This window comes from Nocardia sp. NPDC051570, from assembly GCF_044454005.1.
Taxonomy (GTDB): Bacteria; Actinomycetota; Actinomycetes; order Mycobacteriales; family Mycobacteriaceae; genus Nocardia.
In genome coordinates this window covers 390,748-606,928 of sequence record NZ_JBITDI010000005.1, presented here as the reverse complement: position 1 = coordinate 606,928, position 216,181 = coordinate 390,748, and the positions used below count along the sequence as shown (strand labels likewise).

General features: G+C 67.1%; 193 protein-coding genes, 4 tRNA genes and 1 pseudogene. 100 read left to right on the top strand and 98 right to left on the bottom strand.

Annotated elements, in window-relative coordinates:
* Positions 1 to 141: 141 nt before the first annotated feature.
* From ACIA76_RS16180 to ACIA76_RS16155, 6 genes are all read right to left on the bottom strand, one after another.
* Positions 142 to 1,185, bottom strand: coding sequence for a hypothetical protein (locus tag ACIA76_RS16180; RefSeq protein WP_397152559.1), 1,044 nt, complete (start codon positions 1,183 to 1,185; stop codon positions 142 to 144).
* A gap of 51 nt (positions 1,186 to 1,236) precedes the next feature.
* Positions 1,237 to 3,558 carry a hypothetical protein gene (locus tag ACIA76_RS16175; protein ID WP_397152558.1) on the bottom strand — a complete coding sequence of 774 codons (2,322 nt, stop codon included), beginning with the start codon at positions 3,556 to 3,558 and terminating at the stop codon, positions 1,237 to 1,239.
* Positions 3,559 to 3,704: 146 nt separating this feature from the next.
* Entirely contained in the window at positions 3,705 to 4,079 is a 375-nt protein-coding gene (locus ACIA76_RS16170) for a lipase family protein (RefSeq protein WP_397152593.1), read from the bottom strand.
* Positions 4,080 to 4,382: 303 nt separating this feature from the next.
* Positions 4,383 to 4,862: a nuclear transport factor 2 family protein gene (locus ACIA76_RS16165; protein ID WP_397152557.1), complete on the bottom strand. Its 480-nt coding sequence runs from the start codon at positions 4,860 to 4,862 to the stop codon at positions 4,383 to 4,385.
* 81 nt (positions 4,863 to 4,943) lie between these two features.
* On the bottom strand, positions 4,944 to 5,489 hold the full coding sequence (locus ACIA76_RS16160; protein WP_397152556.1) for a phenolic acid decarboxylase: 546 nt from the start codon (positions 5,487 to 5,489) through the stop codon (positions 4,944 to 4,946).
* Positions 5,483 to 6,067: a phenolic acid decarboxylase gene (locus ACIA76_RS16155; RefSeq protein WP_397152555.1), complete on the bottom strand. Its 585-nt coding sequence runs from the start codon at positions 6,065 to 6,067 to the stop codon at positions 5,483 to 5,485. The genes ACIA76_RS16160 and ACIA76_RS16155 overlap by 7 nt, the downstream gene beginning before the upstream one ends.
* A 130-nt stretch (positions 6,068 to 6,197) precedes the next feature.
* On the opposite strand from ACIA76_RS16155, the gene ACIA76_RS16150 reads away from it, so the two are divergent.
* Complete coding sequence (locus tag ACIA76_RS16150; protein ID WP_397152554.1) at positions 6,198 to 6,791, top strand: TetR/AcrR family transcriptional regulator; 594 nt, start codon at positions 6,198 to 6,200, stop codon at positions 6,789 to 6,791.
* A 475-nt stretch (positions 6,792 to 7,266) separates the two neighbouring features.
* Here ACIA76_RS16150 and ACIA76_RS16145 read toward each other — a convergent pair whose 3' ends face one another.
* Positions 7,267 to 8,103 (bottom strand): SAM-dependent methyltransferase, encoded by an 837-nt coding sequence (locus ACIA76_RS16145; protein ID WP_397152553.1) that lies wholly within the window; start codon positions 8,101 to 8,103, stop codon positions 7,267 to 7,269.
* Positions 8,104 to 8,456: 353 nt separating this feature from the next.
* Here ACIA76_RS16145 and ACIA76_RS16140 point away from each other — a divergent pair, with 353 nt between their 5' ends.
* The 6 genes from ACIA76_RS16140 to ACIA76_RS16115 all read left to right on the top strand — a co-directional run bounded on the left by ACIA76_RS16140 (position 8,457) and on the right by ACIA76_RS16115 (position 13,831).
* On the top strand, positions 8,457 to 8,837 hold the full coding sequence (locus ACIA76_RS16140; protein ID WP_397152552.1) for a hypothetical protein: 381 nt from the start codon (positions 8,457 to 8,459) through the stop codon (positions 8,835 to 8,837).
* The gene (locus ACIA76_RS16135; protein ID WP_397152551.1) at positions 8,837 to 9,394 is read left to right on the top strand and encodes a MauE/DoxX family redox-associated membrane protein; all 558 of its coding nucleotides are present in this window, start codon (positions 8,837 to 8,839) and stop codon (positions 9,392 to 9,394) included. The genes ACIA76_RS16140 and ACIA76_RS16135 overlap by 1 nt, the downstream gene beginning before the upstream one ends.
* 23 nt (positions 9,395 to 9,417) lie before the next feature.
* A complete protein-coding gene (locus ACIA76_RS16130; RefSeq protein ID WP_397152550.1) occupies positions 9,418 to 10,041 on the top strand; it encodes a TlpA family protein disulfide reductase in 624 nt (207 codons plus the stop codon).
* Between the two features lie 64 nt (positions 10,042 to 10,105).
* Positions 10,106 to 10,465, top strand: coding sequence for a hypothetical protein (locus ACIA76_RS16125; RefSeq protein WP_397152549.1), 360 nt, complete (start codon positions 10,106 to 10,108; stop codon positions 10,463 to 10,465).
* A gap of 386 nt (positions 10,466 to 10,851) precedes the next feature.
* Positions 10,852 to 11,658 carry a DUF1460 domain-containing protein gene (locus ACIA76_RS16120; protein ID WP_397152548.1) on the top strand — a complete coding sequence of 269 codons (807 nt, stop codon included), beginning with the start codon at positions 10,852 to 10,854 and terminating at the stop codon, positions 11,656 to 11,658.
* Between the two features lie 319 nt (positions 11,659 to 11,977).
* Positions 11,978 to 13,831 carry a lipase family protein gene (locus ACIA76_RS16115; protein ID WP_397152547.1) on the top strand — a complete coding sequence of 618 codons (1,854 nt, stop codon included), beginning with the start codon at positions 11,978 to 11,980 and terminating at the stop codon, positions 13,829 to 13,831.
* 146 nt (positions 13,832 to 13,977) lie between these two features.
* Here ACIA76_RS16115 and ACIA76_RS16110 read toward each other — a convergent pair whose 3' ends face one another.
* Positions 13,978 to 14,871, bottom strand: coding sequence for a thioesterase family protein (locus ACIA76_RS16110; protein ID WP_397152546.1), 894 nt, complete (start codon positions 14,869 to 14,871; stop codon positions 13,978 to 13,980).
* A 213-nt stretch (positions 14,872 to 15,084) separates the two neighbouring features.
* Entirely contained in the window at positions 15,085 to 15,504 is a 420-nt protein-coding gene (locus ACIA76_RS16105; protein ID WP_397152545.1) for a nuclear transport factor 2 family protein, read from the bottom strand.
* 197 nt (positions 15,505 to 15,701) lie between these two features.
* Between ACIA76_RS16105 and car the strand changes: the two genes are divergently transcribed.
* From car to ACIA76_RS16055, 10 genes and pseudogenes are all read left to right on the top strand, one after another.
* Positions 15,702 to 19,196, top strand: coding sequence for a carboxylic acid reductase (gene car, locus ACIA76_RS16100; protein ID WP_397152544.1), 3,495 nt, complete (start codon positions 15,702 to 15,704; stop codon positions 19,194 to 19,196).
* A gap of 333 nt (positions 19,197 to 19,529) precedes the next feature.
* Positions 19,530 to 20,189, top strand: a complete 660-nt coding sequence (locus ACIA76_RS16095) for a DUF4232 domain-containing protein (protein ID WP_397152543.1) — start codon at positions 19,530 to 19,532, stop codon at positions 20,187 to 20,189.
* A 148-nt stretch (positions 20,190 to 20,337) separates the two neighbouring features.
* Positions 20,338 to 21,069: pseudogene (locus tag ACIA76_RS16090) on the top strand (hypothetical protein); the annotation flags it as partial.
* Positions 21,070 to 21,316: 247 nt separating this feature from the next.
* The gene (locus ACIA76_RS16085) at positions 21,317 to 21,670 is read left to right on the top strand and encodes a hypothetical protein (RefSeq protein ID WP_397152542.1); all 354 of its coding nucleotides are present in this window, start codon (positions 21,317 to 21,319) and stop codon (positions 21,668 to 21,670) included.
* An 89-nt stretch (positions 21,671 to 21,759) separates the two neighbouring features.
* Positions 21,760 to 22,161, top strand: a complete 402-nt coding sequence (locus tag ACIA76_RS16080) for a hypothetical protein (protein WP_397152541.1) — start codon at positions 21,760 to 21,762, stop codon at positions 22,159 to 22,161.
* 95 nt (positions 22,162 to 22,256) lie between these two features.
* The gene (locus ACIA76_RS16075) at positions 22,257 to 23,048 is read left to right on the top strand and encodes an SAM-dependent methyltransferase (protein ID WP_397152540.1); all 792 of its coding nucleotides are present in this window, start codon (positions 22,257 to 22,259) and stop codon (positions 23,046 to 23,048) included.
* A gap of 107 nt (positions 23,049 to 23,155) precedes the next feature.
* Positions 23,156 to 23,479: a hypothetical protein gene (locus tag ACIA76_RS16070; RefSeq protein WP_397152539.1), complete on the top strand. Its 324-nt coding sequence runs from the start codon at positions 23,156 to 23,158 to the stop codon at positions 23,477 to 23,479.
* Between the two features lie 232 nt (positions 23,480 to 23,711).
* Positions 23,712 to 23,915: a hypothetical protein gene (locus ACIA76_RS16065; protein ID WP_397152538.1), complete on the top strand. Its 204-nt coding sequence runs from the start codon at positions 23,712 to 23,714 to the stop codon at positions 23,913 to 23,915.
* A 15-nt stretch (positions 23,916 to 23,930) separates the two neighbouring features.
* Positions 23,931 to 24,137 carry a hypothetical protein gene (locus tag ACIA76_RS16060; protein ID WP_397152537.1) on the top strand — a complete coding sequence of 69 codons (207 nt, stop codon included), beginning with the start codon at positions 23,931 to 23,933 and terminating at the stop codon, positions 24,135 to 24,137.
* Positions 24,138 to 24,250: 113 nt separating this feature from the next.
* On the top strand, positions 24,251 to 24,700 hold the full coding sequence (locus ACIA76_RS16055) for a helix-turn-helix domain-containing protein (RefSeq protein WP_397152536.1): 450 nt from the start codon (positions 24,251 to 24,253) through the stop codon (positions 24,698 to 24,700).
* 139 nt (positions 24,701 to 24,839) lie between these two features.
* On the opposite strand, the gene ACIA76_RS16050 is transcribed toward ACIA76_RS16055, so the two are convergent.
* The 3 genes from ACIA76_RS16050 to ACIA76_RS16040 are packed head-to-tail and all read right to left on the bottom strand — an operon-like array spanning position 24,840 to position 27,213.
* Complete coding sequence (locus ACIA76_RS16050; protein WP_397152535.1) at positions 24,840 to 25,823, bottom strand: adenosine deaminase; 984 nt, start codon at positions 25,821 to 25,823, stop codon at positions 24,840 to 24,842.
* 38 nt (positions 25,824 to 25,861) lie between these two features.
* Entirely contained in the window at positions 25,862 to 26,494 is a 633-nt protein-coding gene (locus ACIA76_RS16045) for a hypothetical protein (protein WP_397152534.1), read from the bottom strand.
* Positions 26,452 to 27,213, bottom strand: a complete 762-nt coding sequence (locus ACIA76_RS16040; protein ID WP_397152533.1) for a hypothetical protein — start codon at positions 27,211 to 27,213, stop codon at positions 26,452 to 26,454. Before ACIA76_RS16040 ends, ACIA76_RS16045 begins: the two co-directional genes overlap by 43 nt.
* Positions 27,214 to 27,397: 184 nt before the next feature.
* Between ACIA76_RS16040 and ACIA76_RS16035 the strand changes: the two genes are divergently transcribed.
* Positions 27,398 to 29,017, top strand: coding sequence for a cytochrome bc complex cytochrome b subunit (locus tag ACIA76_RS16035; protein WP_397152532.1), 1,620 nt, complete (start codon positions 27,398 to 27,400; stop codon positions 29,015 to 29,017).
* Between the two features lie 79 nt (positions 29,018 to 29,096).
* On the opposite strand, the gene ACIA76_RS16030 is transcribed toward ACIA76_RS16035, so the two are convergent.
* Positions 29,097 to 29,303: a DUF397 domain-containing protein gene (locus tag ACIA76_RS16030; protein WP_397152531.1), complete on the bottom strand. Its 207-nt coding sequence runs from the start codon at positions 29,301 to 29,303 to the stop codon at positions 29,097 to 29,099.
* Between the two features lie 391 nt (positions 29,304 to 29,694).
* On the opposite strand from ACIA76_RS16030, the gene ACIA76_RS16025 reads away from it, so the two are divergent.
* Genes ACIA76_RS16025 through ACIA76_RS16015 form a run of 3 tightly spaced genes read left to right on the top strand, consistent with a single transcriptional unit; the run spans position 29,695 to position 31,962 of the window.
* On the top strand, positions 29,695 to 30,165 hold the full coding sequence (locus ACIA76_RS16025) for a DUF309 domain-containing protein (protein WP_397152530.1): 471 nt from the start codon (positions 29,695 to 29,697) through the stop codon (positions 30,163 to 30,165).
* Positions 30,166 to 30,219: 54 nt separating this feature from the next.
* Entirely contained in the window at positions 30,220 to 31,131 is a 912-nt protein-coding gene (gene gluQRS / locus ACIA76_RS16020) for a tRNA glutamyl-Q(34) synthetase GluQRS (RefSeq protein ID WP_397152592.1), read from the top strand.
* A gap of 48 nt (positions 31,132 to 31,179) precedes the next feature.
* Positions 31,180 to 31,962 (top strand): RDD family protein, encoded by a 783-nt coding sequence (locus ACIA76_RS16015; RefSeq protein WP_397152529.1) that lies wholly within the window; start codon positions 31,180 to 31,182, stop codon positions 31,960 to 31,962.
* A 63-nt stretch (positions 31,963 to 32,025) separates the two neighbouring features.
* Here the strand turns inward: ACIA76_RS16015 and ACIA76_RS16010 are convergent, their stop codons facing one another.
* Complete coding sequence (locus tag ACIA76_RS16010; protein ID WP_397152528.1) at positions 32,026 to 32,550, bottom strand: DUF4190 domain-containing protein; 525 nt, start codon at positions 32,548 to 32,550, stop codon at positions 32,026 to 32,028.
* 49 nt (positions 32,551 to 32,599) lie between these two features.
* Between ACIA76_RS16010 and ACIA76_RS16005 the strand changes: the two genes are divergently transcribed.
* Positions 32,600 to 33,373 (top strand): queuosine precursor transporter, encoded by a 774-nt coding sequence (locus tag ACIA76_RS16005; RefSeq protein ID WP_397152527.1) that lies wholly within the window; start codon positions 32,600 to 32,602, stop codon positions 33,371 to 33,373.
* 46 nt (positions 33,374 to 33,419) lie between these two features.
* On the opposite strand, the gene tgt is transcribed toward ACIA76_RS16005, so the two are convergent.
* The 5 genes from tgt to ACIA76_RS15980 all read right to left on the bottom strand — a co-directional run bounded on the left by tgt (position 33,420) and on the right by ACIA76_RS15980 (position 39,536).
* Positions 33,420 to 34,685 (bottom strand): tRNA guanosine(34) transglycosylase Tgt, encoded by a 1,266-nt coding sequence (gene tgt / locus ACIA76_RS16000; RefSeq protein WP_397152526.1) that lies wholly within the window; start codon positions 34,683 to 34,685, stop codon positions 33,420 to 33,422.
* Between the two features lie 32 nt (positions 34,686 to 34,717).
* Positions 34,718 to 36,664 (bottom strand): ABC transporter ATP-binding protein, encoded by a 1,947-nt coding sequence (locus ACIA76_RS15995; RefSeq protein ID WP_397152525.1) that lies wholly within the window; start codon positions 36,662 to 36,664, stop codon positions 34,718 to 34,720.
* The gene (locus tag ACIA76_RS15990; protein ID WP_397152524.1) at positions 36,661 to 38,397 is read right to left on the bottom strand and encodes an ABC transporter ATP-binding protein; all 1,737 of its coding nucleotides are present in this window, start codon (positions 38,395 to 38,397) and stop codon (positions 36,661 to 36,663) included. Before ACIA76_RS15990 ends, ACIA76_RS15995 begins: the two co-directional genes overlap by 4 nt.
* 64 nt (positions 38,398 to 38,461) lie before the next feature.
* On the bottom strand, positions 38,462 to 38,935 hold the full coding sequence (locus ACIA76_RS15985) for an RrF2 family transcriptional regulator (protein WP_397152523.1): 474 nt from the start codon (positions 38,933 to 38,935) through the stop codon (positions 38,462 to 38,464).
* Positions 38,919 to 39,536: a TetR/AcrR family transcriptional regulator gene (locus tag ACIA76_RS15980; protein ID WP_397152522.1), complete on the bottom strand. Its 618-nt coding sequence runs from the start codon at positions 39,534 to 39,536 to the stop codon at positions 38,919 to 38,921. The genes ACIA76_RS15985 and ACIA76_RS15980 overlap by 17 nt, the downstream gene beginning before the upstream one ends.
* A 204-nt stretch (positions 39,537 to 39,740) precedes the next feature.
* Between ACIA76_RS15980 and ACIA76_RS15975 the strand changes: the two genes are divergently transcribed.
* Together ACIA76_RS15975 and ACIA76_RS15970 are read left to right on the top strand one after the other, a co-directional pair.
* Positions 39,741 to 42,119 (top strand): MMPL family transporter, encoded by a 2,379-nt coding sequence (locus ACIA76_RS15975; protein ID WP_397152521.1) that lies wholly within the window; start codon positions 39,741 to 39,743, stop codon positions 42,117 to 42,119.
* Between the two features lie 130 nt (positions 42,120 to 42,249).
* The gene (locus ACIA76_RS15970; protein ID WP_397152520.1) at positions 42,250 to 44,550 is read left to right on the top strand and encodes an MMPL family transporter; all 2,301 of its coding nucleotides are present in this window, start codon (positions 42,250 to 42,252) and stop codon (positions 44,548 to 44,550) included.
* 99 nt (positions 44,551 to 44,649) lie between these two features.
* Here ACIA76_RS15970 and ACIA76_RS15965 read toward each other — a convergent pair whose 3' ends face one another.
* Together ACIA76_RS15965 and ACIA76_RS15960 are read right to left on the bottom strand one after the other, a co-directional pair.
* A complete protein-coding gene (locus tag ACIA76_RS15965) occupies positions 44,650 to 45,585 on the bottom strand; it encodes an LLM class F420-dependent oxidoreductase (RefSeq protein WP_397152519.1) in 936 nt (311 codons plus the stop codon).
* A gap of 41 nt (positions 45,586 to 45,626) precedes the next feature.
* Positions 45,627 to 47,432 (bottom strand): FAD-dependent oxidoreductase, encoded by a 1,806-nt coding sequence (locus tag ACIA76_RS15960; protein ID WP_397152518.1) that lies wholly within the window; start codon positions 47,430 to 47,432, stop codon positions 45,627 to 45,629.
* A 105-nt stretch (positions 47,433 to 47,537) separates the two neighbouring features.
* Between ACIA76_RS15960 and ACIA76_RS15955 the strand changes: the two genes are divergently transcribed.
* Entirely contained in the window at positions 47,538 to 48,209 is a 672-nt protein-coding gene (locus ACIA76_RS15955) for a TetR/AcrR family transcriptional regulator (protein WP_397152517.1), read from the top strand.
* A 42-nt stretch (positions 48,210 to 48,251) separates the two neighbouring features.
* Entirely contained in the window at positions 48,252 to 48,440 is a 189-nt protein-coding gene (locus ACIA76_RS15950; RefSeq protein WP_397152516.1) for a DUF6374 family protein, read from the top strand.
* 143 nt (positions 48,441 to 48,583) lie between these two features.
* On the opposite strand, the gene ACIA76_RS15945 is transcribed toward ACIA76_RS15950, so the two are convergent.
* The 4 genes from ACIA76_RS15945 to ACIA76_RS15930 all read right to left on the bottom strand — a co-directional run bounded on the left by ACIA76_RS15945 (position 48,584) and on the right by ACIA76_RS15930 (position 51,340).
* Positions 48,584 to 48,892: a type II toxin-antitoxin system PemK/MazF family toxin gene (locus ACIA76_RS15945; RefSeq protein ID WP_397152515.1), complete on the bottom strand. Its 309-nt coding sequence runs from the start codon at positions 48,890 to 48,892 to the stop codon at positions 48,584 to 48,586.
* On the bottom strand, positions 48,893 to 49,108 hold the full coding sequence (locus ACIA76_RS15940; protein ID WP_397152514.1) for a hypothetical protein: 216 nt from the start codon (positions 49,106 to 49,108) through the stop codon (positions 48,893 to 48,895).
* 94 nt (positions 49,109 to 49,202) lie between these two features.
* Entirely contained in the window at positions 49,203 to 50,330 is a 1,128-nt protein-coding gene (locus ACIA76_RS15935) for a zinc-binding dehydrogenase (RefSeq protein WP_397152513.1), read from the bottom strand.
* Between the two features lie 86 nt (positions 50,331 to 50,416).
* Entirely contained in the window at positions 50,417 to 51,340 is a 924-nt protein-coding gene (locus ACIA76_RS15930) for an aldo/keto reductase (RefSeq protein WP_397152512.1), read from the bottom strand.
* 112 nt (positions 51,341 to 51,452) lie between these two features.
* On the opposite strand from ACIA76_RS15930, the gene ACIA76_RS15925 reads away from it, so the two are divergent.
* On the top strand, positions 51,453 to 52,028 hold the full coding sequence (locus tag ACIA76_RS15925) for a TetR/AcrR family transcriptional regulator (protein ID WP_397152511.1): 576 nt from the start codon (positions 51,453 to 51,455) through the stop codon (positions 52,026 to 52,028).
* 151 nt (positions 52,029 to 52,179) lie between these two features.
* The gene (locus ACIA76_RS15920) at positions 52,180 to 52,485 is read left to right on the top strand and encodes a hypothetical protein (RefSeq protein WP_397152510.1); all 306 of its coding nucleotides are present in this window, start codon (positions 52,180 to 52,182) and stop codon (positions 52,483 to 52,485) included.
* Positions 52,486 to 52,570: 85 nt separating this feature from the next.
* Here ACIA76_RS15920 and ACIA76_RS15915 read toward each other — a convergent pair whose 3' ends face one another.
* The gene (locus tag ACIA76_RS15915) at positions 52,571 to 52,870 is read right to left on the bottom strand and encodes a hypothetical protein (protein ID WP_397152509.1); all 300 of its coding nucleotides are present in this window, start codon (positions 52,868 to 52,870) and stop codon (positions 52,571 to 52,573) included.
* Between the two features lie 24 nt (positions 52,871 to 52,894).
* Here ACIA76_RS15915 and glsA point away from each other — a divergent pair, with 24 nt between their 5' ends.
* From glsA to ACIA76_RS15895, 4 genes are all read left to right on the top strand, one after another.
* A complete protein-coding gene (gene glsA, locus ACIA76_RS15910; RefSeq protein ID WP_397152508.1) occupies positions 52,895 to 54,736 on the top strand; it encodes a glutaminase A in 1,842 nt (613 codons plus the stop codon).
* A gap of 321 nt (positions 54,737 to 55,057) precedes the next feature.
* Positions 55,058 to 55,531, top strand: coding sequence for a hypothetical protein (locus ACIA76_RS15905; protein ID WP_397152507.1), 474 nt, complete (start codon positions 55,058 to 55,060; stop codon positions 55,529 to 55,531).
* A gap of 339 nt (positions 55,532 to 55,870) precedes the next feature.
* Entirely contained in the window at positions 55,871 to 56,302 is a 432-nt protein-coding gene (locus ACIA76_RS15900; RefSeq protein ID WP_397152506.1) for an NUDIX domain-containing protein, read from the top strand.
* Positions 56,303 to 56,309: 7 nt separating this feature from the next.
* Positions 56,310 to 56,903 (top strand): helix-turn-helix domain-containing protein, encoded by a 594-nt coding sequence (locus ACIA76_RS15895; protein WP_397152505.1) that lies wholly within the window; start codon positions 56,310 to 56,312, stop codon positions 56,901 to 56,903.
* Positions 56,904 to 57,070: 167 nt separating this feature from the next.
* On the opposite strand, the gene ACIA76_RS15890 is transcribed toward ACIA76_RS15895, so the two are convergent.
* The 3 genes from ACIA76_RS15890 to ACIA76_RS15880 all read right to left on the bottom strand — a co-directional run bounded on the left by ACIA76_RS15890 (position 57,071) and on the right by ACIA76_RS15880 (position 58,210).
* Positions 57,071 to 57,158: transfer RNA gene (locus ACIA76_RS15890), tRNA-Ser, on the bottom strand.
* A 55-nt stretch (positions 57,159 to 57,213) separates the two neighbouring features.
* Complete coding sequence (locus tag ACIA76_RS15885; RefSeq protein WP_397152504.1) at positions 57,214 to 57,669, bottom strand: nucleoside deaminase; 456 nt, start codon at positions 57,667 to 57,669, stop codon at positions 57,214 to 57,216.
* Between the two features lie 4 nt (positions 57,670 to 57,673).
* Entirely contained in the window at positions 57,674 to 58,210 is a 537-nt protein-coding gene (locus ACIA76_RS15880; protein WP_397152503.1) for a tRNA adenosine deaminase-associated protein, read from the bottom strand.
* Here ACIA76_RS15880 and ACIA76_RS15875 point away from each other — a divergent pair.
* Positions 58,209 to 59,207, top strand: a complete 999-nt coding sequence (locus ACIA76_RS15875) for a prephenate dehydrogenase (protein ID WP_397152502.1) — start codon at positions 58,209 to 58,211, stop codon at positions 59,205 to 59,207. The two genes, ACIA76_RS15880 and ACIA76_RS15875, sit on opposite strands and share 2 nt — an antisense overlap.
* A 33-nt stretch (positions 59,208 to 59,240) precedes the next feature.
* On the opposite strand, the gene ACIA76_RS15870 is transcribed toward ACIA76_RS15875, so the two are convergent.
* From ACIA76_RS15870 to ACIA76_RS15840, 7 genes are all read right to left on the bottom strand, one after another.
* Entirely contained in the window at positions 59,241 to 59,789 is a 549-nt protein-coding gene (locus ACIA76_RS15870) for a putative glycolipid-binding domain-containing protein (protein WP_397152591.1), read from the bottom strand.
* A 153-nt stretch (positions 59,790 to 59,942) separates the two neighbouring features.
* Positions 59,943 to 61,889 carry an ABC transporter ATP-binding protein gene (locus ACIA76_RS15865; protein WP_397152501.1) on the bottom strand — a complete coding sequence of 649 codons (1,947 nt, stop codon included), beginning with the start codon at positions 61,887 to 61,889 and terminating at the stop codon, positions 59,943 to 59,945.
* Positions 61,843 to 63,705, bottom strand: coding sequence for an ABC transporter ATP-binding protein (locus ACIA76_RS15860; protein ID WP_397152500.1), 1,863 nt, complete (start codon positions 63,703 to 63,705; stop codon positions 61,843 to 61,845). Before ACIA76_RS15860 ends, ACIA76_RS15865 begins: the two co-directional genes overlap by 47 nt.
* 204 nt (positions 63,706 to 63,909) lie before the next feature.
* Positions 63,910 to 64,671 carry a maleylpyruvate isomerase family mycothiol-dependent enzyme gene (locus ACIA76_RS15855; protein WP_397152499.1) on the bottom strand — a complete coding sequence of 254 codons (762 nt, stop codon included), beginning with the start codon at positions 64,669 to 64,671 and terminating at the stop codon, positions 63,910 to 63,912.
* 116 nt (positions 64,672 to 64,787) lie between these two features.
* On the bottom strand, positions 64,788 to 65,615 hold the full coding sequence (locus ACIA76_RS15850) for a DUF998 domain-containing protein (protein ID WP_397152498.1): 828 nt from the start codon (positions 65,613 to 65,615) through the stop codon (positions 64,788 to 64,790).
* A gap of 79 nt (positions 65,616 to 65,694) precedes the next feature.
* The gene (locus ACIA76_RS15845; protein WP_397152497.1) at positions 65,695 to 66,153 is read right to left on the bottom strand and encodes a very short patch repair endonuclease; all 459 of its coding nucleotides are present in this window, start codon (positions 66,151 to 66,153) and stop codon (positions 65,695 to 65,697) included.
* Between the two features lie 41 nt (positions 66,154 to 66,194).
* A complete protein-coding gene (locus tag ACIA76_RS15840; RefSeq protein WP_397152590.1) occupies positions 66,195 to 67,337 on the bottom strand; it encodes a DNA cytosine methyltransferase in 1,143 nt (380 codons plus the stop codon).
* A 599-nt stretch (positions 67,338 to 67,936) separates the two neighbouring features.
* Between ACIA76_RS15840 and ACIA76_RS15835 the strand changes: the two genes are divergently transcribed.
* On the top strand, positions 67,937 to 68,413 hold the full coding sequence (locus tag ACIA76_RS15835; protein ID WP_397152496.1) for a DUF4189 domain-containing protein: 477 nt from the start codon (positions 67,937 to 67,939) through the stop codon (positions 68,411 to 68,413).
* A gap of 60 nt (positions 68,414 to 68,473) precedes the next feature.
* On the opposite strand, the gene ACIA76_RS15830 is transcribed toward ACIA76_RS15835, so the two are convergent.
* The 3 genes from ACIA76_RS15830 to ACIA76_RS15820 all read right to left on the bottom strand — a co-directional run bounded on the left by ACIA76_RS15830 (position 68,474) and on the right by ACIA76_RS15820 (position 69,741).
* Positions 68,474 to 69,088: an MspA family porin gene (locus ACIA76_RS15830; protein ID WP_397152495.1), complete on the bottom strand. Its 615-nt coding sequence runs from the start codon at positions 69,086 to 69,088 to the stop codon at positions 68,474 to 68,476.
* A gap of 454 nt (positions 69,089 to 69,542) precedes the next feature.
* Positions 69,543 to 69,615, bottom strand: a tRNA-Arg gene (locus ACIA76_RS15825).
* 39 nt (positions 69,616 to 69,654) lie between these two features.
* Positions 69,655 to 69,741 (bottom strand) — tRNA-Ser (locus tag ACIA76_RS15820).
* A gap of 551 nt (positions 69,742 to 70,292) precedes the next feature.
* Here ACIA76_RS15820 and hisC point away from each other — a divergent pair.
* A complete protein-coding gene (gene hisC, locus ACIA76_RS15815) occupies positions 70,293 to 71,366 on the top strand; it encodes a histidinol-phosphate transaminase (RefSeq protein WP_397152494.1) in 1,074 nt (357 codons plus the stop codon).
* A 4-nt stretch (positions 71,367 to 71,370) separates the two neighbouring features.
* Here the strand turns inward: hisC and ACIA76_RS15810 are convergent, their stop codons facing one another.
* Both ACIA76_RS15810 and ACIA76_RS15805 read right to left on the bottom strand, forming a co-directional pair.
* On the bottom strand, positions 71,371 to 72,471 hold the full coding sequence (locus tag ACIA76_RS15810) for an alpha/beta hydrolase (RefSeq protein ID WP_397152493.1): 1,101 nt from the start codon (positions 72,469 to 72,471) through the stop codon (positions 71,371 to 71,373).
* Positions 72,472 to 72,520: 49 nt separating this feature from the next.
* On the bottom strand, positions 72,521 to 73,549 hold the full coding sequence (locus ACIA76_RS15805; RefSeq protein ID WP_397152492.1) for a HoxN/HupN/NixA family nickel/cobalt transporter: 1,029 nt from the start codon (positions 73,547 to 73,549) through the stop codon (positions 72,521 to 72,523).
* A gap of 125 nt (positions 73,550 to 73,674) precedes the next feature.
* On the opposite strand from ACIA76_RS15805, the gene ACIA76_RS15800 reads away from it, so the two are divergent.
* A tRNA-Ser gene (locus tag ACIA76_RS15800) sits at positions 73,675 to 73,759 on the top strand.
* Position 73,760: 1 nt separating this feature from the next.
* Here ACIA76_RS15800 and ACIA76_RS15795 read toward each other — a convergent pair.
* Positions 73,761 to 74,249, bottom strand: a complete 489-nt coding sequence (locus ACIA76_RS15795; RefSeq protein ID WP_397152491.1) for a MarR family winged helix-turn-helix transcriptional regulator — start codon at positions 74,247 to 74,249, stop codon at positions 73,761 to 73,763.
* Positions 74,250 to 74,424: 175 nt separating this feature from the next.
* Between ACIA76_RS15795 and ACIA76_RS15790 the strand changes: the two genes are divergently transcribed.
* The gene (locus ACIA76_RS15790) at positions 74,425 to 75,414 is read left to right on the top strand and encodes an NAD(P)H-quinone oxidoreductase (protein ID WP_397152490.1); all 990 of its coding nucleotides are present in this window, start codon (positions 74,425 to 74,427) and stop codon (positions 75,412 to 75,414) included.
* On the opposite strand, the gene ACIA76_RS15785 is transcribed toward ACIA76_RS15790, so the two are convergent.
* Entirely contained in the window at positions 75,411 to 76,613 is a 1,203-nt protein-coding gene (locus ACIA76_RS15785) for a cysteine desulfurase-like protein (RefSeq protein WP_397152489.1), read from the bottom strand. The genes ACIA76_RS15790 and ACIA76_RS15785 overlap by 4 nt on opposite strands.
* Before the next feature lie 256 nt (positions 76,614 to 76,869).
* Between ACIA76_RS15785 and ACIA76_RS15780 the strand changes: the two genes are divergently transcribed.
* From ACIA76_RS15780 to rsgA, 5 genes are all read left to right on the top strand, one after another.
* Positions 76,870 to 77,460, top strand: a complete 591-nt coding sequence (locus ACIA76_RS15780) for a bacterial proteasome activator family protein (protein ID WP_397152488.1) — start codon at positions 76,870 to 76,872, stop codon at positions 77,458 to 77,460.
* A 23-nt stretch (positions 77,461 to 77,483) separates the two neighbouring features.
* A complete protein-coding gene (locus tag ACIA76_RS15775; RefSeq protein WP_397152487.1) occupies positions 77,484 to 78,377 on the top strand; it encodes an ABC transporter permease in 894 nt (297 codons plus the stop codon).
* A 7-nt stretch (positions 78,378 to 78,384) separates the two neighbouring features.
* A complete protein-coding gene (locus tag ACIA76_RS15770; RefSeq protein WP_397152486.1) occupies positions 78,385 to 79,206 on the top strand; it encodes an ABC transporter ATP-binding protein in 822 nt (273 codons plus the stop codon).
* The gene (locus ACIA76_RS15765; protein ID WP_397152485.1) at positions 79,203 to 80,108 is read left to right on the top strand and encodes a glycosyltransferase; all 906 of its coding nucleotides are present in this window, start codon (positions 79,203 to 79,205) and stop codon (positions 80,106 to 80,108) included. Before ACIA76_RS15770 ends, ACIA76_RS15765 begins: the two co-directional genes overlap by 4 nt.
* Positions 80,109 to 80,350: 242 nt before the next feature.
* Positions 80,351 to 81,400 carry a ribosome small subunit-dependent GTPase A gene (gene rsgA / locus ACIA76_RS15760; RefSeq protein WP_397152484.1) on the top strand — a complete coding sequence of 350 codons (1,050 nt, stop codon included), beginning with the start codon at positions 80,351 to 80,353 and terminating at the stop codon, positions 81,398 to 81,400.
* A 1-nt stretch (position 81,401) separates the two neighbouring features.
* On the opposite strand, the gene ACIA76_RS15755 is transcribed toward rsgA, so the two are convergent.
* Positions 81,402 to 82,613, bottom strand: coding sequence for a sialidase family protein (locus tag ACIA76_RS15755; RefSeq protein WP_397152483.1), 1,212 nt, complete (start codon positions 82,611 to 82,613; stop codon positions 81,402 to 81,404).
* Positions 82,614 to 82,791: 178 nt separating this feature from the next.
* Here ACIA76_RS15755 and ACIA76_RS15750 point away from each other — a divergent pair, with 178 nt between their 5' ends.
* Both ACIA76_RS15750 and ACIA76_RS15745 read left to right on the top strand, forming a co-directional pair.
* Complete coding sequence (locus ACIA76_RS15750; protein WP_397152482.1) at positions 82,792 to 83,640, top strand: SDR family oxidoreductase; 849 nt, start codon at positions 82,792 to 82,794, stop codon at positions 83,638 to 83,640.
* An 87-nt stretch (positions 83,641 to 83,727) separates the two neighbouring features.
* Positions 83,728 to 84,318, top strand: a complete 591-nt coding sequence (locus ACIA76_RS15745; protein WP_397152481.1) for a TetR/AcrR family transcriptional regulator — start codon at positions 83,728 to 83,730, stop codon at positions 84,316 to 84,318.
* A 1-nt stretch (position 84,319) separates the two neighbouring features.
* Here the strand turns inward: ACIA76_RS15745 and ACIA76_RS15740 are convergent, their stop codons facing one another.
* Positions 84,320 to 86,233 carry a glycosyltransferase gene (locus ACIA76_RS15740; protein ID WP_397152480.1) on the bottom strand — a complete coding sequence of 638 codons (1,914 nt, stop codon included), beginning with the start codon at positions 86,231 to 86,233 and terminating at the stop codon, positions 84,320 to 84,322.
* A gap of 87 nt (positions 86,234 to 86,320) precedes the next feature.
* On the bottom strand, positions 86,321 to 86,824 hold the full coding sequence (locus tag ACIA76_RS15735; RefSeq protein WP_397152479.1) for a GtrA family protein: 504 nt from the start codon (positions 86,822 to 86,824) through the stop codon (positions 86,321 to 86,323).
* Positions 86,825 to 87,062: 238 nt separating this feature from the next.
* Between ACIA76_RS15735 and ACIA76_RS15730 the strand changes: the two genes are divergently transcribed.
* Together ACIA76_RS15730 and ACIA76_RS15725 are read left to right on the top strand one after the other, a co-directional pair.
* A complete protein-coding gene (locus ACIA76_RS15730) occupies positions 87,063 to 88,028 on the top strand; it encodes a glycosyltransferase (RefSeq protein ID WP_397152478.1) in 966 nt (321 codons plus the stop codon).
* On the top strand, positions 88,028 to 89,563 hold the full coding sequence (locus tag ACIA76_RS15725) for a DUF2142 domain-containing protein (RefSeq protein ID WP_397152477.1): 1,536 nt from the start codon (positions 88,028 to 88,030) through the stop codon (positions 89,561 to 89,563). Before ACIA76_RS15730 ends, ACIA76_RS15725 begins: the two co-directional genes overlap by 1 nt.
* Here the strand turns inward: ACIA76_RS15725 and rfbB are convergent.
* On the bottom strand, positions 89,560 to 90,561 hold the full coding sequence (rfbB, locus tag ACIA76_RS15720) for a dTDP-glucose 4,6-dehydratase (RefSeq protein ID WP_397152476.1): 1,002 nt from the start codon (positions 90,559 to 90,561) through the stop codon (positions 89,560 to 89,562). The genes ACIA76_RS15725 and rfbB overlap by 4 nt on opposite strands.
* A 417-nt stretch (positions 90,562 to 90,978) precedes the next feature.
* On the opposite strand from rfbB, the gene ACIA76_RS15715 reads away from it, so the two are divergent.
* Entirely contained in the window at positions 90,979 to 91,749 is a 771-nt protein-coding gene (locus tag ACIA76_RS15715; protein WP_397152475.1) for a hypothetical protein, read from the top strand.
* A gap of 248 nt (positions 91,750 to 91,997) precedes the next feature.
* Here ACIA76_RS15715 and ACIA76_RS15710 read toward each other — a convergent pair whose 3' ends face one another.
* Complete coding sequence (locus ACIA76_RS15710) at positions 91,998 to 93,008, bottom strand: alpha/beta hydrolase (protein WP_397152474.1); 1,011 nt, start codon at positions 93,006 to 93,008, stop codon at positions 91,998 to 92,000.
* A 212-nt stretch (positions 93,009 to 93,220) separates the two neighbouring features.
* On the opposite strand from ACIA76_RS15710, the gene rfbA reads away from it, so the two are divergent.
* Positions 93,221 to 94,093, top strand: coding sequence for a glucose-1-phosphate thymidylyltransferase RfbA (gene rfbA, locus ACIA76_RS15705; RefSeq protein WP_397152473.1), 873 nt, complete (start codon positions 93,221 to 93,223; stop codon positions 94,091 to 94,093).
* A gap of 2 nt (positions 94,094 to 94,095) precedes the next feature.
* Positions 94,096 to 94,656: a dTDP-4-dehydrorhamnose 3,5-epimerase family protein gene (locus ACIA76_RS15700; protein ID WP_397152472.1), complete on the top strand. Its 561-nt coding sequence runs from the start codon at positions 94,096 to 94,098 to the stop codon at positions 94,654 to 94,656.
* A 49-nt stretch (positions 94,657 to 94,705) separates the two neighbouring features.
* Here ACIA76_RS15700 and ACIA76_RS15695 read toward each other — a convergent pair whose 3' ends face one another.
* Positions 94,706 to 96,169, bottom strand: coding sequence for an MFS transporter (locus tag ACIA76_RS15695; protein ID WP_397152471.1), 1,464 nt, complete (start codon positions 96,167 to 96,169; stop codon positions 94,706 to 94,708).
* Positions 96,170 to 96,255: 86 nt separating this feature from the next.
* On the opposite strand from ACIA76_RS15695, the gene ACIA76_RS15690 reads away from it, so the two are divergent.
* The gene (locus tag ACIA76_RS15690; RefSeq protein ID WP_397152470.1) at positions 96,256 to 96,675 is read left to right on the top strand and encodes a MarR family winged helix-turn-helix transcriptional regulator; all 420 of its coding nucleotides are present in this window, start codon (positions 96,256 to 96,258) and stop codon (positions 96,673 to 96,675) included.
* Here ACIA76_RS15690 and ACIA76_RS15685 read toward each other — a convergent pair whose 3' ends face one another.
* Positions 96,676 to 97,548, bottom strand: coding sequence for a helix-turn-helix domain-containing protein (locus ACIA76_RS15685; protein ID WP_397152469.1), 873 nt, complete (start codon positions 97,546 to 97,548; stop codon positions 96,676 to 96,678). It abuts the gene before it with no gap.
* A 180-nt stretch (positions 97,549 to 97,728) separates the two neighbouring features.
* Positions 97,729 to 98,298, bottom strand: a complete 570-nt coding sequence (locus tag ACIA76_RS15680) for a DUF4282 domain-containing protein (RefSeq protein ID WP_397152468.1) — start codon at positions 98,296 to 98,298, stop codon at positions 97,729 to 97,731.
* Between the two features lie 300 nt (positions 98,299 to 98,598).
* Here ACIA76_RS15680 and ACIA76_RS15675 point away from each other — a divergent pair, with 300 nt between their 5' ends.
* Together ACIA76_RS15675 and ACIA76_RS15670 are read left to right on the top strand one after the other, a co-directional pair.
* On the top strand, positions 98,599 to 99,093 hold the full coding sequence (locus ACIA76_RS15675) for a hypothetical protein (RefSeq protein ID WP_397152467.1): 495 nt from the start codon (positions 98,599 to 98,601) through the stop codon (positions 99,091 to 99,093).
* Positions 99,094 to 99,163: 70 nt separating this feature from the next.
* Positions 99,164 to 101,359 (top strand): molybdopterin-dependent oxidoreductase, encoded by a 2,196-nt coding sequence (locus ACIA76_RS15670; protein ID WP_397152466.1) that lies wholly within the window; start codon positions 99,164 to 99,166, stop codon positions 101,357 to 101,359.
* Here ACIA76_RS15670 and ACIA76_RS15665 read toward each other — a convergent pair.
* Complete coding sequence (locus tag ACIA76_RS15665; protein ID WP_397152465.1) at positions 101,346 to 101,807, bottom strand: GtrA family protein; 462 nt, start codon at positions 101,805 to 101,807, stop codon at positions 101,346 to 101,348. The two genes, ACIA76_RS15670 and ACIA76_RS15665, sit on opposite strands and share 14 nt — an antisense overlap.
* 219 nt (positions 101,808 to 102,026) lie before the next feature.
* On the opposite strand from ACIA76_RS15665, the gene ACIA76_RS15660 reads away from it, so the two are divergent.
* The 9 genes from ACIA76_RS15660 (at position 102,027) to ACIA76_RS15620 (ending at position 114,822) form a co-directional block, all read left to right on the top strand.
* Positions 102,027 to 103,487 (top strand): FAD-binding protein, encoded by a 1,461-nt coding sequence (locus ACIA76_RS15660; RefSeq protein ID WP_397152464.1) that lies wholly within the window; start codon positions 102,027 to 102,029, stop codon positions 103,485 to 103,487.
* Positions 103,487 to 104,248: a decaprenylphospho-beta-D-erythro-pentofuranosid-2-ulose 2-reductase gene (locus ACIA76_RS15655; RefSeq protein ID WP_397152463.1), complete on the top strand. Its 762-nt coding sequence runs from the start codon at positions 103,487 to 103,489 to the stop codon at positions 104,246 to 104,248. The genes ACIA76_RS15660 and ACIA76_RS15655 overlap by 1 nt, the downstream gene beginning before the upstream one ends.
* Positions 104,249 to 104,294: 46 nt before the next feature.
* Positions 104,295 to 104,543, top strand: a complete 249-nt coding sequence (locus tag ACIA76_RS15650; RefSeq protein ID WP_397152462.1) for a hypothetical protein — start codon at positions 104,295 to 104,297, stop codon at positions 104,541 to 104,543.
* Positions 104,543 to 104,950 (top strand): hypothetical protein, encoded by a 408-nt coding sequence (locus tag ACIA76_RS15645; RefSeq protein ID WP_397152461.1) that lies wholly within the window; start codon positions 104,543 to 104,545, stop codon positions 104,948 to 104,950. Before ACIA76_RS15650 ends, ACIA76_RS15645 begins: the two co-directional genes overlap by 1 nt.
* Positions 104,947 to 105,102 carry a hypothetical protein gene (locus tag ACIA76_RS15640; protein WP_397152460.1) on the top strand — a complete coding sequence of 52 codons (156 nt, stop codon included), beginning with the start codon at positions 104,947 to 104,949 and terminating at the stop codon, positions 105,100 to 105,102. The genes ACIA76_RS15645 and ACIA76_RS15640 overlap by 4 nt, the downstream gene beginning before the upstream one ends.
* 45 nt (positions 105,103 to 105,147) lie before the next feature.
* Positions 105,148 to 107,112: a galactan 5-O-arabinofuranosyltransferase gene (locus tag ACIA76_RS15635; RefSeq protein ID WP_397152459.1), complete on the top strand. Its 1,965-nt coding sequence runs from the start codon at positions 105,148 to 105,150 to the stop codon at positions 107,110 to 107,112.
* 209 nt (positions 107,113 to 107,321) lie between these two features.
* Complete coding sequence (locus ACIA76_RS15630) at positions 107,322 to 110,597, top strand: arabinosyltransferase domain-containing protein (RefSeq protein WP_397152458.1); 3,276 nt, start codon at positions 107,322 to 107,324, stop codon at positions 110,595 to 110,597.
* Between the two features lie 68 nt (positions 110,598 to 110,665).
* Entirely contained in the window at positions 110,666 to 113,980 is a 3,315-nt protein-coding gene (locus ACIA76_RS15625; protein ID WP_397152457.1) for an arabinosyltransferase domain-containing protein, read from the top strand.
* Between the two features lie 83 nt (positions 113,981 to 114,063).
* Positions 114,064 to 114,822, top strand: a complete 759-nt coding sequence (locus ACIA76_RS15620) for an alpha/beta fold hydrolase (RefSeq protein ID WP_397152456.1) — start codon at positions 114,064 to 114,066, stop codon at positions 114,820 to 114,822.
* Positions 114,823 to 114,835: 13 nt separating this feature from the next.
* On the opposite strand, the gene ACIA76_RS15615 is transcribed toward ACIA76_RS15620, so the two are convergent.
* The 17 genes from ACIA76_RS15615 to glf form a co-directional block, all read right to left on the bottom strand.
* On the bottom strand, positions 114,836 to 115,036 hold the full coding sequence (locus tag ACIA76_RS15615; RefSeq protein WP_062503241.1) for a DUF5988 family protein: 201 nt from the start codon (positions 115,034 to 115,036) through the stop codon (positions 114,836 to 114,838).
* Between the two features lie 91 nt (positions 115,037 to 115,127).
* Positions 115,128 to 116,672, bottom strand: a complete 1,545-nt coding sequence (locus ACIA76_RS15610) for an acyl-CoA carboxylase subunit beta (RefSeq protein ID WP_397152455.1) — start codon at positions 116,670 to 116,672, stop codon at positions 115,128 to 115,130.
* Positions 116,672 to 121,792: a polyketide synthase Pks13 gene (gene pks13 / locus ACIA76_RS15605; protein ID WP_397152454.1), complete on the bottom strand. Its 5,121-nt coding sequence runs from the start codon at positions 121,790 to 121,792 to the stop codon at positions 116,672 to 116,674. Before pks13 ends, ACIA76_RS15610 begins: the two co-directional genes overlap by 1 nt.
* A 68-nt stretch (positions 121,793 to 121,860) precedes the next feature.
* Entirely contained in the window at positions 121,861 to 123,783 is a 1,923-nt protein-coding gene (gene fadD32, locus ACIA76_RS15600) for a long-chain-fatty-acid--AMP ligase FadD32 (protein WP_397152453.1), read from the bottom strand.
* Positions 123,784 to 124,001: 218 nt separating this feature from the next.
* Positions 124,002 to 125,012 carry an LLM class F420-dependent oxidoreductase gene (locus ACIA76_RS15595; protein ID WP_397152589.1) on the bottom strand — a complete coding sequence of 337 codons (1,011 nt, stop codon included), beginning with the start codon at positions 125,010 to 125,012 and terminating at the stop codon, positions 124,002 to 124,004.
* A gap of 117 nt (positions 125,013 to 125,129) precedes the next feature.
* The gene (locus ACIA76_RS15590) at positions 125,130 to 126,125 is read right to left on the bottom strand and encodes a cutinase family protein (protein ID WP_397152452.1); all 996 of its coding nucleotides are present in this window, start codon (positions 126,123 to 126,125) and stop codon (positions 125,130 to 125,132) included.
* 4 nt (positions 126,126 to 126,129) lie between these two features.
* The gene (locus ACIA76_RS15585) at positions 126,130 to 126,651 is read right to left on the bottom strand and encodes a DUF732 domain-containing protein (protein WP_397152451.1); all 522 of its coding nucleotides are present in this window, start codon (positions 126,649 to 126,651) and stop codon (positions 126,130 to 126,132) included.
* Positions 126,652 to 126,766: 115 nt separating this feature from the next.
* Entirely contained in the window at positions 126,767 to 128,575 is a 1,809-nt protein-coding gene (locus tag ACIA76_RS15580) for an alpha/beta hydrolase-fold protein (RefSeq protein WP_397152588.1), read from the bottom strand.
* 488 nt (positions 128,576 to 129,063) lie between these two features.
* Positions 129,064 to 130,098 (bottom strand): alpha/beta hydrolase, encoded by a 1,035-nt coding sequence (locus ACIA76_RS15575; protein WP_397152450.1) that lies wholly within the window; start codon positions 130,096 to 130,098, stop codon positions 129,064 to 129,066.
* Positions 130,099 to 130,385: 287 nt separating this feature from the next.
* Positions 130,386 to 131,411, bottom strand: a complete 1,026-nt coding sequence (locus tag ACIA76_RS15570) for an alpha/beta hydrolase (RefSeq protein ID WP_397152449.1) — start codon at positions 131,409 to 131,411, stop codon at positions 130,386 to 130,388.
* 163 nt (positions 131,412 to 131,574) lie between these two features.
* A complete protein-coding gene (locus tag ACIA76_RS15565; RefSeq protein ID WP_397152448.1) occupies positions 131,575 to 132,642 on the bottom strand; it encodes an alpha/beta hydrolase in 1,068 nt (355 codons plus the stop codon).
* A 256-nt stretch (positions 132,643 to 132,898) separates the two neighbouring features.
* Entirely contained in the window at positions 132,899 to 133,966 is a 1,068-nt protein-coding gene (locus ACIA76_RS15560; protein WP_397152447.1) for an alpha/beta hydrolase, read from the bottom strand.
* Positions 133,967 to 134,139: 173 nt separating this feature from the next.
* Positions 134,140 to 136,092, bottom strand: a complete 1,953-nt coding sequence (gene zomB, locus ACIA76_RS15555) for a flagellar motor control protein ZomB (RefSeq protein ID WP_397152446.1) — start codon at positions 136,090 to 136,092, stop codon at positions 134,140 to 134,142.
* Positions 136,093 to 136,096: 4 nt separating this feature from the next.
* Positions 136,097 to 137,044 carry a decaprenyl-phosphate phosphoribosyltransferase gene (locus tag ACIA76_RS15550; protein ID WP_397152445.1) on the bottom strand — a complete coding sequence of 316 codons (948 nt, stop codon included), beginning with the start codon at positions 137,042 to 137,044 and terminating at the stop codon, positions 136,097 to 136,099.
* Between the two features lies 1 nt (position 137,045).
* A complete protein-coding gene (locus tag ACIA76_RS15545; RefSeq protein WP_397152444.1) occupies positions 137,046 to 137,645 on the bottom strand; it encodes a phosphatase PAP2 family protein in 600 nt (199 codons plus the stop codon).
* The gene (locus ACIA76_RS15540; RefSeq protein WP_397152443.1) at positions 137,642 to 139,582 is read right to left on the bottom strand and encodes a glycosyltransferase; all 1,941 of its coding nucleotides are present in this window, start codon (positions 139,580 to 139,582) and stop codon (positions 137,642 to 137,644) included. Before ACIA76_RS15540 ends, ACIA76_RS15545 begins: the two co-directional genes overlap by 4 nt.
* Before the next feature lie 2 nt (positions 139,583 to 139,584).
* On the bottom strand, positions 139,585 to 140,787 hold the full coding sequence (gene glf, locus ACIA76_RS15535) for a UDP-galactopyranose mutase (RefSeq protein WP_397152442.1): 1,203 nt from the start codon (positions 140,785 to 140,787) through the stop codon (positions 139,585 to 139,587).
* 125 nt (positions 140,788 to 140,912) lie between these two features.
* Here glf and ACIA76_RS15530 point away from each other — a divergent pair, with 125 nt between their 5' ends.
* Positions 140,913 to 141,413 carry a MarR family winged helix-turn-helix transcriptional regulator gene (locus tag ACIA76_RS15530; protein WP_397152441.1) on the top strand — a complete coding sequence of 167 codons (501 nt, stop codon included), beginning with the start codon at positions 140,913 to 140,915 and terminating at the stop codon, positions 141,411 to 141,413.
* Positions 141,414 to 141,419: 6 nt separating this feature from the next.
* Here the strand turns inward: ACIA76_RS15530 and ACIA76_RS15525 are convergent, their stop codons facing one another.
* Complete coding sequence (locus ACIA76_RS15525) at positions 141,420 to 142,829, bottom strand: SpoIID/LytB domain-containing protein (RefSeq protein ID WP_397152440.1); 1,410 nt, start codon at positions 142,827 to 142,829, stop codon at positions 141,420 to 141,422.
* A 199-nt stretch (positions 142,830 to 143,028) separates the two neighbouring features.
* On the opposite strand from ACIA76_RS15525, the gene ACIA76_RS15520 reads away from it, so the two are divergent.
* Positions 143,029 to 145,320, top strand: coding sequence for an N-acetylmuramoyl-L-alanine amidase (locus tag ACIA76_RS15520; RefSeq protein ID WP_397152439.1), 2,292 nt, complete (start codon positions 143,029 to 143,031; stop codon positions 145,318 to 145,320).
* Positions 145,321 to 145,323: 3 nt separating this feature from the next.
* Here ACIA76_RS15520 and ACIA76_RS15515 read toward each other — a convergent pair whose 3' ends face one another.
* Together ACIA76_RS15515 and ACIA76_RS15510 are read right to left on the bottom strand one after the other, a co-directional pair.
* Positions 145,324 to 146,166: an HAD family hydrolase gene (locus ACIA76_RS15515; RefSeq protein WP_397152438.1), complete on the bottom strand. Its 843-nt coding sequence runs from the start codon at positions 146,164 to 146,166 to the stop codon at positions 145,324 to 145,326.
* A 28-nt stretch (positions 146,167 to 146,194) separates the two neighbouring features.
* Positions 146,195 to 146,875 carry a hypothetical protein gene (locus ACIA76_RS15510; RefSeq protein ID WP_397152437.1) on the bottom strand — a complete coding sequence of 227 codons (681 nt, stop codon included), beginning with the start codon at positions 146,873 to 146,875 and terminating at the stop codon, positions 146,195 to 146,197.
* A 154-nt stretch (positions 146,876 to 147,029) separates the two neighbouring features.
* On the opposite strand from ACIA76_RS15510, the gene ACIA76_RS15505 reads away from it, so the two are divergent.
* The 6 genes from ACIA76_RS15505 to ACIA76_RS15480 are packed head-to-tail and all read left to right on the top strand — an operon-like array spanning position 147,030 to position 154,859.
* On the top strand, positions 147,030 to 148,007 hold the full coding sequence (locus ACIA76_RS15505; RefSeq protein WP_397152436.1) for an ABC transporter permease: 978 nt from the start codon (positions 147,030 to 147,032) through the stop codon (positions 148,005 to 148,007).
* Complete coding sequence (locus ACIA76_RS15500) at positions 148,004 to 148,963, top strand: ABC transporter permease (RefSeq protein WP_397152435.1); 960 nt, start codon at positions 148,004 to 148,006, stop codon at positions 148,961 to 148,963. Before ACIA76_RS15505 ends, ACIA76_RS15500 begins: the two co-directional genes overlap by 4 nt.
* On the top strand, positions 148,960 to 150,816 hold the full coding sequence (locus ACIA76_RS15495; RefSeq protein ID WP_397152434.1) for a dipeptide ABC transporter ATP-binding protein: 1,857 nt from the start codon (positions 148,960 to 148,962) through the stop codon (positions 150,814 to 150,816). Before ACIA76_RS15500 ends, ACIA76_RS15495 begins: the two co-directional genes overlap by 4 nt.
* Before the next feature lie 8 nt (positions 150,817 to 150,824).
* Positions 150,825 to 152,498, top strand: coding sequence for an ABC transporter family substrate-binding protein (locus ACIA76_RS15490; RefSeq protein ID WP_397152433.1), 1,674 nt, complete (start codon positions 150,825 to 150,827; stop codon positions 152,496 to 152,498).
* A gap of 28 nt (positions 152,499 to 152,526) precedes the next feature.
* Positions 152,527 to 154,203, top strand: a complete 1,677-nt coding sequence (locus ACIA76_RS15485; RefSeq protein ID WP_397152432.1) for an ABC transporter family substrate-binding protein — start codon at positions 152,527 to 152,529, stop codon at positions 154,201 to 154,203.
* On the top strand, positions 154,200 to 154,859 hold the full coding sequence (locus ACIA76_RS15480) for a hypothetical protein (RefSeq protein WP_397152431.1): 660 nt from the start codon (positions 154,200 to 154,202) through the stop codon (positions 154,857 to 154,859). Before ACIA76_RS15485 ends, ACIA76_RS15480 begins: the two co-directional genes overlap by 4 nt.
* Before the next feature lies 1 nt (position 154,860).
* Here the strand turns inward: ACIA76_RS15480 and ACIA76_RS15475 are convergent, their stop codons facing one another.
* From ACIA76_RS15475 to ACIA76_RS15465, 3 genes are all read right to left on the bottom strand, one after another.
* Complete coding sequence (locus ACIA76_RS15475) at positions 154,861 to 155,871, bottom strand: agmatine/peptidylarginine deiminase (RefSeq protein WP_397152430.1); 1,011 nt, start codon at positions 155,869 to 155,871, stop codon at positions 154,861 to 154,863.
* Between the two features lie 310 nt (positions 155,872 to 156,181).
* The gene (locus tag ACIA76_RS15470; protein ID WP_397152429.1) at positions 156,182 to 156,961 is read right to left on the bottom strand and encodes a lysophospholipid acyltransferase family protein; all 780 of its coding nucleotides are present in this window, start codon (positions 156,959 to 156,961) and stop codon (positions 156,182 to 156,184) included.
* A 24-nt stretch (positions 156,962 to 156,985) separates the two neighbouring features.
* Positions 156,986 to 157,762 (bottom strand): lysophospholipid acyltransferase family protein, encoded by a 777-nt coding sequence (locus tag ACIA76_RS15465; RefSeq protein WP_397152428.1) that lies wholly within the window; start codon positions 157,760 to 157,762, stop codon positions 156,986 to 156,988.
* Positions 157,763 to 157,888: 126 nt separating this feature from the next.
* Here ACIA76_RS15465 and ACIA76_RS15460 point away from each other — a divergent pair, with 126 nt between their 5' ends.
* Positions 157,889 to 158,728 (top strand): hypothetical protein, encoded by an 840-nt coding sequence (locus tag ACIA76_RS15460; RefSeq protein ID WP_397152427.1) that lies wholly within the window; start codon positions 157,889 to 157,891, stop codon positions 158,726 to 158,728.
* Positions 158,729 to 158,774: 46 nt separating this feature from the next.
* Positions 158,775 to 160,313 (top strand): Rieske 2Fe-2S domain-containing protein, encoded by a 1,539-nt coding sequence (locus ACIA76_RS15455; protein ID WP_397152426.1) that lies wholly within the window; start codon positions 158,775 to 158,777, stop codon positions 160,311 to 160,313.
* Between the two features lie 23 nt (positions 160,314 to 160,336).
* Here the strand turns inward: ACIA76_RS15455 and ACIA76_RS15450 are convergent, their stop codons facing one another.
* The 3 genes from ACIA76_RS15450 to serS form a co-directional block, all read right to left on the bottom strand.
* Positions 160,337 to 161,365 (bottom strand): Gfo/Idh/MocA family oxidoreductase, encoded by a 1,029-nt coding sequence (locus ACIA76_RS15450; protein ID WP_397152425.1) that lies wholly within the window; start codon positions 161,363 to 161,365, stop codon positions 160,337 to 160,339.
* A 21-nt stretch (positions 161,366 to 161,386) separates the two neighbouring features.
* The gene (locus tag ACIA76_RS15445) at positions 161,387 to 163,234 is read right to left on the bottom strand and encodes a putative bifunctional diguanylate cyclase/phosphodiesterase (RefSeq protein ID WP_397152424.1); all 1,848 of its coding nucleotides are present in this window, start codon (positions 163,232 to 163,234) and stop codon (positions 161,387 to 161,389) included.
* Between the two features lie 147 nt (positions 163,235 to 163,381).
* Positions 163,382 to 164,644 (bottom strand): serine--tRNA ligase, encoded by a 1,263-nt coding sequence (gene serS, locus ACIA76_RS15440; RefSeq protein ID WP_397152423.1) that lies wholly within the window; start codon positions 164,642 to 164,644, stop codon positions 163,382 to 163,384.
* Positions 164,645 to 164,733: 89 nt separating this feature from the next.
* Here serS and ACIA76_RS15435 point away from each other — a divergent pair, with 89 nt between their 5' ends.
* The 5 genes from ACIA76_RS15435 (at position 164,734) to ACIA76_RS15415 (ending at position 168,778) form a co-directional block, all read left to right on the top strand.
* Complete coding sequence (locus ACIA76_RS15435) at positions 164,734 to 165,864, top strand: septum formation family protein (protein ID WP_397152422.1); 1,131 nt, start codon at positions 164,734 to 164,736, stop codon at positions 165,862 to 165,864.
* A 5-nt stretch (positions 165,865 to 165,869) separates the two neighbouring features.
* On the top strand, positions 165,870 to 166,223 hold the full coding sequence (locus ACIA76_RS15430; protein WP_397152421.1) for a metallopeptidase family protein: 354 nt from the start codon (positions 165,870 to 165,872) through the stop codon (positions 166,221 to 166,223).
* A 166-nt stretch (positions 166,224 to 166,389) separates the two neighbouring features.
* The gene (locus ACIA76_RS15425; protein ID WP_397152420.1) at positions 166,390 to 166,695 is read left to right on the top strand and encodes a PE family protein; all 306 of its coding nucleotides are present in this window, start codon (positions 166,390 to 166,392) and stop codon (positions 166,693 to 166,695) included.
* Between the two features lie 43 nt (positions 166,696 to 166,738).
* The gene (locus tag ACIA76_RS15420; protein ID WP_397152419.1) at positions 166,739 to 167,929 is read left to right on the top strand and encodes a PPE domain-containing protein; all 1,191 of its coding nucleotides are present in this window, start codon (positions 166,739 to 166,741) and stop codon (positions 167,927 to 167,929) included.
* Positions 167,930 to 168,778: an ESX secretion-associated protein EspG gene (locus ACIA76_RS15415; protein ID WP_397152418.1), complete on the top strand. Its 849-nt coding sequence runs from the start codon at positions 167,930 to 167,932 to the stop codon at positions 168,776 to 168,778.
* A 1-nt stretch (position 168,779) separates the two neighbouring features.
* Here the strand turns inward: ACIA76_RS15415 and ACIA76_RS15410 are convergent, their stop codons facing one another.
* The 3 genes from ACIA76_RS15410 to ACIA76_RS15400 are packed head-to-tail and all read right to left on the bottom strand — an operon-like array spanning position 168,780 to position 170,786.
* Entirely contained in the window at positions 168,780 to 169,439 is a 660-nt protein-coding gene (locus ACIA76_RS15410) for a histidine phosphatase family protein (protein ID WP_397152417.1), read from the bottom strand.
* Positions 169,436 to 170,356: a prephenate dehydratase gene (gene pheA / locus ACIA76_RS15405; RefSeq protein ID WP_397152416.1), complete on the bottom strand. Its 921-nt coding sequence runs from the start codon at positions 170,354 to 170,356 to the stop codon at positions 169,436 to 169,438. Before pheA ends, ACIA76_RS15410 begins: the two co-directional genes overlap by 4 nt.
* A gap of 10 nt (positions 170,357 to 170,366) precedes the next feature.
* Entirely contained in the window at positions 170,367 to 170,786 is a 420-nt protein-coding gene (locus ACIA76_RS15400; RefSeq protein ID WP_397152415.1) for a hypothetical protein, read from the bottom strand.
* A 104-nt stretch (positions 170,787 to 170,890) separates the two neighbouring features.
* On the opposite strand from ACIA76_RS15400, the gene ACIA76_RS15395 reads away from it, so the two are divergent.
* The 5 genes from ACIA76_RS15395 to ACIA76_RS15375 all read left to right on the top strand — a co-directional run bounded on the left by ACIA76_RS15395 (position 170,891) and on the right by ACIA76_RS15375 (position 175,277).
* Positions 170,891 to 171,652 carry a DUF2470 domain-containing protein gene (locus ACIA76_RS15395; protein WP_397152414.1) on the top strand — a complete coding sequence of 254 codons (762 nt, stop codon included), beginning with the start codon at positions 170,891 to 170,893 and terminating at the stop codon, positions 171,650 to 171,652.
* 48 nt (positions 171,653 to 171,700) lie between these two features.
* Positions 171,701 to 172,489 carry a CPBP family intramembrane glutamic endopeptidase gene (locus ACIA76_RS15390; RefSeq protein WP_397152413.1) on the top strand — a complete coding sequence of 263 codons (789 nt, stop codon included), beginning with the start codon at positions 171,701 to 171,703 and terminating at the stop codon, positions 172,487 to 172,489.
* 307 nt (positions 172,490 to 172,796) lie between these two features.
* Positions 172,797 to 174,095: an LCP family protein gene (locus ACIA76_RS15385; RefSeq protein WP_397152412.1), complete on the top strand. Its 1,299-nt coding sequence runs from the start codon at positions 172,797 to 172,799 to the stop codon at positions 174,093 to 174,095.
* A 10-nt stretch (positions 174,096 to 174,105) separates the two neighbouring features.
* On the top strand, positions 174,106 to 174,645 hold the full coding sequence (locus tag ACIA76_RS15380; protein WP_397152411.1) for a ferritin: 540 nt from the start codon (positions 174,106 to 174,108) through the stop codon (positions 174,643 to 174,645).
* Positions 174,646 to 174,728: 83 nt separating this feature from the next.
* On the top strand, positions 174,729 to 175,277 hold the full coding sequence (locus ACIA76_RS15375; protein ID WP_397152587.1) for a ferritin: 549 nt from the start codon (positions 174,729 to 174,731) through the stop codon (positions 175,275 to 175,277).
* Between the two features lie 134 nt (positions 175,278 to 175,411).
* Here ACIA76_RS15375 and ACIA76_RS15370 read toward each other — a convergent pair whose 3' ends face one another.
* Genes ACIA76_RS15370 through ACIA76_RS15355 form a run of 4 tightly spaced genes read right to left on the bottom strand, consistent with a single transcriptional unit; the run spans position 175,412 to position 178,613 of the window.
* Positions 175,412 to 176,335 carry a DUF5926 family protein gene (locus ACIA76_RS15370; RefSeq protein ID WP_397152410.1) on the bottom strand — a complete coding sequence of 308 codons (924 nt, stop codon included), beginning with the start codon at positions 176,333 to 176,335 and terminating at the stop codon, positions 175,412 to 175,414.
* Positions 176,336 to 176,393: 58 nt separating this feature from the next.
* Positions 176,394 to 177,161 (bottom strand): glycerophosphodiester phosphodiesterase, encoded by a 768-nt coding sequence (locus tag ACIA76_RS15365; protein WP_397152409.1) that lies wholly within the window; start codon positions 177,159 to 177,161, stop codon positions 176,394 to 176,396.
* Positions 177,158 to 178,222: a DUF4328 domain-containing protein gene (locus ACIA76_RS15360; RefSeq protein ID WP_397152408.1), complete on the bottom strand. Its 1,065-nt coding sequence runs from the start codon at positions 178,220 to 178,222 to the stop codon at positions 177,158 to 177,160. The genes ACIA76_RS15365 and ACIA76_RS15360 overlap by 4 nt, the downstream gene beginning before the upstream one ends.
* 19 nt (positions 178,223 to 178,241) lie before the next feature.
* Entirely contained in the window at positions 178,242 to 178,613 is a 372-nt protein-coding gene (locus tag ACIA76_RS15355; RefSeq protein WP_397152407.1) for a rhodanese-like domain-containing protein, read from the bottom strand.
* 449 nt (positions 178,614 to 179,062) lie between these two features.
* On the opposite strand from ACIA76_RS15355, the gene ACIA76_RS15350 reads away from it, so the two are divergent.
* A complete protein-coding gene (locus ACIA76_RS15350; protein ID WP_397152406.1) occupies positions 179,063 to 179,674 on the top strand; it encodes a hypothetical protein in 612 nt (203 codons plus the stop codon).
* Positions 179,675 to 179,796: 122 nt separating this feature from the next.
* Here ACIA76_RS15350 and msrA read toward each other — a convergent pair whose 3' ends face one another.
* Positions 179,797 to 180,501 (bottom strand): peptide-methionine (S)-S-oxide reductase MsrA, encoded by a 705-nt coding sequence (gene msrA / locus ACIA76_RS15345; protein WP_397152405.1) that lies wholly within the window; start codon positions 180,499 to 180,501, stop codon positions 179,797 to 179,799.
* A 181-nt stretch (positions 180,502 to 180,682) separates the two neighbouring features.
* Here msrA and ACIA76_RS15340 point away from each other — a divergent pair, with 181 nt between their 5' ends.
* The 3 genes from ACIA76_RS15340 (at position 180,683) to ACIA76_RS15330 (ending at position 183,023) form a co-directional block, all read left to right on the top strand.
* Entirely contained in the window at positions 180,683 to 181,306 is a 624-nt protein-coding gene (locus ACIA76_RS15340) for a superoxide dismutase (RefSeq protein WP_397152404.1), read from the top strand.
* 165 nt (positions 181,307 to 181,471) lie between these two features.
* The gene (locus tag ACIA76_RS15335) at positions 181,472 to 181,999 is read left to right on the top strand and encodes a peptidase (RefSeq protein ID WP_397152403.1); all 528 of its coding nucleotides are present in this window, start codon (positions 181,472 to 181,474) and stop codon (positions 181,997 to 181,999) included.
* Positions 182,000 to 182,318: 319 nt separating this feature from the next.
* Entirely contained in the window at positions 182,319 to 183,023 is a 705-nt protein-coding gene (locus ACIA76_RS15330; RefSeq protein WP_397152402.1) for a TMEM165/GDT1 family protein, read from the top strand.
* Here ACIA76_RS15330 and ACIA76_RS15325 read toward each other — a convergent pair.
* A complete protein-coding gene (locus ACIA76_RS15325; RefSeq protein WP_397152401.1) occupies positions 183,020 to 183,658 on the bottom strand; it encodes a TetR/AcrR family transcriptional regulator in 639 nt (212 codons plus the stop codon). The two genes, ACIA76_RS15330 and ACIA76_RS15325, sit on opposite strands and share 4 nt — an antisense overlap.
* Before the next feature lie 156 nt (positions 183,659 to 183,814).
* On the opposite strand from ACIA76_RS15325, the gene ACIA76_RS15320 reads away from it, so the two are divergent.
* The gene (locus tag ACIA76_RS15320; protein WP_397152400.1) at positions 183,815 to 184,582 is read left to right on the top strand and encodes an SDR family NAD(P)-dependent oxidoreductase; all 768 of its coding nucleotides are present in this window, start codon (positions 183,815 to 183,817) and stop codon (positions 184,580 to 184,582) included.
* Positions 184,583 to 184,697: 115 nt separating this feature from the next.
* Here the strand turns inward: ACIA76_RS15320 and ACIA76_RS15315 are convergent, their stop codons facing one another.
* The 3 genes from ACIA76_RS15315 to ACIA76_RS15305 all read right to left on the bottom strand — a co-directional run bounded on the left by ACIA76_RS15315 (position 184,698) and on the right by ACIA76_RS15305 (position 188,715).
* Positions 184,698 to 184,898, bottom strand: a complete 201-nt coding sequence (locus ACIA76_RS15315) for a cold-shock protein (RefSeq protein ID WP_397152399.1) — start codon at positions 184,896 to 184,898, stop codon at positions 184,698 to 184,700.
* Between the two features lie 222 nt (positions 184,899 to 185,120).
* Complete coding sequence (gene htpG / locus ACIA76_RS15310) at positions 185,121 to 187,079, bottom strand: molecular chaperone HtpG (RefSeq protein ID WP_397152398.1); 1,959 nt, start codon at positions 187,077 to 187,079, stop codon at positions 185,121 to 185,123.
* Positions 187,072 to 188,715 (bottom strand): TM0106 family RecB-like putative nuclease, encoded by a 1,644-nt coding sequence (locus ACIA76_RS15305; RefSeq protein WP_397152586.1) that lies wholly within the window; start codon positions 188,713 to 188,715, stop codon positions 187,072 to 187,074. Before ACIA76_RS15305 ends, htpG begins: the two co-directional genes overlap by 8 nt.
* 316 nt (positions 188,716 to 189,031) lie before the next feature.
* Between ACIA76_RS15305 and ACIA76_RS15300 the strand changes: the two genes are divergently transcribed.
* The 7 genes from ACIA76_RS15300 (at position 189,032) to rraA (ending at position 193,530) form a co-directional block, all read left to right on the top strand.
* Positions 189,032 to 189,676, top strand: coding sequence for a DUF6474 family protein (locus tag ACIA76_RS15300; protein WP_397152585.1), 645 nt, complete (start codon positions 189,032 to 189,034; stop codon positions 189,674 to 189,676).
* A 72-nt stretch (positions 189,677 to 189,748) separates the two neighbouring features.
* Positions 189,749 to 190,333: a hypothetical protein gene (locus ACIA76_RS15295; RefSeq protein WP_397152397.1), complete on the top strand. Its 585-nt coding sequence runs from the start codon at positions 189,749 to 189,751 to the stop codon at positions 190,331 to 190,333.
* A gap of 37 nt (positions 190,334 to 190,370) precedes the next feature.
* The gene (locus ACIA76_RS15290) at positions 190,371 to 191,021 is read left to right on the top strand and encodes a YcnI family protein (protein WP_397152396.1); all 651 of its coding nucleotides are present in this window, start codon (positions 190,371 to 190,373) and stop codon (positions 191,019 to 191,021) included.
* Positions 191,018 to 191,563: a copper resistance protein CopC gene (locus ACIA76_RS15285; protein WP_397152395.1), complete on the top strand. Its 546-nt coding sequence runs from the start codon at positions 191,018 to 191,020 to the stop codon at positions 191,561 to 191,563. Before ACIA76_RS15290 ends, ACIA76_RS15285 begins: the two co-directional genes overlap by 4 nt.
* A 32-nt stretch (positions 191,564 to 191,595) precedes the next feature.
* A complete protein-coding gene (locus ACIA76_RS15280; protein ID WP_397152584.1) occupies positions 191,596 to 192,501 on the top strand; it encodes a copper resistance D family protein in 906 nt (301 codons plus the stop codon).
* 37 nt (positions 192,502 to 192,538) lie between these two features.
* Positions 192,539 to 192,997, top strand: a complete 459-nt coding sequence (locus tag ACIA76_RS15275) for an SRPBCC family protein (protein ID WP_397152394.1) — start codon at positions 192,539 to 192,541, stop codon at positions 192,995 to 192,997.
* A 47-nt stretch (positions 192,998 to 193,044) separates the two neighbouring features.
* Complete coding sequence (rraA, locus tag ACIA76_RS15270; protein ID WP_397152393.1) at positions 193,045 to 193,530, top strand: ribonuclease E activity regulator RraA; 486 nt, start codon at positions 193,045 to 193,047, stop codon at positions 193,528 to 193,530.
* A 10-nt stretch (positions 193,531 to 193,540) separates the two neighbouring features.
* Here rraA and ACIA76_RS15265 read toward each other — a convergent pair whose 3' ends face one another.
* Positions 193,541 to 193,762, bottom strand: a complete 222-nt coding sequence (locus tag ACIA76_RS15265; protein ID WP_397152392.1) for an RNA-binding S4 domain-containing protein — start codon at positions 193,760 to 193,762, stop codon at positions 193,541 to 193,543.
* A gap of 180 nt (positions 193,763 to 193,942) precedes the next feature.
* Between ACIA76_RS15265 and lysX the strand changes: the two genes are divergently transcribed.
* On the top strand, positions 193,943 to 197,248 hold the full coding sequence (gene lysX / locus ACIA76_RS15260) for a bifunctional lysylphosphatidylglycerol synthetase/lysine--tRNA ligase LysX (protein ID WP_397152391.1): 3,306 nt from the start codon (positions 193,943 to 193,945) through the stop codon (positions 197,246 to 197,248).
* Positions 197,249 to 197,395: 147 nt separating this feature from the next.
* Here the strand turns inward: lysX and ACIA76_RS15255 are convergent, their stop codons facing one another.
* On the bottom strand, positions 197,396 to 198,889 hold the full coding sequence (locus ACIA76_RS15255) for an MFS transporter (protein WP_397152390.1): 1,494 nt from the start codon (positions 198,887 to 198,889) through the stop codon (positions 197,396 to 197,398).
* A 166-nt stretch (positions 198,890 to 199,055) separates the two neighbouring features.
* Between ACIA76_RS15255 and ACIA76_RS15250 the strand changes: the two genes are divergently transcribed.
* From ACIA76_RS15250 to ACIA76_RS15240, 3 genes are all read left to right on the top strand, one after another.
* Entirely contained in the window at positions 199,056 to 199,754 is a 699-nt protein-coding gene (locus ACIA76_RS15250; RefSeq protein WP_397152389.1) for a histidine phosphatase family protein, read from the top strand.
* 143 nt (positions 199,755 to 199,897) lie between these two features.
* Positions 199,898 to 200,152 (top strand): hypothetical protein, encoded by a 255-nt coding sequence (locus ACIA76_RS15245; RefSeq protein ID WP_397152388.1) that lies wholly within the window; start codon positions 199,898 to 199,900, stop codon positions 200,150 to 200,152.
* Positions 200,153 to 200,307: 155 nt separating this feature from the next.
* Entirely contained in the window at positions 200,308 to 200,583 is a 276-nt protein-coding gene (locus ACIA76_RS15240; protein ID WP_397152387.1) for a hypothetical protein, read from the top strand.
* A 78-nt stretch (positions 200,584 to 200,661) separates the two neighbouring features.
* On the opposite strand, the gene ACIA76_RS15235 is transcribed toward ACIA76_RS15240, so the two are convergent.
* The 4 genes from ACIA76_RS15235 to aroQ all read right to left on the bottom strand — a co-directional run bounded on the left by ACIA76_RS15235 (position 200,662) and on the right by aroQ (position 209,424).
* Positions 200,662 to 201,570 carry a cutinase family protein gene (locus tag ACIA76_RS15235; protein ID WP_397152386.1) on the bottom strand — a complete coding sequence of 303 codons (909 nt, stop codon included), beginning with the start codon at positions 201,568 to 201,570 and terminating at the stop codon, positions 200,662 to 200,664.
* 310 nt (positions 201,571 to 201,880) lie between these two features.
* Positions 201,881 to 203,350: a glutamate synthase subunit beta gene (locus ACIA76_RS15230; RefSeq protein WP_397152385.1), complete on the bottom strand. Its 1,470-nt coding sequence runs from the start codon at positions 203,348 to 203,350 to the stop codon at positions 201,881 to 201,883.
* Positions 203,351 to 203,469: 119 nt separating this feature from the next.
* A complete protein-coding gene (gene gltB / locus ACIA76_RS15225) occupies positions 203,470 to 208,122 on the bottom strand; it encodes a glutamate synthase large subunit (protein WP_397152384.1) in 4,653 nt (1,550 codons plus the stop codon).
* Positions 208,123 to 208,812: 690 nt separating this feature from the next.
* A complete protein-coding gene (aroQ, locus tag ACIA76_RS15220; protein WP_397152383.1) occupies positions 208,813 to 209,424 on the bottom strand; it encodes a gamma subclass chorismate mutase AroQ in 612 nt (203 codons plus the stop codon).
* Between the two features lie 224 nt (positions 209,425 to 209,648).
* Here aroQ and ACIA76_RS15215 point away from each other — a divergent pair, with 224 nt between their 5' ends.
* Together ACIA76_RS15215 and ACIA76_RS15210 are read left to right on the top strand one after the other, a co-directional pair.
* On the top strand, positions 209,649 to 211,400 hold the full coding sequence (locus ACIA76_RS15215) for a DUF4407 domain-containing protein (protein WP_397152382.1): 1,752 nt from the start codon (positions 209,649 to 209,651) through the stop codon (positions 211,398 to 211,400).
* 151 nt (positions 211,401 to 211,551) lie between these two features.
* Positions 211,552 to 212,205, top strand: a complete 654-nt coding sequence (locus ACIA76_RS15210) for a PhzF family phenazine biosynthesis protein (RefSeq protein WP_397152381.1) — start codon at positions 211,552 to 211,554, stop codon at positions 212,203 to 212,205.
* Here the strand turns inward: ACIA76_RS15210 and ACIA76_RS15205 are convergent.
* Positions 212,195 to 213,424: a cytochrome P450 gene (locus tag ACIA76_RS15205; protein WP_397152380.1), complete on the bottom strand. Its 1,230-nt coding sequence runs from the start codon at positions 213,422 to 213,424 to the stop codon at positions 212,195 to 212,197. The genes ACIA76_RS15210 and ACIA76_RS15205 overlap by 11 nt on opposite strands.
* Before the next feature lie 156 nt (positions 213,425 to 213,580).
* The gene (locus tag ACIA76_RS15200) at positions 213,581 to 215,155 is read right to left on the bottom strand and encodes an MFS transporter (protein WP_397152379.1); all 1,575 of its coding nucleotides are present in this window, start codon (positions 215,153 to 215,155) and stop codon (positions 213,581 to 213,583) included.
* Positions 215,156 to 215,231: 76 nt separating this feature from the next.
* Between ACIA76_RS15200 and ACIA76_RS15195 the strand changes: the two genes are divergently transcribed.
* Complete coding sequence (locus tag ACIA76_RS15195) at positions 215,232 to 215,780, top strand: TetR/AcrR family transcriptional regulator (protein ID WP_397152378.1); 549 nt, start codon at positions 215,232 to 215,234, stop codon at positions 215,778 to 215,780.
* The last annotated feature ends 401 nt before the right edge of the window (positions 215,781 to 216,181 follow it).

Sequence of the window (216,181 nt, the reverse complement as noted above, 5' to 3'; positions counted from 1 at the left end):
GCCCCCCGGTGTGGGCCCCCCCCCCCCCCCCCCCCCCGCCGCGGCGCCCCCCCCCCCCCCCCCCCCCCCCCCCCCACGTCTGCGTTTCTCGTGGATTATTCGGTTCCGCCGAGTCTCCTCAGGGCGGTGTTTGGTGTGGTGTCAGCTCTGCGACGGGAAGAAATCCCGTTTGGCAGCGGCTACGAGTTCGGGGTAGTCCATGCCGTACGTCGCCGCGGCTCTCCAGAACGCTTCGATTGCTGACCGCAATGGCTCGAACCAGATGGCGTTGAAATATGTCGACAATGCCTGATGCTGTTGAATCAACTCGATCGATCCAGGTAGTCCCGAGACGACGGTGGGTCGGATTCGTGGATCGTTGTCGAGTCGGTAACGGGCGAGCGAAGAGTTCTCGAAGTCCGGCGGGAGGGTGCCTTGGTCGAGTGCGGTAAGGGCATCGCGGAGCCAGTCGATGTCGATGAGCCGAGATTTCTCGAAAGCCCTGTGGGCGCACCATCGCGCGAATTCGCGCTGCCGGTCTTGCGGTAGTGCTTCGATGTGGTCGACGAGGTCGCGGTCCAGGAACGCGACCTCGCGGGCGTTGATGATCTCGCCGAGCGCGGCACTGGGCGTGCGCCCGTTCCAGGAGTCTTTGCGTGCGTAGACGGCCTCTACTTCCGGGCTGTTGGGGGGGACGCGCTGTATGTCACCGTGGGCATCGAAGACATAGACGTAGTCTCGGTTGGGTTGAGGATATTCTGATGGTTCTTCGACTGGGATGTCGTCGGTCTTGCGGAGTTGCCGAACTTCCGGACCTGCATCGGCGTCTAGCCAGAGACGTATCAGGTGATACTCGTTCGATTCCCCCGCCTCGGTGACATCGAGTCCTCGGTCGATGTCGCGGCCTCGGGCGTGGGCGCGCACCCGATAGCGGCCTGCCGGGATCGGCTCGAAGCGATCGCTCGACTCCGGCTCCGATCCCATCAGCGGCAGTATCTGCAGGTCCGCGGCGGCGTCGACGATGGTCTCCTCGACCACCTCCCACTCGTCGAGATCGGTGTCGTCAGGTGCGTGGTCGAGCAGTTCGACGGTCAGATTGACGGGGCCGTAAGCGATTCCCGTCATGATGGTGACGAATCCGGGTCCTGCCCAGATCAGGTCGCTCTCGTCGGTGATGTCGGTGGTGTCTACGTTCGGATCTGTCATCAGGAATTGGCTGTGGTCGGCCTGAATCCGGCCATGTTCTATATGCATCGGTCAACTTCCTCTGACGTAGAACTTGTCGCCGTCGAGCAGCCGCTGTTTGGCGAGGAACCAGCCGGTGATACCGCCGCCGCGCGAGTTGTCCTTTCCGGGAATCATGCACATGCTGATCCCGCCCGCACCGATGTTCGCCGGCCTGGTCGGATCCAGGACCTGCACACCATTGCCGACATCGCAGTCACTGTAGGTGCGTGCCGGTCCACCGCCGGAGCCGCCCTCGTTGGTGGAGGCGAAGGGGTATTCGTCGCACTGCATCCCTTGTGGTCGCGGGCCGGGGATCTTGTTGCAGGTGGCGTTGCGATTGTTTTGCTGGTTGTTCCGCGTTCGTGTGAGGGGTGTGCCGTTCGGCGCGCCCGGCAGACCGGACTGCTGGGCCTTACGGACGTGGTCGGCCAGGGTTGGCACGTTTCGCGTCCGCAGGTCGAAGATGGGTTCGGCACCGTACACGATGCACCCCTGGCTGTTGCGGTCACCGATGTTGTCGCAGCGGACAGTGGGCGCGATGGCGGTAGCGGTGGTCACCGGGTTCGATGCGGGATGGGTAAAGGTGAATTGTGCAAAACCGGTGGTCTTGAGGACCGAGGCGGGCGAGACCGCTCCGGTGATCTTGTAGTCTTTGATGAAGTCGCCCACCACGAGCGGTTTGGGCGGTTCGTTGTTGTCGAAGGTGTGATTGCAGCTTCCGCCGTTGTCTGAATTGCACCAGACCGAGCCGGCGTAGCTGGCCTCCTCGAGTCCGCCAGTTGTTTTCGTGATGTGCATAGCAACGCGCGCGTCCCACGTGGTCGAGTTCCACTTGGTTCTCAACTGGTTCTCTTGCACAGCGTTGATCGTCCCAATGCGTGCTTTGGTCTTACGGTCGAACAGTCCGATTTCGTAATCCCGCCACATGCACTGGTACTGCCGATCGCCGATCCACTGCGATTTCGGCGTCGATGCTTCCTTGCAGAATGGCATGTCCAGCGCACTCGTGAACTCCCAGCCGGGTGCAGGCCCGCGCGGCGCAAGCGATTCCGGTTCGCGACACCACACATACGGTGTCGCGCCATCAGCATTCGCTGCAAGTTGGTTGCAGTCCGGCAGGTCGTCGATAGTCACCGCAGTACTGGATTGCGGTGTCCGGGGGGCCAGTGCACGCGGCGGTTGCTCGACATTGGTCCAGCCCGGGCCGGTCACTCTGACGCGGTCGTCGTCACCGCAGCCAGGGCAGTTACCGTCGTCGATGGAGTCCTCTTGCCAGTCGATATCGGCGATGTTGGCGGCGGTGGTGGGCCAACCGATCCGGCCACGCTGGAAGTCTTGATCGCGCGCCGAGCCGCGGGGACGCTCATCGGACGTCGGATAGCCGTAGGGCCCCTGTTCCCAGTTGGTTTTCGCCCACTTGTCGAGGATGCCGCCCGCCACTGGGTGCGCGTCGGTCGGGAACGTCCAGTACATCATGCCGCGTTCGAACCGGTTGAACCGTCCCACCCCGTCCGGGGTGCCGGTCTCGTCGCTGGTGGGGTAGCCGAGAAAGCCTTGCTCCCAACCGGTTTCGCCCCACTTGTCGAAGATCCTGCCGCCGATCGAGTACGCCTCGTTCAGCTTCCAGTAGATGGTGGAACCGGTGAAATGCTGTCTGCGGCCGATCTTGTCGGGGTTGACGATCTCATCGGTGGTGGGGTAGCCGATGTAGCCGGCCTCGTAGCCGTGTCGGGCCCAGGCGGCGAGGAAGTGGTTGACCACCGGGTGCGCCCCGCCCTGAGATGACCAGTAGATGGGGCCGTTGACGAATTCGGTGCGTTTCCCGGCTCCGTCGGGGTTGGTCAGCTCGTTCGTCTTGGGATGCAGCAGGAAGCCGTTGGGGCCGCCGAGTTCGTTGTATTTGTCACGGATCGCACCGCACACCTCGTAGGGAGCCGGCCAGTACACCTGGCAGCCCGGGGCGACACGCAGCATGCGCTGCTTTTCGATGCGGGCTTCCATGGTTTCGGCCTTGTCGGCGTCGGCCTTGGTGAATCCGTCGGGGATCTTCTCGCGGTCCGAGCGCATCTTGCCCGGCACGATCGTCTCGTTCGGATGCTCGGTCGGCTTCCAGTCTCCCGGGCCGGTCTTGGCGGGCGGTGCCGGATTCGCCTCGGGCGCAGGCGATGTCGCCGCTGGCGGGGCAGGCTTCGACGGTGCCGGTACAACAGGCGGAGCAGGCGACGGGATCGGGGCGTTGGTCGACGGGGCCGGACGCGCCGGAGTGACGGGTGCAGGCGGCGCGGGGGTGGCCGGTGCTGGTGGTGCCGGGGTGATCGGGGGTTTGGGGGTGGTCGGCGGTGCGGTTGTCACCGGTGGGCGCCAGGCTCACTCACCGGCCCATGCGGCCGTGTGGTTCGAGGGCGAAGGTGTCGAACACCGGACGGTCGCGAGAGTCGATGTCATCGGATTGTTCTGCGGCGCGTTCTTGGTCGTGAGTGATCGCGATCGTGGTGGTGTTACGGACAGTTGGACGGGGCGGGTTTGCTTGCGAAGCGGTCGGGAGGTAGCCGACGGCGAGGTCCGGCTCGGGGACCCCGCCGGTGAGGGTGTCCGCCGGGTGCTCGGACGCGATCCACGGGAACTCCTGCGGCGCAGTAGGTGTCGAGTATCGCGTCGACCTGCGTGACGGGTGTGAGTTCATCGCTGCGAGAGTTGAATTCGAAGATCGGCGTATACGGTATGCGCTGACCGAGACTGTTGATGTCGAGTCCCCGGACGACCCGCTGGTCACTCAGCGGAGTCGTCGAGATACTGGTCTGGGCACTCGCCGGGACGGTCGTCGTACTGTTCCTGGTCGAGCATGGAGCGCTCGATACCTGGGGCGTCCGCACCGAAACGACTCGCCCGATCACCCTCCCCTATCCATCCTCGGCTCGGTCGCAGCGATCCAGGCCCGGTGCATGAGACCACGTTTCCGCACCGCCATGGCGACACCAATGACGGTTCGCACGCAACGGTTGCTCGATACCCCCGCGCGGTCGGGCCGGTGTGGCGTTGCGCGTCTTCGCGTGTCGGCCGAGGGGTGAAATTCGTGAGGTCCGGGTGGCTCTGGTTGAGCAACGCCCCGTGACCAATTCGGTGATCACGGGGCGTCGGGGTTGCTCGGCCTGGTCCGACAAACGTGGTGTGTCGTTTCAGGTGCCGGGTTCGGGTTGCGGGTCGGGTAGTACGACGCGGAGCTGTAAGTGGCTGAATCGCCAACCCTCGGGGATCTTTCGGTATTCGCAGTGGTAGCGGTCCTCGGTCCAGGAACCATCGACTGTGAACCGGTGGAGGGTCCATGTGCCGGTGGCGTCGATGCCGGTTGCCTCGATGACAGGGGAGCTCAATACGTAGCCGGCGCGGGGGTTGCCGTTCGCGTAGAAGGCGTCGAACAGGGAGAATAGGGCGGCGATGTCGTCGTGGCCTCGGCGGATGCCGTCGTGGCCGAGGTCGACGACCGCGGTGGCGGTGAACAGTGCCACCATCTGATCCCATTGCTGATTCGCGAGATGGCGGACGTAGGTTCGGTGCATCGCCTGGATCTGCTCGATATCTTCGAGTCGTTGCAGGCGGGCCGCCAACCTTGCCACCACCTGGTCGGTGTCGGGCGCGGTCCTCGTGTCGGTTGTCATCGTATTCCCCCTCGTTTCCGGATTCGGATGTGGCGAAAACGGCTGCCGGACGGCGGCTCTCGGTGGGTGGTCGGTCGATGTTCAGTTGGTGCGGTCGAGGAAGCCGTCGGGCACATCGCCGGGGGCGCAGGCGATGACGTCGTCGTTGTCGAGGCCGCAGTCTTCGGCGAAGCTGATCGTGCCGAACAGGTCGGCCTGCACCTGGGGTGCGATCGGTCCGGCGTCGCGGTAGGCCTGGATTTCTGCCAGGTGCTCGTTTTGGAACACCACGGTGCGCTCGGGATGGTCGCTGACCCATTTGGCCAGGAAGCCGGTGAAGTGCACCCATCGCTGTTCCGTGTCCAGGACGAGGTTGACGCAGGTGCCTGTGGGTTCGTTCCAGGCGATGGAGTACATCGCGTCGCCGAGCCGGGCGATCACCGCGTTCTGGTCCTTGACCCAGCGACCTGTCAGCGGGTTCACGTCTTTGGTGCTGGCGTGGACTCGGTATTCGACGCGATCGTTGGTCTTGATGTACAGCTCGTACTGCCAGCCGTTGGAGTACGTGTAGATCAGATGCTTGCCCAGCAGGCCGCTGAGATCCTGGTTGTCCTGCGGAAGTCGGGTGGCGAACTGCGATGTCACCATGACAAAACCTTTCTGCCGAGTGGGTGGATGGGGTCAGTTGGTGCGGTCGAGAAACCGTCGGGCACCTGTTCGGGCGGGCAGGCGATGACCTCTTCGTTGTCCACCCCGCGGTCTTCGACGAAGGTGATCGTGGCGAACAGGTCCTCCTGCACCTGAGGAGCGATCGGCCCGATGTCGCGATACCGGAGTATCTCGTCGAGGTGCTCGTTCTGGAACCCGGCCAGTGGTGTCGGGTTGTCGCCGGCCCATTTGGCGAGGAACCCGGAAAAGTGCAGCCACCGCTGTTGGGTGTTGATCACCAGGCTGGCGCACGTGCCCGCGACCTGAACCCAGGCGACCGAATAGAGCCCGTCACCGAGCCGCGCGGTCACCGCCCGCAGGTCCTTCACCCAGCGCCCCGTCAAGGGGTTCGGTACGCCTTTGCTGGGGTGGACCCGATACTCGACCGTGTGGGCGTTCTTGATGTACAGCTCGTACTTCCAGCCGTTGGAGTACGTGTAGATCAGATGCTTGCCCAGCAGGCCGGTGAGGTCCTGATCGTCTTGGGGAAGCTGCGTGGATACCTGCGATGTCGTCATGGCAAAACCTCCTGGTATGGGGACTCCACGTTCTCTTACTAACCGGAATGGCGGTTTCGCTTACTCCCCGAGTATGTGGAAGCGGAATTCCGATTGTCAATCAGCTGTGCGCTATGCCACCCTGAGCGGCGTGGCCGATACCTATTCCGACCAGGACACGAACTCCGCCGCCGGACCGGCGTTGCGGGCGGACGCGGCACGTAACCTCGCCAAGGTCCTCGAAGCCGGTCGATACGTCGTCGCCAGAGACGGCGCGGACGCACAGATGGAAGACATAGCCCAACACGCCGGAGTGGGCGTGGCCACCATCTATCGGCGCTTCGGCAGCAAACAGGGCCTGCTGGAAGCACTGGTCGCCGACTCCACCAGGAATATGGACCAGCGGGCCCGTCCCTACGCGGACTCCGCGGACGCTCTCCAAGGTCTGCTGGACGTGCTCACCATGTTGCTCGATCTGGCCGCACGGGACCGCCATCTACTTATTGCACAGGCCGGTACGCCGTATCCAGCGGCCTCCGGCATCACTCCGGACAGCGAGCTTTACGCTACGCTGCAGCACCTGTTCACCAGGGCCCAACAGGACGGGCAGATCCGCCCCGATATCACCCTGGACACAATCCAGCCGCTGATCACCGGCATGATCACCGCCACGATCCACCACCCCGACGATCCCACCCGCCACACCGCCCTGGGTGTGATCGACCGCGGCATTCGCACCGATTGAACAAAGCCATCGGTCGCGCCACGCCGACCCCGGTAGCGGCCGCGTCGTTGTGTTGGTCATCGATACCGTCCGTCCGTAGCGGCCCCGGACTGTCGATGACGGACAGTCTGCATCCACGAATGGCCAAGGCCGACAGAAGGATTCTCAATGAGAGAATCACATTCCGAATCAGGAGAGTGTCGAGTCCGGGCATCGCTCGCGGATCCCCGATGCCACTGGCTGCCAGCCGAGTTTATGCCGATCGAAGGAGACCCTGCGGACCATCGCCAGCGCGGTTGGTACGACAGTCACCTCACCGTCTAGGATGGCTGCGATCGCACCGAGGATGTGAGCGGTCGGTCCGGTGCGTTCCGGGCTGAAACCGACTACCACCCCACCGATCCCGGCTGCGGCGTAGAGCGCGGATCCCGTGCGTGCCGGCTCACGGGTACCTCCGTTCGCCTTGTGCGGGAGAGTCGATGGACGACGTCGTACATCAGTCCCTGCTAGCAATGACCAGTTGGTGCCCGGGCTCCCATGGACGATCGGGGGTGTCGGGAAGTTCGCGTCCATATGCTCGCGCCTGATCGGCCATGCGGACTATCTCGGCGTTCCAGCCGTATCCAGCCAGCCACCCCGCCGTGTCAGCGGGTGGGCCCCACTTCCACAGCGCCCGGAAATCCGCAGCCGTAGAAGCGCCCGACGGGAGTGCCGGGAGGGTCTCCGGCCGCGGCGCCAGACTCATCCCCAGCTCACTGCCTGCGGGTGACAACCGCGCCACCCTGGTCATCAGCGTGTTCACGTCGGATTCGTCGAGGTACTGCAGCAGTCCCTCGACGATCCAGGCGGTGCTGAGGTCGGCGCGGAACCCGGCGGCCTGCAGGGCGGCGGTCCAGTCGTCACGTAGATCGACCCGAACCTCGATCCGTTCCGCGCGTGTCGGGTCGACGTGCGCCAGCACACTCGCCTTGAACGACAGCACGCTGTCGGTATCCAGCTCGAAAAACCGCACCGGCGAGGGCCAGTCGATGCGCAGCGCGCGCGTGTCCAGGCCCGCGCCGAGCAGCACGACTTGACCGCAACCGTGCTCGACCGCCGCACGCACATAGTCATCGAGGAACCTCGTCCGCACCGGAATGGCCACCACGAACCAGGCTTGCCTGCCGCTTGCCCGCATCTGCTCTGACGACCAGCTTTGGGCGTCGAAACCGGACTCGACGACGAACCTCCGCGCCCATGGGTCGTCGAACAGCCGGTCCGGCCGTTCGGATTCGACGGCCCGGCCCGCCGCGATCAACGCCGCGGTCGCTTCGACCCCGCTCAATGCGCTCACCAGAACTCCTTCACAGCAGCTCACGTTTCACGACTTCACGGCCGCCCAGAACAACACGCGATGGCACATCTCGGTCAGCTCGGCGGGCGTACGGCAACTGCGGCATCGCCCTACCACACGAATCGACCAACCCGGCCACACTGAGCACACGCACCGGCCCGCGCGTCGCGCCACAGCGTCCGCTCAACCAAAACCGCCGAATCGAGACTACGCCCGGACAGCCGAATACGGCGGTGCCACGAGACAGCGGCGCGCCGTCGGTGGGGCGGTGCCGGGCACGGTCCTCATGAAGCGCGGTCCCCCACCGGTTGCTCGGCGAATGCTAACGTCCGTATCCACCCATCCGTTCGAGGATGGACATCGAATACCTGGCGGGACCTCACGATCCGAACGGAGAGTCGATGATCACGGCAAGGAGCGATAGGCGTCGGGCGCTCGGTCTCATGGTCGGTCTGCTCGGCATGGGCGCCGCAGCGATGATCGGAGCACCGCAGTCCGGCGCGGTGTCGATGCGATATCGCCAGAGCTGCGGCGGCAGGGCTGAGTACGACAAATGTCTGAAGGACAGCCATGCCGAGCTCCAGGCCTGCGGGGCTGGCGACCACGCCTGTGTATGCAAGGCGCGTACGGCGATCGAGAAGTGTTATGAGCAGTGCCCTGCCTTCGAGAAAACGGACAAGAAGAAGGAGAACCACGATGAGAAGGTAGAAGCATGCGAGTGTGCTGAATCCTAATGAGTGAAATGGCGCCGTTCGCAGCACGTCTGCTACTTGCGGCCGTATTTCTGCGAGCAGGAATCTGGAAGGCTGCGCAATCGGCAGAGTTCGTCCGGGCGCTGGGAGAGTATCGTCTGTTGCCCCGCGTGATCGTGCCGGTTGCCGCGCGTGGCCTGATCGGAATCGAGATCATCTGCGGTCTGGCGCTGATCTCGGGTGCGTTCGTGTCCGCTGCGGCCTACTGCTGTGTGGTGCTGCTGATCGCTTTCACAGCGGCAATAGGAATCAATCTCGTGCGAGGGCGGGCAATTTCCTGCGGCTGTGGTGGCTCCGACGAACGGACCATCAGTGGCTGGCTTCTCGTCCGAAATCTCGCCTACGTTCTCGCGGCGGGGATCGTCGCGATGGCCCCCGCGACAGGACCCGGGATCACCGCCGCGCCAACCACGCTCACCACCACAGCAGTGCTCTGCACCGCACTGACGCTGCTCACTGCAACCGCTGCGGCCCGGCTTGCCGTCGCTACCGGTCGGCTGGTGGGTATTCATGGACGTATCAACCGGCTGCTGGATTAGGCCCTCACAGAATCGAATCCGGTATGACCACACCCTGGATAGTCGCGTTCATCGGTCTCGTCGTTCTGGTCGCGGCGTTGACGTTGGTTGTATTGGGCATGATCAGTCGCGGCAGCGCCGCATTGGAACGTCTCGAACATCACGTGGAGTCACTGGTGTCCCGGGTGGGGCCGGTACCCGGAACGCCACTGCCTGACATCGCGGTCACCGACCCCTCGGGCACCTACACGAGCTTGGCGGCACTGCGGGGAACCCCGTTCGTCCTTCTTGTCGTCAGATCTGGATGTCCAGCGTGCCAACGCCTTCTCGACAATATCGGCAACAACCCCGACACCCCGGCTGTCCATCAGGTAATCCTCCTCACCGATACGGCGACGGGCGACGAACCAACGCATGCACCCCTTCCGGGGTGGATCACTACCCTGCACTCGGTCGAGAGCATCAGTAGGGCTCGAATCGGCGTCGACCGCACGCCCATGGCCATAGCATTCGCCCCGAACGGAACCGTTGTCGAAGCAGACATCCCCGCATCCGTCCATGATCTCCATGTTCTGGCCACCCGAATTCCGGCGGCGACAAGCGATACCGAGTCAGACTTGGATAGCGGATCGCTGGTAAATATCGATCGGTCACATCTCGGGGTCTGATCGGACAGCCGGTTCAGGTGCTGAGGCCAAGAACCGCCGACGACATCGCCCATACGATGCTGCCGTGATCGAGATCGGTTCGAGGGCACGCAAGTTGCCAGCACCTCCGCACGTCGTATGGGAGTCGCTCACCCAGCCCCATCGCCCGACGGGTCGGCCCTGGCTTACCTTGCTACCGGACGAAATCGAGACCGAAGTCCTGCAGGCTGTGAAACCCGGAACGGTCGTGTGGTCATCGCTGTGGCCCACAAGGCCAAATGACCAGGTGCACTTCGAGTTGACAGTCGCTCCCAACGGAGAGACGTTACTCCGGTTCACCTTGCTGACCCCGGACGAAGCGCCCGATCAGAGCAAGACAGGGCACCTCAGGCGGCGGATGAATGAACTGCTCTTCGCGAACCTGCGATTTTCTTACGGCCAGTAACTGGGACATGAATCCCCCGGCATGTCGGAGACTTTAGCCAGGACGAAATATCTTGCGCCACAAGGCACAAGTCATTTCGCTTCTGCTCGGGGCCCGGGCGGTCGGGCAGCCGTAGGTCGGGTGCGGCCGTCGACGGTTTCGAACTGAGTGACGGTGGTGTCGACGGTCTTGGAATCGTCACTTACGTGCGCGACCGAGGCAGCGGGGGCATCGGGATCATCACCCGCAGGCACGTGCCGTCGGACCTGGGAATTTGCCACACAGGTGACATACGCAGGCGCGGTGCGGCAGTATCAATCGCAACCCTGGTCTGCTATACGTCGGGTATGTGGCAGTGCGGCAGGTCAACTGGCAACAGACATATCGCTCGGCATCGGGGAGGCGACTTGCGCATCACCGTCCGTGTTCTGTTCGTTGTCCTGGCCTTGATCTGCGGTTCGGGGCTGTGGTCGCCCACCGCTGGCGCCACGCCGACCGCGAATCTCGACGACACCACCTCGCACAAGCTCGACGAATTACTGGCGGTGCGCAACGGGCTTCGCGCCGGCACGCCCAGGGGCGATGCGATCGACCAGCTCTCGGCGCGATTCCTCGGAACCCCGTACGGCCCGGACATGCTCGTCGGCTCGCCCACCCAGCCCGAACAGCTGGTCGTCGACCTGCGGCGCGTGGACTGCTTCACATTCCTCGACTATGTGGAGGCGCTCAGCAGGTCGGCCGACCGCGCCGATTTCATGAACAAACTTGTCGAAACTCGGTATGCGGGTGGGCAGATCGACTTCTGGCACCGCAAGCACTTCTTCACCGACTGGGCGAACACGCCGCGCATCGCGGCCACCGATATCACCGGCTCCCTGACGTCGGCGGCGATCACGGTAAGCAAGCATCTCAATGCGAAAGTCGATGGAAGCAACTATCTTCCGGGGATTCCGGTGGTCGACCGCGACATCACCTACATTCCCGCGGGCGCGGTGAACGACGCGGTTGTTTCGCAGCTGCACACCGGCGACTTCATCGGCGCGTACGCCGACGAGCCAGGCCTCGACGTCACTCACGTCGGCATTTTCGTGCGAACACCGAACGGTCCGGTATTCCGCAACGCCACCTCGCTCGCCGCCTACCAGGTCGTCGACACACCCTTGTCGCAGTACGTGGCGACGACGCCCGGCGTGATTGTCCTGCGTCCGTCCTGACCAGGCCTTTCCCGACCGGTCAGGCCGCCGAGGTCGCACGGTCCGTGTTGCTGGACCGCGATCTCAACGGCGGGATCGGCTGTCAGCCGGGCGAATAGCGCCGGGGATCGTGTCCCGATCAGAGTCCGATCGGTGTCGACGCACCACGCTCGATCATCTGGCCACCAGATATTCCGGGCGCAACCGGTCAGGTTCGGATCAGTGGGTTCCGTTGTGTGCCCGAGCATCCGGTACGGAGTGCGCGGTCGCAGATCAGCGACGATCGTGGAGAACACGTGTCCGGCCGGATCAGCCCACCAATTTCGATGAATCCCCGAGATTGACGGTCGAGTTGCCACAGACAGGGTCAACTTCCATCCGCAAATGTGGTTCGCGTCAAAGTTATACGCTCTCGACCCGATGCATTCGCAACGTTCACGCGACATACAGACGTCGGGCGAACCTACTGGGCATTAGGCGCTATCAGTTTCTGTTAAGGTTCCTGCAACGCAGTTGCTGCGCTATAGCCATGATGCGGCAAGCGAGCAGAACCCTCATCGCCGCCTGTGCATACTGCGTGTTCAGCGCTGTCCACGATGAAACATACGCATGTCCCTCGGAGAAGGATGGTACGAACATGTTCACGTCCCGGCCCAGGCGTTATCGATATGGGTTTGCAGTCACTGTCGCGGCCGTCTGCCAGGTAGCGCTTGCCGCCATTGCCAGTGCGGCCCCGTGCCCCTGTGCATCGCTACCGCGCAATCCGAATTCGCCCATCGGATATTGGGACCAGGAGGTTTCGGACAACTATCAGCCCATCGGCGTTCGCCCGAGGCTGCCGTGGTATCAGCTTCCCGGGTTCCCGCAGGACGATCCGTTCTATCACCCACCGGCCCAGGCGTTCGTGGACAAGAATCCCGGTGATCTGATCGAGGCCCGGGAAATCGTGCCCGCGTACTTCGCGATCGTGCCGTACGACATGGACGCCTGGCAGCTGTCCTACCGCTCGACCGATGGTCATGGCAATCCGATTCCGGCGGTGACCACCGTGATCAAGCCCAAGGGCGACAACGGTGGCAGGCCGCGAAATCTGGTGTCGTATCAGGTCGACGAGAACTCGACCGCACCGCAGTGCAAGCCGTCGTACACCATTCAGATGGGGTCGTTCTTCCCCGGCTGGGGCGGCCAGTCCGGCACGAATCACATCTCTCAGATCCCGATCCTCGAGTCGCTGGCCAGCGGCTGGGCGATATCGATCCCTGATCACCAAGGCCCGAACGAGGGGTTCGCCGACGGCCCGACCGGCGCCCGGGTCACTCTGGATGGCATCCGCGCCGCGGAGAACTTCCCGGCGATGGGTCTGGGCCGGACCACCCAGGTCGGCATGGTCGGTGACTCCGGCGGTGCGATCCCGACCGGGCACGCGGCGGAGTTGCGACGGTCCTACGCACCGGAGCTCAATATCGTCGGTGCGGCACACAACGGCACACCGGCGGATATCAAGGCGCTTGTCGACTACGCCAACAACCAGATGACTTCCGCGCTCATCTTCACCGGTTTGGTCGGGATCTCCAAGGCCTACCCGGAATTCGGGCAGTACTTCGACCAGCATGCGAACGATGTCGGCAAGGTCTGGCGGAATTACAACTGGAGCACGTGCATGGTGAACTCCACCGGGATATTCCCCTTCATGAACATCAAGGGCATCTTCGACAGCCCCGACTTCACGCTCGAGCCCCCTGTGGCTCAGCTGCTGGACGAGTTGCGGATGGGCAAGGCCACGCCGGACATGCCGGTGTTCATGAACTCCGCGGTGTACGACTGGGTTTCGCCGATCAGGCCGATCGACGACCTGGTGAACGGCTACTGCACCAGCAGCGACGCCCGCGTCGACTACCGGCGCAACATCGCCGCCGAAACCGTCCTGCTCTACGGGGAAGCGATCATTCCGGCGATGAACTGGCTCAACGACCGGTTCCAGGGCAAGCCGCTGAACGGCTGCAACCGACAGGATTCGCCGGTCACCACGCACCCGGCCGAGCTTGCCGACTTCGAGTCCAAGCTGTCACCGGAAGGCCTCGACTGTTTCCGGAAGGAACAGGACGCCCGCAGGGCCACCGCGGCGCAGTTCGAGACAGGTACTCCGCCGTGGGAAAACCCGCAGTTCAACGTCCAGACGGGCGAGCAGAAGTAGCGGACTAGCGTTTCAGTGAACGGCCTGGCTGGATATCCAGCCAGGCCGTTCGCTTTCCAGCACTGCGTCGATACCAGCACCGAAACACGCGAGTGAGGTTGCGGCACTACGGCTATCGGTGTGCGGTGCGGGCAGCTGTGGTGCTGTCAACGCGGCAGTGGAATGAGAGCGAGCTGACGCGTCTGCGCGATCACCGCACCGGTGGCGTCGAGGACGAGCTGATCCTGGTCGAACATCCGCTCGCCGATCTCGTGCGTTGTCGCGATGACACGCAGCCAGCCGGGTGCCGGGCGGCGGCGCAGATAGGTGGTGAGCTGGACGGTTGGCGACCAGCCGAAACGACCCAGATTCATCGGTACCGGCGGGCTCATATCGCCGGCCATCATCGCGAAATAGGCGGCCACGTCCGGGTTCCGCTCATCGGCGGGACGCGGGCGGATCCACAGCCGCAGCCGGGGCTCGCCCTGTTTGCTGTCGAGGAAGCGGGCCCAGATCGGATCGAGGGCCACCGAGGCGCCCTCACTGATGTGGGCGATGCGCATCGGCGAATCGGGCCCGTAGGCGACGGCGTCGGCGGTCGGTTCGGCGGGCATATCGGTATAACTCTCGGGGGCGTAGACCGGCGGTGCGTCATCGAGTTGGCTGAAGGTGAAGGCGGTGTGCACCAGGGTGCGCCCGCCCTGCAAGAGGTCCACGTCGACCAGGCAGATCTGCCGGCCGGTCTTGCGGATGCGCACCTCGTAGTCGACCTCGCCGGGGTCGGGCGCCCCGAGGAAATCGGTGCTGGCCGCTATCGGGAACATCTCCGCCGATTCCGGATGGGTGGTGCGCAGACAGCGGGTGGCGGCCGCGGCGCTGGTGGCGACCATAGTGCCGCCGTGCAGCTTCTTGCCGATGGTCCAGATCGCATCGATGACGCCGCGGTAGCGACCGATGGCCGGATTGTCCGAGGGCAGCTCGGTCGGCGCGCAGGCCCGGCCGAAGGGGGCGTCGTCCAGAGCCGCGACCGACTGTTGGAGGTCGCTCGTCGATTCCGTCATCTCCGCTACCACTCCTTCCGGACCTGGGACACGGTCTTGGCCGCAATTTTGCCCATGCGGCCTATAGGTGTCACCCATAAGGCAAAGCTGTGTTGCTACCTTTTCGCTGTCACCTGCAATTGGTCGACGGCATATCGACCGCGCGGTCGTGTCCTCGGCGAACGGAAGCCGACCGCCTTATCGTAAACCGTTCGCGACCAAGCGTATTCGCGCTCAGCTGACGATTTCGGCCGCGAGACTGGCACGCATCCGCTCACTGAATACGGTGAGGGCCGACATCGGCCGGACCATGGAGGTCACCACCGCGATGCGATCGGAATCGTCGACCTGAAACAGGGCGATACTTTGCGCCGAGACGTTGTCGACACGTCCACGGAACAGCAGGACGCGCGCGTCGGCAGGCCCGGCATCCCAGACCGCCCCGGCCAATTCACCCAGATAGCGGGCATCTTCGAAGACGTCCATCAGCGCGCGGAAGATCGCCCGTCCAGCGGCATGCCCTCGGTATGGCTTGTCGCCGGTCGCCGGATACAGATCACAATCCGGCGCCAGCAGGGCCGTCATCGCATCCAGGTCCCGAGCCAGGAATGCGGTCCGGAACCGGGTCACGGCATCGGGAGCGACAGCGGTCAAGACAACCTCCTCTATTGATGGGCGTCGACACTTGCAATGCACGATCCAACGGCAATCTCCTGACTGTAGCTGAAAAGTAGCCGTATCCCGAGGTCTCCGGTGCTGCGGAGTATCTTCATCATGGCCTGATCGATCGAAGCCGTATCAAGATCGCTGGATATCCGCCCGCCCGCATGCATCGAAGCAGGAGGTCGTGGATGGACGAGGAACGGCCCGCGGAGCTCGGACAGAGGGTCGCTGATCTGATCGCCCGCGATGAACAGGTGCGCAAGGCCGAGCCGATCGAGGCGATCAGTACGGCCATCGCCCGGGAGGACATGCCGATCGCGCAGATCGTGGCGACGGTGCTGGCGGGCTATGCCGATCGGCCGGCACTCGGCGAACGTGCCGTCGAATACGTCACCGACGAGAGCGGTCGGCGGCGGGCACGAGTACTGCGCCGGTTCGACACCGTCACCTACGGCGAGCTGTGGCGGCGGGTGCGCGCGCTGGCCTCGGCGTGGCACCACGATCCCCAACATCCCACGCGGACAGGCGATTTCGTCGCGATTCTCGGCTTCACCAGCATCGACTACACCACGGTGGATCTGACCTGCAACTATCTCGGCCTGGTATCGGTGCCCTTGCAGGCCGGTGCATCGGAGGCCCAGCTGACGCCGATCGTCGCCGAGACCGAGCCGCGGGTACTGGCCACGGATATCGAGCAGCTCGACCGGGCGGTTGATCTGTTACTGGTCGGCGATTCGGTGCGGTCGCTGGTGGTCTTCGGCTACCGCGCCGAGGACGACGATCACCGCACCGCCGTCGAGGCCGCTCGCCGCAGGCTGAGCGATGCGCCGATGCGGCTCGAGGCCGTCGACGCACTGATCGCCCGCGGACAGGAACTGCCCGCCGCGCCGATGCACACCGACTGCGACCGAGACGAGCTGGCGCTGCTCATCTACACCTCCGGCAGCACCGGAACACCCAAGGGGGCGATGTACCCGCAGCGGATGGTGACGAGTTTCTGGCTCCGTGCCATCAACACGCCTTTGCCGACCATCGGCGTGAGTTATCTGCCGATGAGCCACATAGCCGGACGGGGGTCGCTCTTCTCGTGCTTATCCGCTGGCGGCACAGCATATTTCGCGGCGCGCAGCGATATGTCCACCTTGTTCGAGGACATCTCGCTGGTGCGCCCGACGACGCTGTTCCTCGTGCCGCGGGTGTGCGACATGGTGTTCCAGCGCTTCCAGAGCGCGGTGGACCGCCGGACGGCCGAGGGCGGTGACCGGGAGGCGATCGAGCAGCAGGTGAAGACCGAACTGCGCGAGGAGATGCTGGGCGGACGCATCCTCGTTGTCACGGTGGGTAGTGCACCGCTGTCGGCCGAGATGAAAACGTTCATGGAGTCGGTGCTCCACACCGAGGTGGTCATCGGCTACGGCGCCACCGAATCCGGCGGCATTCTGGTGGAAGACGAGATTCAGCGCCCGCCGGTAATCGACTACAAGCTGGTCGACGTGCCGGAACTGGGTTACCTCCACACCGACAAGCCCTATCCGCGCGGTGAGCTGCTGATCAAATCCGAGACCATGTTCCCCGGCTACTACAAACGGCCCGAGCTGAACACCGAGGTCTTCGACGCCGACGGCTTCTACCACAGCGGCGACATCATGGCCGAGATCGGGCCCGACCGGCTGGTGTACGTGGACCGCCGCAACAATGTCCTGAAGCTGTCCCAGGGCGAGTTCGTGGCAGCGTCGAAGCTGGAGGCCCTCTTCACCAGCAGCCCACTGATCCGGCAGATCTACGTCTACGGCAACAGCGAGCGGGCCTATCTGCTGGCCGTGATCGTGCCGACGGATTCCGCCCTTGCCGCATACCCGGATGTCACCGAGCTGAAAGGGGCGATCAACGAGTCGTTGCTCGAAGTCGCCAAACATGTCGAGCTGAATTCCTACGAGATCCCCCGTGATTTCCTGATCGAGACCGAACCGTTCAGCACCGAGAACGGCCTGCTGTCGGGGATCGGAAAGTTGTTGCGGCTCAGGCTGAAGCAACGCTACGGCGAACGTCTCGAACAGCTGTACACGGAACTGGAGCAGGGACAGCAGGAGGAGCTGAGTACTCTTCGCCGCGAGGGGCGTGACATATCGCTCGAACTGTTGATGGCCCGGGCCGTGCACGCCCTCTCTGGTTGCGCAACAACGGATATCAATCCGGATGCGCATTTCACCGACCTGGGCGGCGATTCGCTGTCGGCGCTGTCGCTGTCGAATCTGCTGCAAGAGGTCCTCGGTGTCGAGGTGCCGGTCGGTGTCATCGTCAGTCCGGCCAATAACCTGCAGCAGTTGGTGGACTACATCAAACAGGAACAACAGTCCGGTGTTTCGCAACCCACGGCGACTTCGGTGCACGGCACCGGCACGCGGATTCGTGCTGCCGATCTCACCTTGGACAAGTTCGTCGCTGCCGAAACACTCGCTGCCGCACCGGATTTGCGGCGAGCTCCGCAGCCGCCCCGGACGGTGTTGCTGACCGGCGCGAACGGTTATCTGGGCCGGTTCCTCTGCCTGGAATGGCTGCAGCGGCTGCACGACGTGGGTTGTACGGTGATCTGCCTCGTGCGCGGCAGCGATGCGACCGCGGCCCGCAAACGCCTCGACGACGCCTTCGACAGCGGAGATCAAGAACTGCTGCGGCACTACCGGAAATTGGCCGAGGGCACCCTGGAGGTACTTGCCGGGGATATCGGTGACCCGGGTCTCGGCCTGGAGGAACAGGTTTGGCGTCGACTGGCCGACAGCGTCGACCTGATCGTGCATCCGGCGGCGCTGGTGAATCACGTGCTGCCCTACAACCAACTCTTCGGCCCGAACGTGGTCGGGACGGCGGAGATCATTCGACTGGCTCTGACATCGCGGATCAAACCGGTCACCTACCTGTCCTCGGTGGCCGTGGCCTCGCAGATCTCGGGGACGTTCACCGAGGATGGTGATATCCGTGAGATGAGCGCGGTGCGTTCGATCGACGACGGCTATGCCAACGGCTACGGCAACAGCAAGTGGGCCGGTGAGGTGTTGCTGCGGGAGGCGCACGATCTGTGCGGGCTGCCGGTTTCGGTATTCCGGTCGGATATGATTCTGGCCCACAGCTATTACGCCGGGCAGCTGAATGTGCCGGATATCTTCACGCGACTGATGCTGAGCGTGCTCGCGACCGGTCTGGCCCCGAAGTCGTTCTATCAGCTCGACAGTACCGGGGATCGGCAGCGCGCTCACTACGACGGTCTGCCGGTCGACTTCACCGCGGAGGCCATCACCACGCTCGGCGCCCAGGTGACGCCCGAATTCGAAACCTTCGACGTGATGAACCCGCACGACGACGGAATCTCCCAGGACGAGTTCGTCGACTGGCTGATCGAGGCGGGCCAGCCGATCGAACACATCGATGACTACGCCGAGTGGTTGTCGCGCTTCGAAACCGCGCTACGCGACCTGCCGGAGCCGCAGCGTCAGCACTCGGCCCTGCCGTTGCTGCAGGCGTACCAGCAGCCCGAGGCACCGATTCGCGGTTCCACATTGCCGGCCAAGAGGTTTCAGGCCGCCGTACAGGCGGCCCAGATCGGCCCCGACCACGACATCCCGCATCTGACGCCGGCCCTCATCCAGAAATACGTCAGTGACCTGATGATACGAAAACTGTTGTGAAGCAGAGGAACCCCTTCTGAGTCGATGCGGTAGGTCTTGCCGCCTTCGGTGATAGTGGACACGGTTTCTCCTGTATACGCGTGCGTACCGCCGGTCTTGCAGGTCTTCGCGATATTCTTGCTTACTCATTCTTGCTTGTTCGGTTCGTATACCGGATAACCACTGATCGGCGCCCCCAAGTACTCCATCCATAGCGAAAACGTGGACGTGATCACGACTCGGCTGTGGAATCCGCTTGCGTGAAGGCACGACAGCAGGCCGTCGACATATCAACTCAGGCAACATCTTCCACACCGCACTGGAGACACGTCTTCGGAGCGGTACGGTGGTGGTGTGCGGAGACGGTCGTTCGAGTGGTTGCTGGTCACCGTCTGTGTGGCGGCGGCCGTTGCCGGTTGCGGGTCGGAGAAGTCGGCGACGCCGTCGGCGGGCGGCGGGCAGGGTTCGGGCGCACCGGCTTCGGTCGGTCCGACGGGCGGAGGCGGTTCGATCCCGGGAACGGCGGTGACGCCGCCCAGCGGTTCACCCTCGGTCCTGCGGCCTGAGGAAAACGTTGTGCCGCAATGCCATACAGCGGATCTGTCGGCGAATATCGGTCAGGAGAGCGCCGCTGCCGGGACGGTAGGGATTCCGATCATCTTCACCAACAACGGATCCGGTCCGTGCATCATCCAAGGATTCCCGGGTGTCTCCTACGCCAACGGTCCCGACAGCGCGCCCGTGGGGGCGCCCGCGGCGCGCGACGGCGCCTCGGGCGGGCCGGTGCAGCTGGTACCCGGTGGGCAGGCGTCGGCGCTGGTGCTCGCGGTCAATGTGCACAACTTTCCGAACGAGCAGTGTGCACCCGTGTCGGTGCCGGGGCTGCGAATCTATCCGCCGGACAACACCGCATCGGTCTACCTCGAACGCACCGGAACTGCCTGTGGTCTCGCACAATCGATCACCTCACAGCTGAAGATCCGCGCGGTGGTGGCGGGTGCCACCGGCCAATGATGTGGAAACCCCAGTAGCGCTGGACATTACGACGAGGTTACAGTTGCGCGTAAACCGCCCATGACGGCGGTGGATACATGAAAATCGAGGCGCACCATCCGGATTCGGTTCAGTTCCGCATCCGGAAGAGCTTCAGCGGAGGGCAGTAATGGTCGATTCGCTTTTCGCGGATGTGTCCGAATTCCAGGTACCGGTGGACAATTCGTACCCGTACCAACTCTTCTCGCTACGATCCAACGACGGCACCTACCAGGACCGCAACTTCGCCCAGAACTACGCCTGGGCTGCCAGCGCCGCGGATTCCGGGCGCATCGCCTGCTTCATCGTCTATCTCTACTGGCGGCCGAACTGGCTCGACACCGTCAACACCCACAAGGCGATGGTCGGACAGGCGGGCGGGCCGCACCCGAAGATGATCTCCATGATCGACGTGGAGTCCGGCGGCAATCCCAGCGGCGATCAGTCCGACGGCATCAACAACGTCTACTGGAACCTGGTCAACTGGCTCGGCTCGACCGCACGAGTCATCGGCTATGCCAACCAATCCGACTTCTCCAGCATGTGGCCTACCCGCCCGGACGGACTCCAGATGATCGGCGCGGGTTATGGCAGCAACCCCAACCTGCCCGGCCAGATCGCCCATCAGTACACCGATGGCAGTGGCTATGGCGCCGGCCTGCCCGAGGGCGCCTCGCCGTTCGGCAACTGCGATATGAACTCCGCCGACGGGTATTCGCCGCAGGACTTCGCCAACGCCACCGGCGTCGGGACCGTCTCGCCTGATCCCGTGGGCGACATGTGGATTCAGTACATGGGCCCCGGCGGCAACGGCTGGCCCCAACTGTCCGGCCGCACCCTGGTGGACGGCGTTGCGACCGTCGGCAAGGCCCTCGGCATCTCCGGCTTCGCGCCCCCGACCGGGCCGACCCAGGTCCCGATGCCCGCCGACTCCAATGGACGCATTCGCGACGAATGGATCCAGATGCGCGGCCTGCAAGGCACCGGCTGGGCCGAACTCGGCGGCCTGTCCCTCGTCGACGCCGTGGCGGCCATCGGCCAGAAACTCAACATCACCGGCTTCGCGCCGCCCACTCCGCCCGCCTGACGGCCACCGATCGGAGCATCGCATGCCCACAGTCCCCAGCGCCAACGGGCGCTTCTTCGTCGTCACCGCCTGCGTAACCCAGGTTCAGGCGGCCGCGACGGCCACCGCGGCCGGCGGCACCCTGGCGGCGCTGACCACGGCCACCGTCGGCCAGGTCCAGTTCCCGATCGACGCGTTCAGCAACGCTCCCCAGTGCACCATGCCGCATTTCGGGACGGTCGCATGGTTCGGCACTTACAACGGCGGCGCCCCCGAACGCTCGGTCTACGCCATCGAACTCACGACCGGACAGATCTACAACATCGCCTCACACCAGGCCGCCAGCTGGACCGCACTCGTCCTCGCCGAATCCCCAAGCGGGACAGCCGGTTCCTGAGGCGGACCTCATTCGGGGTTCACGGGAGCTCCGTGCCGTAATAGCCCGTGGCGCAACGCTTTTCGTGGTGCCATGGAGCGATGGCTCCTATGACTGCCCTACTGATCGTCGGACTCCTCGCGGCGGCTCCGTCTCCAGCGGACCCCGCCGGCGTGCTCTGGCTGCACGACGACAGCTACGTCTCCGGAGGCACGGCGCACGCCTATGTCGATGTGCGGTGCCCGAGCGGACAGCGGCACTGGACACTGACCGTGCGCCTCACCGCGGTCCAGACCGGTCGACCGACCGCCACCGGCTCGACCATCACCTCGGATGTCATCTGCGACGGTGTCGCGCAATGGCATCAGCATCCCGTCGACGTCCTCCCCGATGACGCGCCGTTCTTCGCCGGTCACGATGAGCGCGACGAGGGCGTCGCCGAGCTCCGCGGCCCGGACGGCGCCCTCGTCGCCACGATCACCCGCCGGATGCACTTCTACTCCTGGGACTGACGATCCGCATTTCGGTGTGCGCGGCGGTGGTGATGGTTAGCCTGGACACCTGTGGGGTTCGATGAGGCACGGTCCGAGACAGGGAGGCGGATGTAGTGGGTGTGGAATCCGCGCAGACGCAGCCGCATTCGGCCCGGATGTACGACTACTTCCTGGGCGGCAAGGATAACTACGCCGCCGATCGCCTGGCCGCGGAGGAGGTGCTGAAGGTCTGGCCGACGATCAAGGTCGCGGCCACGGTCAACCGGGCTTTCATGCGCCGGAGCACGCGATTTCTGGCGGACGCGGGGATCCGGCAGTTCCTCGATATCGGGACCGGGATCCCTACCGAGCCGAATCTGCATCAGATCGCCCAGGAGATCACACCGGAGAGCCGGGTGGTCTATGTCGATCACGACCCGATCGTGCTCGCGCATGCGCGCGCCCTGATGACGACCACTCCCGAGGGCGCCACCGCCTATCTGGAGGCCGACGCCACCGATCCGGAGTCGATCCTGGCCTCACCGGAGCTCACCGAGATCCTCGATCTGAGCGAGCCGGTGGGCCTGAGCCTGATCGCGCTGCTGCATTTCATCGAGACCGGCGCGGAGGAGATCGTGCATACGTTTCTCGACGCGCTCGCGCCCGGCTCCTATCTGGTCATATGCGCGGCGACCGCCGACTTCGACCCTGCGCAGATCGCGACCGTCCGGGAGATCTACCGCGCGCGCGGCATCACCGCGCAGGACCGCACGCGCGAGGAGTTCGCGACCCTGTTCCAGGGTCTGGATCTGGTCGATCCCGGGATCGTTCCGCCACATCGGTGGCGGCCCGACGGTATCACCGAGGTCCCGGACTCCTACGATGCCAGCGTCTCCTGTTATGCGGGTGTCGCACGCAAGAAGTGAAGTGCCACTGCGGATTTCCCGTCCGTTATCGCATCGGCCGAGGCGGTGGCAAGCCGAGGAAAGTGGCGTGTGGGCAGGGCGGGTAGTCAGCCAGCATTGTGAAAGCCATGAAGGCCTCGAGAATAGTGACCTGTGCGAGCGCGCTCGTGGCGGCGCCCGTGATCATGTCGGCGATCGCCACCGCAGCCGAACCGCCCAGCGTGGATGTCGCCACCGGTAAGCATTGGATCGTGGTGACCGTCCAGCCGAACAGCGACGATCGCCCCGAATTCTGCCGGGTGGACCCCTACTTCGGCACGCCGCAAACCGTCAGCCTGGCAGTACCGGCCTCGGGCAACCTCTTCCTCGACAATGTTCCGGCGGGACCGCGGCGGATATCGGTCTGGTGCCCGAACGGCGGTGTCACCGAACGCGATGTGGTCGTCGCCTGATGACATGTACCCACGTAGATGCCAGAGTGATCGTTATATACGAAGGTATGCGTTCCACGTATCGGCATGTACTGGCATCGAGGGGAGGCCAGTACCTATCGACCGCGGAAGCGGCAACACCCTGGGGGTGGGTGAGATGGCGAAGACCGGCGCTATCGGATATCTGCGACGCGATGTAGCCGGCTCGCGTCAGCAGTGGGAGGAAATCCAAATCCGCAGCCTGGCAAAATGATTGGGATACGACCTCCGCAAAACCATTGCCTTCGGCGCACATACCGACAAACCGGCCCTTCGATTACGCGCCATCGTGAACTCCCTCGGCGTCGCCGCCGTGATCGTGCCGAGCCTCGCCCATTTCGACGGCGGCGAGGTGCCCCTGCCGCTGCGGGACGCCACCGTGATCGTCGTATCCGATAACAATCCCGTCGAGACGTAGCCGAAGGGAGACATCATGGCCGCCAGCACGATTCCGGCCACCGCCCACCGATACAGCCTGCGCGACGTCGTGGCCGCCTATGGGCCCGACGCCGTATCCACTCGTATCACCGCGCTGCGCGCCGCGGGATGCCATCGGGTCGCACAGGTCATCGAGCGCGAATTCGATCAGCTCGAGCTGTCAGAAAAGGCTGCGGCACAGGCGATCCCCCCGGTTCGCTAGGGCTGCCGGCCGAGCGGGGCAGGTATATGCTGCACGGAAGTGGTGCTCGACCGTCGGACGAACCCGCGGCATACGGTGTTCACTGATGGTCGACCTCGAGGTGAGGCAGGGGTATGTCCGACAGTGCGCATCCGCCGGCGCTGAAAGACCGGTTGCAGCGGTTGTTCGACGACATCCGCCCCGACGGCCGGCACGGCCGCCGCTACACCAACGACGAGGTCGCCGCCGCGATCAAACAGAAGCAGCCCGCCCTCCGGATCAGCGGCACCTATCTCTCGGCGCTGCGCACCGGCAGTAAGACCAGACCGTCGCAGGACGTCCTGACGGCGCTCGCGGAGTTCTTCGGCGTGAAGCCGGGATACTTCGTCGATCCGATCACCGCCGAGCAGACCGATGCCGAGATCGCCCTGGCGCGAACCCTCGCCGATCTGGGTGTCCGGCAGATCGCTTTGCGCGCGGCACGTCTGCAGCCACACCAGCGCGACCTGCTGACCCTGCTCATCGACCAGATGGAGCGCGCATCCGGCACCGACGAGCGCCGAGGGCAACGATATGGGCAGTGAACAAGGGGCGGTGAGAGCCTATGGTGGTGCTCAACGTATGGCACGCACGGTCTTCGAGGGATGACGCGATGAGCCGACGAGCCCAGCGAGCCGGGTCGGCCGGGTCGTCCCCTACCTCGGACGACTCCGGAACTGAGCATCAGAACGGATAGGCCTCGACCTCGGCGAGGTAGCGGTCGCGGGTGGGGGCGTCGAGGAAGGCGGCCTCGAAGGAGTTACGGGCCAGGGTGCGCAGCTGATCCGCGGTGAGCCCCAACGCCTTTCGGATGCCCTCGAGATTCTCCTCGACATAGCCGCCGAAGTAGGCCGGATCGTCGGAGTTGACCGTGGCGAGCAGGCCGAGGTCGAGCATGCGCAGCAGGGGATGGTCGGTCAACCGATCGACCACGCGCAGACGGACATTGGAGAACGGGCAGACGGTGAGCGGAATGCGTTCGCGCACAAGGCGTTCGACCAGCGCCGGATCCTCCAGCACGCGGATGCCGTGATCGATGCGCTCGACGCTCAGCACGTCCAGCGCCTCGGCGATGTAGGCGGGCGGGCCCTCCTCCCCGGCGTGGGCGACCGCGCGCAGGCCCAGTTCGCGGGCACGCCGGTAGACCGCCTCGAACTTCGCCGGGGGATGGCCGACCTCGGCGGAATCGAGTCCGACCGCGACGATCCGGTCGAGATAGGGTTCGGCCGCAGTGAGGGTCTCGAGCGCGGCCTCGGCGGGCAGATCGCGCAGGAAGCACAGGATGAGCGAGGTGGTGATGCCATAGCGTTCCGCGCTGTCGTGCAGAGCCTTCCACAGCCCGTCGATCACGGTCGCGAACGGCACGCCGCGCGAGGTGTGCGCCTGGGGATCGAAGAAGATCTCCGCATGCCGGACCCCCTCGTCCCGAGCCCGGCGCAGATATGCCTCGGCCAGATCGCTGAAGTCCGCTTCGGTGCGCAGTACATCGGTCAGGCGGTAGTACAGGTCCAGGAAGGACTGCAGATCCTCGAACCGATACGCATGCCGCAGCTCCTCCACCGAGGCGAACGGCAGTTCCGCGCCGTTCCGCTCGGCCAGCGCGAACGCCAGCTCCGGCTCCAGGGTGCCTTCGATGTGCAGATGCAGTTCGGCCTTCGGTACTGGCATCGGGGGATCCTATCCTCCGGCCCCGCGGCGCGGCCGAGCTAGTCGCGCAGCACCGCCACGACCTCGGTGAGCGCGGCGTCGAGCAGGGCGGCGTACCGATCGAGATCGGGCAGCACGGCCGGATCGGCGTGTATCGAGACCGTGATCACCTCACCGAGGCCGTGCACGCCGTGGGTCAGATGCATGACCGCGCCGAGTGCGGGGAATCCGGCGGCGAAGCGGACCCGGCCGTCCGCGAGGGTGAGATCGGCGGGCCCGCGGTCGACGCTGGAGACGACCGTATGCACGGTGAGGGCCGAGGGGACGTGGTCCAGGCGAAAGGTCGATACGTCGCGGCGCAGCACCGGAGCCGGAATGACGAGACCGACCCGATCCTGCGCCGCCAGCAGCGGATGTCGCGCGCGGTCGCGGCGGGCGGCAAGGGTCGCGGCGATGCGGTCGGCGCGGCGGCGGTGATCCGGTTCACCGGTATGCAGTTCGACCGCCGCGTCGCGATAGTTGTTGCGTACCTTGCCTTCCGGCCCCGGCTGGGCCATCGGAACCTGTGCCGCGAGATCGTTTCTCGGCTCGCCACGGGACTCGAGATAGCGCGCGAGCGCGGCGCCGATCGCGGTGAGCACCACCACGGTCACCGTGCGACCCGGTATCCGCAGATCACCACGGACCAGCATCCGAACCGCATGCGATCGCGGCTCGGGCCCGTGATTGAGCAGTGTCGGCGGCGTTTCGGGAGCGGGCGGCGCAACCTCTCCGCGAGCGGTGCGGCCGCGAGTTCCCGTCGCGCTCGATCGGCGGCGAGACCGCGGATCATTGTGCGGCCGAGGGCGATAGGCATCCCGAAGAACGAAACAAGCTCTGCGGCAGCGTCTTTCAAGGTATGCGTGCCGGTGGGGAATGCGGTCGACCGGGCAGCATCGTCCGGAGGGAGTTCGGCGGCGAACAGGGACCGCGTGATGGCCGTGGCGCGCCGGCCGTCGGCCAGCGCATGCGACAGTTGCAGCACCGCGATGACGGCGGGACCGTCACCCGCCGGCGCATCGCGGACGGCGCGATACAGATGCAGCCGCCAGGCCCGTTCCTCGGCACGCAGCCGCTCGTCGACCACGTCGCCCAGTGCCGCAACCACATTCGACCAGTGCGAATCCGGCAGCTCATGTTCCACGATCTGCTCGTCGTCGACGGCGCCGGGCGCCCAGACGGGATAGGCGAATCGACGCTCGCGCACCCGCAGTCCCAGATCGGGAATCCGCGCGGCGCGGTGAGCCAGCAGCGCACGCAGATCCCGAGTCGATCGGCCGGTCTCATCGAAGCCGTAGAGCAGGAACTGATCATTGCCCGTGCGGCGGGACAACCAGTATGTGGTCGCATCCTGCGGACTCAGTGCGGGCACGCGACGACCCTATCCGGCAGCGCCCGGCAACTACAAGGCTAACTCTGATCACGAAGGGGGACAAGGATTTACGGGGTCCCGATCGCAGGAGGGGAAGTCGCCGATTCCCTCGATCGACGGCGCCGGAAATGCTACCGTCTGTAGTAGCAGATCAACCGATCACTATTGGTTGGGGGTGACTGCCATGGCAGTCGGAGACAATGTCCTCGGCCGCAGGATCGCGGAGCAGGCCGATGCGGCCGACTCGCGCTACCAGGCGGCGGCCTTCGTCAAGAGATCCATCAACAAGGTGTTCCCGACGCACTGGTCTTTCCTGCTCGGCGAGATCGCGCTGTACGCCTTCATCATCCTGATCCTGTCGGGCATCTATCTGACCCTGTTCTTCGACCCCTCCATGACCGAGGTGGTCTACAACGGCACCTATCAACCGCTGCGCGGCGTCACCATGTCCCGCGCCTACGAATCGGCGCTCGAGATCACCTTCGACGTGCGCGGCGGCCTGTTCATCCGGCAGGTACACCATTGGGCCGCACTGCTTTTCGCCGCATCGATGATCATCCACCTGTGCCGGGTCTTCTTCACCGGCGCCTTCCGACGGCCGCGCGAGGCGAACTGGGTGATGGGCGCGATCGTGTTGATCATCGCGATGTTCGAGGGCTTCTTCGGCTATTCACTGCCCGACGATCTGCTCTCGGGTACCGGCCTGCGGGCGGCGTTCTCCGGAATCTCGTTGGGCATGCCGGTGATCGGCACCTGGCTGCACTGGCTGATGTTCGGCGGCGACTTCCCGGGCACCATCATCATCCCCCGGCTCTATATCGCGCATGTGCTGCTGTTCCCCGGCATCATGCTGGCCCTGATCGGCGCGCACGTCGCGCTGGTCTGGTATCAGAAGCACACGCAGTTCCCCGGTCCGGCGCGCAGCGAGCGCAATGTGATCGGCGATCGGATCGTGCCGGTGTTCGCGATCGATCAGGGCGCGTTCTTCATGTTCACCCTGGGCGTGGTGGCGCTCATGGGCGGTGTGCTGCAGATCAACCCGATCTGGAATCTGGGGCCCTACAACCCCTCTCAGGTCTCGGCCGGCACCCAGCCCGACTTCTATCTGATGTGGACCGACGGCTGGCTGCGACTGTTCCCGGCCTGGGAGGGATACATCTTCGGGCATACGATTCCCGGCGCGGTCTCGGCCGGGGTCATGATGCCGATCATCTTCGGCGTGCTGATCGGCTATCCGTGGATCGAGAAGCGGCTCACCAAGGACTACGTACACCACAATCTGCTGCAGCGGCCGCGCGATGTGCCGGTGCGAACGGCCGTGGGCGCCATGGCCTTGACGTTCTATATCGTGCTGACCCTGGCCTGCGTCAACGACATCATCGCGTTCAAGTTCGACATCTCGCTCAACGCCACCACCTGGGCGTTCCGCTTCGGACTGCTGCTCGGGCCGCCGCTGGCCTATATGGCGGCCTACCGATTGTGCGTCGCGCTGCAGCGCAGCGATCGCGCGGTGCTCGAACACGGCATCGAAACGGGCATTATCCGTCGGCTGCCGCACGGTGAGTACATCGAGATCCATCAGCCGCTCGGCCCGGTCGATGCGCACGGCCATCCGATTCCGTTGGAATATCAGGGCGCTGCGGTGCCGAAGAAGATGAACAGACTGGGCCTTTCGGGCAAACCGGGCAGCGGCAGTTTCTTCCGGGCCGATCCGGCCGAGGAGATGCGCCGGCTGCGGGCCACGGAACATGACCATGAGCAGCAGCAGCTGACCGCGCTGCGCGACTATCAGGAAAACCGTTGAGTGAGTGTGTCGCAGAACTGCGAAGGCCCCGAGCCGCTTCCAGACCCGGGGCCAGTTTTGCCCGGCTACAACCGACCCGTCAGGCCCGCCGGAACTCCCCCTCGGTCACGCCCGTGACGAATACATCCCATTCGCCCGGAGTGAATGCCAACACCGGACCAGCACCGCGGTCCTTGGTGTCGCGCACGCCGACATTGCCGTCCACGAGAAACGCCACCTCTACGCAGTTTCCGTCGGGACCGCTATGTCTACTTTTACGCCACTGGGCATCACTGTAATCAACCATCACGGCACTAGCTCCTTTGCTGCGTCGAGAACGAATAATCCTGGCATCGTTCGTACTGGCAACGGGATTCTGTGGCACTCATCGAATCCCACCATGCGCCTGAGGTTCCGGCGCACTGTGCATTCGCTGTGCACGTCCACTTAGTGCACCTTTGGGGGTTTGCCCCCGATGTGCACCCTAGCAGGTTTTCGCAATGTGGCGCTGTTCTGTTTTCGTCTTCAATCATGCGAATCACATGAGTACCGAATCGGACAACCGTTTGCGGAAGTATTGCTACCAACAAGTATCAATGGCTTCACAATCGTTGAATTCGCTAACATTACGCACGGCCGTATGGCCGTCGCGGACAAGTTATTTCATGCATCGCCGCCGGGCGTGGATGATGGATTACGTGGTCGAACGCGATCGAGACGAAGTTGGACGCGCCCGGAATGCCCGCCCTCGGGACCGATTGGGTCGCCCGCTGCCGCCGGGCAGTGTGGGCGTGGAACGGATTCCGGACGATCTGGACCTCCCACCGGAGCAGACGCTGGCCTTTGCGCAGCGACTGCTCGACGACGGATGCGCCTTCCATGCCCACGAGGTCCTCGAGGCGGCATGGAAGAACGGGCCGTTCGCCGAGCGAATGCTGTGGCAGGGTCTGGCCCAGTACGCGGTCGGGCTCACCCACATTCAGCGCGGTAATCCGAAGGGTGCGCGCACGCTGCTGGACCGTGCCGTCGGTCGGTTGCGGACCGCGAGCCCAATTCCCTATGGCATCGACGGCCCTGGTCTGGTGGCCCTCGCCGAGGGACTGCTGGCCGATCTGGACGCCGGACGCGCGATCGGCGAGGATCGGCTCCGTCCGCGTCTACGGGGCTAGACAGACCGATCGGTAGCATGGGCTGATGTGTCCCGCGACGTTGCTCAGCCGCCGATGATCGGCGCGGGCCGCTTCGCGCCCAGCCCCTCGGGCGATCTGCATCTGGGCAATCTGCGTACCGCGCTGCTGGCGTGGCTGTTCGCCCGCACGACGGGACGTGCCTTCGCGCTGCGCGTCGAGGATCTCGATCGCGTCCGCCCCGGCGCCGCCGAGCGGCAGCTGGCCGATCTGGCCGCGCTCGGCCTCGACTGGGACGGGCCGGTGACCTGGCAGTCGCATCGCGTCGACCGGCATCACGCCGCCATCGATCGGCTGACCGAGGCCGGGCTGACCTACGAATGTTATTGCACCCGAAGGGAAATCCAGCAGTCCGCGACCGCACCGCACGGACCGATGGGCGCCTACCCCGGCGCCTGCCGCGATCTGACCGATGCCGAGCGGGCCGTCCGCCGTGCCGAAGGGCGTCCCGCCGCGCTCCGATTACGTTCGGGGATAAACGAATTCGAGATCGCCGATGAATTGCACGGCCGATATCGCGGCCTGGTGGACGATTTCGTATTGCGCCGCGGCGACGGGACGCCCGCCTACAATCTCGCGGTCGTCGTCGATGATGCCGAACAGGGCATCGACCAGGTGGTCCGGGGCGATGATCTGTTGCCCTCCACCCCGCGTCAGGCGTATCTGGCTGCGCTGCTGGGATTTTCGGCGCCGCGATATGTCCACGTACCACTGGTGCTCAATCACGCGGGTAAGCGATTGGCCAAGCGCGACGGCGCGGTCACCCTCGCCGATCGGCTGGCCCTCGGCGAAACACCTGGACAGATCGTCGCGTTGCTCGCCGACTCGCTCGGCTACCGCGCGCACTCCCCCGCCGAACTGCTCGAGGTATTCCGCCCGGAATCGTTACCCGGGCAACCGTGGACATTCGAACCCCTTGGCGTGGTGCAATACAGCGGAAATCCGTAACGTACGCAGTCGACGCCGAACCTACGACCATTTCACGAGGGACTTTAGATGACCAGTGGTGGGTACGACCCCAACCAGCAGTATCCGCAGGGCGGGCAGCCGTACGGCCAGCCGTACCCGCAGTCCGGGCAGCCGCCGTACGGCGGTCAGCAACAGTACGGCCAGCAGCAGCCGTATGGTCAGCAGCCGTACCCCGGCGGCGGCCAGCCGCCCTACGGCCAGCCGAATCCCGCGGGCGGACAGTACGGTCAGCCGGACGGCCAGGGCTACGGGCAGCAGCCGTACGGTCAGCAGCAACCCTACGGACAGCAGGACGCCTACGGGCAGCAGCCGTTCGGCGGTCAGCAGCCGTATCCCGGCGGACAGAACTACGGCCAGCCGCCCTTCGGGCAGCCGGGTGGCCAGCCGGGCGTCATCCCCGGTGACCTGGGCATGCGTTTTCTGGCTCGCCTGATCGACCTGTTGCTCGTGACCGTGCCGATCGGGATCGTCTTCTTCTTCCTCGGCCGCGGGACCGGCATGCAGATCGTCGAGGGCATCGTCGCGACCATCGCGACGCTGGCCTACTTCGTGCTCATGGAGAGCTCGCAGGGCGCCACCTTCGGCAAGAAGTGGCTCGGGATGCGGGTGGTGGCCCCGAACGGCGGCAATGTCGACCAGGCCACCTCGCTCAAGCGCAACCTGTGGCTCGCGGCGCAGATCGTGCCGTGCCTGGGCACCCTGGTGTCGCTGGGTCTTGCCATCTACATCGCCGTGACGATCTCGCAGGATCCGAAGGGGCAGGGCTGGCATGACAAGTTCGCCGGCGGCACCCAGGTCGTCAAGAACTGATCGCTGGATCCGAAACGCAAGGGGCGCACTCGATTTCGAGTGCGCCCCTGGTCGTATGCGGTATCAGAAGCTGCCGGTGCCGTCGTAGGCGAACAGGAAGACGAACCACAGCACGGCCAGCACGATCGCGACACCGCTGACCCAGATGCCCGCCAGTGCCAGGCCGCGACCCTCCTGACCGGTCCGCTTGATCTGGCTCAGCGCGATCGGGCCCATGATGAGGCCGACGACGAAACCCAGTCCACAGGTGAAGAATCCGACCACCGCGGCGATCAGCGAGCCGATGGCCATGCCGTTGGTGCCCCGCTGCTGCTGGGGATAGCCGTACGGTTGATAGCCCGGCGCCATGGGATAGCCGTAGGTGGGCTGACCGTACGGGGCGACCGGCGGCTGTGGATAACCCGGATACTGCTGTTGCTGCTGCGGCGGCGGGGTCGGCGGTTGGGCCTGATAGTGCGGTGCGGACGAGTAACCGGGCGATGGTGCGGCCGGCGCCGGTGGGACCGAAGCGTGGCCGCCGGACCCCGACGACACACCCTCGCCACCGTACTGCTTCCACCATTCGTCGGAATCGCCGGGATTCGTCATCCTGACAGCCTATTCGACAGCGGGCGGCTGCCGGTATCGTCCAGACCTCGTGAGTGACACCAAGCAATCCCCCGGCGTCGAGGACTCTGGACGCCCCGCGGCCGAACACGCAGCATTCGCACGGGCCGCGGGGGGACCGTTCACCCTGATCGTGACGTTGTTCACGGCCACCCTGATGATCTCCAATATCTGCGCGACCAAGGGCGTGCAGTTCTTCCGCGGCGAACATCTGTCGCTGGGACCGATCGAGATCCTGCCGGTCACGACCGACGCCGCCTTCTTCCTGTTCCCGCTCGCCTACGTCATCGGCGATGTGCTGAGCGAGGTCTACGGTTTCCGTGCCGCCCGGCGCACGATCTACTACGGCTTCGGCATGCTCGGGCTGATGGTGGTCTGTTTCTGGATCGCCATCGGATTGCCCGCGGCCGACTTCTACGGCAATCAGGACGCCTTCCGCACGGTCGTCGGCACCACGCCGCAGCTGGTAGCGGCCGGGCTGGCGGGCTATGTGATCGGCCAGTTCCTGAACTCGATGACCCTGATGCTCATCAAGGAGCGCACCAAGGAGAAGCATCTGTGGGCGCGGCTGCTCGGCTCGACCGTCGCCGGTGAATTCGGTGACACGCTGGTGTTCTGCTCGATCGCGGCGACGGCCATCGGAATCAACACCTGGGGCGCGTACTTCAACTACGTGATCGTGGGCTTCGTCTGGAAGACCGGCGTCGAGGTGTTCATCCTCCCGATCAGTTATCGGGCCATCGCCTACTTGAAGAAGCGCGAAACCAGTTACGCGCCTTTGGACAAGCCTGCCCTCTACTCTTAGGCTCCCTCGGTCCCCGGTGCTCTACGCTCCCTCGGTCCCCTGTGCTCTACGCTCCCTCGGTCCCCGGCCTGCTCTTGGCCGGGGCCTTACTCCACCGACCGAGGAAGTCGGCCTTGAAGTCGTCGAAGCGGCCGTCATCGATGCTGGTGCGGATATCGTCGACCAGTCGCACCGTGAACCGCTCGTTGTGAATGGTGCACAGGGTGGAGGCGAGCATCTCCTTGGCCTTGAACAGGTGGTGGATATAGGCGCGGGTGTAATGCGCGCAGGTATAGCAGTCGCAGGTCTCGTCGATGGGAGTGAAGTCGCGGCGAAAACGACTGGTGTTGATGTTGAATCGGCCCTCGGCGACATAGATCGCGGCATTGCGCGCGACTCGCGAGGGATTCACGCAGTCGAAGGTGTCCGCACCGTTCTCCACGGCGACGAACAGATCCTCGGGTTCACTGATGCCCAGCAGGTGACGCGGCTTGTCCTCGGGCAGTTCGGCACAGCACCAGCCGACGATCGTGCCCAGATTGTGCTTCTCGAGCGCGCCGCCGATGCCGTAGCCGTCGAATCCCGTTCCGCCGCTGCCCCGCATCGCCTCGAGATCGCGACAGGCCTTGCGGCGCAGATCCTCGTACTGCGCGCCCTGGATCACCGCGAACAGCGCCTGATACGGGCGATGCGTGCGCTCGGCGGTGAGACGCTCGTGCTCATCGATGCAGCGCTGCGCCCATTCATACGTACGCTGCAGCGATTTCTCCTGGTAGCCACGGGTATTGAGCAGCGTGGTCAGCTCGTCGAAGGCGAACATCACATCGGCGCCGAGCCGATGCTGGATGCCCATCGAAACCTCGGGTGTGAAGCGATGTTCGGAGCCGTCCAGATGGGAGCGGAAGGTCACCCCGTCGTCGTCGACCTTGGCGAGGCGCTCCTTACCCTTGGCGATCACATCGTCGTTCTGTACCCCCACGGCCTCCATGGCCAGCACCTTCTTGAAGCCCACGCCCAGCGACATGACCTGGAAGCCGCCGCTGTCGGTGAACGTCGGCCCGGACCAGTTCATGAACCTGCCCAGCCCGCCGGCCTCGTCGACGATATCCGAACCCGGCTGCAGGTACAGGTGATAGGCATTGGCCAGCAGCGCCTGCGAGCCCAGCTCCTTCATGGTCTCCGGCAGCACGGCCTTGACCGTGGCTTTGGTGCCGACGGGGATGAAGGCGGGGGTCTGGATATCCCCGTGCGGGGTGGAGATCAGGCCGGTTCGGCCGTGCCGTCCGTCGAGACGGGAGTTGACCTTGAACGAGAACGACGAGGGATCGGACACCCAGCAATAGTGCCGCAGGGCGCGGGGGCTGATTACACCGCGTCGACCGGTTCCTCATCGATCAGGTCCTGGTCGACCGCCGCGCCCGCGAATTGGGCGTTGTAGAGGCGGTGATAGGCGCCACGCCGGGCGAGCAGCCGGTCATGGTCGCCGGTCTCCACGATGCGGCCCGCCTCCATGACCACGATCAGATCGGCGTCGCGGATGGTCGAGAGCCGGTGGGCGATCACGAAACTCGTGCGGTCGCGGCGCAGGGCGGCCATCGCATGTTGGACCAGCAGTTCGGTGCGGGTGTCGACCGAGCTGGTCGCCTCGTCGAGGATCAGGATCGACGGCCTGGCCAGGAACGCCCGGGCGATGGTGATGAGCTGCTTCTCACCGGCGCTGACACCCCCGCCCTCCTCATCGATGACCGTGTCGTAGCCGTGCGGCAGCGCGTGTACGAAGCGGTCCACATAGGCGGCCCGGGCGGCGTCGAGGATCTCCTCCTCGCTCGCATCCGGATCGCCGTAGGCGATGTTGTCGCGGATCGTGCCGCTGAACAGCCAGGTGTCCTGCAACACCATGCCGATATGCGAGCGCAGGCGGTTGCGGGTGATACCGGTGATGTCGACGCCGTCGATGCTGATGGTCCCGGAATCGAGTTCGTAGAACCGTTCCAGCAGATTCACCAGCGTGGTCTTGCCCGCGCCGGTCGGGCCGACGACGGCCACCACACTCCCGGGCTCGGCGACCAGCGACAGCTCCTCGATCACCGGCGTATCCGGCTCGTACCGGAACGACACCGCGTCGAACTCCACCCGGCCCCGCTCGAGCGACCGCGCATCCTCGATCTTCGGATCGGGCACCTGTTCCTCGGCGTCGAGGATCTCGAAGATCCGCTCGGCCGAGGCCACCCCCGACTGCAGCAGATTGATCATCGATCCGATCTGCGTGAGCGGCTGGGTGAATTGGCGCGAGTACTGGATGAACGCCTGCACCTCGCCCAGCGACAGACTTCCCGAGGCCACCCGCAGCCCACCCACGACGGCGACCAGTACATAGTTCAGATTCCCCACGAACATGATCACCGGCATGATCAATCCGGAGATGAACTGGGCGCGGAAGCTCGACTCGTAGAGCTGCCCGTTGCGCTCGTCGAACTCCTGACCCACCTCACGGTTCCGGCCGAACGCGGTGATCACCTCGTGGCCGGTATAGGCCTCCTCCACCTGGGCGTTCACCAGTCCGGTGTACTTCCACTGCGCCACGAAATGCGGTTTGGAGCGCTTGGCGATCTGCGCGGTCGCGATCACCACCACCGGAACCGTCAGCAGCGCGATGATCGCCAGCAGCCAGGAGATCCAGAACATCATGACCAGGATGCCGACCACGGTCAGCACCTGAACGACCAGCTGACTCACGGTCTGCTGCAGGCTCTGTGCCACATTGTCGACGTCGTTGGTCACCCGCGACAGCACATCGCCGCGCGGGGTCGAGTCGAAGTAGCGCAGCGGCAGCCGATGGATCTTGTCCTCGATATCGGCGCGCAGCCGCCGCACCGACCGGTTGATGACCGAGATCAGCAGATAGGCCTGCAACCAGCTGAACAGCGCCGAGATCAGATACAGCGCGAGTACGAGCATCAGCACGCGGCCGACCGCCGAGAAGTCCACGCCCACACCGGGAACGACGTGCATACCGCCCAGCATCTCCGCGAGCCGGTCCTGCCCCTGCGCCCGCAGACCGGCGATCGCCTGATCCTTGGTCATCCCCGCGGGCAGCTGCTTGCCGACGACACCGTCGAAGATCAGGTTGGTGGCCTTGCCGAGCAGCTGCGGTCCCAGCACCGTCAGCACCACCGAGATCGCGGCGAGCACGAAAATCGCTGCCAGCGAGGCCTTTTCGGGTGCAAGCCGCCGCAGCAGCCGCTTCAGCGACGGGCCGAACGACCTGGCCCGGATACCCGGTGCGCCCGGATTCGGTGCGCCGGGCCTCATCGGGCCGCCTCTTCCGGGCTGAACTGCGATTCCACGATCTCGCGATACTCCGCGCACTCGAGCAGCAGCCGGTCGTGAGTGCCCAGGCCGACCATCGCGCCGTCCTCGAGCACCACGATCTGATCGGCGTCGCGAATCGTCGAAATCCGTTGCGCGACAGTGATAACCGACGCATCGACGGTTTCCGGCCGCAGGGCCTCGCGCACGCGCGCGTCGGTGGCGACGTCGAGCGCGGAGAAGCAGTCGTCGAACAGGTAGATCTTCGGGCGGCGCACCAGCGCCCGCGCGATCGCCAGTCGCTGGCGCTGACCACCCGACACCGTCGTACCCCCTTGTGCCACTTCGGTATCCAGACCATTCGGCATATCGCGGACGAAGTCGGCGGCCTGTGCGATCTCCAGGGCGTGCCAGAGCTGTTCGTCGGAGGCATCCGGATTGCCGTAGCGCAGATTGGAGGCGACCGTGCCGGAGAACAGATACGCCCGCTGCGGCACCAGGCCGATCTGCGAGCGCAACAGATCCGGGTCGAGCTGCCGGACATCGGTGCCGCCCACGGAGATCGCGCCGGCGGTGACGTCGATCAGCCGCGGAATCAGGTTGAGCAGCGTGGTCTTACCGGAACCGGTCGAACCGACGACGGCGGTCGTCGTACCCGCTTCGGCACGGAAACTGATATCCCGCAGCACCGGTTTCTCCGCACCGGGGAACTTGAATTCGGCGAAGGCCACATCCACCGACCCCGGATCGGTCGTGAACGGCTGCGGCGACGACGGTGGCGTGACCGAGGATTCGGTGTCGAGCACCTCGCCGATGCGCTCGGCCGACACCGCCGCGCGCGGTGCCAGGATGGCCAGGAAGGTGGCCATCATGACGGCCGTCAGGATCTGCAGGATGTAGGTCAGCAGCGCGGTCAGCGAACCGATCTGCATACGGCCCGCGTCGATGGCATGCCCGCCGAACCAGATCACCGCGAGCGTGGTGAGGTTGCTGATGAGCATCAGTGTCGGCAACATCAGCGCGGACAACCGGCCGACGTACAGCGATGCGGCGGTCAGCTCGGCATTGGCGTCGCCGAAGCGCGCGATCTCCTGCCGCTCCCGCACGAATGCCCGAACCACCCGGATACCGGTGATCTGTTCGCGCAGCACGCGATTGACCACATCGATGCGGCCCTGCATGCGCCGGAAGCCGGGCACCATCCGCGCGATGATCAGGCCCATGGTCAGACCCAGCACCGGCACCGCGATCAGCAGGATCCAGGACAGCCCGGCATCCTGGCGCAGCGCCATGATGATGCCGCCGACGCACATGATCGGGGCCATCACCAGGATGGTCACGCTCATCACCACCAGCAGCTGCACCTGCTGAACATCGTTGGTATTGCGGGTGATCAGCGAGGGCGCGCCGAAGATGCCGACCTCACGAGCGGAGAAGGTGCCGACCCGATGCAGCAGCGCCGCACGGAGATCACGCCCCGCGCCCATGGCCGCCTGTGCGCCGAAGTAGACCGATACCGACGAGGCGAGTATCTGTACACCCGACACCAGCAGCATCCAGCCGCCGGTGGACCAGATGTACCCGATATCGCCCTTGGTGACCCCGTTATCGATGATGTCGGCGTTCAGGCTCGGCAGATACAGCATCGCGATGACCGAGATCAGCTGCAGCACAACGACGCCCGCCAGCTGAGTGCGATAGGGGGCGAGATAGGTGCGCAGCAGTCCGATCAGCATATGCGTGCAGGCTACCGGCAAACTGTGACCTACGCCGCCAAGTGTTCCGTCGGCCTGTCGGTGCTCAGGCGCCGTCGGGAATCGGCCGCCGCGCCCACGCGTCCGGATCCGCGGTCAGCAGCGTCACGAAGTCGGGCAGTTTGTCCCAGGCGATATCGGCGATCGATACCTGCTCGAGCACCGCGCGGATGTTGACCCGCAGCGCGATCCACACCCGCTGCAACGGTTCCGCCGCACCGGAATAGGTCACATCCTCCGGGCGCTGCCCGCGCACCGAGGCCAGCGGACCCTCCACGCCGCGAATCACATCCGCGATGCTGATATCGGCCGCGGGCCGCGCCAGTCGATAGCCGCCGTCGGGTCCGCGACGGCTGGTCACCAGTCCGGCGCGGCGCAATTCGGCCGCCGCCGATTCGAGAATCTTGGGCGGAATGGCCTGGGCGGTGGCGATGATATCGGCCTTGACCGAATCCGGCTGCGCCCGAGCGATTTCCACCAGGATCCGCACGGCGTAGTCGACCTTAGCCGAGACGTGCATGCCGACCCCCGACCTCGTCGCCGGCGGCCAGCACACCGAGCGCGGCGTCCAGCAGCACCCGCTCGATCAGCTCGTCACCGGCGGCGGGCACCAGCTCCCTGGACCACAGCACCGTGCCCAGCACCTCTACGGCCGCGCTGGCCCGCAGCAGCGCCTGGTCGGAGGCGTCCGGACCGGCCAGCCAGCTACATAACCGCCGATGCATATCGACCATGTCCGGCAAGCGGTTTCCGATGGCATTGACGATCGCGACCATATCGCGCACGCACAGCGCGCCCGCGGTGCGATGCCGCAGCAGGGTGTGCAGTTGCCGGGTGAATACCTCGCGCACCGCGTCCGGGCCGTAGTCGAGCCTCTCGGCCGAATCCACCACCGCCTGCAGATCGTCGAAGATCGGCTCGATGATCGCCAGCAGCAGATCCAGCTTCGAGGCGTAGTGATAGTAGAGCGATGCTTTTGTGATTCCTACCGCATCCGCGACCTCGCGCAGGCTCGTCTGATCGAATCCCCTATTCGAAAACAGCTTTACCGCAGCCTCCCGGATCGCCTCCTTGGTCCCCCCACCTGCGGCAACGGCTCCGGAAGTACTTCGGACACTCATTGGACGATCCTCTCATCACTCCGCCCTCGGAGCGGCGTCGGCCCGAGAACAGAGGTTGTTCCTCCGCTTACCGCTCGGTAGTCTACCTACCGGACGGTAGGCAGAAAGCGTTATTGGAGGCGGACCGCGCGCAGGGCGGCCGCGGGTGCTGTCTCCGACGCCCGAATTCAGCACACGACCCAGCCGATCGCTAGGAGATCCTCCGTGTCCGTATACCTCTACCGGTGGGGCAAGTTCGCCTTCCGCCGAAAATGGATAGTGCTGCCGGTGTGGCTGCTCGCATTCCTGGTGCTGGGCGGGCTCGGGGTGGGTCTGAAGAAGCCGACCACCGACGACTTCTCGATGCCGAATCTGCCCTCGCAGCGCGCGACGGACATTCTGGACAAGCAATTCCCCGGCGCCTCGGCGGCATTCAAGTTCGACGCTGTCACCGGCACCTATGTGATCGGCGCGCCCGCCGGCCAGAAGCTCACCGATCCGGCGAACAAGGCCGCGGTCGAGGCGCTGGTACAGAAGATCAACGCGCTCGACATCGTCGATCAGAGCAAATCGCAGACACCCGGCAAGCCGGTGGTGGTCGATCCGATCGACGCGGCCGCGGCGATGGGATGTGTCAGCGCCGATCGCACCGATCCGAGCTTCCCCGCGCGCTGCAGCCTCGCGCCGCTGAACGTGCTGGGTAAGGGCACCGCCGAGGCCGATACCGTGGCCTTCGTCCAGGTGCCGTTCAAGATCGCGAAGTTCACCGATGTCACCGACGCGCAACGCGACGAGGCGTACAACGTCGCGAAGGATGCCCGCGACGCCGGCCTGACGGTCGAGCTGAACGGCACCATCGCGATGAAGCAGATGGCCTCGAGCGGCCAGTCCGAGATGATCGGCTTCGCCGTCGCCTTCATCGTCATGATGGTCGCCTTCGGCGCGCTGATCGCGGCGTTCGTGCCGATCCTCACCGGCATCATCGGCGTGGGCGCGGCCTCGGCGCTGATCATGATGGGCACCTCGGCCATCGACATCCCGAGCTTCACGATGATCCTGGCCTCGATGATCGGCATCGCGCTATCGATCGACTACGCGCTGTTCATCGTCTCACGCTACAAACATGAACTGGCCGTGCAGGATTCGCCCGAGGAGGCGGCCGGTGTCGCGATCGGCACCGCGGGTTCGGCGGTGGTGTTCGCGGGTATGACCGTGATCATCGCGCTGTGCGGGCTGAGCATCGTGCGGATCAGCTTCCTCACCTGGATGGGTCTGGGCGGCGCGATCGCGGCGGCCTTCGCCATCCTGGTGGCGCTGACGCTGCTGCCCGCGCTGATGGGCGCGTTCGGCAAGTACCTGTTCAAGCCGAAGCTGCCGCTGGTCGCCAGGCATGATCCCGAGGACGAGAAGTCGGTCACCAATGGGATGCGGTTCGGGCGCCTGATCGGCCGGTTCCCGGCGGTGACGCTGATCCTGAGCATCCTGGTGCTCGGCGCGCTGGCCGCGCCCGCTGCGAAGTTGAGCCTGGGCCTGCCCGGCGACGACAGTCAGCCCAAGACCTCCACCGTCCGCAAGGCCTACGACCTGCGCACCGCGGGCTTCGGCGAGGGCAGCAACGGCATCCTGACCGTGGTCGCGGATCTGACGAATGTCGTTCCGGCACAACGGCAGGCGGCGATCACCGCCCTGCACGACAAGCTGGCCTCCTACGACGGCATGGACTACGTCACCGCGGCGCGGACCAACAAGGTCCTCGACCCCAAGACCATGGCCCCCGATTTCGAGCACAGCACCGGCGCTCAGCTGATGGCGGTGCCGAAGTCGGGTCCGAACAACACCGCTACCCAGGATCTGGTCAAGAGCGCCCGCAATGCCGAGGGCGAATTCAACACCAAGTACGGCATGGAATACGGCATCACCGGCACCACGGCCATCTACGCCGACGTGTCGAACGCACTGCTCAGCAAGATCGCCCCGTATATGGCGATCGTCGCGGCGGCCGCATTCATCCTGCTGGTCCTGGTGTTCCGCTCGATTCTGGTGCCGTTGACCGCGGCGCTGGGCTTCCTGTTGTCCATGGCCGCGACGTTCGGCGCGACCGTGCTGATCTTCCAGCAGGGCAAGCTGGGCCTGATCGAGGATCCGCATCCGCTGGTCAGCTTCCTGCCGATCATGTTGATCGGATTGGTCTTCGGCCTGGCCATGGACTACCAGGTATTCCTGGTGACGCGCATGCGCGAGGAGTACATGCGCGGCAAGTCGCCGACCGAGGCCGTGGTCAGCGGCTATCACCACGGCGCGCGGGTGGTCACCTCGGCCGCCATCATCATGATCTCGGTCTTCGGCGGCTTCATGCTCGAATCCGATGTGACCGCGAAGTCGATGGGCTTCGCGCTGGCGGCGGGCGTACTGCTGGACGCGTTCGTGGTCCGGATGGTGCTGATCCCGTCGCTGCTGGTGCTGATGGGCAAGTGGTCGTGGTGGATTCCGAAGTGGCTGGATCGGATCCTGCCCGATATCGATGTCGAGGGCAGTAAGCTGCGCGAGTTGCAGCAACGCGCCCGCGATGAACAGGCGAAGCCGGAGCCTGTGCCGGTCGGCTAGGCATTTTCCGGATGAAAAGAGGACCCTGCTCGACATCGGGCAGGGTCCTCTTGATCTTGCAGCAACTACACAGCAGACTCGGACATGTTGTTCTCCAAGGCTCGAATCCGCGACCCGCTAGGAGACACCCGTGTCCGTCTATCTGTATCGGTGGGGCAAGTTCGCGTTTCGCCGCAAATGGATCGTGCTGCCCGTCTGGGTGTTGCTGTTCCTGATTCTGGGCGGGCTCGGCGCGAAGCTGCAGAAGCCGATGACCAACGACTTCGACATTCCCGATCTGCCGTCGGAGCGGGCCACCCAGATCCTGGACCGGCACTTCCCGGGCATGTCGCAGTCGCTGGAATTCGGGGCGGTCACCGGTACTTACGTGATCGCGGCCCCGGCCGGACAGAAACTGACCGATCCGAACGATCGCGCCGGCATCCAGACGCTGATCGGCAGCCTGAACGGGCTGGGGATCGTGGACCATTCGAAGCCACTGGCCGATCCGATCACCGCGGCCGAGCAACAGGGCTGCCTGACCGGCGACCGCACGTCGAGCGACTACCTCTCCCGATGCAGCAGCGCGCCACTGAACGTGCTGAACAAGACGAATCCGGATTCGGTTGCGGTGCTGAGCGTTCCGTTCACGATCACCGAGATCACCGCCGTCACCGCCGATGATCGCAAGGCCGCCTACGATATCGCCGACACCGCCCGCCGGACCGGACTCACGGTCGAGGTCAGCGGCACCATCGCGATGGAACAGCAGCAGCCCAGCGGTAAGGCCGAGCTGATCGGCATGGCGGTCGCGCTGGTGGTGATGATCGTGGCGTTCGGCGCGATCGTGGCGGCATTCGTGCCGATTATCACCGCGCTGGTCGGACTGGGCGCGGCGATGTCGGTGATCTTCCTGGGCACCTCGTTCCTGTCGGTCCCGAGCTTCACCACCTTCCTGGCCTCGATGATCGGCATCGCGCTATCGATCGACTACGCGTTGTTCATCGTCTCGCGCTACAAACATGAACTGGCCGTGCAGGATTCGGGCGAGGAGGCCGCGGGCACGGCACTGGGCACCGCGGGCTCGGCCGTCGTCTTCGCGGGGGCGACGGTGATCATCGCGCTGGTGGGGCTGGCCATCGTGAACATCCGCTTCCTGACCTTCATGGGCCTGGGCGGCGCGATCGCGGCGGCGTTCGCGGTGCTGACCGCGATCACGCTGATGCCCGCACTGCTGGGCGCGTTCGGGCGGTTCCTGTTCACGCCGAAACTGCCGGTGGTCGCGCAGCACGATCCGGAGGACGATACGGCGATCACCAACGGCGAGCGGGTCGCCCGGGTGATCGGCCGGGCACCGTGGCTGACGTTGATACTGAGCATCATCGTGCTCGGGCTGCTCGCCGCGCCCGCACTGAATCTGCAGCTGGGCCTGCCCGGCGAGGACAGTCAGCCCAAGACGACCACCATCCGCAAGGCATACGACCTGCAGACCGCGGGCTTCGGCGAGGGCGCCAACGGCAAGCTTCAGGTGGTCGCCGATCTCACGAAGGTCGATCCGGCGCAGCGGCAGGCGGCGGTGAATACGTTGCGGGACACCCTCGCCGGATATCCGGATATGGATTACGTGACCGAACCGCAGTTCAGCGAGGACGGCGAGGGCGCGCTGCTGATGGCGGTGCCCAAGTCCGGGCCCAACAACCAGGACACCAAGGATCTGGTCAGCGATGCCCGCGACGCCGAGGCCGGGCTGCGGTCGAAGTACGGAATCAGTTACGGCATAACGGGTCTCACCGCGATCTACGCCGATGTGGATCATGCGCTACTGAGCAAGATCGTGCCGTATCTCGCGATCGTGGCGGGCGCGGCATTCCTGCTGTTGATCGCGGTGTTCCGATCGGTGCTGGTGCCGTTGACCGCGGCGCTGGGCTTCCTGCTCTCGATGGCCGCGACATTCGGCGCGACCGTGCTGATATTCCAGGAGGGCTGGTTCGGGCTGATCGATGAGCCGCGCCCGATCGTGAGCTTCCTGCCGATCATGTTGATAGGCTTGGTCTTCGGCCTGGCCATGGACTACCAGGTATTCCTGGTGACCCGCATGCGCGAGGAGTTCGTACACGGCCGGCCACCGACCGAGGCCATGATCAAGGGCTATCACCACGGCGCCCGCGTGGTCACCTCCGCGGCGATCATCATGATCTCGGTCTTCGGCTCGTTCCTGCTCGAATCCGACGCCACCGCCAAGTCCATGGGCTTCGCCCTCGCCGCGGGCGTCCTGTTCGACGCCTTCCTGGTCCGCATGATCCTCATCCCGTCCCTGCTCGTCCTGATGGGCAGATCCGCCTGGTGGATCCCCGCCTGGCTCAGCAGGATCGTGCCCGATATCGACGTCGAGGGCGCCCGCCTCCGCGAACTACGCGCCGACCGCGAGAAGACCCCTCTCCCCGTCGGCTGACCCGAAAACCTCGGCCCCGCAACCCATTCGGTTGCGGGGCCGATCCCCATGCCCCGGCGCACCCAGCACCCTTTGTCCCCGGCACGCTTTTCGCCGGGGTCAGCCCAGCTTCGGGGCCACCTCGGAGGCAACGAGTTCCAGGTGGTCGAGGTCCGCGAGGTCCAGTACCTGCAGGTACAGGCGGGTGATGCCGGTCTCCTCGCGGTAGCGGCCGATCGTGTCGACCAGTTCGGCGGGAGTGCCCGCCAGCCCGTTCCGCTTCAGCTCCTCGACCTCGCGGCCGATGACGGCGGCGCGGCGGGCCACCTCGGCGTCGTCACGGCCCACGCACAACACCTGGGCGGCCGAGCGGACGATCTCGTTCGGATCGCGGCCGATCTCGCGGCAGGCCGCGGCGACTCGTTCGAATTGCGTTGCGGCGGAGGCGGAATCGGCGAACGGCACGTTGAACTCCTGCGCGAAGCGGGCGGCCAGCGCGGGCGTGCGCTTCTTACCGCCGCCGCCGATGATCACCGGCGGCCGCGGAGTCTGCGCGGGCTTGGGCAGTCCGGGCGCGTCGACCAGCTCGAAATGCTCACCGCGGTAGGAGAAGGTCTCGTCGGACGGCGTCTCCCACAGCCCGGTGATGATCTCCAGCTGTTCGGTAAAGCGGTCGAACAGCTCCTTCACCGGGTGGAGCGGGATCCCGAAGGCGGTGTGCTCATCGGCGAACCAGCCCGAACCGAAGCCGAAATCGACTCGGCCGCCGGACATCTGGCACACCTGCGCCACCGAGATCGCCAGCACCGCCGGATGCCGGAAGGTGCCGGCCGTGACCAGCGTGCCCAGCCGGATCCGGGAGGTCTCGCGCGCCAGCCCGGCCAGCGTGATCCAGGCATCGGTCGGACCGGGCAGCCCGGAGACGTCGCCCATCTTCAGATAGTGATCGGAGCGGAAGAACGCATCGAAACCCGCGTCCTCGGTCGCCCTCGCGACCCGCAGGAGATCGTCGTAACTTGCGCCTTGCTGAGGTTCTGTGAAGATCCGTAATTCCACATCCCCACGCTAGCCGGGCGGCATTTCCGTCCGGCAGCAGGTCACCCGAGATCGAACAGGTTCGGCTGGCCGGCACGGTAGCGGGCGGCGTCGGCCTGGCGCAGCGGGTCCAGGGCCGGGATGGTGTCCCGGGTGAACAGCTGGGCCCGCGGGGCCGGGGAGCCCGAGGCATCCAGAATGGCGTTCACCGCATGCCGGGCCGCCTCGTTCGCGCCCTCCATGGTCGCGAGGTCGAAGTTGGTTCGCACATAGTCGGCGGCCAGGAACAGATTCGGAATGGCCGTGGCCGCGGTCGGCCGCATCTCCCAGGAGCCGTTCGTATTGACCAGCAGCGGTTCGTCATTGTGATTCGCATCGCCGGACCAGGTGATGCCCGGATCGAGCATCCAGTCGGCCACGATGCCGTCGGGCAGTTGGACGGCGCCGTCGTCGTTGAGGGCGGCGGTCAGCTGCGCCCAGGTCTCGCGGTAGATCTCGTCGCGGGTGCAGTACTTCGCGGCCTTGCCGAACAGCATGCCGGGCGTATCCCAGTCGGCGATATCGATGGTCAGGCCGTCGGCGACCGTGCCGTCGCCGTAGCCGGCCCGATAGTCGCCGGGCCAGAACGCCTTCTGCGTATAGGAGGTCAGCCGCCACGGTGAGTCGAGATAGATGTTGTAGCCGTGGCCCAGATTCAGCGGCTGGGTGACGAAGATCTGCAGGCCGTTCATCCAATCCACGAACAGGCCGTCCATCGCGGCCAGCGCCGGATCCAGCCGCCGCATCTCCGGTGACCAGAGCCCGCGGGCGCGATCGGTCGGCACCGCGCAGACGTACCAGTCGGCCTCGACCCGGGCGACCGCGCCGTCGGGTTGCCGAATCCGCACGCCGGAGACGCCGCCGCCCTCGATATCGAATCCCTGAACCTCGTGGCCGGTGTGGAATCGCACACCGAGGCCGCGCAGCAGGGCGATCCACGGATCCAGCCACACCTGATTGGTGGGCCCGTTGAGCACCTCGTACACCTTCGGCCCGCCGGTCGCCTCGGCCAGCAGCGCGATCAGGAACGCCTCGGCCATATTGCCGATCGATCGCACGCTGGCCACGGTCTCCTTCGCGGCGACCAGGGCCCGGGTCAAACCGGTGGCGGCCAGGCTGCGGTATTCCGCGGAACGTGTTGCGGCGCCGACGAAATCCCACCACGCGACGTGCTCCCACTGGCCGAACCGGCGCTCCTCGCAGGAGGTCAGATAGGTGACCAGGCGGCTCGCCAGATACAGCGCCTCGGGCAGCGGCACCGCGCGATCGGTGAACATCTCCACCAGTACCCGCTGCCAGCCCTGCGGGGTGAGCAGCTCCTTGGGGTCGAAGTAGAACCCGAACATGAGCGGGAATCCGTCGGGCAGATTGTTCGCGCGGGGATAGCGCGGATCGCCGACCGAGAACGGCACCAGATTGTCGTGGACGCCATTGGCGTTGCCGGCCACCGGAATTCGATGCATGGTGTCGTGTACGTGATGATAGAACGAGGTGAAGCCGCGGGCGCCGTGTTCGCCGGGCAGCGGCGCGCGACCACCGGCGGCGGAGCCCGGCAGGTCGATGGTCCGGGACTTGCCGCCGAGCTCCTTGCGATCGAAAACCGTGACCTCGAAACCACGTTCGGCCAGTTCATGGGCGGCCGTGAGTCCGCCGATGCCCGCGCCGAGCACCGCGACCCGGTTGCGCGCCGGACCATTTCGCCGACGACCGCCGGAAAGCGGTGTGGCCTGCGCGATTCCGCCGTCCGCGAGCCCGATCGCCCCGGCGGCCGCGGCGCCGCGCAGCAGCGTGCGTCGCGATAGTGATTGTCCCCCAAGTTCTTTCGTCACTCCGACCGCCTTCCACCAATCTGACGATTGCGATAGTCATATTTACCAGAGGTAAGCATTCGGCGCGCGATAATGGCGACGAGAATCCCATGGAAGGAGATTCGGGTGCCCGAGCCCGCCGACGGTTCGAACCGGCGCCGCCCCAGCCGCCGCTACGGCGGTATCGACGCCGAGCTGCGGGTGGCCGCGCGCCGCGAACAGCTGCTGCGCGCCGGCTATGAGCTGTTCGGCACGCGGGGCGTGCTGACCACGGGAGTCAAGGACATCTGCCGCGAGGCCGGGCTCACCGACCGGTACTTCTACGAATCCTTCGTGGGCACAAGGGAATTGTTCGTCACCGTCTTCGATGCGGTGGTACGGGAGCTGTTCGATGCGGTGGCCGCGGCCGTCGAGGCCGAACCCGCCGCGGGCGATCGGAAGCTGCGCGCCGGAATCGGCACCTTCCTCGAGGCCCTGGCCGCGGACCGGCGCACCCTGCGCATCGTCTTCGCCGAGCCCGCGAGTGCCCAGGCCGAGGGACATCTGCGGGAATCGTTGCGACGCTTCGCCGAACTGGTTGCCGAGACCGCCCGCCGCGCCCGCCCCGATGGCGCGCCCGCCGCCTCGATCGAGGTCTACTCGCACGCTGTGGTCGGCATGCTGCGGCAGGTGATCACCGAACAGCAGGAGGGTCGCCTCGCCCTGCCCATGACCGACCTCGTCGACCACTGCACGGCGCTGGCCGCCGCGGGCCTGCGCGCCCTCTATGCGGGCGAACTCGGCAAGAAACGCCAGTAGTCAAGTCTCGAACTGATGTTCGATTTCGGGTACTGTCGGTGCATGCCTCTCGACCGCCACATCCAGTTCGCGCACCTGTGGCTGGAACAGGTCCGCGACCGCCTCGCCTCCGCCGCAGCCACCAGCGACCCCTTGGGCCCCGAACAACTCAACATCCTCTCCGGCAAGGTCGCCGAGGGGCTACGCATCTTCACCGAGGTCACCGAACATCGGAAATCCGAGGTCGCCTGAACCATTCCGGCCACGCCCGAGCCCGATCAGCTACGCCCACAGCCCACTTCGCGTACCAGCGGGTCGTAGGCTCGACGTGTCCCTGCCAAAGTGCCCCTCATCTGCAGAGCCGGTGAGGGGCACTTGTTCGGCAAGACGTCGGCTTACAGCCCGAGGTAAAGCCGCAGCGCTTGCTCCAGTCGCCGCATATCCCCGCGAGGCAGGTATCCGACCATGTCGCGCACATAGCCGGAGTCGAGCGAGCGAACCTGATCCACGAGCAAACGCGTTCTGTGCCCATTCAATTCGATCTCCGGCCGAAACCTCGACGGCTGAGCACTCGTAGAGGTGGGGACCACGGTCACCATCGACCAGTCCAACTCGGAAAGCACTACCCCATAACGCTTTCCGCGTTGCTCGTGCCCTCGCTTCTCGTCACCCAGATCGATCTGATGGATCGCTCCCCTGATCACTTACCAGGCTTCCGGCTCATCGTTGAGATTCTCACCGCTGGCTACGATCGCTTCGGCTTCCGCCTGGGCAGCCGCCACCCATTCCTGACGCGCCAATGCCTCCAGCGCCCGGCGCAGCACATCGGCGTTCGTTTCGCCCCTGTGAGCCAGTTGCTTCAACAGCACCCTGTCGTGTGCGTTCGGGCGAAACCCGACCGTCGCATTACCGCTGCTCATGCCCCTGAGGATATCCGCTGTTTCACAGCTGTGCAACACCCTCGGCGAGGGTGCACCTCATCTGCAGAGCTGGTGAGGGGCACTTGCCTTGCGGTCAGTCGAATCGGAGCATGCCGCGCAGGTTGCGTCCGGCCGCGAGGTCCTCATATGCCGTGGCGATATCGTCGAGTCGATACGACCGGCTCACCAGCCCGGCGATATCCAACCTCCCGGATTCGTAGTGCCGCAGCACCTCCGGGATTCCGACTCGCTGACTGATCGAGCCGTATGCCGATCCGATCACCGTCTTCTGCCCGCGCTGCAGTTCGATCGGTGCGACCGAGATCCGATCGACGGAGCTGGGAATCAGCCCGGTGATCACGATGGTTCCGCCCTTGGCGGTGGCCCGGATCGCCTGCGGCAGTGCGTCGTCCGCGCCGACACAGACGAACGCGTAGTCGACCCCGGTTCCACCGGTCAGCTCCACCACCTGATGCGCCAGCTCGTCCGGGGCCCGCACCACAACCGTGTCGGTCGCCCCGAAACGTTCGGCCTGCGCCAACTTCCACTCCTGGACGTCGGCGGCGATGATCCGGCCGGCGCCGGACAGCCGAGCGGCCTGGATGGCGCTCATGCCCGTACCACCCGCCCCGATCACGAGCACCGAATCACCGGGCCGGACCCCGGCCGCATGGGTCACCGCGCCGAATCCGCCGGGCACACCGCAGGCCGCCAACGCGACCACCTCGAACGGCAGGCCGCGATCGACCACCACGACACTGGCCTGATCCACGACGGTCTGCTCGGCGAACGCACCCACCAGGCAGAATCCCCCGACCTCCGCACCGGTCCGATCCCGGCGGCGGTAGGTTCCGTCCAGCTGCGGCCCGGCGGTGATCCGGGAGCTCTCCACACAGCGGTGATGGTTCCCTTTCGCACACGCGGAGCAGCGTCCGCAGGCGGGCAGCCACGTCAATGCCACGTGATCGCCCACGACGATGTCGTGGACGCGATCCCCGACCGCCTCGACGATCCCCGCACCCTCATGGCCGAGGACCATCGGCGTCATGCCGACGGCCTGCTCACCGCGCAGCACATGGAGTTCGGTGTGGCACAGTCCAACCGCCGCCATTCGGACCCGGACCTCGGTCGGGCCCGGTGGGTCCAGCGTGATCCGCTCCACCGCCAACGGCGCGTCGACGCCTCGAAACACCGCGGCCCGCACCGATTCCGAAGAGGCCATCGCCACCTTGTCCCCCTTTTCTCGAAAGCTTCGACCGGACAGCGGTTTTCCCCACCCGTCCGCGTTCTCGCACTGTAACCGAGGCGCTATTCGGGTGTCGGATCACCGGCGAGGTTGTCGATGGCCGCCTGCGCGTTCGCGTCGAGGACGATCCGGCCCGCGGCGAGATTGTCGTCGAGGTGGTCCGGATCGGTGGTGCCCGGGATGAGCAGAGTATGGGAGTAGTGGGACAGGTGCCACGCCGAAATGATTTGCGCCGGTGTCGCATTCAGGGTTTCGGCGATCGCCACGACGGTGGGGTGCGCGATGGGCTTCGGTCCCGCGGACCATGCGGAGCCGAAGGGGAAGAACGGCACCCAGGCGATGTCGTGCTCGCGGCACAGATCCAGCACCGGCTCGGCGGTGCGGTCGAGGGGATGGTGGAGGTTCTGCACGCATTCGATGCGGGCGGGTAGCGCGCGGCGCAACTGGGCGGCGCTGACATTACTGAGACCGATTCCGTCGATCTTGCCCTCCGCGCGCAGGGTCAGCAGTTCGGCCAGTTGGGCGTCGAGGTCGACCTGCTGGTCACCCTCGGCGCGCAGACCGGGCGGAGTGTCCAGGCGACGCAGGTTGATCACGGGGATCTGCTCGATGCCGAGCGTCGCGAGATTCGCCTCGACCTGTGCCCGCAACTGCTCGGGCCGTTGGGCCGCGACGATTCCCGCCTTCGGCGCGCTGGCGGCGCCGACCTTGCTCACCAGGACCAGATCCTCGGGGTAGGGAGACAGTGCGGCGCGGATCAATTCGTTACACGCGCCGTCGCCGTAGAACTGGGCGGTGTCGATGTGGTTCGCCCCGCGTTCGACCGCCCGCCGGAGCACGGTGACGGCCGTCGAGCGGTCCGGGGCCGGGCGTTCGGGCCGGTCCGCCACCAGCTGCATGGCTCCGAATCCGATCCGGCCGACCGGACGACCGGCCAGCCGCGCGATGCCGCCGGGCCGATCGAAACGCAGGTCATCGGTCTTCATATGCGTGGTCCCATCAGGAATGGCATAGTCGAATCATGAACCGGAGGATCCTCCGGTTCATTCCGAGCGTAGCAGAAGCGGAGGGCCCTCCGCTTGATTCGAGTGAGGTCATGTGACAACGGGACGCGCCGACGCACAACGCAATCGGCAACGACTGGTGGAGTCGGCCCGGCGGCTGCTCACCGAACAGGGCAGCAGGGTCGCCCTGGAGGCCGTCGCGCGCGATGCGGGGGTCGGGATCGGCACGCTCTACCGCCATTTCCCGACCCGCGACGCCCTGGTCGAGGCGGTGTATCGCGCCGAACTGAATCGGTTGTGCGACACCGCGACCGAACTACTGCGGACCATGCCCGCTCGAAACGCGTTGCGTGCCTGGATGGATCATTTCGCCGACTACGTCGCGACCAAGCGCGAGATGGCCGAGGCATTGCGCGCGATCATCGCTTCGGGCGCCGTCACCAGCGCCCAGGCCCGCACCCAATTGGCCGCCGCGGCACAGTCATTGCTCGACGCCGGGGCCGCCGAACACACCCTGCGTACCGACGTCCGCGCCGACGATGTGATCGCGAGCCTTGTCGGCATCTTCCTCGCCTGCGGTCAACCCGACCAACGCGATCAGGCCACCCGCATGATGGATCTCCTGCTGGCCGGTGTGACTCCGGCGGCCGACGAATCGCGAACGGACTGATGAATTTCCGGAGTCGATCGTCACCATTCGGGACGCGGCCGATGGGAGCATCGGTGGCGGCGCCGATTTCATTGGTGCGGTGCCGAAGTCGGGTGCTATCGTTCCGGCGCGGCCGGGCCGAACGGACGGCCGAACAGGCATCGGGGGGTCCATGTTCAATTGGTATGTCGGTCTGCTCGCGGTCAGTGGTATCGCCATGATCGCGATGGCCACGATGAAGTCCGGCCAGAGCAGCACCTCACGGACGATCAACTTCATCTTCGGGTCGGTATACCTCGGCTATGCCGGCTACCTCGCCTTCATCTTCGACGGCGACTCGTATTGGATCTTCTTCCAGGCATTCATCCTGCCGGTACTGATGGCGGTCAACTTCTTCCGCACGCGAACCCCTCGCCAGAAACTGACCGACACCCAGAAGGCGTGGCGCGAATACCAGCGTTCCGAACAGCGGCAGTAGATCGAAGCTGTTGTTTCCAGGTTCTCCGGGCATTGTGAAGTGCCTTCTTATCAAATGAATTACGGATGACAATTCTCGCGCGCCGTCACCGGCTCATGGCGCCGTCGGCGCGGCCGGGAGCGGATTTGTGCCAGGTCTCCTGACACAGGAGTTCGAGCGGGGCCGCCTCCGCCGGGCCAGCACCGCGCCGGAGCGCGGCGACGACGGGCTGGGACACGACGAGGGGCACCGCGGAGGCCGGGACGAGCGTCACCCCCAGCCTATGGGCGGCCCAGCGCACGGCCGTCGCCGCCTGGGATACACGGGCGACCGTGGTCGGGGTCGACTCGTTGCCACTACCTGCCGGTATTCCTGATCCGACCGCCGGACCGTCCGGCGAACGCACCGGGTTGCCGCATAGAGTGGTCGCGTGGTTCAGTCCGGAGCAGCGGTTTCTCAACCCGGCGTGGTGGCCGGGATCGTCGCCGACGTCTACCGGCTCTGCCGGGCGGACCGGTCCGGCGAGCTGGCCGACTACATCCCGGAACTTGCTGCAGTACAACCGGATTCGTTCGCACTGTGCCTGGCGACCGCGGACGGCCAGATCTACGGGACCGGTGACGACACCACCGCGTTCACCATCCAATCGATCTCCAAGCCGTTCACCTACGCCCTCGCGCTGGCCGACCGCGGCCCGGCCGCCGTCGCCGACCGCATCGACGTGGAACCCTCCGGCGAACCCTTCAATGAGATCAGCCTGGACCCGATCACCGAACGCCCGCGCAACCCGATGATCAACGCCGGTGCCATCACCGCGGCCGCGCTGATCGACGGACGCGATCCCGCCGATCGTTTCGAACGCATCCTGCGCTGCTACTCCCGTTTCGCCGGACGGCACCTCACCATGAACGAGGCCGTCTACGCCTCCGAGGCGCGCACCGGATACCGCAATCGCGCCATCGGCTACATGCTGCGCTCGTTCGGCATCATCGACTCCGATCCGGACGAGGCCGTCGACCGCTACTTCCGCCAGTGCTCGGTCGATGTCACCTGCCGCGACCTCGCGGTGATGGCCGCGACGCTGGCCAACAACGGCGTCAACCCGCTCAGCCGGGAACGCGCGCTCTCGGCCGCGCTGACCGAACAGGTGTTGAGCGTGATGACCACCTGCGGCATGTACAACGCCGCCGGCGACTGGGTGAGCACCGTGGGCTTGCCCGCGAAAAGCGGTGTCGGCGGCGGCATTTTGGCGGTGCTGCCCGGGCAGATCGGCATTGCCGTCTACTCGCCGCGCCTGGACACGCACGGCAACAGCGTGCGCGGCGTGGCGGTGTGCCGGGAACTGTCCAAACGACTCGAATTGCACTTCCTGCACGTCACCAGGGCCGCGCAGACGGCGATCCGCTCCGAGTACACGGTGGCCGAGGTGCCGTCGCGGCTGCGCCGCAGCACCGACGAGATGGCGGTACTGGCCGAGCACGGACATCGGGCCCGGGTCTACGAGCTGCACGGCGACCTGCTGTTCGCGGGCGCCGAGCGGGCGGTGCGGATCATCGAGGGGCAGGCGGGCGAGCTGGATGCGCTGGTAGTCGACCTGCACCGCGTCGGCGAGGTGAGCGCGATCGCGGTGCGCATGCTCGACGGTCTGGAAGCCGAATTGGCCGCCACCGGCTGCCAGGTGGCCATCGTCGACCCGGATGCCAAACTCGGACATACGGTGTCGAGTCTGGATCCGTCCGATCCGCGCGGACGGGTGTTCATCGATCGCGACGCCGCGACCGAATGGTGCGAGAACATCGTGCTCGCCAGATATCGTTCCGCCGACGCGCCGACGTGCGCATCGCTGACCGTCGAGGACCATCCCGCCCTCGCCGCCCTGGATTCCGGCGAATGTTCCCGGCTGGCAAGGGAATTCGAGGTACGGACCATCACCCGGGGCGAGATCATCGCGAAACGCGGCAGCGCCCGATCGGGCCTGTACCTGATTCTCGAGGGCCGGGTACGGATCGGCTTCGACGGCGCCGACGGTCGCGATCACCGACTGGTGACCCTGTCGGCGGGCATGTCGTTCGGCGAGATTCCGATGCTGGTCGGCAATCCCTTCGCCAATGAGGTGCGTGCCGAGACCGCGGTACGGATCGCCGTGCTCAGTCCGGCCCGGTTCGACCGGCTCACCGAACAGGCGCCGCAGCTGAAACTCGCACTGTTGGAACGGCTCGCGGCCAACGCCTACGCGCAGATGGACGCGGCCGTGCGCGGCGGGGACTACTGATCTCTGTCGCTCCAACGACGGTGGCGCCGAAGCGACTTGTACGTCGCGGATCACGATAATCCGTGGTGCGGCGGCGAATTGAACGACAAGCCGGAAACGACGGACGGACGAACCTTCGGGGCGCGAACCGCCCGCCGCAATCCCCGCTGTGCAACCAAATGCGGTGTCGCTGAACCAGATTAAATCGCGGTGAACGGCATCGCCGGGCTTGATTCGGTGACCGGCATCGGATAGAACTTGATCGTTGTAATTCGCAACGTGAAACGTTCTGCGCGCCAACTGAGTTCAGCGTGTTGTAACGATCGGGAGGACAGGAAAATCATGCGTCGGCTTGTGGGCAGTTTCGGGCGTAGGGCTCTCATCGCGGCATTGCCGCTGGCGGTCGCGGCGACCTTCGCGGGCGCGGGGGCGGCCTCGGCCGATGCCCCCCAGTCGGCCCCCGTCGTCCAGATGGTCGCGGCTCCCCAGGCGGCCCCGATCGCGCTGACGGCCGTGACTCCCGTCGCACCGACCGCCCCCCAGCCCGCCACTCCGGAGGTCGCGCAACCGGTGGCGGCCACGGCCCCTCAGGACATCACCACCAATCCGAATGCGGCCAACCACGATCCGCTGGGCAATGGCGCGGCGGCGGGTGCGATTGTCGGAGCCGTATTCGGAGCCGTCGTCTGCGCCGTCACCATCGTCGGCATCCCCCTCATCCCGCTCTGCATCCTCGGCCCCGCCCTCCAGGGCGCCCTGGTCGGCTTGATCGTCGGCGCGATCGCCCCGGACGCCATTCCCCAGGTCCTGCCCTGATCTCGGGGATAAAAGAATCGGTTCTCCGGCAGCCGAATCGAATTCGGCTGCTGGAAAGCTAGTCTCGCCGCAGAGGAACGCGGGCTGACCGCTATCCCTATGCGGGACAAGATGACCGAGCGCCGCCCCGAAAGTGAGCAGTTGAGCCCGGGTGCGGATTCCCTCGATCATGGCCAACCCATACTCAATCAGCTGCGCGGCTACTCCTGTTGCCCATTCCTGCTGTAAGTCAATGAACATGCCCCCAACCGTGCGCCGCACGTTGTCAGCGCGTCCACTGACAGACTGTCAACCTCCAACCCGCCATACTGCGTGGTCAGCGGTGCTAGCGTCGCGGATATGACGGCTGCCTCCGGATACGTGCCGCACATGTACTCGATCTCGGTGAAAGGCGTGGTAGTTCACGACAGGAAGGTTCTCCTCCTGAAGAACGAACGTGACGAGTGGGAATTGCCCGGCGGCAGAATCGAACCCACCGAGACACCCGAAGAGTGCGTAGCCCGTGAGATCACCGAGGAGACGCAATGGCCGGTCACCACCGGGCCGATTCTCGACTCCTGGATCTACTACATCAACGAGGCCGAACGGCACGTCTTCATCGTGACCTACGGCTGCTACCCGGATACCGAGGCCGACCCCGTTCTGTCGCATGAGCACAAAGAGGTTGGCCTCTTCAGCGAAGACCAAATTGCGGGCCTGAAGATGCCGGACGGCTACAAGCGGTCGATCATGACCTGGTTCGCGCAGCTCCGGGCAGCGAAGAACATCTAAGGAAGCCATGGGCGGCAGCAGGTGTCAGGCGTGCGGCGTCACGATCACTTGCTACGCGAACGAACCCGCATGTCCCACCTGTGCCGCCACCAACAGCACCGAGCAGGTACAGGTGCAGGCCGCCGCGCCGATCGCCTCTGTCATTTGGTTATGGGCAACCCCGGAGGCGGCTCTAGCCATCGCTGCCCGCGACCTGCCGACGATCCTGCGCACCTACCGCCGGATCAATGGGCTCAATCAGATAGCGCTTGCCGAACTGCTCGGATACGACAAGTCGTATGTTTCGATGCTCGAGACCGGACGGCGGGCAATCACGGATGTTGCTTCACGCCGTCACATTGCCGCCCAGCTCGGGCTACCCGCACACATCCTCGGAGTTACCGGCACCGACGATGCCGAATACAGGGCAATGCTCCAGTTCGGAGACTCCACCGTCCGCCTTGCCGAAGTGGCCCGCCAAGCCGGTCACGCGGTTGAAGCAGTCAACGAACTATGGCCGCTGGTAGCGCGATTGGAGGCGCGAGCGGCGGAAGGCCGTCAGGAGCGAACGTTCTGGCGCTCGCCCGACTGCTCGGGCACAAGGACGCCAAGGAGACGCTGAACACCTACGCGGACTTGTTCGATGACGATCTCGACAAGCGCGCGAATGCGATGGACAAGGCGTACGCGCCCGCCGAGTGTGGGCAAGATGTGGGCACGGCGGCCGATCGGCCGTTCTGTGGGGAAGAAAAAAGCCCCTCACCTGCGCGAGCAAGTGAGGGGCGTAAGCGGTGGCGGAGGGATTTGAACCCTCGGTGGGGGGATACCCCACACACGCTTTCGAGGCGTGCTCCTTAGGCCGCTCGGACACGCCACCGCCGGTGACTTTACCGGACCGACCCCATGATCTCGAAATCGCCTGGAAGCGGGGGTCAGGGGCGGTGGGTGCGGAAGAAAGCGTCCAGGGTTGCGGCGCAAGTGGATTCGAGGACGCCGCCGCGGACCTGGGGGCGGTGATTGAGACGACGGTCACGGACCACGTCCCAGAGGGAGCCTACGGCGCCGGTCTTCGGTTCCCAGGCGCCGAAGACCAGGCGATCGACGCGGGCGAGTACGAGGGCGCCCGCGCACATCGTGCACGGTTCCAGCGTCACCGCCAGGGTCGCGCCCGTCAGGCGCCAGCCGTCGCCGTGTACCTGCGCCGCGCGGCGCAGGGCGAGGACCTCCGCGTGAGCGGTGGGGTCGCCGGTGGCCTCGCGGGCGTTGGCGGCGCGCGCCAATTCCCGGCCGGAGGCGTCGAACACCACGGCGCCCACGGGGACGTCGCGGGGGTCGGCGGCCGCGGCCGCCGACAGGGCCGCGCGGATCAGATCCTCGTCGGAAAGCACCGGGTCAGCGCGGGAGTTTGTCCAGTACCGCGGAGAGCTCGTCGGCGAAACCGAGCCGCTGGGCGATCATGCCGAGCTGCTCGTCCGGGTAGAGATCGGTTTCGGCGAGGATCACGCTCAGCACCGGTTCGGGCAGGCCGAGATCGGCCAGGACGCCCAGATCGCCCTCCTCCCAGGGCTCGACGTCGTCGAGTTCATCCGGATCGAGGTCCGGGATCTCGACGTTCAGCGCCTCGAGCACTTCCGCGGCGATGTCGTAGTCGATGGCTGCCGTCGCATCCGAGAGCAGTAGGCGACTTCCGGTCGGTGCCGGTCGCAGCACGATGAAGAATTCGTCATCGATATCGAGCAGTCCGAACACCGCGCCGGTGCTGCGCAACGCGCGCAGCTCGTCTTCGGCCGCCGACAGACTGGTCAGAGCTGCTGGGCTGAGCGGGCTGCACCGCCATTTACTTTCCTCGTGGACAACCGCCACGGCGAACCCTTCCACGTCGTCGTAATCGTCCGACGTCGCCCTGTTGGTGCTCGAGCGCTGTGCCATGGCCGCAACGGTAGTCCGCCTGGGCGGAAATGTTGAAGTCGTATGCGAATCTGGTTCAGTGAGCGACTCCGCGGTGTGCGTGCTGGGTACCGGTTTGATCGGCGGATCGGTACTGCGTGCCGCCGCCGGCGCGGGGTACGAGGCCTGGGGATACAACCGGTCCGAGGCGGGCGTACGAGCCGCGCGCGCCGATGGTTTCGACGTCGACGACGATATCGGGGCCGTGCTGCGCCGCGCTGCGGTGGCCGATGCGCTGGTCGTGATCGGCGTACCGATGCCCGCGCTGAATTCGATCCTGTCCGCCGTCGTCGAGTTCGCGCCCGGCTGTCCGCTGACCGATGTGATCAGCGTGAAGGCGCCGGTGGCCGCGGCCGTGCACCGGCATGAGCTCGACGCCCGCTATGTGGGCGGCCATCCGATGGCCGGTACCGCCGAATCCGGTTGGGCCGCATCGGCTCCCGACCTCTTCCGCGGTGCCGCCTGGGCGGTCGGCGTCGATCCGGGCACACAGGTGCGGCCCTGGACGCGGGTGGTGCGGCTGGCGTTGGACTGCGGCGCGGTCGTGGTTCCCGTGCTCGCCGCCGAACACGATCGTGCCGTCGCGCGGATCTCGCATCTGCCGCATGTGCTGGCCGAGGCCCTGGCGGTGGCGGGCGCGGGCGGCGGTGACCTGGCCCTGGGGCTGGCCGCGGGCTCCTTCCGCGACGGCACCCGCGTGGCGGCCACCGCACCCGATCTCGTCCGCGCCATCTGCGAGCCGAATTCCGCGGCCCTGCTCGAGGCCGTCGACGATGTGCTGCGCCTACTCACCGACGCCCGCGACCGGCTCGCCGCCGACGCCACCCTCGGCCCGCTCATCGACGCCGGTTACAGCGAACGCGATCGCTACGACACCCTCGCGCGCTGGGACATCACCGATATCCGCCCGGGCGACCACGATTGGCTGGAAAGGCTGCGTGAGGCGGGCCGGGGCGGCGGGGTCATCCGCGAGCTCTGAGACGCGCGGGAGTCCACGCCCAGGACCGCGGGGTCAGATCCTTTCGGCCAGGCCCGGGTAGTCGAGGAGGAAGCCGTCGGGGTCGACGGTGACCGTGGCGGTCGAGACCGGGGACAGGACGTGGATGCCGTCGGGGCCGCTGGAATAGGTCAGGCTCGCCTCCTGGACCAGGAGGTCGGGGAGGCGGACGTAGACGACGGGGACGTGGACGTCCTCGGTGGCGTGGGCCAGGCCGTAGCGGCGGATCGGGAGGGTGTTGAAGAAGGGACTCAGGACCACGTCGACATCCAGCGCGCCGCCGAATGTGGAGCGGACGTGGGTGCCGCCGGCGTCGATCAGCCAGTAGTTCTCCTGATCGCGGGCGATCGAGGCGTGCCGCTCCCCGGCCGCGACCGTGCTGCGCAGCGACAGCCGCTTGGTCATGCCGTTCTCGTCGGTGATCAGATCGTAGGAGGCGCTGAAGGCGGGATGGTCCTCGCAGCCGCCGGCGATGATGCGGCCCGAGGCGCGAATCCGGTTGCCGGTCAGGGTCACTCGCACCGATTCCATCCGCGACGCGTTATGCGCCCGCCAGGTGAGCATCGCCGGCCATCGCGACACGTCCGCCGCCACGTCCGCGCCGGAACCGCTCTCCGGGGCGGCCGCCGAATTGCCCTGGGCTGGATTGCTCACCCCTCTACCGTAGGGGACGACCGGCCCCTCGCAGCGCAGTGCCTGGCTCACATCCGCCTCCGACTAGACCAGCGATTCCCGCCATGCGGTGTGCAGCGTCGCGAAACGACCGGTGGCGGCGATCAATTCGGCCGGACTACCGTCCTCGACGACCCGCCCGCCCTCGAGGACCAGCACCCGGTCGGCGATCGCGACCGTGGAGAGGCGATGCGCGATGATCACGGCAGTGCGCTCGCGCAGCACGGTCTCCAGGGCGCGCTGCACCTGCCGCTCACCCGGAATGTCGAGGCTGGAGGTGGCCTCGTCCAGCACGATCACCGACGGATCGGCCAGGAAGACGCGTGCGAAGGCGACCAGCTGACGCTGACCGGCCGACAGCCGCCCACCGCGTTTGCGCACATCAGTGCCGAACCCCTCCGGCAGCGACATGACGAAGTCGTAGAGGCCGACCGCGCGGGCCGCCGCATGCACCTCGGCATCGGTCGCCTCGGGCCTGCCGAGCCGGATGTTGTCGGCGACCGAGCCGGAGAACAGATACGCCTCCTGGGTCACCATCGCGACATTGCGGCGCAGGTCGGTGTCGGAGATCCCGCGCAGGTCGATACCGTCGAGGCGGACCGCGCCGCCGGACGGATCGTAGAAGCGGGCGATCAACTTCGCGAACGTCGACTTGCCCGCACCCGTGGCACCGACCAGCGCCACCACCTGGCCGGCCGGAATGGTCATCGAAAACAGCGGCAGCACTGGCCTTTTCGCCACCTCGCCACTGGTTTCCTCGTCGCCCTGGGTCTTTCGCGCTGGATACTCGAAATACACGTCTTGCAAATGCAATTCGCCCCGAGGGTGCTCCAGCTTGCGGGGTTCGGCCGGTTCGGCGACGGTCGGCTGCTCCTCCAGCACGCCGGACACCCGCTCCAGCGCCGCGGCCGCGGACTGGTAGGAGTTGAACACCTGCGCGAGCTCGTCCAGCGGCCCGTAGAACTGTCGCAGATACAGCAGGAACGCCGCCAGCACGCCGATCTCGGTGTGGCCGTGGATGACTCGCCACGCGCCGACCACGAGGATCACCACCGTGGAGGCGTTGTTGATCAACCGCACCAGGCCGATGTAGCTGGCCATACCGCGCAGCGCGGAGGTATTGGCCTCGCGGTAGGCGGCGTCCTCGTCGGCCAGGATGGTCTCGTTGCGCCGCTCCCGCCGGAACGTCTGCACCGCCCGGATGCCGCCCATCGTCTCCACGAAGTGCACGACGACCTTCGCGATCGCGCCGCGGGTGCGTCGGTATCCGGCCCGCTGCCGCCGCTGCGCCCAGCGCGTGACGAACACCAGGGGCACGAATCCGGCTAAAACCACCAGCGCCAGCGGAATATCGAGATACAGCAGGATGACCGCGATCGTGCCGACCGAAAGCACCGCGCTCAGCGCGTCGTTGAGCGCCCGCTCGAGCAGATCCTCGAGCGATTCCAGATCGCTGGTGAGGCGCGCGACGATCTTGCCCGAGGTGTAGTTCTCGTGGAAGGCGATCGACAGCCGCTGCACATGCGTGAACACCCGCAGACGCAGGTCGAACAGCACCTGCTGGCTGAGCCGGCCGGAGATCCGCAGGAACAGGAAGGTGGTCAGCCCGCCCAGCAGGGCGCACCCGGTGGCGCCGCCGACCGCGAGTGCCAACGGCGCCCAATCCCCCGCCCGCGCCCGGCCCACGCCGGTATCGAGGCCGTGCGCGATGAACAGCGGCGCGGACACCATGGCCGCGTTATCGATCACGATCAACACCAGCGACCACAGCGCGGCCACCCGATACGGCCGCACCAGCGACCACAGCAGCCGCCGCGAACGGGCGGCCAGGGCCAGGTTCACCGCATCGGTGGCCTCGGATTCCTCGGCGGCGACGCCGCGCCACTCCTGTTCGAGCGAATCCGCCTGGGTGGCAGGCGGTTCCGCGACCGCGAGCGAGCCATGGTCAGTGCTGCCGTTCTGCGGCGAATTCGGTTGCTGCGGCTGTGTCATCGAGGTCACCTCCCATCAGTTCGCGGTAGCGCGGACAGGTTTCGAGCAGGCGCTCGTGCGGGCCGTCGGCGATGATGCGGCCGCCGTCGAGCACGGCCACCCGGTCCGCCCAGGCGGCCGTGGACGGGCGGTGGGCCACCAGCAGCACGGTCGCCCCGGCGAGTGCGGTCTGCAACCGGGTCTGGACCTCTACCTCGGTGGTGACGTCCAGCGCCGAGAGCGGATCGTCGAGCACGACGAGGTGGCCACCGGCATGCCGCTGCCGATTGAGCACCGCGCGAGCCAGCGCCAGGCGCTGCCGCTGGCCGCCGGACAGGCTCAGGCCCTGCTCGCCGATCCGGGTTCGCAGACCCCATGGCAGCTCGTCGACGAATTCGGTGGCGCGCGCGACATCGAGGGCCGCGCGGACCTGCGCCGTCGTGGCGTCCGGATAACCCAGCGTGATGTTCTCGCGCACGCTGGCGGAGAACAGCACCGGATCCTCGAAGGCAACCGAGACGACCGTGCGCAGTTCGGCCAGCGGCAGATCGCGCAGATCGACCCCGTCGACGGTGACCGCGCCCGCACTCACATCGAACAGCCGCGGCACCAGGCCCAGCAGTGCGGATTTACCACTGCCGGTGGCACCGACCACCGCGACCGTCTCGCCCGGCCGGATCCGCAGCGAAACATCATGCAACAGATCATGTTCGGCGTCGGGGAAGCGGAAACGCACGTTCTCGAAACGCAATTCACCGCGCAGCGACCGCGGCAGCGGCACCGGATGCCGCGGATCGAGGATCGTGATCGGGGTGTCGATGATCTCCCAGTACCGCTCGGCCGCGGTGCGGGCGTGGTTCAACTCGGCCAGCAGGAAACCCAGGCCCATGATCGGCCACTGCAGGAAGGTGGCGAGCGTGATGCCCGCGACCAGCGTGCCCAGCGTCATCGCCTGCTGCACCAGCAGATATCCGCCGATCGCCAGCGCGGCCGCGATGCCCAGGCCGGACAGCAGGTTCAGCGCCGTCCACAGCCGGGCGGCGAGGCGCACCTTATCCATCTCGAGGTTCTGCAGCACGAGCGATTGGCGGCGGAACCGCTGCCCGAACCACGGCCCGCGCCCGAACGCCTTCAGCACCCGGATGCCCTGAGCGGACTCCTCGACCGTCGTCGCGAGATCGCCCGACTGGTCCTGAGCCCGGCGCGAGGCCCGGCCGTACTCCTCTTCGAACCGCAGCGACAACAACACCAGCGGGACCGCGATCGCCGACTGCACCAGGCCGATCTGCCAGCTGAACACGAACAGCAGCCCCAGACCCACCACCAGGCCGCCGATCAGCGATACCAGCGACGGCGCGACGAATGCGAAATACCTTCGCAGCGTGGACATATCGGTGATGGCGCGCGAGGTCAGCTGCCCCGACTCCATCCCGTCGTGCGCACCCACCGACAGGGTCTGCAACCGGCGGAACAGCTTGCCGCGCAGATCGACCTCGAGGCGGGCGGCCGGACGGGCGATGATCCAGCGCCGGGACCAGGCCGTGCACGTGCTGATCACGCCGAGCACGGTGACGATCGCGATCGGCCACCACACACCGGCGAAATCGCGATGCGCGACCGGTCCGTCCACGATGTGCCCGGTCAGCAGCGGCAGCCCGATATCGCAGAGCATGCCGATCCAGGACAGGGTCGCGCTGGCGAACAGCGCATAGCGATACGAGCGGATATCCGGCCACAACCGGCTCAGCGGCCCGGATCGCGGCGCACGGGACGGTTCCGGTGACCGGATACTGTCGGCCTCCGTATCGGACGAGGCTCCCGCCAGGGCGATGGACAACAGTTCTCCCCCTTCATCGTTCAGCAGGATTCGGTCCCCGACCCGTCGAACATGGTCGTGCAGCGCGCACCTGGGGTATGGACCTCCAGGCTGCCAGCTACCGCCGCTCCCGCCAACCGATTTTCGCCCCGATCCGAACCCCTACGGCGCGGCTGTGACTGCCGTCTCGAGGCGTGTCACGAGGTGACCGTTGCCACCGATCCGTCACAGCCAGGCGGATAGCACCGGCAGGTCGCCACTGAGATCCGCGCCGTCGGAGCGACCGATGAGCCAGGCCAGGACGTCATGTGCCGGGCCCGAGATCTTTGCCGTCGGGGCCGGGCCGATCGTGGCGGCGTAGCCGGTGTCGGTGGTCTCGATCGTGAAGCTGGGTGGAAGCGGCTGGGACGGATCCGATGTCATGGGCTTGGCGCCGGCCGGGCGGTTGGAGGCGGCCGCGAGATCCAGGGCGTCGACCCGCTCGGTGAGCATGCGGGCGACGAAGTCGGCGGGCCAATCCTGGGATCGGTAGCCGATATTCAGATCCACATGGTGAATCTCGATCTCGCGCAGGCGAAGCCAGGGCACCGTGGACGCCGGGAGCTCCTTGCCGGTGCGGGCACGCACCCGGTAGGTCCAGCGGTCGGCGGGCATCGTGCGCGCCAGGGCCAGCCAGCGGTCGGCGGTGGTGCGCAGATCGTCCCGCTGTTCCGCGATCGCGCGCGGCGCACCCGTCTCGATATCGGAATCGCGCAGGAATTGGCTTGCGTACTGCGGAGTTTCGATTCCGGTGCGCGCCCACAGCAGCAGGTTCAGCAGGCCGTCGGCATTGCGCGCCAGATGCGCGAGCAGATGCCCGCGGGTCCAGTCGGGCAGCAGCGACGGTGCGGGCACATCGTCATCGGTGAGTTTCGCCACGGCATCCATCAGGCGCCCCGTGGCCCGATCGACGGTGTCGAGCAATGGTTCCGGCGTGTCGCTGGTCACAAGTGTCGAGATTACTCATCGCGACGGCCGCTCGTCCCCCGGGATTCTCAGGTTTCTCCGATCATCGCCACGGACCCCTGCCAGTCGACGCTGTCACCGTGGGCTTATGAACACGATCATCGAAGTTGTCGTCCTGGCCCTGATGGTGGCGGTATTCGCCGCGATGGCCGTATCCGGTGCGGTCGCGTCCTCGGCGCCGCGGTCGCTGGTGACCGTGCGGGATCGTCGTCGTTGAGCGCGCGCTCGGCCACCCAGATCTGCACCGCGAGCGCGATCAGCCACAGCGACATCGATCCGACCTGGATCCGCTGGGCGATGCCGAGCGCATAGTTGCCGGGCAGATTGTCCGCGATCAGCATCCAGATCGTTACCACCGAACCCAGCACGAGGATCCACAGGCCCGCATGCCGCAGGATGGGCCAGCGCCGATAACGGAACGCGGCCACGCTGAATCCGATCATCGCCACGAAGATCGAGGTCACCGCCAAGGTACTGGTCAGGGCGTGGATCTGATGCAGCTGCGGGAACAGCCCGCTGTCGGCCTGACAGTCGTCGCAGGGTCGCAGCGGCCATTGCGCGTCGGCGATCGTCGCGGCGCCGAAACAGCCGAGAGCCACCCAGGCCAGCGTGGACAACGGGCGCAGAGAGAACGCGAACAGCCCCGCGAGCGCGGCGACCAATGCCAGCGTGCCGGTGATTGTATCGGCGGCGGAGAACACCCAGCCGTACGAACGGCCCTGCGCATCGAGTTCGCTCAGGAACGACCTGACCGGATTCAGGCCCAGCGGCAGCACGAATTCCAAAACCCACGACGAATAGCAGATCCCGGCAAGGGCGATGGCCGCGGCGATACACCAGCGCAGCACCCGAGGGCGTCTGCGCTCGGGCGGTGCCTGCCGTTCCAGCACGGCCACCGCCGCGCCGCTATCCTCGCTCGACGTCATTGCCCTCGTCCCTGAGGTCTCGTCGGCCCCGACCCAAGACTGGTCGGACGGTTCTCATGCCTTCCCGTTCCATCATGAACTATCGATCGGCCAATGCCGCCCGTACCCGTTCGGCCGCGTCGACCGCGCTCTCGTGCTCCCAGACCCGCACCACCAGCCAACCCGCCGCGGTCAACCGGGCATCGGTGTCCCGGTCGCGGACCACATTCGCGGCCAGTTTGTCGGCCCACCACTGGGCGTTGTTCTTGGGCCGGGTGGCGTGCTGCGGGCAGCTGTGCCAGAAACAGCCGTCCACATAGACCGCGACCTTGCGGCGTGGGAAGACCAGATCGGCCCGGCGGCGCAGCCCGACCAGCGGGGCGCGGTCGACGAAGTAGCGATATCCGCGGCGGTGTAGTTCCTTGCGCAGGGCCGTCTCCGGGGCGGTACCGCTGCGGCGCTGACGCGACATCCGGGCGCTGGTCACGGCGTCGGTCGCCGGTCGTCCGGAGGGCATACACGTCCTGTTCAGCATGCCGACTCGCGGAAATGTTCCCATTCCACAAGTCTGTGCGCGGAAGTATTAGGTCTTCATGAGGCTCAGGCCGCCTCCCGCGGAGAGCCTCCCATTCGGAGCAGATGATTCTCCATATCCGCGATGAAGCCGGGCGGAAACCGCAGATTGCCGCGCGCGGCCCGGCGCAGGAATCCGGCGGTGGCCCGGGGCGACAGCAGCCGGGCGTCGTCGAGGAACCAGCGCAGATCCTCGTAGGGCTCGTGCACCGGCCAGGTCGACACCGGCACGCGATAGGCCTGTCCGTCCCGCCCCCAGGCGGCCGTCGGCCAGCGCTGGCCCGACAGCGGCAGCTCATCGGGCAGCGGATCGTCGGCGGGTGCGGCCAGCCGCGCGCCGACCCAGGAGGCCATGCGCACGCTGACGGCATTGCCGACCAGTTTCCAGCGATGTCCGGGCCGCACGCCCGCGGCGGTCAGCGCGGGTGTCGTCCAGTCCCGTGAAAAGCCCTGCAGCCGTTCGGCGTCGGTGATTCCGGGGGTGATGATCTCCCCCGACGGCAGTCGCACCGCGGGCGGGCTGGCGATCCCCAGAGCGGATCCGCCCTTCAGGGTCGGCACGGCGTTGACCGCCCAGCCCAGCCCGCGCACACCCTCGGTCCAGTAGAAACCGCACGGATCGCTGCCCGGATCGCCGATCGTGCGCGGACCGGCATCGGTGCCGAACAGCACCGGGCGCGGGTCCTCGGTGCGTGAGGCCAGCATCAGCACCCGCTGACGGCGCTGCGGCAGCCCGAACGCCCGCGCGTCCACCACGCGGTATGCCCAGGTGTATCCGAGCTCCTCCAGGGCGGCGGTGATGTGGCGCATGGCCTGCCCGCGGCCCAGCTGCAGCATGAACGGGACGTTTTCGATCAGCAGCCAGCGCGGTCCGCGCCGACGCCGCACGAGCCGGAAGACCTCGTCCACCAAACCCGATCGAGCGCCGGTGATTCCGGCCGTGCGCCCGGCCTGCGACAGGTCCTGGCAAGGGAATCCCGCGGCCACGAGATCGGTGCCGGACGGCAGCGCCCGCAATCGGGTGACATCGCTGTGCAATTCGACCTGCGGGAACCGCGCGGCCAGTACGGCCCGCGCGCCGAGATCGATCTCACACAGCAGTTCGGACTCCCAGCCGGACGCGCCCAGCCCGAGCTCGAGTCCGCCGATCCCGGCGAACAGCCCGACCATCCGCGCGCCCGTCACACCTGTCCTTTCGCCCGAGTCCGGAACGGGCTCCGGCGTCCACCGCGCCGGGCCCGGGCAAGCACGTTACTCGAGCCGAACCGCACAGTCAGCGATCGACACCGCAACATTCGGGCGAAAACAATTGTGGCCCACGGATTTCAATCGGTCAGGAAGAGTTCTGCGGTGGTCGGGAGCCCGTGTGGCATGGGCATTACTCGATGAACTGCCAGGTCACACCCATCATCGCATGGCATGTGCGACGGTCGCGGACACCCTATCGCCGAGACTGATAGCGCTTTGCAATCGGTTTCCGAATCCGGACGGCACCGACGTGAGCAGAGCCACTCGGTCGCCGCGCCTCCGGTTGTCCGGCGCGGGGCCGGAAAGCGTCGTATCCAGCCGTGGTGGACGAATGATCGATAAGTGACACACGCGGGTTAACAGGCCGCGCGAGGCTGTCGATGAGCCCAGCGATCCGTATGAGCGGATCCGATTTCGAAGAAAGGCTCCCACGCCCCGGTCGACACAGCCGGTCCTCATCCGCATTCGAAATTGGGTGAACAATCGCCGAATCGGCGATGTACATACGTAATTGGAGAGTTATGAAAGCGATTTCCTTGGCCAAGCTCGCACTCGTCGGCGCCGTAGTGGGCGGCTCGTGCGCGATAGCGGCCGTCCCCGCACATGCCGACGGCTGGAATTGGACCGCGGTGGCCCTGTCGCAGGCCAGTGGTTTCGTCAACGCGGTGGCGGATCGCTCCAGCGCCGACGACGCCAGCGGGGCGGCGGTCGCGGCCTGCAATCAGCGCATCCCCGCACCGACCGGATCCTTTGGGGCCCCGCATGACTGCGCCACGGTACTGGCCTTCGCCAGCGGCAAATGCGGTGCGGTCTCCGTGGGCAAGCAGGATCCGTCCGCGGCGGAAAGCTACGCCAACGACGAGGCCGGCGTCCCCCGTAGCTCGAAAAACGTCTACACGTGGTCCCTTGGCAACAATCTGACCGAAGCCGATATCGACGCGGTGGTCAAAAACCCCGGACGCGACGTCAAGATCCTCTGGTCGGACTGCCAGTCCTGATCTCGGTAAGGCGCTCGGCTGGGTTTCCCAGCCGGGCGTTTCGGCAACTCGGACAGGCTGTTACAACCAGGTCGGGTCGCCGTACACCGAATAGGCATCGTCGGCGTTCGGGGTCGACACCGAGACCGTGGCGAAGGTGCGGATGCTGACATACCCGCCGCAGCCATCGATCTTGACATCGACCTCGCGCACATGCGCCGATCCATAGGCACTGGCCAGCGGTTTGGTTCCCAGCGTGACGGTCGTGATGCCGCCGGGTTGCAAGGTGGTCGAGATATTCGGGCTCACACCGGCATTCGCACCCGCATTGCCGCCGACGTTATCGCCGGGCGACTGCGAGATCGTCAGGCCGCCATTGACGCCCACACTCAATCCGAGGTTGAGTCCCGTACCCACGGTGACTCCCGAGGACACATTGATCATGCAGCCGATCTGCACCCCCGTCGACACCGTGCCCGACATCACCGGCGCCCGCCCGCTACCACCAATCGACGCAACGGCTTTCACCGAGACGAACGCCTCCCGAGTAAAGGCCGTCGCGGCCAGATTCGGCCATCGATTGAGCTGCTCCTCGACCTTGTACAACGAAACCTGCCACCCGTCATCGGTCTCGAATTCCCCGAACTTGTCCGCCAGCGCATCGGCCCGAGCCACACCCCACCCCAGAAACACCATCAACACCGATGCGAGCACAACCACATAACGGGCACGACCCGACAAACGGCACCTCCGAATGAAAGCTGGAACCCCGACCCGCCGAGCCGACAATCGTCGACCGAACCAGCAACATACACAGAGCTGGGCAAGCCGACATCCCAACACGCCAACGCGAAACAGGACTGGGCAGCCGAACGTCTTTCACGATCCGGCTACTGAACGGCAAAGGGCCGATCGCTCAGCGACGCAAGGTCATTGACGGTCAGGATTCGCCCGCACGCCCACCAGGGCCTCGTTCCGGCGGCATCGAACTCCGTTGCACCCCTCGACCTTCCCGACGGCGCTACGGGCCGCATAGCGGGGCGTAATCGCCTCCGGATTTCCCGGCCCGAGTGTTTCCGGAGCCCGGTAGGCGAAAACCCTTGGATAAGAAGAAATCCCCTATGGCCGATGACCATAGGGGATTTCGCTGTGCGCCCGGAGAGACTCGAACTCCCAACCTTCTGATCCGTAGTCAGATGCTCTATCCGTTGAGCTACGGGCGCATGCTCATCTTCAGTTGTACCCGGCTAGGCCGGGCGTAGCGGAGGCGAGAGGATTTGAACCTCCGGTCCCCGTGAAGGGACAACTCATTAGCAGTGAGTCCCATTCGGCCGCTCTGGCACGCCTCCTGGAGCCTTCTCGTCGAGGGCTCAAGTCCTTTCGAACCGCCGAGACGCAAGAGTACAGATCGACCGCTCAGTAAGCAAAACGGCTGGTCAGCGCAGTGACTGTCGAACCAATCGAAGATTCTGGTGCGGGCATCGATCGCGGTGTTGTCATCGTCGGCATGTGCGCCGAGGCCCGGCTCGTCGGCGCGGTGGTGCAGACCGGGCGCCACCACGATCCAGCCCTCGCCCGCGAGCGAATCCAGAAACTCCAGCAATGCCTCGGCGAACTCCCGCGCCTCATGCAGTACGACGATTCCGCCACGCGCGTCACCGTCGGGTTCGAGCACGGTGATGGGCACCCCGGCCGACGCGGCCCAGGGTCGCCGATCCGGGGTCTCGGGACCGGTGTCGCGCGCCCGCGCACGATCCCGATATACGACCGACATGGATCCCGGGTAGTTCGCCTATATAAAGTTCGGGAGAACTCGCATGTTAGGGGTGGTCGGCGGGAAATCTTCCGGCCGAGACGACACTCGGGTCACGATCCTCCGGCACGTTCTAGGGTGGTTGATGTGACCGCTCGCATTCGTCCGGACCTCGAGTCCATCCCCGCATACACTCCCGGCCGCAGCAATCCGGGTGCGGTGAAACTGGCCAGCAACGAGACCACCTTCGGCCCGCTGCCGACGGTGGCCAAGGCCATCGCCGAGGCCGCCGACCTCGCCAACCGATATCCGGACAACGTCGCCGGCGAACTTCGCGCGGCCGTCGCGCGATTCCACGGCGTCGAGGTGGCGAATGTCGCGATCGGCTGCGGCAGCGTGGCACTGTGCCAGGAAGTGGTCCAGATCACCTGTGCCGCACCGACGGACGAGGTGATGTTCGCGTGGCGGTCGTTCGAGGCGTATCCGATCGTCACCCAGGTGGGCAACGCGCGGGCGGTGCGGGTGCCGCTGACCGACGGCTACGCGCACGATTTCGCCGCGATGACCGCCGCGATCACCGAGCACACCAAGCTGATCTTCGTCTGCAATCCGAACAACCCGACCGGCACCGCCTACGGGCGCACCGAACTGGAGCGATTCCTCGATACGGTGCCCGAGCACATCCTGGTCGTGCTGGACGAGGCGTACTACGAATACCTGCGCGTCGAGGATCATCCCGACGGTGTGGAGATCGGCCGGACCCGGCCGAATGTCATTGTGCTGCGGACCTTCTCGAAGGCCTACGGGCTGGCCGGACTGCGGGTGGGCTACGCCGTCGGCGATCCCACGGTGATCACGGCGCTCCTGAAGGTACACATCCCGTTCAGCGTGAACCGGCTCGCGCAGGCGGCCGCCATCGCCTCCCTCGAGGCGCGCCCGGAACTGCTGGACCGCACCGATAAGGTGATCGCGGAGCGGAATCGGGTGCGCGAGGCCCTGCGGGCCGCCGGGTACAGCGTGCCGCAGAGTCAGGCGAACTTCCTGTGGCTACCGCTGGGCGACCACAGCGTGGCCTATGCCGAGGCCAGTGCGGAGGCCGGAGTTCTGTTGCGGCCCTATGCCGCCGACGGTGTCCGGGTGACAGCGGGCGATCAGCATGAGAACGATCTGTTCCTCGCCTTCGCCACCGATCCCGCGGTGACCGCCCGATTCCTCGGCTGAGCCGTCAGCCGACGCCCAGCGCGCCCGCGAGAGTGGGCCAGGCCCTGGGCAATTCGTCGGCCCAGTAGGGCCATGAGTGGGTGCCGACCGGCCGCAGATCCACCGCGGCCGGAATGCGCATGCGCTCGAGCCGATCGGCCAGCGCCAGCGTGCAGGCGTTGGCGGCGGCCTCGAGCGGTCCACCGAAGGTGATCGAGGTCGGATAATCCGGATTGCCGGGCGCGTCGTACGGGCCCGGCAGGCCGCTGGACGCCGACAGGAAGATCGCGGTGCCGCGCAGGGCGTCTGCGTGGGTCATCACATCGTGGGCGAGCCAGTCCGGATCGCTCTCCTTACCGAACATGTTGTTCGGATCGCCGCCGTAGGTGCGCACCACGGCCCGCGCCTGAGCCTGTCCCAGATCCGAACCCATGGCGTAGCAACCGCTGTGGGCCGCGACGCCGCGATAGACGCCCGGATTGCGCATCGCGAGCATCATCGCCGCCTCCGCGCCCATCGAGACGCCCTCGATGGCGTCACGGCCGTTACCGTCGAAGGTCGCATCGATCAGCGGGGGCAGCTCGTGGATGAGGAACGTCTCCCATTGGTTGTCGCCCAGCACCGGATCCGCACGCTGCCAGTCGGTGTAGTAGCCAGCCGGACCGCCGACCGTCAGCACGACGTTGATCGGTTTGTCGGCGAAGAACTCCACCGCGCCCGCGCGCTCGGCCCAATTGTTGCTGTCCTTGACCGCGCTGCGGCCGTCGAGCATATAGAGGGTGGGCCGCGGGCGACTGCGGTCGGCGGGCAGCAGAATCTGAACCTCCACCGTGCGTTCCATCGCAGGCGATTTCACGAATACTCGCAGGCGGCGGTCGGTGATCGGTTCGATGTGATCGATCGAGGCCACCGCCGGACGGGGATCGTCGGCCAACGGTGCTGGACCGTCGGCCGATCCGGAGTTGACCGGTGGGGAGGCGGGGGCGGCGACGACCGGTGCCGCGTGGAAGGCCGCACCGAGCAGCAGTGCGGCGCTGGCGAGGGCGCCGGACAGTCGACGCCGGAACCGGCGACGAACCATGGCGCCATCCTGCCAGAGCGCGGCGAGTGCGTCGAAGCAGCTCATGTCCGAGTCGCCACGAAAGTGACCCGTGACACACGAATTCGATAGGGGCTCAGTCGAGCAGTCGCGCGCTCCAGCGCCGTTCGATATCGGCGAAGCGCCACACCGCCACCGCCGCCACCCAGGTCAGCACGAACAGCCCGACGATGATGAAGCCCAGCGCACCCAGATCCAGATTGCCGATCCAGCCGACGATTCCGGAGTCCACGCCCGCCTTCTCCACCAGCAGCGAGATCAGTTCCTGCCCGCCGACCAGCAGCGCCACCGCCACCGACAGTCCGGTGATCACCAGGTTGTAGTAGATCTTGCGGATGGGCCGCACGAACGCCCAGCCGTAGGCGTAGCTCATGAATGAGCCGTCCAGCGAATCGAACAGCGACATCCCCGCCGAAAACAGCACGGGCAGCACCAGAATCGCGTACCAGGGCAGCCCGGTCGCGGCCGCGCCGCCCGCGATCACCAGCAGACCCACCTCGGTGACGGTGTCGAAGCCCAGGCCGAACAGCAGCCCGACCGCGTACATATGCCGGGGCCGACGCACGGTGCGCATGACGGGCCCCACCACGCGCGCGATCACGCCGCGCGGCTCCAGGGCCCGCGTCAGATCGACCTCGTCCGCCTCGCCCCGGCGCAGGCGCCGGAACACGCCCCAGATCCCCAGCAGCGAGGCGAGATTCAGCAGTCCGATGAGAATCAGGAACGCACCCGAGACGCTGGTACCCCACAGCCCCGTCCAGCGCTGCAGCGCGGAGTGATCGTCCGCCAGATCGATCGCCAGCGCCCGCACACCCATCGCGAGCAGCGCGACCAGGACGAACACCACCGAGGAGTGGCCGAGGGAGAACCAGAACCCGACCGACTGCGACCGTGCTCTGCCCTTTTCCGCCACCAGCTTTCGGGTGACGTTATCGATGGCGACGATGTGATCGGCATCGAAGGCGTGCCGCATACCCAGGGTGTACGCGGTGATCCCCAGCCCGACCCCGTAGACCGCCCCGTTCACCATGTGATGCTGCGGCACAACCAGAAACAGCAGCGTCCCCCAGCCGATCACATGCAAACCCACCACGGCGACCGCCATACCCACAACGCTGCGCACCACCAACCCCGCTTCCCGATCGAGCCGGTCGATCGTAGCGCCGCCCGAGTTGCATACCTTGCCCCGATCGCCAGTACTCTGAAAGCGCTTCGGCATCCCCGAAGCAAGGTGGGTTGCCCGAGCGGCCTAAGGGAACGGTCTTGAAAACCGTCGTGGTTCACGCCACCGTGGGTTCAAATCCCACACCCACCGCCTACTGGCGGTTGTTGAGTTCCTTATCGATCAGTTCGAAGACCTCGCCGATGACGGTGAGTTGTTCGGGGGTGAGCAGGTCGACGAAGTCGCGGCGGACGGCGGTGACGTGGCCGGGGGCCGCGGTGTGCAGGCGGCGCTGGCCCTCCTCGGTGAGGTGGGCGCGGACGCCGCGGCCGTCTTCCTCGGCGCTGGTGCGGCGGACCATGCCCAGGGCTTCCATGCGGCGGATCTGATGGGTGAGGCGGCTGCGGGAGGACAGGACGCCGTCGGCCAGATCGCTCATGCGCAGCGACAGGTCCGGTGATTCCGACAGCAGGACCAGGATGCGGTATTCGGGCAGGGTCAGATCGCTGTCGCGCTGCAGCTGCCGGTTCAGTTCCGACATCAGGCGCTGATGTCCGTCCATATACGCGCGCCACGCGCGCTGTTGAGCCGAGCTGAGCCATCTCGGCCCCGGCGCCGGTCGACTGCTCGGTTCCTCAGCCATATGGTCATTCTATTAGCCGCGAAAAGGAGGCATGTGAGCAGGTCAGCGGGCGATCGACAGCTGACCCGCCGCTCCGGGTCGCACGAGCTGCGGCGCGGGGGGCGAGGCCGCCGAAACGGCCGAACGCGAAGCCGTCCAGCGGTAGTGACAACCCCGGCGTCGTAAGGTCACGGGTATGTACGCAGTGACACTCGACGGATTCGGCGGGCCCGAGGTGATGCGATGGACGGAGGTCCCGGATCTGCCGCCGCCCGGGCCCGGCGAGGTGTCGATCGACGTGACCGCGGCCGGGGTGAACCGGGCCGATCTGCTGCAGCGGCAGGGGAACTATCCGCCGCCGCCCGGGGCGAGCGATACCCTCGGCCTGGAATGCTCCGGGGTGATCGCGGAAGTCGGTGCGGGCGTACAGGATTGGCGGCCCGGTGAGCGGGTCTGCGCATTGCTGTCCGGGGGTGCGTACGCCGAGCGGGTGGTCGTGCCCGCCGCGCAGGTGCTGCCGATTCCGGACGGTATGGATACCGCCACCGCGGCGGCGCTGCCGGAGGTTTCGGCCACGGTCTGGTCGAATCTGGTGATGCGCGCGGGACTGCACGCCGGACAGCTGCTGCTGATCCACGGCGGCGGCAGCGGAATCGGCACGCATGCCATTCAGGTGGCGGTGAGCCGGGGCGCGCGGGTCGCGGTGACCGCGGGTTCGGCGGCCAAACTGGATCGCTGCAAGGAACTCGGCGCGAACATCCTCATCAACTACCGCGAGGAGGATTTCGTCGCGGTCCTCGGCGAATTCGACGGCGCCGACATCATTCTGGACAATATGGGCGCGGCCTATCTGAGCCGCAATGTCGACGCGCTCGCCGCCGACGGCCAGCTGTGCGTCATCGGTATGCAGGGCGGCATCCAGGGCGAGGTGAATCTCGCGACGCTGCTCGGCAAGCGCGGCACCATCCATGCCACCAACCTCCGCCGCCGCCCGGCCACCGGCCGCTCCAGCAAGGCCGAGATCATCGCCGAACTCCAGCGCCACCTCTGGCCCCTGATCACCGACGGCACCGTCGTCCCCGTCGTGCACGCCGAGATTCCGGCCGTCGAGGCCCCCGAGGCCCACCGCCTCCTGGACGCATCCGAAACGGTCGGCAAGGTGCTGCTGCGAATCCGCGACAACTAGTCGAGGGCCGCGAGCGCCCTGCCCAGCTGATCGATCTCGAATTTCGTTGTGTAGGGCGCCAATCCGATCGTCACCGCGCCGCCCTCGTCGTTCACGCCGAGGGCGTCGAGCAGGCGGCTGCCGCCGTGGACGCCGCTCAGGGTGCCGATGCGGTGGTCGGCCAGGCGGGCGGAGACCTTCTCGGCCTGCAGGCCCGCGATGGTGAAGCTGACCGTCGGGATCCGGGTCGAGGCGCGGCCGATCACCGTGAGATTCGGGATGCGGTCGAGCACCTCCATCAGATGTTCGAACAGGTGGTCGTGATAGTCCTGCAGGGAGGTGATCGAGATCTCCAGCCGCTCGCGGCGGGTGCCGCCGGCCTGTTCGTCGAGTGCGGCCAGATAGTCGATCGAGGTGGTCAGCCCGGCCAGCAGCGCGTACTGATGGCCGCCGACCTCGAGCCGCTCCGCGCCCTTGGCATACGGATTCAGCGACATCGACGGAATGCGATCGAGGAAGGCCGGATCCCGGAACACCAGCGCGCCGATCTGCGGCCCGCCCCACGCCGGGGCGGACAGCGCGACGACATCCGCGTTGAGTTCATCGATATCGATCAGCGCATAGGGCGCGGCGCCGAAGCAGTCGGCCACCAGCAGCCCGCCCACCTCGTGCACGCGATCGGCGGCCACGCGCACCGCGGGCGCCGAGCCCACGATCGGCGAGGCGGCCGTCAGGGCCACCAGACGCGCGGTGGGCCCGATCAATTCCTCGAACTGCCACGCGGGCATCTCGCAGGTCTCGATCTCCACCTCGGCCCAACGCACATGGGCCCCATAGCGATTGGCGATCCGCAGCCACGGCGCGACATTCGCCTCATCGTCCAGGCGCGACAGCACGATCCCGGTGCCCAGCCCCAGCCGCGAACTCAACGATTCGGCCAGCCAGGCCAGCAGCACCGCCCGATCCGGGCCGAGCACGACCCCGGCCGGATCGCCACCGACCAGATCCGCCACCGCCTCGCGCGCGGCGTCCAGAATGCCCGAACTGCGCTTGGCCGCCGCATGCCGATTCGTATGCGAGAAGGCGGAGGTGCGGAAACCCGTTGATACGGCGCGAGATACCGAATCCGGGACCAGCATGCCCGCCTGCGGGTCCAGGTGGATCCAGCCGTCGCCCAGGGACGGTATCAGGCCCCGAACCCTCGCGACGTCGTAAGTCATGTTGGCCACTCTAAGCGCAGCGGCCGAGTCGGCGTAACCGTGTCAGCGGCAACCGATCGGTTGTCGGCGCCCGCACACCGAACGCGCGGGTAACCGGGCGAGATATCACGCAGCATGGCGACCGACTTTCAGCAAACCGAAACCACGAGGCGGACAAGACCGCAACAGGATACTTGCGGTCACGAACGTACATACCCCCAACGGGCACCCCTCCCCGACTTAGCGTGCGACGCCGGGACGGGACATGATGGGGAACATGACGCACTCGGACGGAGCACCGGATTCCATCGTGGTGATCGGGCCCGAAGGTCGCCCGTTGATCATTCCCGCCAGCGCACAGGGCGAAACGTCGATCACCGATGGGATGGCCGACGACGAAGACGAAACAGGCGAGACCAAGGACATCAAGGACGAATCGCTCGCCGATATGGTCGAACAGCCGGCCAAGGTGATGCGCATCGGCACCATGATCAAACAACTGCTCGAGGAGGTGCGCGCGGCACCGCTCGACGATGCCAGCCGCACCCGGCTCAAGGAAATCCACAAATCCTCGATCCGCGAACTCGAACAGGGTCTGTCGCCGGATCTGCGCGACGAATTGGAGCGCCTCGCGCTGCCGTTCACCGACGATTCCATACCCTCCGATGCCGAATTGCGCATCGCCCAGGCCCAGCTGGTGGGCTGGCTGGAGGGGCTGTTCCACGGAATTCAGACCGCGCTGTTCGCCCAGCAGATGGCCGCGCGAGCGCAGCTCGAGCAGATGCGGCACGCGCTGCCACCGGGCCTGCAGGGTCAGCGCGAGGGTGCTCCGGGCGGTCCGTCGTCCGCTAGCGGCCAGTATCTGTAGCCACTGCGCTACAGTCGAGCACTGTGCCTGCAGCTGCTCCAGCCGATTCGGCAACCGCCGAACAGCGCCCGGTCGACGCCTCGGTACCGCTAGTGTCCGATTCGCAGTCGTTCGCCCGGGCGTTCAAGGACTTCCGAGGCGGTTTCACGCAGCGCGAGCTGTGGTTGTCGCTGGGCTGGCAGGACATCAAGCAGCGGTATCGGCGCTCGGTGCTCGGCCCGTTCTGGATCACGATCTCGACCGCGGTGCAGGCGGCCGCCATCGGCCTGCTGTACGCGACCATTCTCAACCAGCCGCTGTCGAAGTATCTGCCGTACGTGACAGTCGGCATCATCGTCTGGAATGTGATCGAGGCCAGCATCCTCGAGGGTTCCGAGGTGTTCATCGCCAACGAGGGACTGATCAAACAGCTGCCCTCGGCGTTGAGCGTGCATGTGTACCGGTTGGTGTGGCGGCAGTTCCTGTTCTTCGTGCACAACATGGCCATCTACGTGGTGGCACTGGTCGCGTTCAGCGTCTGGCGTGATCTGCACTGGACCGCCCTGCTGGCCGTACCGGGCATCCTGCTGCTGTTCCTCAACGCCATGTGGGTCTCGATCGCGTTCGGCATCTTCAGCACCCGCTACCGCGATATCGCCCCGATCCTCGGCAGTCTCACGCGCATGCTGTTCGTGCTGACACCGGTCATGTGGTCGGCGACGGTGCTGCACAACCAGGGTGGGACGGTCAGCGATCGCGCCCGCCTGGTCGAACTGGTCCCGACCTACCACTACCTCGAGATCGTGCGGGCGCCGCTGCTGGGCGAGCCGATCGTGCTGCGGCACTGGATCGTCGTGCTCACCATTACCGTGGCGGGCTGGGCATTGGCGATACTTGCCATGAAGAGATTCCGTTCCCGCGTTCCCTATTGGGTGTGAAGGCTCGATGACCGACCACGTGAGTATCGAAACCCACAACGCCTGGGTGGAGTTTCCGATCTTCGACGCGAAATCGCGGTCGTTGAAGAAGGCCTTTCTCGGCAAGGCGGGCGGCTCGATCGGACGCAACAAGTCCGATGTCGTGGTCGTCGAGGCGCTGCGCGATATCACCCTGTCGCTGAAGGAAGGCGATCGGGTCGGCCTGGTCGGCCACAACGGCGCGGGGAAATCGACTCTGCTGCGGCTGCTTTCGGGTATCTACGAACCGACTCGGGGCAGCGCGCGGGTGACCGGGCGGGTGGCGCCGGTATTCGATCTCGGCGTCGGCATGGATCCGGAGATCTCCGGCTACGAGAACATCATCATCCGCGGCCTGTTCCTCGGGCAGACCCGCAAGCAGATGATGGCCAAGGTCGACGAGATCGCCGATTTCACCGAATTGGGCGAATACCTCAATATGCCGCTGCGCACCTACTCCACCGGTATGCGAGTGCGCCTGGCCATGGGCGTGGTGACCTCGATCGATCCGGAAATCCTGCTGCTCGACGAGGGCATCGGCGCGGTCGACGCGGAATTCATGAAGAAGGCCCGGCACCGGCTACGCGATCTCGTCGCGCGCTCGGGAATCCTGGTGTTCTGCAGCCATTCCAACGAATTCCTCGCCCAGCTCTGCGATACCGCGATGTGGATCGATCACGGGCAGTTGAAGATGCAGGGCGGGATCGAGGACGTCGTGCGGGCCTATGAGGGGCCCGAGGCCGGGGACCATGTCGCGCAGATCCAGCGCGAGCTGGAAAAGGAACGGGAACTGGAGCGTAACTCCGCATGACCGAATACGGCGGAACGGCCAAGATCATCGCGGTGGTCGTCACCCACAAACGCCGGGAACTGCTGGCCGAATCGCTGAAGGTGCTGTCCGCCCAGACCCGTCCGGTCGATCATCTGATCGTGGTCGACAATGCCAACGAGCCCGAGGTGCGCGAGCTGGTCGGGCAGCAGCCGATCGAATCGACCTATCTGGGTTCGGAGCACAATCTCGGCGGCGCGGGCGGTTTCGCGCTGGGCATCCTGCACGCGCTGACCCTGGGCGCGGACTGGGTCTGGCTGGCCGACGACGACGGCCGCCCCGAGGGTCCGGAAGTGCTTGCGACGCTGGTGGATTGCGCCAAGCGGCACGGGCTGGCGGAGGTCTCGCCGGTGGTCGCCGATATCGACGATCCGGATCGGCTGGCCTTCCCGCTGCGGCGCGGGGTGGTGTGGCGGCGGCTGCGCTCGGAACTGGGTGACGAGGACTTCCTGCCCGGCATCGCCTCGCTGTTCAACGGCGCGCTGATCTCCGCCGCCGCGGTGGATGTGATCGGTGTCCCGGATCTGCGGCTGTTCGTGCGCGGCGACGAGGTCGAGGTGCATCGCCGCCTGGTGCGCTCGGGCCTGCCGTTCGGCACCTGCCTGCAGACGGCCTATCTGCATCCCAATGGTTCGGCCGAATTCAAGCCGATCCTGGGCGGGCGCATGCATACCCAGTATCCGGACGATCCGGTCAAGCGCTACTTCACCTATCGCAACCGCGGCTACCTGATGTCGCAGCCCGGTATGCGCAAGCTGCTGCCCCAGGAGTGGGCCCGCTTCTCCTGGTTCTTCCTTGTACAGCAACGGGATCCGGCCGGACTGGCGGAATGGCTGCGGCTGCGGCGGCTCGGGCGGCGCGAACAGTTCCACAAGCCGGACTAGATCCGCCCCACGGAAAATGGATTGCGGTCCGCGCGGCGGGCTGTCATCGTTGTATTCAGACACAGACGGTAAGCGTCGGAAGGTCGAAGGAGGTGGAGTACGTGCAGGGCAACATTCGGGTTGTGCCGGTTCGGCAGCGACTGGGAGACGAAAGTCGCGCCGCCATATGTACTTCCACCTTCTCACCGATGCACTGAGCCCGCGTCCGGGCCCGGTGCCCCGACGAAAGACGGCTCCCCATCATGGTCGATTTCGACCGACTAGTCCCCTACGGCTGGACCGCAGCCGTTTCCGCTGAGTACGCAGGGCTGCACGACACCGGCTGGGTCCCGGCCCGCGTCATCCGAATGGATCGCAGCGAGTGCGACGTCGCCACACCCACAGGTGTCGGACGCGCTCGCTGCCCGCGGGCGGATACCAACGTCGGCGGCCTGTGTACCGGCGACTGGGTGGCACTCGATGCCGAAATGACCGTGCGGCAACTCCTTCCGCGCCGCACCGCGATCGCGCGCGCCACGGTGTCCGGACGGTCCGAGGCACAGGTGCTGGCCGCGAATGTCGACACGGTGCTGATATGCACCGCCGCCGACGGTGACGTCGATCTGGGTCGTATCGAGCGAATGTTGGCTCTGGCCTGGGAATCCGGCGCGCAGCCGGTGGTCGTGCTGACGAAAGCCGATCTGGCCGTTGATATTCCGATCGACGCCGTGCGCGCGGCCGCGCCGGGCGCCACCACGCTCGCCGTGAGCGCGAGCACCGGATCGGGTATGGACGTGCTGACCGCGGTGCTCGACGGTACGGTCGCACTGCTCGGCCCCTCGGGCGCGGGCAAGTCGACGCTGGCCAATGCGCTGCTCGGCGCGGAGGTGTTCGCCACCGACGAGGTTCGCGCCGGGGATAAGCGCGGACGCCACACCACGGTGCACCGCGAGCTGAGGCCGCTGCCCGGCGGCGGCACCCTCATCGATACCCCGGGCCTGCGCTCGGTCGGCCTGTGGGCGGCCGCCGAGGGACTGGAGCGCACCTTCAGCGATATCGAATCCTTCGCCGCCGCATGCCGTTTCGCCGATTGCGGACATGACAGCGAACCGGGCTGCGCGGTACTGGCGGCCGTCGACTCCGGTGCACTACCCCAGCGCCGCCTCGACAGTTACCGCAAGCTCCAGCGCGAGAACGAATGGCTGGCCGCGCGCACCGACGCCCGGCTGCGGGCCGAGCGGCTGCGGGTGTGGAAGACCATCGAACGGTCGCAGCGCTGGGCCTACCGCGAGAAGCAGTCGCGGCGACGGTAGTTCAGTTGTCCGTCGCCGCGGGCGCGGACCGAAGCGGGCCCGTGGCGTAGTAGACGCGGCATACGGTGCCGTCGAAGTCGGTGGCCGCCTCGAGCAGGGAGCGGCCATCGACCGAGGGCAGCAGCGCGGAACTGTAGTTCGGACAGGGGTTGTCGGCCGCGTCGGGCACCTGAACCGGGGCGGCGATCTCGTACCACGCGCCGACGCCCGGATCGTCGTCGGCCAGGATGACCTTCCCGTTACCGGGTTCGGGCGAGCCGTCCACGGCCGAGACGATCTGACCCGACAGCAGAATGCTGCCGCCCGGCCCCGGGCCCCGACTCCACGCCGGGAACGGGGCGTGCTGGGTGTAGCCGCCGTCGGGTCCGGTGCGGACGGCGGCGCCGAGGAAGCGCGGATCCCCGAAGTTCCAGCCGTCGGCGGAGCGCCGGAAGTACGCGAGGCACTGATGCACCTTGTCGGAATTGCAGATCTCGTAGGTCAGCAGATACGAACCGTCCGGCAGCCGAACGGCATTGGCCATGCCCGGGCGCACGGGCCAGGCGTCGCTCACCACCGTCTCGGACCGGTTCACCCAGTTCACCGCGTCCGGCGTCCGCACCTGCATCAGCTTCTGGCTGTGCTGGAACGTGTCGGTCTCGTCGGAGTAGAACGCCACCAGCTGCCCGTCGGCGGCCATGGACAGGCTCGGCTCCCAGGCGCTCGGCAGCTGCGGGCCCCGGCCGGTGAGGTTGATCGTGGTGGAGGCGGTCGCGATGGTGGAGACGTAGTGCCAGGTGGCGCCGAGATCGCTACTGGCCCAGAGCTTTTGCTCGGCACGCCGGTAGACCTCCAGCGCATCGTCGTGAAAGGTGGTGTCGGCCCACAGCAGCGTGCCCGCGGGCAGATCGCCCACGGCGGTGGGCAGCTCGTACAGCGATGAGCAGCACAGCTGTCCGCCGTCGGCCGCGAGCGGATCGACGATCGTGGCCCGTTCGGTGAAGGTCTCACCAGCGTCGGTGCTGATCAGAATCTTGCCCGTCTGTTCGAGCGTATTGACGCTCGCGACGATCGTCCCGTTGTCCTCGCCATTGTGCGCGAGCCGGATCAGTCGCGGATAGTAGCCCGAACCCGGATACAACAGTTGCCGTTCGGCGGCCCCCGCCGCGGGTAGCGACACGCCCGGGGCGAGAACACACAGCGCCGCCGCGAGCAGCACTCCGATCCGACGCATCCCTACCCTCTTCCGCCGGCCACGATTCTCGCAATACTCATGATTCGTGGCCGCGAACGTTCCGGATGGACACGATCTCTCGCAGCGTAATCGACCCACTATGCAACTGATTGCATAACATGCATCGTGTCGCCTAGCCTGCATATCGGGGGTAGTTGCCACAGACGGGAGTAGCGCTATGACCGAAACAGCCAAGCCGCTGGCCGGGCGGACCATGATCATGTCGGGCGGCAGCCGCGGGATCGGACTCGAGATCGCCAAGCGGGCCGCGGCGGACGGGGCCAACATCACGCTGATCGCGAAGACCGACACCCCGCATCCCAAACTGCCAGGCACCATCCACACCGCGGCGGCGGAGCTCGAGCAGGCCGGCGGCACGGTGCACAAGTTCGTCGGCGATGTGCGCGACGACGATGCGGTCGCCACCGCGGTGCGCGAGACGGTCGAGCGGTTCGGCGGCATCGATATCGTCGTCAACAACGCCTCGGCCATCGATATCTCGCCCACCGAGCTGCTGCCGATGAAGAAGTACGACCTGATGCAGGACATCAACGCCCGCGGCAGCTTCCTGCTGTCCAAGCTGAGCATCCCCGCGTTGAAGGAGTCCGCGCAGGCCGGGCGCGATCCGCATATCCTGACCCTGTCGCCGCCGTTGAATCTGGATCCGAAATGGGCCGGACAGTCACTGGGCTACACCATCGCCAAGTACGGAATGTCGCTCACCACTTTGGGTTTGGCCGAGGAGCTGCGCAAGTACGGCATCGGCGTGAACTCGCTGTGGCCGCGCACCACCATCGCGACCGCGGCGGTGCGCAATCTGCTCGGCGGCGACGAGATGGTCTCCACCTCCCGCACCCCCGATATCTACGCCGATGCCGCGTATCTGGTCCTGACCTCGCCCGCGAAGGACACCAGTGGCAACTTCTTCATCGATGACGATGTCCTTGCGGCACACGGGATCACGGATCTGGACAAGTACCGCGTGACGCCGGGCGACGGCCCGCTCACCACCGATCTGTTTCTCTGAGTCCCTTCCGCGGTTCCCGATCCGCGGCGACTATCCTCGAATGTCGGCCGATATGGGACAACCGCTCCAGAAGGAACGCACCGGGATATGGCTCCGCCGCGTAAGCACGACACCGACGTGATCCTCGACGCCGCCCGCGCCCTGGTGCTGCGCGAGGGTCCGCGGGCGGCCAGTGTGTCGGCCATCGCCGCGGCCAGCGGCGCCCCGGTCGGCACGCTCTATCACCGCTTCGGCAACCGCAACGGTGTCGTGGTCGAGACGTGGATTCGGGCCCTGGACCGGTTCCAGCAGCGCGCCCTCGCGGCCGCCGACGAACCCGATCCCGTCGAGGCGGCCGTCGCAATGGCCGCGGCCACCATCGAATTCGGCCGCGACCTGCCCGAGGACGCCCGGCTGCTGCTCGAGTTACGCCCGGGCGATCTGCTCGACGGCGCACCCGATCCCCGCATGCGCGAACGCCTGGACCGCATGAACGCGCCCCTGATCGAGCGGGTGCACGTCCTGACCGATCAGCTGTACGGCGTCGATGACGAACAGACCGTCGATCGAGTGGTCCTGGCCGTCGTCGACCTACCGTATGCCGTGCTGCGTCGCCACGCCCGCGGCCGGGCGCTGCCGCCCTGGCTGGCCGGCGAGGTGGCCGCGGCCGCCCGGACGCTGCTCACGGCCGGGCGCTGAATCACTCCGGCCTGGAGTCGGGCGAAATCCCGTAGAGCCGTTCCCAATTCGCGCGGCTGGTGAGTTCGGGCATGGCCGCGCGGTACTGGCGGGTCAGGGTCGGCAGCTCGCGGCGCAGCCGGCGCAGCACGCGCCAGGTGCGCAGCAGCAGGGCGCGGGCCCGGGCCTTGTCGCGCCGCCGGATTCGCACGCCGGATTGCGAGGCGTCGGTGACGATGACGTGGTCGAACAGCGAGACATGCCACCAGTAGGCGTCCTCGCGGGTGATGCCGACCAGGCCGGGCTGGACGCGACCGGTCCACTGCGTGATCGCGCGCTTGATCAGGACCAGCAGCGGGCGGCTGGGCTCGCCGTTGGCGCGGCCGATCCGGATGTCCGCGTTGTGGATCGGCGCGGTCGCGGCCGGATGTTTGATCGTCTCGGAGTAGTCGCCGCGGGTGCCGCGCGCGGCCGCCAACGCGGCGATACCGCCGTCCTGCAACGCCTTCGGACCGCGCAGATAGTCCTCGATGCCCTGCAGTGTGGTGTGCGCCAGGCCGTACTGCATGGCCACCAGCATCTCGGTGATCTCCCGGAACAGCTGGCGGGTAATGGCCTTCGGGTCCAGATCGGTATGCAGCGAGGAGACGATCAGGGAGTTGCGCGAGGAGAAGTAGCGCGCCCAGTCGTCGAAATCCTTCCAGTAGAAGTCCGCATGCCAGACCGCCGCACCCGGCAGGGTCACGGTCACGAAGCCGTGTTCGCGGGCGCGCAGACCGTATTCGACATCGTCCCACTGGAAGAAGATCGGGATCGGCAGCCCGATCCGGGCGACCACCTCGGCCGGGATCAGGCAGGTCCACCAGGCGTTGTAGCCCGCGTCGACGCGGCGCTCCTGATGCTTCTTGAGCATGCTGGTGTTGCGCAACGCCTTCGACACCTTCTGGCCGTGCCGCAGGATGGCCAGATCGGTCTCCTCGGCACCGACGTTGAGGTAATCGGGGTTGAGCAGGAACAGCATCTGCGCGCCGACCAGCGTCGGTTCCACGGTCATGTTGGCGAAGGCGTTGAGCCGGATCACCGTTTCGGGCTCGCAGAGGATGTCGTCGTCCATCAGGATGACGTCGGCGTGCTCGTTGGCCGCGGAGACCTCGTAGAGCCCGCGCGTGAATCCGCCCGCCCCACCGAGATTCGGCTGCCGCAGATACCGCAGCTTATCGCCGAACTTCGGCACGGTCTCCTGGAACAGCGGCCGGTTCTCGACCAGATCGGTGCCCTGATCGACCACGTACACCGCATCGATCGCGGCCAGCACGGTCGGATCCGAGGCCAGTGCCGCGACCGTATGCGCGCAGTCCTCGGCACGGTTGAAGGTGCAGATCGCAATGGCAACGGGCCGAACATGATCCGGCGCGGTCGCCGTCCAGGCCAGTTCGCTGATCGCGAGATCGCCACCGACGGCATCGAATTCGAGCCACAGCGCGCCGCCGTCGACGTACTGATCCAGCGGCGCCCGCAGCACCACGCGGCCGTCGGCGCGCACGTCGACGCTGTCGATGATGCGGCGGTGCCCGGCGATATCGGAGGCCGCCAACCGAATTCGCGCCAGGCCGCCCAGCTCGAGGGTCATCGCGACCTCGATCTCGGTGACCGTGGTCCAGCGCTGCCAGTAGCTGGCCGCGAACCGGCCGAAGTAGGTGTTGGTATGTCCGCGCGCGCCCTTGTCCAGCCGCAGACCGAGCCGCTCGCGATGCGCACGGCCCTTGACCACCGCATACAGTTCGTCGCTGATCTTCGGGGACGGGCCGGTGAAGATGCCGCGCGCCAGCACCAGGCGCTCGGGCGCCTGGTGGTCACCGCGCAATGCGGCGGGTGCGGGGTCGGCGAGACGCCGGTCGTTCTCTGCGGTCACGGCCTGGCCAGCCGACTGGTCCATATCGGAATCCCTCGTAATCCCTCGATGATCGAAAGCCGGCGAACGGGATGGTCCGCTATGCGCGGCCGGCTGAGAATATCAATGCCCTCACCCGCGGGCATCGCGAGTGGTCGCGCCCGTGAATACGAACTTGTCATAGGCCCAGTAGCGGAACAGCACCGCCACGATCTGGCCGATCAGCGTGCCCGAGATGTTGTCCGACAACGGCGTCGACAGATGCAGCACATACCGGGAGAAACCCAGGCAGCCCAGTTGCAGGCCGATGGCGACCACATTGAACACCGCGTAGAGCAGGTATTCCCGCGCCGCGCTGCCGCCCTTCTTGTGCGCGAAGGTCCACCATTTGTTGCCGAAGTAGGTGACGATCGTGGCCACGCCGATCGCGATGATCTTGGCGAGTAGCGGCGCGTGGTACAGCGGGCCCTCGCCACCCACGAATACCAGCAGGTTGTAGGTCCCGGCGTCGACGAGGAAGCCGACGGCCCCGACCGCGAGGAAGGCCCCGCCCTTGCGAAAGGCGGTCACGACCTTGTCGAACAGAGACGCCTCGGCGGGCGCACCCTCCTCGATCGTGATCTCGCTGCTGGCCACCGGGCGACCGTACCCGGCGAAGAGCATGCCGGGTACTCGAGGGGGGACGAACCGGGTACTCGAGGGGGGACGAACCGGCTACCCGAGGAGGAACGAACCGAGTACTCGAGGGGGCAGGAAGCGGGGAAGTGGGTAATAGACACGTGAGGGTTCCCCGGCGGCTCGGCCGCGCTCCCCTGTACCCTCCCGGTGTTCGCAATTTCACCGTCCGGTTCGAAAACAATGAGGGATTGACGGGGTGGACCCCACCGAACTTCGTATCGCCGCAGTGGTGCCCTGCCACAACGAGGAGGCCGCGGTCGCCAAGGTCGTGAAGGACCTCGAGGCAGCCGTGCCGGGCATCGTCGTCTACGTCTACGACAACCTCAGTACCGACGCGACCGCCGACCGGGCCCGCGAGGCCGGGGCGATCGTGCGCACCGAAACCACCAAGGGCAAGGGCAATGTCGTGCGCCGGGCGTTCGCCGATATCGAGGCGGACGTCTATCTGATGATCGATGGCGACGACACCTACGATGCCTTCGCCGCACCGCTGATGATCAAGACCCTGCTGGAGGGTCCGTACGACCACGTGCTGGGCGTGCGCAAACAGGACGTGGGCGCACAGGCCTACCGCACCGGCCACGAGACCGGCAACAAGGTGCTCAACGGCGTGGTCGGCAAGGTGTTCGGCGAGAATGTCGAGGACATGCTGTCGGGCTACCGTGTGTTCTCCCGGCGGTTCGTGAAGAGCTTCCCTGCCGTCTCACGCGAATTCGAGATCGAGACCGAGCTGACCGTGCATTCGCTGCATCTGCGGGTGCCGCGGACCCAGGTGCCCGTCGGTTTCCGGGATCGCCCCGCGGGCAGCGAGAGCAAACTGCGCACTTACCACGACGGTTTGAAGATTCTCGCGCTGATCATCGGCCTGGCCCGGCATGAGCGGCCGGTGGCGTTCTACGGCCTGTTCGGCACGCTCGCCTGGCTGGTCTCGGTGATCCTGACCGTGCCGATCGTGGTGGAGTTCTACGAGATTCACCAGGTGCCGCGGTTCCCGACGCTGTTCCTCGCCTTCACGCTGTTGCTACTGGGCAGCCTGGCCTGGACCGCGGGCCTCATTCTGGACGGCATCCGCCGCTCCCGCCATGAGGCCGCGCGCCTGATGTATCTGCGCTACTCCGCCGTGGGAGCCACGGCTCCCGACCGGGTCGGACAGGCCAACTGATGACGGCTCAGGCCGAGCGGGAGACCACCGAACCGTCTCCCGCTCTCGCCGAACCCTCGGCCGAATCCGGCTCCGCCCCAGCGCTTCCCGCCCGGATCGGATGCTGGATCCAACGCCACCTCGGGCTGGGCGCGATCGCCTTCGTCGTGGTCGCGGGCGTCTTCGGCGCGATCTTCTCGGTACTGACCCCGGCGTTCTGGGGACATGACGAGATCACTCAGTTCGGCCGGGCCTTCCAGGTGGCGCACGGCGGCTTCACCCCGCATCGGATCGCCGACGATCGCGGCGTCTCCTACGGCGGCGACGTCCCGTTGAGCGTCGACGGGTTGATGACCTACGCCTTCGACGACTACACCCACAATCCGGGCGAGCCCAAGCCGATGGTGGACAATCCCGCCGCCTACGACCTGCTCGGCGCGGCGCCGGTCACCTCGGTGACCAAGCCGGTGTGGTTCACCAATACCGCCGCCTATTCGCCCGTCCCGTATGTACCCGCGGCCGTGGGCATTCGGCTGGCGCAGGCATTGGATCTGGACGTCGGCGCGACGCTGGAGCTCACCCGGCTCGCGGGCCTGCTCGCCTATCTGCTGATCGTCGGCTTCGCCCTGCGCGCGCTGCGCGGCTATCGGGTGCAGTGGCTGGCGTTCACGGTGGCGGTGCTGCCGATCGCGCTGTTCCAGTCCGGGACGGTCACCGCCGACACCATGACCAACGCGCTCGCGATCCTGGTGTCCTGCCTGCTGGTGAAGGGACTGTTCCTGGGCGCCGAACTGTCCCGGCTCGAGACCGCGGCGGCGCTGATCGCGACCATCGCGTTGCCGCTCAGCAAGCCGACCTATGTGCTGCTGGCCATGCTCATGGTGCTGATTCCCGCGCGGCAGTACCGATTCGGCCGATGGCTGCGCTGGCTGCCGTGGCTGTGCGCGGCGGTGGGCGCCGGACTGTTCGCGGCGTGGATGAAGATCGCCGCGCCGACCGGCGACGGTATGGGCCTGATGCGGCCTCCGCCGCAATGGCATTCGGTGCGGCCGGGCGATCAGCTGCACGACATCCTCGGCGATCCGGTGCATTTCCTGAACGTCTTCACCGACAGCATCTGGTATCGCGATCAGCGCTGGTTCACCCAGTTCTTCGGTGAGCTCGGCTTCGCCTATATCGACGTTCCGGCGCTGACGATCCTGGCCTGCGTGCTCGCCTTCGCGGTGAGTGCCGGTGTCGCCGAACGGTTCTCGACGCCGCGATGGCGCACGGCGATCGTCGCGCTGACGCTGCTGGCCAGTGTCGCCATGATCTATGTGACGCTGTACATGTCGTTCTCGCCGGTGAACTACTACCTGATCGACGGCGTGCAGGGGCGGTACTTCGTGCCGCTGGCCGTGGTGGGATTCGCGGTGCTACTGCGATGGATGCCGTTGCGGCTGAGCACCGTTCGCGGCGTGACGCCGGTCCGGGGACCGGCGATCACGGTGGTGGTGGCGACGGTGGTCGCCCTGACGGCCGCGGTGCTGAAGTACCACTACCTCGTCTGGGGTTAGAGAACCGTTTCGCCCGCCGCGGCGTAGGCGCGTTCGGTGGCGTCCTTCTGTGGGCGCCACCAGTTCTCGTTCTCGCGGTACCAGCGGATGGTAGCGGCCAGGCCGGTGCGGAAATCGGAATAGCCCGGGGCCCAGCCGAGTTCGGTGCGGAGCACGGTCGCGTCGATCGCGTAGCGCTGGTCATGGCCGGGCCGGTCGGTGACATGGTCGAAATCGTCGGGGTCGCGGCCGAATTCGGACAGGATGAGGCGGACCACGGACTTGTTGTCGAGTTCGCCGTTCGCGCCGATCAGATAGGTCCGGCCGATCCGGCCGTGCTCCAGAATCGTCCACACCGCACGGTTGTGATCGTCGACGTGGATCCAATCGCGCACCTGATGACCCGCGCCGTACAGCCGGGGGCGGATGCCATCGATGAGATTGGTGATCTGGCGCGGGATGAACTTCTCCACATGTTGATACGGCCCGTAGTTGTTGCTGCAGTTGGAGATCGTCGCGCGCACGCCGAACGAGCGCACCCAGGCCCGCACCAGCAGATCGCTGGACGCCTTGGTCGCGGAGTAGGGACTCGACGGGTTGTAGGGGGTGGCCTCGGTGAAGGCCGGATCGTCGGCCTCGAGGTCGCCGTACACCTCATCGGTGGAGATGTGGTGGTAGCGCACATCGTGCCGGCGTACCGCCTCCAGCAGCGAATACGTGCCGACGATATTGGTCTGCACGAACGGCCACGGCCGGGCCAGCGAGTTATCGTTATGTGATTCGGCGGCGAAGTGCACGACCGCGTCCACTCCCGCGACAAGCCGATCGACCAGCTCCAGATCCGCGATATCGCCGCGCACGAACTCGATTCGATCGTCGACCGCATCCAATGAGGACCGATTTCCCGCGTAGGTCAGTGCATCCAGCACAACGACCCCGACCTCGGGCCGTTCCGCCACGGTTTGATGAACGAAGTTGGCGCCGATGAATCCGGCACCGCCGGTTACGAGAAGTCGCACGATCATCAACCCTATCGGGCGCCCGCAGTGCGGCGAAAGCGTTTCGAGCAGACTGGTGAAATCGGAGTAAAACGGGCAAAAACGACTGTCCGGCATTACTATGCGATGGGTACTTCCGGATGGTTGCAAAAGCCGTTCTTAAGTGTGATATTCATCACACTACCTACACCCGTGCTACCGACTTTCGGTCTGGTTGATGCCCGAAAACTGCACTCGGACTGTACGTTTCCAGGATCTGGCAGACCACAAGACTTGAGCAGTGAACAAAGTCTGAATAAGCTGACGCGGCAGGTTCACCGGTCGTTATCTGGCCTGGATTTCGATTCTGCACGTCCCCCCTGAGATTTACCGCGAGTGAAGACCGACTCCCGATAGGGCTTCACTACTCAACGCATGAAGGACTCGAGAATAATGAAGATGAGGAAACTGGCCGCCGCGGTGGTTTTCACCGTGGTGTCCGTCGGCGTGACCGCCGGTGTCGCAGGTGCGGCGCCCGGGCCCGATGTGGAGCAGGTCAACCAGCAGGAAGTGCACTACACGGTGGCCCGCGAAGGCGCTTCGGCCGTGCTGGACACCACCGACGGAAAGTTCGTCGTCGACGGCAACCAGCTGGAACTGCGTGACAGCACCGGTGGTGTGGCGGCGGAACTGCCACTCACCTACCGCATGGATAACGTGGCGTTCCCGATCGCCGCGACGATCGACGGTACGAAGGCGACGCTGACCCCGCAGCTCACCGAGGGCACCCAGGTCGCGGATCCGGTCTCGCAGATGAGCAATGTGCCGATGTCGAGCGTGCTGAAGCCGGTCGACGAGTCGTTCAGCCCGCGTGATCAGCAGGCGCTGTCGGCTTTCGGTAGCCGTGCCACGATCTCGAGCTTCACCAGCGCCGTGCTCGGCGCCATCGTCGGTGGCGTCGCGGGTTGCCTGATCGGCGCCGGACTCGGTGCGGCGGCCGGTGGAGCCGTCACCTTCCTGCTGGCCGCGCTGCCCGCTGGGATCGCAGGCTGCCTTGCCGGCGCGGCCATCGCGGCGCCCGTCGGTGCGGTCGGCGGACTGATCCTGGTCGGTGGCCCGCTGCTGGCCTTCGCGGCCTTCCAGTACTTCTCCACCATCCTGGCGCCCTGCACCACCCCCGGCGCGTTCTGCACCAACCCGCAGTTCCCGCCGGCGCCCGCCCCGAAGTAAACCGCTTCGCGCCGAACGACTTCCGGCGCAGCGATCCAGAACCCGTCCGGCCGTGTACCGGGCGGGTTCTGCCGTGTCGGGCCGCGGCATGCTCACCTCACTCGGTCTCGGGTCGGACAGATCCGTTGTCGACGACGAACTCTATCGCATCCTCACAGCAAGGACACAGCCGATTCCGAGTGTTTACCCAGGCGGGGCAAATCGGACAGCACCCCCGTTCAGTCGATGCTGGACGGGGGTGCTTCGAATCAAGCTGTGCGGGACATGGATTCGGGTTCCACCCGGGCTCTGACGAAGCGGGCGACCCGGGCCAGGGCGGCCCGGCTTTCGGGCAGATTCGGCATGATGCTCATGAAGGCGTGCACCTGACCGCGCCACAGTTCCAGGGAATGCGGAACACCGGCGGCGGTGAGGCGACGAGACATCACTTCGCAGTCGTAGCGCAGCAATTCGTCCTCGCCCACGATCAGCAGGGCCGGGGGCAGCCCGGCGAGGAGGCCGTTCACCGGGGACAGCATCGGATCCACGCGGCCGTCGATCTCGGCGCCGTAGCGGACCATCTGCCGAATCGCCGACATCGGAATGTAGGCGTCCCGGGCGACATTCACGTAGCCGCGCTTGGCCTTGTGGTCCAGATCCAGCAGCGGCGACAGACCCACCAGACCCGCGGGCGCGGGCAGTCCGGCCGCGATCGCGCGGAGCGCGGTCGCGAAGGTGAGATATCCACCGGCGGAGTCACCGGCGAATACGATGCGCGCCGGATCCGCGCCGCGGCGCAGCAGCCAGCGATACGCGGTCAGGCAGTCCTCGATCGATCCGGCGATGGAAGTGCCGGGCAGCTGGCGGTATTCGACGTTCACGACCGGCAGCCCGGTGCGGCGGGCGAGGCTCGCCGCGATCGGGCGATGCGAATCCAGGCCGCACAGGAAGAAGCCGCCGCCGTGCATGTACATCACCGCGCCGTGCCGCAGCGCGCGACCGGCGCCGGCCGGGCGGATGATCTCCATGCGAAAGCCGCTCAGCCGCACCTGTTCTCGCTCGACACCGCGCGGGCGCCGCCGCACCGAGGCGAGGCCGTCGACCAGCTGGCGGGCGAGCGGCATGGTCTGGGGATGTATCGGATAGCGCCGGATGACCGGGCCGACCACGCCCCGGCAGGCCAGCAGCAGTGCCTGGGAGGCCACGCTGCGGCGATCCGGATTCACCACCACACCGGGATCGGACTCGAATACCGCCGCACCGATCGGGATCGCCACCATCGCGCACCTGCCTCACTCCCGGCGCGCCGATCCACAGCCGAGAAACCGGCGGCGATGTCGGCGCTGACATCTCTCACGGCGTCATGTCAGAACACCATGGGAAAGTGACCTACGCAACAGATATCGGTCGAATCGAGTCCCGCCAAACCCGTTGTGATCGTTTCGGAACCTCGCCGTGCCCCGGCACGGATCAACTGGCAGACTTGCGTCTCATGCGCGGAATCATCCTGGCCGGCGGCACTGGTTCGCGATTGCATCCGATCACGCGCGGGGTGAGCAAGCAGCTGGTCCCGGTGTACGACAAACCGATGGTGTACTACCCGCTGTCCACCCTCATGCTGGCCGACATCCGGGACATCCTGGTGATCACCACGCCGGAGGACGCCGAGGCGTTCCACCGGCTGCTCGGCGACGGCTCGCAGTTCGGCCTGGACATCAGCTATGTGGTGCAGCCGAAGCCGGACGGTCTGGCCCGGGCGTTCGTGCTGGGCGCCGATCACATCGGCACCGACTCCGCGGCGCTCGTACTGGGCGACAACATCTTTCACGGCCCGGGGCTCGGCACCCGGCTGCGCCGATTCCACGGCCTCGACGGCGGCGCCGTCTTCGCGTACTGGGTCTCGGATCCGACCGCGTACGGCGTGATCGAATTCGCCGACGGCAAGGCGATTTCCATCGAGGAGAAGCCCAAGCTGCCGCGCTCCAACTACGCGGTTCCCGGTCTGTACTTCTACGACAACGACGTGGTCGAGATCGCGCGCGGCCTGCGGCCCTCGGCCCGCGGCGAATACGAGATCTCCGATATCAACCGGACCTATCTCGACCAGGGCCGCCTCCAGGTCGACATGCTGGCCCGCGGCACCGCGTGGCTGGACACCGGCACCTTCGACTCGCTGCTCGACGCGGCCAACTACGTCCGCACCATCGAGGAACGGCAGGGTCTGAAGATCGGCGTGCCCGAGGAGGTCGCGTGGCGGATGGGCTATATCGACGACGAACAGCTGTCCCGGTTGGCCGAACCGCTGGTGCGCTCCGGATACGGTAGGTACCTGCTGGGACTACTGGATCGCGGACGGGATTGGTGAACATGCGCATTCGGGAGCTGGCGGTGCCGGGGGCCTGGGAGTTCACGCCCGTCCTGCGCGGCGATGACCGCGGCATCTTCGCGGAGACCTTCAAGGCCTCGGAGTTCGAGAAGGCGGTCGGCCGGCCGTTCGATCTGCTGCAGGTGAACACCTCCACCTCGGCCGCGGGCGTGCTGCGCGGCGTCCATTACACCGAGGATCCGCCGGGCCAGGCGAAGTATGTGACCTGCACGCGGGGCGCTTTCGTGGATGTGGTGGTGGATCTGCGTCCCGGCTCGCCGACCTTCGGGGCGTGGGACAGCGTGATCATCGACGAGGTGGATCGACGCTCGGTCTTCCTGGCCGAGGGGCTCGGGCACGCGCTGCTGTCGCTCGCGGACGATTCGACGGTCGTCTATCTGTGCTCGAGCGAGTACTCCCCCGAATTCGACCGCGGCATCGACGCATTCGATCCGGAGGTCGGCATCGAATGGCCGGCCGTCGATCGGGACGGGCGGCCCCTGACCTTCCTGCGCTCCCCGAAGGACGCCGCGGCGCCGTCGATCCGCACGCTGCGGATATGACGACACCGCGGTGTGCGAATCCCCCTCGCACACCGCAGTTGTCGCCTCGTCAGGCCGCGGCCAGCTCGCGCTCGTCGTCGGTGTCGAGCACCGGCGCGGTGGTCTTGCGCTTGGGCAGGAAGTGGGTCAGTGCGACCAGGGCGCCCACGATGGCGACCACGCCCGCGAAGATCAGACCCGGCCTGTAGGTGTCGAGCATCGCGGCGGGCGAACCGTCGCCGTGTCCGCCCGAGGTGACGATCGCGGTATTGATCGCCAGCACGATGGCCGCACCGACCTGCATCGAGGTCTGCAGTACGCCCGCGGCCAGACCCTGCTCCTCGTCATCGATGCCGCTGGTGGCCTGGATGTTGATGGCGGGGAAGCCGATCCAGCCGATGCCGATCAGCAGCACCGCGGGCAGGATGATCGTCCAGTAGGACGGATCGGTGGTCAGTCGCAGGAACAGCAGGTAGCCGATGCTCATCACGACCATGGTGACCGCGATGATCGGGCCGGTGCCGAACCGGTCGACCAGTTTGTCGGAGAACATCGATGACAACGCCACCAACAGACCTATCGGCAGTAGCGCCATGGCCAGCTTCAGCGGGGACCAGCCCAGGGTGTCCTGCATATACAGCGTCACGATGAACTGCCAGGTGGCGTAGGAGCCGAAGACCGCGACGATCACCAGGCTGGCCCGCACCAGCGAGACCTTGCGCAGAATGCCGAGCCGGACCAGCGGATGCCGCACCCTGTTCTCGACCGCGACGAAGGCCACGAACAACGCCAGCACCGCGGCGAACGAACCGACCGTGCGGGCCGAGCCCCAGCCGGCCTCGGGCGCCGAGACCACGGTGTAGACCAGCAGCAGCATCGCGGTGGTGGAGAACAGCGCGCCCAGCAGATCGTGTCCGCCCTCCTCGGCGGGCTTATCCCTCGGGACCAGGATCGCGGCAGCGGCCAAGGCCGCCAGCGCGATCGGCACCGGAAGCAGGAAGGTCCAGCGCCAGCCGAATCCGGTCATCAGGCCGCCGAACACCAGGCCCATGGAGTATCCGCCCGCACCGAACACGGTGTAGATGGACAGTGCCTTGTTGCGGGCCGGGCCCTCGGCGAAGTTGGTGGTGATGATCGACAGGCCGGTCGGTGCGGTGAAGGCCGCGGCCAGGCCCTTGATGAAACGGGTGAGGATCAGCAGCGGACCGGAACTGACCAGGCCACCGGCCAGTGAGGCCACCGCGAAGATCGCGAGCGCGATCAGGAAGACCTTGCGGCGGCCGAGCAGATCGGCGGTGCGTCCGCCGAGCAGCAGCAGGCCACCGTATCCGAGCACGTACCCACTGATCAGCCACTGCAGGGTCGAGGTGCCCAGGCCGAGTTCGGTGCCGATGGAGGGGAGCGCGACGCCGACCATCGACACGTCGAGGCCGTCGAGGAACAGAACGATGCACAGGGTGATCAACAGGCCCCAGAGTCGGGCGGGCCACCGAGTCCCGGCCGCGGAGGCCTGAAGTGTTGCCGTGGAAGTCACGAGCCGGAACATTACATGCGTGTGCATTAAATGTGCAAGCATTTAATGTGGTTGCATGGGAGTGCCTCGGTCACTAAGATGGCGGCATGTCTCAGCCGTCGACAGCGTTCGTCGACCGGCCCGCAGTCGAGCAGCATCTCGCGCCGACCGGACTGGTGAGCGAATGGCGCGATCTCATGGCCAAGCACGCCGCCGTCACCTGCGCCCTCGAGAAGGAGTTGCAGAATCGGCATCACATCGGGCTCAGCGAATTCGAAACGCTGGACCGCCTGGTGGATGCGGCGTGTGAGACCTACCGCATGAGCGATCTGGCCTGCGAGAGCCACCTGAGCCAGAGCGCACTGTCCCGCGCGGTCGCCCGCCTCGAGCGCGAGGGACTGGTCAGCCGGAGTATGTGCGCCGACGATCGCCGGTCGATCTCCATCTGCCTCACCGATAAGGGCCGGGCCGTCCACGCGACCGCAACACCCACGCATCGCGAGGTGCTCGCGCGGACGCTGCGCTGATCACACCCGGGCGAGGGCCCCTTCGATGGCCTCGCGGGCGTCGACCGCGGCGCCCTTGATGCTGGCGAAAGCCGCTCGGTAGCGGTCTATCTCGGCTTCCTTGTCGTAATAGGCCGAGCCGGTGAAGGTTTCGACGTAGACCACCGGCGGCTCGGGGACCTCGCCCGTGCCGGAGTCGAATTCGAGCAGGACGAAGCGGCCGGATTCCATGCCGTCGTGATAGCCGGAATCGTTGGGCACCAGGCGGATCTCGATATTGGGCCGATCGCATAGCTCCAGCAGATGTTCGAGCTGACCCCTCGTGACCTCGCGGCCGCCGATGCGCCGGTACAGCAGCGACTCCCCGAGCACCGCGTCCAGCCGCACCGGCTCCGAGGCGCGGGTCAGCAGGGCCTGCCGGGCGAGGCGGACCGCGATCCGGCGGTCGGCCTCGGCGGGCGGCATCTCCGGGCGCCCGCCCGCCAGCACCGCGCGGGTGTAGCCCTCGGTCTGCAGCAGGCCGGGCACCAGTTCGCTCTCGTAGGTCGACAATCGGTGCGCGGCCTCCTCGAGACCGATGTACACCTCGAAACCCTCGGCGATCACATCGCCGTATTCGGTCCACCAGCCGCGGGCCTTGGTCTCGCGTGCCAGGGCGGTCAGCGGGGCGACGAGATCGGCGGGCGCGCCGTAGATCTTGCACATGGCCTCGACATCCAGACCGCGCAGCGAGGTCTGGCCGGTCTCGATCCGCCAGATCTTGGCCTCGGACCATTCCAGGCGCTGGGCCGCCACCCGGGTGGTCATGCGCGCGCGATTGCGCAAGTCACGAAGTCTGCGGCCCAATTGCCGTCGCGGCATCGTCGAACCGGTGATCCCCTGCGGTAGAACCATGTTTCCCCCTGCGTTCCGTGCGCCGATCGTACTCGTCGATGCGGCCCCCCGAACGGCAAAACCCTTATGCCGTATCCGAATTCGATCAGACGAATACTCGGACGGATTGTTGCACAACACAATGCGCACCGGGAATACGCGGCATCGAGCGATCGCACCCCCGCGGCAGTGCCGCCCCGATCACCTGCGGGGCGAGCGCTTGCGAAACCGCCAGAACTGTACGGCCCGGACATCTTCGGACAGCTGATTGACCGGTTCGGCCACATCGGACAAGGCCTGGAACAGGTCGTCGGCGAGCGCGTTGATATGTTCCACCCGGCTGGCCAGTCGCGAGGCGTTGACGAGGAATTCCAGCGCCAGCCGCACCGTCGCGGCGATGGTCAGCCCCAGCGGCACCGCGACCAGGACCGCGAAGGCGATGCCGAGCACCACGGAGAACTGCCAGAGCACGACGATCAGCACAATCGGGATACCGAAGGCGAAGGCCAGACCGAGCAGATAGGCCAGCGGCAGCAGGGTGCGGGTGGCCTGCCTGCGGAACTCGATATCGAACAGCGCCCGCACGGCCGCCAGCGCCCACGCGGCGAACGCACCCGGGCTGCGGAACGGTTCGGGCGGCTGATCCTCCTCCGCCTCCTCCTCGACATGCCGCGACAAACGCCTGGTCGCGGAGTCCCGCCAGGCGATCCAGCGCGGTTCTGCCTCGTAGTCGTCCGCGCCGGGCAACTCGCCGACGGGCTCATCAGTCATGCGGGAATCCTCTCCCGGAAGCGGACGAACGGCAATCGGGGCGTTCCCAGAATGTCCACGGCGTCCTGTTCGGAAACTTTCAGCGGCAACGCATTTGGTTCCCAGCTATAGAGGCGAAGGTAGTGATCGGGCAGAATGCACAGGTTGCCCAGTCACGAGTGATAGCCGGTGTGAATCACTTTGGTGATCTTGTGACGAATGCGACGTTGAGCAAGAAAGTTTCGTGAAGCTGTAACACCACCGATGGCCAGGCCCGATTAGTCCCATGAACACCCAAGCAGGACCTGATCTATCCGGGGAATGGAGAAGACAGTGCGTACGACGTTTCCGACTTCCGTCCAGGCGGCGACCGTGGCCGCCGCCGCGCAGGACTACATCCGGCGCGGTTGGACGGTCGCTGAAACGGCCAACGGCATCTGCCTCATCACCGACGAGGACATCGCGGGCATCGAGGTCACCGGTGAGCTCGCCGCGACCGTGCGCCGCTTCCTGCGGGCGAACAACCTGTCCGGTCCGGTGATCGAGATCCCGGGTGCCGAACGCCGCGAGATTCATCTCGTGACGGGCATCCGCAAGGCCGAGATGGCCCTGGCGGCGCTGCGTGAGGCCGGCATCACCGTCTACACCGACGGTGACGGCATCCCGCTGCCTCCGACCCAGCTCTCGGCCGGCTCCGCCTGCTGGGGCGTGGCCCCGAACGAGGCCCGCTGGGTTCCGCCGCTGGTGGCCGTCGCCGCCGCCGTCCGGGCCGCCAACTCGGGGCGCAAGCCCCAGCTCGCCCGCATCGCCAGCTGACCACAGCACACCGAAACCGCGAGAGTCATTGCTCTCGCGGTTTCGTTCGTCCGCGGGCGATGATGGTCGTATGACGAGCGTCACAGACGATACCCGGAAGCTGCTGCGCACCTGCCCGCTGTGTGAGGCGGTATGCGGGCTGGAGATCACCCTCGATGCGCACGACCATGTGGTGGGCGTGCGGGGCGATCGGGAGGATCCGTTCAGCCGAGGGTTCCTCTGCCCGAAGGGCGCGAGTCTGGGGCGGCTGGACGAGGATCCGGATCGGTTGAGCCAGCCGATGATTCGGGATCGGGCCACCGACAGTTGGCGCACCGCCTCGTGGAACGAGGCCTTCGATCTGATCGCCGAGCGGTTTCCGGCCGTGGTCGCCGAATACGGACGGCAGTCGGCGGCACTGTATCTGGGCAATCCGAACGCGCACACCATCGCGGGCATGATGTACGCGCCCGTGCTGATCCGAGCGTTGGGCACGCGCAACATCTATTCGGCCAGCACCGCCGATCAGATGCCCAAACAGGTGGCCTCGGGGCTGATGTTCGGCGATCCGACGACCGTCGCGGTCCCCGATCTGGACCGCACCGACTATCTGCTGATGCTGGGCGCCAATCCGCTCGAATCCAACGGATCGCTGTGCACCGCACCGAATTTCCCCGGCCGGCTCGAGGCCCTGCGCACGCGGGGCGGGCGGCTGGTGGTGGTGGATCCGCGCCGCACCCGCACCGCCGAACTCGCCGACGAGCATCTGTTCATCCGGCCCGGCAGCGATGCCTACCTGCTGTTCGGCATCGTGCACACGCTGTTCGCGGAGAATCTGACCGAGGTGCTCGTCGAGGCGAGCGGTATCGACGAGATCCGTACGGCCGCCGCGCCGTTCACGCCCGCGGCGGTGGCCGGGCGCACCGGTATCGCGGCCGAGACCGTCATGCGGCTGGCCCGCGAACTCGCCGCCGCGCCGACGGCCGCCGTGTACGCCCGAATGGGCACCTGCACAGCCGAATTCGGCACGCTGACCCAATGGCTGGTCGACGTGATCAACGTGCTCACCGGCAATCTGGACCGGCCCGGCGGCGCGATGTTTCCCACCGCCGCCGCGCAGACCATCGTCCGCAGCCGCCCGTTCCGCACCGGCCGCTGGACCAGCCGGGTGCGCGAATTGCCCGAGGCCATGGGCGAATTCCCGGTCGCGACGCTGGCCGAGGAGATCCATACGCCGGGCGAGGGCCGAGTGCGGGCGCTCATCACGGTCGCGGGTAATCCGGTGCTCTCGGTGCCCAGCGGCGCGCGGCTGGACTCGGCACTGCGCGAACTCGAGTTCATGGTCAGCGTGGATCATTACCGCAACGAGACCACCCGGCATGCCGATGTCATCCTGCCGCCGCCGCGGAGCCTGCAGGCGTCACATTACGATTTCGCGCTGCTGCAGTTCGCGGTGCGCAACTACGCGCGGTACTCGCGGCCGCTGATGCCGCTGCGCGATCGGCCCTCGGAGCCGGAGATCCTGGCGCGGCTGGCACTCGCGGTGTCCGGGCAGTCGACCGAACCGGGCCACGATCCGGTCGAGACCGTCGACGAGCTGATCATCGCCGGGACGCTGCAGGCGGCGGGCATGGCGGATCGGCGCGCGGAGTTGATCGGCGACAACAGCACGGAGCAGCGCATCGACATGATGGTGCGGCTGGGACCCTACGGCCAGTGGCGTGGGGGTTCGCTGAATCTGCGGGCGCTGCTGGACAATCCGCACGGCATCGACCTCGGTCCGCTGCGGCCGCGACTGCCCGCGATACTGCGCACGGCGACGAGGACGGTGGAGCTCGCGCCGCCGCTGATGCTCGCGGATGTGGATCGGCTGCGGGCCGGACTCGACGAGGCGGCGCCGGATGTGGTGCTGATCGGGCGGCGGCAGCTGCGCTCCAACAACAGCTGGATGCATAACGTGCCGACGCTGGTCGGCGGGTCCAATACCTGCACCCTGCATATCCATCCCGACGATATGTCCCGGTTCGGACTGGACGGGCAGGCCGTGATCAAATCGGCCGCGGGCAGCCTCGTCGTCACGCTGGAGCCGACCGAGAAGATCATGCCCGGGGTCGTGAGCCTGCCGCACGGATGGGGACATGCCGACAGCACCCAATCGGTCGCCCGGACGCACGCCGGGGTGAATGCCAATGTGCTGACCGATGATTCGCTGGTCGACGTGCCCTCGGGGAATGCGGTGTTCAACGGGGTGCCCGTGACGTTGTCCCCGGCGGCTAGCGGATCTTGAAGATCACCGCGCGCTGGACGATGAAGTTGATCACGGTGGCGGTGCCCTGCGCGACGACGAAGGCCAGCGGCTTGCGCCACCAATCGTCCGGCAGAGCGGAGAACATGATCTGGTTGATGCCGACCTGGACGGCGAAGGTGACCGCATACAGCGCGACGACGGCCAGGAAGCGCCTGCGGCTGGGCTCGGCCTGGAAGGTCCAGCGCCGGTTGATCAGATAGGCGGTGGTCGTGCCCGCGATGAAGCTGATCGACTTGGCCACCGCGACCGGCAGCCCGGCCGCGTCCATCAGCAGCATGTAGAGGCCGAAGTCGATGATCGCGGAGAATCCGCCCGACAGCACGAACCGGATCATCTGCGTCTTCAGATCGACATCCGTACCGCCCGGCTCGTCGACCAGGGGCAGTTCGGGCGGCAGAGGCAGATGGGGTTCCGCGGTCACGGGCACGAGCCTAACCGGGCCGCGGCTTATCCTTCCCGGTGAGTTCTCCCTTGTTCCCGGTTCTCCGCATCTTGTTGCCGGTTGTCCTCATCTTGTTCCCCAGTTCTCCGCATCTTGTTCCCCGGTTCTCCGCATCTTGTTCCCCGGTTCTCCTCATCTTGTTCCCGGCGAATGCCGGGACAGTTGAGACAAAGGGCCCAAGGTCCGGCCATACATGTAGCCTCTATGCCGATGTCCACGAAAGCTCAGACCTCCACCGCCGCGGGTTCTGCCGACACGGCGAGCAACGGCGTGTACGCGCTTCCGACGCGCACCCGCAGGCTGACCGGATGGGGTCGCACCGCACCAACCTCCGCCGAAGTGCTTTCGACCAGCGATCCGGAGCTGATCGTCAAAGCCGTTTCCATGGTCGCGGAGGACAACGAATCCAAGCCGGCCCATCTGCGCCGCGGTGTCATCGCGCGCGGACTCGGCCGGTCCTACGGCGATAACGCGCAGAACGCGGGCGGTCTCGTCGTCGATATGACCGCGCTGAACAACATCCATCGGATCGATCGCGACTCTCGCCTGGTCGATGTCGACGCGGGTGTGAACCTGGATCAGCTGATGAAGGCCGCGCTGCCGTTCGGCCTCTGGGTGCCGGTGCTGCCCGGCACCAGGCAGGTCACCATCGGCGGGGCGATCGGCTCCGATATCCACGGTAAGAACCATCACAGCGCGGGCAGCTTCGGCAACCATGTGCGCTCGATGGATCTGCTCACCGCCGACGGCACGGTCCACCACATCACCCCCAAGCGCAACGCGAAGCTGTTCTGGGCCACCATCGGCGGCTGCGGACTCACCGGCATCATCCTGCGGGCCACCATCGAGATGACCCCGACCGAGACGGCGTACTTCATCGCCGACGGCGATGTCACCGAGACGCTCGAGGACACCATCGCGTTCCACAGCGACGGCTCCGAGGATCGCTACGAGTACAGCTCGGCCTGGTTCGACGCGATCAGCCCGGAACCGAAGCTGGGCCGCGCCGCCATCTCGCGCGGCAATCTGGCCACACTGGATCAGCTGCCGAAGAAGCTGCAGGCCGATCCGCTGCGGTTCAACGGTAAGACGTTCCTGACGCTGCCGGACGTCTTCCCGAACGGGCTGGCCAACAAGTACACCTTCACCCCGATCGGCGAGCTCTGGTACCGCAAGTCGGGCACCTATCGGGGGAAGGTCCAGAATCTGACGCAGTTCTATCACCCGCTGGACATGCTGGGTGAATGGAACCGCGGCTATGGTTCGAACGGCTTCCTGCAGTACCAGTTCGTGGTTCCGCCCGAGGCCGTCGAGGAGTTCAAGAGCATCATCCGCGACATCCAACGGTCCGGGTTCTATTCGTTCCTCAACGTCTTCAAGCTGTTCGGAGCGGGAAATCAGGCGCCGCTGAGCTTCCCGATGCCGGGTTGGAACATCTGCGTGGACTTCCCGATCAGGGCGGGTCTCAACGAGTTCGTCTCCGAATTGGACCGGCGCGTCCTGGAATTCGGCGGTCGGCTCTACACCGGTAAGGACTCCCGCACCACCGCGGAGACCTTCCATACGATGTACCCCCGGATCGACGACTGGATCAAGGTCCGTCGAACTGTCGATCCCACAGGCGTTTTCATGTCCGATATGGCGAGAAGGCTGGAGCTGCACTAGTGATCAACGCGGTAGGGAACCCGCAGGCGATTCTGCTCCTGGGTGGAACCTCGGAGATCGGCCTCGCGATTGTCACCGAGTACCTGAAGAAGGGCCCGGCGCGCGTCATCCTCGCGGCGCTGCCGGGCGATCCGCTACGCGCGGACGCGGTCGCGCAGATGGAGGCCGCCGGCGCGGCGAAGGTCGAGCTGATCGACTTCGACGCGCTCGAGACCGAGAGCCATCCCAAGGTGATCGACGCGGCCTGGGCCGACGGCGATGTGGACGTGGCGATCGTGGCCTTCGGCATCGACGGCGACGGCGAGGAGTTCTGGCAGAACCAGCGCAAGGCCGTGGCGATGGCCGGGATCAACTACACCGCCGCGGTATCGGTGGGCGTGCTGCTCGCGGAGAAGATGAAGGCGCAGGGCTACGGTCGCATCCTGGCCATGTCCTCGGTCGCGGGCGAACGGGTCCGCCGCTTCAACTTCGTCTACGGCTCCACCAAGGCCGGCCTCGACGGCTTCTACCTGGGTCTGGGCGAGGCCCTGCGCCCCTTCGGCCCCCGCGTCACGGTCATCCGCCCCGGCATGGTCCGCACCAAACTCTCCGCGCACGCCAAGGAGAACGGCCTCACGATCGATAAGGAGGACGTGGCGACCCTCGCAGTCGCGGCCTCGGAGAAGGGCAAGGAGATCGTCTGGGCCCCGGGAACCATCCGCTGGGTGATGGCGATCCTGCGCCACATCCCGCGCCCGATCTTCCGCAGGCTGCCCGTCTGAGCCATCGGCCCTGCGGCGATCGGTATGTATAGGATACGATTTCGGTATGGCCAAGACGCGGAAGGTGACGGTCACCGTCCCCGAGCAGGTGGCCGATACGCTCAGCAAGTGGGCCGAGTCCGGTGACATCGATTCCGTATCGGCCTACGTAGCGGAGTCGGTGCAGCAGCGCATGAACCGGGATGAGTCGCTGCGCAGATTGGCCGCGGCCTTCGGCGGGCCGCCGCCGGCCGAGATGGTGGCCGATGTCCTACGCAAGCTGGGCCGCCCGGATCTGATCAACGGCGCGGCCTGATGCCGACCGCCATCGGCGGTTACGTCCTGGACGTGGCCGCATTGGTCGGCGCATGCCGTCGCCATCCCTATCCCGAGGCCGTGGTCTGGGGCACCGTGCTCACCGATGGCGTGATCGTGGTGCCCGCGGCGGTGCTCGCCGAAGCTCGCGCCCGAATACCCGTGTCCGGCACAGATATTCTCGAGGCGATCCTCGGCCTGCCCAACACGGTCATCGTGGATCTCGATCCCGTCGGCGCCGATCGATGCGGAGTTCTGCTGTCCCGGCTCACCGACGACGAGCGCGAGAAGGTGTCCGCCGCCCAGGCGACCGCGGAGGCCATCAGCCGGGGCTGGCCGGTGGCCACCGACCGCGGATCGCTGCTCAACAGACTCGATCCCGAGGCCGATGTGGATCAGCTGCCATGAATGTCGAGCAGGCGACATCGCCACGGCGACTTTCCTTCGCGGGCACGGTCACCGCGCCGCCGGATTTCGCCACTACCTCCGCCGAGGTGCTGCGGCGCGAACTCGGCGATTCGAATACCGCCGTTACCGGCCGCCCGGCCGGTCGTGGTTAGGCTGGCGCTCGGCTGAATCGCGGGCGACAGGAAACCGGAGGCGGCGTGCGGGCATTCGTGCGGCAGGTGGGTAGTGGGGTTGGGGAGGCCGTATTCGCGGTTGTCGTCGCCGTGGTGGTGGGGGCGGTGGGGTTGTATGCGTTTTCGACGGTGAAGTGGCCCGCCTTCGATTCGTCGAATGTGACTCGGGCGCTGACCACCGTGGGGCAGGTGGGGGCGGCGGCGGTGTTGGTGGCCGCGGTGGTGCTGATTCGGTTGCGGCGGTGGCCCTGGGTGGCGAAAGCGCTTTCCTGGGTGGGGATTTCGGGGTTCGTGACGGTGACATTGGGAATGCCGCTGGCGGCCACCAAGCTGTATCTGTTCGGGATCTCGGTGGATCAGGAGTTCCGGACCGAGTATCTGACGCGGCTGACCGATAGCGCCGCGCTGCACGATATGACCTACGCCGAGCTGCCGTCGTTCTATCCCGCGGGGTGGTTCTGGGTCGGTGGACGGGTGGCGAATCTGCTCGGGCTGGCCGGGTGGGAGGCGTTCAAGCCGTATGCGATCGTCTCGCTGGCGGTGGCCTCGGTGCTGGCTACGGTGTTGTGGTCCAAGCTGATTCGGGCTGATTGGGCCGTGGCGGTGGGTGCCGCGACCACGGCGGTGATGGTGGCGTTCGCCTCACCGGAGGCCTACAGCGCGGTGCTGGTGATCCTGTTCGCGCCGAGCATGGTGCTGGCGTGGGGCGCGCTGTACCGGCCCGCGGAGTGGTCCGAGAAGGCCGAGGGGGCAGGCGATTACGCGACCGCGCGCGGCTGGGGCGCGGTCACGGGGACCGGATTGTTCGTCGGGCTGTCGGGGATGTTCTACACGCTGTTCTTCGGTATCGCGGTATTCGCCGTGGTGTTGATGGCGGTGGTGGCGTGGGCCGCGCTGCTGTGGCGGCGGCGTGCCGAGGCCGTACATCGGCCGCGGCGCGGCGACGAGCCGGGCGCGCTGGGGTTGCTGTGGCCGATTCTGGTGCGGCTCATCGTGATCGGCGTCATCGCGGGGGTGCTCACGCTGATCACCTGGGGTCCGTACCTGGTGAAGATGCTGTCCGGCGCGCGGTCCGGCAATGCGGCACTGCACTATCTGCCGGAATCCGGAGCGCGCCTGGCATTCCCGATGTTCGATTTCTCCCATCCCCTGCTCGCGGCGCTGTGCCTGCTCGGCACGGTGTGGCTCGTGCTGCGCGCGGGCAGTTCCCGGCGGGCGCAGGCGCTGGGCATCTCGGTGGTGGCGATCTACCTGTGGTCACTGGCCTCGATGGCGGTGACGGCCGGCGGCACCACGCTGCTGGCGTTCCGGCTCGAGCCGATCCTGCAGGTGCTGCTGGCCGCGGCCGGTGCGTTCGGATTCGTGGAGGGCGCCCGGGCGATCTATCAGGCCATCGGCGAACCGGCGCGGCTGCGTGCGGTGGCCGCAGCGGTCGCGGTGCTGGGCGCGCTGACGTTCACCCAGGACATTCCGACCGTGCTGGCCACCGAGATCACCACCGCCTACACCGATACCGACGGCAACGGCCACCGCGCCGATGAGCGCAATCCCTCGGCGGTGCGGCACTATGGCGCGATCGATACCGCGCTCGTCGAGCAGACCCGCCGGCCGCGCGACCGGACCGTGCTGCTGACCGCGGACACCAGCTTCCTCAGCTACTACCCCTACTACGGCTTCCAGGCGCTGACCTCGCACTACGCCAATCCGCTCGCCGATTTCAGGGGCCGGGCCGCCGAGATCAAGCGGTGGAGCGGACTGAAGTCGGCCGCCGAACTGCAGGAGGCCCTGAACCATTGCCCGTGGCGCGGGCCCGATGCGTTCCTGTTCCGGCGCAATGGTGACGAGTACACGCTGCGGCTGGCCGAGGACGTCTACCCGAACGATCCGAATGTGCGTCGCTACAGCGTGGCCTTCGCCAAGACGTTATTCGAGGATCCGCACTTCCAGATCACGGATATCGGGCCGTTCACGCTGGTGGTGCGGCGGTAGGGCCGGGAGGCCTGTGGCCCTTTCCACAACCGATTCGGTCTGTGCATAACACTGTGGAATTAGGGCTTTTCTGTGGATAACTCGGCCTTCGATCAGTCGGCGGCCCGCGGGATCCGGTTCCCATCGCTGTTCCCCGGACGGTACGACGACGGCGTGGGGGTCTGGGATGTCCGAGAGTTGCGGCGCGACGGTAGCTAGCATCATCGACCGTGCGCGCTGACTCTCCCGCGGTATCCCGTGTCCGCCTGATCGCCCTCGTGTCGGGGGTGCTCGGGATACTGCTCGCGGTGCTCACGCCGCTGCTGCCGGTGCGGCAGGATCGAGCGACGCTGGATTGGCCGCAGCCACAGTCGGTGAATGTCGACGCGCCGTTGGTGTCGTATGTGCCGCTGCAGATGCGATTGTCGCTGCCGTGCGCGGCGATTCGCGATCTGCCCAGCGGCACGCTGCTCTCGACCGTGCCCGCGCGGGCGCCCGGCGCGACGTCGAAGGGTCTGGTGGCCAGGGTCACCGACGAGCCCGGCGCGGGACGGATGCTGTCGGTGCTGCTGCGCGATATTCCGCTGCTGTCCGCGCCGATCGCCGAGATCGGCGGATGCACCACGTTCACTGTGGTCTCGACCGCGACCGCGACGACCGCGGAACTCACCGGCGTGCAGCGCAAGGACGGTTCGCCGTTCGTCTCGACCGTCGGCGGCGATGTGCGGCCGCAGATCGTCGGTGTGTTCACCGATCTGGACCGCGCACAGCTCGCGGACGCGCATCTGCATGCCGATATCGACTCGCGCTTCTCCTCCAGCCCGTCGTGGCTGAAGCTGGCGGGAATCATTGGTGCCGCCGTGTTCACGATCATCGCGCTGATCTGCCTGCATCTGATCGATACGGCCGACGGCCGACGGCCGCGCCGCGTCCTGCCCGCGCGCTGGTGGCGTTTCACCGTCGCCGATGCCGTGGTGCTGGGCACGCTGCTGCTGTGGCACATCATCGGCGCGAACACCTCCGATGACGGCTACATCCTGAATATGGCTCGGGCGTCGAAACATTCGGGCTATATGTCCAACTACTACCGCTGGTTCGGGGTGGCCGAGGCGCCGTTCGGCTGGCCGTACGAGGTGCTGGCCTGGATGACCCGGATCAGCGATTCGAGCCCATGGATGCGGCTGCCCGCGCTGCTGGCCGGGATAGCGTGCTGGCTGGTGATCAGCCGGGAGGTGTTGCCGCGCCTGGGCGCTCGCGTGCGTCGCAATGCCATCGCGCGCTGGACGGCCGGTCTGGTCTTCCTGGCCGCCTGGCTGCCCTATGACAACGGGCTGCGCCCCGAACCGCTGATCGCGCTGGGCGCCCTGCTCACCTGGTGCGCCATCGAACGATCCATCGCGACCGGGCGGTTGTTGCCCGCGGCACTGGGCGTGCTCATCGCGGCGTTCTCGCTGGCCGCCGGGCCCACGGGGTTGATCTGCATCGCCGCGCTGATCGCCGGATCGCGACCGGTGTTGCAGCACATCATCAAACGCGCCTCCGGTGAGAAGCCTGCCGGAAACACCGAGAGCTCCATATGGTCCGCGGTGCTCCGCTACGGCGCGCTGCTGGGACCCGGTATCGCCGCCGGAACCCTGGTCCTGGTGGTCGTTTTCGCGGATCAGACGCTGGCCTCGGTGCTCGAGGCGACCCGGGTTCGCACGATCATCGGGCCCAATGTGGCCTGGTTCGACGAGCGGACGCGGTGGGATTCGCTGCTGATGCTCTCGCCGGACGGATCGCTGGCGCGGCGGTTCGGGATTCTCGGAATGCTGCTGTGCCTGGGCGTCTGCGTGCTCGTGATGCTGCGCAAGGGTGGGCGGGTGCCGGGTACCTCACGCGGACCGTCGGCGCGGATCCTCGGCATCGTCTTCATGTCGCTGCTGCTGATGATGTTCACCCCGACCAAGTGGACCCATCACTTCGGCGTCTACGCCGGACTGGCCGGATCGCTGGCGGCGCTGACGGCGATCGCGGTGGGGGTCAACGGGATTCGCGCGCCGTACAACCGATCGCTGTTCGCGGCGGGGGTGTTCTTCCTGCTGGCGGTGACCTTCACCGGATCCAACGGCTGGTGGTATGTGTCCAGCTACGGCGTGCCGTGGTGGGATAAGGCGCCGGTGGTAGCCGGAAAGGGATTGTCCACCCTGTTCCTCGGCCTGTCCGTGCTGTGCGTGCTGTTCGCCGCCTGGCTGTACTACCGCGAGCCGTATCGAAACGACCGGCCGCGCAGGCGTTTCGATCGGTTCGCCATCGAGCCGCTGACCATCGCGGCCGCGGCCATGGTGCTGTTCGAGGTGGCCTCGTTCGGCAAGGCGGCCGTCACCCAGTACCCGGCCTATTCCGTCGCGAAATCGAATCTGCGTGCGCTGGGCGGTGATTCGTGCGGACTCGCCGATGACGTGCTGATGGAGACGAATACGCCGGATTCGCTGCTGCAGCCCTACACCGGAACCGCCGCGGACGGTCTGGCCGCCGACAACGTCGGTTTCACCCCCGACGGGGTCGCGAGCGATCTGACCGCCGATGCGGAGGAAAACGTCGCCGGCGGAGCCAATTCCATCGACTCCGATTCCAAGAACAAGACCAGCCGGACCACGCAGGCGGGCACCGGTGGCGGCAGTACCGCCCAACCGGGTATCAACGGCAGCACCGTCGCGCTGCCCTTCGGCCTGGATCCCGCCCGCACCCCGGTCATGGGCAGCTATATCGCCAAGGACAAACAACAGGCCCATCTCACCTCGCAGTGGTACCGCCTGGACCTGAGCGCCGCCCGCTCCGATGCGGCCTATCGACTGCTCGTCATCACCGCGGCGGGCCGGATCAAATCGGTGAACAAGGACGGCGTGGTCACCTACGGACAGGATCTGCGCGTCGAATTCGGCGACCGGGACGCCGACGGCGGCGTGCGCTCGGTGGGCTCGTTCGTGCCGCTGGATATCGGCGGCGCGCCGTCGTGGCGCAACATGCGGGTGCCGCTGGATCGAATTCCCGCGCAGACCAACGCCGTTCGCATCGTGGCCGTCGCCAACGATTTGACCTCGCGCCAGTGGCTGGCCGTCACTCCGCCGCGGCTGCCGAAGCTCGCGACACTGGATTCGGTGGTCGGCCGCACCGCACCCGTACTCGAGGACTGGCATGTCGGGCTGGCCTTCCCCTGCCAGCGCCCGTTCGATCACAAGGACGGCGTGGCCGAGGTCCCCGCATGGCGAATCCTGCCCGATCGGGTCGGCTCGGATGCCTCCAACGCCTGGCAGGACGATATCGGCGGCGGCCCGCTCGGCTGGACCGGTCTGCTCCTGGACGCCCGCACCCTGCCCGGATATCTCGACGACGACTGGGACCGTGACTGGGGCTCGCTGGAGCGGTTCACCCCCTACTCCGCCGCGACCGCACCGGCCACGGTCGGCGTCACCGTGGCGAACCGCTGGGGGTGGGTGAAGGACGTCCCGATCAAGGCCCGCTGACCCGGGCGCATCGTCGGGTTTCGAGTGAACGTCGTTACTCACAGCACGGGCCTATAACATCACCAACCGTGCCCGACGCCGTAACTGCCGTCTTGACCGAGCCGAGGCCCGCCTCCGCCTCGGCGTCGCCCCGCGACTTTCGCACCGCTCGCCTCATCGCGCTCGTCGCGGGCCTGCTGGGTGCGATATTCGCGGTGGCCACACCGTTCCTGCCGGTACAGCAGACGACCGCGGAGGTGAACTGGCCGCAGGGCGGGACCATCGGCAATGTCGAGGCGCCGCTGATGTCGCAGATCCCGGTGGATCTGCGGGCCAGCATCCCGTGCTCGCTGATCGCGCAGCTGCCAGAGGGCATCGCACTCAACACCGCACCGCAGCAGGGCGATCGGGCCGCGCTGCAGGGGCTGTTCGTGCGGGTCACGCCCGAATCGGTGGATGTGATGGACCGCAACGCCATCGTGGTGTCGGCGAAGCGGTCCGAGCTCGACAGCTGCTCGGCGATCGCCATCACCTCCGATATCGAGCGCACGCGGGCCGAATTCGTCGGCACCGGCATCTCGGGCAAGCTGGACGGCGATCTGCGGCCGCAGGTGGTCGGCGTCTTCTCGGATCTGAAGGGCGAGGCCCCGGCCGGGCTGTCGTTCCACATGACCGTCGACACCCGGTTCACCTCGACGCCGACCTGGATCAAACTGGTCGCGATGATCGCGGCCGTGCTCTGCACGATCATCGCGCTCGGCGCGCTGGCCCGCCTGGACATGAGCGACGGCCGCGGCCACCGGCGCATCCTGCCCGCGCGCTGGCTGAAGCCGACCTGGGCCGACGGCGCGATCATCGGCACGCTGCTGCTGTGGCATTTCGTCGGGGCCAACACCTCCGACGACGGCTACATCCTGTCCATGGTCCGGGTCGCTCCGCATGCGGGCTATCTGGCCAACTACTTCCGCTGGTACAGCGTGCCGGAGGCGCCGTTCGGCTGGTACTACTACGTCATCCAGCTGTTCGCGCAGATCTCCACGGCCAGTCCCTGGGTGCGAATCCCCGCGCTGCTGTGCGGAATCCTGTGCTGGATGGTGATCAGCCGCGAGGTGGTGCCGCGGCTCGGGCGCGCGGTGCGCAATTCGAAGGTGGCGCTGTGGACCGGCGGCCTGGTGTTCCTGGCGTTCTGGCTGCCCTATGACAACGGGCTGCGGTCCGAGCCGATCGTCGCCCTGGGCGCGCTGCTGACCTGGGTGTCGATCGAACGAGCCATCGCCACCGGGCGATTGCTGCCCGCCGGGGTCGCGGTGCTGTTCGCGGCGTTCACACTGGCCGCCGCGCCGACCGGATTGATGTGTGTGGCCGCGCTGCTGGCCGGCATCCGGCCGCTGGTGCGGATCGTGGTGCGGCGGCATCGAGAGGCCGCCGCACGAGCGGGCACGGGCTTCTTCGCCACGTTGTGGGGTTCCTCACTGCCGCTGCTGGCGCCCATCGCCGCGGCCGGATTCCTGGTGCTCACGGTCGTCTACAGCGATCAGACCTTCGCCGCAATCCAGGAGGCCGACCGCGTCCGCAAGATCGCCGGGCCGAATCTGGCCTGGTACGAGGACTATCTGCGGTACTACTACCTGTTCGTCAGTACCGCCGATGGTTCGCTGTCGCGCCGGTTCGCCTTCCTGGTGATGATCCTGTGCCTGGTGACCACCGCGCTGGTACTGCTGCGGCGACGCCGGGTGCCGGGCATCTCCACCGGCCCGACGTGGCGGCTGGTCGGCGTGGTGTTCGGGACGATCTTCTTCATGATGTTCAACCCGACGAAGTGGACCCACCACTTCGGCGCCTATGCGGGCATCGCGGGTTCGCTGGCCGCGGTCACGGCGGTGGCGGTCTCGGCCTCGGCCCTGCGGTCGCGCAAGAACCGCACGGTCTTCCTGGCCGCGCTGCTGTTCATGCTCGCGCTGACCTTCTCGGGTTGGAACGCCTACTGGTACGTGTCCAGCTACGGCGTGCCGTGGTTCGACAGGACCGTCTCGCTGGGCGGTCAGCAGTCCAACACCCTGGTACTGATCCTGTTCGGCCTGGCGCTGGCGCTGGTCGCCTGGCAGGCGCTGCGCGAGGATTACACGAAACCGCCCGCGAGCCCGAAGTCCGCGCGCGGCAGACGTATTCGCCGATTCGCGGCCATCCCGCTGACGGTGGTGGCGGCGCTGATGGTGGCGTTCGAGGTGCTGTCGCTGGTGAAGGGTGCGGTCTCGCAGTATCCGGCGTATTCGCTGGCCCGCTCGAATATCGATGCGGTGCGCGGCAATTCGTGCGGTCTGGCCAATGACGTTCTGGTGGAGACGCATCCGAATGCGGGCCGGCTGAATCCGATCCTCGATCCGGCGAATCCGCCGCGCAACGGCGATCCGCTGTCCGGCGCCGATCCGACCGGCTTCGACCCCAACGGCGTACCGGCCGATCTGAAGGCCGATTCGGTCGAGGTGAAGCCGGGCACCGGCAATACCTCCACCCAGTCGGTGGGCGCCAACTTCGCCGAGGGGCAGAACGCGGGCACCGGCGGCGGCCGGATCGCCGAACCGGGCGTCAACGGCAGCAAAGTCGCACTGCCCTACGGCCTGGATCCGAAGACGACGCCGATCATGGGCAGCTATCAGCTGGGTATGCAGCAGCCCGCGCATCTGACCTCGAGCTGGTACGAACTGCCCGCGCGGTCGGATGACGCGCCGCTGGTGGTCATCTCGGCCGCCGGGCGCATCCTGTCCTTCGATCAGAACGGGACGCTGCAGTACGGCCAGGAGCTGCTGCTCGAGTACGGCAAGCGCCAGCCCGACGGCAGCGTGACCGCCGAGGGTAAGTACGTGCCGCGCGATATCGGCCCATGGCCGGCGTGGCGGAATCTGCGGGTGCCGCTGTCGGAGCTCTCGGCCGATGCCGATGCGGTGCGCATCGTCGCCAACCGCAATGTGCTGATCGGCGACCAATGGCTGGCCTTCACCCCGCCGCGGGTGCCGAAGCTGGTGTCGCTCAACAGCTTCCTCGGCCCCACGCAGCCCATCCTGGAGGACTGGGCGGTGGGCCTGCAGTTCCCGTGCCAGCAGCCGTTCCTGCATCGCGACGGCGTGGCGACCATGCCGAACTACCGCATCAAGCCGGACCGTCCGCTGGCGGTCAGCTCGACCGACACCTGGCAGGCCGAGGAGTTCGGCGGCCCACTCGGTTTCGCGAACATGCTGGCCGGCGCCACCACCGTCCCGACCTATCTGAAGGACAACTGGGCGCGCGACTGGGGTTCGCTGGAACGCTACGACCGCTACTACCCCGACGCCAAGCCCGCCGAGATCCAGACGGGCACGGCCACCCGCTCCGGACTCTGGTCGCCGGGACAGATGAAGATGTACTGATCGACGGACCGGGACAGCGGGCGGCGCAACGAGTTTGCGCCGCCCGCTCCGCATCTCCGGGGTAGCTCGGGCACGATGGAAATATGAGCTACGTACGGTTGGGCGCGGTGAATACCTGGTACGACGTGCACGGCGACGGCGAGCCGCTGATCCTGCTGCACGGCGGACTCAGCGACTCCCGCACCTTCGACCCGGCGATCTCCCTGTTCACCAAGCACTTTCGGGTGTACACGGTGGATCGGCGCGGGCACGGCCGCACGGGCGACGTCGAGGGGCCGTTCGGCTACGAACTCATGGCCGACGAGACCATCGCCTTCCTCGAGCAGGTGGTCGAGGGTCCGGCGCATCTGGTCGGCTACAGCGACGGCGCCAACACCGCGCTGCTGGTCGCGTTGCGGCGGCCCGATCTGGTGCGAAAGCTGGTGTCGGTCAGCGGTAACTTCCACCACGACGGCCTGGTTCCGGGCACGCTCGACCTCGGCGACGAGGTACTGGCGTACTTCGCACCGCAATACGGCGCGGTGTCACCGGACGGCGAGGACCATTTCCCCGTGGTGTTCCGCAAGGGCCTCGAGATGGCAACCACCCAACCGGAACTCAGCGCACGGGACCTCTCGGGCATCTCGGCGCGCACCCTCGTGCTGGCCGCCGACGATGACATGATCACCCTCGAGCACACGATCGAGCTCTATCGGTCCATTCCGGATTCGGAGCTGGCGATCGTGCCCGGCACCTCACATACCGTCCTGCTGGAGAAGTCGGCCCAGGCCTACGGCACGATCATCGATTTCCTGACCTGTGAGCCGGTGCCGACGATGGTGCCGGTCCGCCGAGCGCGGTGAGCCCCGCGGTGATTCACCGTTCGATCCGCTCACACCACTCGTAGACCGGGAGGCTGCCCTCGGCCGTATCCTGCCAGCGCGGTGTCACCTTGAAGCGCTCGTAGCCGCCGTTGAACTGCACGCGCAGTTCGATACCCGGCGGGGTGATCGGCACGATCCGTTGCGGCAGGTCGGCGGGCCCGCCCTCTAGTACGGCCTTCGGTGAGCTACCCATAGCTGAAGGCTCTCATACCGGGACGGATCGACCATGCGAATCCGAGAAAGACACGCGCCGCCGATCCGTCATCGCGACGAGAAGGGGTGCGCTACAGCGGAAGCAGGTGATGTTTACGCGGGTTGCGGTACACCGTCTTATCGCGCAGCAACTGCAGGGCCTTACGGATCTCCAGACGCGTCGTGGCCGGTTCGATGACCGCGTCGACATAACCGCGTTCGGCGGCGACCCACGGGGTGGCCACCGTGCTGTTGTAGAAGTCGATCATCTGCTTGCGGATCGCGGCCCGCTGCTCCTCGGGGGCCGCCTCGATCGTCTTGCGGCCGACCACGCTCACCGCGCTCTCCGCGCCCATGACCGCGATGCGGGCCGTCGGCCAGGCCAGGTTGACATCCGCGCCGAGCTGTTTGGAGCCCATCACCGCATATCCGCCGCCGTAGGACTTGCGGATCACCACGGTCACCTTCGGCACGGTCGATTCGACGTAGGAGAACAGGAAGCGGCCGCCGCGCTTGATGACGCCGATCTTCTCCTGTTCCACACCGGGCAGGAAGCCGGGCGTGTCGACGACGAACACCAGGGGGATCTCGAACGCGTCGCACATGCGCACGAAGTGCGCGGCCTTATCCGAGGCGCGGGCATCCAACGCACCGGCGTAGACCATCGGCTGATTGGCGACCACGCCGATGCTGCGGCCGTCGACCCGGGCGAAGCCGGTGATGACATTCAGTCCGGCCGACGCGCCGATCTCGTGGAAGTCGCCGTCGTCGAAGATCCGCAGCAGTATCTCGTGCATGTCGTAGGCGGCGTTATCGGAGTCGGGCACGAGCGCGTTGAGTTCCAGATCGCTGTCGGTGATTCCGGGTTCGAGGCCCGGATTCACGATCGGCGACAACTCCTGGCAACTCGACGGCAGATAACTCAGATAGTGCCGCACCCAATCGAATGCGGCCCGCTCATCCTTGGCGACGTGGTGGATATTGCCGTACTCGGCCTGGCTGTTCGCGCCGCCCAGCTCCTCGAGCGAGACGTCCTCGCCGGTGACCTCGCGGATCACCTTGGGGCCGGTGACGAACATGTACGCCTCTTCGGTGGCGACGACGACGTCGGTGTTGATCGGGGCGTACACCGCGCCACCGGCACAGCTGCCCAGGATCATCGAGACCTGCGGCACCAGACCCGACAGCGGCTCCTGGCGGCGGCCCATCTCGGCGTACCAGGCCAGCGAGGTCACCGCCTCCTGCACGCGGGCGCCGCCGGAGTCGTTGATACCGATCACCGGACAGCCGACCTTGGCCGCGAAGTCCATGACCGCGGCCACCTTACGGCCGAACATCTCACCGACCGAACCGCCGTAGACGGTCTGATCATGGGAGAACACCGCCACCGGACGGCCGTCGACCAGGCCGTGCCCGGCGACCACACCGTCGCCGTAGAGCGCGTCGCGGTCGCCCGGATTGCGCACGAACGCACCGATTTCCACGAAGGTGCCCGGATCCAGCAGCATATTGATCCGCTCGCGGGCCGACGGGATGCCCTTGCGGGCCCGCTTGGCCACCCCCGCTTCGCCCGCCGGTTCCTGCGCTAACTCGAGTTTCTTGCGCAGGTCGGCGAGCTTCTCGGCGGTCGTACTCACTAGGCTCCCTTCGCGATGGCGGCCAGTTTCTCGGTGAGGTCGGCAGCGATCGTGGCGATGCGCGGCTCGTCGACGATCTGGAGGTGGTCACCGGAGATGTGGATGACTTCGAGGTTGGGGATGTATTCGTCCCAGCCGCCGTTGGGGCGGCGGTCGGCGTAGCGGGGTTCCAATTCCATTGCCCCGTCGTGGTATCGGTCGGCGAGGTAGAGAACGACATTGCCCTCGTAATTCGACGGCTGCACCTTCGCCAGCTCGCGCTGTTCGATCCACGAGGTCCGCTGGTGTTCGAGGACACCGCCCGGAATCTTCGTGCCGGAGAACTTGACCAGCTCGAGGACGATCTGCAACTGCTCCTCGTCGCTCGCCGCCGCGAGCTCTTCGATCTGCTCGCGATCGAGTTCACCCCCGATGTTGAAGGTCTTCTTCGCGAACGCCTGATACCGCTCCATCCGGGCCACCCTCGCCTCGGGACTGTTGTCCTCCGGCTCGGCCGGAATCGCCAGATCGAGCAGCCCGACCAGGCGCACGTCCGCGCCCTCCGCGCGCAGCAGCTGCCCGACCTGCAGGGCCAGCACCGCACCCAGCGACCAGCCGTACAGCACGTACGGACCCTCGGGCTGAATCTTGCGGATCTCCGGAAGGTACTGACGCGCACGCTCTTCGATCGAGCCCTCGACCCGCTCGAAACCGTACATCGGGGTAGCCGCGGGGAGCCGCTTCAGCAGCGGATCGTAGACCAGCGTGTCGCCACCGGCCGGGTGGAATACGAGCACCGGCACCGCATCCGAATCCTCGGCCCGGGCGCGCAGCGGACGCACGAAGCCGTCGATGGCACGGGCGTCATGCTGATGACGGCGCACGATATCCGACAGCTGCTCGATGGTCTCGCAGTCGCGCACTTCCTCGACATCGATCGCGGCATCGACGCGCTCGGACAACCGCTCCACCAGCTTCTGCACGGTCGCCTGATCCAGGATCGGCAGCGTATTGAAGATGCCGCCCGCCGACTTACCCGTGACCACGGCCCACGTCCCGAAGGTGAGCCGCTCCGCGGCATCACGCGGCGGCACATTGTCCTCACCGGCAACCGAATCATCCTCGGCCACAGCGGTTTCCACCGGAGCCGCCTCGGGTTCGGTTGCGGGCTGGGCCTTCTCGACCTGCGCCTTGACCGCCGCCGCCGGATCGGCGCCCGCCTCCATGGCCGCCCGCGCCGCCGAGACGAAATCGTCGTCGACGGTCAGCGAACCGCCCTCGGCCGCCTGCTTTTCCGCCATCGCGCGGATCTCGTCGCGGTGCTCGATGGCGTAGTGCAGCACCTTGGCGACCTCGTGCAGGCTCGCATCGCGCACGGCCTGGATCTGCAGCTGCGGGATATCGAATTCGTATTCGACCCGGTTCTTGATGCGCATGGCCATCAGCGAATCCAGGCCCAGTTCCATCAGCGGGATCTCCATCGGCAGATCCTCGACGGCGTAGCCCATCGATTCGGCGACGATGGTGCACAGGCGATTCTCGACGGTCTGGGACCCGTTGGGATCCCAACGCTCACCGAAGGTTTCGACGACCGCGATCTCGGTCGACGGCTCCGACGCGGGCTGCGCGGCCGGAACCGATTGCGCCACGGCGGTTTCCGGCAGCGGTGCACCGGAGGCCACGACCGCGTCGAACAGCAGCCGGAACCCGTTGCCCTCCTTTGTATGCACCTGCACCGACGCGCCGCCCGGATGCGGGGTGAGCGTGGTGGTCAGCATGCCCGCGGCGGGCACCGGCGCATGCGCGATCGACGCACCGAGCGAAACGTCCGACAGCACCTGGGCCGCAGCGGCATTCACCAGGGCGGCGAGATCGGTGACGGCGCTCGCCGACACCTCCCAGGCGTGGCGGCCGTCGGGCAGCGCGACATGTGCGCCCGGCACCCGGTCGCTGCCGGAACCCGCGCCGATGCTGACCTTGGGCCAGTACTCCTTGCGCAGGAACGCGGTGCGCGGGATATCGGCGTAGTCACCCGCGGGCAGCAGCGACGGCAGGTTCACCGGATGACCCTGGACATACAGCTGCGCCAGCGCCGCGATGATGTTCGCGGCGTCGTCTTCCTTACGCTTGAGCGTCGAGATCAGCGCCGCATCATGCACACCGGCCGCGAATGTCGTGCCCAGGACCTGCATCAGCGCGACCGAATGCGGCGCGATCTCCAGATAGGTGGTGATACCCGCGTCCACCGCCGCGCGAATCGCGTAGCTGAAGCACACCGGCTGCCGCATATTCGCGACCCAGTAGTCCACATCGTGCACCGGATCGGTGCCCGCGCGGAACACCTGCGACTTGCGCACGGTCGAATAGAGATCGACGGTCGGGCGGCTCGGCTCGATACCCGCCAATTCGGCGGCCAATTCGCCCAGCAGCGGGTCCATCTGGGAGGTATGCCCCGCACCGCGGGTCTGGAGCACGCGGGCGAACTTGCCCTCGGCCTCCGCGCGGGCCACGACGGCCTGCACCTCGTCCGGCAGGCCACCGATCACGACATTGGTCGGGGCCGCGTAGACCGCGACCTCCAGGCTCGGATAGGCCGCGATCACCCGCTCGATATCCTCGGCGCTGTACTCCACCAGCGCCATATTGCGGACCTCGTCGTCGCGGATCATCTGCTCGCCCTCGCCCATCAGGCGCGAGCGCGCGCAGATGACCCGGACGGCGTCCTCGAGGTTCATCCCGCCCGAGACATAGGATCCGGCGGCCTCACCCTGCGAATGCCCCACCACGGCTTCGGGTTTCGCGCCGTGCGCCCGCAGCAGCGCGGCCAGGCCGACCTGAATGGTGAACACGCCGACCTGCGAGGTGCCCACATCCCAGTCCTGGGCGTCGTCGAGGATCATCTCCTTGACCGAATACCCGGCCTCGTCCTGCACCAGCTCGTCGACCTCGTCGACGGCCCGGGCGAAGATCGAATTCTCCTGGTAGAGCCGCTTACCCATCTTGCGGTGATGCGAGCCGAAGCCACCGAAGACCCACATCGGGCCGCGCGCGGCCGGGGAGTCCGCGGTGAACACGCCCTGTCCGGGCTTACCCGCGGCGATCGCGCGCAGGCCGGTGATCGCCTCCTCATGTGTCGTGGCCAGCACGACACCGCGCGAACGACTGTGATTGCGCTTGGCCAGCGACCGCGCCACATCCTCGAGCGGAGTGCGCTGTCCCGCTTCGGATTCCAGCCAGTCGGCCAGATCCGCGGCGGCGCGGCGGCGACGGGAGGGCAGGTAGCCCGACACCGCCAGGATCACCGGCAGCGGCTCGGTGCGCGCCTCGGTCCATTCCGCGACCGGCTCGGCCGCCTCCAGGATGGCCTCGGCATCGGCGACGACGTCGGTGGACTCGTTGTCCAGATCTTCCGGTGCCCCTTCACCTTCCGGAACGACCGGCTCGGCGGGAGTGGGCACATACTCCTGGATCACGAGATGCGCATTGGTACCACCGAACCCGAAGCCGGACAGGCCGATGGTGGCCTTACCGCTGTAGCGCGGGAATTCGGTCGGCGCGTCGACGACCTTCAGATGCGCCTGCTCGAACGGGATGTACGGATTCGGACCGGCGAAGTTGATATTCGGCGGAATGACGTTGTGCTGCAACGCCATGATCACCTTGGCCAGGCTGGCCGCGCCCGCACCGGATTCGAGATGACCGAAGTTGGTCTTGGCCGAGCCCAGCAACGCGGGCTTATCGGCATCGCGACCGCGGCCGACCACGCGACCGAGCGCATCGGCCTCGATCGGATCGCCGAGCAGGGTGCCGGTGCCGTGCGCCTCGATGTAATCGACTGTGGCGGGGGCGATTCCGGCATCACGGTAGGCGCGCCGCAGAACGTCGGCCTGGGCGTCCGGATTCGGCGCGACCAGACCGTTGGAGCGACCGTCGGAATTGACCGCCGAACCCTTGACCACGGCGAGGATCCGGTCGCCGTCGCGCTCGGCATCAGCCAGGCGCTTGAGCACGATCAGGCCGCCGCCCTCGGACCGGGCGATACCGTCGGCATCGGACGAGAACGCCTTGATCCGACCGTCCGGGGCGATCATGCCGATCGAATCGAAGCCGAGCGAACCGAACGGCGCGAGCAGCATGTTCACCCCGCCCGCCAGCGCCAGATCCGCCTCGCCGCCCCGCAGCGCGCGCACCGCCTGATGCACGGCGACCATGGTCGAGGAACACGCGGTATCCAAAGCGACCGAGGGACCGCGGAAGTCGTAGTAGTAGGAGACCCGGCCCGCGATGATCGAGGTGTTGTTACCGGTCAATCCGTAGGCGGCGGCCGAGGCCGGTGCGCCCGGGTCCGGATTGCCCAGGCTCGCGGCCGTGACGAACATGAAGTCGTTGGTCGAGGAGCCGATGAACACACCCACCGACTCGCCCTTGAGCTCGTTCGCGGGAATTCGGGCGTGCTCCAGGGCCTCCCAGGTCAGCTCCAGCGCCAGGCGCTGCTGCGGATCCATCCGCTCCACCTCGAGCGGTGAGATGGCGAAGAACTCGGCGTCGAAGTTCTTGACCACATCCTGCGCGAGATAGCCGCCGCGGGTGTTGGCCTTGTCCACGATCTCCGCCATGCGCGGATCCGAGGTGAACTCCGACCAGCGTCCCTCGGGGAGTCCGCTGACCGCATCGCCGCGGTTGATCAGGAAATCCCAGGTGGACTCCGGCGTATCGCCCGCACCGGGCAGCCGGGTCGACAGGCCCACGATCGCGATATCGTGCGCCTCCCCCGGCTGATATCCGGCGGTGTAGAACGAGTCGTCCGTCGTGTCCTCCGGAACCTCCGGCTCCCCGTTGATGATTCGCTCCGACAGCGAGGCGATCGTCGGATGCTGATACACGATCGTCGCGTTCAGCAGCACGCCGGTGAGTTCCTCGATATCACCACCGAGGGCGATGGCATCGCGCGAGGCCAGCCCGAACTCCTCCATCGGCCGGTCCACCGTGATGTTCTCGATCGGCTGGCCGGTCGCGTCGGCGACCCAGCGGCGCAGCCATTCACGCAGTTCGGCCACGGACATGTCGGTGCCCGGTGTGTCGGCGACCACCTCGACAGCGTCGGCGGTCTCGGTCGTCTGGGTGCCCTCGTTGTCAGCCATCAATTCCTCAAGCTACCTGGGTGCGGGGGTTGAGTGACGGGGATTGACAGCCAGTGTCCCCGGTGTTCTCACTCTTCGTCGGGTGCGTCGGGGAAGGCCTGCTGCTGATGTCCGCCACGCAGCGTGCCTTCCAGATATTCGGCCTTGCAGGCGCGGCGGGCGATCTTGCCGCTGGAGGTCCGGGGAATCGAACCGGCGGGCACCAGCAGCACATCGCGCACCGTCACACCGTGACGCTGGGAGATGGCCGCGCGCACCGCGTCGGCGATCGGGCCCGGATCGGCCTTATGGGCGCCGGGCCCACGCTCGGCCACGATGACCAGCTGTTCGGAGCCGTCGTCGGGATCGAAGCTCAGGCCCGCATGACTGTCCGCTGCGAACACCTCGGGCGGCAGCTGGTTGGCCGGCACCGCGAAGGCGGCGACGAAGCCGGGGCGCAGCAGCTTGCTGGCCTCCTGCGCCGAATACTCGAGATCCTGCGGATAGTGGTTGCGGCCGTCGACGATCACCAGATCCTTCACGCGGCCGGTGATGTAGAGCTCGCCGTCGATATAGACGCCGTAGTCACCGGTGCGCATCCAGATCGCGTCGGTCGGGGCGCCCTCGGCCTTACTGCCCTCGGGCAACCGCTGGGCCAGCTGATTCTTGAAGGTCTTGCGGGTTTCCTCGTCGCGACCCCAGTAGCCGATGCCGATGTTGTTGCCGTGCAACCAGATCTCGCCGACGTGGCCCTCGGGCAGTTCGCGGGCGCCCTCGGCGGTGTCGAGGGATTCGGTGTCGACGATCGCGGCCCATTGCGACAGCGCGACATAGCCGCAGCTGACCTGGGCGATCGAGTTCGGGGTGCCCTGTTCCACCTTGAGCACGCGACCGGCGTTGAGCTCGTTGCGGTCGACGTAGATGACCTTGGCCTCATCCTCGTGCCGGGTCGCCGAGACGAACAGCGTCGCCTCCGCCATGCCGTAGCAGGGCTTGATGGCGGTCTTGGGCAGGCCGTACGGGGCGAAGGCCTCGTTGAACTTCTTCATCGACGAGGTGGTCACGGGCTCGGAGCCGTTGATCAGACCGATGACATTCGACAGGTCGAGCGTCTCGCCGTTCTTGGGCAGGCCGCGCGCGGCCGCATGTTCGAAGGCGAAATTCGGTGCGGCGGCGAAGGTTCCGGCGCCGTCGGAGGCCGCGGCCAGCTCCTTGATCCAGCGGCCCGGGCGGCGCACGAACGCGCTCGGCGACATGATGGTGATGTACTTGCCACCGATCGCGGGCAGGATCACGCACAGCAGACCCATATCGTGGAACAGCGGCAGCCAGGTGACGCCGCGCGAGTTCCAGTCCAGGTTGATGGCGTTCACCATCTGCAGCAGGTTGGTGCCGACCGCGCGGTGGGTGATCTCCACACCGGCGGGGGTCCGGGTCGAGCCCGAGGTGTACTGCAGATAGGCGATGTCGTCGACGGAGATCTCCGGGCGTACCCAGGCCTCGCCCAGAGTGTCCGGCACGGCGTCGACGGCGATGATGCGCGGGCGCTGCGCGGCGGGCAGCGCGCGGAACAGCTGGCGCACCCCGGCGGCGGAGGAGCTCGCCGTCAGGATGGCCGACGGCGAGCTGTCGGCGAGTACGGCGTGCAGCCGGTCGGTGTGACCGGGCTCATCCGGATCGAACAGCGGCACCGAGATGCATCCGGCGTAGACGGCGGCGAAGAAGGAGATCACATAGTCCAGGCCCTGCGGTGCGAGGATCGCCACCCGGTCCCCGGGCTTGGTCACCTGCTGCAGGCGAGCGGCCACCGCGCGCAGCCGGCAACCGAACTCGCGCCAGGTCAGGTCCTGGTACTCACCGTCGCGCTCCCGGGAGTAATCGATATAGCGGTACGCAAGGGTGTTCGCGTCGTTGCGAGTGTGCTTCTCGACGTAGTCGACCAGGGTCCGCCCCTCGGGAATTCTGATGTTCCCGGTTTCGTCCAGGTAGTCGTCGAAAGTCTCGTCCGTCATTCCTTCTCCTCCGAGGCACACGCAGCACGGCGACATGGCCGCTGTTACCTGTGAGGCCCCGACTCGCTATCGCCCGCCGGCGCTCTGTGGTGCAAGAGCATGCCTGCAGCTTTACCGGCGGTCTGCGCGGTGACCGCCTTATCGGCTAGATGTACTCAAACCAGGGACATGTTACAGAGCGGCCCCCGGCGCAGTCTCCGGAGCGCGGCGAACACGTCCTAGTCCCGCAGCAACGGGATGACCGGCGCGAACGCATCCATCTGGGTCGGAAACACTCCGACATAGGACATCGAGGTCAGCGCTCGCACGTTACGGATCTGCCCGGCGATCTCCTCGAATGTGCCGATCGCCACATACGGCGACGTCAGAATGTCCTCGACGGTCAGTCGGACGTCGACCTCGAGATCCGGATGCAGGCCCTGCTCGATCGCGTGCAACGCCGTCTCCGCGGTCCGCTCGCGATCATCGGTGACGAGAATCGCGGTCAGGGCCCAGTTCAGCTCGATGTCGGTGAAACGATCACCGGCCGCCTCCTTGATCAGATGTACCTTCTGGATGGTCTTGTCGAGTGTGATTCCGGACAGTAAACCCTTACCGTCGCGGGTCGTCCGCGGAACCACGGAGATGATGTCGGCATGTTTCGCGGCCAGCCGCAACATCTTCGGGCCGCCGCCACCGACTACCAGCGGCGGACGCGGACCCTGCCGCGGGCGTGGAGTCCCCTTGACCCCGCGGACCCGATAGTGCTTGCCCTCGAAGTGGCATTCCTGTCCGCGCAGCAGCACGTCCAGGATGGTCAACGCCTCGTCGAGCTTCTCCAGCCGCACACCGGGCGACTCGTAGGCGATTCCGGCCGCCTCGAATTCGCTCGCGAGCCAGCCCGCACCGATGCCGAGTTCCAGCCGGCCCCGGGACAGCACATCGATCGTGGCGGCCTCCTTCGCCAGGACCACCGGATGCCGAAAGCCGTTGGCCAGCACCGATGTTCCCAGCCTGATCCGATCGGTCGCGACGGCGAGTGCGCCGAGCGCGGCGATCGGGCCGACCTGCGGGCCCAGCTGGTCGGGCACCACGAAGGAGTCATAACCGTATTCCTCGGCCCGCTGGGCGAGCGCGAGGAACTTGCGCGCACCGCCCTCTGTCGGATTGCCCTCCCCGGCGGCAGCGAAACGGAACGGCCGCAGCGGCGTGCCCAGCGCGGTCAGCGCTGCTGCGGCGGCTTCTGTCATGAACTCCTGCTCCTGGCTGTGCGGAAACTGCCGCGACGCCGGAGAGGTCCGGGGGACCGATTCCGACGTCGCGATCATCGCAGCACTTTACAGCCTGCGGAAGAAACCGCGGGGGCTCTAGGAGTGGGCAGGATGTGGGGCGTTATTGATCAGGCCGATGGCCCAATTCGCGGTCCAGGTGGTCGCCGTGGCTCCGTCCGCGTCCACCCGGAAACCGGCGTAGAGGGCGTGTACGGGATTGCCGACGGCGTGGACCAGAGTGTTCAGGCTCGGCAGGATATTGAGCGGGTTGAGGGCCTGCACCGGGGCATCGCAGACGAGATCGTCTGGGGCACAGATGGTGAAGGTGCGATCGGCGAGCGCGCCGAAACCGCCCGGCCGCGGACCGGTCATCGTGATCCCCGGAACGGTCAGGCCGCGCAGTGCTACCTCGGCGCCGACTCCCGGTGTGGCCGTGCCGATCTCGGTGCCCTGTCCGGGGCCCTGGTCGCGACGGCCGTCGGCGATCACGGTCACGCCGAGCACCTTATCGGCCGGAACCGGACCCTTACCCGCGCCGATCTGCGCGGCGATATCGCCCGCGATCACCGCGCCCTGCGAGAAGCCCGCGATGACATAGGTCGTCAAGGGGCATCTATTGTGCATCGCGGCCAGCTCGTCGGTCGCCCGCTGGGTGCCCTCGGAGCGAGAGTTGTTGTAGGACTGCTGACCGTCGGGCGGGATCGCGATCGGATTGGAGAACTGCGCGACGTACGGGACGGTGTAGACGTCCACCCGGCTCTCCGGAAACTGTTGCCGCACAGGATTGCTCACATTGAGCATCAACGAGTTCGGATTGGCCGTCGGATTGTGCGGATCGTCGGTGCTGTTGGACTCCCAGGTGCCCGGAATCGACAGCAGCTGCACATCCGCACAGTCGGCGGGCTGTGAGGTGGGTTCGCGCGGACCCGTGGGCGGCGCCGGCTTGGGCAGACGCAACAGCCCCGCCAGCAGATACCACAGCAGGATCACCACCACGACGATGCCCGCGACGATCGCCAGGAACAGCAGACATCCGGGCCGGCGCCGGCGACCGCCGGCGCCTCGCGGATATCCCGTCCGTCGCTGCGTCATCGCGTCACTTGTTGCAGTAGGTCGCGGAGGCGACGTCGATGTAGATCTTGCCGGCCTGCTCGACCGACATCTTCTGCGGATCGAAGGCCGGATCGGAACCGGCCATGGCGTTCACATAGGTCGCGATCTCCTGATCGGAGGCGCCGCTGGCCTTGCCCTGACAGACATAGTTGGCCGCGGTCAGCGCGATATCCGGACTGGACGGGGTGATACCGCGCTTGCGCAGCGCGTCCAGGAACACCTGATCCTTGGCGGTCACCGGAGTGGCGTCGGTCTGACCGGACGTGGGGGCGGGCTCCGGGCGCTCGGGGGCCGAGGTCAGGGGGGCTGGCGGCTCCGGGCTCGTCTGATCGCCCGTGGGGATCTGCACCGGCGGCAGCGCCGGAGTCGGGGCCGCGGGGCTGGTCGAGGTCTTCAGCGTGGGCGTGCTCGACGCCGTCGAGTCGTTGTTTCCGCAGGCGGCGAGCAAGCCGGTGGCCGCGAACGCCACAAGCACGCCGGTCACCTTTCCACGGGTCCGAAGCATGTATTCGTTTCCTCGATCTTGTTCACAGGGTCAGCGGTCGCCGTCCAGGCTAATGGCTGCCCGGGGACTCGGGGCATGCCCGCAGGAAACCTCATGCACTTCTCAAGGTGAGGCTTCACATGCCGTGCACCTCGGGCTTGCCGTCGCGGATCACGACGAAGCCGGTCTGGAAGTTCTGCTGCACGCCGCCGGGCACCGGGAACTCGTCGCTGATCGGGTACCCGAGTTTGCCGTTCTCATAGCCCTGTTGGCCCCAGGCGTCCAGGATCGGGCCGTTGCGCACCGCCCACGCCCCCGACAGCGGACTCCAATAGATGTTGCCGCCCTCGAACTTCGTATATCGGCCGGCATCGCGGGAGCCCTGCTCCTCGCTGATCGGAAAGCCCAGCGGGCTGTTCTCGAAACCCAGCTGCGCGTACTTGCCGAGGATCAGCCCCTGCACCCGATGCACGCCGGTCTTCGCGCTGAAGTACATGGGCCCGTTCTCGAAACCCTGGACCACACCGTCCTTTTGGGGCGTCTTCTGCTCCGGCCCGGTCGGATATCCGGCGGGCCCGCGCTCATAGCCCTCGCGGCCCCAGGCGGCCAGGATCGCACCGCGCAGCACCTGCGCGCCGGTCTTCGCGGTCCAGTACACCGCGCCGTCCTGGAAGGTCTGATAGCGGCCGCGGCCGTCCGGCAGCGGGCGCTCATCGCTGGTCGGCAGGCCCAGCGGCCCACCCGGTCCCATCGAGCCGGTGTAGCTGCCGCCGATCATGCCGCCGATCGGATGCGCGCCGGTCGCCGCCGACCAGACCACCCGGCCGCCGCGGAAATCCTGTGCGGTACCGCCGGTTACGGGATATTCCCCGGTCACACAGCCGCCGAGCCACGAATTGGCCTGTGCCGCGGCCTCGATCGCGCCGCCGGCCTGGCACGGCGGGGCCTGTGCCTCGACGCCGAGCGCGGTCGCGGCCTGCGACCAGGACTGGCGCATCTCGAAATCCCAGTACGGCCAGGAGTGCGTGCCGGACGGCCGGAAGTTCACCGTCACCGGGATCGACAGCTTGTTGAGCTTGTCGACGAAGTTCTGGCTGGTGAGCCGGGACAGTATCTCCAGGCCCATCCCCGCGTAGTTGGTGCTGATGCCGGGGACGTCGGAGGGCTTGTCGAAGGTGCCGGTGGTGCCGCTGCCCGCCGAGACGTACAGGCTCATGCCCTTGAGCTTGTCGGCCAGCGCGTACGGATCGTGCGCCGCCCATTCCGGACTGGTCGGCGGGCCCCACATGAGATTCGAGTCGAAGCCGCCCGCATCGCGCATGGCGTACGTGATGGCCTGCGGCATGCCCAGCGTCGTGGTGGTGAGCACGCCCGAATACGAGGCGGCGTGTCTCACCCAGCCCGGATTGCGCCCGGCCAGGAACATCGCGGCCGTCCCGCCCATCGAAAGTCCCTCGACGGCACGGACGTTCGTGGCCCGCCACTGATTCTCCAGCAGCGGCGGCAGCTCCTTGGTGAGGAAGGTCTCCCACTTGTAGGTCTTACCGTTGTCCGGCTGCAACCAGTCGGAGTAGAAGCTGGACTGGCCGCCGATCGGCAGCACCACGGTCACATTCTTGTCGGCGTAGAAATCGGCCGCCCCGGCGTCCTTGGTCCAACCGCTCTCGTCATCCTCGGCGCGCAGCCCGTCGAGCATGAACAGCACCGGAAACCGCGCCTCGGGGTGGACATTCCAGTCCCGCGCCAACAGCAGCTGCACCTGCACGGGCGCGGCCATGCTCGGCGAATTGATCCAGACCGCGACGCGGCGATCGGTCAGCCAGACGACCTTCTGCACGGTCGCGGCGGCCACACCCGCGGCCGCCTCCGGGAAGGGCGCCGGAACCGCCTCAGCGGGTGCGGGAGCCGCCTGCGCGGGGGCTGCCTGAGCGGAGGCCGGTGGCACAGGCGGTTGCGCGGGATCGGGCGCGGATTGCGCGGCGGCCGGTGGGGGTGCCGCGGGAGCGGCTGGGGGCGTCGCCGGAGCGGGGGCCGGTGCGGCCGCGGCGGGCGCGGGCGTCACCAGGGCTGGGGCGGGTGCGGGTGTCGCCGCAGCGGGGGCGGACGGCACCACGGCCGGGGCGGGCGGCGCTGCGGCGGGGGCCGGTGCGGGCTGAGCAGAGGCGGGTGCGGGCTGAGCTGGTGCGGGAGCGGGTGGTGGCTCGGCTGCGGCGGGCGTGGAAAGCCCTGCGGTGAGCGGCAATACGATCGCCGCGGCCAACGCCACGAGCCGCCCACGAGTTACCCGAGCGCGGCGCGCGCGCCCCCATCTCTCGGTTACCTCACCAGCCACAGGTTTGTTGTACCGCGTGCGGGGCCATTCGCGGGGTAGGACGCGCCATAACGAAAGGCACCGCCCCTATGGGACGGTGCCTTTCGTGACGATATGTCCTACTAGCCCGCGTTCAGGGCCGCCAGGATGCCCGGGCGGGCCTTGCCGAGCTCGTCGATCCAGTACTGCCAGCTGTGTGTGCCGGCCGCCGGGAAGTCGTAGGTGGCCGGGATGTTCAGCGAGTTCAGCCGCGACTGGAAGGACTTGCTACTGATGAACGAGATCGCCTCGATACCCATCGCATTGCCGGTGTTGAACACGCCGACCGCGGAGTTCGGGTGATCATACGGACCGGGGATGCCGTTGGCCGAGGAGATGAACATCGGCAGACCGCGCAGCTGCGGGGCGAAGACCATCGGGTCCGAGCGCAGCCACTGTGGGCTCCACGGCGCGGCCATCGCATCGACGTTGTAGTGACCGGCGTCGAGCATCATCACCCGGATCGCCTCGCGCATACCCGGCGCGTTCCAGTTCAGCGGGCCCGAGAAGGACGCCGCGTACTTGAACTGATTGCGGTGGAACGCCGCCAGCCGCAGCGCCGCGGGACCACTCATCGACAGACCGGCGACCGCGTAGTTGTCGCGCGCCACACCGTAATTGGCGAGGAAGTCGGGGAGTTCCTTGGTCAGGAAGGTCTCCCACTTGTAGGTGAACTTCTGACCGTTGAGGTTGCTCGGCTGCGTCCAGTCGGCATACCAGCTGGACTGACCGCCGACCGGCATCACGAGGGTGACGTTGTCGTTGGCCCACTGGGCCGGCGCGTTGACGTCGACCGTCCAGGCATTCTTGTCGTCCCTGGCGCGCAGGCCGTCGAGCAGCAGCAGCGCGGCGTTACCGCCGCTGCGTGCCCACTGCACCTGAACCTTTATCGGGCCCATGGACGAGGGCACCATCAGTTCGTCGTAACCGCCGGCCGGGGTGCGATGCACCGGGGCGCTGATCGGAGCCGCGAGTGCGACCGTCGGGGCGGCGACACCGGCCGCGATCGGGAGGGCGAGAGCCGCGGCACTCAGCGCGAGAACTCGCGAGCGCCAACCGTGTGCATTTCGCCGTCCCGACTGGACTCCCTCCGGCGCGGCGGACCTGCCGAAACGCATTGATACTGCTCTCTTTCTGCTGTAAGTCTGCTGTTGTAGCGGTACCGCAACGGCATTCGCCGAGCACGGCACGATCAGCACCCACCTCAGAAGCCGACCTCCGACGTGAGCAACGGCGCGTCTACGAACTGGTCACACTTGCGCTCGCTGGACGATATGCGACAGCCCAATCGTTAGCAAGATGGGACCATCGCTATGACCGAAATCCGCCCGTGTACCTTTCGTAATCGTGCGGTGACCCTATCGCGTTCGGGCAGTGATGTCGCGAGAACGTGAAATCTCTTGTGCTAGCCGAGATTCGCGCTCAGATCCGGCAGCATCTTGTAGAGCTGATCCACCCAGTAACGCCAGAAGTGAACGCCGATCGGCGTGTAATCGAACACCGCGTTACAGCCGCCCAAGCCGTCCCAACGTGCCTGAAATGCCCTGGTATTCGTCAGCGCTATGGATTCCAGCACAGCGGCATTGGTCAGGTGGTAGGCATCGACGGCGTTCCGCAGCGGATCGCGCGGGCCGGGAATGCCGTTGCCGGAGGAGATCCACAACCGGGTCCCGTGGTCGTGCAGCAGCTGGGCCGAGGCCGTCGGATCGTTGCGCTGCCAGCGCGGATCCCAGGGCGGACCCCACATGGCGTCGATGTTGAAGCCGCCGGCGTCCATCAGCGCCGCCCGCAATGCCTCGGGCATACCCGGGCCCGTCGGATTCAGATATCCGGAATAGGATGCGGCATAACGGAATTGATCGGGATGATACGCGGCCAGCGTGAGCGCGGCGCCACCGCCCATCGACAATCCGAATACGCCATTACCCGTGGGGTTGAAGCCCAGCCGGTCGCGCAGCGCATTACGCAGGTCCCGGGTCAGGAACGTCTCCCATTCGTAGCGATAGGCCTTGCCCGGTCCGCCCGACAACGCCTGCGCCCCACCGGATCCCGACGACGGCGCTCCGACCGGTGGCAGCGCCAGGAACGAACTCGGCGCATTCCAGTCCGAATAGAAGCTGGACTGGCCGCCGATCGGCATCACCACGTTGATGCCGGCCTGGGTCAGCGCCCGCTCCACATCGGTGTCGACCTCCCAGCCGGACAGGTCGTTTCGGGCGCGCAGCCCGTCCAGCGCGTACACCACGCGGCTGGTGTTGCCGTCGGCGGCCCGGAATATCCGGCTCTTCATCGGCCCCATACTCGAATCGACCCAGAAATCGAATCCGGCCGGATCGAAGGACGCGGCAGCCGGACCGGCCACACCCGCCGTAGCCCCCAGCGGAACCGAAATGGCAAGGGCCAGACCGGCGAGCATGCGGCGCAGCCGCATTCCACCTGATACAGCAACTTCTCCGCACACCACTCCGGGACGCATCGACTCGACCTTTCGCCTGCGCAATCACCATTGACCGTTCGGCATTTTCCGAACTCTTCTATAGGCGCAGTGGCGAAATCCGTATGCGCGAAAACACCTCCGAGACCGAAACGTTATGTCAGCCGATATTGGCGGACATATCCGGAATCATCCGATATGCCTCGTTCTGCCAGTTGAACCAGTCGTGCACGCCGACATCGGGGAACGAGTAGACCGCGTTCTGCGCGCCCAGACTGAGCATGCGCACCTGGAACGCACGAGTGTTGGCCAACGCCAACGCCTCCAGCGGGGTGCCGCGCACGATATGGTCGGCGGCGGCCAGCGGCGGCAGGCCGAGATCCTCCGGCCCTGGTACGCCGCTGCCCGCGGCGATCCACAGCCGGACGTTGTCGGCGATCAAGCGCGGCGCGAAAACGAAGGGGTCCATGCGCAACCAGGCCGGTCCCCACGGCGGCGCCATCGAATCCACGTTGTAGCCACCGGCATCGATCATCGCCACCCGAATCGCCTCGCGCATACCGGGCGCGGAGATATTGAGGTATCCGGAGAACGATCCGGCGAAGCTGAACTGATCCGGGTGATAGGCCGCCAGCGTCAACGCCGCGCTACCGCCCATGGACAATCCGAACACGCCATTGCGGTCGGCGCGGAAACCGAGCCTGTCGCGCAACGCATTTCGCAATTGGTCGGTCAGGAAGGTCTCCCAGTCGTAGCGGTAGCTCTTGCCCGGACCGCCCAGAAACGTCTCCGTCGCACCGGATCCGGTAACCGAACCGAAGCCGGGCGAGCCGATGTCGAAGAATGAGCTCGGGGCGTTCCAGTCGGCGTAGAAGCTGGACTGGCCACCGATCGGCATGACCGCGTTGATATTCCAGGAGGCCAGCACCTCGGCGACATTGGTCTCATGCTCCCAGCCGCTGATATCCGTGGTGGCGCGCATACCGTCGAGCACATAGGCGACGCGGTTGGTGTTGCCGTCGGCGGCCCGCAGGACGCGGGTCTTGATCGGTCCCATGACCGGGGAGTCGACCCAGAAATCGAAGGCGGCGGGATCGAAGGCGGCCCGGGCGGGCGTCCCATCGAATCCGGCGATCGCGATGGGCAGCGTCAGCGTCGCCGCCACCACCAGAACCGTCCGCCGCAGCCATCCGCTCCTACGGCCGGGCCTACTTCGCACACCTCGCATCGCTCTCGACCTTTCGCCCAGCGACCGGCGCGCATCTCGCGCCGCACGACCGGCCGCACGATCCGGAAACCCAGATGAAGTTCTGCCGCCGCGTGGTACTGCGGGTCAGCTGAGTATTACGGATGTCCGGTTGGTTGGTGGTCAAGGCGAGCGGATTAAACCGAACAGTGATCTTGGACGTCGGCTACCGGACAGCGAAAAGCCCCGCCCGCGGCCTGGGGCCGCGGGCGGGGATATGAGGTGGGCCGGGTCCGGCTCAGCCGATGTTGGCGGAGAGGTCCGGGATCATGCGGTAGACCTCGCTCTCCCAGTAGCGCCAGTTGTGCACGCCGACGCTCGGGAAGTCGTAGGTGGCGTTGCCCGCGCCGAGGGTGGCCATGCGGACCTGGAAGGCCCGGGTGTTGATCAGGGCCAGCGCCTCGAGACCCATCGCGTTGAGGGTGTTGAAGTTGGGACCGTCGGTCGGGCCGGGCAGGCCGCTACCGGCGGAGATCCAGAGGCGGGTGTTGTTGGCCTTCAGCCGTGGGGCGAAGACGAACGGGTCCATGCGCAGCCAGTTGGGGCCCCACGGCGGCGCCATCGAGTCGATGTTGTAGCCACCGGCGTCGATCATCGCGACACGCAGCGCCTCGCGCATACCGGGCGCGGAGACGTTGAGATAGCCGGAGTAGGAACCGGCGTAGCTGAACTGATCCGGGTGGTAGGCCGCCAGCGTCAGCGCCGCGCTGCCGCCCATGGACAGGCCGAACACACCGTTGCGATTCGGGTTGAAGCCCATCCGATCCCGCAGCGCGTTGCGCAGATCGCGGGTCAGGAAGGTCTCCCAGTCGTAGCGGTAGCTCTTACCCGGGCCCGCGGCGAGCACCTGCGTGGCGCCCGAACCGGAGGCCGAACCCGAGGAGGATCCGGTGATCGGCGGCAGGCCGAGGAACGAGCTGGGCGCGTTCCAGTCGGCGTAGAAGCTGGACTGCCCGCCGATCGGCATCACCACGTTGATATTGGCCTGGGTGAGCGCGGCCGCGACATTCGTCTCGTGCTCCCACCCGTTGATATCCGTGGTGGCCCGCATACCGTCGAGGGCGTACACGACCCGGCTGGTATTGCCGTCCGCGGCGCGGAAGATCCGCGACTTGATCGGTCCCATGACCGGGGAGTCGACCCAGAAGTCGACGCCGGAGGGATCGAAGGCGGCCGCTGCGGTCCCCGCCTCGGCGACCGAGGCGCCGAAGGGCACCAACAGCGCCAGCGCCATGCCGAGCACCGATCGCTTCAGCCAGCCGGCCCGACGTTTGGTCTGCGCCCCGCGCACAGTCACGCCTCGCATATTCTGTTCGGCCTTTCCCTTGTGCGGCCGGGCTGGCCGCTTACTGCAGATGGATCGCCCCACGCATGCCGACACGCGTCCCCGACGGACGTACTCATGGGAGCTTATCGCGTCGAGGGCCGCGTGGCGTTACCAAATCGAGACAAAGTGGCAAAGGCCTCGAGCCCACACTCCTAATTCGGAGCCGTGGGGGCGGTCGGATCGACCAGGTGACAGCGCTGGATCTCGTATTTGGGCACCCGATCGATGCGGTACTTGGCGAAGTGCACCGATTGAATCAGATTGTGCCGGAATCGCTCCCACGTCAGCGGCGCGCGCGAGGAGGCGAGCAGATCCTGGGTGGCCGGACAGCTCAGGGCGGTGCGGGCCTGGGTGACCCACTTCTTATCCAGGAAGAACGGCATCCACGGCGGCTGATCCACCATGCCGGTGTCGATGAGCACCCAGTCCGGGTACAGGTTCTTATCGTGCCCGATCCGGCCGTCGACGAGCCGATCGGTATGCGCGGCCAGCGGATACGCCAAGCCCTCTTGATCGATGACCCGCACGTCCAGCGGCACGTTCATGCTGGTCATGCCCAGATTCAGGAAGTAGACGGTATGTTCGCCACCGCCCGGGGGAATCGGCAGCGGCGGCGGCGCGACGTACCACATCATGTACGACGGGGAGCTCAGCAGCAGACCGCCCTCGGGGGTCTGGGCGATATCGCGGACCATCGCCCGCATGCGCGGATAGTCGAGGTAGTCCTCGGCCAGGATCGGATGGTCGTGGCCGCTGTTGAGGACGTAGTAGATCCGCTCGTCGACGATGCCCGACTCGCTGATCGAAGCGCCGGCGTTGTTGGCGGTCGTATTGGCGGCGAACAGGGTCCAGCCCATGGCGATCGCCCACGCCAGCGCCGGCAGGGCCACGGCCGCGAGCGCCTTCGGAGTACGACCGTCCGCGGCGGGCAGCCGAATCGGCAGTACCGCGATCGGCAGCAGCAGGATGAACAGCTGCGGCAGCAGCATGCGCCCATGCATGAAATCGCCGCCGACGCGCAGCTCGAAGATCACCAGCAGCAGGCCTGACAGCAGCATCAGGGCGACGATCGCGCGGGGCGCGTGCAGCCGTTCCCGCAGTCGGCGCCACCGGCTCGCACCGGATTCCGCGGCGGGAGTCGTGGCCTCGCCGCGCCGGGTGCGCAGGACGACGACCGTCGCCAGGACGAGCAGCAGCAGCGGCAGCCACAGGTAGTAGGGACCGACCAGATCCCACAGATAGGTGAAGCCCTGCTTCCACTTCGCGCCGCCCGCCTCCTTGGCGATGGCCGTATTCGGAACGGGCAGACCGTAATAGCCCATCCGCCAGATCTGATAGCCGATCGGAACCAGCCCGCCGATCACGACCATCAGCGTGCGCGTCATATACGGCCGCAATCGGGTCCGCGGCATGGGCGCGAAGAACACCAGTAGCAGGGCCAATCCGCCGACGACGGTCATCTCCGGGCGGATCACCCAGCACAGCCCGGCCCAGAACGTCAGGCCGAAAAGGCTGGTGAGCCGGACCTTCTCGGTCCGGCTCCAGCGCATCAGCAGCCACCACAGCACGCCCAGCCAGAAGATGACCAGGCAGTTCTCCAGTCCGGAGGTGGCGTAGTCGCGGGCCGGGGGCACCGCGATGTAGACCAGCGCGCCCGCCGGCAGCAGCAGCTGCGCGCGCGTGCCGCCCCACAGCCGCGCCGCGCCGAACATGGCGAAGGCGACGGCCAGCAGCGAAAGCGTCAGCGCCACGGCCAGACTCACATACTCCAGCCGGGCGCCGGAGACCCAGCCGAAGAACCAGATGACATAGGTCCACGCGGCGCTGGTGTTGGTCTCCACCCGATCCGACGCGTTGAAGACCGGTCCGTTGCCGGCCAGCAGATTGCGCACGGTGCGCAGGACGATCAGGCCGTCGTCGGCGATCCAGCGGCGCTGCCAGGCGCCGACACCGAACAGGACCAGGGTGAATGTCACCCCACCGACGAAGGTGGCACGGGACAGCAGCGAGGTGCGCTGCGCGGCTAGAGCTTGGCGCAGTGCGGCACCGACCGGTAGAGCCGACGTGGGCGCGTCCTCGTTCTGTTTGTCTCCCGCTACCACCATCTCGTCAGGTGAGATAGACAGCGACACCTACCGCTCCGATCCACGCTATGGCCAGGAGCTGCAGAATGCGGTCACCCAGCGCGATCTCTTCGGGTTCACCGGCCTCGCCGCCATCGACGTCGACCGCGTAGCGCAGGATCGCGACCGTGAAGGGAATCATCGAGATCGCGAACCAAGGGTTGCTCTTGTGATCAGTTTCGAACGCCCACAGCCCGTAGAACACGACCACCGCGGTGGCCGACAGGGTCCAGATGAAACGCAGATAGGTCGGTGTGTAGTACTGCAGTGACTTGCGGATCTTGGCGCCGGTATCGAGCGCGATCTTCAGTTCGGCATAGCGCTTGCCCGCGGCCATGAACAACGAGCCGAAGGCCATGATCAACAGGAACCATTGCGACAGATGGATATCGGCCGCCGCACCACCCGCGACCGCGCGCAGCAGGAAGCCCGACGACACGATACAGACGTCGAGCACGGCCTGATGCTTGAGCCCGAAACAGTAGGCCAGCTGGATGCCGATGTAGACCGCCATCACCACGGCCAGCTGCCACGCCGTGGCGAGCGCGATCAGCAGTGAGCCGAGCAGCAGCACCACCGACAGCGCGTACGCCAGATTCACCGGCACCACACCGGCGGCGATCGGGCGGAAGCGCTTGGTCGGATGCGCCCGGTCCGCCTCCACGTCCAGCGCGTCGTTGACCAAGTAGATGCCCGAGGCGGCCATGCAGAAGACCACGAAGGCGACCGCGATATGCCAGTCCTTGGTGAGGTCCGTGATGGCGTAGCTGTCGGTGCCCGGAATCTTGCCCGCCACCAGTGGCGCGAGCAGAACCAGGACGTTCTTCACCCATTGACGCGGCCGCACGGCCTTGAACAGCCCGCCGGCCAGAGTCTTCGGCGGACCCTTGATGACAGCCTCGTCCAGGTCGACGCTGGTCGGCTCTTCACTCATATCAGCGAGGGTTCTTTCCTGTGCGGTCACTGGTGAATCTCTTTTCGGCGGCTAGCACTGCGGCTGCGGACGCGGCGCCCAGCGCGGAACCGGCGAGCACGTCGGACGGGTAGTGCACCCCGAGTACGACCCGGGACAACAGCATCGGCGGCACGAGCACCGCAGGCAAGGGTAGCCCGGTGAGCCTGCCGAGCAACACCGCCGCTGCCGTCGTGGAGGTCGCATGCGAGGACGGGAAGCTCAGCTTGCTCGGCGTCGACACGTTGACCTGCACCGACGGATCGTTCGGGCGAGGCCGCCGGACAACGCGTTTGATGACCACCGATGCCGCGTGTGCGCCGAAGGCGCCCACGGCCACCCCGGCCCACTGCCGGCGGCGGGGCTTGTCGACCAGGGCGCCCAGCGCGCCGATGCCCATCCAGCCCAGCGCGTGCTCACCGAAGTGCGACATACCGCGAGCGGCCTTGATCACCTGCGGGTTTCGCCCGATCGTGCCCTGGACGGCATTGATGATCTTGACCTCGGCGGGCGCGGGCGACGCGGGATCGGGCACCACGCGCAGATGCGGCGAATCGGCCGATTCCGGTGCGGTGGCGGTCATTTCCCCTCGTTTCCGAGCTTCGGATCGCCGGTATGGATGCCGAAGGCATTCTCCCAGGCGGCGGTGCTGGTCAAATATGGATGTGCGGCACGATACTGCGCGCGGATTTCGCCGAACCTGGCGGCCAGTTCTTTGCGCAACCGCATGGCCTCCTTGAACAGCGCGAGGGCCTGGCGCGGATCGCGTTTGCGGTACACCACGCCGCGGCCGTCGGCCGTCGTCACGGTGACGCCGTCGACCTGCGAGAGCAGGAACCAGCGGGCGTCCAGGGTCGGCACGTTGAGCTGCGGGCGCTCGTGATGTTCGGGTTTGGCCGGGCGCAGATTGTGCAGCACGCCCTTGCCGAGCCGGACGATCTTCGCGATCGGATTGGGCGGCTCGCCGACCGCACCGACATCCGAACCGCTGGCGAAGGGCAGTTCCGTCGAGGACGGCAGGACCACCGCGTCCGGGAAATCCTTGCGCATCGCGGCGACCGAGCCCAGCGCCCTCGGCAGCAGCTGGAACAGCCGATCCGGACCCGCCAGGAAATCGCGGATCGCCTGGTTCTGGATGGCGACCGTCGAATACTCCAGGCACAGCAGATGTTTCAGCGTCGCCTTGATCGTGTTGATCACCATCGGGCGGCCGTCGTTCGGCAGATGCAGCGCGGCGACCACCAGGCGGTTGCGCAGGTGGAAGTACGCCTGCCAGTCGATCGCGTCGTCCTTGTCGCTCCAGGCCATATGCCAGACGGCCGCGCCCGGCAGGGTCACGGTCGGATAGCCCGCCTGCTTGGCGCGCAGACCGTATTCGACGTCGTCCCACTTGAGGAACAGCGGCAGCGGCTGGCCGATCTCCTCGGCGACCACGCGCGGGATGACGCAGGTCCACCAGCCGTTGAAGTCGACGTCGATGCGCCGGTGCAGCAGCTTGGAGTTATCGCGATCGCGCAGCGGATACTTCGAGAAGTCGTGGTCGTATTCGACATTCGGCGCGGCGGTCCACATCCAGATGCCGCGGTCGACGACCTCGCCCATGGTGTGCAGATGCGAGCGCTCCTGCAGATTGAGCATCTGGCCGCCGACGAGGGTGGGCGTGCGGGCGAAGCGGGCGAAGGCCAGCGCGCGCAGGATGCAGTCCGGCTCGATCTCGATATCGTCGTCCATATAGACGATGTACTGCGCGTCGGTGGTCTTCAGCGCCTCGTACATGACCCGGCTGTAGCCGCCGGAGCCGCCGAGGTTGGGCTGATCGTGCATGGCCAGGCGGTCGCCCAGCACCGCTGCGGCCTCGGCGAAGCCCGGCTCGTCGCGCACCTTGCGGGTGCCCTGATCCGGGATGATCACGGCCTTGACCTTCTCCAGCACCAGCGGGTCCGAGCCCAGGGCCGCAAGGGTTTTCACGCAATCGGTGGGGCGGTTGAAGGTGGGCATGCCGACCGCGATGCTGCCCTCGCCGGGCGCCTCGATCGGGGCGTACCAACCGCCGCCGCGCAATTCGACATGCGAGTCGGTGGTGATGTCGAACCAGATCCAGCCGCCGTCCTCGAACGGGGCGAGGTCGACCTCGAATTCGATATCCGTCGCACCCTCGGCGGGAGTCGTGAATTCGTTGCCCTGCACGTGGATTCGTGAACCGTCGGCCTTGGATCGATAGACGTCCACGCGGCCGTGGCCGGACAGGTCCAGCCGCAGCACCACGGATTTCAGCACCGACCAGCGCCGCCAATAGCTGGCCGGCACGGCGTTGAAGTACGTGCAGAACGACACCTCGGATTCCGCGCCGATCGATAGCGAGGTGCGCGAGGTGGCATGGGCGCGACGGGCATTCGTCGCGGACTCCTCCAGATAGAGGGTGCGTACATCCAGCGGTTCACCCGGCCGGGGCAGGATGATCCGCTGCAGCAGCGATTTCGCGCGAGTTCCGGTCGTCATCTCTTCCAACGTCGCTTGCATCGTCACTCGTTGTCATCCCGATCGACCAGCGGCGCACCGGATTCCAGGTGCGGGCGCAGCGTGTTGTCGAACATGCTCAGCGCGCTGCCGATGGCCATATGCATGTCCAGGTACTTGTAGGTGCCGAGGCGGCCGCCGAAGAGCACCTTCGCCGAGGCGGTTTCGGCCTTGGCGCGGTCGCGGTAGGCGAGCAGTTTGGCACGGTCGTCGGGGGTGTTGATCGGGTAGTACGGCTCGTCGCCGGTCTGCGCGAAGCGGGAGAACTCGCGCTGGATCACCGTCTTGTCGGCGGGGTAGTCGCGCTCGGGATGGAAGTGGCGCGGCTCGATGATGCGGGTGAAGGGCACGTCCGCATCGTTGTAGTTCATCACCGAGGTGCCCTGGAAGTCACCGGTGTCGAGCACCTCGGTCTCGAAATCGATGGTGCGCCAGCCGAGTTCGCCCTCGCTGTAGTCGAAGTAGCGGTCCAGCGGGCCGGTGTAGACCACGGGGGCGTCCGGGTTCTGCGCGCGGATCTCCTCGCGCACCTCGAACCAGTCGGTGTTCAACCGCACCTCGATCAGGTCGGACTCGGCCATCTTCGCCAGCCACGCGGTGTAGCCGCCCCGAGGCAGGCCCTCGTAGGTGTCGTTGAAGTACCGGTTGTCGAAGGTGTAGCGCACCGGCAGGCGGGTGATGTTGCCCGCGGGCAGTTCCCTCGGATCGGTCTGCCACTGCTTGGCGGTGTAATCGCGGAAGAACGCCTCGTACAGCGGGCGGCCGATCAACGAGATCGCCTTCTCCTCGAAGTTGGCGGCATTCTTGCCGTCGACCTCGGCGGCCTGCTCGGCGATCAGCGCCCGGCCCTCGGCAGGGGTGAAGTAGCGCCCGAAGAACTGCGACAACAGGCCCAAGCCCATCGGCAGCGGATACGCCTGCCCCTTGTGCATGCCGAATACCCGATGCTGATACCCGGTGAATTCGGTGAACTGGTTCACATAGTCCCAGACCCGCTTGTTCGAGGTGTGGAACAGATGCGCGCCGTACTTGTGCACCTCGATCCCGGTCTCCGGATCCGCCTCCGAATAAGCGTTGCCGCCCAGGTGGTAGCGGCGATCGATCACGAGCACCCGCTTGCCCAGCAGGCTGGCGGTGCGTTCGGCGATGGTCAGTCCGAAGAAGCCGGAGCCGACGATGATCAGGTCGTAGGGGGATGCGACGGTCACGGGTGCCCAGCGTATCGGAAGTTGCGCCGACGTCCGGGGCGAGTAGCGGACTCCGGCCGCCCGCCCCGCTCAGAGCGAGGGTCAAGTATCTTCACATCGAGATTCAAGGTGTTGAGAGGGCTCGGATGAGCGACGCGGTGGATCGGATGGTCGCGGCCTGGGGGCAGGTGGATCCCGACCTCGATATCTGGCCGACCCAGGTGTTCGAGCGGCTGAAGCGGCTCGGCCGACTCCTCGATCGCGAGATGAAGGATTTCTTCGCGCCCTACGGCCTGGAGTCCTGGGAGTTCGAGGTACTCGCCACACTGCGCCGATCCGGCGACACCGATGGCCTGACCGCGGGTGCGCTGATCAAGGCCGCGCTGGTCACCTCGGGTGCCATCACCCATCGCATCGATCGCCTCGCGGCCAAGGGTCTGGTCCGGCGCGCCGCCGATCCGGCGGATCGACGCACGATCCGCATCCAGCTGACCGACGAGGGCCGCGAACTCGTCGACACGCTCATGCCCGCGCGGATCGCCGATCAGATCCGGATCCTGGGCGGCGTCGACCGTCCCGACCTGGACCGGCTGAACGGCCTGCTGCGCGGGCTGCTCGAATCGCTGGGCGATACGGACCCGGACTGATCGCGACTACCGGTTACTCGATCCGGCCGAGCCCGTGCGCGGCAGCGGGTCCAGGCCCGGATCGGGTCCGGCGGCCGATTCGGGAGCCGTCTTGTTGTGCAGGTCCGGCGGCAGCGGCGGCGGGGTCGGCGTGGCGGCCGTGCCGGGCGGCACCGTATCCGGCGGCACCGCCGCGGTCGCGCCGGGCGCCATCTTCAGCAGTGCGCTCAGATCGATGACCCGCGCGCCGAAATCGGGCGTGGCCACGATGACGCCGCCCTGGAACAGCCGGAACGTTCCGATCTGCGCGGGCAGCAACGTCTCCGGGCCCAGCGGCTGGCCGAGCGGGCCCGCGGGACCGCCCGACTCCGCATACTTCACATCGATGGCGGTATCGGTGCGCGGCGGCCGCGGCGGATCGAAGCGCGGCGTCACGGGCTGCTGCGGAATGGCCGGCGGTGCCGTCGCGAGTTGAGCCGGGGTCGGGCCGACATCGAGGGTGGCGATATCGACGGGCTGCCCGCCGCCGGGCGCGGAGGAGTATTCGGTGCGCAGGATGCGCCCGTCGCGCAGCAGCACCTGCCCGGCCGTGGCATGGACGGCCACCGCGGTGCGCGGATCCTCCTTCTCGGTGCCCGGATACTCCTGACAGTCGGTCGTATCGCAGGTTTGCGCATAGGAATAGCGGTGTTCGGCCAGTGCGTAGGAGCGGGCCGCGACGGCCTGCGCGCGCAATGCCTCGGCCCCGCCGCGATCGGCCCAGTTCGCCTGCATCTCCGCCGGGACGACGCCGAGCAGATAGTCCTCGACATCGAGTTCGTCGACGGTGCGCGGCGCGCCGTTTTCCAGCGTCACCCCGAGCGCGCCGCGAAATGTCGAGCCGTCGCACACCTTCAGATGTTCGGCCGCGGGACGCTCCGAACCCGGATCGATCGGATAGGCCCACGGATCATCGGTGGCGCCCTCCCACACCTTCGCGCCGTCGCAGCCCATCGTCACGGTGACGTGCGCGCCGCCGTCCGGGGTCGGGGTGAGATGGGCCGCCTGGCCCGCGACCACGCGCCGGCCGGCGACCGCCAGCCCGCTGTCGGAGTACACGTCGAGGGTCTGATTGTCATAGACCGTCAACCGGACCCGGACCGCCGCGGGCGCGATCCTGGCCGGCGTGGCGCCCGGATAGTAGGCCAGCAGAATGTTCTGCGCGGAAGCGCCGGCGGCCGCCCGCTCCAGCGCACCGAACTGGCTCAGCCCGCGGCCGTGGCCGGCGGTCGCGAGCGGCCGGTAACCGGCGGCGAACGGGCGAACCAGCGGATAGGCCCAGGTGACGGCGATGGTGCCGCCGGTCAGCGAGATCGCCGCCACGGCGATCGCGAGAGTTCTGCGGCGCCGGTGACGTCGGCGTAGATCGCCTTCCCTTATTGCGGTCGTGCCTGCCATGCGAACTCCCGGGGATCTCGCGGGGCGGCATGTCCTTCCCGCGTAACGGCTGCCGAAAAGTTACATTTCAGATATTCAAGTCTCAGCATCAAGTGAAGCTTTAGTCTTGTGACATTTGTGACTAGTGTGACCACTGATCCGCCAGGAATCAACCCGCATCGCTGCTGAGGTCGCCGGTTCTATCGAATGGGAGACGATCGTGCCGTACCGCAGACCGCAACGCCCCTATCTACTACCGGTCGTCACGGCGCTCGCGGTCGCCGCGCCGCTGGCGACGCTCATCCTGCGCGACGCGCCGGAATACCGACCGACCACGGACAGCAATCCTGCCGCGATCCCGGCACAATTGGCCGAGGTGGCGCTGGCATCGGCTCCCGACGTCCTCCTGCCGCTACGCGAGCTGACCGGCCTGGACCTGCCCGACCTGCATCTGTCGGATCTGCGAAACCTGCCGCTGCCCCGGGCGATCCCGCTGCCACCCGGCCTGCCCAATCCCCTCGGCGGCGAACTGCCGAACGAGATCCCGCTGCCGAGACTGGGCGATACCGCACCGGATCCGGCACCCTCCGGACCATCCTTCATCGCCGCCCGGACCTCCGCCGACGATCCGGCCCAAGTCCTCCCCGCGGGCGACCCCGGCACACCCGCAATCACTCCCGGCGCCGCCGGACCCGGCACACCCGCAATCACCCCTGGCACCGTCGGGCCCGGCACACCTGCGCTCGCTCCCGGTGCCGCCGATCCCGGCACTCCCGCGCTCGCTCCCGGTGCCGCCGGACCCGGCACTCCCGCAATCACTCCCGGCGCCGCCGGACCCGGCGCACCCGCAATCACTCCCGGCGCCGCCGGACCCGGCACTCCACTCACTCCCGGCGCCACCGATCCCGGCACTCCGGCGCTCACTCCCGGCGCCGTCGGGCCCGAACTCACCGACAAGGTCGGCGCCGACGTCAAGGAGCTGCGGCGCGACACCCCGTTCAGCATGGTCGCCCTGACGGCGAAGGATCTCGCCGGGACGCGGGCGCTCGTCCGGGCGCGTAAGGATGACGGCAACTGGGGGTCCTGGTACAACACCGACCGGGTCGAGACCGCCCGCGACGATCATGTGCGCGGCGAAAAGACCGGCACCGAACCGGTTTTCGTGGGCAACACCAAGGCCGTGCAGGTGCTGGTGACCCATAAGGCCGCCACCACTCCCCCGCCGCGCACCGGCGATCCGGCGCAGGCGGCCGCCGCGGATCTGTCCGCGGTGCTGATCGATCCGGGCCACGGCGCGGTCGACGGAAACCTCGCCGAGGTGGCCGCCCCGCTGTTCGGGGGCGGGCCCAAGGTCATCAGCCGCGCGCAGTGGGGCGCCGACGAGTCGGACCGGCAGCGCTGCCCGGAGCAGCCGACCTACGACGACGGCCTCGGCGGAATCACGGTGCACCACACGGCCGGTCGCAACGATTACAGCCGCGAGGAGTCGGCCGGCATCGTCCGCGCCATCTTCGCCTATCACGCGAAGACGTTGAACTGGTGCGATATCGGCTACAACGCATTGGTCGACAAGTACGGCCAGGTCTTCGAGGGCCGCTTCGGCGGCCTGGACCGCCCGGTGCAGGGTGCGCATGCCGGCGGATTCAACGAGAACACCTCCGGCGTCGCGATCATGGGCGACTTCCAGACCGAACCGCCCACCGAGGAGGCCATCCAGGCCGTCGGACAGTTCATCGGATGGCGGGCCAAGATCGCCGGACTGGATCCCAAGGGCCACACCACCATGTATTCCGAGGGCACCGATTACACGCCGTATCCGGAGGGTACGGCGGTGCAATTGCCGATCGTCTTCGCCCATCGCGACGTGGGCAGCACGACCTGCCCCGGCGACGCGGCCTATGCGCTGATGGACCGGATCCGCGATATCGCCGCCTCCGCGGCGGGCGCGCCGAGCAGCAACGATGTGAAAACCGCTGTGGGCGCGAACGATCCGAACGCGGCTCCCTTACCCGCGCCCGCGCCGAAAACCCAGCAGTCCCAGCGCAATCAGACCGACCTCGCCACGCTGGCCAACCTCACCACCCGGATCCTGAATCTGCTCGACCAGAACGTGATCGCGAAATACTATGCGGCACAGGGCGGTCCGAACGGCCGCCTCGGCGCGGCCGCCTCCGAGCCGACCCCGACCCGCGACGGCGGCCAGTACGTCAAGTTCGTCAACGGTTATGTCTACGCCGCACCGGACGGCACCATCACCGAGGTGGTCGGCCACATCCTCGACCGGTTCGTCCAATTGGGCGCCGAGAGCGGCATTCTGGGCCTGCCCGCGCGGAACTCCTATCCGGTGCCCGACGGCACCCGGGCCGACTTCCAGTACGGCTCGCTGATTCTCAACACCGCGACGGGCCTGGTGACGACGCTGCTGAGGTCCTACAGCGATATCACGAATTCGGCCCCGCCGCCCCCGAATCCGCCTGCGGCACAACCGGTCCCGGCCCCACCGGCACGGTAGGCCTCAGCTGGTCCACCAGCGCTCGAGGACCTGGGCCACGCCGTCGGCGGAGTTCGACGCGGTGATCTCGTCGGCGGCGGCCTGGGCCTCGGGGTGGCCGTTGGCCATGGCCACGCCGTGTCCGGCCATGCGCAGCATCGGGACATCGTTGGGCATATCGCCGAAGGCCACGATCGAGGAGTCCTGGACGCCGAGGCGTTCGGCGATCAGCGCCAGGCCCGCGGCCTTGGTGATGCCCGGGGCGGACAACTCGATCAGGCCGTTATTGGTCGAATAGGTGATATCGGCCCGGCCCTGCAGCTGCGGTTCCAGCGCCGCACGCATATCCGCGCTGGTCGCCCCGCGCAGCCGGATCAGCATCTTGATCGCCGGCGCGGCGAAGACCTCGGCGCGGGCCACCTGCGTGTCATCGGGATTGAGCCAGGCGTGCTCGTATTCCGGCGAGCTCACGAACTGCGGCGTCGCGGCGTCGTGCGCGGACGCGCCGACCCGCTCGGCGGCCAGGCCGCAGCCGGGCAGCACGCGCTCGGCCAGATCCGCGATCCAGGCCAGACTCGCCGCATCGAGGGTGGTGGTGTGCAGGATGCGGTCGGCGGCGGGGTCGTAGATCACCGCGCCGTTGCCGCAGACGCTCAGCGGCGCATGTCCGAGCCCGTCGACCACGGGTGCGATCCAGCGCGGCGGGCGCCCGGTGGCGAGCACGAAGGGCACACCGTCGGCGACCAGCGCGGCGACCGCGGCCCGGGTGCGCGGCGTCACCCGCTCGTGCTCGTCGATCAGCGTGCCGTCGACGTCGGTGGCCACCATCTTCGGTTTCGACAGCTGCAGACGAGTCACCCATTCCATCCTGCCCGAAACGCCGCCCCGACCGTAATCACGATTCGGGTCGCCGCCAGGGGTTCTCGGGTGGGATCGCGGGCGGTGGCGGCGGATAGGAGTGCGGTGCGGGGGGCGGGCCCGGATACGGCTGTGACGAAGGCGACTGCGGCGGATAGGGCGCGGGCGGATACGGCGGCATCGGATAGGCCGGTCCCGTCGCCGGTGCGAAGGCCAGCCAGCGCGCGGTCGCGGGGGTCAGCACGAGCACCATGGTCGCGATCGGGAAGGCCATCCCCACCAGGATCCCGGCCACCCCGCCCACCGCGCCCGGCCCGCTGTCGAGGGCATCGTCCGCGATCGAGACCACCGCGCCCACGAGCGCTATCGCGATCGCCAGGCCCGCGCCGATCGCGATCAGCGGCCGCCCACCCGATCCGCGCCGGAACAGCGCGATGGCGCCCCAGGTCAGCACGACCCCGATGGCCATGCTCAGCACCCCGACGACCACGATGTAGGGGCCGTACCAACTGCGCGACAGCAGACTCACCCCGCCGGTATCGAGATCCCTGGCGAATCCGGTCGCGCCCAGCACCACATCGAACAACCCACCCAGCAACTCCCCCACGGCCCCTACCGCCGCCAGCACACCCGCGGCGATCGCGGTTCCCCCGCTCGGCGCGGGTTGCCACGCACGCGGATACGGGTCGTAACCACCCGGATACTGCGGAAGATTCATCGCTCGAGCCCCCTCTTCGAACCGGAAGATCGTCCGTCACGATCGGACCGATGCACGATATCTCCGATTCGGGCATGTCACCCGCCGTGCATAACGCACCACCAACCCCATCTGTCCCTATGATCAGGGGCTAGTAACCGACCTGAGGGGACCGATGACCGGCTTTCTGCTACGACGTGCGCTGAACTATGTCGTGCTGCTGGTGCTGGCGACGTTCCTGACGTTCAGCCTGGCATCATTGACCTTTCGCCCGCTCGAGAGCCTCGAACAGCGCAATCCGCGACCTCCGCAATCGGTGATCGACGCCAAGGCGGCCGAGCTGCACCTCAACGATCCGATCCCGCAGCGCTATCTGAACTGGGTCGGCGGCATGGTGCACGGCGACTTCGGCACGACACTGGCGGGCCAGCCGGTGAGCCAGGAGCTACCGCGCCGAATCGGAGTCAGCCTGCGGCTGTTGATCGTCGGATCGATCCTCGGCACGGTACTCGGCGTATTGATCGGCGCGGCTGGCGCGATACGGCAATACCGGTTCAGTGACTACTTCACGACCATCGTATCTCTGCTGATTCTGAGCACCCCCGTGTTCCTACTCGCTACCATCCTGAAATATGGTGCGCTGGAAGTCAACTCCCTGACCGGCCAGCAAATCTTCCTCTATACCGGCGAAACCTCGGCCAATGCCGTGCACGGGCTGTGGAATCAACTCGTCGACCGGGTCCAGCACATGGTGGTCCCGAGCCTCGGCCTGGCGCTGATAACGATGGCCAGTTACAGCCGCTACCAACGCAATGCGATGCTCGACGTGCTGCAGAGCGATTTCATCCGCACGGCCCGCGCGAAGGGGCTGACCCGCAGCCGCGCGCTGTACAAACACGGCCTGCGCACCGCCCTGATCCCGATGGCCACCCTGTTCGCCTACAGCCTGGGTGCGTTGATCACCGGCGCCACCTTCACCGAGAAGATCTTCGGCTGGCACGGCGTCGGTGAGTGGCTGGTGGACGGCATCAACGCCCAGGACCTCTATGTCGTGGCGACCGTCACGGCGTTCGCCGGATTGGTGGTGCTGATCTCGGGCCTGCTGTCCGACATCGTGTACGCCATCCTCGACCCGCGGGTGCGTGTGGGATGAGTGAAGTCGAGATCATCGCGCAAGGCGCGCCGGAGCCCGCCGCGGCGGGACGTCGAAAGCTGGTGTGGCGCAGGTTCCTTCGGAACAAGGCCGCCGTGGCCGGCCTGATCGTCCTGCTGCTCATGCTGATTCTGAGCTTCGCGCTGCCGCCACTGTTGACATACGACTACGAGCAGCTGGATTACACGGCCCTGCTCCAACCGCCCAGCCCGAGACATCCGTTCGGCACCAATCAGATCGGTCAGGATGTGCTGGCGCAGACGCTGCGCGGCCTGCAGAAGTCGTTGGTGATCGGATTCAGCGTGGCGTTGTTCACCAGCCTCATCGCCGCCACGGCCGGTTCGGTCGCGGGCCTGCTCGGCGGGTGGACCGATCGGGCCATCATGTGGCTGGTCGACCTGCTGCTGGTGGTGCCGAGTTTCATCGTCATCGCGATCTTCGCGCCGCGCACCAAGGGCAGCGGTTCGATCCTGCTGTTGATCGTGCTGCTGGCCGCCTTCAGCTGGATGATCAGCGCCCGCATCGTGCGCGGTCTGACGCTGAGCCTGCGCGACCGCGAATTCGTCCGGGCCGCACGGTATATGGGCGCGTCGACCTGGACCGTCATCACCACCCACATCCTCCCGAACATCGCCTCGATCCTGATCATCGACACCACGCTGTCGGTCGGCGCGGCGATCATCTCCGAAACGGGTCTGAGCTACCTCGGCTTCGGTGTGCAGCCGCCGGACGTATCGCTCGGTTCGCTGATCGCCTCGGGCACCAAATCCGCGCTCACCTTTCCGTGGCTGTTCCTGTTCTCCGGTGGGCTGCTGGTGATCACGGTGCTGTGCACCAACCTGGTCGGCGACGGCCTGCGCGACGCATTCGATCCGAGCTCCCAGCGGGCACGCTCGCGCCGCAAGAACAACGATGAGCCGACGGTCCCGGCGACGGATGGAAAGGTCGCGCCATGACGGAGACCAAACGCGCGATGACCGCACCGCTGCTGGAGGTGTCGGATCTGCACGTGTCGTTTCCCTCCGAGGAGGGACGCATCGACGCGGTGCGCGGGGTGAACTACACGGTGGCCGATGGCGAGGTGCTAGCCATCGTCGGCGAATCCGGTTCGGGCAAGTCGGTCTCCTCGCTCGCGGTGATGGGTCTGCTGCCCGAACAGGCGCGGGTGCGCGGCTCGATCCGATTGCGCGGCAAGGAATTGCTGGGCATGGGCGACCGGCAGCTGTCGGCGCTGCGCGGCAGCCGGATCAGCATGGTGTTCCAGGATCCGCTGTCGGCGCTGACCCCGGTGTATCGGATCGGCGACCAGATCGCCGAGGCCGTGCTGGCACACCGGAAGATGAGTCGGCGGGAGGCATGGCAGCGGGCGGTGGAGCTGCTGGATCTGGTCGACATCCCCGATCCGGAGCTGCGCGCCCGGGCCTTCCCGCACGAATTCTCCGGCGGTATGCGCCAGCGCGTGGTGATCGCGATGGCCATCGCCAACGATCCCGAGCTGATCATCTGCGACGAACCCACCACCGCGCTCGACGTCACCGTGCAGGAGCAGGTGCTCGGCCTGCTGCGCAAGGCCCGCGACATCACCGGCGCGGGCGTCGTGATGATCACCCACGATATGGGCATCGCCGCCACGCTGGCCGATCGAGTCGCCGTCATGTACGCCGGGCGGATCGTCGAAACCGCCAGCGCCACCGAACTTTTCAACTCGCCCCGGATGCCGTACACCGTCGGCCTGCTGGGTTCCATCCCGCGCATGGACGGCCCGCCGCGCAGCCCGCTGATCCCCATCGTCGGTGCGCCACCGGCCATGCACGCGCTGCCGCCCGGCTGCCCGTTCGCGCCGCGCTGCCCGGTCTCGATCGACGAATGCGGCGCCGCGGAACCGCCGCTGCAGGACACCAATCCGGGCCACCGCGCCGCCTGTATCCGCACCGCCGAGGTCGGCGCCGACGCACTGTTCGACGCCTACCGCCGCGAGATCACCGAGCCCGAACGGGAGGTGGAACCGGATCCCCGTGTGGTGCTGCGGGTTTCGGGGCTGGTCAAAACCTTCCCGATCACCTCCGGCGTGGTGTTCAAGCGCCGCAAGGGTGAGGTGCGCGCGGTCGACGGCATCGGCTTCGAGGTGCGGGCCGGGCGCACCCTGGCGCTGGTCGGCGAATCGGGTTCCGGCAAGTCCACCACGCTGAGCCAGATCATGGATCTGGCCCCGCCGGAGGCCGGCGCCATCGAGGTGCTCGGCCGGGATGTAGCGACCCTGACCAAGGCGGACCGCCATGAGATCCGCCGCAAGATGCAGATCGTCTTCCAGGATCCCTCGGGCTCACTGGATCCGCGCCTGCCGATCTTCGACGCGCTGGCAGAACCGCTGCGCGTCGACGGCCGCCCCCGCGATGAGATCCGCAGGCGGATACCGGAATTGCTGAAGCTGGTCGGCCTGCGCAGCGAGCACGCCGACCGCTATCCGGCCGACTTCTCCGGCGGTCAGAAGCAGCGCATCAACATCGCCCGCGCGCTGGCGCTGGATCCCGAACTGCTGGTGCTGGACGAACCGGTGTCCTCACTGGACGTCTCGATCCAGGCGGGCGTGCTGAACCTGCTGCGCCAGCTGCAGGCCGAACGCGGTCTGTCGTATCTGTTCGTCTCCCACGATCTGTCGGTAGTGCGCAATCTCGCCCACGACATCGCCGTGATGTACCGGGGCGAGATCGTCGAATCCGGTGCGGCGGAACAGATCTTCACCGATCCGCAGCAGGATTACACCCGCGCCCTCATCGCCGCGATCCCCGTCCCTGCCGTCACACGATAGGAGAAGGCGTGAGGATTCGTTCCACCGCACCGTATGCGGTCGCCCTGCTGGTGGCGGTGGCGATGGGCGGGAGCGGCTGCTCGTCCGGTGGCGACACCGCGGGTGGTCCGGTCGCGCTCGGCGCCGGTAACGACATCAATGCTCAACCGCCCGAGGCGATCCGCGACGGCGGCAACCTGCGCCTGGCGACCACGGAATTCCCCCCGAACTGGAATACGCTGTCCAATGACGGCAACAACCTCGAGATCGCCCGCATCGTCTGGGCGATGATGCCGCGCTCGTTCGCCATCGACGCTGCCGGACATACCGCGGTCGACAAGAACTACTTCACCGATATCCAGCTGACCGGCACCGATCCGCAGCAGGTCACCTACACCATCAATCCCCGGGCGGTCTGGAGCGACGGCACGCCCATCACCTGGGAGGACATCGCCGCCCAGGCCCATGCGCTCAGCGGAACCGATAAGCGCTATCTGATCGGCACGACCAACGGCTTCGACCGGGTCGGCGGGGTCGAGCGCGGCGTCGACGATCGCCAGGCCGTCGTCACCTTCGCCCGGCATTACGCCGAATGGCGCGGTCAATTCGCGGGCAATGCGATGCTGTACCCGAAATCGGTGACCGGCGATCCGGAGGCGTTCAATCACGGCCTGGCCGATCACATCACCCAGACCGCCGGACCGTTCCTGGTGCGGTCCACCGATCGCACCCAGGGCCGAATCGTCCTGGGGCGCAACCCGAAATGGTGGGGCGACACACCGAAACTGGATACGATCACCATCAGCGTGCTCGATCAGGGCGCGTGGCCGCAGGCGCTGCAGAACAAGGAATTGGATGCGGCGCAGCTGTCCTCGCTCTCCGATATCGCGACCGTGCGCGGATCATCGGATCTGGCCGTGCGGCGCGCGCCCGGATCCATGTGGCGGCATCTCACCTTCAACGGCGCGCCGGGCTCGATTCTCGCCGATCCCGCACTGCGCGTGGCGATTTCGAAGGCCATCAACCGGAAGGCCATCACGAGCGCGATCCAGAACGGCCTGGAGAACGATCCCGAACCGCTCGGCAATCACGTCTATGTCCGCGGCCAGGACGGCTATCGGGACAACGGCCCGCCGTTCGATCCCGATGCCGCCGCGCGGGAACTGGACGCGCTCGGCTGGAAACTCAATGGCGACGTGCGTCAGAAGGACGGTCGCAGGCTGGAGATCCGGGATGTCATGTACAACAACGACATCTGGGTCAAGGTCGCACAGCTCATCCAGCAGAATCTGGCCCGCGTCGGGGTCAAGCTGACCATCGATGCCCGCCCGGGGCAGAACATCTTCTCCGATGTGTTCATCCCCGGCGATTTCGATCTGGCCCAATTCCAGTGGCAGGGCGACGCATTCCCGCTCAGCGGCCTGCCGCAGATCTACTCCTACCATCCCGACGATGAGCAGGGGAACTTCGGTCGCATCGGTTCACCCGAGCTCAATGACCTGATCGACCGGACGATATCGGAACTGGATCCGAAGAAGACGATCGAACTGGCCAACCAGGCCGACCGCATGATCTTCGGCGAGGGCTTCTCCTTGCCGTTGACCCAGGACGCCGGTAACTGGGGCACGCGCCCCGACCTGGCGAATTTCGGTGCGCCCGGATTGGCGTCCTATGACTACACCAAGATCGGCTTCACGAAGTAACACCCTGTCCTGATGGAAGGAGCGATCCATGCGGATTCGTTCGACAGTGACCCGCGCCGCGATTCCCGCGGTCGCAATAGGTTTGATCTTGTCCGGCTGTTCCGGCTCGGACAGTGGAGGTGGTACCGGAACGGACGCGGTCGGGACGACCAATGACATCAATCCGCATGATGTAGCCGATCTCCGCGACGGCGGGAACCTGCGCCTGCCGATGTCGGCCTATCCGGCCAACTGGAACACCCTGAATGTCGACGGCAACGATGCCGAGATCACGAACGTGGAACGGCCGATGATGCCGCAGGCGTTCCGGATCGATGCCGCCGGAAACACCACGCTGAATACGGACTACTTCACCAAGGTCGAACTCACCAATACCAATCCGCAGCAGGTCACCTACACCATCAATCCGCAGGCGGTGTGGTCGGACGGTAGCCCGATCACCTGGGAGGACATCAGCTCCGAGGCGGAGGCGCTGAGCGGACGGAACAAGGCGTATCTCATCGGCGGCAACAACGGATTCGACCGGGTGTCGAAGGTCGAACGCGGAACCGATGATCGGCAGGCCGTCCTCACCTTCGATCGAAACTTCGCGGCGTGGCAGGGCCAGTTCGCCGGAAACAGCTTCCTGTACCCGAAGTCGGTCACGGCCACCCCGGAGGCGTTCAACAAGAGCCAGGTGGACGCGATCACGCTGACGTCGGGCCCATTCATGGTGCAATCGACCGATCGCGGCCAGGGCCGAATCGTGCTCGGGCACAACCCGAAATGGTGGGGAGATAAGCCGAAGCTCGACACCATCACATACAGTGTGCTGGATATCTCGGCCTGGCTGCCCGCCGTGCAGAACAACGAATTGGACTGGACCGGGCTGGCGAATCGGGATGACCTCAAGACCGCACAGGGCATTGCGGGCGTCACCATTCGCCGCTCCCCGGCGCCCCAATGGTCGCATCTGACCTTCAACGGCGCTCCCGGATCCATCCTCGCAGACCCCAAGCTTCGCGTCGCCATCATGAAGGGCATCGATCGGCAGGGCATCGTCACGGCGACCGACAATGGTTTGGTCGCGGATCCCAAGCCGCTCAACAACCATCTCTTCGTCAACGGCCAGAAGGGTTATCAGGACAACAGCCTCGGTTACGATCCGGACGAGGCCGCCCGCGAACTCGATGCCCTCGGCTGGAAGCTCAACGGCGATGTCCGCGAGAAGGACGGCCGTAAGCTCGAGATTCGCGATCTCATGTTGAACCAGGACGTCTGGGTCCAGATCGCGCAGATCATCCAGCAGAATCTGGGACGTATCGGCGTCAAGCTGACGATCGACACCAAGCCCGGTAACCGCTTCTTCCCCGATGTCATCATTCCGGGCGATTTCGATGTGGCCCAATGGAGTTGGGTGGGCGATGCGTTCACGCTGTCGAGTGTCAACCAGCTCTACGCCTACAATCCCAATGACCTGCAGGGCAATTACGGCCGGATCGGCTCGCCGGAACTAAACGATCTCATCGAGAAGGCGATGTCGGAACTGGATCCGGCCAAGGCGATCGATCTGGCCAATCAGGTCGACCGCAAGGTCTTCGAGGAGGGCCATTCGCTGCCCCTGGATCAGACCCCGGGCATCGTCGCGGTGCGGGCGAGCCTCGCCAACTATGGCGCCCGCGGCCTGGCGACCTATGACTGGACCAAGGTCGGCTTCCTGAAGTGATCTCCGGTTCGGGCCACCCCCTGGCCTATCCGGCCCTGACGACGTTCGGCGCCCTGGTGATCTGCCTCGCCTGGGCGCCGTTCGGCGGCGCGGAGCTACTGAGTCTGCTGGGGACGGTGGCGCTGATCATCGTGGGCTACACCGTCTTTCGGTTCGCGGTCGCGCTCGGGGCGGTGCCATGGCGAGGTGTGCGGACGGGGACTTCGGCGGGTAAGCGGGTGCGGCAGCAGCATCGGCTGCTCAGCCGGTCCTGGGTGGAGTTCAGCGAGGGCGGTCGACATCGTTGGCTGCCGGTGTATTTCGATCCGATGCTGGTGACACTCGAGGAATCCGAGGTCGAATTCAGCGGCGGGACAATGCGTCTCGGCGGGCAGCGGGTGTATCCATCCGGGCCGCCACGGGATTCGGAGCCGGTGGGGCGGCTGATCGACAATCCGACGCGGCCGGATCCCGGCGGCGCGGCACATGCCGCCCGCGCGGCGCGGCCGGATCGGCGGCTACTGCTGGATGCCCAGTCCGCCGTGGCCGCGCCGTTCGCGGGAGGTTTCTGGGTGTTCACCGCGGGCGGGGGCATCGCGGCATTCGCCTGTGCCACCACCGTTTTAGCGGGTGCGACGATCTGGTTCTCGGCGATCCGAGGCTCGGATCCGAGTTGAATCAGGCCGGTTGCTGCTGGGTGGAGCAATGGATGCCGCCGCCGCCCTCGGCGACCCCGTTGTATTCGACCCGCACCATCTCGCGGCCCGGAAACTGGTCGGCGAGGATGCCCACGGCCCGGTCGTCACTGCGCCGATCGCCGTAGGCGTGCAGGTAGACGGCATCGTTGCCGACGTAGAAGTTGGCGTAGGAGTACAGGAAGTCCGAACCGCGGGAGCCGGACATATCGGCCCGATTCGGCTGCGGCAGTTCGACGATCTCGAAGTGGCGGCCCGTGACGTCGGTGGCCTCGGCCAATCGGCCGCGGGCCTGGGTGGCGGCGCGGGCGAAGACATCGGCCGGATCCGGATCCACCGGCCAGTCCAGCAGGATGACCCCCGGGCGGGCGAAGCGGGCGACGGCGTCGACATGGCAATCGGTCACATCCTCGTCGGCGACGCCCTGCAGCCAGACGACCTTGCCGATGCCCAGCAGATCGGCCACCGCCCGCTCGATATCCTCATGCCGCAGATCAGGATTGCGGTTCGGGTTGATCAGCGAACTCTCCGTCGCCAGCATGGTGCCGGCGCCGTCGACCTCGATCGCGCCGCCCTCCGCCACGATCGGGGCGATGACCCGCTCGATTCCCGCGATCTCCAGGACCTTTCGGGCCACCTTCGCATCCATATGGAATTCGGCCTTCTGGCCCCAGCCGTTGAAGTTGAGATCGACCCCGACCGGCGCGCCGCCGCCATCGACGACGAAGGTCGGTCCGGTGTCACGGATCCACAGATCGTCCAGCGGCGCGGGCACGACCTCCACACCGGGCCCGCAGGCCAGGCGCGCATCCTCGACGTGCTCGCGCCGGGCGATCATGGTGACCGGCTCCCGCTCGGCGATCGCGCGTGCCAGCCGAACCACATCGGCGCGCACCTGTGGCAGCAGGTCCCCCCACACCGATTCCTTGACCGGCCAGGCCAGCCAGGTTCGAGCATGTGGAGCGGATTCCGCCGGCATCACATAGCGCGTCATGATTCCGAACGGTATCTAGTCCGAGCGCGACACGCAGGAAGCGGTGTGTGTCGGCTGGTCAACCGGGCGCGCCGACCGGCGTGTCGGATACGGACGCCTGACCAGCGAATCCGCCGGTCACCGCACGGTTCCGAGGACGCCGTCGAATAGCCGACACAGTGCCCGATCGAATTCGGCGGCGGGATCATCCGCGAGCAGAGACGCCCGCACGGCCGTGAGCGCGGGATAGTCGTCCGGATCGACATCGAAGCCGGGGTGGCCGAGCGGATGCTCGCCTCGGGCCCGATGGGCATTCGGCCGGGATTCGGCGTTACTCGCCCGACGCCCGCCGGGGCTGTTGGTCGGCTCGGCGTTGGGCGGCGGCGCGGCGGCGGGCCAGTTCTTCCTGTTCGATGACGGCCGCTCGGTCGAGGGTGGGGGCGGTGCCGCCGAGGCGGGACGGGACCCAGCGGGCGCCGGGGGGCATGACGAAGTTCTGCTGGGCGTGGTGCAGGAGTTGTTCCATGCTGGAACGCAATTCGGCGGTGAGGGTGTCCGCGGATTCGTGTGGGGGTATCGGTGCGCCGATGCGGATGTCGATCGGGAAGCGGTGGCGGCCCAGCTGTTTGGGGATGTCCTTGGTCCAGACGCGTTGCGCGCCCCAGATGACCATCGGAACGATCGGGACATCCGCCTCCAGTGCCATCCGGGCGGCGCCGGATTTGAATTCCTTCAGCTCGAAACTGCGGCTGATGGTGGCCTCCGGATAGACGACCACGATTTCGCCGTCGCGCAGCGATGTGACCGCGCGCTCATAGGACTGTGCCCCGGCGCTGCGGTCGACGCCGATCGCCTTGCACTGCTTCATCAACCAGCCGACGATGCCGTGCTCGAGTTCGGCCTTCATCATGTAACGGACGTTGCGGCCCGAATTGCGGCCCACCAGGCCGACTTCCATGAAATCCAGGTAGGCCGTGTGATTCACGGCGAGCACGGCCCCGCCGGCGCGCGGAATATGCTCCTGCCCTTCGATGGTGATCCGCAGACCCTGCACTCGGAAGATCGTGCGAACCAATCCGGTCAGGACGTCGAAGACCAGTTCCCGCGCCATACCTCGAGACTCCCGTGCTCCCGCTTACTCCTGCGCGGCCGATCTGCGCTTGGCCGCCTTCTCCTCGGCCTCGGCGGCATCCATCGCATCGGCCTCCTCCAGTGTGGGGGCACCACCGCCCAGCCGGGCCGGAACCCAGTATGCGCCCGGCTCGTGAACATAGTCCTGCTGCAGCTCCATCAGCAGATCCCGCATGACCGAGTGCAGCTTGCGGGTCAGCTCCGCGGCGGGCTCGGCGATATTGCCCGGATCGGCCACCGGCGGCGCGATAGGCTCGCCGACCGCGATCGAGATGGGAGTATTCGTGCGCCCCAGACGTTTCGGATACCCCTTGGTCCACACCCGCTGCGCACCCCAGATGACCATCGGCACCACCGGCACCCCGGCCTCGATCGCCATCCGTGCCGCACCCGACTTGAAATCCTTGATCTCGAAGCTGCGGCTGATGGTCGCCTCGGGATATACCCCTACCAGCTCGCCGCGGCGCAGATACTCCACCGCCGACACATAGGAATCGGCCCCTGCCGACCGATCCACCGGGATATGCCGCAGGGCACGCATGATCGGCCCCGAGATCTTGTCGTCGAAGACCTCCTTCTTGGCCATGAACCGGATATACCGTTTGGGCCTGCGCGCGGGCAGCCCGGCATAGGTGAAGTCCATGTATCCGGTGTGATTGATGGCGATGACCGCGCCACCCTCGGCGGGGATGTTCTCGGCCCCTCTGACGTCGAATTTCAGGCCCTGAACAAAGAAGACTGTGCGGGCCAGACCGATGATCGTCCGGTAGACGGGTTCCACAATTCCGCTAGCGTAGTCGGTGTCACGCTCGGTACCGAGTACCGCATAGGAAAGAGGTTCGCCACAGTGGAACGCCCTCGACCAGCCCTGTGGGAATCCATCAGACACAGTGCACAATTCGCCCGAATGGTACTTGTGGGCGGAGTCGCAGTGGTGAGCGTCGGCCTGGTGGCCGGATGTGATTCCCGGGCCGGGATCGAGGGGACCGACTGGACGCGGGAGACACCGGCGCCGCCCTCGCACACCGCGACCTCCATCGCGGCGGCCGTGCCCCCGCCGGTGCTGATCCCCGGCCCGGGTGAGGTCTCGGTGACCGTCGCGCTGGCGGCCAAGGATTCGGCGGCCGCGGACGCTCTCACCCGCTGGGCGATGGATCTGCAGCAGGCGCCGACCTCGACGCTGGAACGCCGCTGCTGGACGCTGGCGCCGCGCAATGTGGATTCGATGTACGCCGATAAGCAGGCGATTCTCGACGCGCTGGCCACACCCGGCACCGACGACGGCACCGAGATCACGTGGAAGAACCCGCGCCAGGGCATCACCGTGGTGGCCCAGCGCGAGGACATCGCCACCGGCTACGCCTGCCCGCGCGTCGTGCCCACCGGCGGCGAGGCATTCAACGACGCCGACGCACGCCACACCGTGCGCCGCTATCTGGCCCGGCTCAGCGGCGCCCCGATCGACCCCGCGGATACCGAGAACACCCATCCGCTGATCTGCGCGGCGGGCGCGAGCTGGGATCCCACCGGCAGCGGCCGCACCGCGCCGGCCCCGCTGGCGAGCACCCCGGGCAAGCTCGGCGCGGTGCGCTCGTTCGTCGACGATTCCCTCTCCTCGCAGCCCCTGCGCGGGGACTACCTCACGGTGTCGGTACCGGTAACCGGGGCGACCGGCGCGCAGCGGGACCGGACGTTCACCCTGAAGTCGAGCGAGCAGGGTTACTGCATCGGCGACGTTTCGGCGTAACCGCTACCCTGGGTGGCTGGCAACCGGGTTCAGGAGGACTTTCTTCGTGCAGATCACCAGCGTCGGACATGCCGGATTCCATATCCGCACCGCGGCCGGGACGATCCTCTGCGATCCCTGGGTCAACCCGGCGTACTTCGGCTCGTGGTTCCCGTTCCCGGACAACACCACCCTGGACTGGGACGAACTGGGCAACTGCGACTTCCTCTACGTCTCACATCTGCACCGCGACCACTTCGACGCGAAGAATCTGGCCGAACACGTCAACAAGGACGCCACCGTCCTGCTGCCGGACTACCCGGTGCCGGATCTGAAGCGCGAACTGGAGAAGCTGGGCTTCCACAAGTTCTTCGAGACCGAGGATTCGGTCCGGCATACGGTGCCGGGGACCGACCTGGACATCATGATCATCGCCCTGCGCGCACCGGCCGACGGGCCGATCGGCGATTCGGGCCTGGTCGTCTCCGACGGTGAGACCGTGTGCTTCAACATGAACGACGCGCGGCCGGTCGATATGGACGTGCTGCACGACGCGTTCGGCCATATCGATATCCACCTGCTGCAGTATTCGGGCGCCATCTGGTACCCGATGGTCTACGACATCCCGGGCCGCACCAAGGCCAACTTCGGTAAGCAGAAGCGTCAGCGCGGCATGGATCGGGCCCGCAGCTACATCGATCAGGTCGGCGCGACCTGGGTGGTGCCCTCGGCCGGTCCGCCGGTCTTCCTCGACGACGAGCTGCGCTACCTCAACGACACCGGCGACGGCGCCGAGACCGGCAACATCTTCCCCGATCAGATGGTGTTCCTCGAGGAGATGCGGCGCAACGGCCACGAGGGCGGGGTGCTGATGATCCCCGGCTCGGTCGCGCAGGTGCGCGGGCGCGAGCTGGAGCTGTCCCATCCGTTCGATCCTGCCGAGATCTGGAACGAGAAGGGCGCCTACATCGAGTCGATGGCACAGCGGATGGCGCCGGTGCTCGCGGCCGAAAAGGCTTCCTGGACAACGGAAGACGGCGGCCCGCTACTGGCTCCGCTGAAGGAGCTGTTCGAGCCGATCATGGCGCAGAGCGATCTGATCTGCGACGGCATCGGCTATCCGGTCGGGCTGGTACTCGGCGAGGAGACCGTGGTGCTGGACTTCCCCAAGCGGGTCGTGCGCGGCCCGATCGACGGCGAGGGCAAGTACCGCTACGGTTTCCGCATCGATCCGCAGCTGGTGCGAACCGTGTTGCGCGACAACGAACCCGACTGGGTGAATACGATCTTCCTGTCGACCCGCTTCCAGGCGTGGCGGATCGGCGGCTACAACGAATTCCTCTACACCTTCTTCAAATGCCTGACCGACGAGCGCATCGCCTATGCCGACGGCTGGTTCTCCGAGGCGCACGACGATTCGGCCTCCACCGAACTCGCCGGTTGGGAAGTGCAGCGCCGCTGCCCGCATCTCAAGGCCGACCTGTCCAAATTCGGTGTGGTGGAAGGCAATACCCTCACCTGCAATCTGCACGGCTGGCAATGGGATTTGGAGAGCGGACGCTGCAAGACCTCCAAGGGTCATGAGCTGCGGGCACGCAAGCTCTAGGACGTGAATCGACGGAACACGATTCACCGACTCTGTCGCGCCCGCTCCAGAATCCGCAGTGCCGCCACCGCATCACGTGGATCCACCGGCACCGCGGCGCCGTCGAGCAGTGCGGCGGCCATGCCCGCGTAGAACGCCGGATAATCGCCGGGCTCGCTGGGGACCTGCCGGGTATCACCCTCGACGCCGAGCAGGCCCCAGCGCTCGGGTTCGACCGTGCCCCACGGCTTTCCGTCGCCGGGGCGGCGGCCCGACCGCAGCGCGTCCTCCTGGGGATCGAGTCCGTAACAGACATATCCACTCTCGGAGCCGAGTACGCGCAAGCGCGGGCCGAGCTGGGGTGCGACCGCATTCATCCACAGGTGCGAGCGCACGCCCGAGGCATGGGTGAGCGCCAGGAACGCATCGTCGTCGACCCGCACGTCCGCACGGCGCGAATCCCATTCGGCGTAGACGTCGACGACCGGTCCGAACAGTGTCAGCGCCTGATCGACGAGATGCGGGCCGAGGTCGTAGAGGATGCCCGCGCCGTCGTCGAGGCCGCCGATCTCGCGCCAGCCGCCCTTGCTCACCGGCCGCCAGCGCTCGAACCGGGATTCGAAGCGCCGCACCTCGCCCAGCTCGCCGTCCGCGAGGAGCCGCCGAACCGTGCGGAAGTCGCTGTCCCAGCGCCGATTCTGGAAGACGCTCAGCGCGAGGCCCGCCGCCTCGGCCGCGGCGATCACCTGCTCACCCTCCGCGGCGGTCAGCGCGAACGGCTTATCCACCACGACCGGCAATCCCGCCGCGAGCGCGTGGCGGGCCAGTGGTGCGTGCGTGCGGTTCGGCGTGGCGATCACCATCAAGTCGATTCCGGCGGGGTCGGCGAACAGCTCGTCGGCGGCGGCGATCACCCGCACACCCGGATGCTCGTGCCGGGCCTGGTCCGCCCGCTCGGCCGACGAGGTGACCACGGCCGCGACCCGCATTCTCGGTTCGGCGGCGATCAGCGGTGCGTGGAAGACCGATCCCGCCAAGCCGTAACCGACGACGGCGACATTGAGTGATGCCATACCGTCATTCTGCCCGGAGGGTCAGTGCCGACCCGGATTGTCCACGGGGATCCACCCGTTGCCGGAGAAGTCCCGCTCCGGAATGCCCGCGCCGACCAGCCCGCGCGCCTCGTTGAGATCGCTGATCAGCGCGGAGACGGGGTGGGAATCGCTGTAGTGGTACCCCTGGGCCAGCGCGAAGCCGAGTTCGGTGAGCACGGCCGCCTGATATTCGGTCTCCACACCCTCGGCGATGACCTGCAGATCCAGCGATTTACTCAGGGCCGCAATGACTCCCAGCAGCGGTGGGGCCGGGGAATCGGAGCGGATGGCCGCGACGAAGGACTGATCGACCTTGAGGATATCGCTGGGGATGGTGGCCAGGCGGCTCAGCGAGGAGTACCCGGTGCCGAAGTCGTCGATGGCGATCCGCACCCCGCGCTCGCGCAGCTTGTTCAGATTGCCGATAGCCGTCTGGGATTCGGCGGCCAGCTCGCTCTCGGTCACCTCGAGCACCAATTGTTCGGCGGGCCAGCCGGTATCGGCCAGAATGCCGGAAACCCGGTCGGCGTACTCGGATTCGGCCAGTTCCAGGCCGCTCACATTGACATTGAGGGTGAGATCGAGCTGGGCGAAACTCTCCTGCAGCCGTGCGGCGTCGGCGCAGGCGCGCCGCAGGACCAGCTCGTCCAGATCGGAGATGAGGTCGTATTCCTCGGCGACGCGGATCAGGCCCTCGGTCGTCACATCCGGCTGCGCATTCGACGACCAGCGCAGCAGCGCCTCCACGCCGACGGCCTTGGCGCCGTCGTCGGTCAGGCTCACGATCGGCTGGTAGTGCACGTCGAGCGCGCCGGTATCGATCGCCTCGCGCAGCTCCACGGCCAGCGGCAGCTGTCGCGAGGATTCCAATACGGTCCGGTTGCGCCCGGCCTGCTTGGCCCGATACAAGCCGACATCGGCACGGCTGACCAGCAATGAGCCGGATTCGCCCGGCTGCCATGAGGTGACACCCGCCGAACATCCGGTGGTGACCGCGGCCCGCAGTTGCTCGGTGAGCAGGATCGCGGCCTGTTCGGTGATATTCGGCAACAACAGTGCGAACGCATCGCCGCCGTAGCGGGCCAGACGCTGATCGGGCTGCAACAGTTTCTGCCAGGTGTCGGCCACCCGCTGCAGCACCGCATCGCCGGCGCGGTGGCCGAGATGGTCGTTGATCTTCTGGAAGCGGTCGAGGTCGACCAGCACCAGCGCGAGGCCCTGCCCGGTCCGGGTGGCATGGGTGATCGCGGCGTTGAGCGCGCGATCGAAGCCGCGCCGATTCAACAGTCCGGTCAGCACATCGATATCGGCGTCCGACGCCATTCGAGTCAGGATTCCGACCACGATGCCCACGCCCACGGTCACCCCGGCCGGAATCATGCCCGACCACCAGGGCAGACCGCGCGAGGGCACGACCCACAGGCACAGCAGCACCGCGAACGTCACATGCGCCGCAACCCATTGCCACGCAAAGAAGATCGCGGCATCGCAGGCGATGAATACGTAGAATGCCGCGAGACTGATCGCGCCGACGGTATTCGGGAACCAGTGCACCGCAACGGTCACCAGCACCGTCGCCATGGCGACATATCCGTGATGAATCGGATGCGGCAGCCGGGGACCCCAGATCAGCAGGCTGATGCCCAGCAGCAGCGCGGTCGCGGCCGCGGCGCCCACCACCGGGCGATTACCCTCGTCACCCGGGGCGATGGCAGTGATGAGCAGGCCCAGCACACCACCCATGACGTAGAACGCCCCGGTGGTTCGTGCCATGACCATTGCCGTCGCCAGCGCCGATGCGGCCCGCACTCGCGTGCGGGTATCGCCGCGAGACCCGATTCCTCGCACGATGCATAGCCTAGAGCCAACCGACCTGAGCAGTAGTCACATCCGCAGGAATCGACGGGCAAAGTCACACATTCACCCGCTCGGCAGCACATCGGCCGCCGGATGGTCGCTATGTCCGTAGCGGCCGAATTGCTCGCGAATTGTCAGCTACCCCAATGGTTCCAGGATCTCGCGGCCGACGAACGGGACGAGTGCGGCGGGCACGCGCACCGAACCGTCGGGCCGCTGATGGTTCTCCCACAGCGCCACCAGCCAGCGCGTGGTCGCCAGCGTGCCGTTGAGGGTCGCCGCGATCTGCGGCTTGTTGTTCTCGTCGCGATAGCGCACCGAGAGCCGACGCGCCTGGAACGTGGTGCAATTCGAGGTCGAGGTGAGCTCGCGGTAGGTCTGCTGAGTGGGCACCCAGGCCTCGCAGTCGAACTTGCGCGCGGCCGAACTGCCGAGATCGCCCGCCGCCACATCGATCACCCGATACGGCACCTCGATCGCGGCGAGCATGTCCTTCTCCCAGCCCAGCAGCCGCTGATGTTCGGCGTCGGCATCCTCGGGACGGCAGTAGACGAACATCTCGACCTTGTCGAACTGGTGCACGCGGATGATGCCGCGGGTGTCCTTGCCGTAGCTGCCCGCCTCCCGCCGAAAGCATGACGACCAGCCCGCGTACCGCTTGGGGCCCGCGTTCAGATCGAGGATCTCGCCCGAGTGGTAACCGGCCAGCGGCACCTCCGAGGTGCCGACCAGATACAGGTCGTCCTCCTGGAGGTGATAGATCTCGGCGGAATGCTGGCCCAGGAATCCGGTGCCCGCCATGATCTCCGGGCGCACCAGCACCGGCGGAATCATCATCGTGAACCCGTTGGCCGTCGCCCGCTGCGCGGCCAGCTGCAGCAGACCCAGCTGCAACAGCGCGCCGTAGCCGGTGAGGAAGTAGAACCGGGCGCCGGACACCTTGGCGCCGCGCTCGGTGTCCAGCAGACCCAGCGATTCACCCAGTTCCAGATGGTCCTTGGGTTCGAAGTCGAATTGCGGTGGCGTGCCGACGGTTTCGAGCACGACGTAGTCGTCCTCGCCGCCCGCGGGCGCGCCTTCCTGCACCACATTGGAGATGGCGCGGTGGGCGGTGTCGAGTTCGGCGTCGGCGACGCCCTCGGCGGCCTCGGCCTCCTTCACCTTCGCCGAGAGCTCCTGCCCCTGGGCCAGCAGGGCGGGCCGTTCCTCGGCGGAGGCCTTGCCGACCTTCTTACCCAGCGCCTTCTGCTCGGCGCGCAGGTTGTCGGCGGCGGCCACCGCGGCGCGGCGCGCGGAGTCGGCCTCGAGTAGGGAGTCCACCAGGGCCGGATCCTCGCCGCGGGCTCGCTGGGAGGCGCGCACGACATCCGGGTTCTCGCGCAGGAATCGCAGGTCGATCACGAGGAACCAGCCTATTACCCCGACGGCTCGGCCGCCGATCCGGATCCGATCGTGGCGGGGCCCGCCGCACGCTGCCATCATGGAGCGCGATGTCCACCCATGATGTGCCGCCCCAGGAGCCCGAATCCGGAGCCGAGCCAGACGCCGGCACCGGACCCTCGACGTCCCCTGCCGCGCGCGGCAGGACCGGGCGGATCCATCTGCCGGCGCACAGGCTGCGCTGGGGCCTGCTGGCCGTGGCGATCGGCGCGGTGGTCGCGGCGCTGGTGACGATGTTGATCTCCGGCTTCCGCAGCGGCTCGCACGGACTCGAGGCGCACGATCCGGGCGGGGCGGCCCCGACCGGGCGGGCCAGTGCCGCCTTCGGCACGGCACGATCCGGCGACTGCCTGACCTGGAGCAGCGCCAAGACTCTCGACCTGAACAAGGTCAACTGCGCGGATAAGCATCTGTTCGAGGTCACCGCCGATATCGATCTCAGCGCCTATCCGGGCCGCGAATTCGGGCCCGGCTCACGGTTTCCCGATTCGCTGCGCTTCCAGGAATTGCGCGACGAGCACTGCGCGCCCGCGGCCGCGGACTATCTCGGCGGCAAGTTCGATCCGCGCGGACGCTTCGTGGTGGGCATGATCAATCCGGGCGAGCCCGGCTGGCGCAACGGCAACCGCACGATCCGCTGCGGGCTGCAGGTGGTCAGCGCGAACGGCAATCCGACGCAGCAGACGGTCGGCCGGGTCCGCGACAGCGATCAGTCCCGCGTCTTCGATCCGGGTACCTGCATCGGCATCAATCAGAACCTGCCGACCAATGAGCCGACCGACTGCGCGAAACCCCATGCGTACGAGGTCATGTCGATGGTCGACCTGGGCGCGCACTTCACCGGTAGTACGCCGAACAACGGCGATCAGGACAAGTTCATGCAGGACGAATGCGCGAAGGTGGCGGGCGACTATCTGGGCGGCCAGGACGCGCTGATCAACAAGACGCTCACCATCTTCTGGGACAACCTCGACGCCCGCAGCTGGCTGGTCGGCAGTCATAAGCTGAACTGCCTGGTGGGCAAGGGTTCTCAGGGCGGTTTCTCGACCATCACCGGATCGGCCAAGGGCGACATCACGATCGACGGTCAGGCGCCGGTGCCCCCGCCGAGCTCCGGTCGCTCCACCCCGCAGCCGCTGCCGGGTGCGGCGCCCGCGCCCATTCCGCCGCAGCCGCGGTAGCCGCCATGGCGGTCAGCATGCCGGAGGCCCGATTCGAGGAACTCGTCGCCGATGCCCTCGATACGATTCCACCGGAATTGGCGCGCGCGATCGACAACGTCGTGGTGTTGATCGAACCCCGCAACCCCGAGGATCGGCAGTTGCTCGGGCTTTATCACGGCATCGCCCTCACCGAGCGAATCGATAGCCATTACGGCGGGGCGCTTCCCGACACGATCACGATCTATCGCGAGGCAATTCTCGAGATGTGTGACAGCGAGGACGAGGTCGTCGACGAGGTGGCGATCACGGTGATCCATGAGATTGCTCACTACTTCGGGATTGACGAAGACCGCCTGCATCAGCTGGGATGGGGCTAGTGTTGACCCGCGAAGCGGGTCAGCCGATAGTTACTTTGGGCCAGAGGGGAACCGAAACCGGCACCGTCGCGTCCAAACTACTCGTAGGGGGAATTCTCGTGGTTCCACCGAAGGGCAGACCTACGTCGGCCCAGAGCTTCAGCCGCCACTAGAAGGAGTTCGAGTAATGGTTGGCCTCGTCAATGTCTCGCCCGAAATCGTCCTCGCGGCCGCGGCAGAGCTCGATCTACTGGCCGAACGTCTGGCTGTCGCCTCGGGTCTGTCCGGCCCGGCGACCCATGTGCTCCCGTCCGGGGCCGAGGAGGTCTCGCTCCTGGCCGCCAATCATTTCAACCAGGCCGCCCTCAGCCACGATCGCGCCGTGGCCCAGGGCATTCTCGAGTTGAATCACGCCGCCATGACGTTGCGTCAGCAGTTGGCCCAGTTCATCGCCGATGACATCGGTAACGCCGCCGGCGTCGCGGTGATCTGAACCGGCACGGACCCGCCACCATCGTTCGTTAAGGGGAGTAACAATGACCGCAGGGATCACCGGGGTGTTCTGGTTGCCCCGCATGGCCGAGGCCAATTCGATCATGCTCAACTCCGGCGCACACGCCATCCCGATCGCCGCCGCGGCCACCGGCTGGGGTGCGCTGACGGGCGCCTGGGTCGACGCGACCGCGACCGTGGCCCGCGTGATGGCCGAGCTCGGCGTCGGCATGCAGGGCGTCAACGGTATCGCCGCGCTGGCCCGGCTCACCGGCTTCACCGGCTGGGCCGAGGGGCAGAGTGTGCTGGCCGCCGCCATGGGCGCCAAGGCAGCCGCCAACGCCACCGCCTACACCGTGGCCTCGATCGCCATGCCGAGCCTGCCCGAGATCGCGACCGTCGAGGGCCTGCGCGTCGCCGCGCACGCACACGGCGGCGATCTGGACGGCAGCGCCGAGGCCGCCGAGGCGGCCAAGGCCGCGATGGATCTGCGCGCCGCGCTCGTGATGGAGACCTACGAGGCCGCGACCACGGCCGTGGTCACCACCCCGAACCAGTTCGCCATGCCCCCGGCCATCGCCAACGGCGCGGGCTCGGCCGACGGCGGATCGCAGAACACCGAGACCGCCTTCCAGAACGTCCAGGCCGATCCGGTGCAGACCGCGGTCGCGGCCGCGCAGGCATTCGTCTCCAACCCGGGCCTGGCCGGTGCACTGACCCAGGCCGCACAGGTCGCGGGTTCGGTGGCCAGCACGGGCGTCACGACCGCTGGGCATGTGGCCGGCAGCGCCATCGCCGCGGTCACCAATGCCGTATCCGCCCCCACCGCCTCGGTCGGCGCCACGCCGATGATGGCGGGTATGGGCGCCGTCGCCGCGGGCGGCGGCGCGGCGGCCACCCGGGCGGTGTCCTTCGGCGGGTCGGTCGGCATCGGCAACGGCGCGGGCTCCCTCAAACTCCCCGAGGGCTGGGGCGCGGGCAATGTGCTCGGCGGTAGCAATCCGTCGGTCGCGGCCGCCGCTCCCGAGGCCCAGGCCGTTCAGCTCGGCGCCCCGGCCCCGGCGCGGTCGAATGCCACCGGCGGCAATCCGCTGCTCGGCCGCCAGCTGCACGCGGACGAGGAGGAGGACGGCGAGCACAAGAGCGCCGACTACCTGAACGGCGATCATTTCGCCGACGGCCGCGTCGTCGCGGAGGGTGTCATCGGCGCCGGAATGTCCAGTGGAGAGCGCTAAGTGACGGTTCTCGGCGCGGGCCGCGGCCCGTCCATGCTCGAGGCGATTCCGTTGTCGTTGGACGAGATGCAGTTTCTCCTCGAGACACTGGAAATCGACGAGGTGCCCGTCGTGCTGGACGCGATGGGCCGCTACGACAACGTGGCCGACCACGACGCGGCGATGGCCGCGGCCGCCGAATCGCTCACCGCGCGTGAGCTTCTGGTCGACGGCATCGTGCACCGGGAGCTCGAGGACCGGCTCCGCGCGCTGTATCGCCCGCATTGGGTGATCGCGCTGCGCTGGTACATCGCCGACCGGGTGAACCGCTTCTGCCTGGCCAAGGGCGACGATCTGGAGGTCGTCGCCCTGCGCGGGCCGGATTCCTACGTCATCGACGAGGCGGGCCATGATCTGCCCGGCACGGTGCTGGCGGCGCTCGGCCCGGCCGATCCGCTGGAGTTGCAGGGCATGAACGCCCTCACCGAGGAGCTCAAGCCGATCTTCAACGATGCGGGCGATGCCGCGGCCACCGCCGCGCGGCTGACCAAGGTGGGCAAACCCGCCCGCGACGCGCAGGTGCTGGCCTCGGCGATGGTCGAAATCCATTCACACGCTTCGATTGTCGGCGTGGTGTACGGCGACGGCACGCGCGATATCACCGACGGCATGATCTCGATCTACAACACGCGCAACGGCCGCTTCCTCGCGACCACGACGCGGTCCGAGGACGACGTCCTGTGGACCTCGCTGGCCAGCGGGACTCCGGCCCGGCTGCGCACGGCACTGAAGGATCTGATCGACAAACTGCCGCTGCGCGAGGATTTCAACAACAACAGCAACAGCAACAACAGACCAGGCCTGACGTGACTCACCCCATCGGATCGTCGGCGGTCGGCTCGACCTCGTAGCCGAACGGGGGCGTATAGCGCCCCCACCGCAGGCAGTCCCAGCCACCGTCGGCCCGCGGCGCGAGCTCGATCGTCTCGGTGTTGTCGAGGTGATTGTTCGTCGTGAACGGCGGGGCCACCCCGCTCATCGCCCGCGCGGCCAACCGCATCGCCGCACCGTGACTGACCAGCAGGATATCCCCGTTCACATCGTTGCTCAGATAGGTGTCCCGAAGCTGTTCCAGCACCGGCAGATACCGGTCCAGCACCTCGGTGCCGGATTCGCCGCCGGGCGTGCGCTCGTCCAGATCGCCGAGATGCCATGCGCGGTAGATCCGCTGGAACTGCCGATGCGCCGCATCGGAACTCAGCCCCTCCAGCTCACCGACCTGAACCTCGTAGAGGCCATCGAGCACCTGCGCGGGCACCCCGGTGACCGCCTCGATATGGCTCGCGGTCTGCCGGGCCCGCAACGCATCCGAGCTGAACAACCGACGCGGTGGCGCCGCCAGATTCGCGGCGAACGATTTCGCCTGCGCCACACCGCGTTCGGTGAGCGGTAGGCCCGGCACCCGGGTGTCGAGCATCTTCGCGACATTGCCCTCGGTTTCGCCGTGCCGCACCAGAATCAGTCTGCTCACAGGTCGGCCACCCCCTTCTTCAGGTCTTCCAGCCAGGCGGCGGCCGGTTCGTCCGGCGGTGGCGTGGAACCGCTCGGCGAGCTCGCCGGCCAGGAGCCCAGGTAGCGGATCCGACCGGCCGTGCGGTGCAGCGCCTTCAGCGCCTCGGCGACGGCGGTGTCGTCGATATGGCCGACGCAGTCCAGATAGAAACGATAGGTGCCCATGCCCGTTCGCGTGGGCCGAGATTCGATACGGGTGAGATCGACTCCGCGCGCGGCGAATTCGGCGAATGCCCGCATGAGCGACCCCGGTTCGTTCGCGAGTTCCAGAATCACCAGCGAGGTGCGATCGGCCCCGGTCCGCGGCGGGGCCGCGCACGGCCTGGTCACCAGCACGAATCGAGTGGTCGCCTGATCGTGGTCGGCCACGCCCGAGGCCAGCGTCGCCAGCCCCAGCCGCTGCCCGGCCAGGGTGGTGGATACGGCCGCGTCGGCGTGACCGTTCGCCACATCCTCGGCCGCGGCGGCATTGGAGGCCGAGGTGTAGAGCCGGGCCCGAGGCAGCCGGTGCGCCAACCACATCCGCACCTGGGCCGCCGCGACCGGATAGGCCGCGATGACGTTCACCTCCGACAGCTCGATACCCGGCCGGGCGACGATCGTGAACGCCACATCGAGTTCGGCCTCGGCCACGATCTGCAGCCGGGGGCCGATCGCGAGCGCGTCCAGCGTGGCGGAGATGGAACCCTCGATGGAACTCTCGATCGGGACGACGGCGCCATCGACCTCACCGGCCCGGATCAGTTCGAGCGCATCGCCCTGACTGGGCGCGGCGATCCGTTCCACCGGCCCGTCGAAGGCGGCGGCGGACTCGAGTTTGGCGAGGGCCATCTCGGTGAAGGTTCCCGACGGCCCGAAATAGGCGATACGCGGCACGGATACGAGGTTACTGCGTGAGAACGGCCAGGCTCGCGGCCACGACCTCGGGTGCCGATGTCTCCACCGCCAGCAACACCTCGCGCAGCGCGGCGACGGCCGGAGCCCGGAGCGCGCGCAGGAATGCGATATCGGGTGCGGTCAGCGCGGCGCGAATGTCCTCACCGCACAGGGCGGCCACGGTGGCGGCGACGACAGCCAGCGCCCGCTCGCCCGAATCGGTGCGGACCACGAAACCGGTATCGGCGTGAGCGATGCTCGCGAGGAAGGCGGCGATCCGCTCGTCCGGCGCGGCCGGATCGAGCACCGGGACGTCCGGGATGGTGGCGACGGGCCGGATCAGGCCGTCCACCAGGTCGGCGGGCTGTGGGACCGGCATGCCCAACGACAGGGGAACCGGTCCGGAAACGGAAGTCGAATCGTGCGGCACGGTTTCCACCGTAGCGATTGCAATGCTTGCGCAAGCGGCGTTCGTCACTTAGCTTAGGTTTACCTAATTCCCATTCGGTACGGATTGCCCCACGGAGGTACTGCATGCGCCGCCCGTCCACGACCGTCGCGCCGACGACCGCCGAGCGGGTGCGTAGCGCCTGTGCCCACGCCGATCAGGCGATGCTCGCGCTGCCCGGCACCGATCCGGTCCGCACCCCTGTCCATCACCTCCGTGCCTGCGGCGATGCCGTGGTCACGGTCGCGCTCGGCTCGGCCGCGATCCATGCGGCCGCCGAGCCGGCCGGATCCCCGGCCGTCCTGGAACTGACCGATCACACGCCGCTGGCCCTGCGCGAACCGGTGCGCGCGCTGGTCTGGTTGCGCGGCCGGGTACACGCGGTCCCCGATTACGCCCAGCGGGCACTGGCCACCGAGGTGGCCAAGGAGAATCCGCATCCGGATCTACTCGACGTCGGCCACACCACGACCGTGCTGCGGCTGGTGCTCGACTCCGCGGTCGTCGCCGATTCCGGTGGCGCCGCATCGGTCTGCCGAGGCGAGTTACGCGAGGCCCGCCCCGACCCGTTCTGGGAACTCGAGTCGGCCTGGTTGCAGCATATGGATTCCGACCATGCCGATGTGATCGCCCAACTCGCCCGCCACCTCCCGGTGCGGCTGCGCAGCGGTTCGGTCCGCCCCCTGGCCATCGATCGCTACGGGGTGACCCTGCGCGTCGAGGGCCCGGAGGGCGACCACGATGTCCGGCTGTCCTTCGACTCCCCCGTCGACGACGTCCAATCCCTCAGCAAGGCCGTCCGCATCCTCGCCGGCTGCCCGTTCCTGCACGGCACCCGCCGGATCTGACAGCGCGACGGGCACGGGGTGGCCCGGTGGCCGCATAGATTGGCGGCCATGGTTTCTCCCGCCGAATCGGCGCCCCCGTGGCCCGCCTCCGATCGACAGCGTTTCGCCCTCCGGGTCGAGATTCTCCTCGTGCTGGTCGTGACCTTCGGGCTCAGCGGGGCGAGCGCGGCCCTGTCGCTGATCGAGAGCGCGCTGTCCCCGGGCGGGGTCGGCGGGCAGACGGTGGCGTTGAATCCGTCGCGGGCCGCGCAGTCGACGATCGATCTGCTGTATCAGTTGCTGAGCGTCGCGCGGCTGATGGGCTGGGGTGCGCTGGGGCTGTACCTGTTGTGGCGCAGCGGGTTCGGGCCGCGGGTGGTCGGCCTCGCACGAATCAGGTTGCGCGGCGATGTGCTGCCCGGACTGGCGCTGGCCGCGGTGATCGGGCTGCCGGGTCTGGGGCTGTATCTGATCGCGCACGCACTCGGGATGAGTGTGACCATCGTGCCGAGCTCGCTCGCCGATCACTGGTGGCGTCTACCCGTATTGATCCTGTCGGCGCTGGCGAACGCGGTCGCCGAGGAAATCGTGGTGGTGGCCTATCTGCTCACCCGCCTGCGGGCGCTGGGCTGGTCGTCGAATCGGTCGCTGTTCGCCTCGGCGCTGCTGCGCGGCAGCTATCACCTCTACCAGGGCCTGGGCGGCGGACTCGGAAATCTGGTGATGGGCATCGTCTTCGGCCGGTTCTGGCAGCGCACCGATCGCCTCTGGCCGCTCGTGCTGGCGCACGCGACGATCGACACCGTGGCCTACGTGGGTTACACCCTGCTGCACGGTCACGTCTCCTGGTTGCCGTAACCGCTGTCTCGAGGTGAACCGAAAGGCCGTGGTTTATCGCGGCCGCTCTCTCGAGGTGAACCGAAAGGTCATGGTCCACCGCGGCCGCTCTCTTGAGACGAAACCGAAAGCCATGGTCCACCGTGACCGCCGTCTCGGGATGAACCGCGAGGCCATGGTTTATCGTGACCGCGATCTCGGGATGAACCGCAAGGTCGTGGTTTGCCGTGACCGCGATCTCGAGATGAATCGGAAGGCCGTGGTTTGCCGTGACTGCTATCGAATCGAGATGAACCCGAAGGCCGCCCGGATCAGTAGCATCACGGTGATGAACGGCGACGACCCCCGGCAGGACCCGCGGACGCGCCGGGTACCGCCGCCGGCCGGACCCGGACCGCACCGCCCACCGCCCCCGCAACGACCACTCGGCGACGAACCCGGCCGCATCGAACCGACCCAGGTCATCCGGCGCGGTGGACCCCCGGGACAACCCGGCGAACCCCTGGCCTGGTCACAGGTCCCTCCGACCCGTAACGCCCCGCCGACGTATGCCCCGACCCAGCGGCCGACCCCCTATCGCGAGGCGCCGCCGCCGCCCCGCCGGGGCGATATCCCACCGCGCGGACCGGGCGACCGGCCCGCGCGCGGTACGGGCGGGCGTCCGCCGCGCCCGCGCCGCAAACGGCACTGGGGCCGTTGGCTATTGCTCCTGCTGGTGATACTCCTGGCCACACCGATCGCCGCCACCATCTATCTGGACCGATCGCTCAATCGCATCCCCGTCCTCGCCGACTACTCCGGCCGGGTCGGGCAGACGGGCGGAACCAATTGGCTGCTGGCCGGATCCGACAGCCGCGTGGGTCTGACCCCGGCTCAGGAGCGCGAGCTGTCGACCGGCGATGAGGCCGATGCGGGCGGTGAGCGCAGCGACACGATGATGCTGGTCCACATCCCCAAATCGGGCCCGACCACGATCGTCAGCCTGCCCCGCGATTCCTATGTGCCGATTCCGGGCATCGGCCGCGACAAGCTCAACGCCGCCTTCTCGGCCGGCGGCCCGAAGCTGTTGGTGCAGACCGTGGAAACAGCGACCGGCCTGCGCATCGACCATTTCGCCAAGATCGGTTTCGGCGGTTTCGCGAGCATGGTCGACGCGCTGGGCGGCATCGATATGTGCCTGCCCGCTCCGATCGACGACCCACTGGCCGGAATCAATCTGCCCGCCGGCTGTCAGCATCTGACCGGACCGCAGGCACTCGGCTTCGTCCGCACCCGCGCCACGGCCCGAGCGGATCTGGACCGGATGAACAATCAGCGGCTGTTCCTGTCGGCGCTGCTGAAGAAGGCGACCAGCGCGGGCACCCTGGCCAATCCGTTCAAGGCCTGGCCGCTGGCCACGGGATTGGTCGATTCGCTGCAGGTCGACAACGGCGACCACATCTGGGATCTGGCCAGGCTCGGCTGGGCGCTGCACAGCGATACGGTGGCGACGACCGTCCCGATAGGCGGCTTCGAGGACGTCTCCGGCAGCGGCAACGTGCTGCTGTGGGACAAGGCCAAGGCGGCCAAGTTCTTCGAGGCCCTGGCCGCGGACCAACCGATCCCGGACGATCTGCTGACAAGGTAACGTCGGAACCATGTCCGATCGGCCCTTCCCCGACCTGCTCCGCGATCAGATCCGGCACGAGTTCACCGCCGCCCAGCAATATCTGGCGGCCGCGGTGTATTTCGACGCGCTGCGGCTGCCGCGACTGGCCCAGGTGTCCTACGACGGCGCCGACGATAAGCGGGCCCATGCGCTGCGCATGGTGCAGTATCTGCTCGATCGCGATCTCGAGGTGTGGGTCGGCGGCCTGGACGAGGTGATCTCGACCTTCGAATCGCCGCGCGCCGCATTGGAATTCCTGCTGCTCCACGAGCAGCGGCTGACCGAACAGATCACCACGCTCGCCCGCACCGCCCGCGAATCCAATGATTACCTGGGCGAGCAATTCACCCAATGGTTCCTCGAGGACCAGGTCACCGAGGTAGCCCGGACGAAGACCCTCCTGGCCGTGTACGAACGCGCCGAAGGAAATCTGTTCGATGTCGAGCAGTTCATCGCGCGGGAGTTACGCGTGCCGCCGAAACCGGATGCCGCTACCCCGAGAATTGCTGGGGCAGCGCGAATTCGATAAGGCAAGTGTTGCCTTAGTTAGTATTACCTCGATAAGGGTGCACTTGGATGACAGCCCCTATTTTCGAGGCTAATCTCGTGCGCATGTCCAGCCACCCCGAAACCCCACGCAGCAAGTTCCACTCCCTGCTTCACGATCAGATCCGGCATGAATTCAATGCCGAACACCAGTACATCGCGATCGCAGTGTGGTTCGACAATGCCGATCTGCCGGTGCTGGCGAAACATTTCTACAAGCAGGGGATCGAGGAACGCAATCACGCGATGATGATCGTGCAGTACTTCCTCGACCGGGACATGTCCGTGGAACTCGCGACCATCGACGGCGCCAAGTCGAAGTTCGAGAACGCCCGCGAACCGATCGCGCTGGCGTTGCAGCAGGAGAAGACGGTCACCGATCAGATCGTCCAGCTGGCCAGCACCGCCCGCGAAGAGGGCGACTACCTGGGCGAGCAGTTTATGCAGTGGTTCCTCAAGGAGCAGGTCGAGGAGGTCGCGCGGATGAATACGCTGCTGACCGTCGCCGACCGCGCCGGAGCCAACATGTTCGATCTGGAGAACTTCATCTCCCGCGAGATGAGCAGCCCCAGCGACACCTCGGGCGCGCCCTCGGCGGCCGGTGGATCCATCTGATCACTGCGCAGCGGTAAGAGCTCGGCTCCGGGTTTCGGAGCCGAGCTTTCGCGTTATCGGGGGCGAATAGAGATCAATTCACCCGCATTCCGAGATGCGATTTTCCAGAAAGCTTCTCAGCGAAATTCGCCGACTTATCGCAGGGTGACCTGACGTGAGCGCAGACCGTCGCGCGACCGCCGCTCATCGGAGGTCAGCGGGGTATCCGTGGCCAGCGCCTGGGCCAAACGCGCACCGAATTCCTGTGCCGGAGCGATCCATTCACTCGCATGCCGCTCGCGATCGAGATCGAAGACCGGGACCAGCAGCCCGTGGGTGCGGAACGATCCGGCGAAGCGCGAGCCCTCGCCCAGATGCAGGCCACCGACCGCATGGACGCGGGCCAGCGCCAGCATGAGCGCGTCCTCGTCCTCGGGGCGGACCCAGCGCAGATGCGCCTTCTCCCCGGCATCCACCCACCACGCGGCGCCCACCACATCGCCGCCCAGCTCGAGCCGGTCCGACGGCATGATCGCCTGATTGGCCTGTTCGATGGTCGCGGCCACCTGCGGATCGGGGGTCACACCCTCGGGCACCCACCAGTTGAAGTTCTGATGCACGGTCAGATCCAGGCTCGCGCCCGGATCGATGACCTCGGTCAGGGCCGGGCCGGCGCCCTCGGAATCGGCTGCGGCGGACAGCGAGTCGCCCGGATCGGCGGACTGCGTCCACAGCACGGCCGCCGCCAGATCGGCGCCCGGATGCGCGGACTGGAACTGCGTCTGCGCGCCGACGAATCCGGTCGGCTCATCGCCCGCCCGCACCAGCGCGGACACCGCGCCGGGCAAGACGGTGGCGAGGGTGACCGGTCGCTCGGCGGCCACGCCGGAGGCCAGCTTCAGCGTCGCGGTCGCCGACGGCACGAACTCTCGGAGCGCGACCAGATCGCATTCGGCGGCCAGCCCGGCGAACGGGCGCGTGACGACCTGGGCAGCCTGCTGCTGTACGGCTCTGCGCTCGGCGAGACGCTGGGCCCGATTGCTGTCGGGCTTGGGACTGTTGCGCTTGCTCTTACCCACGAACGCTGAACCTACAGTGTCGTCGGCACCAACGGACGTAGGGGCGCGGCAAGGTAATTCAGACGCTCGAGAGAACCGCCTTGGTGCGACCCGGGTGATTGGTGGCGATCCAACTCACGCCCAGATCGGCGCACAGCTGCACATCCTCCGGGTCGTCGACGGTCCAGCAATAGGTGGCCCGGCCCGCCGCGGCGGCCTTGTCGACCAGATCCGGATGGTCGCGCAGAGTCTTCACCGAGGGACCCACCGCGGTCGCGCCGACGGTCGTCGCGGCGCTGCCGCCGAGATAACGGGAGGACTCGCCGAGCAGCACGGTCGGCAGCAGCGGCGCCGCGCGCCGGATCCGCCATACCGCGGTCGCGGCGAACGACATCACCACGGCCCGGGAATGATCGGCCGAGGCCGGCGCGGCGATGCCGAAGCGCTGGAGCTCGGCGAGCACCTTCGCCTCCACCAGCGCGCCGTAGCGCACCGGATGTTTGGTCTCGATGAACAGTTTGGTCGGACGACTGCGCCAATCCAGCACCAGCGTGATCAACTCGCTGAGGGTGAGCACGGCGGCGGGCGCGCCCTCGGCGCCGAAATCCAACTCCCGCAACTCGTCCAGGGTCATCTCGCTGACCAGTCCGGTGCCCGACGAGGTCCGGTCGACCGTGCGGTCGTGCACGCACACCAGATGGCCGTCGCGGGTCAGCCGCACATCGCATTCCACGCCATCGGCGCCTTCCTGCAACGCCAGCTCGTAGGCGGCCACTGTGTGTTCCGGGCGCGTTCCCGACGCGCCCCGGTGCGCGACCACGAACGGCGCGCGACTACCCCGGCTCACTTCGCCATGACCTCCTCCTGCTCGGACTCCGGCGCGGGCGCCGCATCCGTTCCGACATCATTCCCGACGGCGGAATCGGATGCGCGCTCGGCGGACTCCGCGACCGGGCGCACCGGTTCGATCACCGGCTCGACCGGACCCGAGGCCGCGATCCATCGCTTCGGCATCCGACGGCGGCCGCGCAGGTCAAGGCCCTCGCACAGCCGCACCACCCACAGCGACAGCACCGCGACCGCCGCCGCGACCAGATCGGTGTACACGGTGAACATCACACCGTCGGCCTGTGCCTGCAGCGTCCGGGCGAAGCGCCAGCACACCGCGGCCACGACCATCACACCGTTCAGCAGCCAGACACACCACCAGATGCGCACCGCGCGCAGCAGCCGGGGATCGCCGCCGTGCCGCGCGGCCAGTTCGGTCAGGAACACACCCGGCCAGAGCAGATTGACGACGGGAATCAGACAGCCGCACAACAGCATTCGCAGCGATCGTGGATCCTGTCGTCCGGCCCGCGCATAGGCCGCGCGCCGGGCCCGCACCAGCCAGCCCACCGCGGCCACCGCACTCATCAGCGCGAATGCCGCGGCCAGCCCGGCCATCAGGAATACCGACGCATCGGAGACGAACAGCAGCGCGGGATGGATCAGCCGAGTTCGATTGCGCAGCAGGATGAGATAACGGCCCACCTCGGCGAGGGCCGCCGCCGCGAACAGCACGGCCGTGGTCATGAGCAGTCCGGCGACGCGGTCGGTGAATCCGGCCAGCCGCGAATGCGGGACGGGCGCGGGTTGTGGTGGCGCATCGCGCAGGCCCCAGCGCGGCGTCTGGAGGTAATGCGGGGTGGCCGAATCACGCCGGGGCGCAGGGCGTGTCGCGCGGCCGTCGCGGGGGCGGCGGCCGGGCGCCCGGGCGACCCAGCGATAGTTGCGGCGCTCCGGGGGCGCGTCGACCGGGGCCGGGGAGAGCAGGACACCGCGGCAGCGCGGGCACCAGTGCATCGGGTTGCCCCGCACCGCCCACCGCGCACCGCAGCGGGCGCAGGGCTGTACGACCGTGCTCACCGCGAACCTCCGCCTTCCATCAGTAGATCTTGGCCTCGTGGTCGCCCTCGGCGGTCAGCGGCCGGCCGGACTTCTGCCAGGCCACCATCCCGCCCACGACGTTGAAGGCGTCGAATCCGACATGGGTCAGATACTGCACGACCTGCATGGACCGGCCGCCCTGCCGGCAGATCACATAGATCTCGCGGTCGTAGTCCAGCTCGTCGACGCGCGCGGGCACATCGGTCATCGGAATATGCAGGGCGCCGGGCGCATGCCCGAGCCGCCACTCGTCGTCCTCGCGGACATCGAGGAGTAGGGCCGGGGCGGCGCTCGACTCGCGGCCCGCCGCCGTATCGAATTCGGCAGGCACGGCCACCACCGGCACCGACGGGATTTCGGGGCTCGTCACGGTTTCGATCCTGCCACGGGCACCGGACGGGCGGGGAGTTCCCCGACCGACCCGTGGTCTGTTTTGACCCCTAAATACCCGAAGCGCGCCTGCCGCATCCCCCACCTGTGCATATGCCCAGCCCAGTTATCCACATAATCCACAACCTGATCCACAGGTCGCGCGGCACGGACCAATCGGTCGTATATGAATTCTCGGAACAATCCGGACGCCTGGCAGGCGGCGACCAATCCGGAACACCCCTCCTGATCCCGGAGCGGCCGCCCACCTGCCGTACGCGGGCGCTCGCCGCCTGGTCGAACACGTATCCGAGACCGGCGGCGAGGCCCGACACCTACTTGGACGGCACCTCATCCGGTTCGGTTCCCATCGCGCGCGAAAAAAACGACAAACTTTGCCCAGAAATCGAAATCTCGGGTCCTTGCAGGCAGTATCGGTAGCCTGGGCCCATGGACGCGAGCAGGGGGTTAGTGGACGCATTGGATACGACAGGTCTGAACACAGCATTGGCCGAGGCCACATGCCTCGCCGTGACGGCCGATCCCGCGGCCGCACGATTTCACCTCGAGCTGGAGGTGCTCACCCAACCGACGGATGGCGCCGCACCCCAGGAGAGCCGGGTGCATCTGACGCTGACCGGTGTCAGCCGGATCGCCGCCTCGCTACGCGTGCAGAATTGGGACGATATCCAGCCCACGGTCTTCCCGCTCACCGTCGAGGGGCTGCACGACGCGATCGCCAGCTTCGGCGGAAGTGCGCTGCACGGCTGGGAATTCATCGATGTCGACGACAGCAGCTGGTCGCTGTGGCGCGAACTGCTCAGCTTCGACACCACCGTGAGCGACCGCCCGGCGACTCACGTCCTGGAGTTCTCGCAGCAGGAAGGCGTCGATCCGCGCGAACTCGACGTGCGGGTCTGGTTCGAGAACATCGAGATCGAGACCATCGACGGCCGCCCCATCGCACCGGCCGATTTCATCTCGGGCGGTCAGCGCTGGTGGAAGTCGCACGATTCCTGCGATCCGCGCACGATGCTGCCGGACGTCGCGCCGCCGATGTAGCCCGGCGAAGAGCACGCCGGGCCCTGAGGAAAGGAAACGCCGCCGGGCCCTGAGGAAGGGAAACGCTGCCGGGCCCCTGGGAAGGGAAACGCCATCGGGCCCAGGGAAAACGCCCCGGGGCCCTAAGAGGCAGGGGTCGTACAGCTGACGCCCGTGGCGTGCACGGGACAGTAGCCGCCCGGATTCTTGGCCAGGTACTGCTGGTGGTACCCCTCGGCATAGAAGAATCCGGGCGGAGTCGACTTGGGATAGGCCATGATCGGGGCCGGAACCACGGTGATCTCGGTGGTGATCTCGCCGTATCCGGCCGCGGTCAGGCGCTGCTGATAGGCCGCGGCCGTCTCGTGCGCCGCGCGCAGCTGATCCTCGTCGAGGGCGAAGATCGCCGAACGGTATTGCGTGCCACGGTCGTTGCCCTGACGCATGCCCTGGGTCGGATTGTGGTCCTCCCAGAAGTGCTCGAGCACACCGCGATAGTCGAGGACCTCGGGATCGAACACCACGAGCACCGATTCGGTATGTCCGGTCCGGCCGGAACACACCTCCTCGTAGGTCGGGTGTGGGGTGTATCCGCCCATATAACCGACCGCGGTCGTATGGACCCCGTCGAGTTCCCAGAAGCCCTTCTCCGCGCTCCAGAAGCAGCCCATCGCGACCACCGCGAGCCGCATGCCATCGGGGAAGGGTGGTCCGAGCGGATGGCCGGTCACGTAGTGGATCTTCGGCACGGAGATCGGATCGGCCCGTCCGGGCAGGGCCTGCTCGGGCGTCACCATGGCCGGCGGCGGAAGCCGCAGCCGCCCGGCCAAATCGTCGAGCCACGACATGGTGTCGATGCTACGCGCGAGCCGAACCCGATCGTTTCGGGTCCGCGCGGCGGGAGACTCGCGGGGTATTGGAATCAGGGGGGATCGAACCCGGTTGCAACCCAGCGGGTGTACGAATGATGGTTGGGTGCGCCGGACAACTCGGGGCGCACACGGCCCGAAATCATGAGGAAGGGACATCGTGGCTGAGTACACGCTGCCAGATCTGGATTACGACTACGGCGCCCTGGAGCCGCATATCTCCGGGCAGATCAACGAGCTGCACCACTCCAAGCATCACGCGGCCTATGTCGCCGGTGCCAACGCGGCGCTCGAGAAGCTCGAGGCCGCACGCGAGTCCGGTGATCACGGCGCGATCTTCCTGCACGAGAAGAACCTGGCCTTCCACCTCGGTGGGCATGTGAACCACTCCATCTGGTGGAAGAACCTGTCGCCCAACGGCGGTGACAAGCCGGTCGGCGAGCTGGCCGCCGCGATCGACGATCAGTTCGGCTCGTTCGACAAGTTCCGCGGGCAGTTCACCGCGGCCGCCAACGGCCTGCAGGGCTCCGGCTGGGCCGTCCTGGGTTACGACACCCTGGGCCAGAAGCTGCTCACGTTCCAGCTGTACGACCAGCAGGCCAACGTGCCGCTGGGCATCATCCCGCTGCTGCAGGTCGACATGTGGGAGCACGCCTTCTACCTGCAGTACAAGAATGTCAAGGCGGACTACGTCAAGGCGTTCTGGAACGTGGTCAACTGGGCCGACGTCCAGGATCGCTTCGCGCGCGCCGTCTCGCAGGGCAAGGGCCTCGTCTTCGGCTGAGGATGACCGCCTTTCCGGGCCCGCGAACCCTCGTGGTTCGCGGGCCCGTTCGTGTTTCGGGCCTGTTACCTGGGAATTGGCACTCTCTGGTACTTGTGTGCCAGACATTGTTTGCGTCATTCTCGGGTACTCAGGGCATATGTCCGGGCTTGCGGGAGGCACCTGATGCGCAGCAACGATCACGTCGGCGTCACGCCGTTCCAATCGCGCGGTTCGCTGCGGGGTTTCGTCATCTCCGGCCGGTGGCCCGACACCACCAAGGAATGGGCGCAGCTGCTGGCGCTGGCCGTGCGGGTCGCCAGCCTGCCGGGCCTGCTGTCCACCACGACGGTATTCGGCGCCCGCGAGGAGCTGCCCGACGATCCGGCGCCCGGCACGGTCGGCCTGGTGCTGGCCGAGGGGCCGGTGCTCGGCGCGGCGGCCCTGGCGCCCGGCAGATTTGCCGCCCATGTGCCGCCGGCGCTCATGATGTTGCATCCGCCCTCGGAAACCCGGCCGTCACTGCCGGAGTGCACGGGCGCGGCCTCGGGCTGCGTATTGCTGCCCGGCGTACCGCATCTGGGCCTCGAACATCGCGCCGCCTGGGTGGAGGCCGAGCTGGACGGGACGGTCACCTCGATGGTCAGCCGGGTCGGCGTAGATCCGAGCAGCGATCCCGACACCGCGATTCTGGCCATGCTGCTGGCCGCGTGACGGGCCGCCTGCCGGGTTCTCGAGGGTTACCGAAACCTTTGGCATGGTATCCCAAACTTATTGCGCGCATTGCCATTTCGGCGATATCGACTTTGCGTACGGCGAACGCCCAGGGTAGGGTGGGCAACAGCGAAGGGGAGTAGCCCCCAATCGTGTGGTCGACATACTGATCCGTGATCCGGATCCGGCCAGGCGAACCGGTTCCATCCGGTGGGCGAGACCTTCGGCCGATGACAACACCAACCGATCACTCGGATGCGTTGTCGGCTGAAGGCATCCGTCTTCGGCCGACAGGCCGAAGACCTGGGAGCCGTTTTTCATGATCGCCACGATATTGCTGAGCTTCGGCGTGCTCTTCCTCGCCGAACTGGGCGATAAGTCGCAGCTGATGGCATTGACCTTCGCGCTGCGCTATCGCTGGTGGGTCGTCCTGTCCGGCATCGCGGTCGCGAGTGTCGCGGTCAATCTGATCGCGGTGGCCGTCGGCCATTTCCTGGGCGCGGCCCTGCCCACGAATCTGATCGCCCTGATCACCGCCGTCATCCTGCTCGGCGTAGGCGTGTGGACGCTGCGTGAGGTCCACTCCCCCGAGGCGGAGACCGAACAGCCGCGCCACGCCGTCGCGCCGAATTCGGGTCGCGCGCTGTTCGTGGTGATCTCGGCCTTCCTGCTCGCCGAACTCGGCGACCGGACCATGTTCGCCACCATCGCCCTCGCCTCCCAGCACGGCTGGTTCGGCGTCTGGCTGGGTTCGGTCGTGGGCATGGTCGCCGCGGGCGGACTGGCCATCGCCATCGGCATCACGGTCGGCAAGCACATCCCCGAGCGCGCCATCGCGCTCGGCTCCGGGCTGCTGTTCCTCTACATCGGTGCGGCCACGCTGCTGTCGACGTTCGAAATGGGGCGCGTCGCCGAGATGGGTCTGGCCGCCGTGGCGCCGCTCGCCGCGGGTCTGATCCTCTGGCTGCTACGCCGCCGCGACAACCGGGTCGATCCCGCGCCGAGTCTGACCGAACAGCACTAGATCTCGGCCGAACCGTACAGCGGTCCGCCGCGGCGGACCATGGCCGCGAGCGGTTCGCGCAGGGCGCGCAGGCCGTCCAGATCCTCGGCGGCGACGCGGGCGGTGACCAGGCCGCTGATCGCGGCGACCAGGGTCTGGCAGGCGAAGCGCTGATCCTCGGTCGTCGCGCCCAGGGCCTCCCACAGCAGCGCCGCGAACGAATCCTGCAGCGCCATGCGGCGGGCGATCGCCGTCGATCCCGCGGCGTAGACCTCCACCAGGAACAGCCGCGCATAGGCCGGTTCGCCGGCCACGCCCTCCAGATAGGCGCGCAGGAGGATGTCCAGCCGCTCAGAGGCCGAATCCGATTGTGCCTGAGCGGTTTCGGTGAGCCGCGTGAGCAGCAGCTCCGCCGCGCGCTCGTAGGCGGCCTCGAAACAGTCCTCCTTGGAACGGAATTGCTCGTAGAAGGTCTCCCGCGATACCCGGGCCCGCTTGATGATCATCGCGACCGATGTCTTCACATAACCGTTTTCGGCCATCACCTCGGCCATCGCGTCCAGGATGCGGGCACGCTGGGATCGCACCACCGCCTCGCGGGGCAGGCCGTGGCGGCCACGGGGCAGTTGGTGGACGGTGAGGGCCGGCTCCGGCATGCGGCAACTCCGTTGTCAGCGATCGACACATGTTTCGGCCGCTCCATTCTGCGCCGAATCGCCCATCCCCCGACCGATCTGCCCAGAACGCCGGTTAGGGTGCGTAACGACGGAAGGCCAGCGAAGGGCCGTCACGAACGAGAGGACCATAACACCGTGGAGATTTCGGGCTCCGCCGCAATCATCACCGGCGCTGCGTCCGGTCTGGGCGCCGCGACCGCCAAGCGCTTCGCCGACCTGGGGGCCACCGTTTTCGGACTGGACCTGCAGCAGTCGATCGAGCGCGCGGGCGATAGCGTCCCCGCCGGTGTCACCCTGCTTCCTACCGACGTCACCAGCAACGACGAGGTGGCGGCCGCGGTCGCCACGGTCGTCGAGTCGGGCGTCCCGCCGCGCATCGTCGTCAACTGCGCCGGTGTCGGCTGGGCGGGTCGCATCCTGTCCAAAAACGGGCCGCACGATCTGGAGCTGTTCCGCACGGTCATCACCGTGAACCTGCTGGGCAGTTTCAACGTCATGCGCCTGGCCGCCGACGCCATCGCCAAGACCGAGCCGGTCGACGAGTACGGCCAGCGCGGTGTCGTCGTCAACACCGCGTCGGTGGCGGCCTTCGAAGGTCAGATCGGCCAGATCGCCTACTCGGCCTCCAAGGGCGGTGTCGCCGGTATGACCATTCCGGCCGCGCGCGATCTGGCGCAGTTCGGCATCCGCGTCAACACCATCGCCCCCGGCATCATCGATACCCCGATGCTGGCCGGCGTCACCGCGGAGTACCGCAAGGGCCTCGAGGCGGGTGTGCCGTTCCCGTCGCGCCTGGGCCGCCCCGACGAGTACGCCCAGCTCGCGCAGTACATCGTCGAGCACGACTATCTCAACGGCGAGACCATCCGCATGGACGGCGCCCTGCGCATGGCCCCGCGGTAGCCGGACCGATCCGGCCGTCGCCGGGCGAATCCACAGGACCGCCCGGCGCAGGCTCGTCCAGACAACGAAGGCCCGCACCGATCGGTGCGGGCCTTCGTCAGGTCTGCGTCGCCTATCAGATGGCGCGAACGCCCGAGGCCTGCGGGCCCTTCTTGCCCTGGGTGATCTCGAAGGTGACCGCCTGGCCCTCCTCGAGGCCGCGGTAGCCGCTGCCGTCGATCTCCGAGTAGTGCACGAACACGTCCGGCCCGCCCTCATGGGCGATGAAGCCGTAGCCCTTTTCCGAGTTGAACCACTTCACGGTTCCCTGAACCATTGTCGTCTCCTGACGAGTTGTTACTTCGATCCCACGGTCGTGGGAGCGGGTCGCATCAGACGGCGACTTGCAACTTGCCTCGCAAGGAGAAAGCGACGCCCGCACAATGTTCCGCGCGAGCCTGAGTGGTACACGAACATGCTGAAAACTGCGACCCTCCTGTTTAACGCATGCCCCCGCGGGGAGTTCCCGCGGGGGTGCGCAAATATGAGCCGGATCACATCACAGGGTGGCGGTCAGGTGCTCGGCCAGGATCTTCGCGAAATGCGCGGGATCCTTCAGCTCGCCACCCTCGGCGAGAACCGCGGTGCCGTACAGCAGTTCCGCGGTCGCGCTGAGGTCGTCGGCCTTACCCGCGTCGGCGTCCTCCTTCTTCGCCGCGTAGGCGTCGCGCAGGCCGGTGACCAGGGCGTGGTCCGGATTGAGCTCCAGGATCCGCTTGGTCTCCGGCAGTGCCTGGCCCGAGGCCCGGTACATGCGCTCCAGCTGCGGGGTGAAGTCGAACGCGTCGCCGACGATGCAGGCCGGGGAGGTCGTCAGCCGGGAGCTCAGCCGGACCTCCTTGACGCTGTCGGACAGCGTCTGCTCCAGCCACTTCAGCACATCGCCGAAATCCTTGCTCTGCTGTTCGCGCAGCTGCTCGGACGCCTTCTTCTCGTCCTCGGACTCCAGATCGACCTCGCCCTTGGCGATGGACTGGAACTGCTTGCCCTCGAACTCCGGCACCGAGCCGACCCACATCTCGTCGACCGGATCGGTGAGGATCAGCACCTCCCGCTCCTTGGCCAGGAAGGCCTCCAGATGCGGCGAGTTCTCGATCTGCTGCCGGGATTCGCCGGTCATGTAGTAGATCTGGTCCTGGCCCTCGGGCATCCGCTCGATGTACTCGGCGAGCGTGGTCGGTTCGTCCGTCGAATGCGTGGACGGGAACGACGAGACCTTCAGGATGGTTTCGCGGTTGTCGGAGTCCGACAGCAGACCCTCCTTGAGGACGCGGCCGAACTCCTTCCAGAACGTCTGGTACTTCGACTTGTCCTCGGCGCCCTGCAGATCCTTCACGGTGGACAGCACCTTGCGCACCAGCCGCTTGCGGATCATCTGGATCTGCCGGTCCTGCTGCAGGATCTCGCGAGAGACGTTGAGCGACAGGTCCTGCGCGTCCACCACACCCTTGACGAAGCGCAGATACTCCGGCATCAGCTCCTCGCAGTTGTCCATGATGAACACCCGGCGCACATACAGCTGCACGCCGCGCTTGTGCTCGCGCATGAACAGATCGAAGGGCGCGCTCGTCGGAATGAACAGCAGCGCTTGATATTCGAAGGTGCCCTCGGCCTTGAGCGGGATGATCTCCAGCGGATCGTCCCAGGCGTGGCCGATGTGCTTGTAGAACTCCTTGTACTCCTCCTCGGAGACCTCGCTGCGCGGGCGCGTCCACAACGCCTTCTGCGAGTTGAGGGTCTGTTCCTCGAGGATCGTCTTGTCCTGCTTGTCCTCGCCCTCACCCTCGGTGATCGTGCGCTCCACCGGCATGCGGATGGGCCAGGCGATGAAATCGGAGTACTTCTTGACGATCTCGCGGAGCTTCCACTCCTGGGTGTAGTCGAAGAGGTGATCCTCCTCGTCGGCGGGCTTCAGATGTACCGACACCGAGGTGCCCTGTGGTGCGTCCTCGACGGTCTCGATGGCGTAGGTCGGGCTGCCCGCGGTGGATTCCCATCGGGTGCCGGTGGGCTCGCCCGCCTTGCGGGTCGTCAGCGTGACCCGATCCCCCACCATGAACGTCGAGTAGAAGCCGATACCGAACTGGCCGATCAGCTCCTCGGCGGCCGCCTCGGACTTGGCCTCGTTGAGCTGACGGCGCAGCTGGGCCGTGCCGGATTTGGCCAGGGTGCCGATCAGATCGATGACTTCGGACCGGGCCATGCCGATGCCGTTGTCGCGTACGGTCACGATCCGGTTGTCGCGGTCGACCTCCAGCTCGATGTGCAGATCGGAGGTATCGACCTCGAGGTCCTTGTCCCGGAACGACTCCAGCCGCAGCTTGTCCAGTGCGTCGGAGGCGTTCGAGATCAGTTCGCGCAGGAAGATGTCCTTATTCGAATAGACCGAGTGGATCATCAGTTCCAGGAGCTGATGGGTTTCGGCCTGAAACTCGAGTTGTTCGGCGTGCTCAGTCACGTTCAGATATTACGAAACCCGGACCTCGGAAGTCCGCCATACCCGGAACCTCGGTATCCGCGCTGGGTGCGCCCGGTGTTCTCGGGTCCATCCAGTCGCGCAGCACCTTGGTCGCGCGGACATCGTCCTCGTTGTACTCGAACAGCCGGATCCGCTGGCTCTGATCGGGTTCGCCGTCGTAGCCGACGGCGGCGCGATACCAGCTCATCGACGCCTCACCGCCGGCCTCGGGATCGCGCCAGGAGAATCCGGCCACCGGCGCGATCTTCTTCAGGCCCTTGCCGCCCGGGCAGATGAACTGCTCCGAGACGGCCTGGAACATGTCGACCCACTGCGGGCCGTCGACGAAGTCGCGAATCTGCGCCTCGGTCGGCACGCCCGGCATACCCGCGAATCGGCGGGCCGACTCGTAGAGCCACTTGTCCTCGGCCGTGCGCGAATAGCAATAGGCCGCAAAGGTTTTCCCGGCGGTGGTCGCCTCGGCGCGCACCCCCATCAGCCAGGCCCAGAATTCGGCGAACGAGCGGGCCTCATCGGCGGTGGGCAGCGGATCCCAGGTGACGAACGGGCGGTACACCCCATCCAGCAGCGTGCCCCACAGATAGGCGCCGAATTCCTGGAAGCTCTCCAGATCGACGTCGACCTCCACATCGGCGCGCTGCACCCGCACCCGCTCGACGCGGCGGACCAGCGGCGCCCCGGAGATCCAGGCGCGGGCGGTGACCACTGCCTCGGCGAACGGTTCGTACTGCCAGTCGTCCGGATCGTCGCCCGACCAGCCGGCCAGATCCTCCACCGTCTCCACGCCGTGGCGGCGCAGCAGTTCGGCGCGCGAGCCCGGGGCGACGAGGCTGATATCGCGATGGTCGACCAGCCAGCGCTCACAGCTGGGCTCCTCGGGGGTGGCCGAGCGCGACCACCACGGGCACTGCCGGCATTCGGGGACCTTGGACGGCACGGTCGGCAGTTCGCCGCGCACGACGGCGATCCGGTCGGCGTAGCGGCGGTCGTAGTCGTCGAGCAGCGGGCCCAGGTCGTGCACCAGGATGCGGTCGAAGTGGTAGCCGATCGCCCCGCCGACCAGTGCCGGACTGGCCAGGCCGTGCCGCTGCAACATGCGGTAGAGATGGGCCAGGCGCTGTTGGTCGCGCGGCTGAGTGCGGATGCGAACATGCTTGTCCGGCCGCGGCTTCCAGCGGTACAGGTCCGAGGTGAGCGGATGGAAATCGGCGGGATCGGGCTGACGGGGATCGGTGACCTTGTGATTGACCACGATGACCGGGATGTAGCCGCCGCGATCCTCGTCGCGCAGCAGGATCTCCACGCCGCCGCGCCGGCCGGTATCGGGCTCCTGCGGTAGCAGCGCGCCCCAGATGCGCGGCGTCGCCTCGGCGCAGGCGCGCATGGTCGCCGCAGCCCGCTCGGCCGCCGGACGCGTCGGATCGATGATCACCCACTGCTGCGGGGCCGCCTCGACGAGCGTGTCGCGCACCCGATGCCGATGCGCCGCGGCCGCCTCGCGCCGCTGTTGGACCCCCGCGTCCTCGCGCACCCCGGACAACACCCCGGGATGGGTCGCCTCGAGATGTAACCGATGCCGGCAGCCGATCAGCGACCGCGCGTCGACGTAGGCCACCCGCTCGACTTCGCCTGCGGCAGCGGCATTCTCCGTGCCGTTCACAGGGGTGGCGCCGCGCCCGGCCGAGACCGGCTCGGGCGCGGCGGCCGTGGAGACCGCGGCCGCCCGCCGCTCGTCCCCGACACCGTCCCGCTCGCGACCGTCACGGTCGCCACTGCCCGAATACACGTAATGCAGTATGGCCCCCACCCCCGACAAGACCGTGAACCACACTGCACAGAGCGGTTGCGGATAGAGCGTGCCCTCGCAACGGCTCGGGCCGAACCGATATGGTTGGCGCAAACCGTGTGGCTCGATGACGGAGGCCTTTTCGATGGGGTTGTTCACCAAACGCAAGCGGCGCCCGGACCGCAAAGCCGAGGCGAAAGCCCTCAAGCACAAGGCGAAGCTGGAGGCCAAGCTGGGCGCGCGCAACGAGCGTCGGCGCGACCGCGCCGACGCCCGCAATCAGCGCGATGTGGCCAAACAACAGGTCGCGACGCTGAAGGCCGAGGAGAAGGCCGCGCTCAAGTCGGCCGAACGGGCGGAGCGCGAACTGTTCAGCGCCGGTCAGGTCAAGAAGTATCTCGGCGTGGCCCGGGTGCTGGTTCCGGTGCTGGCCCCGCTGGCGTATCGGGCGGCCACCTTCGTGCGCGGCCAGATCGACACCCGCCGCGCCCATCGCCTCGGCATCGGCCTCGAGCAGCTGAGCGATTTCGGCGGTCACGGCGGACGGCTGCAGGCCCGGATCGCGGGCGTCGAATCGACCCTCGCCGAACTCGAGGACCGCGCGGGCAAGGACGGCACGGAGACCAAGAAGTTCACCGTGGCCACCCGCGACCGCCTGGACAGCCTGAACGCCGCGATCCGTACGGCCGAGCAGATGCCGTCCCCGCGCCGGCGCGCGGTGCACGCCTCCATCTCCACCGAACTGTCCGGCATCGAGGCCGACCTGCTCGCCCGCCTCGGCGTACGATAATCGAATCATGCACCGCGGCAAGCCATCCCGATCGGTGAGCTGCGCGCCCACCCAGTTCCACCGCGCGGTGTGATGCCGCGCCACGAGACGCCCGCCCACCGACGATCGCGCGGTGGGCGCGCGGCCGTACGGGGGTATCTCGTCGGTGCGACGGTCGCGGCCCTGGCCGTGGCCGCGCACGGCATCTCGGGCGGTGGCTATCCGGATTCGACGGGGTTGAGCCTGCTGGTGTCGATCGCGGGCGGAATCGGCGCGCTCGCCGGAATGCTGCCCGCGACCGGGGCGAGGACCGGACGGGTGGCGCTGTTCGCGGCGCTGGCCGGTGGGCAGTGGGCCGGACATGAGGCGCTCGCCGGGCTGGCCGGACATCGGCACGAATCCGCGGGCATGGCAATGTCATTCGCCGCATATCAGCTTCCGGCGGGGGCGATGATCGCGGCACATGCGGTCGCCGCGTTGGCATGCGCCCTGCTCATCGCGGCCGTGGAGCGGCTGTATTCCGTTGTCGCTCGGGCATATCGGGATGCCGTCGACCGCCCGCGCACACTCGTCGCGCTCGGCGGCGCACCCGGCCGGGCCGCCGCACTCCCCTACGTCTACACCCTTCTCCGCAGTGGATTCCTCGGCTCGCGGGCGCCACCGGCGCCGGTCCGATAACGACCACACCCACTCGACAGAGAAGGCGAAACCCCTTATGTCCAGCCCGATTTCGCGCGCCCTTGTGGCCGCGACCGCGACCGCCGGCCTGGCCCTGCTGGCCACCGGCACAGCCGCCGCCCATGTCACCGCCTCATCGCCCGGGGCCACCCAGGGCGGCTACGGCGTCGTCACCTTCAACGTGCCCACCGAATCGGAAACCGCCGCCACCACCAAGCTGACCGTCCAGCTGCCCGGCGTGTCCTCGGCCCGCCCCGAACCCATCCCGGGCTGGTCGGCCAAGGTGGACAAGAATGACAAGAACCAGGTCACGGCCGTCACCTGGGCCGCGGATCCGGGCGCTCCGGGCGTCGGACCGGGGCTGTTCCAGCGCTTCGCGCTCTCGGTCGGCCCGCTGCCCAAACAGGCCACGGTCAGCCTGCCCGCGACCCAGACCTACAGCGACGGCAAGGTGGTGGTCTGGGATCAGGCCACGACTCCGGGCGCCGACGAACCCGAACATCCCGCTCCCACACTGACTCTCGCGGCGAGTAAGGGCGGCGACGAGCACGGCATGGCCGCCACGGCCGAATCCGATGACCACGGCAGCGACGACACCGCGCGCTGGCTCGGTGGCGTCGGCCTGGTCCTGGGCGCGCTCGGCGCGGCGCTGGGACTGGGCAGCCTGATCCGGAGTCGGCGGTCATGACGCGCCGACTACTCGCCGGACTGCTCACCGCGCTGCTGGCCGGTGGCCTCGCCTTCCTGGCGGCGGGTCCGGCGGCGGCGCATTCCACGCCGGTGTCCAGCGAACCGGCCGACGGTTCCTCGATCGAGGCGGGCCCCGCGCGGGTCAGCATCACCTTCAACGAGAATCTGCAGCCCAGCTTCCCGTCGCTGACGGTCGTCGGTCCGGACGGAAACCGCTGGGACAAAGGACAACCCGTGGTCGACGGCCCCGCGGTCAGCGTGCCCGTCGGCGACCTCGGGCCGACCGGTAAGTACACGATCGCCTACCGGGTGACCTCGGCGGACGGCCATCCGGTCAGCGGCACGAGGACCTTCACCCTCACCAAGCCCGGCACCGGCACGCCCGGCCCCAAGGCCAGCGCGTCCAGCGGCTCCGGCGGCGGCGGGGGCGGCTCCGGCGGAGTTCCGGTGTGGGTGTTCATCGTCGGTGCGCTCGTGCTGTTCGTCGGCGGCCTGGCCGTGGCGCTGCTGGGCGGCAAGAAGAACCGCAGACAGTCGTGAACAAGGCGGCGACCGGCGGCAGTTCGACCGCCATGCGGTCCACTCTGCTGCTGGTCGTCCCGGCCGCGGTATTCGGCGCCGCGCTGGCGTTGCTGCTGGCCGCCCCGGATGCGGTGCAGGGGGAGGCTCCCATGCGGGCGCTGGCCGACTGTGCGGGCGCGACCGTGCTCGGATTGGCCGCGCTGCCGCGCCTGCACGAGCGGCTGACGCCGCCGTGGCGGCTGTTGGCCGCGCTCGGGGGGCTGTGGACCGCAATGGAATTCGCGGTCCTGGCCTGTGAGGCAGCGCAAGTGGTCGGGGTGCCGGTGAGCGGACTGGGCGCCGGAGACTTCGGCACCTATCTCATCCGGGTCACCGGCGGTCAGATCGGCATCGCGATTCTGACCGGCACCCTCGTCGTGACCGGTTACTGCGCGCTGGCGTATCGGCGACCCGAACGTGCGGCGGCCGAGCCGGTGCTGGTCTTCGCGGCGGTCGCGGTGGTGCTGCGGCCCATCACCGGGCATATGTCCCAACAGCCGCTCGGTTCGGTACTGGGCGCGGTGCACGCGCTCGCCGCGGCGGGCTGGTTCGGGATGCTGCTGGCGCTGGCGCTGGTGCTGCGGACACGCGGCGAATGGGCGGTGGTGCTGCCGCGGTATTCGTCCTGGGCGTTGCCCGCCGCGGCGACGGTCGCCGTGACCGGGATCTGCAACGGCCTGGTCCGGGTGAAGGGGCTGGCGCCGCTGGTGGATACCGGGTACGGCCGAATCCTGTTGGCCAAGACCGTGCTGATGGCCGCGCTGCTGCTGCTCGGGTGGTGGTGGCGGCGCACCTGGGTCCCCCAGGCGAGCGAGCACCGCCTCGACGCCGAGGCCTCGCTCACGCGGGCGATCGCCGAGGTGGTGGTGATGGCATTGGTGTTCGGCCTGGCCGCGGCGCTGGCCGTGACGGCGTGACCTGCGAGTAGACCGGTCGCCCGTTATTGTGGCCGCCATGACCGAAGTGAAGATCGTGGCGGATTGCGCCGCATCGGCCGAGACCGCGTTCGCCTATGTCAACGACTATCGGAATCTGTCGAAGTTCATCACCGAGGTCGACCGGTTCACTCCCGTCGGCGAGCAGACCGAGGGTGTGGGCGCCACCTTCGACGGCACCATCAAACTCGGCCCGGCCCATCTGGATTCGCGGATCACGGTGGTGCGCTGGGAGGAGCATGCCGCGATCGCGGTGCAGTCCATCAAGGGCTTCGAGATCGAATCGACGTTCCTGTTCCACCCGAAGGACGACCACTCCTGCACCGTCGACGCGATCGTCGACTACCGGGTGCCGGGCGGCCTCGCGGGCAGGTTGCTGGGCAAGACCATCGAGCCGTTCGTGAAGCTCGCGGTCAAGCACTCGACACACAATCTGACCACGCAGATCGCCGCGTACCACCTTGTACGAGAACACTGAGGAACGTCTCAGGAAAAGCTCATTCGGATCATGGCAAGCTAACTGACGTGACCGAATCAGCAAACCTAGTCGCCACGGCCGACCTCGCGGACGAGATCGGCCCCGAGATTCGCAGCTGTGACACCCAGTTCACGCAGTTCGGCGGCCGCGAGACATTCGCCGGCCGGATCGTCACCATCCGCTGCTTCCAGGACAATCTGCTGGTCAAGCAGACACTCGGCGAGCCCGGTCAGGGCCGGGTGCTGGTGGTCGACGGCGACGCCAGCGTGCATACCGCCCTGGTCGGCGACATCATCGCCGGGCGCGGGGTGTCCAACGGCTGGGCGGGCGTGATCGTCAACGGCGCGGTTCGCGATTCGGCGATCCTGCGCACGCTCGACATCGGCCTCAAGGCGCTGGGCACCAACCCGCGTAAGAGCACTCAGACCGGATCCGGCGAGCGCGATATCCCGGTCGAATTCGGCGGTGTCACCTTCGTGCCGGGCGAGATGCTCTACAGCGACTCCGACGGAATCGTCGTCCGCGCCGAATGATGCGATCCGGCTAGCCGGAGGCGACCCTCGCCTTGTGACCTGCCAGGGCGACCACGTCACCGGCGTGCAGCTGACGGCCGCGCCGTAGCTCGACCTCGTCGTTGACACGCACCAATCCGGCGGCGATAACGGTCTTGGCCTCCGCACCGGATTCGATGAGGTTGGCCAGCTTCAAGAACTGACCGAGTCGAATGACATCGTCATCGATCGGCACATCGACTGGATCCGACATGAAGTACATCTTTACTTCCGCCGTCGCGGGCCCTAACGCCGCCCCCGGGACCGGCGTGGCCGCCGCCCGCCGAAAGGATCGAACCTGATGGCGCCGCAACCGAATACCGCCACCACCGCCGACACGGACTCGCCCGACGGCGTGCCGCGTTCCCGGAGCGCCGAGCCGCACACTGGTCGAGTGACGACCACGCAGGACCGGCGCGCGCGGGGCGAGACGCGAGCGTCGGAGGTGCCGCATCGCGGCCACGGGCGACTGACCGACGTACCGCATATCGCCGGGCTGGTGCTGGGCGTGTTCTCGGTCCTGTGCGCGCTGTGGAGCATCTCGCCGGGCCTGCGTTTTCTCACGGCCGTCCCGCGGCGCTATATCGACGCCTACTACTTCGACGCGCCCGATACGAGCCTGGCGACCGCCCTCATGGTGGGCCTGCTCGCGGGCGCGATCGCCACCCGCAAGCGCATCGCCTGGTGGTTGCTGGTCGGATATCTGGCGCTGTACACGCTGGCCAATACGTTCGATGTCGCCGATGAGCACGATCCGAACGCCCTGGTGGCCTTGGTCGCTCACGTGGCGATCATCGGCCTGCTGATCGCGGCGTGGCCGGAGTTCTACACCCAGGTCCGCCGCGGCGCACTGTGGAAGGCGCTGGGCGTGCTCATCGGCGGCCTCGCGGTCGGCTGGTTGCTGGGCTGGGGCCTGATCGAGCTGTTCCCGGGCACCCTGCCGCGCGGCCCGGAGCGGCCGCTGTGGGCGGCGGCGCGGGTGGTGCCGGCGATCCTGTTCGGCGCCGACAACTACGACGGTCATCCACCGCATTTCGTGAATCTGCTGCTCGGCCTGCTCGGCGCGCTGGCGCTACTGCTCGCCGCGGTGGTGCTGTTCCGCTCGCAGCGCGCCTCGAACGCGCTGACCGGACTGGACGAATCCGCGCTGCGCGGACTGCTGGAACGCTCCGATGTCGAGGATTCGCTGGGCTACTTCGCGACCCGCCGCGATAAGGCGGCGGTCTTCGCGCCCAGTGGTAAGGCCGCGGTGACCTATCGCGTGGAACTCGGTGTCTGCCTGGCCTCCGGCGATCCGATCGGCCTGAAGGAGGCCTGGCCGCAGGCCATCGACGCCTGGCTGCGCCTGGCCGACCAATACGGGTGGGCCCCGGCCGTGATGGGCGCGAGCGAACTCGGTGCGACGGCCTATCGGCGCGCCGGGCTGTCGGCGCTGCGGCTGGGCGATGAGGCACTGCTGGACACCCGCACGTTCTCACTCGCCGGTCCGGAGATGAAACAGGTCCGCCAGGCCGCCAACCGGCTGCGCAAACAGGGCATCACCGTGCACGTCCGCCGCCACAGCGAGCTGTCGGAGTGGGAGATGGAGCAGGCGATCCAGCGCGCGGACGCCTGGCGCGATACCGAGACCGAACGCGGTTTCTCGATGGCGCTGGGCCGGCTCGGCGATCCGCTCGACGGCGACTGCCTGCTGGTCGAGGCGATCGAGGGTGAGCGCGTCTGGGGCATGCTGTCGCTGGTGCCGTGGGGGCGCACGGGTGTGTCGCTGGATCTCATGCGGCGAGATCCCAAGGGCCCCAACGGGATCATGGAGTTGATGATCTCGCAGCTGGCGCTCACCTCCGAGCAGTACGGCCTCACCAAGGTCTCGCTCAACTTCGCGGTGTTCCGCTCGGTATTCGAGGAGGGTGGGCGGATCGGCGCCGGCCCGGTACTGCGGCTGTGGCGCAGCCTGCTGATGTTCTTCTCCCGCTGGTGGCAGCTCGAGGCGCTGTACCGATCGAATGTGAAGTATCAGCCCAGGTGGGCGCCGCGGTTCTTCATCTTCGAGGATCGCCGCCAGCTGGTGCGGGTGGCGATCGCCAGCGCGCTGGCCGAGGGATATCTGCCGCGCATCGGCAAGAAGCCGGATGCCCTGGCGCACACCGGCATTCACTCCGCCGTCCCGCCGACGATGACCGGCCTGCACGCCGACGGCAGCCCACCGGAGTTGCCGCCGGAGGAGTTGGAACCGGCCCAGCCGCGCCGCCCCGAACAGGTACGGGTGCGCATGGACACGCTGGCGCGACTCGAGGCCTCGGGCGCGGACGGCTATCCGATCGCCTATCCCCCGACCCATACCGTCGCCGAGGCGCGGCGCTCGCCGAAGGGTACGACCGTCCGAGTGTGCGGGCGGCTGTTGCGGATTCGCGATTACGGCGGGGTGATCTTCGCGGAGCTGCGCGACTGGTCCGGAGATATCCAGCTGCTGATCGACCGCGGCCGGGTCGGCGCCCAGCGGGTCGGTGAATTCGACGAATACTTCGATCTCGGCGATCTGATCGAGGTCAGCGGCCAGATCGGGCACAGCCGCCGCGGCGAGCTGTCGCTGCTCGCGCAGGACTGGCGGATGCTCGGCAAATGCCTGCATCCGCTGCCGGACAAGTGGAAGGGCCTATCCGATCCCGAGGCCCGGGTGCGTCAGCGCTACGTCGATATGGCGATCAACACCGAGACCCGCGAGGTACTGGCCAAGCGCAGCGCGGTGGTGCGCTCGCTGCGGGACACGTTGAACGGCTGGGGTTTTCTCGAGGTCGAGACCCCGGTGCTGCAGCAGGTGCACGGCGGCGCGAACGCCACACCGTTCACCACCCATATCAATGCCTACGATCTGGATCTCTATCTGCGCATCGCGCCCGAGCTGTATCTGAAGCGGCTGTGCGTGGGCGGTATGGAGAAGGTGTTCGAACTGGGCCGGGTGTTCCGCAACGAGGGCGTGGACTACAGCCACAATCCGGAGTTCACGATCCTGGAAGCCTATGAGGCGCACAGCGATTACGAGCGGATGATGCATGCCTGCCGCCAGCTCATCCAGGCGGCCGCGATCGCCGCGAACGGCGCCTGCGTCGCGCTGCGGCCCGATGCGGACGGCGCGGTGACCGCGGTCGACATCTCCGGCGACTGGCCGGTGAAGACGGTGCACGGCGCGATCTCGGAGGCGATCGGCGAAACCGTCTCCCCCGAAACCGATCTCGAACGCCTGCGGGTGCTGTGCGATAAGGCGAATGTGCCGCATCAGCCCGGTTGGGACGCCGGGCAGATCGTCCTCGAGATGTACGAGCATCTGGTCGAGGCCCGCACCGAGGCCCCCACCTTCTACATCGACTTCCCCACCTCGGTCTCCCCCCTCACCCGCGCCCACCGCAGCATCGAGGGCGTCGCGGAACGCTGGGATCTGGTCGCCTGGGGCGTCGAATTGGGCACGGCCTACAGCGAACTCACCAACCCCCTGGAACAGCGCCGCCGCCTCACCGAACAGTCCCTGCTGGCCGCGGGCGGCGATCCGGAGGCCATGGAACTCGACGAGGACTTCCTGCACTCCCTGGAATTCGCCATGCCCCCGACCGGCGGCCTGGGCGTGGGCGTCGACCGCGTGGTCATGCTGATCACGGGGCGCAGCATCCGCGAGACGCTGCCGTTCCCGTTGGTGAAGCCGCGCTGATCCCGGCGAAAAGCACGCCGGGAACAAGGTATTGGGCACGCCGGGAACAAAGTATTGGGCACTGGGAACGGGGGTTGGAGGCACGCACGCCCCTCCCCCAGTCCCTTGTTGTCCCGGCACGCTTTTCGCCGGGACAACAAGGGCACATCACATGATGTGCACGGTCTTGATCTCCCCTTGCAGCCCATCCAATTCCGCATCCGGATCTTCGGCGGGCCGCGAGCGCAGCACCAGGATCGCCACGACCAGCGCCCCGACGACCGAACCCGCACCGACCGCGAAGGCCACGTGGAAGCCGTTGGTCAGCGCGGCGAGTTCGGATACGCCGCCGGCGATATCGTTCTCGGTGCGGCTGCCGGACAGGGTGGCCAGCACCGCGAGGCCGATCGCGCCGCCCACCTGCATCGTGGTGTTGGCCAGGCCCGAGGCCATGCCCGCGTCCCGGGACGAGACGCCCGACATCGCGAGGTTCATCAGGGCCGGGAAGGCCAGGCCCGCACCGGTTCCGAACAGGACCATCACCGGGAAGACGTGCAGCCAGTAGCTCCCGTCGACCGGGGCCTGGGTGAACAGCAGCAGCCCGATCAGGATCAGGGTCAGACCCGGAACCAGCGTCCTGCGCGCGCCGAATCGCATGATCAGCCGCTCGGAGTAGCGCACCGACAGCGTGCCCATCAGGACCGTGATCGGCAGGAACGCCAGCCCGACCCGCATCGGCGTGAACGCCAGCACCTTCTCCATGTACAGCGTGCCCAGGAAGAACATGCCGAACATACCGGCCACGACCAGCACCTGGATCAGATTGGCACCGGAGACGTTGCGCGAGCGGAAGATTCGCAGCGGCATCAGCGGATGTTCGGTCCACGCCTCCCAGCCCACGAACGCGGCCAGCAGCGCCAGCGCCAGCGCGCCCAGCAGCAGGGTGCGCCCCGCGGTCCAGCCGAGTTCCGCGGCGGGCTTCACGATCGTGTAGACGCCCAGCATCAGTGCGGAGGTGATCAATACCGCGCCCAGGACGTCGGTGCCCTCCTTCAGACCCAGACCGCGATCGTTATCCAGCACCCGCAGCGCGCCCACGCCGATCACGATGCCGATCGGGATGTTGATGGCGAAGATCAGATGCCAGTTCACCTCGGTCAGCACGCCGCCGGCCAGCAGCCCGACCGCTCCGCCCGCCGAGGCGACGAAGGCGTACACCCCGATCGCCTTCGCCTGCTCCCGCGGTTCGGGGAACATGGCCACGATCATGCCGAGCACCACCGCGATGGTCATGGCGCCGCCCGCGCCCTGCAGGAACCGCGCCGCGATCAGCATGGCCTGGCTCTGCGCGAGACCGCACAGCGCGGAGGCGACGGTGAATACGATCAGTCCGGCCAGGAACATCCGCCGCCGCCCGATCAGGTCACCGAGGCGGCCGACCAGCAACAGCAGACCGCCGAACGCGATCAGATAGGCGTTCACCACCCACGCCAGGCTGGCCTGGGTGAAGTTCAACTCATGCTCGATGGCGGGCAGGGCGACGTTGACGATGGTGGCGTCGAGGACGATCATCAACGCCCCGCCGCACAACAGATACAGCGCCGCCCATCTGTTCTGCCGCGATGGACCGGCCTCCGCCGGTCTGTGATCCGTACCTTCCACAACACACCTCCGCCGATCGATCGCCCCGAGTCGATGCACGCTAACTGCCGAAAATCCGGCGGGACAACCGAATTTGGGCGCGCTCAGCAATGACGACGTGGCGACCCGGTGGAATTCATCGCCGGTGCGAACAAGGTCACACCGAGCGGTACGGCAGAGTGGAGACGTGCAGTTGGTACTCGTGCGTCACGCCCAGCCGGAACGCGCCCTGGCGACCTCCGGACCCGCCGATCCGGGCCTGACCGAATTCGGCGTGGAACAGGCCGCGCGGGTGCCCGCCACCCTGGCCCGGCTCGAGGTCGGACCGCATCGGATCACGCGGGTGGTGAGCAGTCCGCAGCGCCGCGCCCGCGAGACCGCCGCACCGACCGCCGACAAACTGGGCCTGGCGATCGACGTGCTGGACGGACTCGCCGAATACGATCGCGAACTGCCCGCCTACGTCCCGATCGAGGCCGCGCGCGGCTGGGCGACGGGCGCGGCGCCCACCGATGCCGCCGCGCCGTCGCCGGAGCTGCTCGAGGAGTTCCGCGCCGCCTATCGGCGCATCAAGGCGGGACATCTGCCCGAACAGATCGACGGCCCGGCCTTCGTCGCGCGCGTACTCGCCGCGATCGAGGAGATCGTCTCGACCGCGGGTCCCGACGACACCGTCGTCGTCTTCGCGCACGGCGGGGTGATCAACGTGCTGTTACAGGACGTGCTCGGTCTGGCCCGCCCGCTGACCTTCCCGATCGACTATTGTTCGATCACCCGGATCCTGTACTCCCGCACGGGCGCCCGCACGGCCGCGACCGTGAACGAGAACGGTCACGTCTGGGATCTGCTCCCGCGCAATCTCGCCGCAGGTCAGCGGGCTGACTGATACTCCCAGCCGATTGCCAGCCGCACCGCACCGCCGTCCCAGTGGTGTGACGTTGCATGGAGGGCCGTGAGCCAATGGAGTTCGGCTCACTCCATCGAGTCATCCCGGCCATCGGTATCCGGTCGGGGAGAAAGGCAACTCTCGTGCTCTCCATCAAGAAATCCCCACGTCTGGTCGCGCGCCTCGCCGCAGCGACAGTGCTGGTAACGCTCCCCCTGGTCGCCGTCGCGGCGCCCGCGCTGGCCGATGTCAACGCCCCCAGCGCCACCCAGATCGACTGGTTCCACCATCACCACCATCACCACCACGACATGGGTCCGTGGCAGGGCGGGCCCGGACCGGCCTGGCAGGGTGGGGGCTGGCAGGGTGGCGGGCTGCCGTCGACCGGCTCGTTCTGACGTACTCATCCGGGGCCGCTCCATCTGCGGGGGAGCGGCCCTCGTCGTCCAGGAGATTGCCAGGCGCACCGCACAGCTATCCCAGGCCCGGCCGCTTGTATGGGACCCATGAGGCGCGAACGCGCGGCTCACGAAATCCAGAGAGAGGTATTCCGTTGCGCACCAAATCATTTCGCGCCCGCAAGCTGGCCACCCGGATCGCTGTCGTCGGCGCGCTCGCCGTAGTTCCCCTGTCGGCCCTGGCCGTGCCCGCATTCGCCGCCACGAACGACGCTCCCGCGGTGATCGCCGTCGATCGCGACGATCACGGGCAGGGCGATCACCGCTGGCAGCCCGGCGATCGCGACGATCATCACCACGACTGGGACCACGGCCAGCAGGGCCCCGGCCCCTACTTCCCACCGCAGCTCCCGAGCACCGGCTCCTTCTGATCGGCTCCCCGAAACGCGGTGTGGGCCGCCCCCGTCGGGAGCGGCCCACACTCGAATTCGCCCGTCAGGACGGAACTCTCACGCCATTCCGGCGATCCAGTTGTGCATCCAGGTGATGGCGGTCTGACCGTTGCCGACCGCGTAGCCGCCGTAGGAGGTGTGGGTGCCGGAGCCGTAGAACTGCTCCAACTGCTTGACCCGCTCCTGGTTGGCATCGTCGGACAGCTGGGACTGCAGCATCGGAATGCCGCCGTGCGACATCAGATCGCCGAGGATCGAACCGGCCTCGAGCTGATAGCGCCACAGGTTGGCGGCGGTGGCACCGGAGGCCTGCGCCAGGAAGCCCGCGAATCGGGTGACGTAGTCCTGATCGTCGGTCGAGCAGTACAGATCACCCTCGGCGCAGATGGTGCGCACCCGATCGCTGAGGAAACCGAAGCCGCCGGGCCGCGGCCCGCCCGCACCCGCTCCGCCGACCGCCGGGCCCACCTGCACGTCCAGCGGCGACCGCCGCGGATCGGAGATCAGGCCCACACCGTCGATCCGGTCCGGCGTAACCACTCCCAGGCCGGTGCCGAGCTCGGCGGCGAGATCGCCCGCGGCGTCCGCGCCCTGGCTGTAGCCGACGATCGCGTAGTGGGTGCCGCCGCAGCGGGCCGCCATCGCGCTGATCAGACCGCGCGCGTTATCGATGGCCTGCTTCTTCGACGCGCCGTATACATCGCCCTCCCAGGGGAATGCGGTGGCGGCGTAGTCGACGTAATCGACATCGGCCGACCTCGGCAGACCGCGCGTGACCCCGGCGAGCATGCCCGGACCGTGCATATCCTCGGGGCGATGGTCACCGGTCTCCCACGTTCCGGGGATGGCCACCACATACAGACTCGGGCAGCCGGGATCCGCAGTGGCGGTACCGGTTCCGAGCGCCATGCCGGACAGCACCACCGCCGCTGCCCCTGCAGCCGCGACCAACTTCTTCAACCGCATACTGCTCCAGTCCAAGCCTGCCCCGGTACCAGGGCATCCCGATACTTCTGCTGACATGGTGAAGTCGCCGTCTTGCGGGCCGGTTAACCCGCGGCGTACCGCGGGTGTCACTCGTCGTGCCGAGCGCATACCGCACCGATTCGGCGCCACACCGCTGCTCAGGATAAAGGGCCCTTGCGCCAGTTGCTATTCGACGCTTCGAAGACGTCCGATTTCCGTCATTTCGCGGTGGTGCGGGCGAGGCCCGAAGGCAACAGAAAGGGCGCTCGCGAATATCGGTTCGCGAGCGCCCTTTCCGGGGAGCGAAGGATCAGCGCTGAGCGACCGCGGTCGGCACGATCGGCGCCGGAAGGGCGGTATCGCCCTCCAGATGCCGGTCGGCCGCCGCGGCCGCGGCACGGCCCTCGGCGATGGCCCAGACGATCAGCGACTGGCCGCGGCCCATATCGCCGGCGACGAAGACGCCGGGCACGGTGGTCTGCCAGTCGTTGTCACGCTTGACGTTTCCGCGCTGGTCGTAGCCGACGCCGAGCTCCTCGAGCAGGCCCTGCTTCTGCGGGCCGGTGAAACCCATCGCGAGCAGGACCAGATCGGCCTCGAGGGTGAAATCGGTGCCCTCGACCTTCTCGAAGCGGCCGTTGGTCATTCGCACCTCATGCGCCTGCAGCGCGGTGACCCGGCCGTCCGCGCCGACGAAGCGTTCGGTGTTGACCGAGAACACCCGCTCGCCACCCTCCTCATGCGCCGAGGACACCCGGTACATCAGCGGATAGGTCGGCCACGGGGTCACCTCGGCCCGCTCCTCCGGCGGGCGCGGCATGATCTCGAACTGGTGCACACTCTCCGCGCCCTGGCGGTGCGCCGTGCCGAGACAGTCGGCGCCGGTGTCACCGCCACCGATGATGACGACCTTCTTGCCGCGCGCGTTGATCGGCGGCAGGCCCTCGTCATCGGTGATGGCATCGCCGAGCTGCACGCGGTTGGACAGCGGCAGATACTCCATCGCCTGATGCACACCGGCCAGCTCCCGGCCGGGCACCGGCAGATCGCGGGCGATGGTGGCGCCACCGGCGAGCACGACCGCGTCGAATCGCTCGCGCAGCTGCGCGGCGGTGATGTCGACGCCCACGTTCACACCGGTCTTGAAGATGGTGCCCTCGGCCTCCATCTGCGCCATCCGGCGGTCGATGAAGCGCTTCTCCATCTTGAATTCCGGAATGCCGTAGCGCAGCAGGCCGCCGATGCGGTCGTCGCGCTCGAACACCGTGACCGTATGGCCCGCCCGGGTGAGCTGCTGGGCCGCGGCCAGACCGGCCGGACCCGAACCCACCACGGCGACCTTCTTACCGGTCAGCCGGGTCGGGTAGATCGGAGTCACCCAGCCCTCGTCGAAGGCATTCTCGATGAGCTCGACCTCGACCTGCTTGATGGTCACCGGATCCTGATTGATGCCGAGCACGCAGGACGCCTCGCACGGCGCGGGGCACAGCCGCCCGGTGAACTCCGGGAAGTTGTTGGTGGCGTGCAGTCGCTCGATGCCCTCGCGCCACGCACCCTTGTACACCAGGTCGTTCCACTCGGGAATCAGATTCCCCAGCGGACATCCGTTGTGGCAGAACGGAATACCGCAGTCCATGCAGCGGCTGGCCTGCTTCTGCAGGGTGTCGTGTTCGAAACCCTGCTCGTAGACCTCTTTCCAGTCCATCAGGCGCAGCGGAACCGGCCGGCGCTGCGGTAGCTCCCGGTTCGTGTGCTTCAGAAATCCTTGTGCGTCACCCATTGTCGGCTCCCGCCTCACGCGCCGGCTCGGCGCACCCATCAAGTCCGGTGCGGGTCATGTCAGCCACGGGCGGCTTTGAATGGTTACAGCGCTTGTTCCCCGTCGCCGATCCTGCATGCTCAGCCACGGGCTGCCTCCATGATTGCTTTCTCCACGTCCCGTCCGGCCTTCTCCGCCTCGGAGATGGCCAGCAGAACCTTCTTGTAATCGCGCGGCATGACCTTCACGAAGTGGTTCACCTGCTGCGACCAATCGCTCAGGATGCGTTCGGCCACGGCCGAACCCGTCTCGTCGCGGTGCTGGGACACGATGCCGCGCAGCCAGGTGAAATCGTCACCGGACAGCGGCTCGATCGCATCGGCCTGCTCGCTCGAGAGGTTGGCCTCGAAGGTGTCGTTCGGGTTGTACACATAGGCGACACCGCCGGACATGCCCGCGCCGAAGTTGCGCCCGGTCTCGCCGAGGATCACCACGCGGCCGCCGGTCATGTACTCACAGCCGTGATCGCCCACGCCCTCGACCACCGCGACCGCACCCGAATTACGCACGCCGAAGCGCTCGCCGACCACGCCGCGGATGAAGGCCTGGCCGTTGGTGGCGCCGAACAGGATCACGTTGCCCGCGATGATGTTCTCCTCCGCCGCGAACGCCGCCGGGGCGTTCAGCGACGGGCGCACGATCAGGCGACCGCCCGAAAGACCCTTGCCCACATAGTCGTTGGCGTCACCGAACACGCGCAGCGTGATACCCGCCGGGACGAACGCGCCGAAGCTGTTACCCGCCGAACCGGTGAAGGTGATGTCGATCGTGTCGTCGGGCAGGCCCGCGCCGCCGTAGAGCTTGGTCACCTCGTGGCCGAGCATGGTGCCGACGGTCCGGTTCACGTTCGTGATCTTGGTATCGAGCTTGACCGGCTTACCGCGCTCGAGCGCATCGGCGGCCTGGGCGATGAGCTGATTGTCCAGCGCCTTGTCCAGGCCGTGGTCCTGGCTCTTGGTGCAGCGGCGGTCCTGGTACATGAACGCCGTCTCGGCATCGGCCAGGATCGGCGACAGGTCCAGCTTGCTGGCCTTCCAATGCTCATTGGCCTTGGTGGTGTCGAGCAGATCCACCCGGCCGATCGCCTCGTCGAGCGTGCGCAGGCCGAGTGAGGCCAGCAGCTCACGCACCTCCTCGGCGATGAACAGCATGAAGTTCTCGACGAACTCCGGCTTACCCGTGAAGCGTTCGCGCAGGACGGGATTCTGCGTCGCGACGCCGACGGGGCAGGTGTCGAGATGGCAGACACGCATCATGATGCAGCCCGAGACCACCAGCGGCGCGGTCGCGAAGCCGAACTCCTCGGCGCCGAGCAGTGCGGCGATCATGACATCGCGGCCGGTCTTCATCTGACCGTCGACCTGCACCACGATCCGGTCGCGCAGACCGTTGAGCAGCAGCGTCTGCTGGGTCTCGGCCAGGCCGAGCTCCCAGGGACCGCCCGCATGCTTGAGCGAGGTCAGCGGCGAGGCGCCGGTGCCGCCGTCGTGACCGGAGATCAGCACGACATCGGCGTGCGCCTTGGACACGCCCGCAGCGACCGTGCCGACGCCCGGCTCCGCGACCAGCTTCACATGGATCCGCGCCTGCGGATTCGCGTTCTTCAGGTCGTGGATCAGCTGCGCCAGATCCTCGATCGAGTAGATGTCGTGATGCGGCGGCGGCGAGATCAGGCCGACGCCCGGTGTCGAATGCCGCACCTCGGCCACCCACGGATAGACCTTGTGCGCCGGAAGCTGGCCACCCTCACCGGGTTTCGCACCCTGGGCCATCTTGATCTGGATATCGGTGCAGTTGGTCAGGTAGTGCGCGGTCACGCCGAAGCGGCCCGAGGCCACCTGCTTGATCGCGCTGCGCCGCCAGTCGCCGTTCTCCTCGACCTCGAAGCGGGCCGGATGTTCGCCGCCCTCACCGGAATTCGAGCGGCCACCGAGGCGGTTCATGGCGATGGCGAGGGTCTCGTGCGCCTCGGCGGAGATGGAGCCGTAGCTCATCGCGCCGGTGGAGAAGCGCTTCACGATCGCCGCGGCGGATTCGACCTCATCGATCGGAATCGGATTGCGGCCCTCGGCCTTGAACTTGAACAGACCGCGCAGCGAGGCCAGCCGCTCGGACTGGTCGTCGACGAGCCGGGTGTACTCCTTGAAGACCTTGTACTGGCCGGTGCGGGTGGCGTGCTGCAGCTTGAACACCGTATCCGGGTTGAACAGGTGGTACTCGCCCTCACGCCGCCACTGGTACTCACCGCCCACCTCGAGCTCGCGGTGCGCGCGCTCATTGTGGTTCTCCAGGAAGGCGATTCGATGCCGCGCGGCGACCTCGCCGGCGATCTCGTCGAGGCCGATGCCGTCCAGCGGCGAGGTCATGCCGACGAAGTACTTGTCGCACAGCTCCTGCGACAGACCCACGACCTGGAACAGCTGCGCGCCGCGGTAGGAGGCGATGGTGGAGATGCCCATCTTGGACATCACCTTCAGCACGCCCTTACCGGCCGCCTTGTTGTAGTTCGCGACCGCCTTGCGGTAGTCCGCCGCGAGATCGCCGGTGCTGCCGGGCATCCGGAGCGCGCCGCGCTCGATCATGTCCTCGATCGACTCGAAGGCCATGTACGGATTGATCGCGGCCGCGCCGAAGCCGACCAGCAGGGCCATGTGATGCACCTCGCGGGCGTCACCGGCCTCCACGACCAGGCCGACCTTGGTGCGAGTGCGCTCGCGCACCAGATGGTGATGCACCGAGGAGGTCAGCAGCAGCGACGGAATCGGGGCCAGCTTCTCGTTCGACTCGCGGTCGGACAGGATGATGATCCGCGCGCCGCCGTCGATGGCCGCCGAGATCTGGTCGTTGATCGCGTCGAGGGCCTTACGAAGTCCCTTGCCGCCCTTCTTGACCGGATACAGGCCGTGCACGACCACCGAGCGCAGCTCCGGATGCGAGCCGTCGTCGTTGATATGCACGAGCTTGGACAGCTCGTCGTTGTCCACGATCGGCTGGGTCAGCGTGATCTGTCGGCACGACTCCGGGGTCGGATGCAGCAGATCGGCCTCGGGGCCGATCATGCTGCGCAGGCTGGTGACGACCTCCTCGCGGATCGCATCCAGCGGCGGGTTGGTGACCTGCGCGAAGAGCTGGGAGAAGTAGTCGAACAGCAGCCGCGGGCGCGCCGAGAGCACCGCGATCGGGGTGTCGGTGCCCATCGAGCCCAGTGCCTCGCCGCCGGTGGTGGCCATCGGCGTGACGAGCAGGCTCAGCTCCTCGGTGGTGTATCCGAAGATCTGCTGCCGGATCTTCACCCGGTCGTGGACCATATGCACATGCGGGCGGTCGGGCAGATCGCCCAGCTTGGTCGGGCCGTTGTCGAGCCACTCCTGATACGGGAACTCCGACGCGAGCTGCGATTTGATCTCGTCGTCGCGGATGATCCGGCCCTGCGAGGTGTCGACCAGGAACATGCGACCGGGCTGCAACCGGGCCTTGCGCACGACCTTCGCCGGATCGATATCGAGCACGCCGACCTCCGACGCCATCACGACCAGGCCGTCGTCGGTGACCCAGACCCGCGAGGGGCGCAGGCCGTTGCGGTCGAGCAGCGCGCCGACGACCGTGCCGTCGGTGAAGCACACCGAGGCCGGGCCGTCCCACGGCTCCATCAGGAAGGAGTGGTAGCGGTAGAACGCGCGCTGCGCCGGATCCAGCGACTCGTGCCGCTCCCAGGCCTCCGGAATCATCATCAGCACGGCGTGTGCCACGCTGCGCCCGCCCAGATGCAGCAGTTCGAGCACCTCGTCGAAGCGCGCGGTATCCGAGGCGCCCGGGGTGCAGACCGGGAAGATCTTCTCCAGCCGGTTGTTGCCCTCGTGGTCGATGCCGAACACATCGGAGTTCAGCAGCGCCTCGCGGGCACGCATCCAGTTCTCGTTACCGGTGACGGTGTTGATCTCACCGTTGTGCGCGACGCGGCGGAACGGATGGGCCAGCGGCCAGGACGGGAAGGTGTTGGTGGAGAAGCGCGAATGCACGATGCCCAGCGCCGACTCGACCCGATCGTCCTGCAGATCCAGGTAGAACGCCCGCAGCTGCGGCGTGGTGAACATGCCCTTGTAGACGAAGGTCTGGCCCGACAGGCTCGGGAAGTAGACGGTCTCCTTGCCGACCGGACCCTCACCCGCACCGAGCTTGCCCAGCTCATGCTCCACGCGCTTGCGCACGACGTAGGCGCGACGCTCGAGGTCCATCCCGATCAGCTGCTCGGCCGAATCCTTCGGCGAGGCCAGGAAGATCTGCCGGAAGGTCGGCATGGCATCGCGCGCGAGCGCGCCCAGCGAGGATTCGTCGATCGGCACCTCGCGCCAGCCGAGCACCTCGAGGTTCTCCTCGCGGACGATCTTCTCGACGTGATAGGAGGCGCGCGCGGCCTCGCGGCGGGCCTGCGGCAGGAAGGCGATACCGGTGGCGTAGGAGCCTTCGGCCGGCAACTCGAAATCGACGACCGCCCGGAAGAACCGGTCCGGAATCTGGATCAGAATGCCCGCGCCGTCACCCGAATTGGGTTCGGCGCCGGCAGCGCCTCGATGCTCCAGATTCAGCAGCGCCGTAATAGCCTTGTCGACGATGTCGCGGCTGCGACGGCCGTGCATGTCGACGACGAATGCGACGCCGCAGGCGTCGTGCTCGTTCGCCGGGTCGTAGAGCCCGATCGGTCCAGGGGACCTGTGGCCAGGAAGTTGCGTCATGCCTCTGCCTTCAAAAGAATCAGGCCTTCGATGAATGGGGCCTTCGTCGAACGCCTGCGTCTAGACTGCGTCCGGACGTTCGGAGACCAGCCGCGCTGATGGTCATCCCGTGCAGTCAACTCTCCAGTTGTCCACCCGCTTTGGATGTCTTCGTCGGGTGCTCGGCGGTAGCGGAACTTACAGGTTCCTTACGCGCCGCGCCGGTGTCGCCCGCTAGGCTGTACGCCAACCGGCTCGTGGCCGAATCGGGCGGTGTAGCCGGGCATTTCGTACCCGGCATCAAGAGCAAACGATAAGTCAGGACCTGAGCCCAACCAACTTAGGTTGTGCTAAATATGGCATCTACCTGGGCGTCTTCATCGGTCCTCCGCTACCTGCGCGTTGTCCAGTGTAAAGCAGGCATCCCGGATCTCCGCGTCGCATTCGCCACGGGAACCGATGGCCACGCGAGCTCGCCCCCGGAACCGGGCCGATAGTTCCGGGAAGCTCTCCCACCTGCATCGCAGCAGTATTCCCCCGGTGAGTCACGGACAAACCGGATTGTAAGGCGGCTAACTTCCCGGACACCTGGGCGAGACATTTCGGATACCTGGACGACGAGCCTCGCCAATGTTCCGACCGTACGGCCTGCTTTACCGAATCGGCCTCCAGCACAATTCCAGCAAACCCATGGCTGTGCGATATGTCACATTAGTCCGGGCTACACAGCGCGGCGCTCGCCCGGACCAGCGCGGCCTGATGCAGGGCATCGGCACTCCCGGACGTCAATGACGGAAAGACACTGGTCGCGAGGCGTTCGGCACATCCCGGTCCGGACAGTTCGGCCCGATGCGCCGCCAATTGCGCGACGATCTCGCCGTTCACCCGATCGATGACGGGCCGGACCGCAGCTAGATTCGGCGCGGTCGTGGGCGCGGCGGCCGGATCGAAGCGCCAGCGCGCGAGCAGGCCGCGCTGGACCATCTTGTTGGCCTCGATCTGCCCGAAGAACACCTGCCGCACCCAGTCCTCCGGCACGCCGAGCTCGGCACCGGCCCGGGCCATCGCGTCGTAGACCACGGCCTCGCGGGCCGGATCGTCGATCACCGGCTCGGTGCCGCTCGCGGCGGCGCTCACCCATTTGGCGGCCGCGACCGTATCGCCGGTCCGCAGTCGCGTCAGGGCCAGTTCGACCACCCGATCCAGCGGCCGCTCGGCCATCGGATCGGCATGGGCCACCGGGTCACGGGTCATGGGCAGCGCCTCAACGGAGATCACTCCGAAGGCCACCGCGGCCGCCAATACCAGCGCACGCACGCGCATCCGCGAATCTCCTGTCCTCGCGCCTCGCAGACCGGCCGATCCGTTGCGCCCGGAAAGCCTTCACCTCATGAGAATAGGGAACCGCTATCGCTCCCGCGCGCCGATGATCTCGACGATGTGAGCCTGACCACAACACCGCCGCCACAGTCGGTGGAATCCGGGCCCGCCTGTCACGCTGGGACCGGCTTGCGAAAACGACTGGGACGTAGAGGATGTGAATCCCCATGACCTTGGGCGGCCCCTCATCTTCCTTGCTCACCTGGCTCGGCGGCGCCGGGCCGGAGGTCGACGACCCGCACGAACGGGCCGGATATGCCGTCAGCGGCGCGACGGTGCTGTTGTTCGCCGTGATCTCCGGCATCGTGGTGGCGCTCGCGGGCGCGGCCGCGCACTGGCCGTTCGCGGTGATCCTCGTGGTGGCGCTGCTCGCCGTGCTGATCTTCGGCGCGATGTCGCGGGCGCTGGTGACGGCGTCGCTGTCGGGCCGGATGCTCTCGGCCATGCGGCGGCGCGGCGATCTGCTCGGCCGCATGACCGTCGCGGCGCTGGCCGGTGTGCTGATCGCCGAGCTCGCGAGCACGGTGCTGCTCGGCGGCACGGTGAATCGACAGCTGGACGAAAGGGCAAGGCTCGACGGCGAATCCGCACCGGCCGTGGTCGCCGCCCGCACCCGGCTCGACCAGACCCGCGCCGATCGCGCCGGGCTGGATCAGGCGATCGCCAAGGCACAGGGCGATATCGATCAGACCCTGGTGATCGCGCGCTGCGAATACAATCCGACGCCGCAATGCCCACAGACCAAGATCACCGGAGTGCCCGGCCGCGGCCCGGAGACCCAGACCGATAACGCCCTGCTCGACGACGCACGGGGTCGACTCACGGCGGCGCAGAACCAGATCGGGCCCCTCGACACCCGGATCTCCGATCAGCAGCAGGCCCTCGACCAGGCCCGCGCGGCCGCCTTCCACACCGGCGACCGCGGTCTGGGCGCGCGCTGGCAGGCCATGCAGGAGTACACGATCGGCCACGGCGGCGCGCTGCTGCTGCGGCTGGCGACCCTCGTGATCGGCGTGCTGCTGGCCCTGCTGCCGCAGCTGCTGCGGTGGTGGCGCGGGGAGACCTCGTTCGATCGCCGCATGGCCGCCCGCACGGTCACCGAACGCGCCGAACAGGCGGCCGCCGCCGCGGTCGCCGTCCAGCGCGCCGAGGCGTACGCCGAGACCGAAAGGCTGCGTGCCGAACAGGAATTGGCCTCGGCCCGCCTGGCCGCACATGCCGACACCGCCATCGATCGCGAGCGCCAGCGCAAGCGGATCGTCGCCGCCATCGGCAACCTCCAGATCGGCGTCACCGAACCGCAGCGTCGCGCGGTGGCCGAATTCGAGGCGCTCGCACAACTTCCGGCCGGCGCTCCGGCCGAGGACCGAAAGGACAACTCCGTGGCACAGGAGGGGAACCTCAACCAGCCCGCTCTACCCGCGCGGCTCGACGCCGCCGCGCTGGTTCCCGCGCGCACCGGGACTCCGGTCGCGAAACAGGGTGGTGGCCTGGAACTTCCGGTGATCGGCACGGTGCCCTTCACCGATACCGCCGCGCGCTGGATCCGGCCGCTGGTGCCGTCCTTCGTCGCCAATGCGATCGATACCGCGACACATCCGCTGCGCACGGTGCGCCAGGCCTTCGAGGAGGCCGAGGAGATCACCTTCACCCTGCGCCGCACCCGTAAGGTCACGGTGAATTCGGAGGATTCCGGGCAGCCGTACGCGCAGCCCGGATATGCCGAGCAGATCGCCGCGCAGGTGGTCGATGCGGCGTACCACGATCCGCGCTATTCGGCGCTGCCGCCGAGTCAGGCCGGATCCGGTTATGGTCTGCCGGGCGGCGACCGGCGCGATGCCGTGCCGGGTCGGTCGGGCACTCCGGAATTGGACTCTCGCGGTCGCCGCGAACTTCCGCCCGGCGCGCGGTCGGAGTAATCCACGCCACAGTCGAAACGGGTTGGCCACCACGATGTTTCACGTAGAACATCGAAAACAGCCTGGTGCCAGCCCTTTCCAAAGCAAATCGGGCACGATACCGATCGGCCCGGATTCGGCGACTCATAGCCGATTGCGCTTGACTGAGCGGGTGATCGAACATGAAGTGGTCCGCGTCTTCTGCGACCCCGACGGGGGATTCGGCAATGAGCTCGGCATCGTCCGCGCGGGGGTGGACACCGACGAGCGGCGGCTGACGATCGCCCGCACTGTGGGTTTCAGCGAAACCGTCTTCGTCGACGATGTCAGGCGCGGGACGATCGACATCTGGACACCGTCGACCCGGCTGCCCTGGGCGGGCCATCCCTGCGTCGGAACCGCATGGCTGCTCGGCGCGGCGACGCTGATGACCCGCGCGGGCCGGGTCGAAGCGCGTCGCGACGGCGAACTCACCTGGATTGCCGCCCAAGCGGATTGGGTCCCGCCGAGAACCCTCCGGCAGCACGACTCGGCCGCGGAGGTGGACGATCTGACCGTGCCGCCCCCGGGTGAATGGATCTACGCCTGGGCCTGGCAGGACGAGCCCTCGGGCCGGATCCGCGCCCGCGCCTTCCCCGGCCGCGGCGACGGCATCGATGAGGACGAGGCCACCGGCGCTGCCGCACTGCTGCTCACCGCGAGACTCGGCCGGGCCCTGGAGATCACGCAGGGGCGAGGCTCGGTGATCCACACTCGGTCGCTGCCGGACGGCCGCATCGAGATCGGCGGTCGGGTGCGGAGCGCGAACATCCGGCCTATGCGGTGACCGACAGCGCCCGCACCCCTCGAATCGTGAACTCCGGACGTCGCGTCGGTTCCGCGGCAAGTTCCAGCGACGGCAGCTGCCGGACCAGTTCCGTCAGCGCCGCGGCCACCTCGACTCGCGCCAAGGGCGATCCGAGGCAGTAGTGGATTCCGGCGCCGAAGCCGAGATGCGGATTGGGTGAGCGGGCGATGTCGAGCCGGTCCGGATCGGTGAACACCCGCGGATCACGGGCCGCGGCGCCCAGCAGGGCGGCGATCTTGTCGCCGGGCGCGAGGTGGTGTCCGGCGATCACGACCTCGGCGGTCGCGGTGCGCTCGAACATCTGCAACGGCGCGTCGTAGCGGATCAATTCGTCCGCCGCGGTGACGGCGAGGCCCGGATCGTCGACGAGCCGCTGCCACTGGTCCCGGTGGCGCATCAGGGCCAGGACACCGTTGCCGATGGTGTGCACGGTCGCCTCGTGACCCGCCATCAGCAGCAGCACCGCGGTCGCGACCAGCTCGTCGTCGGACAGGGGTCCGCCCGCATCGGTGACCGCGATCAGATCGCTCAGCAGGCCCGGCTCCGGCTGGGTGCGGCGCCGGGCCACCAGATCGCGCAGATAGGCGACGAATTCCGCTGCGGCGCTTTCGGCTTCATCGCGTCGATGCTCCGCCAGGCCGGGTTCGTACATCTTCACGATCGTGTTCGACCACGGCTGCAACAGGCCATGATCGGGTTCCGGGACGTCGAGCAGATCGGCGATCACCTGTACCGGCAGCGGGGCCGCGACATGGTCGAGCAGATCGGCACTGCCGGTGTCGGCGATGGCGGCGCGCAGTCGGGTGACCAGGGTCGCGGCCCGCTGATGGACCGCGGGCCGCAGCCGATCGACATGACCGCGCCCGAACGCGGCCGAGACCAGACTCCGCAACCGCGTATGCGTCGGCGGCTCGCTTTCCAGCATCGAATGCCGGTGCAGCAGATTGAATGCGGGAAATCGGTCGGCCGGTCGCGCATCCGACCAGATCCGTCCGAGTGCGCGATCACGCAATACCTGTGCCGCGGCCGCATGCGAGACCGCGATCGCCATACCGAGACCCGGATGCGGATGCACCTCACCGCGCTCGCGCAGCCGCGCGAAGGTCGGATAGGGATCGGCGAGAAAGTCCGGATCGGCCGGATCGAAGGGCAGCCCGTTCCCGCTGGATGGCTGCGACGGCGTCGAGACAGCGCTCATACGCGTCCACTGTAAGTCGACGCGGACGGACCCGCGATCCGACTCACGCCCGCGCTGTCATCGCATCCACATCGGGACCGCAGTGCGGATCACCACCCGCCGGTGCTGCCGTGCGCCGGTAACGGTACGCACGGCAGCACCGGGTTCGGGGACCTGTCAGTGGTCCGCCCCGACCCGCGGGTGGTCCGAATTCCGTTCGGCGGATTCGTCATTCACCCGGACCGGTGCGGTACTCGCGCGGGCGGCGTAGCAGCCGACCGACAGCAGGATCAGGGCCGTGGCGATCGCGGCGACGTGGAGGCCGGAGACGAAGGCCGTATGCGCGGAGTCCAGCAGCGCCGCGCCCACGTGCTCGGGCAGCTGCCGCGCGGTTTCCACCGCGCCGCCGAGGGATTCGCGCGCCGGTGCCAACCGGTCCTGCGGCACCGACGAGACGTCCAGGCCGTGGCGGAACACCGCCATGACCACGCTGCCGAGAATCGCGACGCCGAGCGCCACACCCGCCTCATAGGCGGTCTCGGAGACCGCGGCCGCCGCACCGGCACGCTCGGCCGGCGCGGACCCGACCACCATGTCCGACGAAATCGTCAGCGCCACACCGACACCCGTCCCGACCAACAGGAAGCCCGCGACGAACGGCCATACGCCACCGGCCGGATCGGCGCTCAACAACGCGAACAGCGAGGCGCCGATCGCCGCCACCACCAGCGCGGCCCCGAGCACCAGACCCGGCCGCCACATCCGCACCAGCCATGCCGAGGCCAGCGCCGCGACCATGCTCGCCAGCATGCCCGGCAGCAGGAGCAGCCCGGCGTCCAGCGGCGAACGACCCAGCACCAGCTGCAGATACTGCGAACCGAAGAACAGCACACCGGCCAGCGCGAACACCGACAGCAGATTGGTCAGCACGGCCGTGCGGAACCGTGGCAGCGCGAACAACCGCAGATCCAGCATCGGATCGGCCAGCGCCCGCTGCCGCCGCACGAACAGCACACCGGCGACCACGCCGAGCGCGGCGATGCCGATCATCGCGAGATCGATACCGTGCGCGGCGATCTCCTTGATCGCGTACACGACCGGCACCAGCGCGAGCATCGACAGTCCGGCGCTGATCAGATCGAATCGGCCCGGATTCGGATCGCGCGACTCCGGCACCAGGATCGGGCCCAGCGCGACGAGCGCCAGCATCACCGGCAGATTGATCAGAAAGACCGAACCCCACCAGAAGTGCTCGAGCAGCCAGCCGCCGAGCAGCGGACCCAGGGCCGCACCGCCACCGGCCATCGCGCTCCACACCGCGATCGCGATCGTGCGCTGGCGCGGATCGGTGAACATGGCCCGGATCAGGCCCAGCGTCGCGGGCATCAGGGTGGCGCCCGCGATGCCCTGCAATACGCGCGCGGCGATCAACATCTCGGGCGTGACCGACCAGGCCGCGACCGCCGAGGCCAGGCCGAAGCCGACCGCGCCGATCAACAGCAATCGGCGGCGACCGATCCGATCACCCAGCGCGCCCATGGTCACCAGCAGACCGGCGAGCACGAACGAGTAGACGTCGATGATCCACAGCAGCTGCGGTGTGGTCGGGGCGAGGTGTGCGCTGATGGCGGGAACCGCGATATCCAGCACGGTCGCGTCCACGGAGATGAGCAGCAGCGCGAGCACCAGCACGCCGAGCCCACCCCAATCCCGAGCGGTGGCCCGGCGCGAGGTGGTGATGGCGGTGTTCATGGTTCTCTCGACTTCCGTCCGTCTTCTTACCGTCCAGACGGTACAGTAACAGACTTACCGTCCGGACGGTACAGTGATGCCCGTGACAACGACCCGCGACCGGATCCTCGACGCCCTCGAGACACTGCTGGTGGACAAGGGCATGTCCCAGGTCACCCTGGAAAACGTCGCCGCCACCGCCGGCGTCTCCAAGGGCGGCCTGCTCTACCACTTCAAATCCAAGGACGCCCTGCTGGCCGGCCTGGTCCGCCGCCTGGGCGAACGCGCCACCGACCAACTGGCCCAGGCCACCGCCCAGGGCCGCTCGGTAGCCGAGTGGTACCTGCAAACCCCCAACCCCCACAACGACTCCGACGCCCTGGAGCTGGCCCTCTACCGCTCGATGGTCGCCGCCATGCGCACACTCGAGGCCCCCCACGCCCCCGCCGACGACGAGCTCCAACGAGCACTCACCGACGTCATGAACTCCTGGAAGGACGGCCTCGACGCCGAGGTCCCCGACCCCGTCCAAGCCGAACTGATCCGCCTGGCAGGCGACGGCATCTACCTCCGCACCCTCCTGGGCCTCCCCCCACTGGACCCCGACCTCCACCGAGCAGTGATCACCCGCCTCCTCAACCGCTGAACCAACGCCGAACACCCACAACCGCAACGAGGCTCACCTACGAGGTCTGCGGCGCGACTCGCCGTTTCGGGACCGCTGCGTACGCAACAAACCCCACTCGACCCCACCCTCCACTGAGCAGTAATCACCCGCCTCTCCAACCGCCGAACACCCGCGACCACGACGAGATCCACCTGCAAGGCCTGCGGCGCGGCTCGTCGTTCGGGCGCCGCTACGCACGCGACGAACCCCACCCTCCACCGAGCGGTAATCAACCGCTGAACGGACGCCGAACACCCGCGACCACGACAAAGTTCACCTGCGAGGTTTGCGGCGCGGGGGGGGGGGGGGGGGGGGGGGGGGGGGGGTGAGAAGTAACACGGAAACGGCCCTAGGACACACCACCCCCGCCAGCCCCCCCA

What these genes read in the sequence shown, in the direction of transcription:
- ACIA76_RS15545 (WP_397152444.1), bottom strand. Translation starts at nt 137,645, where the DNA reads ATGACCGCCACCGCACCGGAATCGGCCGATTCGCCGCATCTGCGCGTG.
- ACIA76_RS15230 (WP_397152385.1), bottom strand. Translation starts at nt 203,350, where the DNA reads ATGGGTGACGCACAAGGATTTCTGAAGCACACGAACCGGGAGCTACCG.
- ACIA76_RS15570 (WP_397152449.1), bottom strand. Translation starts at nt 131,411, where the DNA reads ATGCGGCTGCGCCGCATGCTCGCCGGTCTGGCCCTTGCCATTTCGGTT.
- ACIA76_RS15560 (WP_397152447.1), bottom strand. Translation starts at nt 133,966, where the DNA reads ATGCGAGGCGTGACTGTGCGCGGGGCGCAGACCAAACGTCGGGCCGGC.
- ACIA76_RS15460 (WP_397152427.1), top strand. Translation starts at nt 157,889, where the DNA reads ATGGTACTTGTGGGCGGAGTCGCAGTGGTGAGCGTCGGCCTGGTGGCC.
- ACIA76_RS15680 (WP_397152468.1), bottom strand. Translation starts at nt 98,298, where the DNA reads ATGACTGATGAGCCCGTCGGCGAGTTGCCCGGCGCGGACGACTACGAG.
- ACIA76_RS15765 (WP_397152485.1), top strand. Translation starts at nt 79,203, where the DNA reads ATGACCGAATACGGCGGAACGGCCAAGATCATCGCGGTGGTCGTCACC.
- ACIA76_RS15500 (WP_397152435.1), top strand. Translation starts at nt 148,004, where the DNA reads ATGAGTGAAGTCGAGATCATCGCGCAAGGCGCGCCGGAGCCCGCCGCG.
- ACIA76_RS15350 (WP_397152406.1), top strand. Translation starts at nt 179,063, where the DNA reads ATGGACGCGAGCAGGGGGTTAGTGGACGCATTGGATACGACAGGTCTG.
- ACIA76_RS15650 (WP_397152462.1), top strand. Translation starts at nt 104,295, where the DNA reads ATGGCCAAGACGCGGAAGGTGACGGTCACCGTCCCCGAGCAGGTGGCC.
- gluQRS (WP_397152592.1), top strand. Translation starts at nt 30,220, where the DNA reads ATGATCGGCGCGGGCCGCTTCGCGCCCAGCCCCTCGGGCGATCTGCAT.
- ACIA76_RS15420 (WP_397152419.1), top strand. Translation starts at nt 166,739, where the DNA reads ATGACCGCAGGGATCACCGGGGTGTTCTGGTTGCCCCGCATGGCCGAG.
- ACIA76_RS15530 (WP_397152441.1), top strand. Translation starts at nt 140,913, where the DNA reads ATGAGCGACGCGGTGGATCGGATGGTCGCGGCCTGGGGGCAGGTGGAT.
- ACIA76_RS15755 (WP_397152483.1), bottom strand. Translation starts at nt 82,613, where the DNA reads ATGCGTCGGATCGGAGTGCTGCTCGCGGCGGCGCTGTGTGTTCTCGCC.
- ACIA76_RS16180 (WP_397152559.1), bottom strand. Translation starts at nt 1,185, where the DNA reads ATGACAGATCCGAACGTAGACACCACCGACATCACCGACGAGAGCGAC.
- ACIA76_RS15590 (WP_397152452.1), bottom strand. Translation starts at nt 126,125, where the DNA reads ATGACGCAGCGACGGACGGGATATCCGCGAGGCGCCGGCGGTCGCCGG.
- ACIA76_RS16160 (WP_397152556.1), bottom strand. Translation starts at nt 5,489, where the DNA reads ATGGTGACATCGCAGTTCGCCACCCGACTTCCGCAGGACAACCAGGAT.
- ACIA76_RS15905 (WP_397152507.1), top strand. Translation starts at nt 55,058, where the DNA reads ATGCGTCGGCTTGTGGGCAGTTTCGGGCGTAGGGCTCTCATCGCGGCA.
- ACIA76_RS15895 (WP_397152505.1), top strand. Translation starts at nt 56,310, where the DNA reads ATGGGCGGCAGCAGGTGTCAGGCGTGCGGCGTCACGATCACTTGCTAC.
- ACIA76_RS15700 (WP_397152472.1), top strand. Translation starts at nt 94,096, where the DNA reads ATGCGCATTCGGGAGCTGGCGGTGCCGGGGGCCTGGGAGTTCACGCCC.
- ACIA76_RS15200 (WP_397152379.1), bottom strand. Translation starts at nt 215,155, where the DNA reads ATGAACACCGCCATCACCACCTCGCGCCGGGCCACCGCTCGGGATTGG.
- ACIA76_RS15390 (WP_397152413.1), top strand. Translation starts at nt 171,701, where the DNA reads ATGGTTTCTCCCGCCGAATCGGCGCCCCCGTGGCCCGCCTCCGATCGA.
- ACIA76_RS15805 (WP_397152492.1), bottom strand. Translation starts at nt 73,549, where the DNA reads ATGGCGGTCGCCGTGGTGGGTTTGCATGTGATCGGCTGGGGGACGCTG.
- ACIA76_RS16045 (WP_397152534.1), bottom strand. Translation starts at nt 26,494, where the DNA reads ATGCTGGTCCGTGGTGATCTGCGGATACCGGGTCGCACGGTGACCGTG.
- ACIA76_RS15950 (WP_397152516.1), top strand. Translation starts at nt 48,252, where the DNA reads ATGCCTCTCGACCGCCACATCCAGTTCGCGCACCTGTGGCTGGAACAG.
- ACIA76_RS16130 (WP_397152550.1), top strand. Translation starts at nt 9,418, where the DNA reads ATGACCACACCCTGGATAGTCGCGTTCATCGGTCTCGTCGTTCTGGTC.
- ACIA76_RS15980 (WP_397152522.1), bottom strand. Translation starts at nt 39,536, where the DNA reads ATGAGTGTCCGAAGTACTTCCGGAGCCGTTGCCGCAGGTGGGGGGACC.
- ACIA76_RS15615 (WP_062503241.1), bottom strand. Translation starts at nt 115,036, where the DNA reads ATGGGTAGCTCACCGAAGGCCGTACTAGAGGGCGGGCCCGCCGACCTG.
- ACIA76_RS15215 (WP_397152382.1), top strand. Translation starts at nt 209,649, where the DNA reads ATGACCTTGGGCGGCCCCTCATCTTCCTTGCTCACCTGGCTCGGCGGC.
- ACIA76_RS15740 (WP_397152480.1), bottom strand. Translation starts at nt 86,233, where the DNA reads ATGGACCAGTCGGCTGGCCAGGCCGTGACCGCAGAGAACGACCGGCGT.
- ACIA76_RS16050 (WP_397152535.1), bottom strand. Translation starts at nt 25,823, where the DNA reads ATGCCAGTACCGAAGGCCGAACTGCATCTGCACATCGAAGGCACCCTG.
- ACIA76_RS15585 (WP_397152451.1), bottom strand. Translation starts at nt 126,651, where the DNA reads ATGCTTCGGACCCGTGGAAAGGTGACCGGCGTGCTTGTGGCGTTCGCG.
- ACIA76_RS15675 (WP_397152467.1), top strand. Translation starts at nt 98,599, where the DNA reads ATGGAGAAGACAGTGCGTACGACGTTTCCGACTTCCGTCCAGGCGGCG.
- ACIA76_RS15515 (WP_397152438.1), bottom strand. Translation starts at nt 146,166, where the DNA reads ATGGAATGGGTGACTCGTCTGCAGCTGTCGAAACCGAAGATGGTGGCC.
- ACIA76_RS15470 (WP_397152429.1), bottom strand. Translation starts at nt 156,961, where the DNA reads ATGGCGCGGGAACTGGTCTTCGACGTCCTGACCGGATTGGTTCGCACG.
- ACIA76_RS16155 (WP_397152555.1), bottom strand. Translation starts at nt 6,067, where the DNA reads ATGACGACATCGCAGGTATCCACGCAGCTTCCCCAAGACGATCAGGAC.
- ACIA76_RS15785 (WP_397152489.1), bottom strand. Translation starts at nt 76,613, where the DNA reads ATGACTTACGACGTCGCGAGGGTTCGGGGCCTGATACCGTCCCTGGGC.
- ACIA76_RS15325 (WP_397152401.1), bottom strand. Translation starts at nt 183,658, where the DNA reads ATGCCGGAGCCGGCCCTCACCGTCCACCAACTGCCCCGTGGCCGCCAC.
- ACIA76_RS15930 (WP_397152512.1), bottom strand. Translation starts at nt 51,340, where the DNA reads ATGAAGACCGATGACCTGCGTTTCGATCGGCCCGGCGGCATCGCGCGG.
- ACIA76_RS15285 (WP_397152395.1), top strand. Translation starts at nt 191,018, where the DNA reads ATGACGCGCCGACTACTCGCCGGACTGCTCACCGCGCTGCTGGCCGGT.
- ACIA76_RS15290 (WP_397152396.1), top strand. Translation starts at nt 190,371, where the DNA reads ATGTCCAGCCCGATTTCGCGCGCCCTTGTGGCCGCGACCGCGACCGCC.
- ACIA76_RS15540 (WP_397152443.1), bottom strand. Translation starts at nt 139,582, where the DNA reads ATGCAAGCGACGTTGGAAGAGATGACGACCGGAACTCGCGCGAAATCG.
- ACIA76_RS15835 (WP_397152496.1), top strand. Translation starts at nt 67,937, where the DNA reads ATGAAAGCGATTTCCTTGGCCAAGCTCGCACTCGTCGGCGCCGTAGTG.
- ACIA76_RS15790 (WP_397152490.1), top strand. Translation starts at nt 74,425, where the DNA reads ATGTACGCAGTGACACTCGACGGATTCGGCGGGCCCGAGGTGATGCGA.
- ACIA76_RS15645 (WP_397152461.1), top strand. Translation starts at nt 104,543, where the DNA reads ATGCCGACCGCCATCGGCGGTTACGTCCTGGACGTGGCCGCATTGGTC.
- ACIA76_RS15450 (WP_397152425.1), bottom strand. Translation starts at nt 161,365, where the DNA reads ATGGCATCACTCAATGTCGCCGTCGTCGGTTACGGCTTGGCGGGATCG.
- ACIA76_RS15850 (WP_397152498.1), bottom strand. Translation starts at nt 65,615, where the DNA reads ATGACGTCGAGCGAGGATAGCGGCGCGGCGGTGGCCGTGCTGGAACGG.
- ACIA76_RS15840 (WP_397152590.1), bottom strand. Translation starts at nt 67,337, where the DNA reads ATGGTCGGGCTGTTCGCCGGGATCGGCGGACTCGAGCTCGGGCTGGGC.
- ACIA76_RS15505 (WP_397152436.1), top strand. Translation starts at nt 147,030, where the DNA reads ATGACCGGCTTTCTGCTACGACGTGCGCTGAACTATGTCGTGCTGCTG.
- ACIA76_RS15475 (WP_397152430.1), bottom strand. Translation starts at nt 155,871, where the DNA reads ATGACGCGCTATGTGATGCCGGCGGAATCCGCTCCACATGCTCGAACC.
- ACIA76_RS16080 (WP_397152541.1), top strand. Translation starts at nt 21,760, where the DNA reads ATGACTGCCCTACTGATCGTCGGACTCCTCGCGGCGGCTCCGTCTCCA.
- ACIA76_RS15620 (WP_397152456.1), top strand. Translation starts at nt 114,064, where the DNA reads ATGAGCTACGTACGGTTGGGCGCGGTGAATACCTGGTACGACGTGCAC.
- ACIA76_RS16035 (WP_397152532.1), top strand. Translation starts at nt 27,398, where the DNA reads ATGGCAGTCGGAGACAATGTCCTCGGCCGCAGGATCGCGGAGCAGGCC.
- ACIA76_RS15830 (WP_397152495.1), bottom strand. Translation starts at nt 69,088, where the DNA reads ATGGTGTTTCTGGGGTGGGGTGTGGCTCGGGCCGATGCGCTGGCGGAC.
- ACIA76_RS15575 (WP_397152450.1), bottom strand. Translation starts at nt 130,098, where the DNA reads ATGCGTTTCGGCAGGTCCGCCGCGCCGGAGGGAGTCCAGTCGGGACGG.
- ACIA76_RS16015 (WP_397152529.1), top strand. Translation starts at nt 31,180, where the DNA reads ATGACCAGTGGTGGGTACGACCCCAACCAGCAGTATCCGCAGGGCGGG.
- ACIA76_RS15495 (WP_397152434.1), top strand. Translation starts at nt 148,960, where the DNA reads ATGACGGAGACCAAACGCGCGATGACCGCACCGCTGCTGGAGGTGTCG.
- ACIA76_RS15380 (WP_397152411.1), top strand. Translation starts at nt 174,106, where the DNA reads ATGTCCGATCGGCCCTTCCCCGACCTGCTCCGCGATCAGATCCGGCAC.
- rsgA (WP_397152484.1), top strand. Translation starts at nt 80,351, where the DNA reads ATGGTCGATTTCGACCGACTAGTCCCCTACGGCTGGACCGCAGCCGTT.
- ACIA76_RS15770 (WP_397152486.1), top strand. Translation starts at nt 78,385, where the DNA reads ATGACCGACCACGTGAGTATCGAAACCCACAACGCCTGGGTGGAGTTT.
- ACIA76_RS15810 (WP_397152493.1), bottom strand. Translation starts at nt 72,471, where the DNA reads ATGAGCTGCTTCGACGCACTCGCCGCGCTCTGGCAGGATGGCGCCATG.
- ACIA76_RS15565 (WP_397152448.1), bottom strand. Translation starts at nt 132,642, where the DNA reads ATGCGAGGTGTGCGAAGTAGGCCCGGCCGTAGGAGCGGATGGCTGCGG.
- ACIA76_RS15795 (WP_397152491.1), bottom strand. Translation starts at nt 74,249, where the DNA reads ATGGCTGAGGAACCGAGCAGTCGACCGGCGCCGGGGCCGAGATGGCTC.
- ACIA76_RS15205 (WP_397152380.1), bottom strand. Translation starts at nt 213,424, where the DNA reads ATGAGCGCTGTCTCGACGCCGTCGCAGCCATCCAGCGGGAACGGGCTG.
- ACIA76_RS15995 (WP_397152525.1), bottom strand. Translation starts at nt 36,664, where the DNA reads ATGAGGCCCGGCGCACCGAATCCGGGCGCACCGGGTATCCGGGCCAGG.
- ACIA76_RS15375 (WP_397152587.1), top strand. Translation starts at nt 174,729, where the DNA reads ATGTCCAGCCACCCCGAAACCCCACGCAGCAAGTTCCACTCCCTGCTT.
- ACIA76_RS15685 (WP_397152469.1), bottom strand. Translation starts at nt 97,548, where the DNA reads ATGGTTCTACCGCAGGGGATCACCGGTTCGACGATGCCGCGACGGCAA.
- ACIA76_RS16060 (WP_397152537.1), top strand. Translation starts at nt 23,931, where the DNA reads ATGGCCGCCAGCACGATTCCGGCCACCGCCCACCGATACAGCCTGCGC.
- ACIA76_RS15670 (WP_397152466.1), top strand. Translation starts at nt 99,164, where the DNA reads ATGACGAGCGTCACAGACGATACCCGGAAGCTGCTGCGCACCTGCCCG.
- ACIA76_RS15430 (WP_397152421.1), top strand. Translation starts at nt 165,870, where the DNA reads ATGGCGGTCAGCATGCCGGAGGCCCGATTCGAGGAACTCGTCGCCGAT.
- ACIA76_RS16010 (WP_397152528.1), bottom strand. Translation starts at nt 32,550, where the DNA reads ATGACGAATCCCGGCGATTCCGACGAATGGTGGAAGCAGTACGGTGGC.
- ACIA76_RS15660 (WP_397152464.1), top strand. Translation starts at nt 102,027, where the DNA reads ATGCCGATGTCCACGAAAGCTCAGACCTCCACCGCCGCGGGTTCTGCC.
- zomB (WP_397152446.1), bottom strand. Translation starts at nt 136,092, where the DNA reads ATGGTGGTAGCGGGAGACAAACAGAACGAGGACGCGCCCACGTCGGCT.
- ACIA76_RS16055 (WP_397152536.1), top strand. Translation starts at nt 24,251, where the DNA reads ATGTCCGACAGTGCGCATCCGCCGGCGCTGAAAGACCGGTTGCAGCGG.
- ACIA76_RS15295 (WP_397152397.1), top strand. Translation starts at nt 189,749, where the DNA reads ATGCCGCGCCACGAGACGCCCGCCCACCGACGATCGCGCGGTGGGCGC.
- ACIA76_RS16070 (WP_397152539.1), top strand. Translation starts at nt 23,156, where the DNA reads ATGAAGGCCTCGAGAATAGTGACCTGTGCGAGCGCGCTCGTGGCGGCG.
- ACIA76_RS15710 (WP_397152474.1), bottom strand. Translation starts at nt 93,008, where the DNA reads ATGGTGGCGATCCCGATCGGTGCGGCGGTATTCGAGTCCGATCCCGGT.
- ACIA76_RS15300 (WP_397152585.1), top strand. Translation starts at nt 189,032, where the DNA reads ATGGGGTTGTTCACCAAACGCAAGCGGCGCCCGGACCGCAAAGCCGAG.
- ACIA76_RS16165 (WP_397152557.1), bottom strand. Translation starts at nt 4,862, where the DNA reads ATGACAACCGACACGAGGACCGCGCCCGACACCGACCAGGTGGTGGCA.
- ACIA76_RS15780 (WP_397152488.1), top strand. Translation starts at nt 76,870, where the DNA reads ATGACGCACTCGGACGGAGCACCGGATTCCATCGTGGTGATCGGGCCC.
- ACIA76_RS15485 (WP_397152432.1), top strand. Translation starts at nt 152,527, where the DNA reads ATGCGGATTCGTTCGACAGTGACCCGCGCCGCGATTCCCGCGGTCGCA.
- ACIA76_RS15845 (WP_397152497.1), bottom strand. Translation starts at nt 66,153, where the DNA reads ATGGGAACATTTCCGCGAGTCGGCATGCTGAACAGGACGTGTATGCCC.
- ACIA76_RS15235 (WP_397152386.1), bottom strand. Translation starts at nt 201,570, where the DNA reads ATGCGGTTGAAGAAGTTGGTCGCGGCTGCAGGGGCAGCGGCGGTGGTG.
- ACIA76_RS15920 (WP_397152510.1), top strand. Translation starts at nt 52,180, where the DNA reads ATGTTCAATTGGTATGTCGGTCTGCTCGCGGTCAGTGGTATCGCCATG.
- ACIA76_RS15395 (WP_397152414.1), top strand. Translation starts at nt 170,891, where the DNA reads ATGCGCCGCCCGTCCACGACCGTCGCGCCGACGACCGCCGAGCGGGTG.
- ACIA76_RS15715 (WP_397152475.1), top strand. Translation starts at nt 90,979, where the DNA reads ATGAGGAAACTGGCCGCCGCGGTGGTTTTCACCGTGGTGTCCGTCGGC.
- ACIA76_RS15990 (WP_397152524.1), bottom strand. Translation starts at nt 38,397, where the DNA reads ATGCTGATCGGACTGCTGCGCACCTATCTCGCCCCCTATCGCACTCAG.
- ACIA76_RS15880 (WP_397152503.1), bottom strand. Translation starts at nt 58,210, where the DNA reads ATGGCACAGCGCTCGAGCACCAACAGGGCGACGTCGGACGATTACGAC.
- ACIA76_RS15725 (WP_397152477.1), top strand. Translation starts at nt 88,028, where the DNA reads ATGACGGCTCAGGCCGAGCGGGAGACCACCGAACCGTCTCCCGCTCTC.
- ACIA76_RS15985 (WP_397152523.1), bottom strand. Translation starts at nt 38,935, where the DNA reads ATGCACGTCTCGGCTAAGGTCGACTACGCCGTGCGGATCCTGGTGGAA.
- ACIA76_RS16110 (WP_397152546.1), bottom strand. Translation starts at nt 14,871, where the DNA reads ATGACGGAATCGACGAGCGACCTCCAACAGTCGGTCGCGGCTCTGGAC.
- msrA (WP_397152405.1), bottom strand. Translation starts at nt 180,501, where the DNA reads ATGTCGTGGCTCGACGATTTGGCCGGGCGGCTGCGGCTTCCGCCGCCG.
- ACIA76_RS15940 (WP_397152514.1), bottom strand. Translation starts at nt 49,108, where the DNA reads ATGAGCAGCGGTAATGCGACGGTCGGGTTTCGCCCGAACGCACACGAC.
- ACIA76_RS15315 (WP_397152399.1), bottom strand. Translation starts at nt 184,898, where the DNA reads ATGGTTCAGGGAACCGTGAAGTGGTTCAACTCGGAAAAGGGCTACGGC.
- ACIA76_RS15335 (WP_397152403.1), top strand. Translation starts at nt 181,472, where the DNA reads ATGCGCAGCAACGATCACGTCGGCGTCACGCCGTTCCAATCGCGCGGT.
- ACIA76_RS15595 (WP_397152589.1), bottom strand. Translation starts at nt 125,012, where the DNA reads ATGACAGAAGCCGCCGCAGCAGCGCTGACCGCGCTGGGCACGCCGCTG.
- ACIA76_RS15870 (WP_397152591.1), bottom strand. Translation starts at nt 59,789, where the DNA reads ATGCTCACCTGGCGGGCGCATAACGCGTCGCGGATGGAATCGGTGCGA.
- ACIA76_RS15640 (WP_397152460.1), top strand. Translation starts at nt 104,947, where the DNA reads ATGAATGTCGAGCAGGCGACATCGCCACGGCGACTTTCCTTCGCGGGC.
- ACIA76_RS15875 (WP_397152502.1), top strand. Translation starts at nt 58,209, where the DNA reads ATGGCCGCAACGGTAGTCCGCCTGGGCGGAAATGTTGAAGTCGTATGC.
- ACIA76_RS15750 (WP_397152482.1), top strand. Translation starts at nt 82,792, where the DNA reads ATGACCGAAACAGCCAAGCCGCTGGCCGGGCGGACCATGATCATGTCG.
- ACIA76_RS15935 (WP_397152513.1), bottom strand. Translation starts at nt 50,330, where the DNA reads ATGGCCTCTTCGGAATCGGTGCGGGCCGCGGTGTTTCGAGGCGTCGAC.
- ACIA76_RS15550 (WP_397152445.1), bottom strand. Translation starts at nt 137,044, where the DNA reads ATGAGTGAAGAGCCGACCAGCGTCGACCTGGACGAGGCTGTCATCAAG.
- ACIA76_RS15510 (WP_397152437.1), bottom strand. Translation starts at nt 146,875, where the DNA reads ATGAATCTTCCGCAGTATCCGGGTGGTTACGACCCGTATCCGCGTGCG.
- ACIA76_RS15425 (WP_397152420.1), top strand. Translation starts at nt 166,390, where the DNA reads ATGGTTGGCCTCGTCAATGTCTCGCCCGAAATCGTCCTCGCGGCCGCG.
- ACIA76_RS15385 (WP_397152412.1), top strand. Translation starts at nt 172,797, where the DNA reads ATGAACGGCGACGACCCCCGGCAGGACCCGCGGACGCGCCGGGTACCG.
- ACIA76_RS15900 (WP_397152506.1), top strand. Translation starts at nt 55,871, where the DNA reads ATGACGGCTGCCTCCGGATACGTGCCGCACATGTACTCGATCTCGGTG.
- ACIA76_RS16030 (WP_397152531.1), bottom strand. Translation starts at nt 29,303, where the DNA reads ATGGTTGATTACAGTGATGCCCAGTGGCGTAAAAGTAGACATAGCGGT.
- ACIA76_RS15330 (WP_397152402.1), top strand. Translation starts at nt 182,319, where the DNA reads ATGATCGCCACGATATTGCTGAGCTTCGGCGTGCTCTTCCTCGCCGAA.
- ACIA76_RS15195 (WP_397152378.1), top strand. Translation starts at nt 215,232, where the DNA reads ATGCCCGTGACAACGACCCGCGACCGGATCCTCGACGCCCTCGAGACA.
- ACIA76_RS15745 (WP_397152481.1), top strand. Translation starts at nt 83,728, where the DNA reads ATGGCTCCGCCGCGTAAGCACGACACCGACGTGATCCTCGACGCCGCC.
- ACIA76_RS15265 (WP_397152392.1), bottom strand. Translation starts at nt 193,762, where the DNA reads ATGTCGGATCCAGTCGATGTGCCGATCGATGACGATGTCATTCGACTC.
- ACIA76_RS16085 (WP_397152542.1), top strand. Translation starts at nt 21,317, where the DNA reads ATGCCCACAGTCCCCAGCGCCAACGGGCGCTTCTTCGTCGTCACCGCC.
- ACIA76_RS15435 (WP_397152422.1), top strand. Translation starts at nt 164,734, where the DNA reads ATGTCCACCCATGATGTGCCGCCCCAGGAGCCCGAATCCGGAGCCGAG.
- ACIA76_RS15690 (WP_397152470.1), top strand. Translation starts at nt 96,256, where the DNA reads ATGTCTCAGCCGTCGACAGCGTTCGTCGACCGGCCCGCAGTCGAGCAG.
- ACIA76_RS15525 (WP_397152440.1), bottom strand. Translation starts at nt 142,829, where the DNA reads ATGGCAGGCACGACCGCAATAAGGGAAGGCGATCTACGCCGACGTCAC.
- rfbA (WP_397152473.1), top strand. Translation starts at nt 93,221, where the DNA reads ATGCGCGGAATCATCCTGGCCGGCGGCACTGGTTCGCGATTGCATCCG.
- aroQ (WP_397152383.1), bottom strand. Translation starts at nt 209,424, where the DNA reads ATGCGCGTGCGTGCGCTGGTATTGGCGGCCGCGGTGGCCTTCGGAGTG.
- ACIA76_RS16140 (WP_397152552.1), top strand. Translation starts at nt 8,457, where the DNA reads ATGGACATCGAATACCTGGCGGGACCTCACGATCCGAACGGAGAGTCG.
- ACIA76_RS16135 (WP_397152551.1), top strand. Translation starts at nt 8,837, where the DNA reads ATGAGTGAAATGGCGCCGTTCGCAGCACGTCTGCTACTTGCGGCCGTA.
- ACIA76_RS15280 (WP_397152584.1), top strand. Translation starts at nt 191,596, where the DNA reads ATGCGGTCCACTCTGCTGCTGGTCGTCCCGGCCGCGGTATTCGGCGCC.
- ACIA76_RS15865 (WP_397152501.1), bottom strand. Translation starts at nt 61,889, where the DNA reads ATGACACAGCCGCAGCAACCGAATTCGCCGCAGAACGGCAGCACTGAC.
- fadD32 (WP_397152453.1), bottom strand. Translation starts at nt 123,783, where the DNA reads ATGACGGACGAGACTTTCGACGACTACCTGGACGAAACCGGGAACATC.
- ACIA76_RS15275 (WP_397152394.1), top strand. Translation starts at nt 192,539, where the DNA reads ATGACCGAAGTGAAGATCGTGGCGGATTGCGCCGCATCGGCCGAGACC.
- pks13 (WP_397152454.1), bottom strand. Translation starts at nt 121,792, where the DNA reads ATGGCTGACAACGAGGGCACCCAGACGACCGAGACCGCCGACGCTGTC.
- car (WP_397152544.1), top strand. Translation starts at nt 15,702, where the DNA reads ATGGACGAGGAACGGCCCGCGGAGCTCGGACAGAGGGTCGCTGATCTG.
- gltB (WP_397152384.1), bottom strand. Translation starts at nt 208,122, where the DNA reads ATGACGCAACTTCCTGGCCACAGGTCCCCTGGACCGATCGGGCTCTAC.